Origin of the sequence: Amycolatopsis sp. NPDC051716 (assembly GCF_040681595.1) — a bacterium.
Classification (GTDB): domain Bacteria; phylum Actinomycetota; class Actinomycetes; order Mycobacteriales; family Pseudonocardiaceae; genus Amycolatopsis.
Genome location: NZ_JBFAZA010000001.1, coordinates 222,507 through 439,658, shown reverse-complemented (window position 1 = coordinate 439,658; position 217,152 = coordinate 222,507). Strand labels below are relative to the sequence as shown.

At 70.5% G+C, this 217,152-nt stretch carries 198 protein-coding genes and 3 tRNA genes (1 of these 201 cut by a window edge); 114 read left to right on the top strand and 87 right to left on the bottom strand.

From position 1 onward, the window contains the following. Positions 1-109: 109 nt before the first annotated feature. Both AB0M30_RS02105 and AB0M30_RS02100 read left to right on the top strand, forming a co-directional pair. Positions 110-1,267 (top strand): sensor histidine kinase, encoded by a 1,158-nt coding sequence (locus AB0M30_RS02105; RefSeq protein WP_103340357.1) that lies wholly within the window; start codon positions 110-112, stop codon positions 1,265-1,267. Further along, complete coding sequence (locus AB0M30_RS02100; protein ID WP_103340356.1) at positions 1,264-1,920, top strand: response regulator transcription factor; 657 nt, start codon at positions 1,264-1,266, stop codon at positions 1,918-1,920. The genes AB0M30_RS02105 and AB0M30_RS02100 overlap by 4 nt, the downstream gene beginning before the upstream one ends. Positions 1,921-1,922: 2 nt before the next feature. Here the strand turns inward: AB0M30_RS02100 and AB0M30_RS02095 are convergent, their stop codons facing one another. Both AB0M30_RS02095 and AB0M30_RS02090 read right to left on the bottom strand, forming a co-directional pair. Then, positions 1,923-2,867 (bottom strand): SDR family NAD(P)-dependent oxidoreductase, encoded by a 945-nt coding sequence (locus AB0M30_RS02095; protein WP_364578715.1) that lies wholly within the window; start codon positions 2,865-2,867, stop codon positions 1,923-1,925. Next, positions 2,864-3,451 carry a TetR/AcrR family transcriptional regulator gene (locus AB0M30_RS02090; protein WP_364578713.1) on the bottom strand — a complete coding sequence of 196 codons (588 nt, stop codon included), beginning with the start codon at positions 3,449-3,451 and terminating at the stop codon, positions 2,864-2,866. The genes AB0M30_RS02095 and AB0M30_RS02090 overlap by 4 nt, the downstream gene beginning before the upstream one ends. A gap of 197 nt (positions 3,452-3,648) precedes the next feature. Between AB0M30_RS02090 and AB0M30_RS02085 the strand changes: the two genes are divergently transcribed. The 6 genes from AB0M30_RS02085 to trmB all read left to right on the top strand — a co-directional run bounded on the left by AB0M30_RS02085 (position 3,649) and on the right by trmB (position 8,575). Then, the gene (locus AB0M30_RS02085) at positions 3,649-4,587 is read left to right on the top strand and encodes an ABC transporter ATP-binding protein (protein WP_364578711.1); all 939 of its coding nucleotides are present in this window, start codon (positions 3,649-3,651) and stop codon (positions 4,585-4,587) included. Between the two features lie 17 nt (positions 4,588-4,604). Beyond that, positions 4,605-5,354, top strand: coding sequence for an ABC transporter permease (locus AB0M30_RS02080; RefSeq protein WP_364578708.1), 750 nt, complete (start codon positions 4,605-4,607; stop codon positions 5,352-5,354). Between the two features lie 108 nt (positions 5,355-5,462). Beyond that, entirely contained in the window at positions 5,463-6,377 is a 915-nt protein-coding gene (locus AB0M30_RS02075) for an ATP-binding cassette domain-containing protein (RefSeq protein ID WP_364578705.1), read from the top strand. Next, complete coding sequence (locus AB0M30_RS02070) at positions 6,374-7,129, top strand: hypothetical protein (RefSeq protein ID WP_364578702.1); 756 nt, start codon at positions 6,374-6,376, stop codon at positions 7,127-7,129. Before AB0M30_RS02075 ends, AB0M30_RS02070 begins: the two co-directional genes overlap by 4 nt. A 159-nt stretch (positions 7,130-7,288) precedes the next feature. Continuing rightward, on the top strand, positions 7,289-7,858 hold the full coding sequence (locus AB0M30_RS02065) for a hypothetical protein (RefSeq protein ID WP_364578699.1): 570 nt from the start codon (positions 7,289-7,291) through the stop codon (positions 7,856-7,858). Between the two features lie 9 nt (positions 7,859-7,867). After that, positions 7,868-8,575 carry a tRNA (guanosine(46)-N7)-methyltransferase TrmB gene (gene trmB / locus AB0M30_RS02060; protein ID WP_364578697.1) on the top strand — a complete coding sequence of 236 codons (708 nt, stop codon included), beginning with the start codon at positions 7,868-7,870 and terminating at the stop codon, positions 8,573-8,575. A 106-nt stretch (positions 8,576-8,681) separates the two neighbouring features. Here trmB and AB0M30_RS02055 read toward each other — a convergent pair whose 3' ends face one another. Together AB0M30_RS02055 and AB0M30_RS02050 are read right to left on the bottom strand one after the other, a co-directional pair. Continuing rightward, a complete protein-coding gene (locus AB0M30_RS02055; RefSeq protein ID WP_364578695.1) occupies positions 8,682-10,925 on the bottom strand; it encodes an ABC transporter permease in 2,244 nt (747 codons plus the stop codon). After that, positions 10,922-11,623, bottom strand: a complete 702-nt coding sequence (locus AB0M30_RS02050) for an ABC transporter ATP-binding protein (RefSeq protein ID WP_364578693.1) — start codon at positions 11,621-11,623, stop codon at positions 10,922-10,924. The genes AB0M30_RS02055 and AB0M30_RS02050 overlap by 4 nt, the downstream gene beginning before the upstream one ends. Positions 11,624-11,795: 172 nt before the next feature. Between AB0M30_RS02050 and AB0M30_RS02045 the strand changes: the two genes are divergently transcribed. The 3 genes from AB0M30_RS02045 to AB0M30_RS02035 are packed head-to-tail and all read left to right on the top strand — an operon-like array spanning position 11,796 to position 15,576. After that, positions 11,796-13,595 carry a histidine kinase gene (locus AB0M30_RS02045; protein WP_364578690.1) on the top strand — a complete coding sequence of 600 codons (1,800 nt, stop codon included), beginning with the start codon at positions 11,796-11,798 and terminating at the stop codon, positions 13,593-13,595. Then, entirely contained in the window at positions 13,592-14,245 is a 654-nt protein-coding gene (locus AB0M30_RS02040; RefSeq protein WP_364578687.1) for a response regulator transcription factor, read from the top strand. The genes AB0M30_RS02045 and AB0M30_RS02040 overlap by 4 nt, the downstream gene beginning before the upstream one ends. A 23-nt stretch (positions 14,246-14,268) precedes the next feature. Beyond that, on the top strand, positions 14,269-15,576 hold the full coding sequence (locus AB0M30_RS02035; protein WP_364578684.1) for an amidohydrolase: 1,308 nt from the start codon (positions 14,269-14,271) through the stop codon (positions 15,574-15,576). Here AB0M30_RS02035 and AB0M30_RS02030 read toward each other — a convergent pair. From AB0M30_RS02030 to AB0M30_RS02010, 5 genes are all read right to left on the bottom strand, one after another. After that, a complete protein-coding gene (locus AB0M30_RS02030) occupies positions 15,573-16,250 on the bottom strand; it encodes an SDR family oxidoreductase (protein ID WP_364578681.1) in 678 nt (225 codons plus the stop codon). The genes AB0M30_RS02035 and AB0M30_RS02030 overlap by 4 nt on opposite strands. A gap of 13 nt (positions 16,251-16,263) precedes the next feature. Continuing rightward, on the bottom strand, positions 16,264-17,886 hold the full coding sequence (locus AB0M30_RS02025; RefSeq protein WP_364578678.1) for an SdrD B-like domain-containing protein: 1,623 nt from the start codon (positions 17,884-17,886) through the stop codon (positions 16,264-16,266). A gap of 86 nt (positions 17,887-17,972) precedes the next feature. Then, positions 17,973-20,024, bottom strand: coding sequence for a PhoX family phosphatase (locus AB0M30_RS02020; protein WP_364578675.1), 2,052 nt, complete (start codon positions 20,022-20,024; stop codon positions 17,973-17,975). Between the two features lie 109 nt (positions 20,025-20,133). Then, positions 20,134-21,351 (bottom strand): MFS transporter, encoded by a 1,218-nt coding sequence (locus AB0M30_RS02015; protein ID WP_364578672.1) that lies wholly within the window; start codon positions 21,349-21,351, stop codon positions 20,134-20,136. Then, positions 21,341-21,799 (bottom strand): MarR family transcriptional regulator, encoded by a 459-nt coding sequence (locus AB0M30_RS02010; RefSeq protein ID WP_364578669.1) that lies wholly within the window; start codon positions 21,797-21,799, stop codon positions 21,341-21,343. Before AB0M30_RS02010 ends, AB0M30_RS02015 begins: the two co-directional genes overlap by 11 nt. 66 nt (positions 21,800-21,865) lie before the next feature. Between AB0M30_RS02010 and AB0M30_RS02005 the strand changes: the two genes are divergently transcribed. After that, entirely contained in the window at positions 21,866-22,504 is a 639-nt protein-coding gene (locus AB0M30_RS02005) for an HAD family phosphatase (protein WP_364578667.1), read from the top strand. Here the strand turns inward: AB0M30_RS02005 and AB0M30_RS02000 are convergent. The 4 genes from AB0M30_RS02000 to AB0M30_RS01985 all read right to left on the bottom strand — a co-directional run bounded on the left by AB0M30_RS02000 (position 22,497) and on the right by AB0M30_RS01985 (position 25,519). Next, the gene (locus AB0M30_RS02000) at positions 22,497-23,192 is read right to left on the bottom strand and encodes a hypothetical protein (RefSeq protein ID WP_364578664.1); all 696 of its coding nucleotides are present in this window, start codon (positions 23,190-23,192) and stop codon (positions 22,497-22,499) included. The genes AB0M30_RS02005 and AB0M30_RS02000 overlap by 8 nt on opposite strands. Further along, positions 23,189-23,719 carry a SigE family RNA polymerase sigma factor gene (locus AB0M30_RS01995; RefSeq protein WP_364578662.1) on the bottom strand — a complete coding sequence of 177 codons (531 nt, stop codon included), beginning with the start codon at positions 23,717-23,719 and terminating at the stop codon, positions 23,189-23,191. The genes AB0M30_RS02000 and AB0M30_RS01995 overlap by 4 nt, the downstream gene beginning before the upstream one ends. A 92-nt stretch (positions 23,720-23,811) precedes the next feature. Continuing rightward, the gene (locus AB0M30_RS01990) at positions 23,812-24,900 is read right to left on the bottom strand and encodes an inositol-3-phosphate synthase (protein ID WP_364578659.1); all 1,089 of its coding nucleotides are present in this window, start codon (positions 24,898-24,900) and stop codon (positions 23,812-23,814) included. 73 nt (positions 24,901-24,973) lie between these two features. Continuing rightward, positions 24,974-25,519 (bottom strand): PadR family transcriptional regulator, encoded by a 546-nt coding sequence (locus AB0M30_RS01985; protein ID WP_103340316.1) that lies wholly within the window; start codon positions 25,517-25,519, stop codon positions 24,974-24,976. Positions 25,520-25,763: 244 nt separating this feature from the next. On the opposite strand from AB0M30_RS01985, the gene AB0M30_RS01980 reads away from it, so the two are divergent. From AB0M30_RS01980 to AB0M30_RS01970, 3 genes are all read left to right on the top strand, one after another. Then, the gene (locus AB0M30_RS01980) at positions 25,764-26,159 is read left to right on the top strand and encodes a DUF5318 domain-containing protein (RefSeq protein ID WP_103340315.1); all 396 of its coding nucleotides are present in this window, start codon (positions 25,764-25,766) and stop codon (positions 26,157-26,159) included. Positions 26,160-26,226: 67 nt separating this feature from the next. After that, on the top strand, positions 26,227-28,914 hold the full coding sequence (locus tag AB0M30_RS01975) for a transglycosylase domain-containing protein (protein WP_364578656.1): 2,688 nt from the start codon (positions 26,227-26,229) through the stop codon (positions 28,912-28,914). Positions 28,915-29,038: 124 nt separating this feature from the next. Continuing rightward, positions 29,039-31,363, top strand: a complete 2,325-nt coding sequence (locus AB0M30_RS01970; protein ID WP_364578653.1) for a transglycosylase domain-containing protein — start codon at positions 29,039-29,041, stop codon at positions 31,361-31,363. 75 nt (positions 31,364-31,438) lie between these two features. On the opposite strand, the gene AB0M30_RS01965 is transcribed toward AB0M30_RS01970, so the two are convergent. Beyond that, complete coding sequence (locus AB0M30_RS01965) at positions 31,439-32,485, bottom strand: Gfo/Idh/MocA family oxidoreductase (RefSeq protein WP_364578651.1); 1,047 nt, start codon at positions 32,483-32,485, stop codon at positions 31,439-31,441. A gap of 56 nt (positions 32,486-32,541) precedes the next feature. On the opposite strand from AB0M30_RS01965, the gene AB0M30_RS01960 reads away from it, so the two are divergent. Both AB0M30_RS01960 and AB0M30_RS01955 read left to right on the top strand, forming a co-directional pair. After that, a complete protein-coding gene (locus AB0M30_RS01960) occupies positions 32,542-33,600 on the top strand; it encodes an ROK family transcriptional regulator (RefSeq protein ID WP_364578761.1) in 1,059 nt (352 codons plus the stop codon). 48 nt (positions 33,601-33,648) lie between these two features. Beyond that, positions 33,649-35,199: a glycosyltransferase 87 family protein gene (locus AB0M30_RS01955; RefSeq protein ID WP_364578648.1), complete on the top strand. Its 1,551-nt coding sequence runs from the start codon at positions 33,649-33,651 to the stop codon at positions 35,197-35,199. On the opposite strand, the gene AB0M30_RS01950 is transcribed toward AB0M30_RS01955, so the two are convergent. Then, positions 35,196-35,969 (bottom strand): deoxyribonuclease IV, encoded by a 774-nt coding sequence (locus tag AB0M30_RS01950; RefSeq protein WP_364578646.1) that lies wholly within the window; start codon positions 35,967-35,969, stop codon positions 35,196-35,198. The genes AB0M30_RS01955 and AB0M30_RS01950 overlap by 4 nt on opposite strands. Positions 35,970-36,083: 114 nt before the next feature. Here AB0M30_RS01950 and AB0M30_RS01945 point away from each other — a divergent pair, with 114 nt between their 5' ends. The 12 genes from AB0M30_RS01945 (at position 36,084) to dnaB (ending at position 45,900) form a co-directional block, all read left to right on the top strand. Beyond that, a complete protein-coding gene (locus AB0M30_RS01945) occupies positions 36,084-36,896 on the top strand; it encodes a hypothetical protein (protein WP_364578644.1) in 813 nt (270 codons plus the stop codon). Between the two features lie 117 nt (positions 36,897-37,013). Continuing rightward, positions 37,014-37,925: a hypothetical protein gene (locus tag AB0M30_RS01940; protein WP_364578642.1), complete on the top strand. Its 912-nt coding sequence runs from the start codon at positions 37,014-37,016 to the stop codon at positions 37,923-37,925. Between the two features lie 118 nt (positions 37,926-38,043). Further along, positions 38,044-38,889 carry a hypothetical protein gene (locus AB0M30_RS01935; RefSeq protein WP_364578759.1) on the top strand — a complete coding sequence of 282 codons (846 nt, stop codon included), beginning with the start codon at positions 38,044-38,046 and terminating at the stop codon, positions 38,887-38,889. Positions 38,890-39,004: 115 nt separating this feature from the next. Beyond that, positions 39,005-39,331 (top strand): 30S ribosomal protein S6, encoded by a 327-nt coding sequence (gene rpsF, locus AB0M30_RS01930; RefSeq protein ID WP_176742059.1) that lies wholly within the window; start codon positions 39,005-39,007, stop codon positions 39,329-39,331. Positions 39,332-39,348: 17 nt separating this feature from the next. Continuing rightward, a complete protein-coding gene (locus AB0M30_RS01925) occupies positions 39,349-39,867 on the top strand; it encodes a single-stranded DNA-binding protein (RefSeq protein ID WP_103340301.1) in 519 nt (172 codons plus the stop codon). Between the two features lie 43 nt (positions 39,868-39,910). Continuing rightward, positions 39,911-40,159 (top strand): 30S ribosomal protein S18, encoded by a 249-nt coding sequence (rpsR, locus tag AB0M30_RS01920; protein ID WP_003098744.1) that lies wholly within the window; start codon positions 39,911-39,913, stop codon positions 40,157-40,159. Positions 40,160-40,173: 14 nt separating this feature from the next. Beyond that, entirely contained in the window at positions 40,174-40,635 is a 462-nt protein-coding gene (gene rplI / locus AB0M30_RS01915) for a 50S ribosomal protein L9 (RefSeq protein WP_103340299.1), read from the top strand. A 130-nt stretch (positions 40,636-40,765) separates the two neighbouring features. Continuing rightward, a complete protein-coding gene (locus tag AB0M30_RS01910) occupies positions 40,766-41,119 on the top strand; it encodes a hypothetical protein (RefSeq protein ID WP_103340298.1) in 354 nt (117 codons plus the stop codon). Further along, positions 41,116-41,715, top strand: coding sequence for a DUF3558 domain-containing protein (locus AB0M30_RS01905; protein WP_364578637.1), 600 nt, complete (start codon positions 41,116-41,118; stop codon positions 41,713-41,715). Before AB0M30_RS01910 ends, AB0M30_RS01905 begins: the two co-directional genes overlap by 4 nt. A gap of 1 nt (position 41,716) precedes the next feature. Next, complete coding sequence (locus AB0M30_RS01900; protein WP_364578634.1) at positions 41,717-43,093, top strand: hypothetical protein; 1,377 nt, start codon at positions 41,717-41,719, stop codon at positions 43,091-43,093. A 98-nt stretch (positions 43,094-43,191) separates the two neighbouring features. After that, entirely contained in the window at positions 43,192-43,980 is a 789-nt protein-coding gene (locus tag AB0M30_RS01895; RefSeq protein WP_364578632.1) for an ESX secretion-associated protein EspG, read from the top strand. A gap of 507 nt (positions 43,981-44,487) precedes the next feature. Then, positions 44,488-45,900, top strand: a complete 1,413-nt coding sequence (gene dnaB, locus AB0M30_RS01890; RefSeq protein ID WP_364578757.1) for a replicative DNA helicase — start codon at positions 44,488-44,490, stop codon at positions 45,898-45,900. Here the strand turns inward: dnaB and AB0M30_RS01885 are convergent. Further along, entirely contained in the window at positions 45,897-46,349 is a 453-nt protein-coding gene (locus AB0M30_RS01885; protein ID WP_364578629.1) for a MarR family winged helix-turn-helix transcriptional regulator, read from the bottom strand. The two genes, dnaB and AB0M30_RS01885, sit on opposite strands and share 4 nt — an antisense overlap. A 66-nt stretch (positions 46,350-46,415) precedes the next feature. On the opposite strand from AB0M30_RS01885, the gene AB0M30_RS01880 reads away from it, so the two are divergent. Both AB0M30_RS01880 and AB0M30_RS01875 read left to right on the top strand, forming a co-directional pair. Next, positions 46,416-46,808 carry a MarR family winged helix-turn-helix transcriptional regulator gene (locus AB0M30_RS01880; RefSeq protein WP_364578626.1) on the top strand — a complete coding sequence of 131 codons (393 nt, stop codon included), beginning with the start codon at positions 46,416-46,418 and terminating at the stop codon, positions 46,806-46,808. 67 nt (positions 46,809-46,875) lie between these two features. Continuing rightward, positions 46,876-47,646 (top strand): class III extradiol ring-cleavage dioxygenase, encoded by a 771-nt coding sequence (locus AB0M30_RS01875; protein ID WP_364578624.1) that lies wholly within the window; start codon positions 46,876-46,878, stop codon positions 47,644-47,646. Positions 47,647-47,879: 233 nt separating this feature from the next. On the opposite strand, the gene AB0M30_RS01870 is transcribed toward AB0M30_RS01875, so the two are convergent. After that, positions 47,880-51,473: a PE-PGRS family protein gene (locus tag AB0M30_RS01870; protein ID WP_364578621.1), complete on the bottom strand. Its 3,594-nt coding sequence runs from the start codon at positions 51,471-51,473 to the stop codon at positions 47,880-47,882. A gap of 206 nt (positions 51,474-51,679) precedes the next feature. After that, the gene (locus tag AB0M30_RS01865; protein ID WP_364578618.1) at positions 51,680-52,678 is read right to left on the bottom strand and encodes a hypothetical protein; all 999 of its coding nucleotides are present in this window, start codon (positions 52,676-52,678) and stop codon (positions 51,680-51,682) included. 225 nt (positions 52,679-52,903) lie between these two features. Here AB0M30_RS01865 and AB0M30_RS01860 point away from each other — a divergent pair, with 225 nt between their 5' ends. Genes AB0M30_RS01860 through AB0M30_RS01850 form a run of 3 tightly spaced genes read left to right on the top strand, consistent with a single transcriptional unit; the run spans position 52,904 to position 55,943 of the window. After that, on the top strand, positions 52,904-54,145 hold the full coding sequence (locus AB0M30_RS01860) for an AI-2E family transporter (RefSeq protein ID WP_364578615.1): 1,242 nt from the start codon (positions 52,904-52,906) through the stop codon (positions 54,143-54,145). 11 nt (positions 54,146-54,156) lie between these two features. Continuing rightward, a complete protein-coding gene (locus tag AB0M30_RS01855) occupies positions 54,157-55,278 on the top strand; it encodes a DUF5931 domain-containing protein (protein ID WP_364578613.1) in 1,122 nt (373 codons plus the stop codon). After that, the gene (locus tag AB0M30_RS01850; RefSeq protein ID WP_364578610.1) at positions 55,275-55,943 is read left to right on the top strand and encodes a response regulator transcription factor; all 669 of its coding nucleotides are present in this window, start codon (positions 55,275-55,277) and stop codon (positions 55,941-55,943) included. Before AB0M30_RS01855 ends, AB0M30_RS01850 begins: the two co-directional genes overlap by 4 nt. Here the strand turns inward: AB0M30_RS01850 and AB0M30_RS01845 are convergent, their stop codons facing one another. Next, positions 55,944-56,981 carry a hypothetical protein gene (locus tag AB0M30_RS01845; RefSeq protein WP_364578607.1) on the bottom strand — a complete coding sequence of 346 codons (1,038 nt, stop codon included), beginning with the start codon at positions 56,979-56,981 and terminating at the stop codon, positions 55,944-55,946. A gap of 87 nt (positions 56,982-57,068) precedes the next feature. On the opposite strand from AB0M30_RS01845, the gene AB0M30_RS01840 reads away from it, so the two are divergent. Continuing rightward, on the top strand, positions 57,069-57,731 hold the full coding sequence (locus AB0M30_RS01840; protein ID WP_364578606.1) for a DUF1707 domain-containing protein: 663 nt from the start codon (positions 57,069-57,071) through the stop codon (positions 57,729-57,731). A 71-nt stretch (positions 57,732-57,802) separates the two neighbouring features. Here AB0M30_RS01840 and AB0M30_RS01835 read toward each other — a convergent pair whose 3' ends face one another. The 8 genes from AB0M30_RS01835 to AB0M30_RS01800 all read right to left on the bottom strand — a co-directional run bounded on the left by AB0M30_RS01835 (position 57,803) and on the right by AB0M30_RS01800 (position 66,620). After that, positions 57,803-59,269, bottom strand: coding sequence for an MFS transporter (locus tag AB0M30_RS01835; protein ID WP_364578603.1), 1,467 nt, complete (start codon positions 59,267-59,269; stop codon positions 57,803-57,805). A 613-nt stretch (positions 59,270-59,882) separates the two neighbouring features. Next, positions 59,883-61,571 (bottom strand): phosphoenolpyruvate--protein phosphotransferase, encoded by a 1,689-nt coding sequence (gene ptsP / locus AB0M30_RS01830; RefSeq protein WP_364578601.1) that lies wholly within the window; start codon positions 61,569-61,571, stop codon positions 59,883-59,885. After that, complete coding sequence (locus AB0M30_RS01825) at positions 61,564-62,301, bottom strand: hypothetical protein (protein WP_360165463.1); 738 nt, start codon at positions 62,299-62,301, stop codon at positions 61,564-61,566. Before AB0M30_RS01825 ends, ptsP begins: the two co-directional genes overlap by 8 nt. 28 nt (positions 62,302-62,329) lie before the next feature. Next, positions 62,330-63,199 (bottom strand): ribokinase, encoded by an 870-nt coding sequence (locus tag AB0M30_RS01820; RefSeq protein WP_364578598.1) that lies wholly within the window; start codon positions 63,197-63,199, stop codon positions 62,330-62,332. 300 nt (positions 63,200-63,499) lie between these two features. Next, entirely contained in the window at positions 63,500-64,591 is a 1,092-nt protein-coding gene (locus tag AB0M30_RS01815) for a hypothetical protein (protein ID WP_364578595.1), read from the bottom strand. Then, positions 64,588-65,754 (bottom strand): hypothetical protein, encoded by a 1,167-nt coding sequence (locus AB0M30_RS01810; RefSeq protein WP_364578593.1) that lies wholly within the window; start codon positions 65,752-65,754, stop codon positions 64,588-64,590. Before AB0M30_RS01810 ends, AB0M30_RS01815 begins: the two co-directional genes overlap by 4 nt. A 3-nt stretch (positions 65,755-65,757) precedes the next feature. Beyond that, entirely contained in the window at positions 65,758-66,072 is a 315-nt protein-coding gene (locus AB0M30_RS01805) for a hypothetical protein (RefSeq protein ID WP_103340271.1), read from the bottom strand. A 23-nt stretch (positions 66,073-66,095) separates the two neighbouring features. After that, positions 66,096-66,620 carry a YbaB/EbfC family nucleoid-associated protein gene (locus AB0M30_RS01800; protein ID WP_364578591.1) on the bottom strand — a complete coding sequence of 175 codons (525 nt, stop codon included), beginning with the start codon at positions 66,618-66,620 and terminating at the stop codon, positions 66,096-66,098. Between the two features lie 150 nt (positions 66,621-66,770). On the opposite strand from AB0M30_RS01800, the gene AB0M30_RS01795 reads away from it, so the two are divergent. The 6 genes from AB0M30_RS01795 to AB0M30_RS01770 all read left to right on the top strand — a co-directional run bounded on the left by AB0M30_RS01795 (position 66,771) and on the right by AB0M30_RS01770 (position 71,189). Continuing rightward, a complete protein-coding gene (locus AB0M30_RS01795; protein ID WP_364578589.1) occupies positions 66,771-67,151 on the top strand; it encodes a hypothetical protein in 381 nt (126 codons plus the stop codon). Positions 67,152-67,211: 60 nt separating this feature from the next. Next, positions 67,212-68,621 (top strand): hypothetical protein, encoded by a 1,410-nt coding sequence (locus AB0M30_RS01790; RefSeq protein ID WP_364578587.1) that lies wholly within the window; start codon positions 67,212-67,214, stop codon positions 68,619-68,621. Next, positions 68,618-69,361, top strand: coding sequence for an ESX secretion-associated protein EspG (locus AB0M30_RS01785; protein ID WP_364578584.1), 744 nt, complete (start codon positions 68,618-68,620; stop codon positions 69,359-69,361). The genes AB0M30_RS01790 and AB0M30_RS01785 overlap by 4 nt, the downstream gene beginning before the upstream one ends. After that, a complete protein-coding gene (locus tag AB0M30_RS01780; RefSeq protein ID WP_364578582.1) occupies positions 69,358-69,759 on the top strand; it encodes a hypothetical protein in 402 nt (133 codons plus the stop codon). Before AB0M30_RS01785 ends, AB0M30_RS01780 begins: the two co-directional genes overlap by 4 nt. Beyond that, positions 69,756-70,379 (top strand): DUF3558 domain-containing protein, encoded by a 624-nt coding sequence (locus AB0M30_RS01775; RefSeq protein ID WP_364578579.1) that lies wholly within the window; start codon positions 69,756-69,758, stop codon positions 70,377-70,379. Before AB0M30_RS01780 ends, AB0M30_RS01775 begins: the two co-directional genes overlap by 4 nt. 72 nt (positions 70,380-70,451) lie before the next feature. After that, positions 70,452-71,189, top strand: a complete 738-nt coding sequence (locus AB0M30_RS01770) for a TetR/AcrR family transcriptional regulator (RefSeq protein ID WP_103340261.1) — start codon at positions 70,452-70,454, stop codon at positions 71,187-71,189. Here AB0M30_RS01770 and AB0M30_RS01765 read toward each other — a convergent pair. From AB0M30_RS01765 to AB0M30_RS01755, 3 genes are all read right to left on the bottom strand, one after another. Continuing rightward, on the bottom strand, positions 71,186-71,923 hold the full coding sequence (locus AB0M30_RS01765; protein WP_364578577.1) for an SDR family oxidoreductase: 738 nt from the start codon (positions 71,921-71,923) through the stop codon (positions 71,186-71,188). The two genes, AB0M30_RS01770 and AB0M30_RS01765, sit on opposite strands and share 4 nt — an antisense overlap. Positions 71,924-72,013: 90 nt before the next feature. Beyond that, positions 72,014-74,854, bottom strand: a complete 2,841-nt coding sequence (gene leuS / locus AB0M30_RS01760) for a leucine--tRNA ligase (RefSeq protein ID WP_364578576.1) — start codon at positions 74,852-74,854, stop codon at positions 72,014-72,016. A gap of 156 nt (positions 74,855-75,010) precedes the next feature. Next, on the bottom strand, positions 75,011-76,171 hold the full coding sequence (locus AB0M30_RS01755) for an esterase-like activity of phytase family protein (RefSeq protein WP_364578573.1): 1,161 nt from the start codon (positions 76,169-76,171) through the stop codon (positions 75,011-75,013). A 66-nt stretch (positions 76,172-76,237) separates the two neighbouring features. On the opposite strand from AB0M30_RS01755, the gene AB0M30_RS01750 reads away from it, so the two are divergent. Beyond that, on the top strand, positions 76,238-76,657 hold the full coding sequence (locus AB0M30_RS01750) for an SdpI family protein (protein WP_364578571.1): 420 nt from the start codon (positions 76,238-76,240) through the stop codon (positions 76,655-76,657). Here the strand turns inward: AB0M30_RS01750 and AB0M30_RS01745 are convergent. Further along, complete coding sequence (locus AB0M30_RS01745; RefSeq protein ID WP_255410568.1) at positions 76,654-77,304, bottom strand: YqgE/AlgH family protein; 651 nt, start codon at positions 77,302-77,304, stop codon at positions 76,654-76,656. The two genes, AB0M30_RS01750 and AB0M30_RS01745, sit on opposite strands and share 4 nt — an antisense overlap. A 133-nt stretch (positions 77,305-77,437) precedes the next feature. On the opposite strand from AB0M30_RS01745, the gene AB0M30_RS01740 reads away from it, so the two are divergent. From AB0M30_RS01740 to AB0M30_RS01700, 9 genes are all read left to right on the top strand, one after another. Further along, positions 77,438-78,730 (top strand): MFS transporter, encoded by a 1,293-nt coding sequence (locus AB0M30_RS01740; RefSeq protein WP_364578569.1) that lies wholly within the window; start codon positions 77,438-77,440, stop codon positions 78,728-78,730. Between the two features lie 142 nt (positions 78,731-78,872). Next, complete coding sequence (locus AB0M30_RS01735) at positions 78,873-79,406, top strand: YbaB/EbfC family nucleoid-associated protein (RefSeq protein ID WP_360165511.1); 534 nt, start codon at positions 78,873-78,875, stop codon at positions 79,404-79,406. Then, on the top strand, positions 79,406-79,729 hold the full coding sequence (locus AB0M30_RS01730) for a WXG100 family type VII secretion target (RefSeq protein ID WP_364578566.1): 324 nt from the start codon (positions 79,406-79,408) through the stop codon (positions 79,727-79,729). Before AB0M30_RS01735 ends, AB0M30_RS01730 begins: the two co-directional genes overlap by 1 nt. Positions 79,730-79,744: 15 nt before the next feature. Further along, positions 79,745-86,935 (top strand): toxin glutamine deamidase domain-containing protein, encoded by a 7,191-nt coding sequence (locus AB0M30_RS01725; protein ID WP_364578563.1) that lies wholly within the window; start codon positions 79,745-79,747, stop codon positions 86,933-86,935. Then, positions 86,935-87,384, top strand: a complete 450-nt coding sequence (locus AB0M30_RS01720; RefSeq protein ID WP_364578560.1) for a hypothetical protein — start codon at positions 86,935-86,937, stop codon at positions 87,382-87,384. Before AB0M30_RS01725 ends, AB0M30_RS01720 begins: the two co-directional genes overlap by 1 nt. Further along, positions 87,381-88,796 carry a TNT domain-containing protein gene (locus AB0M30_RS01715; protein ID WP_364578559.1) on the top strand — a complete coding sequence of 472 codons (1,416 nt, stop codon included), beginning with the start codon at positions 87,381-87,383 and terminating at the stop codon, positions 88,794-88,796. The genes AB0M30_RS01720 and AB0M30_RS01715 overlap by 4 nt, the downstream gene beginning before the upstream one ends. Further along, positions 88,797-91,040: an ADP-ribosylglycohydrolase family protein gene (locus AB0M30_RS01710; RefSeq protein ID WP_364578556.1), complete on the top strand. Its 2,244-nt coding sequence runs from the start codon at positions 88,797-88,799 to the stop codon at positions 91,038-91,040. A 16-nt stretch (positions 91,041-91,056) separates the two neighbouring features. Further along, on the top strand, positions 91,057-94,119 hold the full coding sequence (locus AB0M30_RS01705) for an ADP-ribosylglycohydrolase family protein (protein WP_364578554.1): 3,063 nt from the start codon (positions 91,057-91,059) through the stop codon (positions 94,117-94,119). A gap of 34 nt (positions 94,120-94,153) precedes the next feature. Next, positions 94,154-96,061 carry a TNT domain-containing protein gene (locus AB0M30_RS01700; protein ID WP_364578551.1) on the top strand — a complete coding sequence of 636 codons (1,908 nt, stop codon included), beginning with the start codon at positions 94,154-94,156 and terminating at the stop codon, positions 96,059-96,061. Here the strand turns inward: AB0M30_RS01700 and AB0M30_RS01695 are convergent. Genes AB0M30_RS01695 through AB0M30_RS01685 form a run of 3 tightly spaced genes read right to left on the bottom strand, consistent with a single transcriptional unit; the run spans position 96,048 to position 99,659 of the window. Further along, positions 96,048-96,899, bottom strand: a complete 852-nt coding sequence (locus AB0M30_RS01695) for a class I SAM-dependent methyltransferase (protein WP_364578548.1) — start codon at positions 96,897-96,899, stop codon at positions 96,048-96,050. The two genes, AB0M30_RS01700 and AB0M30_RS01695, sit on opposite strands and share 14 nt — an antisense overlap. A gap of 12 nt (positions 96,900-96,911) precedes the next feature. Next, on the bottom strand, positions 96,912-98,219 hold the full coding sequence (locus tag AB0M30_RS01690) for an ATP-binding protein (protein WP_364578546.1): 1,308 nt from the start codon (positions 98,217-98,219) through the stop codon (positions 96,912-96,914). A gap of 3 nt (positions 98,220-98,222) precedes the next feature. Then, positions 98,223-99,659, bottom strand: a complete 1,437-nt coding sequence (locus AB0M30_RS01685) for a CCA tRNA nucleotidyltransferase (RefSeq protein WP_364578543.1) — start codon at positions 99,657-99,659, stop codon at positions 98,223-98,225. A 101-nt stretch (positions 99,660-99,760) separates the two neighbouring features. Between AB0M30_RS01685 and AB0M30_RS01680 the strand changes: the two genes are divergently transcribed. The 9 genes from AB0M30_RS01680 (at position 99,761) to AB0M30_RS01640 (ending at position 111,248) form a co-directional block, all read left to right on the top strand. Continuing rightward, complete coding sequence (locus AB0M30_RS01680; protein ID WP_364578540.1) at positions 99,761-100,303, top strand: NUDIX hydrolase; 543 nt, start codon at positions 99,761-99,763, stop codon at positions 100,301-100,303. After that, the gene (locus tag AB0M30_RS01675; protein WP_364578537.1) at positions 100,300-102,453 is read left to right on the top strand and encodes a DUF6049 family protein; all 2,154 of its coding nucleotides are present in this window, start codon (positions 100,300-100,302) and stop codon (positions 102,451-102,453) included. The genes AB0M30_RS01680 and AB0M30_RS01675 overlap by 4 nt, the downstream gene beginning before the upstream one ends. A 1,090-nt stretch (positions 102,454-103,543) precedes the next feature. Further along, positions 103,544-105,268, top strand: a complete 1,725-nt coding sequence (murJ, locus tag AB0M30_RS01670) for a murein biosynthesis integral membrane protein MurJ (RefSeq protein ID WP_364578754.1) — start codon at positions 103,544-103,546, stop codon at positions 105,266-105,268. A 79-nt stretch (positions 105,269-105,347) separates the two neighbouring features. Continuing rightward, positions 105,348-106,940, top strand: a complete 1,593-nt coding sequence (locus AB0M30_RS01665; RefSeq protein WP_364578534.1) for a protein kinase family protein — start codon at positions 105,348-105,350, stop codon at positions 106,938-106,940. A 31-nt stretch (positions 106,941-106,971) separates the two neighbouring features. Beyond that, the gene (gene sigM, locus AB0M30_RS01660) at positions 106,972-107,595 is read left to right on the top strand and encodes an RNA polymerase sigma factor SigM (RefSeq protein WP_034284380.1); all 624 of its coding nucleotides are present in this window, start codon (positions 106,972-106,974) and stop codon (positions 107,593-107,595) included. After that, positions 107,592-108,389: a hypothetical protein gene (locus AB0M30_RS01655; protein WP_364578532.1), complete on the top strand. Its 798-nt coding sequence runs from the start codon at positions 107,592-107,594 to the stop codon at positions 108,387-108,389. The genes sigM and AB0M30_RS01655 overlap by 4 nt, the downstream gene beginning before the upstream one ends. Before the next feature lie 76 nt (positions 108,390-108,465). Beyond that, complete coding sequence (trxB, locus tag AB0M30_RS01650) at positions 108,466-109,458, top strand: thioredoxin-disulfide reductase (protein ID WP_364578530.1); 993 nt, start codon at positions 108,466-108,468, stop codon at positions 109,456-109,458. A gap of 35 nt (positions 109,459-109,493) precedes the next feature. Next, positions 109,494-109,817 (top strand): thioredoxin, encoded by a 324-nt coding sequence (trxA, locus tag AB0M30_RS01645; protein ID WP_003082899.1) that lies wholly within the window; start codon positions 109,494-109,496, stop codon positions 109,815-109,817. A 282-nt stretch (positions 109,818-110,099) separates the two neighbouring features. Further along, positions 110,100-111,248, top strand: a complete 1,149-nt coding sequence (locus tag AB0M30_RS01640; protein ID WP_364578528.1) for an N-acetylmuramoyl-L-alanine amidase — start codon at positions 110,100-110,102, stop codon at positions 111,246-111,248. A 210-nt stretch (positions 111,249-111,458) separates the two neighbouring features. On the opposite strand, the gene AB0M30_RS01635 is transcribed toward AB0M30_RS01640, so the two are convergent. Further along, positions 111,459-112,103: a GNAT family N-acetyltransferase gene (locus tag AB0M30_RS01635; protein ID WP_364578525.1), complete on the bottom strand. Its 645-nt coding sequence runs from the start codon at positions 112,101-112,103 to the stop codon at positions 111,459-111,461. Between the two features lie 213 nt (positions 112,104-112,316). On the opposite strand from AB0M30_RS01635, the gene AB0M30_RS01630 reads away from it, so the two are divergent. Both AB0M30_RS01630 and AB0M30_RS01625 read left to right on the top strand, forming a co-directional pair. Continuing rightward, positions 112,317-113,654, top strand: coding sequence for a PLP-dependent aminotransferase family protein (locus AB0M30_RS01630; protein ID WP_364578522.1), 1,338 nt, complete (start codon positions 112,317-112,319; stop codon positions 113,652-113,654). A 27-nt stretch (positions 113,655-113,681) separates the two neighbouring features. Then, positions 113,682-114,626, top strand: a complete 945-nt coding sequence (locus AB0M30_RS01625) for a D-alanine--D-alanine ligase (RefSeq protein WP_364578519.1) — start codon at positions 113,682-113,684, stop codon at positions 114,624-114,626. 133 nt (positions 114,627-114,759) lie between these two features. Here AB0M30_RS01625 and AB0M30_RS01620 read toward each other — a convergent pair whose 3' ends face one another. The 9 genes from AB0M30_RS01620 to rpmH all read right to left on the bottom strand — a co-directional run bounded on the left by AB0M30_RS01620 (position 114,760) and on the right by rpmH (position 120,906). Next, the gene (locus AB0M30_RS01620) at positions 114,760-115,758 is read right to left on the bottom strand and encodes a ParB/RepB/Spo0J family partition protein (protein WP_364578516.1); all 999 of its coding nucleotides are present in this window, start codon (positions 115,756-115,758) and stop codon (positions 114,760-114,762) included. Further along, complete coding sequence (locus tag AB0M30_RS01615) at positions 115,755-116,702, bottom strand: ParA family protein (RefSeq protein WP_233225932.1); 948 nt, start codon at positions 116,700-116,702, stop codon at positions 115,755-115,757. The genes AB0M30_RS01620 and AB0M30_RS01615 overlap by 4 nt, the downstream gene beginning before the upstream one ends. 56 nt (positions 116,703-116,758) lie before the next feature. Next, positions 116,759-117,442 (bottom strand): 16S rRNA (guanine(527)-N(7))-methyltransferase RsmG, encoded by a 684-nt coding sequence (rsmG, locus tag AB0M30_RS01610; RefSeq protein WP_103340217.1) that lies wholly within the window; start codon positions 117,440-117,442, stop codon positions 116,759-116,761. A gap of 145 nt (positions 117,443-117,587) precedes the next feature. Beyond that, positions 117,588-118,133, bottom strand: coding sequence for a DUF6886 family protein (locus tag AB0M30_RS01605; RefSeq protein ID WP_364578512.1), 546 nt, complete (start codon positions 118,131-118,133; stop codon positions 117,588-117,590). Positions 118,134-118,207: 74 nt separating this feature from the next. Continuing rightward, positions 118,208-118,762 (bottom strand): R3H domain-containing nucleic acid-binding protein, encoded by a 555-nt coding sequence (locus AB0M30_RS01600; protein WP_014467902.1) that lies wholly within the window; start codon positions 118,760-118,762, stop codon positions 118,208-118,210. 30 nt (positions 118,763-118,792) lie between these two features. Next, positions 118,793-119,941 carry a membrane protein insertase YidC gene (yidC, locus tag AB0M30_RS01595; RefSeq protein WP_364578509.1) on the bottom strand — a complete coding sequence of 383 codons (1,149 nt, stop codon included), beginning with the start codon at positions 119,939-119,941 and terminating at the stop codon, positions 118,793-118,795. A 5-nt stretch (positions 119,942-119,946) separates the two neighbouring features. Further along, a complete protein-coding gene (yidD, locus tag AB0M30_RS01590) occupies positions 119,947-120,282 on the bottom strand; it encodes a membrane protein insertion efficiency factor YidD (RefSeq protein ID WP_103340380.1) in 336 nt (111 codons plus the stop codon). Between the two features lie 5 nt (positions 120,283-120,287). After that, positions 120,288-120,743, bottom strand: coding sequence for a ribonuclease P protein component (gene rnpA / locus AB0M30_RS01585; RefSeq protein WP_364578506.1), 456 nt, complete (start codon positions 120,741-120,743; stop codon positions 120,288-120,290). Positions 120,744-120,762: 19 nt separating this feature from the next. Beyond that, positions 120,763-120,906 (bottom strand): 50S ribosomal protein L34, encoded by a 144-nt coding sequence (gene rpmH / locus AB0M30_RS01580; RefSeq protein ID WP_103340210.1) that lies wholly within the window; start codon positions 120,904-120,906, stop codon positions 120,763-120,765. 603 nt (positions 120,907-121,509) lie between these two features. On the opposite strand from rpmH, the gene dnaA reads away from it, so the two are divergent. The 10 genes from dnaA (at position 121,510) to AB0M30_RS01530 (ending at position 136,458) form a co-directional block, all read left to right on the top strand. Continuing rightward, positions 121,510-123,138, top strand: a complete 1,629-nt coding sequence (dnaA, locus tag AB0M30_RS01575; RefSeq protein ID WP_364578503.1) for a chromosomal replication initiator protein DnaA — start codon at positions 121,510-121,512, stop codon at positions 123,136-123,138. An 877-nt stretch (positions 123,139-124,015) separates the two neighbouring features. Next, a complete protein-coding gene (dnaN, locus tag AB0M30_RS01570; RefSeq protein ID WP_103340207.1) occupies positions 124,016-125,149 on the top strand; it encodes a DNA polymerase III subunit beta in 1,134 nt (377 codons plus the stop codon). 31 nt (positions 125,150-125,180) lie between these two features. Further along, entirely contained in the window at positions 125,181-126,071 is an 891-nt protein-coding gene (gnd, locus tag AB0M30_RS01565) for a phosphogluconate dehydrogenase (NAD(+)-dependent, decarboxylating) (RefSeq protein WP_103340205.1), read from the top strand. 10 nt (positions 126,072-126,081) lie between these two features. Next, positions 126,082-127,236, top strand: a complete 1,155-nt coding sequence (gene recF, locus AB0M30_RS01560; protein ID WP_364578499.1) for a DNA replication/repair protein RecF — start codon at positions 126,082-126,084, stop codon at positions 127,234-127,236. 220 nt (positions 127,237-127,456) lie between these two features. Next, a complete protein-coding gene (locus AB0M30_RS01555) occupies positions 127,457-127,960 on the top strand; it encodes a DciA family protein (RefSeq protein ID WP_103340202.1) in 504 nt (167 codons plus the stop codon). Between the two features lie 197 nt (positions 127,961-128,157). Next, positions 128,158-130,125: a DNA topoisomerase (ATP-hydrolyzing) subunit B gene (gyrB, locus tag AB0M30_RS01550; protein WP_364578496.1), complete on the top strand. Its 1,968-nt coding sequence runs from the start codon at positions 128,158-128,160 to the stop codon at positions 130,123-130,125. A 53-nt stretch (positions 130,126-130,178) separates the two neighbouring features. Continuing rightward, entirely contained in the window at positions 130,179-132,716 is a 2,538-nt protein-coding gene (gene gyrA / locus AB0M30_RS01545) for a DNA gyrase subunit A (RefSeq protein ID WP_364578494.1), read from the top strand. Between the two features lie 50 nt (positions 132,717-132,766). Next, positions 132,767-133,429 carry a DUF3566 domain-containing protein gene (locus AB0M30_RS01540; protein WP_364578491.1) on the top strand — a complete coding sequence of 221 codons (663 nt, stop codon included), beginning with the start codon at positions 132,767-132,769 and terminating at the stop codon, positions 133,427-133,429. Positions 133,430-133,478: 49 nt separating this feature from the next. After that, a tRNA-Ile gene (locus AB0M30_RS01535) sits at positions 133,479-133,552 on the top strand. A gap of 119 nt (positions 133,553-133,671) precedes the next feature. Further along, positions 133,672-136,458 carry a TIGR02391 family protein gene (locus AB0M30_RS01530; RefSeq protein ID WP_364578488.1) on the top strand — a complete coding sequence of 929 codons (2,787 nt, stop codon included), beginning with the start codon at positions 133,672-133,674 and terminating at the stop codon, positions 136,456-136,458. A 52-nt stretch (positions 136,459-136,510) separates the two neighbouring features. Here AB0M30_RS01530 and AB0M30_RS01525 read toward each other — a convergent pair whose 3' ends face one another. The 7 genes from AB0M30_RS01525 to AB0M30_RS01495 all read right to left on the bottom strand — a co-directional run bounded on the left by AB0M30_RS01525 (position 136,511) and on the right by AB0M30_RS01495 (position 143,680). Beyond that, positions 136,511-137,665: a site-specific integrase gene (locus tag AB0M30_RS01525; protein ID WP_364578485.1), complete on the bottom strand. Its 1,155-nt coding sequence runs from the start codon at positions 137,663-137,665 to the stop codon at positions 136,511-136,513. Continuing rightward, positions 137,649-137,879 carry a helix-turn-helix domain-containing protein gene (locus AB0M30_RS01520; protein ID WP_364578483.1) on the bottom strand — a complete coding sequence of 77 codons (231 nt, stop codon included), beginning with the start codon at positions 137,877-137,879 and terminating at the stop codon, positions 137,649-137,651. Before AB0M30_RS01520 ends, AB0M30_RS01525 begins: the two co-directional genes overlap by 17 nt. Further along, positions 137,876-139,435, bottom strand: coding sequence for a DUF3631 domain-containing protein (locus AB0M30_RS01515; protein WP_364578481.1), 1,560 nt, complete (start codon positions 139,433-139,435; stop codon positions 137,876-137,878). The genes AB0M30_RS01520 and AB0M30_RS01515 overlap by 4 nt, the downstream gene beginning before the upstream one ends. Beyond that, positions 139,435-139,965, bottom strand: coding sequence for a hypothetical protein (locus tag AB0M30_RS01510; RefSeq protein WP_364578479.1), 531 nt, complete (start codon positions 139,963-139,965; stop codon positions 139,435-139,437). The genes AB0M30_RS01515 and AB0M30_RS01510 overlap by 1 nt, the downstream gene beginning before the upstream one ends. 451 nt (positions 139,966-140,416) lie before the next feature. After that, complete coding sequence (locus tag AB0M30_RS01505) at positions 140,417-142,588, bottom strand: cell division protein FtsK (protein ID WP_364578476.1); 2,172 nt, start codon at positions 142,586-142,588, stop codon at positions 140,417-140,419. Beyond that, positions 142,588-143,244: an ABC transporter permease gene (locus tag AB0M30_RS01500; RefSeq protein WP_364578474.1), complete on the bottom strand. Its 657-nt coding sequence runs from the start codon at positions 143,242-143,244 to the stop codon at positions 142,588-142,590. Before AB0M30_RS01500 ends, AB0M30_RS01505 begins: the two co-directional genes overlap by 1 nt. A gap of 211 nt (positions 143,245-143,455) precedes the next feature. Beyond that, positions 143,456-143,680, bottom strand: coding sequence for a hypothetical protein (locus tag AB0M30_RS01495; protein ID WP_364578472.1), 225 nt, complete (start codon positions 143,678-143,680; stop codon positions 143,456-143,458). A 152-nt stretch (positions 143,681-143,832) separates the two neighbouring features. On the opposite strand from AB0M30_RS01495, the gene AB0M30_RS01490 reads away from it, so the two are divergent. Then, positions 143,833-144,177: a winged helix-turn-helix domain-containing protein gene (locus tag AB0M30_RS01490; protein WP_364578469.1), complete on the top strand. Its 345-nt coding sequence runs from the start codon at positions 143,833-143,835 to the stop codon at positions 144,175-144,177. On the opposite strand, the gene AB0M30_RS01485 is transcribed toward AB0M30_RS01490, so the two are convergent. Next, positions 144,174-144,374 carry a hypothetical protein gene (locus AB0M30_RS01485; RefSeq protein WP_364578467.1) on the bottom strand — a complete coding sequence of 67 codons (201 nt, stop codon included), beginning with the start codon at positions 144,372-144,374 and terminating at the stop codon, positions 144,174-144,176. The genes AB0M30_RS01490 and AB0M30_RS01485 overlap by 4 nt on opposite strands. Before the next feature lie 186 nt (positions 144,375-144,560). Between AB0M30_RS01485 and AB0M30_RS01480 the strand changes: the two genes are divergently transcribed. Next, entirely contained in the window at positions 144,561-145,976 is a 1,416-nt protein-coding gene (locus tag AB0M30_RS01480) for a hypothetical protein (RefSeq protein ID WP_364578464.1), read from the top strand. Here the strand turns inward: AB0M30_RS01480 and AB0M30_RS01475 are convergent. From AB0M30_RS01475 to AB0M30_RS01455, 5 genes are all read right to left on the bottom strand, one after another. Then, entirely contained in the window at positions 145,935-146,831 is an 897-nt protein-coding gene (locus tag AB0M30_RS01475; RefSeq protein WP_364578461.1) for an aminoglycoside phosphotransferase family protein, read from the bottom strand. The two genes, AB0M30_RS01480 and AB0M30_RS01475, sit on opposite strands and share 42 nt — an antisense overlap. Positions 146,832-146,958: 127 nt before the next feature. Next, positions 146,959-147,753, bottom strand: coding sequence for a Scr1 family TA system antitoxin-like transcriptional regulator (locus AB0M30_RS01470; RefSeq protein WP_364578458.1), 795 nt, complete (start codon positions 147,751-147,753; stop codon positions 146,959-146,961). Next, positions 147,750-148,016 carry a hypothetical protein gene (locus tag AB0M30_RS01465; RefSeq protein WP_364578456.1) on the bottom strand — a complete coding sequence of 89 codons (267 nt, stop codon included), beginning with the start codon at positions 148,014-148,016 and terminating at the stop codon, positions 147,750-147,752. Before AB0M30_RS01465 ends, AB0M30_RS01470 begins: the two co-directional genes overlap by 4 nt. Continuing rightward, positions 148,003-148,299 carry a hypothetical protein gene (locus AB0M30_RS01460; RefSeq protein WP_364578453.1) on the bottom strand — a complete coding sequence of 99 codons (297 nt, stop codon included), beginning with the start codon at positions 148,297-148,299 and terminating at the stop codon, positions 148,003-148,005. Before AB0M30_RS01460 ends, AB0M30_RS01465 begins: the two co-directional genes overlap by 14 nt. After that, positions 148,296-148,493, bottom strand: coding sequence for a hypothetical protein (locus AB0M30_RS01455; RefSeq protein WP_364578450.1), 198 nt, complete (start codon positions 148,491-148,493; stop codon positions 148,296-148,298). Before AB0M30_RS01455 ends, AB0M30_RS01460 begins: the two co-directional genes overlap by 4 nt. A 308-nt stretch (positions 148,494-148,801) precedes the next feature. Between AB0M30_RS01455 and AB0M30_RS01450 the strand changes: the two genes are divergently transcribed. After that, a complete protein-coding gene (locus AB0M30_RS01450) occupies positions 148,802-149,953 on the top strand; it encodes a helix-turn-helix transcriptional regulator (RefSeq protein ID WP_364578448.1) in 1,152 nt (383 codons plus the stop codon). A gap of 729 nt (positions 149,954-150,682) precedes the next feature. On the opposite strand, the gene AB0M30_RS01445 is transcribed toward AB0M30_RS01450, so the two are convergent. Together AB0M30_RS01445 and AB0M30_RS01440 are read right to left on the bottom strand one after the other, a co-directional pair. Continuing rightward, a complete protein-coding gene (locus tag AB0M30_RS01445; RefSeq protein ID WP_364578445.1) occupies positions 150,683-152,593 on the bottom strand; it encodes a hypothetical protein in 1,911 nt (636 codons plus the stop codon). Between the two features lie 57 nt (positions 152,594-152,650). Beyond that, a complete protein-coding gene (locus tag AB0M30_RS01440) occupies positions 152,651-154,132 on the bottom strand; it encodes a hypothetical protein (protein WP_364578443.1) in 1,482 nt (493 codons plus the stop codon). A 516-nt stretch (positions 154,133-154,648) separates the two neighbouring features. Here AB0M30_RS01440 and AB0M30_RS01435 point away from each other — a divergent pair. Then, positions 154,649-155,158 carry a hypothetical protein gene (locus AB0M30_RS01435; protein WP_364578440.1) on the top strand — a complete coding sequence of 170 codons (510 nt, stop codon included), beginning with the start codon at positions 154,649-154,651 and terminating at the stop codon, positions 155,156-155,158. A gap of 15 nt (positions 155,159-155,173) precedes the next feature. Here AB0M30_RS01435 and AB0M30_RS01430 read toward each other — a convergent pair whose 3' ends face one another. Next, positions 155,174-156,343 carry an oxygenase MpaB family protein gene (locus tag AB0M30_RS01430; protein WP_364578437.1) on the bottom strand — a complete coding sequence of 390 codons (1,170 nt, stop codon included), beginning with the start codon at positions 156,341-156,343 and terminating at the stop codon, positions 155,174-155,176. Positions 156,344-156,762: 419 nt separating this feature from the next. Here AB0M30_RS01430 and AB0M30_RS01425 point away from each other — a divergent pair, with 419 nt between their 5' ends. Next, on the top strand, positions 156,763-156,930 hold the full coding sequence (locus AB0M30_RS01425; protein ID WP_003100602.1) for a DLW-39 family protein: 168 nt from the start codon (positions 156,763-156,765) through the stop codon (positions 156,928-156,930). 34 nt (positions 156,931-156,964) lie between these two features. After that, a tRNA-Ala gene (locus tag AB0M30_RS01420) sits at positions 156,965-157,037 on the top strand. A gap of 63 nt (positions 157,038-157,100) precedes the next feature. Here the strand turns inward: AB0M30_RS01420 and AB0M30_RS01415 are convergent. After that, on the bottom strand, positions 157,101-157,508 hold the full coding sequence (locus AB0M30_RS01415) for a hypothetical protein (RefSeq protein ID WP_364578434.1): 408 nt from the start codon (positions 157,506-157,508) through the stop codon (positions 157,101-157,103). A gap of 105 nt (positions 157,509-157,613) precedes the next feature. Between AB0M30_RS01415 and AB0M30_RS01410 the strand changes: the two genes are divergently transcribed. Both AB0M30_RS01410 and AB0M30_RS01405 read left to right on the top strand, forming a co-directional pair. Continuing rightward, positions 157,614-158,549, top strand: coding sequence for an ATP-binding cassette domain-containing protein (locus AB0M30_RS01410; protein ID WP_364578431.1), 936 nt, complete (start codon positions 157,614-157,616; stop codon positions 158,547-158,549). Beyond that, positions 158,546-159,289 (top strand): ABC transporter permease, encoded by a 744-nt coding sequence (locus AB0M30_RS01405; RefSeq protein WP_103338182.1) that lies wholly within the window; start codon positions 158,546-158,548, stop codon positions 159,287-159,289. Before AB0M30_RS01410 ends, AB0M30_RS01405 begins: the two co-directional genes overlap by 4 nt. Here AB0M30_RS01405 and AB0M30_RS01400 read toward each other — a convergent pair. Then, positions 159,273-162,386: a BTAD domain-containing putative transcriptional regulator gene (locus tag AB0M30_RS01400; protein ID WP_364578427.1), complete on the bottom strand. Its 3,114-nt coding sequence runs from the start codon at positions 162,384-162,386 to the stop codon at positions 159,273-159,275. The two genes, AB0M30_RS01405 and AB0M30_RS01400, sit on opposite strands and share 17 nt — an antisense overlap. 99 nt (positions 162,387-162,485) lie before the next feature. Here AB0M30_RS01400 and AB0M30_RS01395 point away from each other — a divergent pair, with 99 nt between their 5' ends. Beyond that, a complete protein-coding gene (locus AB0M30_RS01395; RefSeq protein ID WP_364578425.1) occupies positions 162,486-163,706 on the top strand; it encodes a cytochrome P450 in 1,221 nt (406 codons plus the stop codon). Here AB0M30_RS01395 and AB0M30_RS01390 read toward each other — a convergent pair. The 3 genes from AB0M30_RS01390 to AB0M30_RS01380 are packed head-to-tail and all read right to left on the bottom strand — an operon-like array spanning position 163,684 to position 166,428. Further along, positions 163,684-165,081 carry an alpha/beta fold hydrolase gene (locus tag AB0M30_RS01390; RefSeq protein WP_364578423.1) on the bottom strand — a complete coding sequence of 466 codons (1,398 nt, stop codon included), beginning with the start codon at positions 165,079-165,081 and terminating at the stop codon, positions 163,684-163,686. The two genes, AB0M30_RS01395 and AB0M30_RS01390, sit on opposite strands and share 23 nt — an antisense overlap. 56 nt (positions 165,082-165,137) lie before the next feature. After that, on the bottom strand, positions 165,138-165,776 hold the full coding sequence (locus AB0M30_RS01385; protein ID WP_364578420.1) for a pyridoxal 5'-phosphate synthase: 639 nt from the start codon (positions 165,774-165,776) through the stop codon (positions 165,138-165,140). 1 nt (position 165,777) lies between these two features. Beyond that, a complete protein-coding gene (locus tag AB0M30_RS01380) occupies positions 165,778-166,428 on the bottom strand; it encodes a hypothetical protein (protein WP_364578417.1) in 651 nt (216 codons plus the stop codon). An 82-nt stretch (positions 166,429-166,510) separates the two neighbouring features. Here AB0M30_RS01380 and AB0M30_RS01375 point away from each other — a divergent pair, with 82 nt between their 5' ends. Beyond that, entirely contained in the window at positions 166,511-167,041 is a 531-nt protein-coding gene (locus tag AB0M30_RS01375; protein WP_364578414.1) for a DUF2020 domain-containing protein, read from the top strand. A gap of 146 nt (positions 167,042-167,187) precedes the next feature. Continuing rightward, positions 167,188-167,640 (top strand): hypothetical protein, encoded by a 453-nt coding sequence (locus AB0M30_RS01370; protein WP_103338176.1) that lies wholly within the window; start codon positions 167,188-167,190, stop codon positions 167,638-167,640. Positions 167,641-167,709: 69 nt separating this feature from the next. Here the strand turns inward: AB0M30_RS01370 and AB0M30_RS01365 are convergent, their stop codons facing one another. Then, positions 167,710-168,246, bottom strand: coding sequence for a hypothetical protein (locus AB0M30_RS01365; protein ID WP_364578411.1), 537 nt, complete (start codon positions 168,244-168,246; stop codon positions 167,710-167,712). 89 nt (positions 168,247-168,335) lie between these two features. Between AB0M30_RS01365 and AB0M30_RS01360 the strand changes: the two genes are divergently transcribed. Both AB0M30_RS01360 and AB0M30_RS01355 read left to right on the top strand, forming a co-directional pair. Further along, complete coding sequence (locus tag AB0M30_RS01360; RefSeq protein ID WP_199191279.1) at positions 168,336-168,860, top strand: peptidylprolyl isomerase; 525 nt, start codon at positions 168,336-168,338, stop codon at positions 168,858-168,860. Between the two features lie 31 nt (positions 168,861-168,891). After that, positions 168,892-169,851 (top strand): rhomboid family intramembrane serine protease, encoded by a 960-nt coding sequence (locus tag AB0M30_RS01355; protein ID WP_364578408.1) that lies wholly within the window; start codon positions 168,892-168,894, stop codon positions 169,849-169,851. Here AB0M30_RS01355 and AB0M30_RS01350 read toward each other — a convergent pair. Both AB0M30_RS01350 and crgA read right to left on the bottom strand, forming a co-directional pair. Continuing rightward, on the bottom strand, positions 169,848-170,261 hold the full coding sequence (locus AB0M30_RS01350; protein ID WP_364578406.1) for a PH domain-containing protein: 414 nt from the start codon (positions 170,259-170,261) through the stop codon (positions 169,848-169,850). The two genes, AB0M30_RS01355 and AB0M30_RS01350, sit on opposite strands and share 4 nt — an antisense overlap. Positions 170,262-170,331: 70 nt before the next feature. Beyond that, positions 170,332-170,598, bottom strand: coding sequence for a cell division protein CrgA (gene crgA, locus AB0M30_RS01345; RefSeq protein WP_043787021.1), 267 nt, complete (start codon positions 170,596-170,598; stop codon positions 170,332-170,334). Between the two features lie 240 nt (positions 170,599-170,838). Here crgA and AB0M30_RS01340 point away from each other — a divergent pair, with 240 nt between their 5' ends. Genes AB0M30_RS01340 through AB0M30_RS01325 form a run of 4 tightly spaced genes read left to right on the top strand, consistent with a single transcriptional unit; the run spans position 170,839 to position 172,896 of the window. Next, a complete protein-coding gene (locus AB0M30_RS01340) occupies positions 170,839-171,897 on the top strand; it encodes a class E sortase (RefSeq protein WP_364578751.1) in 1,059 nt (352 codons plus the stop codon). Further along, on the top strand, positions 171,897-172,052 hold the full coding sequence (locus AB0M30_RS01335) for a hypothetical protein (RefSeq protein ID WP_003079060.1): 156 nt from the start codon (positions 171,897-171,899) through the stop codon (positions 172,050-172,052). The genes AB0M30_RS01340 and AB0M30_RS01335 overlap by 1 nt, the downstream gene beginning before the upstream one ends. 53 nt (positions 172,053-172,105) lie before the next feature. Next, complete coding sequence (locus AB0M30_RS01330; protein ID WP_364578403.1) at positions 172,106-172,600, top strand: protein phosphatase; 495 nt, start codon at positions 172,106-172,108, stop codon at positions 172,598-172,600. Then, entirely contained in the window at positions 172,597-172,896 is a 300-nt protein-coding gene (locus tag AB0M30_RS01325) for a hypothetical protein (protein WP_364578400.1), read from the top strand. The genes AB0M30_RS01330 and AB0M30_RS01325 overlap by 4 nt, the downstream gene beginning before the upstream one ends. On the opposite strand, the gene AB0M30_RS01320 is transcribed toward AB0M30_RS01325, so the two are convergent. The 3 genes from AB0M30_RS01320 to AB0M30_RS01310 all read right to left on the bottom strand — a co-directional run bounded on the left by AB0M30_RS01320 (position 172,865) and on the right by AB0M30_RS01310 (position 174,802). Further along, positions 172,865-173,257: an SCO5389 family protein gene (locus AB0M30_RS01320; protein ID WP_364578397.1), complete on the bottom strand. Its 393-nt coding sequence runs from the start codon at positions 173,255-173,257 to the stop codon at positions 172,865-172,867. The genes AB0M30_RS01325 and AB0M30_RS01320 overlap by 32 nt on opposite strands. A gap of 100 nt (positions 173,258-173,357) precedes the next feature. Continuing rightward, positions 173,358-174,092, bottom strand: coding sequence for an ABC transporter permease (locus tag AB0M30_RS01315; protein WP_364578395.1), 735 nt, complete (start codon positions 174,090-174,092; stop codon positions 173,358-173,360). Continuing rightward, entirely contained in the window at positions 174,089-174,802 is a 714-nt protein-coding gene (locus AB0M30_RS01310; protein WP_364578393.1) for an ABC transporter ATP-binding protein, read from the bottom strand. Before AB0M30_RS01310 ends, AB0M30_RS01315 begins: the two co-directional genes overlap by 4 nt. 170 nt (positions 174,803-174,972) lie before the next feature. Here AB0M30_RS01310 and AB0M30_RS01305 point away from each other — a divergent pair, with 170 nt between their 5' ends. Both AB0M30_RS01305 and AB0M30_RS01300 read left to right on the top strand, forming a co-directional pair. Continuing rightward, the gene (locus tag AB0M30_RS01305) at positions 174,973-176,796 is read left to right on the top strand and encodes a histidine kinase (protein WP_364578390.1); all 1,824 of its coding nucleotides are present in this window, start codon (positions 174,973-174,975) and stop codon (positions 176,794-176,796) included. Next, positions 176,736-177,395, top strand: a complete 660-nt coding sequence (locus AB0M30_RS01300) for a response regulator transcription factor (RefSeq protein ID WP_364578387.1) — start codon at positions 176,736-176,738, stop codon at positions 177,393-177,395. The genes AB0M30_RS01305 and AB0M30_RS01300 overlap by 61 nt, the downstream gene beginning before the upstream one ends. A 12-nt stretch (positions 177,396-177,407) precedes the next feature. Here the strand turns inward: AB0M30_RS01300 and AB0M30_RS01295 are convergent, their stop codons facing one another. Beyond that, positions 177,408-178,727, bottom strand: coding sequence for an FAD-dependent oxidoreductase (locus AB0M30_RS01295; protein ID WP_364578749.1), 1,320 nt, complete (start codon positions 178,725-178,727; stop codon positions 177,408-177,410). Between the two features lie 112 nt (positions 178,728-178,839). On the opposite strand from AB0M30_RS01295, the gene AB0M30_RS01290 reads away from it, so the two are divergent. The 4 genes from AB0M30_RS01290 to AB0M30_RS01275 all read left to right on the top strand — a co-directional run bounded on the left by AB0M30_RS01290 (position 178,840) and on the right by AB0M30_RS01275 (position 181,319). Then, the gene (locus AB0M30_RS01290) at positions 178,840-179,484 is read left to right on the top strand and encodes an aminodeoxychorismate/anthranilate synthase component II (protein WP_364578384.1); all 645 of its coding nucleotides are present in this window, start codon (positions 178,840-178,842) and stop codon (positions 179,482-179,484) included. Next, positions 179,481-180,272: an ABC transporter ATP-binding protein gene (locus tag AB0M30_RS01285; RefSeq protein ID WP_364578382.1), complete on the top strand. Its 792-nt coding sequence runs from the start codon at positions 179,481-179,483 to the stop codon at positions 180,270-180,272. Before AB0M30_RS01290 ends, AB0M30_RS01285 begins: the two co-directional genes overlap by 4 nt. Then, positions 180,260-180,901: a hypothetical protein gene (locus AB0M30_RS01280; protein ID WP_364578379.1), complete on the top strand. Its 642-nt coding sequence runs from the start codon at positions 180,260-180,262 to the stop codon at positions 180,899-180,901. The genes AB0M30_RS01285 and AB0M30_RS01280 overlap by 13 nt, the downstream gene beginning before the upstream one ends. A 100-nt stretch (positions 180,902-181,001) precedes the next feature. Then, positions 181,002-181,319 (top strand): hypothetical protein, encoded by a 318-nt coding sequence (locus AB0M30_RS01275; RefSeq protein WP_103338162.1) that lies wholly within the window; start codon positions 181,002-181,004, stop codon positions 181,317-181,319. A gap of 60 nt (positions 181,320-181,379) precedes the next feature. Here AB0M30_RS01275 and pknB read toward each other — a convergent pair whose 3' ends face one another. From pknB to AB0M30_RS01240, 7 genes are all read right to left on the bottom strand, one after another. After that, positions 181,380-183,356, bottom strand: a complete 1,977-nt coding sequence (gene pknB, locus AB0M30_RS01270; RefSeq protein ID WP_364578376.1) for a Stk1 family PASTA domain-containing Ser/Thr kinase — start codon at positions 183,354-183,356, stop codon at positions 181,380-181,382. After that, positions 183,353-184,699, bottom strand: coding sequence for a serine/threonine-protein kinase (locus AB0M30_RS01265; RefSeq protein ID WP_364578374.1), 1,347 nt, complete (start codon positions 184,697-184,699; stop codon positions 183,353-183,355). Before AB0M30_RS01265 ends, pknB begins: the two co-directional genes overlap by 4 nt. Before the next feature lie 3 nt (positions 184,700-184,702). Further along, complete coding sequence (locus AB0M30_RS01260) at positions 184,703-186,172, bottom strand: penicillin-binding protein 2 (RefSeq protein WP_364578372.1); 1,470 nt, start codon at positions 186,170-186,172, stop codon at positions 184,703-184,705. Next, positions 186,169-187,656, bottom strand: a complete 1,488-nt coding sequence (locus AB0M30_RS01255; RefSeq protein ID WP_103338158.1) for an FtsW/RodA/SpoVE family cell cycle protein — start codon at positions 187,654-187,656, stop codon at positions 186,169-186,171. Before AB0M30_RS01255 ends, AB0M30_RS01260 begins: the two co-directional genes overlap by 4 nt. Continuing rightward, positions 187,656-189,053, bottom strand: coding sequence for a PP2C family serine/threonine-protein phosphatase (locus tag AB0M30_RS01250; protein ID WP_364578368.1), 1,398 nt, complete (start codon positions 189,051-189,053; stop codon positions 187,656-187,658). The genes AB0M30_RS01255 and AB0M30_RS01250 overlap by 1 nt, the downstream gene beginning before the upstream one ends. Further along, the gene (locus AB0M30_RS01245) at positions 189,050-189,511 is read right to left on the bottom strand and encodes an FHA domain-containing protein (RefSeq protein WP_003079002.1); all 462 of its coding nucleotides are present in this window, start codon (positions 189,509-189,511) and stop codon (positions 189,050-189,052) included. Before AB0M30_RS01245 ends, AB0M30_RS01250 begins: the two co-directional genes overlap by 4 nt. Positions 189,512-189,611: 100 nt before the next feature. Continuing rightward, positions 189,612-190,850: a DUF3662 and FHA domain-containing protein gene (locus AB0M30_RS01240; protein ID WP_364578365.1), complete on the bottom strand. Its 1,239-nt coding sequence runs from the start codon at positions 190,848-190,850 to the stop codon at positions 189,612-189,614. Between the two features lie 130 nt (positions 190,851-190,980). Between AB0M30_RS01240 and AB0M30_RS01235 the strand changes: the two genes are divergently transcribed. Further along, positions 190,981-191,063: transfer RNA gene (locus AB0M30_RS01235), tRNA-Leu, on the top strand. 95 nt (positions 191,064-191,158) lie between these two features. Here AB0M30_RS01235 and AB0M30_RS01230 read toward each other — a convergent pair. The 3 genes from AB0M30_RS01230 to AB0M30_RS01220 all read right to left on the bottom strand — a co-directional run bounded on the left by AB0M30_RS01230 (position 191,159) and on the right by AB0M30_RS01220 (position 193,284). Then, positions 191,159-191,890, bottom strand: a complete 732-nt coding sequence (locus AB0M30_RS01230) for a trypsin-like serine protease (protein WP_364578362.1) — start codon at positions 191,888-191,890, stop codon at positions 191,159-191,161. A gap of 115 nt (positions 191,891-192,005) precedes the next feature. After that, positions 192,006-192,758, bottom strand: coding sequence for a trypsin-like serine protease (locus AB0M30_RS01225; protein ID WP_364578360.1), 753 nt, complete (start codon positions 192,756-192,758; stop codon positions 192,006-192,008). A 151-nt stretch (positions 192,759-192,909) separates the two neighbouring features. Beyond that, complete coding sequence (locus AB0M30_RS01220) at positions 192,910-193,284, bottom strand: FKBP-type peptidyl-prolyl cis-trans isomerase (protein WP_364578357.1); 375 nt, start codon at positions 193,282-193,284, stop codon at positions 192,910-192,912. A 141-nt stretch (positions 193,285-193,425) separates the two neighbouring features. Here AB0M30_RS01220 and AB0M30_RS01215 point away from each other — a divergent pair, with 141 nt between their 5' ends. The 4 genes from AB0M30_RS01215 (at position 193,426) to AB0M30_RS01200 (ending at position 199,201) form a co-directional block, all read left to right on the top strand. Continuing rightward, positions 193,426-196,644 carry a penicillin acylase family protein gene (locus AB0M30_RS01215; protein ID WP_364578354.1) on the top strand — a complete coding sequence of 1,073 codons (3,219 nt, stop codon included), beginning with the start codon at positions 193,426-193,428 and terminating at the stop codon, positions 196,642-196,644. A 61-nt stretch (positions 196,645-196,705) separates the two neighbouring features. Further along, on the top strand, positions 196,706-197,746 hold the full coding sequence (locus AB0M30_RS01210) for a PLP-dependent transferase (protein ID WP_364578351.1): 1,041 nt from the start codon (positions 196,706-196,708) through the stop codon (positions 197,744-197,746). Positions 197,747-197,807: 61 nt separating this feature from the next. Then, complete coding sequence (locus tag AB0M30_RS01205) at positions 197,808-198,620, top strand: hypothetical protein (protein ID WP_364578348.1); 813 nt, start codon at positions 197,808-197,810, stop codon at positions 198,618-198,620. Continuing rightward, positions 198,617-199,201 (top strand): class F sortase, encoded by a 585-nt coding sequence (locus AB0M30_RS01200; protein WP_364578346.1) that lies wholly within the window; start codon positions 198,617-198,619, stop codon positions 199,199-199,201. Before AB0M30_RS01205 ends, AB0M30_RS01200 begins: the two co-directional genes overlap by 4 nt. On the opposite strand, the gene AB0M30_RS01195 is transcribed toward AB0M30_RS01200, so the two are convergent. Further along, positions 199,187-200,227: a patatin-like phospholipase family protein gene (locus AB0M30_RS01195; protein ID WP_364578344.1), complete on the bottom strand. Its 1,041-nt coding sequence runs from the start codon at positions 200,225-200,227 to the stop codon at positions 199,187-199,189. The genes AB0M30_RS01200 and AB0M30_RS01195 overlap by 15 nt on opposite strands. Before the next feature lie 10 nt (positions 200,228-200,237). Further along, positions 200,238-200,984 (bottom strand): FadR/GntR family transcriptional regulator, encoded by a 747-nt coding sequence (locus AB0M30_RS01190; protein WP_103338147.1) that lies wholly within the window; start codon positions 200,982-200,984, stop codon positions 200,238-200,240. 66 nt (positions 200,985-201,050) lie between these two features. Here AB0M30_RS01190 and AB0M30_RS01185 point away from each other — a divergent pair, with 66 nt between their 5' ends. The 10 genes from AB0M30_RS01185 (at position 201,051) to AB0M30_RS01140 (ending at position 210,789) form a co-directional block, all read left to right on the top strand. Further along, on the top strand, positions 201,051-202,541 hold the full coding sequence (locus AB0M30_RS01185) for an ABC transporter substrate-binding protein (protein ID WP_364578341.1): 1,491 nt from the start codon (positions 201,051-201,053) through the stop codon (positions 202,539-202,541). Beyond that, positions 202,538-203,482: an ABC transporter permease gene (locus AB0M30_RS01180; protein ID WP_364578340.1), complete on the top strand. Its 945-nt coding sequence runs from the start codon at positions 202,538-202,540 to the stop codon at positions 203,480-203,482. Before AB0M30_RS01185 ends, AB0M30_RS01180 begins: the two co-directional genes overlap by 4 nt. Further along, positions 203,482-204,291 (top strand): ABC transporter permease, encoded by an 810-nt coding sequence (locus AB0M30_RS01175; RefSeq protein ID WP_364578338.1) that lies wholly within the window; start codon positions 203,482-203,484, stop codon positions 204,289-204,291. Before AB0M30_RS01180 ends, AB0M30_RS01175 begins: the two co-directional genes overlap by 1 nt. Continuing rightward, positions 204,288-205,019: an ABC transporter ATP-binding protein gene (locus AB0M30_RS01170; protein WP_364578335.1), complete on the top strand. Its 732-nt coding sequence runs from the start codon at positions 204,288-204,290 to the stop codon at positions 205,017-205,019. The genes AB0M30_RS01175 and AB0M30_RS01170 overlap by 4 nt, the downstream gene beginning before the upstream one ends. Further along, positions 205,016-205,789 (top strand): ABC transporter ATP-binding protein, encoded by a 774-nt coding sequence (locus tag AB0M30_RS01165; RefSeq protein WP_364578334.1) that lies wholly within the window; start codon positions 205,016-205,018, stop codon positions 205,787-205,789. The genes AB0M30_RS01170 and AB0M30_RS01165 overlap by 4 nt, the downstream gene beginning before the upstream one ends. Next, entirely contained in the window at positions 205,782-207,194 is a 1,413-nt protein-coding gene (locus tag AB0M30_RS01160) for an aldehyde dehydrogenase family protein (protein ID WP_364578331.1), read from the top strand. The genes AB0M30_RS01165 and AB0M30_RS01160 overlap by 8 nt, the downstream gene beginning before the upstream one ends. After that, positions 207,191-207,946, top strand: a complete 756-nt coding sequence (locus AB0M30_RS01155) for an SDR family oxidoreductase (protein ID WP_364578329.1) — start codon at positions 207,191-207,193, stop codon at positions 207,944-207,946. The genes AB0M30_RS01160 and AB0M30_RS01155 overlap by 4 nt, the downstream gene beginning before the upstream one ends. A 9-nt stretch (positions 207,947-207,955) precedes the next feature. After that, complete coding sequence (locus AB0M30_RS01150) at positions 207,956-209,341, top strand: amidase (protein WP_364578327.1); 1,386 nt, start codon at positions 207,956-207,958, stop codon at positions 209,339-209,341. 79 nt (positions 209,342-209,420) lie between these two features. Next, a complete protein-coding gene (locus AB0M30_RS01145; protein ID WP_364578324.1) occupies positions 209,421-209,942 on the top strand; it encodes an RNA polymerase sigma factor in 522 nt (173 codons plus the stop codon). After that, positions 209,935-210,789, top strand: coding sequence for a CU044_5270 family protein (locus AB0M30_RS01140; protein ID WP_364578321.1), 855 nt, complete (start codon positions 209,935-209,937; stop codon positions 210,787-210,789). The genes AB0M30_RS01145 and AB0M30_RS01140 overlap by 8 nt, the downstream gene beginning before the upstream one ends. A 40-nt stretch (positions 210,790-210,829) precedes the next feature. On the opposite strand, the gene AB0M30_RS01135 is transcribed toward AB0M30_RS01140, so the two are convergent. Both AB0M30_RS01135 and AB0M30_RS01130 read right to left on the bottom strand, forming a co-directional pair. Then, positions 210,830-211,693 carry a CoA ester lyase gene (locus AB0M30_RS01135; protein WP_364578319.1) on the bottom strand — a complete coding sequence of 288 codons (864 nt, stop codon included), beginning with the start codon at positions 211,691-211,693 and terminating at the stop codon, positions 210,830-210,832. Then, positions 211,690-212,760 (bottom strand): CoA ester lyase, encoded by a 1,071-nt coding sequence (locus AB0M30_RS01130; RefSeq protein WP_364578316.1) that lies wholly within the window; start codon positions 212,758-212,760, stop codon positions 211,690-211,692. The genes AB0M30_RS01135 and AB0M30_RS01130 overlap by 4 nt, the downstream gene beginning before the upstream one ends. A gap of 422 nt (positions 212,761-213,182) precedes the next feature. Here AB0M30_RS01130 and AB0M30_RS01125 point away from each other — a divergent pair, with 422 nt between their 5' ends. Genes AB0M30_RS01125 through AB0M30_RS01115 form a run of 3 tightly spaced genes read left to right on the top strand, consistent with a single transcriptional unit; the run spans position 213,183 to position 215,466 of the window. Continuing rightward, positions 213,183-213,836: a hypothetical protein gene (locus AB0M30_RS01125; protein ID WP_360165759.1), complete on the top strand. Its 654-nt coding sequence runs from the start codon at positions 213,183-213,185 to the stop codon at positions 213,834-213,836. Between the two features lie 32 nt (positions 213,837-213,868). Then, positions 213,869-214,519, top strand: coding sequence for an SDR family oxidoreductase (locus tag AB0M30_RS01120; RefSeq protein ID WP_364578314.1), 651 nt, complete (start codon positions 213,869-213,871; stop codon positions 214,517-214,519). After that, the gene (locus AB0M30_RS01115; RefSeq protein WP_364578312.1) at positions 214,516-215,466 is read left to right on the top strand and encodes a ribose-phosphate pyrophosphokinase; all 951 of its coding nucleotides are present in this window, start codon (positions 214,516-214,518) and stop codon (positions 215,464-215,466) included. The genes AB0M30_RS01120 and AB0M30_RS01115 overlap by 4 nt, the downstream gene beginning before the upstream one ends. A gap of 121 nt (positions 215,467-215,587) precedes the next feature. On the opposite strand, the gene AB0M30_RS01110 is transcribed toward AB0M30_RS01115, so the two are convergent. Continuing rightward, complete coding sequence (locus AB0M30_RS01110; protein WP_364578309.1) at positions 215,588-216,772, bottom strand: amino acid deaminase/aldolase; 1,185 nt, start codon at positions 216,770-216,772, stop codon at positions 215,588-215,590. 86 nt (positions 216,773-216,858) lie between these two features. Between AB0M30_RS01110 and AB0M30_RS01105 the strand changes: the two genes are divergently transcribed. After that, positions 216,859-217,152 carry the start of a D-arabinono-1,4-lactone oxidase gene (locus AB0M30_RS01105; RefSeq protein WP_364578308.1) on the top strand. 1,005 nt of this gene lie beyond the right edge of the window, so the window shows 294 of its 1,299 coding nt (coding positions 1-294); it begins with the start codon at positions 216,859-216,861; its stop codon lies beyond the right edge, outside the window.

Below are 217,152 nucleotides of genomic sequence, written 5' to 3'. Positions count from 1 at the left end.
CATCCCCAGGTCGCACCGAAGGTGCTACCGGCGACCGACGCGCGAACTCCGCCGGGCGACCTAGTGTTGTGTGGTGCGACGGCTGAGCCTCTGGATGCGTGCCCACCCCATGGCGGGTGACACCGTGTTCGCCGTCCTGCTCGGCCTCTTCGACCTGCTGCTGTTCACCGCGGACGGCCTGGACGAGCTCGGGGGGCTGCCGCCCTGGTACGTCGCCGTGCCGGTCGACATCGCGATGGTGCTGCCGCTGGTGTTCCGGCGGAAGTCGCCGCTGTGGTCGGCCTACGTCGTGCTGGTGCTCAGCGTCGTGCACGCGACGCTGGCGCTCGGCATCGCCAGCGTCGCCGGGCTGGCGTTGAGCATCTACTCGGTCGTCGTCTACGCGGGGCGGCGGCAGGGGCTGATCTTCGTCGGCGCGGTCGTGGCCGCGTCGGCGCTGCAACTGGCGCTGGAGCAGACGGACGAGCTCGGCATCTCCGTGCTACTCCTGGCGTTCGGGATCGCCCTGTGCTGGACCCTCGGCGAGTTCGTCGGGGCCCGGCGCGCCTACGACGTGGAAGTGGAGGCCCGGTTGCACCTGCTCGAGACCGAACGGGACCAGGCCGCCCGGATCGCGGTGGCCGAGGAGCGCGGGCGGATCGCGCGCGAGCTGCACGACGTCGTCGCGCACGCGGTGAGCGTCATGGTCGTGCAGGCCGACGGCGCTTCGTACGCGATCCAGAGCAACCCCGAGCTCGCGCAACGGGCCCTGCAAACGATTTCCGAGACCGGCCGAGGCGCCCTCGGCGAACTGCGGCGCCTGCTGGACGTGCTCCGCAGCGACGACGCGGACGGCGAGCCCCGGGTCCCGCAGCCGGACGCGCACGCCCTCGCCGAGCTGGCCGACCGGATGCGCGCCGCCGGGGTGCCGGTGGACCTGGAGCTCGGCGAGCTCGGCGACCTGCCGGCCGGCGTCTCGCTGGGCGTCTACCGGATCGTGCAGGAATCGCTGACCAACACGCTCAAGCACGCCGGGCGCGGCGCGACCGCCGCGGTGCGCGTCCAGCGGACCGGCGACCTGGTGGAGGTGCTGGTGTCCGACGACGGCGCCGGCCGCGTCCCGCAGCTGGTCCCGGCCGGGCGGCGCGACCCCCGGCTGCCGGGCGGCAACGGCTTGATCGGCATGCGCGAACGCGCGCACGTGTACGGCGGGACATTGGACGTGGGCCCGGCTCCGGGCGGAGGGTGGCAGGTCCGCGCGGCCCTGCCGGTTAGGTTGGACAAGTGATCCGGGTGGTGGTCGTCGACGACCAGGAACTGATGCGCGTCGGGTTCCGCATGGTGCTGGGGGCGCAGGCCGACATCGACGTCGTCGGTGAGGCCGGCGACGGCGCGCAGGCCATCAAGATGGCCGAAGAACTGCGTCCCGACGTCGTGCTGATGGACGTGCGGATGCCGGTGCTGGACGGCGTCGAGGCCACCAAGCGCATCGTCGCCGACGGCACCGCGCGCGTGCTGGTGATGACGACGTTCGACCTCGACGAGTACGTCTACGCGGCGCTGCAGGGCGGGGCGAGCGGGTTCCTGCTCAAGGACACCCAGCCCGACCACCTGGTGTCGGCGCTGCGCGCGGTCGCTTCGGGTGACGCGGTGGTGTCGCCGTCGGTGACCCGCCGCCTCCTGGACCGCTTCGTCGGCACCGGCGGCTCCCCGATGCGGGACACCGCCGAGCTGGACGTGCTCACCGACCGCGAACGCGAGGTGCTCGTGCTGATCGCCAAGGGCATGTCGAACCTGGAGATCGCCGACGCGCTGTTCCTGTCCGAGGCCACGGTGAAGACGCACGTCGGGCGGATCCTGGCGAAGCTGGAGCTGCGAGATCGGGTGCAGGCCGTGGTGCTGGCCTACGAAACCGGTCTCGCCCGCCCCGGCATCGCCTGAAATCAGCGGAAGCCGTCCGGCGGGGTGGTCGCCGGGTCCTTGCCCGCGTCGCGGACCTCGGTGATCCAGCGGCCGAAGTCCGGACGGTCGCCGTCGACGTCGGTGTAGCCGTACTCCTTCATCAGCGTCCAGGACGCCAGCGTCCGCCCGGCGAACCGGGCGACCTGCGGGTCCTGCGCCAAGGCCGCGACGCCGCGGGCCAGCAGGTACGGCGTCTCGGAGATCTTGAAGTCGACCGGGGCGAGCTTGCCCACCGCGTCGCGCCAGTTTTCCTCGGTGACCTCGAAGTGGTCGAGCATCGACTCCGAGCGCAGGAACCCCGGGGTGACGGCGAGACCGACGCAGTCGTTCTTCTTCAGCTCGACACCCAGCGCCCGGCCGAGCGCGCGGATGCCGCACTTGGCCAGGTAGTAGGGGAGGCCCGCGCCGACGTAGTCGTCGTTGTCGCCGTCGGTCACCTCCAGCACGAGCCCGCGACGGGCGACCACCAGCGGCAGCAGCTTGTGCAGCGCGATGAGGTGCGTGTCGAGTGCGTTGTGGGTGAGGGTGAGCGCGTCTTCCAGCGGCGTCTCCCAGAACGGCGCGTCGAAGTGGAAGTACATGTCGCCGCCCCAGACGTCGTCGACCAGGATGTCGATTCCGTCCACTTCGGACTCGATGCGCGCCCGAAGTGCGTCCACATCGGACACGGAGGTGAAGTCGCAGCGGACCACGACGGCCTTGCCGCCGGCCGCCTCGACCAGTTCGCCCGTCTCTTCGATCGTCTCCGGGCGCTTCATCGGCGACACCGTTTCGCGCGTCGTACGGCCGGTGACGTACACCGTCGCGCCCGCGCGGCCCAGCTCCACCGCGATCGCCCGCCCGCAGCCCCGGGTCGCCCCGGTCACGACCGCGACCTTGCCCGCCAAACTCAGTGCTGATCCTGATTCGTTCGCAAGCTCACTCATGTCTTCTCCCGTCCCCGCCACGCGGTCAGCACCGCATCGACGTCCTCCGCCAGCCGGTCGGCCAGCCGCCCGTGCGGCCGGATCGACCAGTCGATCGACACCCCGTTGATCACGCCGAGCACCGCCCGCGCCGCCCGCGGCACGGCCGGGGCGTGCGGCAGAGAACCCGCCGCGGCACGCACGAGCCGCCGCAGTTCGTCCTCGACCGCCGTGAAGTGCTCGCCCAGCAGCGACCGCAGCACCGGATCGCCGATGTCCACGCCGAGCTGGCCCAGGTGGTTCGCCGCCTCTTCGGCGTCACCGAGCACCGCGTAGACCGACACCGCCGCGGCGCGCAGGCCGTCGACCGGGTCGTCCGCCCGCTCGGCGCACGCCCGCATGTGCTCGACCGCCCGTCGCGTGGCCCGCCGGCTCATCGCCTGCAGCAGGCCGCTCTTGGAACCGAACCGCTGCGCGACCGTGCCGACCGAGACACCCGCTTCCGCGGCGACCTGCGCGAGCGTGAAACCGGGGCCACAGCGGCCGATCACGGTCTCCGCCGCGCCCAGGAGCCGCTCGTCGGTGATGCTCCTCGGCCGGGCCACGGCATTATTGAACCACAGTTCATTAATGCCGTCGAATCAGGGTCGACTCAGGGTCATCACGGATCGCGCATCGGCCGAAGAGCCAGCAAGGTACTACTCAGGTAGGGGGACCGGTTCGGCCTACAGGGTGACGCGCGAACCATCCCCGACCCGCGACGATGAACGCGTCGTAAGCGAGGGGCGGAAGAGGAGCAGTCATGATCGAGGCAACCGGCCTCACCAAGCGGTACGGAAAGACACTGGCGGTGAACAACCTGTCGTTCTCCGTGGCCGCGGGACAGGTCACCGGCTTCCTCGGTCCGAACGGGGCGGGCAAGTCCACCACCATGCGGATGATCCTGGGCCTGGACAACCCGACGGGCGGCCAGGTCACCATCGGGGGCAAGAAGTACCACGACCTCAAGGAGCCGCTGCGCACCGTCGGCGCGCTGCTCGACGCGAAGTGGGTGCACCCGAACCGTTCGGCGCGCGCCCACCTGCTGTGGATGGCGAAGTCCAACCGCATCCCGGCCACCCGCGTCGACGAGGTGCTCGACACGGTCGGGCTGACCAGCGTCGCGAGCAAGCGCGCGGGCGGGTTCTCGCTCGGCATGTCCCAGCGGCTCGGCATCGCGGCCGCCCTGCTCGGCGACCCCGAGGTGCTGCTCTTCGACGAGCCGGTGAACGGCCTCGACCCCGAGGGCATCCTCTGGATCCGGAAGTTCATGCACCGGCTGGCCGAGGACGGCCGCACGGTGTTCGTGTCCAGCCACCTGCTTTCGGAGATGGCGCTGACCGCGAGCAACCTCGTCGTGATCGGCCGCGGGCAGCTGATTTCGCAGTCGACCACCGAGGAATTCGTCTCCCGCGCCGCGGAAAACACCGTCAAGGTGCGCTCGCCGCAGCTGGCCGAGCTGCGCGAGGTCCTGCAGCGGGCGAGCGCCGGCGTCGCCGACGAGGCGAACGCGCTCGTGGTGTCCGGGATGGACAGCGACAAGATCGGCGAGATCGCCGCCGCCAACCGGATCGTGCTGCACGAGCTGAGCCCGCAGACCGGCTCGCTCGAGCAGGCCTTCATGCAGATCACCGGCGACTCCGTCGAGTACCACACCGGCCTCGACGCCGAGGCGCAGCACGTGCTCGAGTCCGCCAAGTAACCGGGGAAACCAAGATCATGAACCTGCTCGCGGTAGAACGCATCAAGCTGTTCTCGACCCGCTCGCCGTGGTGGTGCGCGCTCATCACCCTGACCCTGGCCATCGGCTTCGCCGCCATCATGGCCGGCGCGACTGAGGCCGACTCGCCGATCACAATGTCCGCCACCCTGTTCGGCGGTACCCAGTTCGGCATCGCCGTCGTCATGGTGCTCGCCGCCCTCGCGGTGACCACCGAATACCGCTTCAACACCATCCGCACGACCTTCCAGGCCGTGCCGCACCGCTCGCCGGCGCTGGTCGCCAAGGCGATCGTCCTCGCCCTGGTGGCGCTGGTCCTCGGCGAGCTCGCCGCGTTCGGTGCCCTCGGCCTCGGCATGCTGATGCGGCCGAACGACGGCCTCGGCCTGCACACTTCGCAGGACTGGATGAACGTCGCCGGGCTCGGCCCGGTGTTCGCGATCAGCGCCGTGCTCGCGGTCGCGCTGGGCATCCTCATCCGGCACAGCGCCGGCGCCATCGCGCTGCTGCTCATCTACTACTTGGCCGTCGAAGAGCTGGTGCAGCTGATCCCGAAGGTCGGGCACCACATCCACGAATGGCTGCCGTTCAACGTGGCGAACAAGTTCCTGCGCGGCTCCGCCGTCGTCGACGGCCCGGCGCCGTCGGACTCGCCGCTGAGCCCCGGCTGGGCGCTGGCGTACTTCGCCGGCATCGCGCTCGTGTTCCTGCTCATTGCGCTCGGGGTCGCGAAGAAGCGGGACGCATAAGGGGGAAAAGGGGAAACAGGGGAAAACACCGGATCCGGGCCGCACTGTCGGGGGGCGACCCGGATCCGGTGTTTCGCAGTAGGCTCGCCTGGACGGACGGGGGAGCCCATGATCGAGGCGACAGCACTGACCAAGCGGTACGGCGCCACGACCGCGGTCAACGAATTGACGTTCACCGCGCGCTCCGGGCGCGTCACCGGCTTCCTCGGCCCGAACGGCGCCGGCAAGTCCACGACGATGCGGCTGGTCCTCGGCCTCGACCGGCCCGACGCGGGCCGGGTGCTCATCGACGGCGTCCCGTACCCGCAGCTGAAAGATCCACTGAGGACGGTCGGCGCGATGCTGGACGCCACCTGGCGCCACCCCGGCCGCAGCGGGCGCGACCACCTGCGCTGGCTGGCCGCGACCAACGGCATCCCGGACAAGCGCGTCGAAGAGGTGCTGGCGCTGGTCGGGCTGACGAGCGTCGGCTCGATGCGCGTCCTGCAGTACTCGCTCGGCATGCAGCAGCGGCTCGGGATCGCCGCCGCCCTGCTCGGCGACCCGCGCGTGCTGCTGTTCGACGAGCCGGTGAACGGCCTCGACCCCGAGGGCATGGCGTGGATCCGGCAGCTGCTGCACTCGCTGGCCGCCGACGGCCGGACCGTGTTCGTGTCCAGCCACCTGCTGCCCGAGATGGCGCAGACCGCGCAGGACCTGGTGGTGATCGGCCGCGGCCGGCTGATCTACCAGGGCACCATGGACGAGTTCATCGCACAGACGAGTGAACACGGCGTGCGCGTGCGCACCCCGCACGCCGACCGGCTGCGGACGGCGCTGACCGGGCAGGCCGAGTTCACCGAAGCCGACGGCGCCTTCGTGGTGTCCGGGGTGGACAGTGACCGGATCGGGCAGCTCGCCTTCGACGCCGGCGCGACGCTGCACGAGCTGAGCCCGATCACCGGCTCGCTCGAGCAGGCCTATCTCGACCTCACCCGCGACGCCGTCGAATTCGCGGTGCCGTCCCCGGAGGCCTCCCGATGATCGCCAACCTGCTCCGCGCCGAGCGCATCAAGCTCTTCAGCACCCGCGCGCCGTGGTGGTGCCTGGCCATCGCGATCATCGCGCCGCTGGCCCTCACCATGGTGATCTTCGCGCTGGCCGGGCCGGAGATCCCGGCGACCGTCGGCAACACCCAGCTGGTGAGCGGCAACGGCCGGACCGTGCTGCTCGTCCTCGCGGTGTTCGCGACCGCGTCGGAGTTCAACTGGGGCACCATGCGGCTGACGTTCCAGGCGGTGCCGAGCCGGGTGCCCGCGCTGCTGGCCAAGGTCGTGGTCGTCGGCGCACTGGGCACGGTGCTCGGGCTGGTCATCAGCTTCGGTTCCTGGGGGCTGGCGTCGCTGGTGCGGCCGGACGCGGACCTCGCGCTGCACACGGGCGCCGACTGGCGCTCGGTCCTCGGCCAGAGCCTGGTCTTCCTGTTCACCGCGGTGGCCGGGGTCGGCGTGGCGCTCCTGCTGCGCAGCGTGGCTTTCGCGCTGACGGTGGTCATCGTGTGGACCCAGGTGCTCGAAGGCCTGTTCGTGTTCATCCCGGGCTTCGGCAAGTACGTCTACCAGTGGATGCCGTTCCACGCCGCCGACGAGTTCGTCGGCGCGAGCGGGCTCACCACGGGGCCGCTGGGGTTGCCGTCCGCGCCGCTCGGCCCGTGGGGCCATCTCGGTTACTTCGCGGCGGTCACCGTTGCCCTGTACGTGGCCGGCGTACTCGTGACGGCACGGCGCGACGCCTGAGCGTGACCGCGGTCTCAATAGCGCACGAAACCTTGTTAACAAAAGGTGAAACAACTGTGGCTTCTCTCACAGCCACCGGACATACTGCTATGACCAGGCAAGATTCATAAGTGAACGCACCGGACCCGTCTGAACTCCCCCTGGAGGTGAATCTTGACGGTGGACACCGGGCAAGAATTGGGCGGCACGATTCCCCGAGCCCGCGTCGAAGGCGACGCTCCCCGGCTCGAACCCATGCTCGACCTCGAATGGTCGCGGGCGATCGAACTCCCGCAGGCCGCGATGACGGCGGCGTCACCGTCCGAACTCCGCCGCGCGTGGGTGCACCGCGCACCCCAGGACAGTGTCCTGGCCCTGTTCCGCGCTTCGGCCGGGATGGCGGGCCAGATCCCCGCGCCGTGGTGGCTGCGCGCGATGGCGGACGGCAAGCTCGATTCCCGGGAACAGGGTTTCCGCGTCGAAGACCGGATCGCGCAACTGCTCGGCCCGCGTCCGGGGTGGGAATTCGTCCCGTGGGCCGCGGACGGTGAATCCGGCTACTGGGAGTTCATGCCGTCCGAACGCGGGAAATCGGGGCACGCGATTCCCACCACGGTGATGAACACCGACCGGCACCCGGGCTGGATCGACGTCCTGCCCGCGCACACCGGGCGCACGCCGGACCCGATACCGGTGGCCGGGCTGGCGGGCCTGCGATCTCGTCTCGGGGTGTTCGAAGCCGTTCGTTAACCTCCACGAGTGGAGAACGAGCACCAACCCCGGCTGCGCAGCGTGGTCAGTTACGTCAAGCGCGGCGGCCGGATGACCGTCGGGCAGCAACGCGCTTGGGACGAACTGTGGCCTGAGCTGGGCCGCACGGTGAGCGAGCTGCCCGCCGGACCGCTGGACTTCACCGCGTGGTTCGGCCGCGAGGCGCCGGTGATGCTGGAGATCGGCTCCGGCATGGGCGAGACGACGTCGCAGCTGGCCGCCGCGGCGCCGGAGCTCAACTACGTCGCGGCCGAGGTCTACGACCCGGGCCTCGGCCAGCTGATGCTGCGCGCCGAAAAGCTCGGCGTCGAAAACCTGCGGCTGCTGCACGGCGACGCCGTCGTGCTGCTGACCGAGCACGTCGAGCCGGAGACACTGCATGGTGTGCGGCTGTTCTTCCCCGACCCGTGGCCGAAGAAGAAGCACCACAAGCGGCGGATCGTGCAGCCGTCGTTCGCCGCGCTCGTCGCGTCGCGGCTCGCGCCCGGCGGCACCTTCCACCTGGCGACCGACTGGGAGAACTACGCCGAGCAGATGCTCGAGGTCTGCTCCGCCGAGCCCGCGCTGCGCAACCGGTACGCCGACGAGCCGGGCGGCTGGGCGCCGCGGCCGGAGTGGCGGCCGGTGACGAAGTTCGAGCAGCGCGCGGACGTCGAAGGCCGCGTCTCGCACGACCTGATCTTCGAAAAGCGCTGAGCCAAGAAAGGCTGAAGGGGACTCTCCCCGGATCCCCTGCGGAGAAAGTCCCCTTCAGCTCACTACCCCCGGTATCCGCCCCGGCCCCGACTCCGGGAGCGGACGCCTATTCCTCGGCCAGCGGCTCGGCCTGGACCCGCTTGAGCGCGGGCGTGCAGACCGAAGCGCCGAGCAGGGCCACCCCGACCCCGAGCACGACCGGCGCGAGCAGCCACGGGCTGAGCACGATGCCGCGCTCGTCGACCATGCTGTAGAGCCCAACACCGACCAGTACCCCGACGATTCCCGCGCCGATGGTGGCGACCAGCGCCGGCAGCGCGGCTTCCATCCGCAACGCCCTCGCCAGCACCCGCACCGGCGTGCCCGCGGCCATCAGCGCACCGAACGTGCGGCGGCGGTCCATCACCGAACCCGCGGTCGCGACCGCGGCACTGCAGCCGGCCAGGATCCCCGCCGCGATCAGCCCGATCACGGTGACCCGGCGCAGGTCGCCGAGTTCGGTCTGCTGGTTGAACAGGTACTGGTCGCGGCTGCCGATTTCTTCGCCCGCGGCCGGCGCGGCCAGTGCCGTCCGGACGATCTCGCGGTTCGCGTCGGTGGTCGGCGCGACCACGGTGACGTACTTCGGCGTGAAGCCGTCCGGCAGGGCGGCCGGGTCGATGATCGACGTGCTCGACAGGTCCGGGTCGGGAACGTGGACGGCTTCCGCCCGGGTCCCCGATTTCACGGCCGAGGCCGGCCCTTCCCAGTTGTCGGCGATCTTGTACTGGGCCAGGTCGAGCGCCGAGTCGCCGAAGACGGCCGGGCCGCCCGTGCAGTTCTCCGGCTTGAGGCCGAAGCGGGTCAGCTTGACGGCGTCGGCGCAGGTCATCACCAGGGCGCGGTGGCCGTACCGGTTGGGTGCCTGCCCCTTCACCAGGTAGACCTCGCCGACCGCGACCGCCTTCTCCGGCTGGCCGTACTTCTGCAAGGACGCGTTGGCCTGGTCGACGATGGTGCGCGCGTGCCGGCCGTCGGTGTCGACGTAGAGCACGGAGTCGGCGAACGACCGCCCGCCGCCGGCCATCGATTCGAACGTCGGCAGCAGCGTCAGCGCCATCGACCCGGCGAACACCGCCAGCACGATCCCGGCGGACGCGCGATAGGCGCCCTTCGGGTCGTCACGCAGGCGACGGCCGGCGAGCAGCGCGGACGGGCGCCGCCAGATCCGGACGAACGTGCCGCCGACCGCCGACGTCACCCACGGCCCGACGATCGCGGCCGAGCCGACCAGGAAGAACAGGCCCGCCATCACCATCCCGATGCCGCCGTACTCCTTCGCCGTCGTCACCGCGACCAGGAAGAACACCCCGGCCGCGGGCAGCGCCAGCAGCCGCCACCAGTGCAGCGGCTTCTTCGAGTGGCCGCCGGTGGCGAACAGCGGGTTCTTGAGGACCCGGCGCAGGCCGAGGATACCGGCCAGCACCACGAGCACCGGGATGGCCAGGGCGATGAACACCGTCAGCCCGACCGGCAGCGCGAAGTCGGAGGCCAGCCAGGTGCCGCCGGCCCACGGGACGAACGACGCGAGGCCGTGCAGCGCCGGGCTGATCAGCAGCCCGAGCAGCGCACCGATGCCCGCGGACAACGTCGTCTCGGCGGCCACCATGTTCGTGACCTGTCCCGGAGTCGCCCCGGCCAGCCGGATCGCGGCGAGCCGCCGTTCCCGCCGGGCCGCGGTCAGCCGCGCCGACGACGCGACCAGCACCAGGCTCGGCACCAGCAGCACGATGATCCCGACCCAGGACAGCAGCATGAGCAGCGGGTCCGGGCTCGCCTTGCCGCTGGGGAAATCCGCCAGCGGGTAGGCGTTCTCCGGCATCGCGTCCGGCGTGTGCCCGACCAGCGCGACGAGCTGTTCCGGGAAGCGGAGGGCGCCCTCGCCGAGGGCACCGACGGGCTTGCCGAACCGGTCCCCGAGCTGCGCGGCCGGGTTGGCCTGCAGGAGCCGGCCGAGCGCGGGGGACACGACGGTCTCGCCCGGCCCCGGCAGCTGCGGCACGCCCGGCGGCAGGGCGATCGGCCCCGCACCGGCGACCGGCGCGATGTCGACGCGGACGATCTGCTGCCCGTCGAAATAGTCCGAGGCGGAGTTGAACAGCAACTTCTGCGGGCCGTCGAGCTGGAAGCCGACGTGGTGTTCGCCCTGCCAGAGGGCGCGCTGCTCGCGGTTCTGGGTGGCGAACGGCAGCGTCGCCAGCAGCAGCACCAGCCCGGTCGCGACGGCCACCCCGATCGCGGTGAGGATCGCCGACGTCCGGGTCCGCCGGTCCACCTTCAGCACCCGCAGGGCGATCTGGAGGGAGTTCACGCCGCCAGCCTCGTCGCGATCAGGCCGTCGCGGATGGCGACGGTCTTCGGCATCGACTCGGCCAGCTCGCGGTCGTGCGTCACCACGAGCACCGCGGCGCCGGTCTCGTGGGCGGCGCCGAGGAGGGCGTCCATCGTCTCGCGGCCGGTGCGCGTGTCGAGTGCGCCGGTCGGCTCGTCGGCGAAGATCACCTTCGGCCGGTGGGTCAGCGCCCGCGCGATCGCGACGCGCTGGGCCTCGCCGCCGGAGAGCTCGCCGGGACGGCGGCGCTCCTTGCCGACCAGGCCGAGGCGCGAAAGCCAGAGGCGGCCGGCGTCGATGGCCTCCTTGCGCCCGAGCCCCGCCAGCAGCGACGGCAGGGCGACGTTCTCTTCGGCCGACAGCTCGGCGACCAGCATCCCCGACTGGAAGACGAACCCGAACTCGGTGCGCCGCAGCTCGCTGCGCTTCTTCTCGCCGAGGTGGTCGATCCGCTGCCCGCCCAGGAAGATCTGCCCGTCGTCGGCCCGGAGGATGCCGGCCAGGACGTGCAGCAGCGACGTCTTGCCCGAGCCGGACGGCCCGACGATGGCGACGGCGTCCCGCGGCTGGATGTCGATGTCGATGCCGGCCAGGGCGTGCTGAGTGCCGTAGCGCTTCACCAGCCCGCGGCCGGACAGCACCGGGCCGCTCGTCGCGTGTGGAGTGTTCGGGTCCACGAGGTTCTCCCTGCCGTTTCGGATCTTGACGCCGATGAGCTTCGCCGAGATCGGGGGCGCCCACTTCGGGCAGACGGCCAGTCACGCCCCGGCCCGCCTCGGCCGATCGGCCGAGGGAGTGCGGGCCACTCGGCCAAGGTGCGTGCGCCGGGGCATCACGTAACGTCACATCGTGCCCGCCGCGCCCCTGCCGAAAACGCTCTCCACCCGCGCCACCGCCCTGGTGCGGCGGATCGGCGTGCCCTCGGCCGTCCTGCTCGCCGCGCTGCTGTTCGACGTCATCTTCACGACGCAGGCGGCGCTCGACGAGCACGGCCCGCACTTCGTCGACTTCGGCCTGCTGCCCGGCATCTTCGCGATGGTCGCGTGCGGGCTCTGGGCCCAGAAGCGGGCCGCCGTCGCCGGGGTGGCCGGCGGCGGGGTGCTGATCTTTTCCACCCTCTTCATCCACGCGTTCCACATCCCGCCGTACTCCAGCGTGCTGCCGAAGGTGACCATCACCGAGGTCGTGGCCGGGGTGCTGATGGTCTACTACGTGGCCCGCCGGGCGCGGGCGGGCGTGGCGTTCTGCGTGGTCGGCTTCCTGGTCGTCGCGGGTCTCGTGGCCGTCTTCGGCCGGTACGCGGGCGTCGGTGAAATCGACGGTGGCACCGGCACCCAGGCGCTGCTGTTCGGCCTGCTGCTGCTCGTCGGCCCGCTGGTGCCCGCCGTCGCGGCCCGCGACCGCGGCCCGCGCGCCGATCCGCGGACGCGGCGGCTGCGCCGGGTGAACGAGCTGGCGATGGGGCAGTGGCCGCTGATGGGGCTGCTCGCCTTCGCCCTGCTCTTCGAGTTCGGCTACACGTACTCGAACACCGCCCGCGGCTTCCCGATCCTGTTCTGCTCGATCCTCGCGGCCGTGATCGCGGTGCTGTCCCCGCGGCGGCCCGCGGACGCGGTCCTCGGCCTCGCCGGGATCATGCTGCTGTCGGCGGTCATCACGCCGTTCCTGCAGCTGCACTCCTACGACTACCCGGTTCCGGGCGGTGTGCCGGCCACGCAGGTCATCGCGGGCATGGGCGTGGTGGTGAACCTGACCCGGGCCCGCGGGCTGGGCCAGTCCTGGGCCCGGGTCGCCGTGCTGTCGAGCGTCGTCGCGCTCGCGGCGATCCTCAACTCCGACGCGCGACGGGGCCTGCAGACCGATCCGCAGACCCTGTCGGTGCTGGCCTTCGCCGCGACGCTGATGCTGGGCATCTCGATCGCCGTCGGCCTGATGCTGCGGTCGCGGGACTCCGAGCGCACCCAGATCGTGCAGGCCGCGGTGAGCGACGCGCAGACGGCCGAGCGGATGGCGCTGGCCCGTGAGCTGCACGACGTCGTCGCCCACCACGTCACCGGGATCGTCGTGCAGGCGCAGGCCGCGCGGATGATGGCCGCGCAGAAGCCCGAGGTCGCGGTCGAGGCGATGGCCCGGATCGAGAACGCCGGCGTCGAAGCGCTCGCGGCGATGCGGCGGCTGGTCCGCTCGATGCGGGGCGACGCGCCGGCCGGGTCGAGCGAGTTCAGCGAGCAGGCCACCACCGACCTCGGCGCCGACCTGCGGAAACTGGTCGAAACCGCCAACCACGGCGTGCCGACGTCGATGCACCTGGACCTGCCGCCGGATCTGCCGCACGAGGTCGGCCGCTCGGCGCTGCGGCTGGTCCAGGAGTCGCTGACGAACGTCGGCAAGCACGCCTCGGGCGCGACCGAGGCGCTCGTCGTCGCCGAGGTGGTGGGCGCCCAGCTGCACCTGCGGGTGACGGACGACGGGCGCGCGACGGCACACCGACCGGCCGGCGGGTCGGGCGGCTACGGTCTGGTCGGCATGCGCGAACGCGTCGCGCTGCTCAAGGGCCGGTTGTCGGCCGGGCGGGGCCCGGACGGCGGCTGGCGCGTCGAAGCTTGGCTGCCGCTGGCGGCCGGAGAAGACACGGAAGGGGACGAGTGATCCGGGTACTGATCGCCGACGACCAGGAGATGGTGCGGATGGGCTTCCGCATGATCCTGGACGCGCAGGACGACATCGAGGTCGTCGCCGACGTCGCGGACGGCGTCTCGGCGGTCTCGAAGGCCCGCGAACTGCGCCCCGACGTCTGCCTGCTCGACATCCGCATGCCGGGCCTCGACGGCCTGGAGGTGGCCCGGCAGCTGGCCGGGCCGGACGTGACCGACCCGCTGAAGGTGGTCGTCGTCACGACGTTCGACCTCGACGAGTACGTGCACACGGCGCTGCGCAACGGCGCGCACGGCTTCCTCCTGAAGGATGCGGGCCCGGCGCTGCTGATCGAAGCGGTCCGGGCGGCCGACCGCGGCGACGCGCTGGTCTCGCCGCAGATCACCGTGCGGCTGCTGAAGCACTTCAACGGATCCAGCTCGGCGAAGCGGCAGGTCGCGCCCCCGTCCGAGCCGCTGACCGCCCGGGAACTGGACGTCGTCAAGGCGGCCGCGCGCGGGTTGACGAACACCGAAATCGGCGCGGAGCTGTTCATGTCGCTGTCGACGGTGAAGACGCACCTGGCGTCGGTGCAGAGCAAGATCGGCGCGCGGAACCGGGTGGAGACCGCGGCCTGGGCGTGGCGGAGCGGAGTCGTCTCGTAATTCCCGGTGCGTAGTATCCAGAGATGCAACGCCGTTTCCACGCCCCTGTCGTTCTCCCGGCCGACCCGTCCTGTTCGCTTCTCCGTGACGCGGTCGTCGATGTCGACGCCGATGGGCGCATTTCCTACTGCGGACCGGCGGCCACCGCCCCCGAATCCGCCGCACCGGTCACCACCCTGACCGGCATCCTGCTGCCCGGCTTGGTCAACACGCACGCACACAGCCCGATGACGCTGCTGCGCGGCATGGGCGGCGACCTGCCGCTGCTGCCCTGGCTGAACGAGATCATCTGGCCGGCCGAGGCGAAGCTGCGCCCCGAGGACGTCCGCACCGGCATGCTGCTCGGCTCGGTCGAGATGCTCCGCCACGGCGTCACGACCAGTGCCGAGATGTACTTCGAAGGCGAGCAGCTGGTCGACGCGGTCCTCACGACGGGCGGCCGCGTGCTGGTCGCGCCGCCGGTGATGGAGCTGCCCGGGCTCGACTGGCGCGCCCAGCTGGCCGGCATCGAGCGCTGGATCGACACGGACGGCCTCCGCTTCGGCCACGGCGACCGCATCGAGCTGGGCTACGGCCCGCACTCGGCGTACATGCTGTCCGCGGAAGGCCTGCGGGCGACCGCGGAGTCCGCTGCTTCGCGCGGTGCGCTGGTGCAGATCCACGTCGCCGAGGCGGCGGCGGAGGACACCGCGGTGCGTGCTTCGCACGGTTCGGTGCCGGCGCTGCTGCGCGAGCTGGGCATGCTGGACGGCCGGGTGCTGGCGGCGCACTCGATCCACCTCTCGGACGAGGACATCGCGTTGTTCGCCGCGCACGGGGTCGGCATGGCGCACTGCCCGGGCTCGAACGCGAAGCTGGCTTCGGGCATCGCGCGGATCGCGGACCTGCGCGCGGCGGGGGTCGCGGTCGGCCTGGGCACCGACGGCCCGGCCTCCAACGACGACCTCGACCTGTGGGAAGAACTGCAGCTCGCGGCCATGTTCGCCCGGCTGGCCACGGGCGACTCGACGGTGCTGACGGCGGCGGACGTCTTCCTGCTGGCCACCCGCGGCGGGGCGGCGGCGCTGGGCCGGCCCGACATCGGGGCGCTCGAGGAGGGCCGGTGGGCCGACCTGGTGCACATCGACCTGGACGACCCGGCGTTCGCGTGCGGCCTGGAGGTCCCGGACGCGCAGCTGCTGTCGAACCTCGTCTGGGCGGCCGGTTCGCGGCGGGTCCGGGACGTCTGGGTCGCGGGTGAGCAGGTCGTGGCCGAGGGCGAGCCGGTGCAGGTGGACCGGGCGAAGGTGCAGGCCGGCGTGGCCGAGACGGCGGCCCGGCTGCGGGCTTAACGCGGGCGGAGGATCACTTCCGTCGGGTGGGCGTCCGGGGTGGCCGACACCGCGGTCACCACCGCAGTCGCCACCGAGTCCGCCTTCAGCAGGTGCGAAGTGTCGTACTCGCGGCCTTCACCCGCGAAGATCGCCTGCTGCATCTCCGTGTCCGTGCGGCCCGGGTAGACCGACGTCACGCGGATTTCGCGTTCCTCCTCGCGGAGGGCGTCGGCGAAGGCGCGGACCGCGAACTTGCTCGCCGCGTACGGGGACCAGCCCGGGCGGGCGTTCAGGCCCGCGCCCGAGTTGATCACCACCACGTGGCCGCGGGCCGCGCGCAGGGCGGGGAGCAGCAGGCGGGTCAGCTCGACCACCGCCAAGGTGTTGATCTCGAAGTTGTCGCGCCACGCGTCGGCCGAAGCCTCCTCGATGCGGCCGAGCCGGGCGACCCCCGCCGAGTGGACCAGGACGTCGAGGGACGAGATGTCCGCGACCGCCGAAGCGAGCGAAGCGGGATCCGTCAGCTCCACCGGCCACGGCGTCGCGCCCGGGAGCTCCTTCGCCAGGGCGGCCAGCGCGCCGGCGTCGCGGCCGCCGAGGAGCAGGCGGTGCGTCGGGGCCAGCTGGTGGGCGACCGCCGCACCGATTCCGCGGGAAGCGCCGGTCACCAGGGCGAGGGGAAGATCCGTCATGCCTCCACCGTAGCTACGCGAAGCCCACGTCCACCGTGCGGTCTTCGCGCTTGCCGGGGCCGAGGGGGTGCGGGTCCGCGCAGCCGGACGCCGGGTCCGCGTCGGAGTCACGGGCGTCGTCACCGGTGTCCTTGACCGTCGGGTGGTGGCCGTCGGCGGTGAAGCACAGCTGGTACGTGCCGTCCTCCAGGCCGTCGAAGCCGTACGCCCCGTCGGGACCGGTGACCACGCTCGCCACTTCCTTGCCGCTCGCGTCCTTCAGCACCACCTTGACCCCGGCGAGGCCCGGTTCGCCGGCGTCCTGCAGGCCGTTGCCGTCCGAGTCGGCCCAGGTGAAGTCGCCGATCCGGTTCACCGGGGAGAGCAGTCCGAGGTCGGCCGCGAAGTCTTCGTGGGACGGCCCACCCACGGTGCGCGGCGCGGTGCAGCCGTCCGGGCCGGCGTCCGAATCGCGATCGTCGCTGCCGGCATCGCGGCGGGTCACGGTGAAGTCCGCGGGGACGGCGAAGCAGACCTGGTACGTGCCGTCCTTCAGCTTCTCGAAGCCGTACTTGCCCTTGTCGTCGGTCGTCGCGGTGCCGACCGTGCCGCCGGCGCCGTCCTTCAGCGTCACCTTGACGCCCGCGACGCCGGGCTCGGCCGGGTCCTGCAGGCCGTCGCGGTTGCGGTCCGCCCAGACGAAGTCGCCGATCTTCGCGATGGCCGGCGGCGGCAGCACCGTGATCGTCGCCGACGCCGTCTTGTCGCCGAGCGTGCCGCCCGGGTGGTGCACGCCGGTCACCTTGGCCGTGTTCACGTGCCCGCTGTCGGCCACCGTGAGGTCCGGGTGGTCGCAGGTCAGCTGCCGGTTCGCGCCCGCGGCCAGCGCGAACGGCTCGAACGTCCCGGGGCACCACGGGTCCTGCACCGTGATCCCGGTGAGGTCCTCGGTGCCGTCGTTGGTCACGGTGATGCGGTAGTGCGCGGTTTCGCCCGCGGTGACCGTCGCGAAGGAGGCCCACGCGCCGGTCGCCGGGTTCTGCACTTCCTTCTTCACCGAGTACGCCGCGAGCCGGAGGTCGACGCAGTCCCAGTGCAGCCGGTCGAGGGTGGTCGTGGCGAAGAACTTCACCGCGGCCGCTTTCGCCGGCGCCGTCGCCGCCGGGAAGTCCTGCCGGTCGAGGGCGCCGTCGCCGGCGAAGTGGTCGGCGACGAGCTTGGTCTCCTGGATCTGCGTGCCGGTGGCGTCGTAGAACCGCAGGCCGGTGGCCGGTTCGTACCTCGGCGCGCGCGAAGCGGTCCAGACGCTGAGGGTGTAGACGCCGCCGGGGACGAACCGCTCGGTCTGGTAGGCGGTGCTGGTCTTGCCGTCGGGCGTCTGGACGACCGCCGCCCGCTGGCCGTCGACGGCGTACTCCCGCTCGGTCAGCAGCTTCGGCACCTTCGCGGCCGGTGTGCCGGGCGGGACCGGGGCGGCCGGGGCGAACACGTACCCGTCCGGGGCGCCGTTGCGGGCCGCGAGCTCGACGCTCGGGTTCGCCGCGAGCCCGCCGCAGACCGGCGGCGCGTCCGCGGCGGTGGACGTGGACGCGGGCACGACCGCCGCCGCCGCGATCGCCACCACCGCCACCGCCACCGTGCGCCGCGAGAAGATCACCTCTCGACTATGGCGCGCGGGACGGGCCCGCACCGGCCGAGAAACGTCCACTTAAGAGTGAACCTCGGCCGGCGCGGGCCGGTGCGTCAGCGCTCGCCGATGCGGCCGGGCAGCCCGAAGCGGCCCTTCTTCCACACCGAGACGATGGCCGGCCGCGGCTGCGCGGTGCCGCCGTCCGGCCAGTGCGACGTCGGGTTCGCCGAGCTCGCCGCGTTCTCGCCCGGGTGCTGGACCGCGACGAGCACCAGGTTGTCGGTCACGACCGGGCCGCACGTCTCGGCGCCGACCGGCACCGAGAGGAACTGCTTGACGTGCCCGCGCTCCGGACCGGCGACCGGCACCGAGAACAGGCCGTCGTTCGCGCCGAGGGCGTTGCCGTCGGTGGCGATCCACAGGTTTCCGTGCCGGTCGAAGGCCACGTTGTCCGGGCAGGAGATCGGGCTGACCTGGTCCTTGGGGAAGCCGCCGAAGTAGGTGTCCGCCGCCTTCGGGTCGCCGCAGACGAGCAGCAGCCGCCAGGAGAACCGGGTCGACGCCGCGTCGCCGCGGTCCTCCTCCCACTCCAGGACGTGGCCGTTCTTGTTGCCCACCCGTGGGTTCGGCTCGTCGGCGCCGGCCTTGCCCGTCGCGCCGCGGTCGCTGTTGTTGGTCAGCGCCGCGTAGATCCGGCCGTTGACCGGGTTCGGCTCGATGTCCTCCGGCCGGTCCATCTTCGTGGCGGCCACCTTGTCCGCGGCCTGGCGCGTGAAGACGTAGACCTCTTCGGCGGTGAAGCCGTCCACAAAGGACCTGTCGCCGCTCGCCAGCGGGATCCACTCGCCGGTGCCGTCGAACTCGCCGTCGGCGGGCAGGGTGCCCTTGCCGTCGATCTCCGCGGCCGGGCTGTCGCCGGTGAAGCGGCCGACGTAGAGCGTGCCCTCGTCGAGCAACGCCGAGTTGTGCCGCCGCGCGTGCGCGCTGTTGCCCGGCTTGTACTTGCCCTTCGAGACGAACTTGTAGATGTACTCGAACCGGCTGTCGTCCCCGGAGTAGACGGCGACCCGGCCGTCGGCGGTGATCTTGATGTTCGCGGCTTCGTGCTTGAACCGGCCGAGCGCGGTGTGCTTGACCGGCGTCGAGTTCGGGTCGTTGGGGTCGATCTCGACGACCCAGCCGAACCGGTTCGGCTCATTGGGTTCCTGGGAGACGTCCCAGCGCTTGTCGAACCGCTCCCACTTGCGGGTGCTCGTGCCGGCGCCGACGGAGTAGCGCTTGAGCCGCGCCGCCGCGACCGGGTCGGTGACCTGGTCGGAGTTGGCGAAGTACTGGTCGAAGTTCTCCTCGCCGGAGAGCACCGTGCCCCACGGCGTCACACCGCCGGAGCAGTTGTTCTGCGTGCCGCGGACCCGGCGCCCGCTCGGGTCGGCCGAGGTCTTGAGGAACTTCGAGCCGGCGGCCGGGCCGCGGACCTCGAAGATCGTGTCGAGGGTGATCCGGCGGCCGTACCGGCTCGGGACGACCTCGAGCCCGCCGTGGATCGGGTCGCGGCGGGCCTGCAGCACCGAAAGGCCGTGCGCGGCCCAGGCGATCTTCGCCTGCTCCTCGGTCGGGTTGGCCGGGTCGTACTGGCCGGCCGGGAACATGTGGACCTCGGTCGTGTACTCGTGGTTGACCACGAGCAGGTTCGACAGGCCCAGCGGGTCCTGCGGGATCAAGCCGACGAAGTCGTTGTTGTAGCCGAACTGCTTGGCCTGCGCGGCCGCGGTCTGCCGGGTGAAGTCGAACTTCGGCGCGCCCGCGACCACCGGGTCGCCCCAGCGGACGACGACGCGCTGCGCGTAGCCGTCGGGGATGGTGACGGCGTCGAGCTTGTTCGGCGGGACCGGGTCGAAGTCGGTGCCGGGCACCGGACGCGGCTTGGCGAGCGGTGCGGCGGCCGCGGTCCCCGACAGCGCCGCGAACCCGCTCGCCGCGGCGGCCATCACGGCCCCCGCTTTGAAGGCCCCGCGGCGCGAGATGTCCTTCACGACGTCGCCGAAGTACTCGTTCCCGGACTCGTTCGGCTCGGGGTGGGCGCAGGCGTTGCCACAGCGGTATTCGCAGGTGATCGGGGAGCGGCCGCCGGGGTGGGCGGAGAACAGCGGGAGCAGGTCGGGCACGAGGCCTCCATGGTGGGAGTTCGGGAACGAACCGACCGTAAGCCTCCCAAACCAGCCATTCCCGACATACAGGTGAACGGCGGGTGTACTGCTGGCCCGAACGGTCCCGTCAGAACTCTTCGCCGACGAGCGCGGCCTCTTTCGGGACCGTGTGCGGGTCGGTCGTGCGCTCCCGCAGCGAGAGCAGGCCACCGGCGATCACACACAGCACGGCCGAGGCGACGAACGGCGCCTGCGGCGAGCCGAACCACTCGGCGACGTGCCCGACGAGCGTCGCGGCGACCGCGCCACCCAGCCAGCGGCAGAAGTTGTAGCCCGCGCTGGCGACCGGGCGCGGCGCGTCGCTGATCGCCATCGCGGTGCCGGTGAACAGCGTGTTCAGCAGGCCGGACACCAGCCCGGAGACGATGATCCCGGCGACCAGCACCGGCTTGCTCGGCACGGCGAGGACCAGCATCAGCACGGCGTACCCGAAGACGGCGGCCGCGGCGGCGTGCCGCTCGCCGAGCCGGGCGGCCAGCCGCGGCGCGAGGGCGACCCCGGCGACGGCGACGCACAGGCCCCAGCCGCAGAACACCAGGCCGACGGCGATCGCGCTCCAGCCGAGGACGAACGGCGACCAGGCGAGCACCGCGAAGAACGCGGCGGTGTACAGCGCCGAGGCGACGGAGGTGCGCAGCAGGCCGGGGTGCTTCAGCGCGCGCAGCGGGTCGAGCAGCTTGATCGGCGCGCGCTTTTCGTGCTTGTCGCTGTTGAGGAACACCGCGCACAGCACGAGCGCGCCGGCCATCAGGATCGCGGTGCCGAGGAACGGGCCGCGCCAGGAAATCGAGCCGAGCAGCGCGCCCAGCAGCGGGCCGACCGACAGGCCGACGCCGAGAGCGGCCTCGTAGAGCAGGATCGCGCCGGACTGGCCGCCGGTCGCGGCGCCGACGATCACCGAAAGCGCGGTCGCGATGAAGAACGCGTTGCCGAGCCCCCAGACCGCGCGCAGCCCGACGAGCTGCTCGATCGACCCGGCGGCCGCGCAGAGGGCGGTGGCGGCGACGATCAGCGTCAGCCCGGCGAGCACCGTGCGCTTCGCGCCGAAGCGGGCGCTCGCCGCCCCGGTGACCAGCATCGCGACGACCTGGACGCCGAGGTAGGACGAGAAGAGCAGGGTGACCTGCGACGGCGTCGCGTCCAGGCCCTTGGCGATGGACAGCAGGATCGGGTCGACCAGGCCGATCCCCATGAAGGCGATGACCGCGGCGAACGCGGTGATCCACACCTGCTTGGGCTGGTCCTTGACGGCGTCCAGCAGGCTCGAGTGGTGTTCAGCGCTCATCGCTGATCAGTTCCTCCTTCTTCGTGTCGACAAGTAGCTTGGCGAGAGCGGGCAGGGCGGCTTCGATCGCGGCGCGGTCGGATTCGTCCATGGCGATCAGCCGCTCGCGGAGGAACTCCTCGCGAGCCGTCACCAGTTCGGCGTAAAAACGCAGGCCCTCGTCGGTGACTTCGACCAGCACCGCGCGGCCGTCGGCGGGGTCCGGGCGGCGGGTGGCCAGCCCGAGCCGTTCGAGCCGGCCGACGACGTCGGTCATCGACGGCAGCTTGACCCGTTCGTACTCGGCCAGCGCGCTCATCCGGCGCGGACCGCCGTTGACCAGCTCACTCAGCACCGAGCCCTGGGTGAGGGTCAGCGTCAGCTGCGGGGTCTGGCGGCGCACCTGGTGGTAGAGCCGGAAGACCAGCGGCCGCAGCCGGTGGGCGAGATCGGTGATCGCGGAAGTCACTTAGCCAGGCTAACAAAATTTAGTAAGGGTAGCTAAGTAAGTCGGCTCACAGGCTAGGCTCGGACCATGGACGCGGTGATCTTCGACCTCGACGGCGTACTGGTGGACTCCGAGCGGATCTGGGACGAAGTGCGGCGCGCGGTCGTCGCCGAGCACGGCGGCACCTGGCGCGAGGAGGCGACCCGCGCGCAGCAGGGGATGAGCACCCCGGAGTGGGCCCGCTACCTGGTGGAGGAGCTGGGCGCGCAGCTCACGCCGCCGGAGATCGCGACGGTCGTGGTCAAGCGGATGGCCGCCCGGTACGCGGCGGAGCCACCGTTGATCCCGGGTGCGGTGGACGTCGTGCGGCAGGTGTCGGCGCGGTGGCCGGTGGCGATCGCGAGCTCGTCGCCGGTGCTCCTGATCAAGGGGTTCCTCGACGTGACGGGCCTGCCGGTGGGGGCGGCGGTGTCGTCCGAGCAGGTCGGGGCCGGAAAACCGGCGCCGGACGTCTACCTGCGGGCGGCCGAGCTGCTGGGTGTCGCGCCGGCGGACTGCGCGGCCGTGGAGGACACCACGAACGGGCTGCGGTCCGCGCTGGCGGCGAAGATGGCGGTGTACGCGGTGCCCAATCCGCACTTTCCGCCCGACCCCGAGGTGCTGAAGCAGGCCACGGCGGTGGTGGAGAAGATCACCGACCTGCCCGGAGCACTCGGCCTCAGCTGACCTCGAAGCGCACCGGCGGCGAGTCCGGGTTGACGTCGGCGAGGAACACCTGGCCCGAGTCCATCGAGGTGATCAGCTTGCCTTGGCTCAGGTCACCCGCGGCGTCGTAGAGGCGCAGCACGTGCACCGCCCGGTCGACGAGGAAGACCGCCTTGCCCGCGGGCAGCGGCCCCCCGTTCTTGCCGATGTACCCGGCGTTCACGGGAGATCCCGACACGGGAACGCACGACGGCGACTCGACGCCGAAGTACGATTCCGGCCCGCCGTGCGTCGCGCCCTTGGGCAGCGCCTCGATGCAGAACACGGGCCGGCCCGTGTCGTCGAGGGCCTGGGAGGCGTACGAAGTCCAGGTGTTCGTCTGCCCCACGAAGTCGGTGAGCGCCTTCAGCTCACCCGCGGAGTTCAAGCGCAGCGAGAGCAGGGGCCGCGCGAGCACCAGCTCCTGCCCCTGGCGGGCCGCCGGCTCCGGTCCCGGGCTCTGCGCGGTGTTCAGGTTCGTGGCCAGCACCACGCTCGTCAGCACCGCCAGCACCGCGGCCAGCGGCGCACCCCACACCGCCGCCCGGCGGCGGCGCGACGGCCGCCGCTGCCGGCGCTGCTGCTCGGCCCAGGCCGCGTCGAGGTTGGGCGCGACCTCCCCGGCCTGTCCGCGCAGTGCTTCGGCCAGCTTGCGTTCGAGGTCGGTCATCGCTCACCTCCCAGGTCGTCCCCCAGGTGCTTGCGCAGATTCTCCATCGCGTGGTGCGTCGTCGCCTTGACCGTGCCCTGGGAGATGCCCAGGGTCTCCGCGATCGCCGCCGTGCTGAGGTCCAGCCAATAGCGGAGCACCAGCACCTCGCGCTGTCGCCGGGACAACCGCACCAGCACCGCGCGCAGCCGCTGGTGCTCCCAGTTCGCCACCGCCCTGACCTCGGCCGACAGCTCGTCCGGCGGCCGATCCTGCGGGGTCCGCCGGACGACGCGCAGGTGCCGGGTCCGCGAGCGCGACATGTTCACCACGATCGTGCGGAGGTAGCCGGCCACCCGGGAGTGGTCGGTCAGGGAGTCCCAGCGCTGGTGGAGCTTGACGAAAGCCTCCTGCGCCACGTTCTCCGCGTCGTCCGCGCCGAGCAGGTGGGCCAGCCGGGTCATCTGGCCGAAGTACTCGCGGAAGAGGTCGTGAAAGGTCGGCGCGCCCAGGTCCCCCGGCGCGCTTTCGCCCACACTCGCACTCACACCCCGCCAACGCCCACCCGGCCCCACCGGTTTAGTGCACCACGCGAAGAAGGCCGCCACCAGCGGTGACGGCCTTCTGCGGGTACCGAGGGTTACCGCTCCACCTCGCCGCGGATGAACTTCTCCACGGCGTCGCGGGCGGTCGAGTCGTCGTACTGCTCCGGCGGCGACTTCATGAAGTAGGAGGACGCCGACAGGATCGGGCCGCCGATGCCGCGGTCGAGCGCGATCTTCGCGGCGCGGACGGCGTCGATGATGATGCCCGCCGAGTTCGGCGAGTCCCACACCTCGAGCTTGTACTCCAGGTTCAGCGGCACGTCGCCGAACGCGCGGCCCTCGAGCCGGACGTAGGCCCACTTGCGGTCGTCGAGCCACTGCACGTAGTCCGACGGCCCGATGTGGACGTTGCCCTTGCCGAGGTCGCGGTCGACCTGCGACGTGACGGACTGGGTCTTCGAGATCTTCTTCGACTCGAGCCGCTCGAGCTCCTTCATGTTCAGGAAGTCCATGTTCCCGCCCACGTTGAGCTGCATCGTCCGGTCGAGCTGGACGCCGCGGTCCTCGAACAGCTTCGCCAGCACGCGGTGCGTGATGGTGGCGCCGACCTGGGACTTGATGTCGTCACCGACGATCGGGACACCGGCGTCTTCGAACTTCTTGGCCCACTCCGGGTCGGAGGCGATGAACACCGGCAGCGCGTTGACGAACGCCACCCCGGCGTCGATCGCGGCCTGGGCGTAGAACTTGTCCGCCACCTCGGAGCCCACCGGCAGGTACGACACGAGCACGTCGGCCTGCGCCTCGCGCAGCGCGGCGACGATGTCGACCGGGGTCTCGTCGGACTCCTCGATCGTCTCGCGGTAGAAGCGGCCGAGGCCGTCGTGGGTGTGGCCGCGCTGGACGGTGACGCCGAGCGGCGGCACGTCGGCGATCTTGATGGTGTTGTTCTCGGAGGCGAAGATCGCCTCGGACAGGTCGCGGCTGACCTTCTTGGCGTCCACGTCGAACGCGGCGACGAACTCGATGTCGCGGACGTGGTAGCCGCCGAAGTCGACGTGCATCAGACCGGGGACGCGGGTGGCCGGGTCCGCGTCGCGGTAGTACTGGACACCCTGGACCAGCGACGCCGCACAGTTGCCGACGCCCACGATGGCCACCCGTACGCGGCGGTTCTCGCCCATGGGGGTTTCTCCTTCAATCCGTAATCGTTTCAGTAGGTCTGGTGCCGCCACGCTGCGGCCCGGGCCGGGCGGCTCAGGTATCCGGACCCTGCCGTTCGGCTTGTTCGTGCGCGATCAGCTCGTTGAGCCAGCGCACCTCCCGCTCGCTGGTCTCCAGCCCCAGCCGGTGCAGCTCGCGGGTGTAGCGATCGATCTTCTCCTCGGCCCTGGCCAGCGCCGCCCGCATGCCCTCACGGCGTTCTTCGACGCGGCGGCGGCGGCCCTCGAGGATCCGCATCCGCACGTCGGCCGGGGTCCGCGAGAAGAAGGCCAGGTGGACGCCGAAACCTTCGTCGTCCCAGGTCTGCGGCCCGGCGTCGCCGAGCAGCTCACCGAAGCGCTCCTTGCCCTCCGCGGTGAGCTTGTAGACGCGCCGTCCGCGCCGCGACCACGCCCGGTCGTCGGCCTCGTCCAGCTCTTCGACCAGGTACCCGGCCCGCAGCAGCTTCCGCAGGGTCGGGTACAGCGAGCCGTACGAGAACGTCCGGAACGTGCCGAGCGTCTCGTTCAGCCGCTTGCGCAGCACGTACCCGTGCATGGGCGCTTCGTGCAGAAGACCGAGGATCGCGAACTCCAGCACACCGCACCCCCTTCCGGGAACAAACCGAGACCACCCGCGTTGCTCCGAACGAGCGCCTCGATCCAACCTACTCAGCCACTATATCGCGCCGATACATCGAAGTGGCGAAGCTAACCTCCCCCACCACCCATCGGGGACGAAATTCACCGGAGAGTTATCGAACGTCCGGCGTGTCCGGGCCGGTCCCGGGCTTGGCGCCGCTAGGGGGCGTGGACGCCACAGGAAGAGCCCGTACTCTGTTCTCGTGATTAACCAGCGGCAGGTCGTGGACTACGCGCTGCAGCGCCGTGCGCTGCTGGCCGAAGTCCGCTCCGGGCGCGTCGGCAGCCATGAAGCCTGCGACGCGAGCCCGTACCTGCTGCGGGCGGCGAAGTTCCACGGCCGGGACGGTGATCTCCCCTGCCCGATCTGCCGCCAGGAGCCGCTGACCCTGGTGTCCTGGGTCTACGGCGACGAACTCAAGCACGTCGCGGGCTCGGCCCGGAACCCCGAAGAGCTGGCCAGGATGGCGGGCTCGTTCGCCGAGTTCACCGTGTACGACGTCGAAGTGTGCCGGGCGTGCCACTGGAACCACTTGGTCCGGTCATACGTCCTGGGCACAGGGGAACCGGCGGATCCACGAAGGACCGCACGCCGGTGAGCCACCGTACGACCATCGCAACACGCAGGTCAGTGCCCCTGCGGGTACTGATCCGGGAGGCCCATCCGTGACCGACGACAACCGCTCCTGGCCGAACCAGGAGCCAGACGCACCCCGCCGCGGCCAGTGGCCGGGTGAAGATGCGGGACCGGCGTGGCCCGGTGAGTCCCCCCGGCGCGCCAACCCGCCACGCGGTGGCGCCGGGCAGGGCGGTCCGGCCTGGCCCGCCGGCGACGAAGGTGGCCGGCAGTGGCCCGGTGAGCAGCCACGACGCCCGCAGGCGCCCGGCGGCCAGAGCGGTGCGGCCGGCAGCCGGCGCCAGCCGCCCCCGTCCGGTGGTCGCCGTCCCGGTCAGCCGCCCGGCTCGCCGCCGCAGGGCTTCCGGCAGCCCCCGCCCGGCGGCCGTCGTCCGGAGCCGGAACCCGAGCGTGAGCCGGATCTCATCACCCACCACGCGCACAACGGGACCGAAGACGGCTACGAGCCGTACGACGACGACCGGTTCGACGAGTTCGCCGACGACGTCGAGCCCCAGCAGGAGCTCGACGAGAAGGGCCGCAAGGTCCTCACGCCGGCACAGCGGAAGAAGCGCCGCTGGAAGATCATCCGGCGGGTCGCCTACGCCTGCGTCGGCGTCTTCTTCGTCGTTCCCGCGATCGCGTTCGTGATCACCTACTTCATGGTCGACGTGCCGACGGCGGAGAGCGTCGCGGCCCTGCAGAGCCAGCCGATCACCTACTACTACGCCGACGGCAAGACGGTGATGGGCAAGGAAGTGCCCAAGAGCGGCAACCGCCAGCTGCTCAAGCCGGGCGAGATCCCCGACGTCGTCAAGCACGCCGTGTACTCGGCCGAGGACGCGACGTTCGAGACCAACTCCGGCTTCGACGTCACCGGCATCCTCCGCGCGGTGTTCAAGCAGGCCACCGGCGGGCAGGGCGGTGGGTCGACCATCTCCCAGCAGTACATCAAGAAGGCCACCGAGAACGACGCCCCGACGCTGACCCGCAAGTGGACCGAGCTGGCCAAGTCGTTCAAGATGAACAACCAGCAGTCCAAAGAAGAGATCATCACCGGGTACCTGAACATCGTCTACTTCGGCCGCGGGGCGAGCGGCATCGAGGCCGCCGCGAAGGCCTACTTCAACAAGGACGCCAAGGACCTCAGCGCTTCGGAAGCCGCGCTGCTGGCCGGTCTGATCCAGGGACCGAGCAAATCGGAGAACCAGGACTACGCCCAGGGCCGGTGGAAGTACGTGATGGACCAGATGGTGGCCAACAAGTGGCTGCGCGCGGACGAACGCACGGCGGCGCAGTTCCCGACGCCGATCCCGAAGAACTCCAACAAGGAGGAGAATTCGGGCAAGATGACCTACCAGCTCCAGCAGCGGATCAAGGAAGAGCTGGGCGCGAAGGGCTACGACGAGACCAAGCTGTTCGCCACCGGCGCCAAGATCTACACCACGATCGACCCGGCGGCGCAGGACGCGGCGGACCAGGCCGTCCAGCAGGGCATGAAGGGCCAGACGGACGAGAAGCTGCTCGCCGCGCTCGTGGCCGTGGACCCGAAGACCGGCGGGATCCTCGCCTACAACTACGGCCCGGAAACCGTGAAGGACAAGGACGGGCAGGACGCGATCGGGCAGGACCGGGCGAACCAGGCCCGCAACCCGGGCTCGTCGATGAAGCCGTTCGACCTGACCGGGTTCCTCAAGATGGGCGGCGGCCTCGGCGACATCTTCGACGGCTCGGACAACCGCAAGTTCCCCGGGGTCGCCAAGCCGGTCCGCAACGCGGGCGAGAACGAAAGCTGCGGTACGCAGTGCACGGTCGCGAAGGCGATGGAGATTTCGGCGAACACCGTGTTCTACGACATGGTGTTCAACAAGGTGAAACCGAAGGGGGTCGTGACGGCGGCGAAGCAGGCCGGTGTCCGGACGACCGACGAAGGTGGCACCGCCACGCTGTTCGACGGAGACAACAACATCTCGCTCGGCGGTGGTAGGACCCAGGTGGCCCCCCGGGACATGGCTTCGGCGTACGCGTCGTTCGCCAGCGGCGGCGTCTACCACGAGCAGCACTTCGTCTCGAAGCTGACGAACGCCCAGGACGAGGTGGAGTTCGACGAGAACAACATCAAGTCCAACCCGGCGTTCGACAACGACGCGGCGAAGAGCCAGCAGATCGCCGGCAACGTCACCGAAGCGCTGAAGCCGGTCATCGGGCATTCGAGCCTGAAGTGCCCGCCCGGCCACGAGTGCGCCGGCAAGACCGGTACGCAGCAGTACTCGCCCAAGGAGGGTGACCCCGCCTCGTACAACAACCTCAACGCCCAGACCTGGATGGTGGGCTACACCCCGTCGGTGTCCGCGGCGGTGTGGGTCGGCGGCGACGGCAACCAGCCGCTGCACGACTCGAAGAACAAGCCGATCTTCGGTTCCACGATCGCCGGTCCGACCTGGCAGAACTTCCTGAACCTCTACCTCAAGGGCAAGCCGGCGGAGAAGTTCGACAAGGTCGAGCCGCTGGGCAAGGACGTCAACGAGGTGACCACGACGCCGCCGAAGCCCTCGGACACGCCGACACCGCAGGAGACCCCGAGCACGACGTCGTCCCAGCCGCCCCCGGAGACGCCCACCGAAACCGAAACCTCGACTTCCCGGACGAGGACGTCCCGGCCGGGCCCGGGCGGGACCACCCCGTCGCTGCCCGGCGGCGGTGACGGGCTCGGCAGACCACCGGGTTCGGACGGATGACCCCGAAGGCCTCGCACTGTTTCAGTGCGGGGCCTTCGTTTTGGTGAACCACCGCCGTCCGTGGTCCGTGTGGAGTGTCGAGGGGCCTGCGCCCGCAGCCCACCGGCGTACCGGAGGACGGCCCGTGTACACCGACCGAAATCGCTCGAGGTCCGGCCGGAGGCCGGTTCCGCGTGGTCGCTACCAGCCACGCCGGCCGCTCCCGCGGCCGGCCGAACCGGACGCACCGGACGATCTCGCCGCCGACGTCACCCCGAACCCCCCACCGGACCGGCGCAACCGCCGCTGGAAGACGGTGCGCCGGGTGCTGTACGTCTTGTCCGGCCTGTTCTTCTTCGTGCCCGCGGTCGCCTTCGTGATCACGTACTTCGCCGTCGACGTGCCTTCACCGGACAAGGTCGCGCAGTCGCAGGGCCAGGCGGTCACGTACCTCTACGCCGACGGCACCGAGATGGGCAAGGACGTGCCCGCCGGCGGGAACCGGCAGATCCTCGAGCCGGCCCAGATCCCGGACGTCGTCAAGAAGGCCGTGATCGCCACCGAGGACGCGTCCTTCGAGACCAACTCCGGCTTCGACCTCTCGGGTATCGCGCGGGCCGCCTACAACCAGGCCACCGGCGGGTCCGGCGGTGGCTCGACGATTTCGCAGCAGTACATCAAGAAAGCCACCGGCGACGACTCGCCGACGTTGACCCGCAAATGGGTCGAGCTCGCGAAGTCGTTCAAGATGAACCAGACGTACCAGAAGGCGGACATCATCACCGCCTACCTCAACACCATCTACTTCGGCCGCGGCGCGTACGGCATCCAGGCGGCGGCGCAGGCGTACTTCGGCAAGGACGCCGCCCAGCTGGACTACTCCGAGGCCGCGTTGCTCGCCGGGCTGATCCAGCAGCCGGGACGTTCGGAGAACGCGACGGTCGCCCGCGACCGGTGGGGCACCGCCCTGGACCGCATGCAGCGCAACGGGTACCTCACCGCCGCCGACCGGAAGGCCGCCAAGTTCCCGACACCCGTGCCGCTCGTCGAATCACGGCCGGGGACCAAGCTCAACCCGTTCGTCAAGAAGCAGGTCAAGGCCGAGCTGGCCGCGGCGGGGATCCCGGAGGAGAAGTACTACGCGGGCGGGTTCCAGGTGTTCACGACGATCGACGCGAAGGCGCAGGAAGCCGCCGAAAAGGCCGTGGCCGAGGGCATGGCCGGGCAGACCGACGACCGCATCCTCGACGCGCTGGTCGCCGTCGACCCGAAGTCCGGCGGCGTGCTCGCCTACTACGGCGGGGCGCCGATCGTGAAGGGCCCGAACGGCGAGGACCAGGCCGGCCGCGACTGGGCGGACGAAGCGCACAACCCCGGGTCGTCGATGAAGCCGTTCGACCTCACGGCGTTCCTCAAGGGCGGCCGCGGGCTGAACGCGGTCTTCGACGGCCGCTCGCCGCGGACGTTCCCCGACGTGCCGCTGCCGGTGCGCAACGCCGGCACCAGCAGCAGCTGCTCCGAGCAGTGCACGGTGGCCGAGGCGATGCAGAGGTCCACCAACACCGTCTTCTACGACATGGTGCTCAACGTGACCAAGCCGGGCGGGGTGGCCGAAGCCGCGCAGGAGGCGGGCATCCGCACGAAGGACACCGGCGGCCGCAGCGTGCTGTTCACCGGCGACAACAACATCTCCATCGGCGGCGGCCAGACCGCGGTCACGCCGGCGGACATGGCCGCGGGGTACGCGACCTTCGCCGCCGGCGGCGTCCAGCACGGCCGCCACTTCGTGCAGAAGGTGACGAACTCCCAGGGCGAAACCGCCTACGAGGCCGACGCGCGCGCGACGGACGCGTTCGCGGACAACGACCGCGGCAAGAGCCGGCAGATCGCCGGGAACGTGACCGCCGCGCTGGCGCCGGTGATCCCGTTCTCGCGGCTGACCTGCCCGCCCGGCCACGAGTGCGCGGGCAAGACCGGCACCCAGCAGCACACGCCCGGCGACAACGAACCCGCGTCCGCGGCGAACACGAACTCGCAGACGTGGATGGTGGGTTACACGCCCTCGGTCTCCGCCGCGGTGTGGGTGGGCAGCGACGGCGACAAGGCGCTGCGCGGGCCGACCGGCCAGCCGCTGACCCCGTCCGTCGTGGCCGGCCCCGTGTGGCAGCGGTTCATGCAGCTCTACCTGACCGGGAAACCGGCCGAGCGCTTCGACCGGGTCCAGGCGATCACCGCACCGCAGGACGACCAGCTGCAGTTCCAGCTCCAGCAGCAACAACAGCAGCAGCAGTTTCAGCAACAGCAGCAGCAGAACCAGGACCAGCAGGAGCAGCGCCTCAGCATCGGCCGCGGTGGCAACCAGGACCAGCAGCAACAACAGCAACAGCAACAGAACCGCGTGCGGCGCGACGGCCGGGGGCCCGGCCGCGGCAACGGGAACGACACCGGCCAGGCAAACTTCGGCCCGTGAGCACGCCGGGCGGCCCGGGAAAGGTGGCCGTGACCTCGGAGCTGGGGGTCACCGAGGTCACGGCCGGTCAGGGGGTCAGAGCTCGACCACGGTGCCTTCGACGCCGGCGCGGTGGGCCGCCTCGATCACGCGCAGGGCCTCGACCGACGACGCCGGGTCGACCGGGAACTCGCCTTCGCCGCGCAGGGCGTCGCGCACCTGGGCGTAGAACTGCTCGTAGCGGCCGGTCTCGGTCGGCACGGTCTCGACGTCCGGGCCGACGCCGAGCTTCCCGGCGTCCGCCGCGGGCTCGGTGCCCCAGCCGGCGTCGCCGGGGCGCAGGCCCGCCTTGATCTGCGGTTCCTGCACGTCGAGGCCGTACTTGGTGAAGGTCGCGCGGTCGCCGAGCACCCGGAACCGCGGGTTCTGCGTGCCCGCCAGCGCGGTCGCCCACAGGTGCGAGCGGACGCCGTTCGCGTGGTGCAGCGCGACGAAGACGTCGTCGTCGACCTGGACGCCGGCCCGGCGGCGGTCGACCTCCGCGTAGACGCGGGTGACCGGGCCGAACAGCTGCAGCGCCTGGTCGACGATGTGCGCGCCGAGGTCGTAGAGCAGGCCGCCGGCCTCGGCCGGGTCGCCGAATTCGCGCCAGTTGTCCTTGGGCTTCGGCACCCAGCGGTCGTAGCGGGACTCGAAGCGGAACACCTCGCCGAGCCGTCCCGAATCGAGGACCTTCCGCACGGTGAGGAAGTCGGAGTCGAGCCGCCGGTTCTGGAAGACCGTCAGGCCGACACCCGCCGCCTTCGCCGCATCGACGACCCGCTGGGCGTCGGCCGCGGTCGGCGCGAACGGCTTGTCGACCACCACCGGCAGGCCGGCTTCGATCGCGCGCAGGGCGAGCGGAACGTGCGTGCGGTTCGGCGTGCTGACCACGACGAGGTCGAGATCGCCGGCCCGCTCGAACAACGCGTCGGCGTCCGGCACGATCTCCGCGCCCGGGTGGTCGATGCGGGCTTGCGCGGCGTTGCCCGACGTCGTGATCACCGCCGGGGTGAGCCCGGGCGTGGCCGCCACCAGGGGTGCGTGGAAAACGCGGCCCCCGATGCCGTACCCGAGGATGCCCACGCGCAAGTCGTCCGCCATGCCCGCCATTAAACAACAGCGTTGCCTAATTGGCCAGACGTGCGAAGATCCTCTCCATGGCGGACACCGGGGTGAACCTGCGCGACGTGCGCGAGCACAACCGTGTGCTGCTGCTCACGCACATCCTGCGCGCCGGTGGCCTCAGCCGGGTGGAACTCGCCGAACGCACCGGGCTCACCCAGCAGGCCGTCTCCAAGATCGTCCCCGAACTGCTCGACACCGGCCTGCTGGACGAGGAGCGGCAGCCGTCCGCCGGCGTGGGCAAACCCCGCACGGCGCTGCGCATCCGGGCGGGCGCCAGGCACGCTCTCGGCGCGCGCCTCGACCGCGACGAGTACCGCGTGCTGCGCGCCAACCTCGTCGGCGAGGTGGAGGAAACGGCGGGCGGCCCGCTGCCACGCGGCTTCACGCCCGCGCAGGCCGTCGACGCCATCGGCACCACCGCCCTCGAACTCGCCGACGGCTTCGACGTGCTCGGCCTCGGCCTCGGCGCGGTCGGCCCGCTGGACCACCGCGCCGGCCTGGTCCGCGACGCGACGAACATGCCCGGCTGGCACGACGTGCCGCTGCGCGAGCTGCTGGAGCAGCGCACCGGGCTGCCGGTGACGCTCGACAAGAACACCAACGCCGCCGCGTTCGCCCGGCTCTGGCCGCACGGCGAGCCGACGGCGACCGCGGTGGTGCTCGTCGGCACCGGCATCGGCGTCGGCCTGCTGATCGACGGGCGGCTCTACCGCGGCCCGCGGACCAACGCGGGTGAGTTCGGGCACACCACGATCGCCTACGACGGGCCGCGCTGCGCCTGCGGGCGGCGCGGCTGCGTCGAGATCATGGCCAAGCGGGCGCCGGACACCCGGACCGCCGCCGGCTTCCTCGGCATCGGCCTGGCCGACCTGGTGCAGGTGCTCGACCTCGAGCGGATCGTGCTGGCCGGGCGGGCGGTCCGGGACGAGCCGGACGTCCACCGGGAAGCCGTCTCGGCCCGGCTCGAGGAACTGCTGCCGCTGCCGCACTGGCAGCGGATCGAGGTCGTCGAAGACACCTCCGGCGAGGAGATCGTCACCCGCGGCGCGGCCGCGGAAGTGCTGGCCTCGTTCTACGCGAATCCGGCATGATCACCGGCTTCACCACCGCGCACGCCGATCACCGATACGATCCGCCTCGTGCCAGAGGAGACCACGCGGGAGCCGGAACCCGGCCCCGTGACGCTGACCCGGGCGGAACGGATCGTCCCGAGCTGGAACGAGCCGCTCGCGGCGGCGGTCACCAGACCCCTCGGCGGCCCGCTCGGTGAGCACGCGGCGGTCGGCAGGCACTGGTTCTGGTCGCCCCAGCGCGTCGGGCTGCTGCTGGCCACCCTGGCGCTGATGCTGTGCTGGTTCGGCAAGGGCTCCTGCATCCAGCAATACCAGGACTCGAGCGGCGCCACCCAGCTCGACTGGCGCGCGGGCCGCCCGTTCGTGGCCATGTGCTACTCCGACATCGTGCCGCTCTACGGCTCCGAGCGGCTCGACCGGCCGGGCACCTTCCCGTACTACACGTCGTGGCAGGAAAGCTCGCAGACCGCCGAGAACAACACCCGGTACATGGAGTACCCGGTGCTCACCGGCCTGTTCCAGTGGGCGAACGCGAAGCTCGCGGCGGGCTGGCTGAACGTCGCCGAGTCCGGCTGGCTGCCCGGCGCGCTGCCGGTGGCGGTCTACTTCGACATCACCGCGTTCTTCCTGGCGCTCGCGTGGCTGGTCACCGTGTGGGCGACCGGCCGCACGGTGAGACGCCGCCCGTGGGACATGGTCCTGGTGGCGATCTCGCCGCTGGTGCTGGTGCACGCGTTCACGAACTTCGACGCGCTCGCGACCGCGTTCACCGCGACCGGCCTGCTCGCCTGGGCGCGGAAACGCCCGCTGCTCGCCGGCGTCCTGCTCGGGCTGGGCGCGACGGCGAAGCTCTACCCGCTCTTCCTGCTGGGCGTGCTGTTCGCGCTGTGCCTGCGCGCGGGCAAGCTGACGCCGTTCTGGAAGACCGCGGGCGCCGCCGTCGTGACGTGGCTGGCGGTGAACGCGCCGTTCATCCTCACCGCGACCCGCGGCTGGTGGGAGTTCTTCCGGATGAGCGCCCTGCGGCCGATGGACCCGGACTCCCTGTACAACGTCTTCTCGTACACCAGCGGCTGGGCCGGGTTCGACGGCGTGCTGCAGAAGAACCAGACGCCGACGTACCTGAACGTCACGGTGGCCGTGCTGTTCCTGACCTGCTGCGCCGGGATCGCCTACCTCGCGCTGGCCGCGCCCCGCCGGCCGCGCGTCGGCCAGCTCGCGTTCCTCGTGGTGGCCGCGTTCCTGCTGACGAACAAGGTGTGGAGCCCGCAGTACTCGCTGTGGCTGGTCCCGCTGGCGGTGCTGGCGATCCCGCGCTGGCGGCTGCTGCTCGGCTGGATGCTGATCGACGCCGTCGTCTGGGTGCCGCGGATGTTCTACTACCTCGGCGTCGACCACAAGGGCCTGCCCGAGGGCTGGTTCCTCGGCACGGTCGTGGTCCGCGACCTCGCCGTCATCGGGCTCTGCGTGCTGGTCGTCCGGGAGATCTACCGCCCGGCCACCGACCTGGTGCGGATGGACGGCGACGACGACCCGGCCGGCGGCTTCCTCGACGGCGCCCGTGACGTGATCATCCCGAACGCCACCCGGCGCCGCCGGAAGGCCGTCACCGTCTAACCGAGCTGTTCCCGCAGGTAGGCGATGTCGGTGGCCTGCCCGTCGGCCGGCGTCTCGACGACGACCGGGGCGCCCGCCTCGCGGGCGACGGCGACCAGCGCCTCGGGGTCGATCGTCCCGTCGCCCTGCACGATGCTGGCGTGCCGGTCGCGCGTCGAGCCGAACTCGTCGCGGGAGTTGTTGAGGTGCACCAGGTCGATCCGGCCGGTGATGGCCTTGACTCGTCCGACGGCGGTCGCGAGGTCCCAGCCCGCGGCGTACGCGTGGCAGGTGTCCAGGCAGAACCCGGCGCCGAACTCGCCGACCTTGTCCCACAGCCGGGCGATGACGTCGAGGTCGCGGGTCATCGCGTTCTCGCCGCCGGCGGTGTTCTCGATCAGGATCGGGACCTTGAAGCCGCCCTTCTCCTGTTCGCGCTCGAACAGCTTGCGCCAGTTGTCCAGGCCGGCCTCGGCGTCGTCGTTCGCGCCGACGTGCCCGCCGTGCACGATCAGGCCCTTCGCGCCGATCGCGGCCGCACCGTCCGCGTGCTGCGTGACGTTCTTCCGGGACGGGATCCGGATCCGGTTGTTCAGCGAAGCCACGTTGATGAGGTACGGCGCGTGGATGAACACCTCGACCGGGTCGGCCGCGATGGCCTCGCCGTGCGGGTGCGGCTTCGGGGCCTTCCAGCCCTGCGGGTCCGAGAGGAAGAATTGGACGACTTCGGCTTTGCGCTCGACGACCGCGGGCAACGGGTCGTCGTCACGGACATGGGCGCCAATCAGCATGCCGAGCACGCTACTCCCGGGCCCGTTTCCGGCCGGTGGGCCCGGTTGGTGACGCTCGTGGAGTACCGTGAGCGCGTTCCGTGATCCAGATCGGTCCGACTGCCGGAGGGCATGATGGGGAAGCGCGTCACCCGGATCACCGCACTGGGTTTCACGATCGCCGCTTCGGCCGCGCTGGCCGCGCCGGGTGTGGCGAGCGCCGATCCCAGCCCCACCTTGGGCGGCGACTGCCAGGCCACGCTGCAGCAGGGGAGTGCGAACGGCCTGGTGCTCGACGCCGGCGCCCCGCTGAACGCCCCGAACCAGCTCACCATCGGCCTCGACTCGAGTTCGCGGAACACGAACGGCTCGGCCCCCCTGCTCACGCTGCCGCTCGGCGACACGGTGAAGGCGCTCGGCATCGGCCGGGTGCCGCTGGTCGGCGACGCCGCCGCGAAGGGCGTCTGCCCGGTCGCGCAGGGCACGGTCAACGCGGTCGGCAACCTGACGCAGGGCGTGGCCGCCGGTCTGCCGCCGCTGCCCCTGCCGCCGGCGCCCGGCCCGAACCCGCCCCAGCCTGCTCCGCCCGCGCCGCCCGCGCCTCCGGGTCCGACCCCGCCGAGCCCGGGGCCGAACCTGCCCGGCTCGAGCACCGGCCCGGTGGTCACCGGGCCGGGCAACGCCGGCCTGGCGGGCGACGCGATCTCGGGCATCTTCACCAACGCCGCACTGCTGCCGGGCACCCTGGTGCAGGCGCCGGTGATCGCGCAGATCATCCCCGGTCAGCAGGTCCCGCCGCCGACCGTCGACGCCGAGCGGTCCGGCACGGCGGAGGCCCTCCCGGCGGTCACCCCGCCGGCGAAGCTGCCGATGCTGCTCGCGGTGCTGGCGCTGGCGATCGTCGCGGCCGCGCTCGTCCGGGCCTGGATCCGCCGCAGCCCCGCCTGACGCACGGTGACCTCGGCTTCCACCCGAATGCCGGACATTTTTGAACGAGCGGGCGTCACCCGGCTGCCTTAACGTCGTTGTACTGGTAAGTAGGCGACGAGACCAGGGGCGGCGAGCATGCGGGATCGGACACGGAGGGCAACGGCGGTCGGTGCGGCGGCGGTCGCCCTCGCGGGTTCGGCCGTGCTCGGCATGCCCGGCACCGCCTCGGCGGACACGCTCACGGCCAAGTGCGGTGACACGATCAGCGCCAAGCCCGGGGACACCGTCAAGGCCACGACGCCGCTGCTCGGCCTCCCGCTCAACCTGGGCGTCGTCACCGAGGGCACGAAGGTGCTGACCGGGACGATCAACGCCATCCTCGGCACGCTCTGCCAGGTCACCGTGAACGTGGTGAACACCGTCGTCTCGCCGGTGCCGGTGGTCGGCGCGCCCGCGGCGAGCGCCATCAACCAGGGCGTCCAGGGCGTGACCGGCGGCACCCAGCAGGGCCTCCGCTCGCTCACCGGCGGCGGTCAGCCCGCGCCGCAGCAACCCGGCGGCACGGGCGGGAACCCGCAGCAGCAGCCACCGGCCCAGGGCGGGTCCGGGGGCGCGCCGCAGCAGGGCGGGACCCCGGCGGGCACCACGCCGATCCCGGACGCGAACAGCCCGCTCCTGCCCGGCTTCGCGAGCACCCCGCTGTTCGGCGGCTTCCCGTTCACCTTCGGCACGGGCTACGCCCCGATGCGCGACTACAGCGGCATCCCGTTCGCGACGGCCGGGTTGTTCACCCCCTCCCCGGCGATCCGGTACGGCAGCCAGATCCCCGGTTACGCCCCGCAGTACGGCCTCACCGGTCCGGCCGGCACGCCGGACGCCGGCTCCGGCGTGCAGACCGCGGGCCAGGCGGAAGCGCTACCCTCGGCGTCGGACGGCTTCACCAACGGGTCGAACCTGCCGCTGCTGATCGCGGTCCTGGCGCTTTCCGGAGCCAGTGCGGGCCTCGTCCGCACCTGGGTGCTCCGCCGGATGGCCGCTGCGAATTGATCCAACTGCCGAGTATCTTTCACGTATCTCGGTCGTTCATTCTGGTGTTGCCCGGAACGACGCCCCCGTAATTCCCTGGAGGACAGTGCTCGTGCGGAAGACCCTGACCGTCACCGCCATGGTCGCTTTCTTGGCCGGCGGCGCATTCCTCTCCACGGGCACGGCCTCCGCCGCCACGACCCTCGTCAGCAACAGCTGCACGGGCTCGGTCAGCGGGCAGGTGGGCGACCAGGTGGCGATCGACGGGGCTTCGGTCAAGACCCTGGTCACCAACGGCGCGAACAACGCCGGGACCCTCGCCGTCGGCAGCTGGGCGGGCGATTCGATCGCCAAGAACCACTCGATCCCGGTCGGCCAGGTGCCGAACGCCGCGGGCGGGGAGGCGAACGGGGCCGCGATCGGCAAGGCGGTGCGCACCGCGCTGGCCGCGTCCGGCACGTGGGGCCTCGGGCTCGACTGGAACAAGACGCTGAACAGCGTGGAGAGCACGGTCGCCGCGGGCTGCGGCCTCACGGTGCTCGCGAGCAACTACGTGGCTCCCAGCACCCCGGCCCAGCAGGGCGGCGGCACCGGCGCCCAGCAGGGCAGCGGTACCGGCACCACCCCGGGTGGCGCGTCGGGCAACCTCTCGAACCTCAACCCGGGCACCGCCGGCGGCACGGGCGGCAGCGCCCCGATGCGCGACTACGGCGGCATCCCGACGGCGACCGCCGGCACGGCCGTCGCCCCGGGCGTGCGCTACCCGGCGAACGGCACCCTTCCCGGCGACGCGGCCGCCCCGCAGGCGGGCGCGGGCGACCAGAGCGGCCAGGGCGTGGACATCCGCGACGCCGGCAACGCGCAGTCGGTGGCCTCGAGCAGCGCGCCGAACGACGTGCAGCTGCCCATGCTGATCGCGGTGATCGTGCTCGCCGGCGTGACCGCCGGGCTCGTCCGCACCTGGGTGCTCCGCCGGGCCGCCTGACCCCCGGAGAAGACCCCGCTGTCCGGTCTCCTCGAGGCCCCCAGGTAGCCTTACCTGGACAAACCCTCCTGTCACGGACAGTCCGTGACCGCGAGCCCATAGGAGGTGAGTGGTTGTGTCACGCCATTACGAGGTAATGGTCATCCTGGACCCCACGCTCGACGAGCGCACTGTCGCTCCGACGCTGGACACCTTCCTCAACGTGATCCGCACTTCGGGCGGAAGCGTCGAGAAGGTCGACGTCTGGGGCCGTCGTCGCCTCTCGTACGAGATCAAGAAGCACGCCGAGGGCATCTACGCCCTGCTCGACCTGAACTCGTCCTCGGACGCGGTGAAGGAGCTGGACCGCCAGCTGTCGCTGCAGGAGACCGTGCTCCGCACCAAGGTCATGCGTCGCGAGGTCAAGCGCGCCGCGGCCAAGCCCGCCGCCGCCAAGGCCTGAGCCGAAGGGGAATCCCGATGGCTGGAGACACCGTCATCACGGTGATCGGCAACCTGACGTCCGACCCGGAACTGCGCTTCACCCCCTCCGGTGCGGCGGTCGCGAACTTCACCGTCGCGTCCACCCCGCGCACGCTCGACAAGCAGTCGGGCGAGTGGAAGGACGGCGAGGCGCTGTTCCTGCGCTGCAACATCTGGCGCCAGGCGGCGGAGAACGTCGCCGAGTCCCTGACCCGCGGCGCCCGCGTCGTCGTGCAGGGCCGCCTGAAGCAGCGGTCCTTCGAGACGAAGGAAGGCGAGAAGCGGACCGTCGTCGAGCTCGAGGTCGACGAGATCGGCCCCTCGCTGCGCTACGCCACGGCCAAGGTCAACAAGGTCAGCCGCGGTGGCGGCGGTGACTTCGGCGGCGGTGGCGGCGGTGGGAACCGCGGCGGCGGCGGTGGCGGCGGAATGCCGGCCGACGACCCGTGGGGTTCCGCGCCGGCCGCGAGCAGCAGCGGCGGTGGCGGCGGCTTCTCCGACGAGCCTCCGTTCTGATCTCGTACACATCCACAAAGATTTGAATTACCAGGAGTAGACAGTGGCCAAGCCACCCATCCGCAAGCCCAAGAAGAAGGTCTGCGTGTTCTGCAAGGCCGAGAAGAAGGGCCGCCCGGAACTGATCGACTACAAGGACACCAACCTGCTGCGGAAGTACATCTCCGACCGCGGCAAGATCCGTGCCCGTCGCGTCACCGGCAACTGCAGCCAGCACCAGCGTGACATCGCCATCGCGGTCAAGAACTCCCGCGAGATGGCGCTGCTGCCCTACACCTCGACCGCGCGCTAAGGGAGGGCACAGACATGGCGAAGATCATCCTCACCACGGACGTGGCCAACCTGGGCGGCCCCGGCGACATCGTCGAGGTCAAGGACGGTTACGCGCGCAACTACCTGCTCCCGCGGGGCTACGCGATCCCGGCCTCCAAGGGCGCGGAGAAGAACGTGCGCACCATCCAGCGCGCGCAGGAGAGCCGTCGCATCCGCGACCTCGACCACGCCAAGGAGATCAAGGCGACGCTGGAGGGCCTCGGCGCCATCCAGCTCACCGGCAAGGCGGCCGAGGGCTCGAAGAAGCTCTTCGGCTCGATCACCTCGGCCGAGATCGTCGACGCGATCAAGGCGGCCGGTGGCCCGCTGCTCGACAAGCGCGTCATCGAGCTGCGCGACCACATCAAGACCGTGGGCAAGCACTCGGTCGGCGCCCGGCTGCACCCGGACGTCAAGGTCGAGGTGCGGCTCGAGGTCAAGGCCGTCGCGCAGTAGCAAGGCAGTTACGTCGTGAAAAGGCGGGTCGCCCCTGGTGGGCGGCCCGCCTTCACGCTTTTCGGGGAACCTCGGACACCTCGGCGGCGTCGGAGGAGAATGGGCGCCGGATGCGAAGGGGTGGATCGGGATGGGTAACGAGGTCAACATGTCCGCGCCGGCCGGTGGCGGCGGCTTCACGTTCGACGCCGACAAGATCGACGGCGTCATCAAGAAGTGGCAGGACCTGCAGGCCGACCTGAAGCGCGACTACGACGACGCCAACCTGATGGCGAACGTGAAGGCGCCCGGCAAGGAGTTCGCGAGCGGCGACTGGGAGAAGCTCGCGAACCCGTCCGGCAAGGCGTTCCTCGAGCAGAACCAGAAGATGCAGGACTACGTCAAGAACTACATCGAAGCGCTCACCGCCGCGAAGCAGAAGATCACCACCAAGGAGTCGGACGCGTCCGCCGACCTTTCGAAGACGGGGAATCAGCCCACGTGAACCGACGACTCATCGCCGTCCCGGCGCTGGCCTTCGCCGTGCTCGCGCTCGCCGGCTGCGCCGGCAAGACCCGGGGCACCGCCAACCCGGCGCCGTCCACCGCCGAATCGAGCAGCGACGCCACCCGGTCCACCGCCGACACCGCGCCGAGGGTGCCGAGGCCGCTGGACACCGCGTCGATCACCTCGGACGCCTGCGCCACGATCGACGCCTCCGGGCGCTCCACGCTGGCCCTCGGCGAGGGCGCTCCGCGCACCACGGGCAACGGCCCGAGCTGCACGTTCCAGGAAGCCGCCGACCCGGGCAACCAGATCGACGTCACGACGGTGACGGCGAACAAGAACGGCCTGCAGGACGTCTACGACACCAAGGCCAACGACGCCTACTTCGGCGAGTCCCAGGCCTACGGGTACCCGTCGGTCTACGCGGCGGCGGTGGACGGGCGCAAGAGCGGCAAGTGCGGCCTGTTCGTCGGGGTGACCGACCAGCTGGCGGTCAACATCCTGGTGCAGTACGACCACGGCGCCGGGGCGTCGGACCCGTGCTCGGTGGCGCAGAAGTTCGGCGAAGCGATGATCCACGCCTTGGGAGGCTGAGATGCTGGAACTGGTGCTCCTCGGTGGCTTCGCCGCGTACAACATGGCCACCACGCATTCGGACGACCACACGTCGGTGCAGGGCGACCGCAAGATCGACTGCTACGACATCTGGGAGAAGATCACCACCGGTCCGGGCGCCGGTTCGATCGAGAACGGGCAGTCGGCGGCGAGCCGGCTGAAGGGCGCCTACTCCGAACGCCTCGGCACGATCGACGCGCTGGCCAGGGAGATGGACGCGGCCTGGACGGGCGGCGGCGCCGAAGCGGCGCAGAACGCCGGCGCGCACCCGCTGCGGGTGTGGATGCAGGACTCCGGCACCAAGCTCACCGACTCCGACAAGTACCTCGGGGAACAGCACAACGCCTTCACCACGGTGCACGCGCAGGTGCAGCCGGTGCCGAAGGACCCGCCGAAGAACAACCTGCTCAACGCGGTGACGCCGTGGACGACCGACACCGACCGGGCGATCCGCGACTACAACGCCAAGGGCCAGGCCAACGTCGACGCCTTCAACACCTACTACAAGGCGAGCAACGACAACGGCCAGAAGATGCCGACGTACTCGGCGCTCCAGGGCCAGCAGGAGAACGTCAACGTCGACGGCGGCAAGGACGGCAAGAAGAAGCCGGGCGGCAAGGACGGCAACGGCACGGGGGACGGCAACGGCAACGGGACCGGGACCGGCAATGGAACCGGAACCGGGACCGGCTCGGTGCCCGGCGTGAACATGCCCGGGCCGGGCGGTGTCCCGTCCTTCCCCGGCCAGCCGAACACCCCGGGTGGCAGCTTCGACCCGGGCAAGGTGCCGGGCTTCGACCCCGCGAAGCCGCCGAACTTCGACCCGTCGCAGATCCCGGGCGGGAACTACGACCCGTCGAAGATCCCCGGCGTCGGCACCTACACGCCGCCGAACTTCAGCGACGGCACCCACTCGTCGGGGTTCACGCCGCCGAAGATCCCCGGAGCCGGCGGCTTCGGCCCCGGCGGCTCGGGCGGCGGCGGCGCGGGCGACTTCTCCATCCCCGGCGGTGGCTTCGGGCCCGGCGGCTCGGGCGGCATCGGCGACCCGGCGGCGGGCTTCGGGCCGGGCGGCGGCGGCTTCGGCCCCGGCGGCGCGACCGGTGCCATGCCCGGTGGCGCGGACGCGGCCGGCACCGGCCGGGGCGGCGCGGGTGCCGGCGGCGCGATGGGCGGCGCGGCGGCGGGACGCGGCGCCGCCTCCGGGATGGGTGGCATGGGCGGCATGCACCCCGGCGGAGCCAAGGGCCAGGGCGGCGGCGACGAGGAACGCACGTCGAAGTACCTGCTCGGCGACGACCCGAACGACATCTTCGGGAGCGACGAGCTGACGGCGCCGCCGGTCATCGGCGAGTAGCGCACGCGGGGCCACCGGGCGCGTGCCAAGATGGGCGCGCCCGGCGTTTCCCGTGATCACCGGGTTCATCGAGGTCGAGCATTAATGGGGGAAGAGCGGTGCTGGACAGGCAGGTCACCATCACGACCGGCGCCCTGATCACCTTGATCCGGCGCCGGGGCGGCGAGCCGCACACGGTGCTGTCCGAGACGCCGACCTGGTACAGCGACGAAGCCCAGCGCGCCGAGGACGAGCGGGCCAACGCCGAACTCGCCAAGGCCGGGCTGTTCGGCCCGCGCGGCATGCACCCGGGGTTCGTCGCGACGATCGAGGCGATCGCCCGGCCGCAGCTGGAGTACTACGGCTGGGTCGACGGCGGGTTCCAGGGCAAGCCGGTGAGCTACCGGCTGCTGGCCGGCAGCGCCGGGGGCGAGGCGTTCGTGCTGGCCAAGCACGAGGAGCTGGACGTCGTCGTGCTGGAGTCCTCGCGGCCGGGTGAGCTGCTCGACGACTTCCTCGGCCAGATCCCGAAGCTGGCCCCGGGCCGCGGCACACCGATCGCCGTGCCGAAGAGCCAGCTCGAGGGGACCGCCCGCAGGGACGACGGCGGGTTCGCCGTGCTCCGCAGCGACCGCCCGGCCGACGGTTCGCAAGAGGTCGAGGAGCTCCGCCGGATCCTCGCGTTGCGCCGGATGGGGAGTGGCAGCCTCTACGTCGCGGCCCGCAGCCGCACCGGCGCGCGGCACCGGATCGAACGCCCGGTGAACTACATCGATACGTCGGAAGGCCGGTGGCTGACCGAGGAGATTCCGGGACGCGGCGAGAACCGGATCGCCTTCACCCCGGCCGACCAGCGCGTTCTCGCCGACCGGTTACGCAGCGCACAGGGCCGGCTCACCGCGGCCTGACCGAACGTGCGTTCAGGCCACCGGGTGACGCGTCTACCCTCCGTGATATTCATCCACAGGCCGTGTGGGTCAATGGGCTCGAACTGGTCCACGACACGCCGAACGACGGACTTCGCGCGACACGCCGGACGAGTTTTTCGCAAGTTCTCCACACCTTGTTCACAGCCTTTGACCTGCGGATTTCGCAAAGCCGATCACGCTTGTCCCCAACTTGTCCACAGCTCTGGCGGCACCTGTGATTGGTTACCCCCATTCATCCCCAGGTTGTCCACAGAAGGGTCCCCACCCTGAATTGCCATCGGCCGTCCGGGGGATCTAGCGTGCCCGCTCGGGCCTGTACTCACGGTGGCGCTCCGCGTGTCTGCGGCAGCCGGCCGGCGTTGTCGCCGATCATCGGGGGACGAGGTCCGGGGTGGCCGGACGCACGAGCGCCGGCCACGTGCTTCGAGAGCGAAGATCCGGCATACTCGAACGAGTGTTCGACACGATGAGGAGGTGTCCGGGGCGGTGGCGCTGACCGACGACCGCAGTCCGATGTACGCGGAGTCCGACCCGGGCCCGAGCGATCCCGGCGGCCCCGGCGGTGGCGCGTTCGACCGCCAGCCGCCGCAGGACATCGCGGCCGAGCAGTCCGTGCTCGGCGGCATGCTGCTGTCCAAGGACGCGGTCGCCGACGTCATCGAGGCGCTCGGCCCCGACGACTTCTACAAGCCCGCGCACCAGGCGATCTACGACTGCATCCTCGACCTCTACGGCCGTGGCGAGCCCGCCGACCCGATCACCATCTCGGCGGAGCTGGAGCGGCGCGGGGAGCTGGGCCGCGTCGGCGGCGCGCCCTACCTGCACACGCTGATCGCGACGGTGCCGACGGCGGCGAACGCCGGCTACTACGCGGAGATCGTCTCGGAGAAGGCGGTGCTGCGCCGCCTGGTCGAGGCGGGCACCCGGATCGTGCAGTACGGCTACGGCGCGGCCGCCGCCGACGGCGCGAACATCGACGAGGTGGTCGACCGCGCGCAGGCCGCGATCTACGACGTCACCGAGCGGCGGACCAGCGAGGACTACGTCGCGCTCGAAGAGCTGCTGCAGCCGACGATGGACGAGATCGACGCGATCGCCTCGCGCGGTGGCCAGTCGCAGGGCATCCCGACCGGCTTCACCGACTTCGACGAGCTGACCAACGGGCTGCACCCGGGTCAGATGATCATCGTCGCCGCCCGGCCCGGTGTCGGCAAGTCGACACTGGGCCTGGACTTCGCGCGCTCGGCGTCGATCCGCCACGGCCTGACCAGCGTCATCTTCTCGCTGGAAATGAGCCGCACCGAGATCGTCATGCGCATGCTTTCGGCCGAGGCCAAAATCCGCCTCGCGGACATGCGCGGCGGCAAGATGTCCGACGACGACTGGACGCGGCTGGCCCGCCGGATGAGCGAGGTGTCCGAGGCGCCGCTGTTCGTCGACGACTCGCCGAACATGACGATGATGGAGATCCGCGCGAAGGCGCGCCGGTTGAAGCAGCGCAACGACCTCAAGCTCGTCGTCCTCGACTACCTCCAGCTGATGACGTCCGGCAAGCGCGTCGAGTCGCGGCAGCAGGAAGTCTCGGAGTTCTCCCGGCAGATGAAGCTGCTGGCCAAGGAGATCGAGGTCCCGGTGATCGCGATCAGCCAGCTGAACCGTGGTCCGGAACAGCGCACGGACAAGCGCCCGATGCTGTCCGACCTGCGTGAGTCCGGCTCCCTGGAGCAGGACGCCGACCTCGTCATCCTGGTCAACCGCCCGGACGCCTGGGAGCGGGACGACCCGCGCGCGGGCGAGGCGGACCTGATCATCGCGAAGCACCGCGCCGGCCCGACGGCGACGATCACCGTCGCGCACCAGCTGCACTACAGCCGCTTCGTGGACCTCTCGCACGACTAGCCGAGGGCGCCGTACCCGCGGACGAAGGCCGTGAGGAGCCGGCCGAACGTCTCGCGGTCCTCCTCCGGCCAGTCCGCCATGACCTCCGCGAACACCCCGCGGCGGAAGGCGTGCAGCTCGTCGAGGTGCGCCTGGCCGGCTTCGGTCGGTACGAGCACCGCACGCCGCCCGTCGCGCTGATCGGCTTCGCGGCGAAGCAGCCCTTGCTCGACAGCGCGCGCCACGAGCCTGCTGGCACGCGGCTGGTCGACGCCCATCGCCGCGCTCAAGGCCGTCACCGTACTGGGCTCGCCGCGTTCGGCGAGCTCTTCGACGACGTCGAGCAGCTCGAACACCGGGTCGTGCGCGCCGCGGCCCCTCGCCTTGCCGATCCGGCTGAGGGCTCGCCGCTGCTGGCTGCGGCGGATCGCGATCATGGCGCGCTCGACGTCGGCCACGGCGTCCGGCATGGTTGCTCCCTCTTCAAACTACATGTACTTTTACATGCAGTTGTTCACCGACATCTCGGAGTCCTCATGAAACCCCTCGGCTGGTGGCTTCGCCACCTCCACGAGCTTCTCGAATCCTCCATGGCCCGGACCCTCGACGCGGAGTCACTGACTCGCCGGCACTGGCAGGTACTCAACACGATCGCTCTCGGCGCGCGCACGCCGGAGCAGGTCGACACGGCGATGGCGCCGTTCGTCACCGGCGAGGGCCCGATGGCCCCGAAGGTGGCCGACCTGCGGGCCCGCGGCTGGGTCGGCGAAGACGGCACCTTGACCGCCGACGGCCGCGAAGCCCATGCCCGCGTCGAAGAGCGCATCAAGGAGTTCCGCACGAAAGCCGTCGAGGGCATCAGCGACGACGACTACCGCACCACGCTGCGCACACTGGAACGGTGCGCCGCGAACCTCGGCGCCGACTGAGGAATATCCCGGGCCGCGGCAGCGTCGGATACTCTAGTAGTTGAACTTTCAAGCACTGGAGCGCCCGATGACCCGCACCCCGGTTCTCTACCTCAGCCACGGCGCCCCGCCGCTCGCCGACGACACGACGTGGACCCGCCAGCTCGCCGGCTGGTCCGCCGACCTCCCGAAGCCCCGCGCGATCCTGGTCGTGTCGGCGCACTGGGAGGAAGCGCCGCTGACCATCGGGGCGACGACGACCGTGCCGCTCGTGTACGACTTCTGGGGCTTCCCCGAGCGCTACTACCAGGTGGAGTACGCGGCTCCCGGCGCGCCGGAGCTGGCCGCGAAGGTCCGGAAGCTGCTTCGCTCGACTGAGACGCCGGTGCACGACGCCCCGGAGCGCGGCCTCGACCACGGCGCCTACGTGCCGCTGGTGGAGATGTACCCGGACGCCGACATCCCGGTGCTGCAGGTCTCGATGCCTTCGCTCGACCCACGGGAGCTGTTCGACGTCGGCCGCAAGCTCGCGCCGCTGCGCGACGAAGGCGTGTTGATCATCGGCAGCGGCTTCTTCACCCACAACCTGAGCGGCATGGCCCGCGCCACCGATGGGACGCCGCCGGCGTGGTCGGCCGAATTCGACCACTGGGGTGCCGAGGTCCTGCGCAGCGGCGACGTCGACACGCTGCTGGACTTCCGCCACAAGGCGCCGGCGGCGACGCTCGCGCACCCGCGGATCGAGCACTTCGCGCCGCTGTTCGTCTCCCTCGGCGCCACTTCGGACGAGGGTTCGGGCCGCACGGTGATCGACGGCTTCTGGCACGGCCTGGCGAAGCGTTCCCTCGAGTTCTCCTGACCGGCCCGCGAACGCGAACGAGCCCCAGGAGCCGTGTCGGCTCCTGGGGCTCGTCGTCTCCAGGGAAGGAGTGCTATCCGGTGTTCGCGGGTGGTCCCGCAGCCGCGGTCACGTCGCCGGAGCGCTCCGTGCGAGGTCGCCCTCGCGGCGCGGTGGAGCGCCTGCCGCCGTGACAGCGGGGTTCGTGGGCCGGCGGGTTCCCCGGTTCCGGAGAACCCGCCGGCGTCACCGCACTACTTGCGCTTCACCAGACCCAGCAGCTTCGCGAGGAAGCCGGTCGAGTCCAGACCCGACATCGCCGGCACCTGCGGGGTGCTGTCCAGCACCGGCAGCTTCGCGTTCACCGGCAGGGCCGGGACGGCCGGCAGCGCGGTCGGCAGAGCCGTCGGCAGGGCCGTCGGCAGCGCGGTGGGCAGCGCCGTCGGCAGGGCGACGGGCAGGGCCGGGGCCGCGACGGGCAGGGCCGGGGCCGCGACGGGCAGGCCGGTGGCCGGCACGTCCGCACGCTGGGTGCCGTGGCCCCCGAGGGTGCCCAGCGACGCCAGGCCGTTCACCGGCAGCGCCGGGACCGAGGGCAGCGCCGGCAGGGCCGGCTTCGGCAGCGCCGAGGCGGAGGGCAGGGCCGGCTTCGGCAGCGCCGGAACGCCACCCAGGGCCGGCAGCGCGACGGGCAGGCCGGCAGCCGGCACGTCCGCACGCTCGGTGCCGTGGCCCCCGAGGGAACCCAGCGACGCCAGGCCGTTCACCGGCAGCGCCGGGGCCGAGGGCAGCGCCGGAGCCGGCAGGTGCGCCAGACCCGAGGCACCCGACAGCGGGCTGGTCACCGGCGGCACGTCGGCGCGCTTGGTGGCCAGCGGAGCCGCGACCGGCAGCGCGGGCAGGCCCTGGGTGGGCAGCCCGGCGGTCGGCAGGTTGCTCGCGAGCCCGGCCACCGCGGGCAGGCCCTGGGTGGGCAGCTTGGCGGCCGGCAGGTTGCCGACGAGCCCGGCCACCGCGGGCAGGCTCTGGGTGGGCAGCTCGGCGGTCCGCAGATTGCCGACGAGCCCGGCCACCGCGGGCAGCGCCCGCATGGGCAGGCCCTGGGTGGGCAGCCCCTGGGTGGACACGTTGTTGGTCTGCACCGCGCTGGTCAGCCCGTTCAGCGACGGAAGCCCGCCGACCAGACCGGCGACCGGCAGCTTGCCCGACAGCCCGTCCAGCGACGGCAGTCCGCCCTGGGTGGGCAGACCGCCCTGGGTGGGCAGGCCACTGCGGAGCGCGGCCAGCGACGGCAGCTCGTCGGCCGCCAGCTCCGAGCCCTCGTGCGGGAACGCGATGGGGTCCGCGGTCTCGTCGTCGATGCTCGTCGCGTCCGTCGCGTAGGCGGTGGCGACGCCGAGCAGCTCGAGGGGCACGCCGAAGATCTGCACCGGGAGCGCGAACGCGTGGTACAGGTTGACGCCCGACAGGCTGGACTGGTCGCCCGTGGTGACGGCCTTGCCGCCGTTCTCCGTGGTCAGCGTGTTCTCGCCGACGGCGTGCGCGACGCCGCCCACGGTCGCCGCGTCGCCGAACAGCTGCGCGATCGCGGTCACCGGCAGGTCGAGGATGTTGCCGGAGATCGCGCCTTCGACACCGGAGGTGGTGTCGTCGCCCGAGTTCTCCACCTCGGTCATGTTGATGCCGGCGCCCTTGGCGACACCCGCCACGCTGGCGGCGTCACCGAAGACCTGCGCCACCGCCAGCGGGTCGGCGCCGATGATGTTGCCGGCCACGCTGCCGCGGTCGCCGTTGGTGGTGGAGTTGCCGCCCGCCTGCGACTCGACGTCGTTGGTGCCCGCGCCGGTGCCCAGCGCGGCCGCCGCGATCCCGTCGCTGAAGACCGTGCCGGCGCCCGCGATCGGGGCCTTCACGATGTTGCCGGTCAGCGCACCGTCGCGGCCGTCGGTCAGGGCGTTGCCGCCCGCCGTCGCGTCGGTGATGTTGTCGTTCTCACCGGTGCCGATGCCGCCGAGGGCGCCACCGACGCCCATCGCCTGCACGGGCAGCGCGACCGGGGCCTCGATGATGTTGCCCGCGCCGGCGCCCGCCGGGCCGGTGGCCTTGACGTCGCCGCCCGCGTTGGACGTCGTGTCGGTCGAGCCCTTGCCGTGGCCCTGGCCGATGAAGGCGCCACCGATGTTGGCGACCTGCACCGGCAGCGACGCCGGCACCGTGCCCAGGTTGGAGCTCAGGAAGCCGTTGTCATCGTGGGTGTTGCCACCGCCGCCGCCGGAGACGACCTTGGTCTCGTCGGCCGCGCCGGAGCCCTGGCCGATGAACGAGCCGCCGATGCCGAAGACCTCGGCGGGGAGGCCGACCGGCACCTGGACGATGTTGCCCGAGCCGGACGAGTTGTTGCCCAGCGTGCCGTCGTACCCGCCGGCGATGACCTTCTTGTCCTCGGTCGCCGCGCCGGTCGCGTTGCCGATGTGGCTGCCGCCGACACCGAAGACCTCGGGCGCGCCCGCGGCCTGGGAGTTGACGATGTTGCCGCCGAGGAAGGCGCCGTTGCCGCGGGTGTAGCTGCCGTTGCCGGCGGTGGCGTCGGTGGTGTTGTCGTGCGCGGCGTTCGCCTGGCCGATGTAGGTGCCACCGATGCCGAAGGCCTCGACCGGCAGCGCGATCGCCGGGTTCAGGACGTTGCCCGACCCGCTCGAGTTGTCACCGGCGGTCGTGACCAGGCCACCCGAGTCGGCAGTGCTGGAGGAGCTGCCGGCTTCGGGGAGACCCGCCGAGGCGTTGCCGATCCACGAGCCCGCGACACCCGCGACGTTCGCGATCGGGGACAGCGCGGCCGATCCGGCGTTGCCGGACAGGAACGAGTCGTTGCCGCTGGTCGTGAGGTAGGCCGGGCTGCCGCCGCGGAACAGGCGGTTGGCGCCGGCCGTGGCGTCGTCGGAGGTGTTGCAGCCGTCCGAGTTCGACAGCGAGCCCCACACCGCACCGGAGTTGCAGTTGAACTTGACCGGCAGGGCGATCGGCGCGCCGACCACGTTGCCCGACCCGGAGGCCCGGTCGCCGGAGCTCAGCAGCGAGCCACCGGAGGCGGCGACGGTGTCGGCGGAGTAGCCGTGGCTCTGCCCGTTGCCGAGCAGGTAGGACGCGGCGTTGCCGGTCACCTGCACCGGAGTGGCGAACTGGCCCGCCACCACGTTGCCGGAGAGCGAAGAGCCGTCGCCGTCGGTGTCGACGTCACCGGTCTCGGTGGTGCTCTGGCTGGCCGACCCACCGATCACGCGGCCGGTGCCGCCGGCGACGCCGCCGCCGTTCCCGGCGATCTGGACGGGGAGCGCCCAGTCGAGGACGACGGCGTTGCCCGCGAGGCTGGAGTCCTGGCCCGTCGTCTTGACGTCCTGGTCGTGCGACCAGGTCTGCGAGTGGTCGGTGCCCGCGACGTTCGCGTCGCCGATCACGCCGATCGCGTTGTCGACGATCTGGATCGGGACGACGAGGTCGCCGGTGACCTTGTTGCCCTTGAGGTTCCGGTGGCTCGGGGTGAACTTGCCGACCAGCGTGCTGTCGCTGATCGGGCTGGCCTGGTCGAACTGCTTCGCGGCCTCGTTCGCGGCCTTGGTGGCCGGCTTGGTGCTCAGCTCCGTCTGCCCGGCGGGCAGGTCCAGCTGGCCGAACGGGACGCCGACCGCGTTGTTGGCTTCCTGGATCGGAACCGTGACGTTCAGGTCGAGCGGGGAGGCAGGGGTGTCAGGGTTGACGTTCTCGTCAGCCGAGGCGATGCCGGTGCCCAGCATCAGCAACCCACCCGTGACAAATGCGGTCTGGAGTCCGCGCTTTGCCCACGTCTGCATGGGGTTTTTCTCCTTTATTTCGGGTTCCCTTGCGGGTTCATGGGTGTGCGCTCGTCGAAAAGGGGAATGGCGTCCGAGCGCACCGAGGGGATGGCACTTGGTGCGGGCGCGAGAAAGCGCACCGCCGTGTCACGGGGATGGAGCGGACGCGAAGCCGTCAGCGAAGGACGGACGTGGACGCGTCAGCGGCCCGTGAAGGGAGGTGTTCAGTCAGGAGTGACGCCGGGCTGTTCGCCCGGGGTGCGCAGCGAGTGGCGCAGGCCGGCGCGGCTCATCGCCGCGACGGCGGTGTCGACGGCATCGGTCGTCCAGAAGGGGACGCCGAAGTTGAAGCCGTCGAGGTGTCCACCGGGGGCCGTGGTGCCACCCGGGGCGGTGGGGACGGCCGGCGCGATCGGAAGCTGCGCCGGAGTCAGCGGCGACGGCAGGTCACGGTGCCCGTTGCGGGCGTGGCCCGCGGCATCGGTGCTGTCGTCGTACTGCCAGCCCGCCGGCATCGCGAGCGCGGCTCGCTGCGCGGCGGGAAGTTCGACGGCCGGGCCGGCGGGGGTGCCCGCCGCCTGGCCGGCGCCGGAGGTCACCGGCTCCTGCTCGACCGGGACGAGGCCCGGGAGGACGGGAAGCGGGACCAGGCCGCCGTGCTGGGCCGGGTCGAGCAGCTGCCACACGTGGCGGCCGAAGTCGGTGGCCGGCTCGGGGGCGATGGTCTGCTCGATGACCTGGCGGGTGTCTTCCGGCTTGCGCGCGATGTGCTCGAACGCGCCGAGGGTGCGCTGGGCCGGGCTCAGCACCGCGTCGTCGGCGAGGTCCGTGACGGAGTTGCCGACGTGCTCGGAGACCTCGTGCTGCAGGGTGGCGGCGTCGGTGCGGCCGCACGGGCGCGGGGCCTGCGGCTCGCTCCAGGTCGTCGCGTCCTGGTGGCAGACCGCGTCGGCGACCTCGCCGGCGACGTCCCCCGCGAAGTGCCCGGCACCGCGGTTCGCGTCGCCGAGCCCGGCCGCCGTGGCGTCGGTGACCGGCGTGACGGAGGCGGTGCCGACCTCGACGGTCGGGCCGGCCGCGGTGTCCGCGGAAGCGGTGGCGCCGGAGACGAGCCACGCGGCGGCGGTGCCCGCCACCGCGCCGCCGAGCACGAGCAGCGCACGCGACACGAGACGGCCGGCGCGCTTGGCGCCCTGCCCCTCGTTCGTCGCGGTGTTCGCCACTCGTCGTCTCCTCGTACTTCGTTCGTGATCAGGTCGTTGCGAAAGCGACCTAATCAAATCGGCACCGCGCCGCGCACCCTCGACGCGACTTGATGCCCCCATCGTGTGAAAGACACACGGTGTAGCCCGGTTTGACGGTCGGTGATCGTGCCTGGCCGGCTGGTGTGTCGGACGCGGCCGTCGGAAAGCGGCCGAATCGGACGGTGCAGCCGCTACGGTGAGCCGGTGACCCACGCGCGACGCGAAGACCCGTTCCTGCCGGAGCACGAGGACGTCACCGGCCTGGTCCCCCGGGGCCTACGCATAAGTGCCGCACTCGCGTGGCGGTTGATCGTAGTGGCCGCGGCCCTGTACGCCGTGGTCTGGCTGATCGGTTACCTCTCGGTGGTCGTCATCCCGCTGTCCATCGCCCTGCTGGTGTCCGCGCTGCTCGCGCCGGCGGTGCAGAAGCTGGTGGCGGTGAAGTTCCCGCGGGGGCTGGCGACGGCCATCGTGCTGATCGCCGGTCTGGCCGTGCTGGGCGGGCTGCTGACGTTCGTCGTCACGCAGTTCTCCTCCGGCCTGCCGCAGCTGCAGCAGCAGGTGAACGCGAGCCTCGACCAGATCAAGAACTGGCTGCTCAACGGGCCGCCGCACCTGCGCCAGGAGCAGATCCAGGACTTCATCAACCAGGCGATCGGGTTCATCCAGAACAACCAGGCGTCGATCACGACGACCGCGCTGACCACGGCGAGCACCGTCGGCGAGATCCTCACCGGCTTCCTGCTGACGCTGTTCATCACGATCTTCTTCCTCAGCGGCGGGGACGGCATCTGGTCGTTCCTGGTCCGCGCCGTGCCGCAGCGGGTCCGCAACCGAGTCGACGTCGCCGGGCGCCGCGGCTTCGCGTCGCTGGTCAGCTATGTGCGGGCGACGGCCGCGGTCGCCGTGGTCGACGCCGTCGGCATCGGGGTCGGCCTGTGGATCATGCGCGTCCCGCTGGTGATCCCGCTGGCGACGCTGGTGTTCATCGGCGCGTTCATCCCCATCATCGGCGCGGTCATCACCGGCGGCGTCGCCGTGCTGATCGCGCTGGTGACCAACGGGTTCATCGGCGCGGTGATCGTGCTGGCCATCGTGATCGGCGTGATGCAGCTGGAAAGCCACATCCTGCAGCCGCTGCTGCTCGGGCGGGCGGTGAAGCTGCACCCGCTCGCCGTCGTCCTGGCCATCACCGCCGGCCTGGTCGCCGGCGGGATCGCCGGCGCGCTGCTGGCCGTGCCGCTGCTGGCCGTGCTGAACGCCGGGGTGCGCTCGCTGCTGCACGAGACCAACCCGGACCCGGCCGAGGTGAACGTCCTCAAGGACCAGGCCGCGCAGCCGAACGACGCCGAGCCCGGGTCTTCTAAGGCCGAAATCGCGACGGTCGGCGAAGCCGAAGCCGGCTCCTCCACGGCGGAGCCGCCGACGCGCAGCAAAAAGCCGTGACCGTCCGGCGGATGCCCGACCCGGTCACGCCCATGTGGCGGGGCGTGCTCGCCTTCCGCTTCCTCACCTGGGCGTTCGCCTGCGGCACGGTGATCGTCCAAAGCGGTCAGTACCAGCGCGAGTGGCTGGCGTGGACGATCCTCGGCGTGATGGCCGTGTGGTCGGTCGTCAGCAGTTTCTTCTACCTGCGCGAGCGGACGCGGCCGCCGGCGCTGGTGGTCTTCGACCTCGTGCTGTCCACCGGGTTGCTGCTGACCTCGCCGTGGGTGCTGAGCGACGCGCAGTTCGCGCTGAACGTCCCGCTCATCACCACGGTCTGGGCGGCCGTGCCGCCGGTCGCCGCGGGCGCGCGGTTCGGCGCGGCCGGCGGGGTGCTCGCCGGGCTGGTCGTCGGCGTGGCGACCGGGCTGGCGCGGGAGAAGTTCGACCTCGACGTCGCCCGCGACGGCGTCCTGCTCGCCGCCGCCGGCCTGCTCGTCGGCATGGCCTCGACGATGGCCCGCCGGTCGGCGGCGCGGCTGGAGCAGGCGCTGCGGAAGGAAGCGGCGACGGCCGAGCGGGAGCGGCTGGCCCGGTCGATCCACGACAGCGTGCTGCAGGTGCTCGCGCGGGTCCGCAAGCGCGGCAACGAGGTCGGCGGTGAAGCGGCGGAGCTGGCCCGGCTGGCCGGCGAGCAGGAGATCGCCCTGCGGTCGCTGGTGACCACCGAGCCGGCGGCGCCGAACGACAGCGGTCAGCTGAGCCTGCGTGCCGCGTTGCAGGTGCTCGCGACACCGTCGGTGCAGGTTTCGGCCCCGGCGGACGACGTCGAGCTGCCGGCGCACGTCACCGGCGAACTGCTCGCCGTGACCCGCGAAGCGCTGGCGAACGTCGAGAAGCACGCGGGCCCGGACGCGCACGCGTGGGTGCTGCTGGAGGACCTCGGCGACGAGGTCGTGGTGAGCATCCGCGACGACGGACCGGGCATACCGGACGGCGTTCTCGAGCAAGCCGCCGCGGAAGGGCACCTCGGCGTGGTGGAATCCATCCGGGGGCGGGTCCGCGACCTCGGCGGGAGCGCGACCCTCGACACCGGGCCCGGCCGGGGCACGGAGTGGGAGGTCAGGGTGCCGAGCACGAGGGGTGCGAGATGAGCGACGAACCGCGGATTTCGGTGATGGTGGTCGACGACCACCCGATCTGGCGGGACGGGGTGGCCCGCGACCTGACCGAGCACGGCTTCGACGTGCGGGCGACCGCGCCGGACGCCGAGGCGGCGCTGCGGATCGCCCGGACCGTGCAGCCGGACGTCGTCCTCATGGACTTGAACTTGGGCAGCACTTCGGGCGTGGACGCGACACGCGAGATCACCGCGGCGCTGCCGTCGACGAAGGTGTTGGTGCTGTCGGCGAGCGGCGAGCACAAGGACGTCCTGGAGGCGGTGAAGGCCGGCGCGTCCGGCTACCTGGTCAAGTCGGCGTCGGCGGTGGAGCTGGTCGACGCCGTCCACCGCACCGCCGCCGGCGACCCGGTGTTCACCGCGGGCCTGGCCGGCCTGGTGCTCGGCGAGTACCGGCGGATGGCCGACGCGTCGATCGCGGACGCCGCGGGTGCCGAGCCACCCCGGCTGACCGAGCGCGAAACCGACGTCCTGCGCCTGGTCGCCAAGGGGCTGACCGCGCGGCAGATCGCCGAACGGCTCGTGCTGTCGCACCGCACGGTGGAGAACCACGTGCAGTCGACGCTGCGGAAGCTGCAGCTGCACAACCGCGTCGAGCTGGCCCGGTACGCGATCGAGCACGGCCTCGACGAGGAGTAGCTACGGCAAAACGGCGAAGCCGGACCAGGTGCTCGTCGGCAGCGCGGCCTTGCCGAGGCGCCACCGGGGCTCGCCCGGGTGCCAGGCGGCGAGGACGCCGTCGGCCAGCACGAGGTCGCCGGCGTCGGACCAGCCGAACCCGCCGCCGCGCTTGAGGTGCTCGGTGATGAACGGCATGGCCGCGACGTGCTCCCAGTTCGGCGTGTCCGGGTGCAGCAGCCAGAGGTCGCGGGTCTGCGTGCTGGTGCTGCGGTAGGCGGGGTCGGCGAAGTCGACGGCCCAGACGCCGCCGTCCCGGGACGGGACGACGGTGGGCGTCCGCGCGATCACCGGCCGGCTGAGCTGCTGGTGGCGGTTGTTCCGCAGGTCGACGAGGGTGAGCTCGGTCAGGCCGTCGAGGAGCATCCAATCGCCCGCGACGCCGAGGATGCGCGGCGCCTGCTGGACCGTGCGGCCGGTGTCGGGGTCGATCAGGGCGTCCGTCGAGGAGGTGTTGCCGGAGTCGATGGTGATCAGCAGGCCGTGCGGCGTCCCGGCGCGGACCTCGGTGCGGCAGCTGGCGGGCTGGCCTGGGCCGAGCTCGCCGCCGGAGAGCGAGACGCGCTGCAGCCGGCACGCGTCGGGCGCGTCCGGCCGGATGACCCACACGCTCTCGCCGTCGACGGCGGGCGCCACCGACCAGGCGTGGCCGAGCGAGCGCGGCGGACTCGCGGGGCCGGTGTAGACGAAGGCCTCGAGCGGGTCGGTCGTGCCGGCCGGGTAAGCGATCAGGACAGCGGACTTCCCGACCCGCAGGACGCTCATCCCGACGTCGCCCCCGGGATAGCCCGGCGGGGTGGCGACGGATCCGCGGTCGGCGTCGAACAGGGTCGGGCCGGTGGTGGGGAGCAGAGCGGTGATGCCGATACCGCCGGTCGCCGGCCCGCCGACGAGCCCCTCGGGCAGGGTCGGCGGAGCGGTCGGCGTCGTGCTCGTGGCCGGCGGGGGTGGCGGTGCCGGTCCATCGGCGGTGCACCCGGACAGCAGGATCAGCGCCACGCCGAGCGCGGCGGCCGCGCGGACTACGGGTCCGTTCAGGGTTTTCCCCCGATCTCCCTGGAGAAATCCGGTTCTACCATCGTGGACATGGGTGAGGAAGAGACCACGACGGCGGAACCGGTGACCGAGACCAAGCCGTTGAGCGAGCGCGATCTCCGGGTGTCCGACGACGAGCGCGAGCACGTCGTCGGCGTGCTGCAGAAGGCGATCGGCCGCGGCATGCTCGACCTCGACGAGTTCACCGAGCGCACCGACCGCGCGCTGGCGTCGAGGACGCGCGGCGAGCTGAACGCCGTGCTGGCCGACCTGGCCGGCCTCTACCACCCGGCAGCGGCCCTCACCGCCGCGCCGTCGTACGCGCCTCCGGTGGGCTACGGCGGCTACTCGACCGGACAGCGCTTCGAGCTGAACGCGAAGTATTCGTCGCTGCACCGCGGCGGGCCTTGGGTGGTGCCGTCCGAGCTGGTCGTGCGCAACAAGTACGGCTCGACGAAGCTCGACTTCACCGAGGCCCAGGTGCAGTCGCCGGTGGTGCACATCGAGCTGGACGCCAAGTGGGGCTCGGTCGAGATCATCATCCCGGAGCACGCGGCGGTGGACTTGAACGCGATCAGCGACGTCAAGTTCGGCGCGATGGAGGACAAGACGCGCAGCAACGGCCGGATGGGCAACCCCCGGTACGTGCTGAGCGGCCGCGTGCACGGCGGATCGCTGGTCATCCGGCACCCGCGGCGCGGCCTCTTCGGCTAGCCGGGGCCCCTCTGCCCCCGGCGTCAAGAAGGCCTCCCCACCCAGGCATCGGGTGGGGAGGCCTTCGCTCGTCAGGCGGCCAGCGGCCGGATCGACCGCAGGTGCCGGGCGACGAACCAGACCAGCACGGCGAAGGCGACGGCGGCCAGCCCGGCGGCGACGTGCAGCCCGGCGGGGAGGCCGTAGGAGCGGGCGACGGCGTTGCCCAGCGTGCCGACGGTGGCGAGGCCGAAGGAGTAGCCGAACTCGTTGACGGTCTGGGCCAGCGAAGCGGCGGCGCCCGCCTTCCGCACCGGAACCGAGCCGACGACGAGATCGGTGCCCAGCGCGACCATCGGCCCGACACCCAGCGACGTCACGGCGAACCCGAGGGCCGGCCACACCGGTCCGGCCGCGGGCTCGACGAGGGCGAGGATCGCCATGCCGGCCGCGGCGAGCGCAACGCCGCCGGCGATCAGCGCACCGGGCCGCACCCGGCGGGCGAGCACGGGAGCGGCGAGGAAGCTGACGGTCGAGCCGGCCATCCCGGGCAGCAGCCCCAGCGCGGCCCCGACCGGAGACAGGTGCTGCGCCAGCTGGAAGAACTGTGCGACGAACAGCATGGTGGTGCCGCCGAGCATGCTGAACAGCAGCATCCCGCCGAGGGTGGTGCGGAACGCCTTCGCGGCGAACAGGCCGAAGTCGATGAGCGGGTCGGCGAGGGCGCGCTGCCGCTTCACGAAGACGAACCCGATGACCAGGCCGGCACCGAGCGCGAGCACGGCGGTGAGGTGGACACCATCGCGCGCGAGTTCCTTGACGCCGTAGACGACGGGCAGGATCGCGGCGAGGGAGAGCGCGACGCTCGGCAGATCGAGGCGGCCGGCGGTCTCGTCCCGGTACTCCGGCAGCAGCTTCGGGCCGATGACGAGCAGGAGGACCATGGCGGGGACACCGAGCAGGAACACCGAGCCCCACCAGAAGTGTTCGAGCATGAAGCCGCCGACCATCGGCCCGACGATCGCGCCGACGGTGAAGCAGCCGGCCCAGATCCCGATGGCTTCGGCCCGCTGCCGCGGGTTTTCGAACATGGTGCCGATGAGCGAGAGGGTCGAGGGACCGAGCGTGGCCCCGGCGATCCCGAGCGCCGCCCGAGCGGCGATGAGCATCCCGGCACTGGTGGAGAAGGCGGCGAGAACGGAGGCACCCCCGAAGGCGGCGGCCCCGATGAGCAGCAGCCTCCGGCGGCCGATCCGATCGCCGAGGGTCCCCATGGTGACCATGAACCCGGCGACCATGAAGCCGTAGGTGTCCATGATCCAGAGCTGTGCGGTGCCATCGGCGTGCAGGCTGACGGCGAGTTTCGGCAGGGCGAGCACAAGGACGAAGACGTCGAGCGAGACGAGCAGGGTGGGCAGCGCCAGCACGGCCAGCCCAACCCACTCCCGACGCCCAGCCCGGACGGCTCGCGCCGAGTCGCCGGCGACCGCCGGCCCGGTTTCGGCCGGGGCGGCTTCGGCCGGTGCGGCTTCGGCCGGGCCGGAGATGGTGGCGGTCATGGTGAGGTCCTCTCGACTCGGGTGCTTCGCTTCTCACCCCTGCGTCGAGCGGCCACGGGCGGGATCGACAACGGCCCGGAATCTTTTCGGATCGAACGCACCGAAGGCCGTCCCGGAGATCGCGGGACGGCCTTCGTGAAAGTCGAGGCGGGTTGTCCACACCCCTCGATAATTGTGGACAACCACGCTGCTCCAGGTTCGCACAGGTCGGCACTGTCGGTGATGACCGATAGACTGAAAGTGGGGGGCGCCCCCGCGGCGGAGGCATGATTCGCGCTGGAGCGAAACGACCGAGCCGGGTGTGATGACAAGCCCGCCCGAGTTCGGGGGTCGGGCGAGTCGGCTCCGGTCGGGGAACGGCTCGGGCCCGGCACGCCAGGCCTTGGCGAGCCGGGGCTGGGCTCGCCACGGGGATCGGGCCATGGCGAACAGAGCCGCCGGGCAAGCAGACCTGAACCCCGCCGGGCCGAGTCGCAGCGAGCCCGGCCCAGGGCGAGCCCGGCCAAAGGAGCAGCCCCGAGCAAGCCGCAGCGATCCGAGCCGGCCCTGTCGAACCAATCAGCGCCGGCCGAGGCGAGCCAAGGCCCGAACCCAGGCCATCAGTCGTAGTTCCTCAGGGGCGCGCCGCCGCTCGGGCTGATGTCGGGTCCGATGTGGCCAGGGTTGCTTCCGCCAGGGCTTCGCACTCCGCGAGGGTCGTCGCCGCCAGGCTGGCTCCCACCGCGCGGACTGCCGGGGCGTTCATCGACAGGCTGGTCAGGCCCAAGCCCGCCAGGACCAGGGCGAGTCGCGGGTCGGCCGCCGCTTCGCCGCAGACGCCGGCCGGTTTGCCCGTGGCCTTGGCCGCGTCGCCGATCAGCTTCAGCAGGCGCAAGAGGGCCGGCTGCCACGGGTCGTTGAGCTTGGCCACCGCGCCCAGCTGGCGGTCCGCCGCGAACGTGTACTGGGCCAGGTCGTTCGTGCCCACCGAGACGAAGTCGACCGCCTCCAGGATCTCGCGGGCGCTCAGTGCCGCCGCCGGGATCTCGATCATCACGCCCGCCCGGTCGATGCCCGCGGCCCTTACCCGTGATGCGAACCAGGCCGCTTCCTCGACCGTGGCCACCATCGGCGCCATCACCGAGACCTCGGCGCCGGAATCCTCGGCCGCGCCCGCGATGGCCTCGAGCTGGCGGTCCAGTACCTCGGGACGGTCGAACGCCACGCGCAGGCCGCGGACGCCGAGCGCCGGGTTCGGCTCGGCTTCCGGGGACAGGAACGCCAGGGGCTTGTCGGCGCCCGCGTCGAGGGTCCGCACGATCACCGGCTTGCCGCGGAAGGGCGAAAGCACCGCCGTGTACGCCGCGCGCTGATCGGCGACCGAGGGCTCGTCCGAGGCGTCCAGGTAGCAGAACTCCGTGCGGAACAGGCCGACCCCTTCGGCACCCGCGTCGGCCGCGGCCTGGGCGTCGGCCGGGGAGCCGACGTTGCCGTAGACCTTTACGCGGTGACCGTCGGCGGTGGCGCCCGTGCCGTTCCACTCGGCGAGCTGGGCCACCGTTGCCGCGACGACCGGGGCCGACGAGTCGGCGACCTCGACCGTGCCCGTGTCGCCGTCGACCGCAAGCGCTTGCGCGTCCAGTGCGAGCAGCCCGCGCACCGCGACCACGGCCGGGATGCCCAGCGCCCGGGCGAGGATCGCGGTGTGACTGGTGGGGCCGCCCTCTTCGGTGACCAGGGCGAGCACCTTCGCCGGGTCGAGGCCGGCGGTGTCGGCCGGTGCGAGGTCGCGGGCGACCAAGACACTCGGCGACGCCAGCTCGGGCACCCCCGGCGGCGCGATGCCGAGCAGCTCGGCGATCAGCCGGTCGCGCACGTCGCGCACGTCCCGGACGCGCTCCGCCATGTACCCGCCGGCCGCGGCCAGCGCTTCGGCGAAGCCTTCGGCGGCCTGGTAGACGGCGCGCGCGGCGGGCAGGCCCTGCGTCTTGACCAGCGTTTCGGCCTGGGCCGTGAGCGCCGGGTCGGCCGCCATCGCCGCGGTGGTGATGAGGATCGTCGCGGCCTCGCCGGTGGCGGTCTCGGCCTGTTTCTCCAGCCGGCCGGCGACGGTCGCGGCCGCGGGCGCGATCCGGGCGGCCTCGGCGGCCGGGTCGGCCGGGACGGGGGTCGCGGCGGGCTCGCCGAGCGGCTCCGCGACGCGGACGACGGGACCACTCGCGCGGCCGGGGCTGACGGCGACCCCGCTCAGGGACCCCTCCGACGCACTCCTCCCCGCGGAGGCGGCATCGGACTCAGCGGAGGCGGCATCAAACTCAGGCATGGTCTAGACCATAACTCAGGTACGCCTGGATATCTCGTGGTGGCGGGCACAAACCGCGGTGCCGTACCTGGTCGAGCACCGGCCGGACCTCCTCGCGCCACCAGGAGTCGGCCAATTCGTCGCGGCTGTGGACGGGCCGTCCGGCCAGCATACGGCGGAAACCCCAGGCCTCGGCCGAGTCGGCGAGCCGGAACCAGTCGGCCGGGTCGTCGAGCCACAGCCCGAGGCGGACGTCGTCCGGCAGCGGCACGCGCTCGAGGAACATGCGCTCGGCGGTCTTCGACGGCAGGTCGGCGAGCGTCAGGCAGCGCAGCGCGCACGCGACCGTGCTGATCCAGCGGACCCGCGCGCGGATGGTCCGGACGCCGCGCGCCCGGGCGATGCCGACGCGGTGGTGGCCGTCCTCGACGAAGAACATGTCGGAAAGCCGCACGAGCCGCACCGGCGGCAGGTCCGCCGACGTCCGCGTCAGGTGCTCCCAGCGGTCGCGCAGCGCGCGGTTGCGGGGGCGGAACTCGCGGTCGAAGTCGCCGGCGCGGGCGACCGTGCCGACGACCCCCTCCAGCGGTACGTCGTAGACGCCTTCGTCGAGCTCGGTCTGCTTGCCGAGCGCCTTGAGGGTTTCGTCGAGCGGCATGATCGCGAGCCGGTCGGGACGGCGTGCGTCCGCGATCGCCCGCAGCTGAGCGGCGTAGCCGCGCCACCAGGCCGAGTCGAATGAGTCGCCCATGTGACCTGCAACACGACGACGCGGGTGATCATTCCCCCAGGTCGGCGGCGGTGGGGTAGGAGGGCTGCGCGCCGTGCCGCGTCACGCTGAACGCCGCGACGCGCACGGCTCGCTTCGCCGCGGCGACCAGGTCGGCACCGTCGGCGAGCGACGCGGCGAGCGCACCGGCGAAGGCGTCCCCGGCTCCCGTGGTGTCCACGGCCTCGACCTCCGGCGACTCCACCCGGCTCACCGACCCGGCTTCGACGACGACCGCACCGGCCGCGCCGAGCGTGACGACGGCCGCCCGCGGCCCGAGGTCGAGCAGCTTCCGGAAGTCCGCGCCGGGTCCGGCGAGCCAAGCGGCCTCGTGCTCGTTGACCAGCAGAACGTCGAGCCTGGCCAGGGTCTCCGGGGAGAGCTTTGCCGCCGGTGACAGGTTCAGCAGTACCCGCACCCCCTTTTCGGCGGCCCGCGCGACGGCGTGCTCGACGGCCGGCAGCGGCACCTCCAGCGAGAGGACCACGACCTCCACCCCGTCGAAGACGGCGTCGACGTCGGCGGGCTCCAGGCTGGAGTTGGCGCCGGGGGAGACGAGGATCGAGTTCTCGCCGTCCGGGGTGACGGTGATGTAGGCGATGCCGGTCGGCCGGTCGCTGGTGCGCACTAGCCCCGTGTCGACGCCGGCGGCGCGGAGCGAATCGAGCAGCAGCCTGCCGTAGGGATCGTCGCCGACGGCGCCGAGCAGCGCGACGTCCGCGCCGAGCCGGCCCGCCGCGACCGCCGTGTTGGCGCCCTTTCCACCCGGCGAGAGCACGGTGTCGCCGCCCAGCACCGTCTCCCCACCGCCCGGCCGCCGATCCACCGCGACGACGAGGTCGGCATTGGCGGATCCCACAACGAGGACGTCGGAGTTCATACCCGCACTGTGCCAGAAACCGGCCCGGACCAGGTCAGCACCGGCAAGCAAGGAGAAAGTGAAGGTTTTTGTAACTTATCCGGGGCTGAGTGCGACAATCATGCGAGCAGCGGAAGGCCGTCACTCGATCGGGGGATGTCCGTCCCCCGGCCGTCACTTGGTGGCTCCGGTCCCGCTCTCCTGGTGCGTCATCGCGGAGACGTGATGACGTTGCCCCAACCGGCGCGAGCCGGGCAGGGCATCGGGTCGCCGGCGCCGATCACGTAGCCCCCCGAGTGATCGGCGTCGGCGGCGCCCCCGTCACCCCTGGCCGAGCGCCAGAGGCACGCCCGCCGGCAAGACGCCGCGGATGTGCGTTTCGAATTGCTTGACCGCCGTCGCGCTCAAGGTGCGTGGCAGCCGGTACCAGCCGTCGCCCAGCCGCAGGGACTCGAGGTCCGGACGGTCGAGCGGGAAGTCGACGGCGGCGGGCCGGAACTCGAGGAGCCCGGACGGCAGCCTCAGCTCCGCGATCTCCGCCCACGAGATCGTGAACTTCCGGTAGTACGTCGTCCACCGGAGGCCGGCGGCCGAAAGCTCCAGCAGGACCCGCGACTTCCGGGAACGGCTCTGTTGTTCGAGGACCGCCCACCAGGACACGCCGGCGAAGACGGCGATGAACACGACGAGGCACGCGGTGCGGATCCCGTTCCGCGGGCCGAACTCGATCACCGCGCCGAGCCCCACCTCGATCATGAGGGCGAAGAACCGCACCCAGCGGAGCAGCACCCGGTTCCAGCCGTTGACGTGGATCGTGACGGAACCGGACGGCTCGACCGGCGGCGGCACCCACTCCGGCGCCGCAGCCGGGACCGGTGGTGGTGGTGGGGCGGGAACCTGCACGTCGGCGACCTGTTCGGCCGTGACGGCGACGTGCTTCGCCAGTTGCTCCCGCACGCGCGGGACTTCTGTTTCGTACAGCTCCAGCCCGGCCACCAGGAAGCCGTCACCGATGCGGACGAGGCTCCGGCTGCGGCTTTCGAAGCGGTCGTCGGCGGGGCGGAGCACGACCTGGTGACGGGCGGCCTTCTGCTTGCCCTTGACGACCGAAACCGCCCGGAGCTCGTCCCACCGCAACGCCCACGCGACTCCGCCGATCACCCGTGAAATCCCGGCGGGCTCGATGATGAGCTCGTTCCGGACCGGCTTCATGAGCGAGCGCACGACCAGGTTCAGCCCCAGCAGCCCGATGAGCCCCCCGAAGACCCACCCCATCACCCGAGGACTCTGCTGCGTCGAGGCCAACGCCATCCAGAAGAATCCGCCGGCCACACACAGGAACAAGCCGGCCTGGACCCAGTGCGGCCCGTCGGTCCGCGAAACGACGAAACGATCGCCCTGCGGCCCGGTCACTCGATCGACCCCGAAATCCGCTGGGTGCCCGGCTGTTCGAAGACCGGCGGCCGGTCGGTGGTCTCTTTCTCTGAGGCCTCGTCGTCCCCGCCCACCCAGTCGTCGAACCCTTCGGCCTTCTTCTTCCGGGACTCCTTGCGCCATTCCTTCTTGGCGTCTTCCCAGGTCTCCTTGCCGAAGTTCTCCCCGAACTTCTCCCCGAACTTCTCGCCGAACTCCTTCCGGACGTCGCCGCGGAACTCCTTACCGGCGTTCTCGAGGTTCTCGCCGAGCGTCTTGTCCGACGAGACGACGTCCTTCCACTTTTGCCGTTCAGGGCGTTCGTCGCGAACCTTCTCGAGGAACGTCCGGGTGTCGCGCGGTTCGTTCTTGATCAGGCCGCCGACCTTCTTCAGCGGGCCGGGCAGGTTCTCCGCGCCGCGTTTCAGGGCGCCCTTGACCCGCCGGAAGATGTCACCGATGCGGTGGAACAGCTCCTGCGCCTTTTTGAAGGCCTTCAGCAGCTTCTTGATCCACTCCATGCACTTGCTGCCGGTCTCGACCGCTTCCGCGGTGCCCTCGGTGGCCATGCCCACCGGAAGGGCCGGACCCAGGTACCGGCAGGCGATGCTGATGAGCTTGCCGACGCAGTCGGAGATCAGGTCACGCACGATCGAGCGCACCACGGCCAAGATGGTTTTGCAGATGTCGACCAGCTTGGAGATCGCGTCGGCCCCGGCCGCCACCCCCGCGTACGTCGCCGCACGATCTTCGGCGAAGGCGCGGTAAGCGTCCGCCGAGGCGCCTTCCCAGGCGGCGCTGTCCTTCTTGACAGTGTCCTGGAGGTCCGTGCTGATCTTCTCCAGTTCCTTACCGACGTTCTCCCAGGTCCCGACCATGTTCTCCAGGGCTGTCTGGTCGCCGGTGAGCCAGTCGAGCGGCTCGCGCAGCCACGGGAAGAACTCCATGGCCCAGCCGACGGCGGCCGAAGCGAGGGTTCCGATGGGATCCGCGACGAGTTCCGCGAGGCCGCCGGCGCCGAACGCCGCGTTCATCAGGCCTTCGGTCCAGTTGCCGTCGGCGACGGCGGCCCCCGCGTCCAGGAAGTCCTGGACGATTCCGGCACCTTCCCAGACCTTGCGGTCGTCTGCCGCGTCCGTCTTGATCAACGGGTTTTCGGCCACCGCTCAGTCCTCCACCTTGAACAGGTCCTTGAACTCCGTCTCATCGGCTTCCTTCAGCTGCTGCCACAGCTGGATGCGGGTCGAATGGTCGTAGGACGACGTCGATGCCGATTCGATCGCGATCTCCGCCGCTTGCTGGGCAAGAGCGCAGATCGCCGCGAGCGGGATGCCGAGCAGACCGAACGCTTCGGGGTGCTCGGTCGCGCGGGCGGCTTCCTTGCACTTGTCGATCCGGTCGGTGATCGCCTCGATGTGGTCGCGGTGTTCCCGCAGCTCTTGCGGGTCGACCGCGAAGCCCGGGCCGCCTGGTCCGGCCATGGTTCCCCTCCCTCGCCCGCGCTTCAGCGCAGGTAGTCGCCGTCGCTGAAGTAGTCGTCGTCGCGGCCGTCTTCGGACGGCGGGCGCGGCGCGCGCGGCGGTTCCGGCGGTTTCGGTGCCGCGGGCGGCGGCCGCTCCTCTTCCGGCACGAACCGGTCACCCTCGCCGCGCGGCGCAGCCGGCGGCGGCGCGAACCCGTCCGGTTCGGGCGCCGGGAACGCCCGCTCGAGCCGGCTGACCAGCTGGTTCATCACTTCGGGCCCGACCGGATCGGTGACCCCGGCCCGCATCGCCCCGGCGAGCTTGCTCTGGGCGGACTTGACGGTGCGGAGGATCTCCTCGGCGAGGTCCGGTTTGTCCCGCACGCTCAGGCCGATCTCCAGGCCGACGAGGTTGCCGGCGTGGTCGACCTTCACCCCGATCTGGCCGTCTTTGCTGCGCTCGGAAACCGAGACCGCTTCGATCTCGCCGACCATCCGATCGGCTTTCCGCTGCGACTCCGCCATCCGGGCTTCGAAGCCCGCGATCAGCTGCTCAGGATTCGACACGCGAACCTCCCCTGTTCACGTCAGTAACCGTACGGCGACCGAGTGTGGCACACCGCCCCGACAGTTTCGGGGGAGTTCCGGTTTTCCCCACCTCGACCGGGTGGCAATCCCGGTGTTCGTGGTGGTCAACGGCTCGTAGCGTGGACCGCTATGAGCGTCTCCGACTGGAAACGGACGATCTATGCCGCCCTCGTGCTGCCCGCCTACCTGGCCGGCCCGAAGACCCGGGAACGCCTGGCGCGGCGGTGGCTGGACGCCGAACCGAAGAAGGGCGGCTTCCTCGCCGCTCTCGCGGCTTTCCCGATTGCCTTGCTGATCTGGTACCTCGTCGGCCGGATCACGACCTTCGGGTTCTTCTGGACCGAAGAAGGCGCGGCCGGGTCGTGGGGCGGGCCGTCGCTGATCGGGGCGTGGACCGTGCACTTCTTCGGCGCGCTCGGCATGGTCGTCCTCTGCATGTGGCTGCTGCGGCCGCTGACGCGGTGGCAGGTGCAAACGCCTGACCTGGCCGATTCGCCGCACAGCCGGTAACCGGTGGGGTATTGTCCGTGACGCAAGAGGGGAGATCGAACGCGAGGGGAGCGCTGTTCGGTGGGGTTGTTCGGCGACATGCTCGACGCTGCCCAGCACGTCGGGTCCGAGATCGCGCACGCCGTCCAGTCGGGCGGTGAGCGGCTCGGCAACGTCTTGACCGGCGCGGGCGTCGGCCTGCTCGCGGGCGGGCTGCCCGGCGCGGTCGCCGGAGCCTACGTCGGCTCGCAGACCGGCACCGGGGCGGCGAACCCGCAGGCTTCCGGGCTGTCACCCGGTCAGCTGGTCCAGGCCGTGCAGAACGGTCCCGGCACCCAGTCGCTGCAGGACGTGCACCAGGCCGGCGTCGACCAGTCGGCCTACCAGCGCCGGCTCGAGCAGGACACGCGCGAACTGACCGCCGGCCTCGAATCCGCGTGGACCGGCGGCGCGTCGGACGCGGCCCGCGAGCGGCTCCAGCCGCTGACGGCGTCGGCCACCTCGGCATCCACCACCCTGGATCGCAACTCGACGCTGGCCCAGGCGCAGATCGAGCAGTTCCACCAGCTGAAGAACACGCTGCACCCGGACGTCACCGACCAGCCGCCGACGCGCAGCGCCTGGGACGTCGCGACGCCGTGGGACACCGACACCGAAGACAAGATCAACCGGTACAACCAGAAGGCCCAGGAGAACGTCGAGCGGTACAACGCGTATTCGCAGCAGTCCAGCTCGAACACCGCGGCCCGCACGATCGACTACGGCCAGCTCGGCGCGTACGACGGCGGCGATTTCAAGGTGCAGGACCCGAAGAAGCCGGTCGAGCCGCCACCGCGCAAGCACACCCGGACCGGTGGCGACGACGACCGGTCGATCGGGACCCAGGTGCAGCCGCCGCCGGCCGTCCACCCGCCGGTCGTCCAGCCACCGCCACCGCCGGGGCACGTCACGCCGCCAGGGCAGGTCACGCCGCCCGGGCACATCACGCCGCCGCCGGGCTCACACACGACCGGCGTCGACGACAGCGTTCGCGCGCAGAGTTACGTGCCGCCCTCGACGCAGTACCCGCCGGGCTACCAGCCGCCAGGAACCGGATTCGGCCCCGGATCGGGTCCCGGAGGTGGCTTCGGGCCCAGTTTCGGGCCGGGCTTCGGCCCTGGTAGCGGTGGTTTCGGGCCGGGCTCGTCGTCCGGCGCGGGCAGCGGCAGCGGCGCAGGCAGCGGCCCTGGATCGGGTGCGCGCGGCCCGGGATCGGCGACCGGAGCCGGCGTCCCCGGCGAAGGACGTCCCGGCGCGGCCGGCGGGATCCGCGGCGGCGCGGCGGGCAAGCCGGGCTCGCCCGGGATGGGCGGCATGGGCCAGGGCGCGAAGGGCGGCAAGGGCGAGGAGGACACGGAGCACCAGCGCGCGTCGTACCTGGTGGAGGCGGATCCGGAGAGCGTCTTCGGTGGCTCCGACGAGCGGACGGTGCCCCCGGTGATCGGGCTGTGATCTTCCTGCCCAAGGCCGCTCTGCTCACCGCGTGGGAGTGGGAGCGGCACGGCACACCGCCCGCGGTCCTGGGCGCCGACAACCTCTGGCTCGGCGAGGAGACTCGCAAGCGGCTCGACGAGCAGGTCCTCGACGTCCTGGCGTCGCTCCGGCTCGCCGCGGGCGGCACGTTGACGCGCGAATTCCGCGACGTCCTGCGCGTCCTGGCGAAGGGCGCCCGCCAGTTCACGGCGTGGCTAGGCGACATCGAAGCGGACGAGTCGGGCGCGGTGCTCGTTTCCGCCGACGGCCCGGATGCGCTCCGACTCATCCGGAAGGACGACACGGTCCGGATCGACGCCGTGGAACCGTCGCGGCTCGCGGAGTCGCTGGTGGACGTGCTGCCGCCGGTGCCGCCCGCCCGGATTTCGGCCGTGTCGATTCCGGAGGCGCGGTTCTCGGGCCGGGCGGTCGAGGATTCGTACGACCTCGACGACCCGACTGTCGACCGCGGCCGGGACCCGCTGCCGTGGGCGCGGCGGCTGATGGCGGCGCAGCGGACGGGGCTGCACCAGTGCTACGCCGTGAACCGTGGGATGCGCAGCGCGCCGATCACCGCGGTGGACGTGGCCGGGGCCGGGCGGGTGCTGACGTACGTGTACCCGGGGCGCGAGCGGATGGTCAGCTTCCAGCCGGGGACCCGGGGTGCGCTGACCGATGTCCTGTACGCGACCCTGAACGGGTTAGGGGGAGGACGATGACGGGTTCGATGTTCAGCGGGATCGGCTTCTGGGCGACGGACATGCCGAGCGGTGGATCTCAGCCCGCCGGTGGGCAGGGCTTCGCGATGAGCTCCGACGAGATGCGGGCGATGCTCAAGAAGGCCAAGACCCAACGTGAAGTACTCGCCGAGCAGTTGCGAAAGGCGCGGTACTTGATGCAGGCGAGACCGCCGGCAGAAGAGCCGGTCAGCCAAGCGGCGGTGAACGGACCGAACGGGATCAACGAGGCGGGCGCGTACTACGAAGGCCACCTGCAGTACCAGTTCAACTACCTCACGGAGTTGATCCAGAAGCTGCAGCAGGCACTAGGCATCACCCAAGCCGTGGATCAGCAAGCAGCAGACTCGACCAAGACGATCAAGGGGTCGCTCGAATGAGGCGTCACGTTCTCCTGGCCGCCACCGCAGTCACTTTGGGAACCGCGTTGCTGGCGTCGTGCACCGGCAAGACCCCGACGAACGGCACGGCCGGCCCCGCGACGACCAGCAGCAGCGCGGAACTGCCGAACAGCGGGGCACCGAAGGTGGGCAACCCGCTGCCGGCGGCCGCGCTGGCAGGCAGCCCCTGCGACTCCGCCCTGACGGCCGACCAACTCACGGGGTACCTCGGGCAACCGACCGCCCCGAAGACGAGCGACACCGAGCTCGGCCCCACGTGCGACTGGGCCAGCGCCTCGGGAACGGCGGCCGGCATCCTGGTCGGGTACGACACCAAGTCCGGGCAAGGACTGAGCCTCGCCTACAAGAACGTGAAGCCGAAGGCCAAGCGGTGGGTGGACGACCTGCAGCCGGTCCAGGGATATCCAGCAGTGGGTTACGTGGACGCCGGAACGACGGACAACCGTGCCTGCGTGATCGTCGTCGGTGTCGCCGACGACCTCGCGTACTCCGTCTCGCTGAGCATCGGTGACTCGGCGGTCCAGGCCGGCAAGGACGCCTGCCAGCTCGGGCGCGGGGTCGCCGACACGGTGCTGACCAACCTCAAGGCGCGGGCCTGAGCTGCACCTTTTCGTTACGGCAGACCTCGCGTTAATGCAAAATCTGTCGTACCAACCACCTAGACTGTTCGGATGAGCCACCCCACCCGGAGGGGTCGCGCGCGTGCGGCTACCGAACAGGACATCCGGCGGACCGCCCGGAAACTGCTCGTCGAGCAGGGGCCGGAGGCGGTCACCCTGCGTGCCATCGCGCGGGAGCTGGGCATCACCGCGCCCGCGCTCTACCGGTACTACGAGTCCCGGGACGACCTCGTCGAGAACCTGCGGCTGGACGTCTGCGCCGACCTGGCCGACGACCTCGCCGAGGAGATCGCCGAGCTGCCCGACGACGGGATGCTGCAGCTGTTCGCCATCTGCAAGGGCTTCCGGCGGTGGGCGCTCACCCACACGAAGGAATTCACGCTGGTCTTCGCGTCGCCGACCGGTGGTGTCGGGTCGACGTCGGGGAGTGCGCTGAGCCGGGTCGACGAGCCGTTCGGGCGGATCTTCCTCGCCGCCGCCGGGCGGGTGCTCGCCCGGCACGACATCGTCTTGCCGTCGGCCAGCGGTGTGCCCGACGAGCTGCGGGACGACCTGAAGACGTTCCAGGAGTCGCTGGTCACCGTGCTCGTCGAGTCCGAGCAGGGCGTGCCGGTGGAGAAGATCGACCTCGGCGTGACGTACCTGATGATCCAGTTCTGGGCCCGGCTCTACGGGCACGTCACGCTCGAGGTCTTCGGCAACTACCCGATCCCGATGTCCAAACCGGACGTCCTGTTCGAGGCGATGCTCGCCGATCTCGCCCGGGAGATCGGGCTCTACTCCGGTTAGGCCGCGTGGCCGCCGTCCACGGACAGCACCGCCGCTGTCACGTACTCGGCGCCGGGTGAAGCGAGGTAAGCGACCGCCGCGGCCACCTCGGACGGCCTTCCGTAGCGGTCGAACGCCGTAAGAGCGCGCTGGTCCGCCGCGTACGGGCCGTCGGCCGGGTTCATGTCCGTGTCCGTCGGGCCCGGGTGGACCAGGTTCACCGTGATGCCGCGCGGGCCCAGCTCGCGCGCCAAAGCCTTGGTCAGGCCGACCATCGCCGCCTTGCTGGTCGCGTAGAGCGCCATGCCCGGGCCGGGCACGCGATCGGTGACGCAGCTGCCGATCGTGATCACGCGGCCGCCGTCGGCCAGGACACCGGCCGCGGCCTGGGTCGCCGCGAACACGCCGCGGACGTTCACCGCCAGGACGCGGTCGACGTCCTCGAGCGCGGTCTCGGTGAACGCGCCCACGAATCCGACACCCGCGTTGTTCACCAGCACGTCCAGCCGGCCGAACTCCGCGACGGTCGCCGAAACCGCCGCCGACACCGCGGCCGCGTCGGCCGAATCCGCCTGGATCGCCAGGGCGCGGCGGCCGAGACCCTTGATCTGCTCGACCACCTCGGCCGCCCGCGCGGCGTTGTTCACATACGTCAGCGCGACGTCCGCGCCGTCCTCGGCGAGCCGCAGTGCGGTGGCCGCGCCGATGCCTCGGCTGCCGCCCGTCACCAGTGCCACCTTGCCGTCGAGGGTCATCCCCGGTTCTCCTTCGATCGAGCCGTTTTCGTTGACAGCTCAATCAAATCGGGGATGACCGCCGACTACCGGCGTCTTTCCGCCCTCGCGTTAGAGGACGATGTTGACCAGCCGGCCGGGCACCACGATCACCTTGCGCGGCGAGCCGTCGCCGACCATCGCCGCGACCTTCTCGTCCGCCAGCGCCGCGGCCTGGACCTCGTCCGAGGACGCGGAAGCCGGGACCGTGACCCGGGAGCGGACCTTGCCGTTGACCTGGATCGGGTATTCGACCGAGTCCTCGACCAGGTACTTCTCGTCCACCACCGGGAACGGGCCCTGCACCAGCGAGTCCACGTGCCCCAGCCGGCGCCACAGCTCCTCGGCCAGGTGCGGGGCCAGTGGCGCCAGCATCAGCACCAGCGGCTCGGCCAGCTCACGCGGCGTCGACGCGGCCCCGCCGTACACCTTGGTGACGTGGTTGTTCAGCTCGATCAGCTTCGCGCCGGCCGTGTTGAACCGCATCTCCGCGTAGTCCTCGCGGACGCCCGCGATGGTCTTGTGCAGCACCTTGCGGTCCGCCTCCGAAGCGTCCTCAGTGGACACTCGCAGCTCGCCGGTCGTCTCGTCGACGACCAGGCGCCACAGCCGCTGCAGGAACCGGTGCGCGCCGACGACGTCCTTAGTCGCCCAGGGGCGCGACATGGCCAGCGGACCCATCGCCATCTCGTAGAACCGGAACGTGTCGGCGCCGTAGTTCTCGGCCATCTCGTCCGGCGTGACGACGTTCTTCAGGCTCTTGCCCATCTTGCCGTACTCCTGGGTGACCTCTTCGTCGTTGAAGAAGTACTTCCCGTCGCGCTCCTCGACCTGCTCGGCCGGGACGTAGACGCCACGCTCGTCCGTGTACGCGTACGCCTCGATGTAGCCCTGGTTGAACAGCTTCCGGTACGGCTCCTTGGACGTCACGTGCCCCAGGTCGAACAGCACCTTGTGCCAGAACCGCGAGTACAGCAGGTGCAGCACCGCGTGCTCGACGCCGCCGACGTACAGGTCCACGCCGCCGGTGTCGTCCGCGCCGTACTCGCCCGGGCGCGGACCCATCCAGTACTGCTCGTTTTCCGGCGCGCAGAACGTCTCCGAGTTCGTCGGGTCGACGTAACGCAGCTGGTACCAGCACGAACCCGCCCAGTTCGGCATCGTGTTGATGTCGCGGCGGTAGGTCTTCGGGCCGTCGCCCAGGTCCAGCTCGACCTCGACCCAGTCGGTCGCGCGGGCCAGCGGCGACGACGGCATCGAGTCGCGGTCCTCGGGGTCGAACGTCACCGGCGAGTAGTCGGCGACCTCGGGCAGCTCGATCGGCAGCATCGACTCCGGAACGGCGTGGACTTCGCCGTCCTCGTCGTAGACCACCGGGAACGGCTCGCCCCAGTAGCGCTGGCGCGAGAACAGCCAGTCGCGCAGCTTGTACTGGACGGTCCCGGTGCCGGCGCCCTTTTCGGCCAGCCAGTCGATGATCGTCTTCTTGGCCTCGGCGACGTCCATGCCGTCCAGGAAGCTCGAGTTGATCGCCGGGCCGTCACCCGTGTACGCCTTGCCGTCGAACCCTTCGGACGGCTGCACGGTCCGGATGATCTCCAGGCCGAACTTCTCGGCGAACTCCCAGTCGCGGACGTCCTGGCCGGGGACGGCCATGATCGCGCCGGTGCCGTAGCCCATCAGCACGTAGTCGGCGACGAAGATCGGGATCTGCTTGTCGTTGACCGGGTTCGTCGCGTACGCGCCGGTGAAGACGCCGGTCTTCTCCTTGTTCTCCTGCCGGTCCAGCTCGGACTTCCGCGACGCGGCGACGCGGTACTCCTTGATCGCCTCGGCGGGCGTCGCGGCGCCACCGGTCCAGCGCTCGTCGACGCCCTCGGGCCAAGCGGCCGTCGTCAGCTTGTCGACCAGCGGGTGCTCCGGCGCCAGCACCACGTAGGTGGCGCCGAACAGGGTGTCCGGCCGGGTCGTGAAGACCTCGATGCCATCGTCACCGGAGGTGCACGTGACGCGGGCGCCGTGCGAGCGGCCGATCCAGTTCCGCTGCATGGACTTGACCTTCTCCGGCCAGTCCAGCAGGTCCAGGTCGTCGACCAGGCGATCGGCGTAGGCGGTGATCCGCATCATCCACTGCCGCAGGTTGCGGCGGAAGACGGGGAAGTTGCCGCGCTCACTGCGGCCGTCGGCGGTGACCTCTTCGTTCGACAGCACCGTGCCCAGGCCCGGGCACCAGTTGACCGGCGCTTCGGAGATATACACCAGCCGGTGGTCGTCGATGATCTTCTTGCGCTCCAGCGCGCTCAGCGACGTCCAGTCGCCGCCACCGGGCACCGGGCGCGAGCCGTCGGCGAACGCGGCCTCCAGCTCGGCGATCGGCCGCGCCTTGCCCGCCTCGGTGTCGTACCAGCTGTTGAAGATCTGCAGGAAGATCCACTGCGTCCAGCGGTAGTACTCGGGGTCGATCGTGGAGATGCGCCGGCGTTCGTCGTGGCCCAGGCCCAGGCGCCGGATCTGGCGCAGGTAGGTCCGGATGTTCTCTTCGGTCGTCTTGCGCGGGTGCTGCCCGGTCTGGACCGCGTACTGCTCGGCCGGCAGGCCGAACGCGTCGAAGCCCATCGTGTGCAGCACGTTGCGCCCGATCATCCGGTGGTACCGGGCGAAGACGTCGGTGCTGATGAAGCCCAGCGGGTGCCCGACGTGCAGGCCGGAGCCCGACGGGTACGGGAACATGTCCTGGACGAACAGCTTGTCGCTGGGCACCGGCTGCCCCTCGACGGCGAGCGGCCCGACGGGGTTGGGCGCGTGGAAGGTGCCCTGGTCGGCCCAGTGGTCCTGCCACCGCTGCTCGATCTGCCCGGCCAGCGCGGCCGTGTAGCGGTGCGCGGGGACGTCGGTCCCTGTCGCCTCAGTCATCGCCGTCATCCTTTGGTTTCGAGCCGCTCCAGAAACAACTCGACCCCTCAGCCACCAGGGCATGAGGGGTCGCCGCGCCGGCCAGGCCGGGCCTGGTCAGCGCGGCAGGCTAAGGAGCCGCCGAGCCGTGTTCATGTGCACATCGTAACTTGCTGGTCAAAGCCGTTCGGAGGGGACCGCCAGTGCGGCGAACTGGGTGACCTGGGTCGAGGAGAAGTTGTTGTCGCTGACGATGATCAAGCTCCGCTCGCCGTTCGGCAGCTTCGGGCCCCAGGTCATGCCCTCCAGGTTGTCTACTGTGGACAAGCCGAGGTCGGCCGCGTCGAAGAGGAACCGCTTCTTCACCGGCTTGACGTGCTTCGCGTCGCTCAGGGACTGGACATTCAGGACGTTCGTCGCGCCCTTCGTGTCGATCTCGTAGACGCGGACCTTGTTGCCGACGCCGGTGACGAACGAGCGTTCCATCATCAGGAACTTCGTCGGGTCGGCCTGGTCGACGGCCAGCATCGAGGACACGCCCGTGGTGGCGAACGCGCCATCGGGCACCGGTGACGCGAAAATCGGCTCCTGCGGGTAGGCGTACTGCGCGAAGACCGGCCCGAACCGGGACTGCAGGGTGATCCGCGACAGCGCGCCGGCGGTCGTCGTCGGCATCGGGCCGTCCTGCAGCAGCGGGCCTTCGACCTCGCTGGCCAGCAGCGAGCCGAACCCGGCGAAGGTGAAGCCTTCGAGGGCCAGGTTCTGGCGCGGGCCCGCCGTCGGCGTCATCTTCTCGTTCGCGGGAATCGGCAGGTCGCGGACGTATTTCCCGTCGCGGCGCGCCTCGCGGACCGACGGGTCGATCAGCGTCGTCGCCGTCCGCTCGCCCTCCTGCGACCAGTAGTAGTCACCGGTCCACGGGTCGACGCGCAGCTCCTCGGGGTCGATCGTCTGCTCGTTCTGCGGCTTCGACGGGTCGTTCTGGGTGAGCGGCGGGTACGGCGTGCCGTCCGGGCGCAGCAGCGGCTTCGTGCCGGTGAAGGTGACGTCGCCGACGCCGTGGGCGGTGACCGGGAACGTCGCCGTGTAGAACCGGGCCGGGTTGATCGCCGAGCGGTCGTCGCAGATCAGCGCGTAGCCGCCGGTCCGGGGGTCGTAGTCGATGCTGGACAGGCCGCCGACCGTCGTGCCCTGGAACGGCAGGGCGTTCGGGACGATCTTCTCGCCGAGCAGCCGGATCGGCCGTTGGTGACTCTCGGTCGCCTCGGCCGGCGCAGCGGCGAGGATTCCCCCGATCAGGGCGGCGGTCAGGACGGTGGGCAGTACACGCGGTGACATGGCCTGTAGCACAGTCGATCAGGGTATCCGGCAGGTTGCCGGGACGTCACGCTTATCCTTGACTTCGTGTTCGCTATCGCGCTGGTTCCGGTCGTGCTGGGTCTGCTCGTCGGTTTTGGTGGGTTCCTCGGGTTTCGCGAGCGCTTGACGCGCGAGGGGGGCACCGGGGTGCGCACGGAAGCGGCGTTGCGCAGCGAAGAAGCTTTCAAGCTGGCCAACCGCGTCGCGGGCCTGCCGACCATGGCCGGGGGCGCGATCGCCGTGCTCACCGGGCTGGCCGGCCTGGCCATGCCGACGACCGGGGGTCTCATCTCGGCCGCGCTCGCGGGCGTGCTCGCGATGCTGGTGCTGGTCATGGGCGGTGGCGTGCTCGGCAACCGGGCCGCGCTGACCGTGCCCGCCCCGGCTCCGGCGGCGCCCGCCGGCTGCAGCGGCTGCGCGTGCGGTGCCGGCGGCTGCGGCGTCTTCAAGAAGGAAGAGGCCTAATTCCGCTGGAGGTCACCCGGGTGGGTGGCCAGTAGCGCCAGCGGGATGCCCTGGCGGCGCAGGACCTGGCTCCACAGGTCGCCGTCCGGCGAGGCCAGGATGTCGCTCGGCAGCGCGGGCACGATGACCCAGTCTTCGCGCTCGATCTCGCCGGCCAGCTGCCCGGAGTCCCAGCCCGCGTACCCGGCGAAGACGCGCACACCGCGGACCTTCGGCACCAGCGCCTCGGGATCGGTGTCCAGGTCGACCAGCGCGACCGGCCCGCGGACCGCGATCACCCCCGGCACGCTCGCCGCCGTCTCGCCGGTGCGCAGCGCGGCCAGGCACAACGCGGTCTTCTTCTCGACCGGGCCGCCGACGAACACCGCCTGCGGCTCGGCGACGTGCCCACCCCAGTTGGGCAGCACGTCGTGCACCGCGACGTCACTCGGCCGGTTCAGGACCACGCCGAGCGTGCCCTCTTCGCGATGATCGATGACGAACACCACGGTCCGGCGGAAGTTGGGGTCGACCATCGTGGGGGCGGCGACCAGGAGCGTTCCCGGTTCAACCTCGGCGTCCGCTGGCACAGACCCATGATCCCACCCTTGGCCGGGCGAATGACTTCGGCTCGGGAACAATCGCCCCAACAGCCTCGTTTGAAACATGTGGCCGGCGCACTCCGTGTCCCCCGGGCTCACTGAAGAACCGCCTTTGTGGAATACCGTCCGGCTGGAGCCACACTGCGCATAGCCGCCGAGAGGCGACCTCAGTGCGTCGGCCACCCTCTACTCTGGCGTCGTGACGATCAGCGCTCGAACGGCAACACCGCGAAGAGGGCCGCGAGAGCTGCTCAAAGATCCCGACTTCCGACGCTTGCTGTTCACCCGCTTCGCCGCCAGCTGGGGCGATGGCGTCTTCCGCGCGGGTCTTGCCGGAGCCGTCCTGTTCAACCCGGAGCGCGCCGCCGACCCGCTGGCCATCGCGGGTGGGTTCGCCGCACTGCTGCTGCCGTACTCCGTCGTCGGACCGTTCGCCGGCGCACTGCTGGACCGCTGGGACCGCCGTCGCGTCCTGATTTTCGCGAACCTCCTGCGCGGCTTGGCGATCGTCTGCGCTTCCGCCGCCGTCGGGTTCGGTTTCGGCGGAGTCGGCCTGTTTTCGCTGGCCCTGGCCGCGGAAGGGATCTCCCGCTTCATCGGCTCCGGGCTCTCGGCGTCGCTGCCACACGTCGTCGAGGAGGAGAGCGTCGTGACGGCGAACGCCTTCGCCACGACGCTCGGCTCGGTGGTCGCCGTGATCGGTGGTGGCTGCGCGATCGGCTTGCGGGCGCTGTTCGGCAGCAACGACATCGGGTCGGCCGAAACGACCGTCTTCGCCGTCCTCGGCACCTTGGTCTCGGCGTTCATCGCCCGTGGCTTCGCCAAGGGCGTGCTCGGGCCGACAGTGGTGGACGAGCCGCCGAACCCGGTGCTCGCCGTCGCGCGGGGGCTGGCCGACGGTGCCCGGCACGCGTGGCGCGCGCCCAGTGTCACCGCCGGGTTCATCGCGCTGTTCGCGCACCGGGCGTCGTTCGGGGTGTCGCTGCTGGTCACCGTGCTGCTGATGCGCAACTACTTCACCGACCACGGCGTCTTCCGCGCCGGCCTGCCCGGGCTGGGCCAGATCGCCGGGCTCGCCGGGGCCGGCCTGCTGGTCGCCGGCCTGCTGACCGCGCGGCTGATCCGCCGGTTCGGCCGGCTGCGCGCCGTGCTCGGATCGCTGTTGTTCGCCGCGATCGCGCAGTCCGCGCTGGGGCTGCCGATGCTGCTGCCGCTGGCGCTGCTCGCGTCGTTCGTCATCAGCGGGGCCGGGCAGGTGCTCAAGCTCTGCGTCGATTCGTCGATCCAGCTCGACGTCGCCGACGAAGCCCGCGGCCGGGTGTTCGCGCTGTACGACACGCTGTTCAACATCACCCAGGTGGCGGCGGTTTCGCTGGCCGCGCTGGTGGTGCCGGACGACGGCCGTTCGCCGGGCCTGCTCATCGCCGCGACGGTCTGCTACCTCGTCGGCGGAGCGGGATACGTGCTCGCCCGGCGGCGTGCGATTCGCTGACGCAAACACCCGAACCGGTCACGATGACTGCTCCATTGGCATTAGGGTGACGGGCAGTCATTAGTAGGTTCGAGGGACACCGGGGGCACCTGTGACCACCGCGGGCGACGACCGTGCACGGCTCGAAGCACGGAATGCCGCGATGAAGGACCAGATGGACACCCTCCTGGAGAACTTCGAGCGGCAGACCGCGCAGCTGCGCGACGCCCAGGCCGCGGCCGCCGAAACCACCGCCCAGGTCAGTTCCCCCGACGGGCTGGTCCGCGCCACCATCGACGCCGGCGGCAGTCTCGCGAAACTCGAATTCGCCCCGAACACCTTCGAGCGCACGACGCCCGCGCAGCTCGCGAACACCGTCCAGTCGCTGGTGCGCCAGGGATCGATGCAGGTCAAACAGAAGATCGCGGACCTGATGGCGCCGATCACCGAGGGCCTGCCCGACCTCGCCGACCTGGTCGAGGGCGCGCCGTCGCTGGCCGGGCTGGTGCCGCCGATCCCGGAGTTCGTCGCGGAAGAAGCGCCGGCACCGCGACCGGAGTCGTTCGAGGACGGCGGGTCGATTCTTCGCAACGAGCAGCCGCCGGTCCCCGCACCGAAGCCGGCCCCCAAGCGCGTCCGCCCGCCGCGTGACGAGGACGAAGAGCCACCGTCGTCCTGGATGACGAGGGGCGACTGATGCCGGATGGGGGTTCCGGGTTCACCGCGGAGCCGGACGCGGTCCTGCGCGCGTCGAACGGCCTGGTGACGGCGGCCGACACGCTCGACAACGTGGCGAAGGCACTGCAGTCCGCCCTCGCGGCGCAGGGTGAGTGCTGGGGCGGCGACGACTCCGGCAAGGAGTTCGCCAAGGACTACGTGCCGGGCGCGCAGGGCGCCGTCGAAGGCTTCACCAACCTCGTGCAGGGGTTGCGGGGGATGCAGCAGAACGTCGCCAAGTCGATGAAGGCCCTTTCGGGCGCCGACGAAGACGTGACGTCCCAGCTCGGCAAGGGGCAATGACGCGTGGGGATGGAAATGCCCGACGCGGTCAAGTGGCTGCTGCCGATCGTCGTCGGGGAGAGCTGGCCCGAGGGCGACGAGACCAAGCTGCGCGCCCTGCGCGACGCGTGGCACACGGCGTCTTCGGCGATCGGCCCGGTGTCGGAGACGGGCGGCCAAGCGGCGTCCGGCATCCGCGACAACTGGACGGGTGACGGCGCCGACGCGTTCGCGGAGCAGTGGAAGAAGTTCGTCGAGGGCGACGAGGCGTACTTCAGGCAACTGGCCGACGCGGCGAAGGCCCTCGGGGATTCGTGCGACCAGACGGCGCTGGACGTCGAGTACACGAAGTACATGATCATCATCTCGCTGATCGTCCTGGCCGCCCAGATCGCGGCGATGATCGCGGCGGCGGCGGTGACGTTCGGCGGCTCGACGGCGGGCATCGCGCCGGCCCAGATCGCCACCCGGATGACCGTGCAGATGCTGTTCCGGCAGCTGCTGTTCCGGCAGCTGCTCGAGAAGCTGGCGCAGCAGGGGTTCAAGCAGGTCGCGAAGGAGCTGCTGGAGAAGCTGCTCAAGCAGGGCCTCAAGAAGATCGGCATGGAGGTCCTCAAGAACGAGGCGATCAACCTCGGCATGGACGCCGGCATCCAGGGCCTGCAGATGGCGAAGGGCGACCGCAAGGACTGGGACTGGTCGAAGACCTCGGACGCGGCGATCTCGGGCGCGGTGGGCGGAGTCGTGGGAGCGGCTTCGGGGTCTATCGGGCGTGGAGCGACCGAGGGGCTTTCGCACAGCGCGGGTGGGCAGATCGCGGACGCGGCCATGCGGGCGGGGGCGCGGGGCGCGGTCGAGGGAGTGGCCCAGACGGTCGGCCAGGCGGCGGTGACCGGGGATCTGGGGTCGTTGACGCCGGAGCAGCTGCTGATGGGGGCTTCGAGCGGGGCCGTGGGGGGTGCGGTCGGGGGCGCGAAGGAGCAGCTGCACTCGGTCCACGAGGCGAACATTCCGCGGGCCGACTCGGACGGTTCCTCTGGTTCCTCTGGTTCCTCTGGTGCCTCCGGTTCCTCGGGTGACTCCTCTGGGGAGTCGGGGCGGGGGACGGCGGAGTCGAGTTCGGCTTCGGAACCGGAGTCCCGGGGTGGGTCGTCTTCTGAGCCTGAGTCGCGGGGTGAGTCCTCCTCGGAGTCCCGCAGTGAGTCTTCTGAGCCGGAGTCGCGCGGGGAGTCCGAGTCGCGGGGCGAATCTTCGTCGGAGCCCGAGTCCCGCCGTGAGGCCGCTTCGGAGCCGGAGTCGCGCCGTGAGGCCTCCTCCGAGCCGGAGTCGCGAGCGGAGGAACCGCGTCGGGAGGCGGCCTCGGCACCTGAGTCACGAGGCGAGGCGGCCTCGGAGCCCGAGACACGCGGCGAGCAACCACGCCACGAAGCCGCCTCCGCGCCGGAATCGCGAGGCGAAGAACCGCGTCGCGAGGCGCCCGCGGCGGAAGCGCGGACGGCATCCGAGCCGGACGTCCGGCGAGAGTCCGAACCGCAGCAGCGTGCGGAAAGCGGTCCGCAGCCGGTTTCCGAGCACCGCGCACCCGAGGTGCCTCGGCCAAGCGCCGACCATGTCCAGCAGCCGACGGGTGGCACCTCCTCGCAGGGCGGCTATGGCATGGCCCCGCCACCGCCGGGTTTCGCCCCGGAACCGGGACGTCAGAGCGGCGGCGGCCGGCCCCAGGACAACGTCGGAGCGGCCGGATTCGCGGGCGGGCCGAGCCAGCCGTTCGCGGCGGAGGGCGGGACGGCACCGTTCCAGAACGGACCATCGCCGCAGCAGGCGCCACCGCCGGGTGGATTCACGCCGCCGCCACCGCCACCGGGCGGCCTGCCGAACGCCGGCGGTCCGGGACACGCGGGTAGCCCGGGTCCCCGCCCGGGCGGTCAGCCGACGCCGCAGGTCGGGGGCGACCAGCCGCGACGGATGCCGCCGCAGGATCCTCGCCGGATGCTGCAGGGCGGTCAGCCGCCGATGCCGCAAAGCGGGTTTCGGCCGGGAGGCCAGCGTCCGCACGGCGCGCAGCCTGGTGGGCAGCCGCTCCATGGGGGGCAGCCGCCGCACGGAGGACAACCGGGTGCCCAGGCGCTGCACGGCGGGCAGGCGACTCAACCTGGTAGCCAGCCGCCGCACGGAGTGCGGCCGGGCGGACAGTCCCCGTCGGCTCCCTTCAGTCAGCAGCCGCTGCATGGCGCGCCATCGGGCGGCCAGCCGACGCACAGCGGGCAGGCGGCTCAACCGCACGGCGCTTGGCCGGGCGGCCAAGCGCCGCACAACGAACAGCCCATCCAATCCGGCGGCCAACCACCGCACCGGGCGCAGCCAGCGCAACCGGGCGGCCAACCACCCCACAACGGACAATCCACCCAACCCGGCGGCCAACCACCCCACAACGGACAGCCCACCCAACCCGGCGGCCAGCCGCCGTACCGGGGGCAACCGCTTCAGGGTGGTGGGCAGTCGCCGGTTGGGGGGCAGGGGGTTCCGCCCGGGGCGATGCCGCCGCACGGTTCGCAGCCGGGGGTGCGGCCGCCTCAGGGTGGGGTTCCGCCGGTCGGGGCGCATGGGCAGCCGTCGCAGGGTGGGGTTGCTCCGCAGGATCCGCGGCGGATGCCGCCGCATTCGGGGGTTCCGCCGCAGGGTGGGCAGCGGCCGCCGATGGGTGGGGGACAGCGTCCCGCCGGATATCCGAACCAGCCGCGGGGTCCGCAGGGTCCCGGTGGACGGCCGCCGATGCCGCCTCCGCCGGGTGGACGGCCGCCCGTGCCGCCGCACGATCCTCGGCTGGGGGCGCCGCGGCCGGCCGGGCCGCCGCAGGTTCCGCCGCCGCGGTTCGGGCCGCCGCAGGAGCAGTTGCCGCCGCGGGGACCGTTCGAGCCGCCGCGGCCGGTGGACCGTGCGCTGGAACAGCCGCGGACGCAGCGACCGTTCGAGCAGCCGGCACAGGACCGTCCGATCCCGGCGGCCGAGCAGTCGCCAGTGCGCGAAAAGCCGGTTGAGCAGCCGGGGGCCGAGCGACCGGCGGAACAAGGCGCACCTGGCAACGAGCGAACGCCCGCCGACGAACGCCCGGTGGACGAAAACACGCCCACGGCCGAACACACGCCGACCCAAGAGCGACCCACTGAAGGAACGCCCGGCGCCGAGCACCCGACGGAGCAAAACCCCTCGGCCGAGGCACCCGCCGATTCACCGCGCGAACACGACTACGGGCAGCCCGGCCACGACGAGCCTTACCTCACCGATCCTCGCTTCCACACCGATGACCCCGCCGGGATCAGGCGGATCGAGGACACCTTCATGGACTCCGGGCACCACAGCCCGGTCGACGGCGAATGGCGGCACGAACAGGTCCGGCGCGAGGCGCTCGCCAAGCGCGACGAGTGGCACCCCGGCATGTCCGACGGCGGCGCGGTCGCTGTGCACGCTTACACCCGGTACGAGATGGTCGGGCCGCTCAACCACGCCCTTCGGATGGGTGGCCCCGAGCTGCACCATCTCGCTCCGCAGGCCGCGGCGCTCGTCTCCGGGCTGAACGAACTGCCGCCCCACGAGGGCGTTGTTTCGCGACGGGTCGACTTCAAGGGTGATCTTTCGCGGCTGCAAGCCTTCCTCGCGCGGTTCCACGACGGTGCGCACATCACCGAACCGTCGTTCCTGAGCTCGTCCAAGATCGACGCCCAGCACCCGCGGAGCAAGTTCCCCGGTGAAGTCGAGATGCGGATCCAGTCCAAGACCGGGCGGGACGTCGATGGTCTGGCCAGCATCCCGGACGAGCGCGAAGTCCTCTTCAAGGCCGGGACGCAGTTCAAGATCACCGGCATCGAGGAAGGCCCCGGGCACCCCAACGCCGACCCGCGCCGGCCCGGCGAGCCGCACTACGTCGTGCACGCCGAAGAAATCGCTCCCGGGGAGCCGGGGCACCTCGGTGAGGGCGAGGCCCGCGACGCCATCGAGCAACGCCGGGCCGAAGAACGCGCCGACGAAGCGCGCCGCCAGCGTGAATCCGACGAAGAGCTCGAGCAGTTCTACGCCGAGCACCCCGAATACAAGCCGAGCGGTGACCTGGCCGGCAAGCTCAACGCCTTCGACCCGCCGGGCGCCGAGCCGCTGCCCGAACGGCGGCCACCGGCCACCGGGGAGCCGGACGGGGGCTGGTCGCGGCTCGCCGCGCCGCTCGCTCCCGGTGGGCCGCCCGTGCTGCACGCCGGGTCCGTCGAGACGCCGCAGCAGCACGCGCGGCTCGTGCGCGACGCCGTTCCCGAGCTCGGCGGGGTCAACACCCGCAACCACTACCGCCCGGACGGCCTCGAAACCGGGTACCGGACCAACGCCGCCGAGTCGATGGTCGCCTTCGAGCGGCGGATGAACGGCGAGGACGTCGTCGCCGGACCGGCGCGGCAGCAGAGCGTCAGCGAACAGCTCGGCGGGTCGTGGAGCAGCCGGGACAGCTTCGACGGCGTCGCCCGTGAGCTCGGCGAACGTCCGGTCGGCGCCCGGAGTGCCGTCGCCTTCGAGACGCCCGGCGGGGAGTCGCGGCTGGTGGCCGCCGTGCACACCGAGCACGGGGTCGTGTTCGCCGATCCCGTCAGCGGACGGCTCGCCGAACTGCCGCACGATGCCACCGGGATCCACTCGATGCCGCTCGGCGGCGGGGACGCGCCGCCGCACCACGTCGTCGAGACCGAAACGATCAACGACCGGCTCAACCCGGCCCCCGAACGCCTCCCGCACGACGAGGGCTACCTCTTCGACGGCGAGCACCGCGGCACCCCGGCCGACCACGAGAGCATCCGCCGCGCGGTCGGCGACGAGGACATCTACCAGCAGATCCACGACCGCGCGCTCGCCCGCCGGGACGCCGCCGGGCTGCCGGTCACCGACGAGGGCGCCGTCGCGCTGCACGGCTACACCCGGGGCGAGTACGCCTACGACGTCAACGAGGCCCTGCGCCGCGGCCCCGGTCATCCCGGGTTCGACCTCGCGCAGCAGAACACCCGCGCGATCGTGGACGGCCTCAACCAGGTCGCGCGCGAGTCCGGCGAGACCATCCGCGCCTACGACGTCGGCGGGGACCCGCGGCTGGCCGAGCTGGTCGCCGGGCCGTACGAGCCGGGCTCGGTGGTCGTCGAGCCCGCGTTCTCCAGCGCGTCGATCAAGACCGGCGAGTTCTCGACGTCGAAGTTCGGCGACGACGTCGAGCTGCACGTCCGGTCGGACAACCTGCGCGACATCTCGAAGCTCGCCGAGAACCCGGGTGAGCGCGAATCGCTGTCGCCGCCCGGCACCCAGCTGCTGGTGCACGAGAAGCGGCTGGAGATCTCGCCCGAGGGCCGCCGCAAGTGGGTCGTCGTGGCCGAGGAGATCGGGCCCGGCCAACCGCGCTACCTCGAGCCCGAAGCCGCGCAGCGGAAGATGGCCGAGCGCCGGGCCGAGAACGAGCACAACGCGGCCGAGTTCGAACGGCGCAAGCAGGCCGCGATCATGGAACGGCTCGGCGGCCTCGGCGAGCCGGAGCACGTCACCCCGCACCAGCCGTCGGTCCACGACCTGCCCGAGGCTCCGGCGGAAGCACCGCCGGCCCCGGTTTCGGTGCACGACTACTCGCGGCTGGCGCGGGCGACGAACCCGCCCGCCGAACCCGCCATCCACGCCGGCGGGACGACGCCGTCCGAGCGCGCGGCCTACGTCCAGGACCGGCACCCGCACCTGCGCGAGGTCAACCCGGGCTTCCGCGAGCGGGGCACCTTCGAAAACGGGTACGTGACGAACTGCACGCGCGGGCCCGAGGCGTACCTGGACCGGCTGCGCGGCGGCGACATGACGGCCGAGCCGATCCTGCCGCACGAGATGGGCAGCCGCGGCACGCTCGAACACCTCGAGGGCCGCTTCGGCGAGACGTTCTCCGCACGCGGCAGCTACGACGACGTCATCCGCGAGATGCGTGGCACGCCGGTCGACCACCACGCCGTGGTCGCGGTGAAGTACGAAGGCCCGAACGGGGTCGAGTACGGGCACGTGGCGATGGTCGTCCACACCCGCGAGGGCGTCGCGTTCATCGACCCGCAGTCCGGCGACCTCATGCACCTGCCGCAGCCGCCGAAGAGCATCAAGCTGATGCACGTCGGCACGCCGGACGAGGTGCACGTCGGCACCGAGCACGGCACCGGGGAGCACGGCGGGTACGGAACAGCGGCACCGCACGACGCCTTCCTGGCCCGCGACGACGTCGCCGCGGCGCTCGACGGGCACGCGGACGCCGACTACATCCGCGCTCACCTGGTAGAACACCCCGGCCTGGTGCGGGTGCTGTCCGACCCCGCCAACGACTACCTGACGCGCTCGCTGCTGGACAACCCGAAGACGCTGGCCAGCCTGCTCAAGCACCCCGAGGCGATCCCGATCCTCGAGGACGCCGTCCACGAGGTGAACGAGCGTGGGTACAGCGTGATCGACGACGTGGAGCACCAGGGGGTCGCGCCGTTCGACCCGACGCCGGAGCAGGCGGAGATCTCCGGCGGCGTAGCGGCGATCGTCGACGGGACCGAGGGCGCCCTGCGGCTGCACGCGAGTTTCGACCTGAGCCAGGTCGGTGACCCGGAGTACTGCCGGCAATGGGTGGCGGAAGAGCGCGAACGCTGGCCCGAGACCCAGGGCACGCTGAACCGCATCACCGAGCGGATCGCCGGCGAGACCGACGGCCACCCGGGATTCCGGCCGGAGCCCAAGGACGACGTCCGGGCGCTGGCGAAGATCGCGAAGTACGGCTGGGACGGTTCGCGGCTGACCGACCTGGTCGGCGCGAAGATCCAGTTCGAGCGGGTCGCGGACATGTACCGGGCGCTCGACGCGGTGCGTGGCGATCCCGAACTCACGATCGTCAAGTTCTCGGATCGGCTCGCCGAACCCCAGGACAGCGGGTACCGGGATCTGCAGCTCAACGTCCGGCTGCCGAACGGGCACGTCGCCGAACTGCGGCTGCACCTGACGCACATCGACGACGTCGCGTCCTACGAGCACGCGCTTTACGAGGTACGCCGGGACTTCGAGACCTTCAGCAAGAAGGAAGGCCGTGAGGGCTTCCTTTCCCCGGAGGAGGCCGCTCTCGACGCGGCGTTGACCGAGCAGGTCCGAGGCCGGTTCGAGGAAGCGTTCCGGCGGGGACTGACAGCCGAGGAGAGCAGCTGATGGCCGTTCGGACACCCAGGTTCTACAAGTACTACGCCCAGACCTACCGGATCGACTCGGCGCCGAACGGTGGTTTGGCGGGCACGCTCCTCGACTTGACGACCGGGTTCTTCGTGCCGGACAGCAGCCACATCCGCGAGGTCATGCGAGCCACCACCGACTCGAACATCGACGGTCCGTTCGGCGAAGAGAAGTTCGTCCAGGAGACCGAGTTCGAGCGAAGCCACTACCTGACCGGCGACGGCCCGATCTTCGCGCTCTACGACACCATCAAGGGCATCGACGACGTCGTGCGGCGGGAAGAACGCCGCCGGACACCGCAAGAGGTTGCGCTGATCCAAGCCCTCCGCAAGCGCACCTTCAAGATGTGGGAAGACGAGGCCGCCCGCCGAGCCGCCGGGGAGCCACCGTCGTTCACGGTGACCAGCCGCTTCAACGCGGGGCGATGATTCACGTGGAACATCGACTTTCACCCGACGAGCAGCGCACCCTCCTGGTGCGCCTGGGAAAGCTCGTGCGCGAGCACCGCGTCAACGCCGGCGTGCCCGCCGTCGCCGACTTCCGGCAGGTCGGGAAGCACACCGAGACCGCGGGCCACAACACGGCGATGCCGGACGAGCTGGCCGACCTCTTCACCGAGCTGCGGGCCGGCATGTACACCGAAGGCCGCGGCACCTGGCTGCAAGCGCGGTTCGCGCTGAACTCCGACGGCAGCTTCGACTTCGACTTCGCGCTCGACGACGATCCGGTGTGGACCGACCCACCCGAGCCGGCCGCCTGGCCGGAGGAGCTCGCCGCGTTCCCGCGGGCCGACGAGCACATCCCGGACTGGTGGCGGCTGCGCGCGCAGCTGCCGCTGGGCGTGGTGTTCCGGCACGCCGACGCCGGCGGCCCGGACGTCGAGCGGCCACCGCTGACCGACACCGAGGTGCCGCTCGTGCTGCAGTACCTCGAGCGGGAAGCCGTCGTGCACGAAGACGGCGACGAGCGCTTCCACACCGACGGCACGTGGATCTGGTCCGAAGCGGTCCCGCTCCTGCTCGCGAAGCACGGCGTGCCGCCGGAGCCGGACCTGGTCGCGCACATCCGGCGGCACCACTTCCAGCCGCCGTACGTCGAGCCGCTGGTCCGGCGGACCGCCGAGGCGGACCTGCTGGGCAAGCCGCGGCCGAAGCCGGGCCGCGCCGACGTTAAGAAGACCGCCGGGGACGTCCTCGCCGAGCTGGAGACCACGCCGGACCCGCAGCTCGGTGACGAGGAGCTGCTGACCGTGCTGGTGCAGCGGCTCGGCGAGCACGGGGTGTGGCCCGAGGCGTACCGGGTCGGCGAGCGCGCGGACGGCGCCTGGTGCCTCAACTACACCGCCGACGGCTGGGAAGTCGCTGCTCACGCCGGCGGGAAACCTCGCGCGCCGAAGTACTTCGCCCGGCTCGAGGACGCCGCGCAGCAGTTGCTGGGCGCGTTGCTGCTGCACCCCGCGCGGATGACCGCCGGGCACGAAACCCCGCTGGAGACCGCGAAAGAGCTCGACGACTGGCCGGTGCACCCGGCGCCGGGTGAGCCTCCCCTCACCCTGCTCCGCAACAAGCGCATCACCAGGCTGGTGGCGGGTACGGTCGTCCTGCGCTTCGGCGAGGAACCCGGCAATCTCGTTCACCACGGCGAGGTACGGTTCGCCACGACGTCGCTGCCGCTCGAACGGGAGCGGCTGCGGCGGAGCTACCGGCTGAGACGCCCGCTGCACGTGATCACCGGCATCACGGTTCCGTGGGCGAACCTGCCGGGTGGCGCGGTGGCCTTCGTGCTGCCGAAGACGATCGCCGAGCACGAGTCCGACGGAAGCCTGGAGAGGATCGAGTAGGTGGAAGCGGCGGAAGCGATTGCCAAGGTCGGCCAGTGGCTGCGCGCGGTGCACGGTCCGGACGTCTCCGGCCCCGCCGGGCTCCGGGTGGACACCGAGAAGGTGCTGCGCATCCCCGAGGGCTGGTCGGTGCCCTACAACACCATCGCGTTCCTCGACGAGGGCCGGCCGGAGAAGGAGATCTTCCCGCCGCCGTCGGTCGTCGTCCGCGAGCCGGACGGCGAACTGCGCCAGGCGCACCCGCACCCCGGCGGGTTGTCGGTGCCGGTGGCGTTCCCCGGCCAGGAGAACTGGCGCGAGGTCGTCGACCCCGAGTACGTCAAGGCCGGGCTCGGCGAGCTGGGCGTGCCGCTGCAGGCCGTCGCGGGCTGGGTGAAGGTCGACGCCGAGGGCAACCAGACCGGCGAAGAGCGCGAAAACCCCGAGTACAAGGCCGGGCCGATCCGCCGCGGCTACCCGAAACCGGACAACACCCTGGAGACGCTGCTGTCGTTCGGCAGCGTCGGCTGGCTGACCCGGGAGCTACTGCTCATCGGGCTGATCCGGTGCGAGGTGTTCGTCCCCCTCGATCTGGAGACCGGCAAGACCGACCGGTTCTACTTCGCCGAGGAGCGCAACGAGCTCAAGGTGTTCAGCTCGACCCGGCACCTGCCCTCGCGCGAGCACGGCTGGTGGAAGGTCGACGTCGCGACGCTGGCCGAGTTCGAGCACCCGCCGAACCTGGTGATCAACGGCGGCCCGACGACCATCGAGGACGTCTCCAGCGGCGAGCTCGCGGAGATCGTCAAGCGGTTCCCGCGCCACGAACCCCGCATCGACGTGCACGGCCGTTGCCCGGAGGCGGAGGAGGACCTGATCCGGGTCGCCACCGAGACCGCGGCCCGGATGGGCCTGCCGGATCCGGTGAAGCCGCCGCTCCTGGCGGCCGAGAAGGCCCGGCGGCGCGGCTTCGAGCTGACGGCCGAGGAGTGCGCGAAGACCGTGCTCGGCGAGTCCTGGCTGAAGCGGCTGAACATGCCGGAGCCGCCGCGCAGCAAGCCCAACGACCTGCGCGCGAACGGCCTGGCCCCGGCGTACGACAACGCCGGCCGCGCGGTGCCGCGCCTCGACACGTTCGGCAAGTACTTCGAGCGGGACCTCGACGGCTTCCGCTACGGCTGGCAGCGCGTCACGGGCGCGTACGTCGGCTTCGCGCTCGGCGAGGCCCTCGGCGCGGCCGTCGACCGGATGATGCTGCACGACATCCACGCGAAGTTCGGCATCGAAGGCGTCACCGACCTGATCCCGGCGTTCGACCAGCCCGGCCGGATCGGCTCGCTGACCCAGCGGCTGCTCTTCTACACCGAGGCCGTCATCCGCAGCCCGCACCGCGAACAACCGGAATCCCGCGAGGCCGAGGCGCTGTTCCCCGACGTCGTCCGCGGGGCGCTGCAGCGCTGGCTGCGGACCCAGGGCGCGCCGATGGACGCCCTGGACGGCTGGCTCGTGCAGGTCCCGGACCTGCACGCCCGGCGGGACATCGACGACGCCGAGCTCAACGCCTACCACCAGCTCGCGACCGGGGCCGCCGGCGCGGTGCCGATGACCGGCCCGGCCGCGCTGATCTCCGCCCTGCCCGCCGCGCTGACCATGGCCGGGCCCGGTAGCGGGTTCAGCGGCGGGGCGCGGCAAGCGGTGCGCGAACTGGCCGGCGTCACCCACCCCGACGAGTCCGACCTGGCCGCCGCGACCTACCTGACCTGGCTGTTCGAGCACGCGCTGACCAAGGACGCGTTCAGCTTCCCGATCTGGAACACCAGCCGCGAGGTGCTCAACCCGGACAACCAGTTCCAGCAGGGCCCGGAGTGGACGGCGATCCAGGACATGGTCGCCGAGTCGGTGCCGTTCTTCGGCGAGCACGGGCTGCCCGACCTGCGGATACCCGAGCTGATCGGCGACGGGAAGACGACGCTGTCGGTGCTCGGACGCGCCTTCGCCGCGTTGTCGGGCTTCGAGAACTACCCGGAGCAGGCGCTGCTTCGCGCCATCAACCACTCCGGCCGCAGCGCGCTCACCGGGGCGATCGCCGGTGCCCTGCTCGGAGCGCGCACCGGCATCCCCGGGCTGCCGCAGAAGTGGGTCGACCAGCTGGAACTGCGGTACCTGGTCGAGAACATCGCTTCGGACGCCTACTGGCACTTCGACCGGCACTCGGCGCTGAGCGCGCTCGGCGACGCCTGGATCGAGCGGTACCCGCGGCATTAGCGCGAGGATGGGGAGAATGGACGAAGAGGAAGCCGCCGCTCGCGCGCGGGAGTGGCTGCGCACGCGGCCCGGCGGCGACCAGCTGCGGATCCGGCCGGAGCTCACCGTGCGCCGTCCGGACGGCTGGAGCTTCACGGTCAACGCGGCCGCCTACCTGGACGGCACCGACATCGGCGCGGGCCTGTTCCCCGGCCCGGTGGTGCGCGTGCCGGACGACGGCGGCGAGATCGGGTTCGACCAGCCGGCGATGGCGAGCACGCCCGCCGAGGCCGGGTGGCGGCCGGACGTCGACCCCGAGTTCGACGAGAAGGCGTTCCCCGAGCTGGACCTCCCGCTGCGGGCCGTTCGCGGCTGGACCCGGGCGGACGGCGAGCACCGGGTCAACGAGCAGTACACCCCCGGCCCGGTCTGGCGCGGGTTCCCGGTACCGACGACCGACGCCGAAAAGCTGCTGAACTACCTGGCCGCGAGCTGGATCAGCCGCGCCGAGTTCGCCCTCGCCCTGCTGGACTGCGAAGTACTGGTGCCCTTGCTCGACACCGGTGAGCCGCTGCTGCGGCCGGTCCCCGGTACGGGCGGGCGCGAAGTCATCGCCTACAGCTCGTCGGCGAAGGTGCCCGGCCGGTACCCGCACCGGTGGCGGGTCTCGGTCCGGGAGCTGCCGCCGTCGGCGGGGCTGACGCTCGACCCCGGCACCGACCTGGTCCGCAGCCTGACCGCCGCCGAACTGGCCGCGGCCCGCGGTGCCGCGACCGCACCCCGGCCCCCGGTCGAAGAGCCCGCGCCGGAAGCCGGGCCGGAGGTCGCCGCGGCACTGCCCGAGCTGGTCGCGGAGTTCGGCGTCGAACCGCCCGACCTGCTGGAACGGCACCTGCGGTACGCCCTGGACCACGCCCGCGACCAGCACTTCGAGCTGACCTCCACCGAGTGCGTCCGGTACCTGCGCGGGTTCGCCTGGCAATACCGCAACGGCGTCCGCCGCCGGGCCGGCCAGGAGCCGGAACGGCCCGCCGACCTGCGCGCGAACGGCCTGATCGCGTACCTGGGCGAAGACGCGCGCCCACGGCCGGTGCCGTGGACGTTCGGCAAGTTCTCCGCCTTGGGGACGCCGGCCGACCGCTTCGCGTGGCACCGGATCGTCGGTGCGTACGTCGGCTTCGCGATCGGTGACGCCCTCGGCGGCGGCGCGGACCCGGCGAGCCCCCTGCCGCTGGGCGGCCTGACGCGGCACCTGCTGTTCCACACCGACATCGTGCTGCGGAGCCTGCCGCCGGTGCCGACCGGCGATGTCCCGGCGACCCTGCCCGAACCGGACCCGGTCGGCTGGCTCGCCGTCGCCACCCGGCACGCCGGCCCGGCGCCCGCCGAGTTCTCCGCGCTCCTGGCCACGGCGCTGGCCGCGACCCCGGCCGGCGCGGTCGCCGTCGCGGACGTCGACGGCGAGCGGTACGCGAAGGACGTCGCCCGCGAGCTGACCGGCAGCGCGGCCGGTGCCGAGGTCACCGAGGGCGTCGAGCTGCTGATTTCGCTGTTCCAGGCGCTGCTGACGCGGGAGACGTTCGCGTTGCCGGTGCACGTCCGCCTGCACGAGATCGGCGGCGACCTGGCGGCTTCGACGCTGGCGCTGCGCGCGGACCGCGACGCCGACGACGTCACGCAGCTGGAGTCCATCGGCGACGGCCGGAGCGTCCGATCGGTGCTCGGCCGCGCGCTGTTCGCCGCGGCCAAGCGCGGCTACGACCCGGAAGCCGCGATCAGGCTCGCCGCGCGGTCCGGGCCGGTGGCGGGCGCGATCGCGGGCGCGCTGGTCGGCGCCCGGGTCGGGGTGCCCGGCCTGCCCTGGGCCGCCGAGCTGCCCGACCTCGGCCTGCTCGACGACGTCGCGAGCGACGTCTTCCGGTACTTCAACCGCAACGGCCTCCGGGCGGAGACCGCGGAACACGCCCGCTGGGAGCGCCGGTACCCGAGCGGCCGGTTCACCCCGGAACCGAAGGGACCGAACTTGCGATCGCGACTGCGGGGCAGCCTGCTGGCCGGGGCGATCGGGGACGCGCTGGGCGCGAAGACCGAGTTCGACTCGATCGACCGGATCCGCGAGATCGCCGGGCCGGCCGGCATCACCGACTTCATCCCCGCGTACGGCGGCGTCGGCCGGATCACCGACGACACCCAGATGACGCTCTTCACGCTCGAAGCGCTGATCAGGGCCCACGCTCAGGAGCGCCGGACCGGGTCCGCGGACGTCGTCCATTCGCTGCAGATGGCCTACCAGCGCTGGCTGCACACCCAGGGCGTCCCGTGGGACCGGGCGCGCGGGCCGCAGTCTGCGGCCGAGGCGGCCGACGGTTGGCTGGTCACCCACCAGGAGTTGTTCAGCCGGCGCGCACCGGGCCTGACCTGCTTCGGCGAGCTCGAGGCGTACGGCCGCTCGGGTGTCCGGGGCACCATCGACCGGCCGGTGAACAACTCGAAGGGCTGCGGCGGCGTGATGCGCGCGGCGCCGATCGCGCTGTGGTCGGACGACCTCGCCGAGGTGTTCCGGCTCGGGGCCGAGAGCGCGGCGCTGACCCACGGTCACCCGAGCGGGTATTTGTCGTCGGGGTGCTTCGCGGTGATCGTGCACGAGCTGCTGCACGGAAAGCCGCTGCTCGCCGCGGTCGCGACCGCGCGGGCGGAGCTGGTGAAGCATCCGGCGCACGAAGAGCAGAGCGCGGCGCTCGACGCGGCGTTGGCGCTGGCGGAGCAGGGGCCGCCGACGCCGGAGAAGCTGGAGTCGCTGGGGCAGGGCAACGTCGGCGAGACGGCGTTGTCGATGTCGGTGTACGTCGCGCTGGCCACCACGGACGCCGGCTCGGCGTTGCTCGCGTCGGTCAACCACGGCGGCGACAGCGACTCGACCGGTTCCGTCTGCGGCAACCTCGTCGGCGCGATGTACGGCGAGGAAGCACTGCGGCAAAGCTGGCTGGACCAGCTGGAACTCCGCGAAGTCATCGTCGAGCTCGCGGACGACGCGCTGACCGAATTCGGCCCGGGTGCGCCGGGCGACGACCGGTGGTTCGCTCGGTACCCGGTCGACTAGGTTCTTGGGGCTACTGGGGACGGGGAGGACAAACGTGCGTAACCGGGTTGAAGTGGCCGAACGCCCGGACGGCCTGTATGCGACGTGGGGCGAGGGGACTTTCCGCGCGCAGCGATCGACCACGGACGGCACGGTGCTGCTGGCCGTGCTGCCGGAGGAGGAGCCGCCGGAGGGCTTCGACAAGGAGGTCGACGGGCGTCCGGCGCGGGTGGTGCCGGCGAGCGAGGTGCCGTCGACGTTCACGCTGCGGACCTTCGCCGAGTACGACGGCGAGGTCTTCGAGGTCGCGCCGGGCGACCGGCCGGAGCTGACCCTGCGCTGGGTCCGCGACGACGCCGCCCGCGCGGCGCAGCTGGGCCTGACCGACTTCTCGGTCACCGTGCCGGCCAAGCAGGTCACGGCGCTGTGGCAGACGCGGCTGGACTTCTCCGAGACGCCGGAGGCGCGACCGCAGCCGGGCAGCGGCGACCAGAACGCGCTGCTGCGCGCCATCGGCCGGACGCTGCTGCACACCGTGCCCGGTGGCTGGGCGCGGGTCGGCGCGCAGTTCCGGCAGGTCGGGGACTACGCCGAGATCGAGGTCCGCGCGGTCGGCGACGAGGACGGCCCGGTGTCGGTGTCGCTGCCCGCCGCGCCCAAGCTCGGCGGGCTCTTCGCACGGCTGCGGGCGGCGATGTTCCAAGCCGAAGCCGGGACGTGGTTCCAGGGCACGTTCACCCTCGACGACCAGTCGCAGTTCGACTTCGACTTCGACGCCGACCGCGAGCCGGACTGGCGGGTGCCGCCCAACGACGGCGGCCGCCCGTCGACCGCCGCCTACGAGCTGGAGCTGGCCACCTTCCCGCGGACGCCGAAGCACCTGCCGGCGTGGCTGACGGCGAAGGCGGGCTTGCCCTTGGACGTCGTGTTCCGGCACGCGCGGGTCGCCGACTCCCACGTCGAGGGCGAGCGCCCGGTGGTCACCCGGCCGCCGGTGCCGCCGGACCAGGTCCGCGGCCTGCTGGACTACCTGTTCCGGGCGCCGGTGGCGCTGCACCGGCCCGCGCCGCTGCCGGACATCTTCGGCGCACCGGGGGCCAAGCCGGACGTGCCGAACGCGTTCCACACCGACGGCACCTGGATCTGGCCCGCCGCCGTGCCGCACTACCTGCGCAAGTACGGGGTGCCGCCCGAGCCGGAGCTGGTCGAGCACGCCCGGGCGGCGGGCTTCCGGCCGCCGTTCGTCCGGGAGCTCGTCCGCGCGACGGCCGAGGCGGAGGTCCTGGGCCAGCCGCGGCCGCCGCAGACGGCGGCGGATCTGCCGGACGAACGCGCGCTCGCCCGGGTCGCCCGCGGTGAGCCGGTCCGGAACCTGCGCGGCGCGGAGACCCTGGAGCTGCTCCAGCAGCGGCTCGCCGAGCACGGCGTGCCGGCGGCGGCCTACCGGATCGGCGCCGGCGAGATACCGGCCGATGGTGTCTGGACGCTGCGCCGGGCCGAGAACGGCTGGGAGGTTTCGCGGCCGCCGTCCGACGAGCCGGTGGCGTTCGGCTCGCTCGGCGACGCGGCCCGGTTCCTGCTGGGCGTGCTGCTGATGCTGCCGCCGAGGCCGGCGGAGGAGTCCGACCAGCCGGCCGACTGGCCGATCCTGCCGATGCGCGGCGAACCGCCGTTGAACTTCTACCGGGGCAAGCGCCTGATCACGCTTCCGCCAGGCACCACGGTCGTCCGGTTCGGCAACGAGACCGGCAACCTGGTGCACGCCGACGGCGCGCGGTTCGTCGAGACGGCGCTGGCGTTCGAGCGCGAACGCGAGAAGCGGCTCTACCGGGTGCAGCGCGCGATCCGCGTGCTGACCGGCGTGGCGGCGCCGTGGGGCGGGATGCCGGGTGGCGCGGTCGCCCACCTGCTGCCCCGGCCGCTCGCCCAGCACGTCGAGACGGGCTCGCTCAGCAGGCAGTGATCAGGACGGCGGGCGACCACCAGTAGTCGGCGAGCGGGGTGACGTCGACGTCGGTGAAGCCCGCCGTCGTCAGCTGCTCGGCCCAGACCGGAGCCGGGTGCTCCCAGTTCGTCCGCTGCTGCCCGGAGACGATCCCGAGCAGCACCGGCAGCAGGAAGCCCTGGGCAACGAGCGTGGCGTCTTCGCCGTACTCGGCCACTCCGCGTTCGTAGCGCTCGACGAGCGACCGGAGGTGCTCCGGCGAACCTTCCTCGAACTCCGGGACGTCGAACTCGGCCAGCACCAGCGTCCCGGTGCGCGGCTGCAGCGCCCGCAGCACCTCCGCGCGCTGCTCCGGCTCGATGGACTGCAGGGCGAACGTCGACTGGACGAAGTCCCAGCCGAGGTCGTCGCGGGCCAGGAAGTCCTGCGCGGTCGACTGCCAGCACTGGGCCGACGGCACCCGCTCGTGGACGCCTTCGAGCAGCGCGGCCGACGGTTCGACCAGGTCGATCCGCGGCGGGAGGTGCGACGCCTGCTCCAGCGCGGGCACCACGGCGAGGCCGTCACCGCAGCCGAGGTCGAGCAGCGACTCCGGCTTCCCGGCGTCGTACCGGATGGCCAGCTCGGTGCTCAGCGCCCGGTACAGCGCGACGTTGCCGCCGCCGCGGATGAACGCAGTGAACGCGCTCGGCTGGTCGTACACCGGGGCCGAGCCGTCGCCGGCCAGGTACGTCCGCAGTTCGTCCGCCAGCGTGGAGCCGGCGCGCCCGGCCTGGGCGGCGAGTTCGGCGGCCTGGTCGCGGTCACCGGACCGGTAGGCGGCGAGGGCGTCGGCCAGCAGCTCGATCGAGGTCATGGTCAGGGGATATCAGAACGGGACCCACAACGTCACCCGCGTGCCACCCCCGGCGAGTCCCGACTCGACCAGCGACGTCCCGCCGACCTCCGCCAGCCGGGCGGTGATCGACTCGCTGATGCCGAACCCGGCCGGGTGATCGGCCGCGCTGAAGCCGCTCCCGTGGTCGCGGGTGATCACCGCGATCCCGCCGTCCCGCTCCTCGACGCGGACCACGACCCGGTCGGTGCCGGAGTGCTTCATCGTGTTCCGCATCGCCTCGCGGACGGCGTCGCGGATGGCGATCTGCCGGACCTCCGACAGCGTGTCGTCGTCGAGCTCGGCCACGACGAGCTGGGCGCGCAGGCCGTCGCGGGCCATCTCGGCGGCGAGCGCGGCGAGCTTCTCGCCCAGCGGCCGGGCGCCGGCCTCGGCCCGTTCGGACGCCGCCGACTCGATCGTGTGCCGGATCTCCATCGCCTGCGCCCGGGCCAGCCGCTGGATCTCCACCAGCCGGTCCTCGTCGTCGCCGGGGCCGGCCAGCGCCATCGCTTCCAGCGTCTGCAGCACCGTGTCGTGCAGCATCCGGTGCTGCTGGGCGCGCTCGGCGAGCCGCCCGTTGCGGGTGCCGTAGGCCAGCGCCAGCCGCGTGCCGAGGCCGGTCAGCACCAGTGCGGCGGTGGCCAGGAAGAGCTCCGCGAGCAGGACGGAGTACGTCGAGAAGGCGGCCCCGGCCCGGAAGCCACCGGTGTTCAGCCAGTTCGCCAGCATCCGCAGCGGAAAGCTGACCAGCCCGAACACCACCCCGCTCGGGAGGCCCAGCGCGAGCGTCAGCAGCCCGACCTCGCCGTAGAGGTGGATGCTGGTGACCGCGAGCGCGTCGAAGTACGCCGGTGTGGGCACGGTCAGCGCAATGACCAGCGGCGAAAGCACCGTGAAGGCCAGGTCGACGGCCAGGAGCTTCCCGGCGTTCCGGCCGCGGAACGGCGCCGAGCGGAACATCCAGCGCAGGCCGATGAGGTTCAGCGCCACCGACAGGAGCGTGAACACCCCGACCGGCAGCAGCCCGGTCGTGCCGTGCTGGAGGACGTAGACGCCGAACTGGCCGGGCACCGCGAGCAGCCGGTACGCCAGCGGGATGAGCACGACGTACCGGGTCGCGCGCAGCAGCAGGCCGTCGCGCTCGGTGGGGTCGATCGGGCCCGACATCCGGGAGATGCGCCGCAGCGCGTGCATCGGGGCCGGATCGGCGATCTCGTCGGGCAGCTCACTCGTGGCGGTGGCGATCGCGGGGGCACCGCGCCTCAGCAGCGCCACCAGGAAGCTGCCCCCGCCCGCCACGGCTCACGCGTTCCCGACGCCGTTTTCCGCGGCCCACTTCTTCAGCTCGGCGACCGCCTCGTCGTGGTCCAGCGGCCCGCGGTCCAGGCGCAGCTCCTTGAGGAACTTCCACGCCTTCCCGACGTCCGGCCCCGGCTGGAGGCCGAGCAGCGCCATGATCTGCTCGCCGTTGAGGTCCGGCCGCACGCGGTCGAGGTCCTCCTTGGCCTTGAGCGCGGCGATCCGGGCCTCGAGGTCGTCGTAGGTCGCCTGCAGCGCGGCCGCCTTGCGGCGGTTGCGCGTGGTGCAGTCGGCGCGGACGAGCTTGTGCAGCCGGGTCAGCAGGGGCCCGGCGTCGGTGACGTACCGGCGGACCGCCGAGTCCGTCCACTCACCCTTGCCGTAGCCGTGGAACCGCAGGTGGAGGAACACGAGCTGGGAGACGTCATCGACGATCTCCTTGGAGAACTTCAGCGCCCGCAAACGTTTGCGAGCCATCCGCGCGCCGACCACCTCGTGGTGGTGGAAGCTGACGCCGCCGCCCTCCTGGAACTCCCGGGTCGCCGGCTTGCCGACGTCGTGCAGCAGCGCCGCCAGCCGCAGGATCAGATCGGGTTCCGACGTCGGCTCGTGCGAGGTCTCCAGGTCGATCGCCTGGGCGAGCACGGTCAGCGAGTGCTGGTAGACGTCCTTGTGCTGGTGGTGCTCGTCGATCGCCAGCCGCATGCCGGACACCTCGGGCACCACCCGGTCGGCCAGCCCGGTCTCGACCAGCAGCTCCAGCCCCGGGCGCGGATCGGCCGCCAGCAGCAGCTTCGACAGCTCGGCCTGCACCCGCTCGGCGGTGATCCGGTCGATCTCCTCGGCCATCGACGTCATCGCGTCGACCACCCGCGGCGCCGCGGTGAAGTTCAGCTGCGCGGCGAAGCGGGCCGCGCGCAGCATCCGCAGCGGGTCGTCGGCGAACGACTCCTGCGGCGTCGCCGGGGTGTCCAGGACCCGCTCCCGCAGGGCGCTCAGCCCGTCGTGCGGGTCGATGAACGTCTTGGACGCCAGCTCCACGGCCATCGCGTTGACCGTGAAGTCGCGGCGCAGCAGGTCGCCCTCGATGCTGTCGCCGAAGGTGACCTCGGGGTTGCGGCCGACGCGGTCGTAGCTGTCGGCGCGGAACGTGGTGATCTCGAGCTGCATGCCCTTCTTCGTCACGCCGACCGTGCCGAAGGCGATCCCGACGTCCCAGACCGCGTCACCCCAGCCGCTGACGATCTTCAGCACCCGGTCGGGCCGCGCGTCCGTGGTGAAATCGAGGTCGCCGGAGCGGCGGCCGAGCAGCGCGTCTCGCACGCTGCCGCCCACGAGGTACAGGCGGTGCCCCGCCTTGGCGAACCGTTCCGCCAGCTCCTCGGCCAGCGGGGAGACCTGCATCAGCTCCGCCACCTGCTTGTCGACCACGTCGTTCACGAAAATCCCACTACGTTCCAGGTGCGATTGCTCCAGGCACCGCCGGACACGGACACGGAGAGCCAGCCTACCGGGGCAACCGTTTGCTCTAGCATCGCAGCATGTCTGGATCAGCCGGCCGCCCCGGCGCCTCGAAGCCGCGCAGGCGGCGCAGGCGGCAGCGCGGCAGGCGCCTGACCACGGTCGACGAGACGTCGGCCGGTGGCCTCGTGGTGGACGCGGCGCGCGAACAGGCGGTGCTGATCGGCCGGCTCGACCGGCACGGCAGACTGCTGTGGTCGCTGCCCAAGGGCCACATCGAGGACGGTGAGACGGTGGAACAGACGGCCGTGCGCGAGGTGAAGGAGGAAACCGGCATCTCCGCGCGCGTCACACGGCCACTGGGCACCATCGACTACTGGTTCGTGGCCGAGAAGCGGCGCATCCACAAGACCGTGCACCACTTCCTGCTCGAAGCGCTCGGCGGTGAGCTTTCCGACGAAGACGTCGAGGTCACCGAGGTGGCCTGGGTCCCGCTGGCCGAGCTGGAGACCAAACTCGCCTACTCCGACGAGCGCAAGCTCGTCCGGAAGGCCAAGGAACTTTTCGCGCGCCCGGACGTCCTCGGACGAGACGAGCACGCCCCTGAGGGAGCCCCCGAGTGAAGCGGTTCGCCGCAGCCTTCCTGTCCGTCCTCTTCCTGGCCGTCCCCGCCTTCGCCGGCGCGACGGTGGCCCAGGCGCAGGAGGGCGCGCGCCTGCGCGTCGACCTGGCCGGGCTCAGCCCGCGGGTGATCACGAGCTCGACGACGACGCTGACCGTCACCGGCACGGTGACCAACACCGGCGATCGCCGCGTCACCAAGCCGCAGGTGCGGCTGCAGGTGGGGGACCGGGCGACGACCGAACGCGGGGTCGGCGACGTGCTGTCCGGCGCGGTCGTCAGGGACAACCCGCTGACCGACTTCACGTCGGTCGCCGACGTGCTGGAGCCGGGGCAGAGCGCGCCGCTGACCATCACCGTGCCCCTGACCGGGCCGCGGGCGAACCGGTTCTCCCCCCCCGGCGTCTACCCGCTGCTGGTCAACGTCAACGGCACCCCCGAGTTCGGCGGGCCCGCGCGGCTCGGCGCGGTCAGCATGCTGATGCCGGTGCTGGCCGGGCCGGGCAAGACGGGCGGGCGGACCGGTGCGGCGCCGAGCATGACCCTGCTCTGGCCCCTGACCGGCAACGTCCCGCACGTCTACGCGGCGCCGTACGGCAGCCCGGTGGTGCTGGCCGACGACCGGCTGGCCGCCGAGATCAGCGGGGACGGCCGGCTGAACGCGCTGGTCACGTCGGCGTCGTCGGCCGTGCGGACCAACGTCAACCTCGCGAAGTCGATGTGCTTCGCGCTCGACCCGGACCTGCTCGCCACCGTCGACGCGATGACCCGCGGCTACCTCGTCCACACCGACGCCGGCAACGTCGACGGCAAGGGCGCCGAGGCGGCGAAGACGTGGCTGTCCGAGCTCCGCACCCTGGTCGGCGGCCACTGCGTGGTGGCGCTGCCGTTCGCCGACGCCGACCTCGACGCGCTCACCCGGATCCGGCCCGGCGACACGAGCCTGGTCGCCCGGGCGGCGAACGGCGCCGCGACCATCCAGGAGCTGACCGACGTCCCCCCGCAGACCGGCGTGCTCTGGCCGGACGGCACACCCGGCGCGTCGGTGCTCACCGCGCTCACCGAGGCCGGCGTGCGGACCCTGCTCACCGACGTGGGCAAGCTCGCGCCCGCCGCGGCCGGCGGCGGCGTCACGGTGCAGGGCAGCACCGTCCGCGTGCAGCCGACCGACTCGCTGATCACCGCCGCGATGACGGGTGTCCCGACCGTGCCCGGTTCGGTCACCGTCCCCGCCACGACCGAGCGGGCGGTCGCCGGCCAGAACGGCCTCGGCGCCCTCGCCTTCCGCGCCGGGCTGGGCCTGGCCGCGGGGCAGCAGCGGCCGGACCACCTGCTGGTCGCGCCGCCGCGGCGCTGGGACGCCGCGGCCGAGGAGTTCACCACCTACCTGCAGCAGGTCGGGGAATTCCTGAACGCCGGCCTGGTCACCGCGACCCCGCTGCCGACGTTGCTCGCCGCCGTCCCGGCGACCTCCGGCTCGGTCGGCGACGGCGGCCCGGTCCCGGCCACGGGCGTCGACCCCGACGTCGTCTCGACGCTGGCCGGGCTCGACGTCAAGGCCACCGGGCTGGCGTCCGCGATGCAGCTCGACCCGACCAAACGGGTGAAGCCAGACGACGTCGTCGAGCCGATCCGGCTGGCCGAGCTGCGCGGCGCCTCCACGGCGTGGCGGGGCCTGCCGGCGGACGCCGCGACCACGAACGCCCAGGCCGACCTGACGGCGATCAGCGGGCGGGTGACCGTCTCGCAGCCGAAGCAGACCATCGCGCTGGCGTCCGGCAACTCGCCGCTGCCGGTATACGTCAGCAACGACCTGCCGGTCGGGATCAACGCCCGGTTCGCCCTCGACAACAACACCGGCCTGCGCCCGGGGGACGCCCAGGACCGGTTCTTCCCGGCCAGCGGCGGCAAGAACTACTTCCTCCCGGTGGAGGCGCTGCGGGCCGGCCGGTTCAGCGTCGATGTGTCGTTGCGCACGCCCACCGGTACCCCGCTCGGGTCATCCGCGCGGTTCGAACTGACGTCCACCGAATACGGCGCGATCACCATCATCGCGACCGTCGCCGCAGGTGTGGCCCTGCTTCTGCTCGCTTCCCGGCGGATCTACCGGCGGGTGAAGGACGCCCGCGCGGGCCGCGACGTCGTGGCCTGATCGCTCGGCCTTCGAGTGTTCCGGGCGGTTCGCGATTACCCTTGGTCCGCACGTGCGCGGCACCGGGCCGCGGCACCGGAGTAGAGCACCGAGGATTGGGCACGCGTTGGAGAGAGAGCCGGGCTTACCACCCGAGCGTGCGGGTCGTCCTCGGCGCGAAGGCCCCCCGCCCCCGCAACGGGGTGACGGGCCACCGAAGGCAGCACAGCCGTCGCAGCCGGTCCGCCGCCAGCAGCAGCCGCCGCCTCCGCCCCCGGAGCGCGGCCGCCGCCAGCCGCCCCGCAACGGTCACCCGCGCAAGATGCCGGCTCCCGACGACGCGACGGTCCGCGACCAGCGCCCGGTCCGCGACGACGTCCCGCCCCGCCGCCCGGCCCGCGACCAGCGGCGCGGGCGCGAAGACGCCCCGCCCCGTGGCCAGCGGCCGGCCCGCGACGACGCCCCGCCCCGCCCCGCGCGCGACGACGGCTGGCCCGCCCACGACGAGGCTCCGGTCCGGGACCGCCCGGCGGGCGAGGGGCCGCCCCGAGACGGCCGCCCCCCGCGCGACGGCCGCCCGGCGGGCGAAGACGCCCCTCCCCGAGACGGCCGTCCGGTACGCGAGCAGCGTCCGGTAGGCGACGACGGCCCCGGCCGGGACGGGCGCCCAGCCCGGCGCGTCCCGCCGCCGCAGGGCCCGCCTCAGCCGCCGCGTGGCGGCCCGCCCCCGCGCGGCGCGGGTCCGGCGCCCACCCGCGTCCAGCCGGTGCCCCCGATGCCCCCGATGCCGCCGGTGCCGCCGCCGAAGCTGCCGAACCCGGCGGGGCCACCCGGGCCGCCGCCGCAGCAGAACGCGTCGCTGCAGGGGCGGCTGCCGCAGCCGTCCGGACCGCCGCTGCCGCCGCCCTCGACCCCGCCGCCCTCGACCCCGCCGCCGGGCAATCCGGTGCCGAGCCCCGGCACCCCGCCGCCGGGCACGCCCGTCCCGCCCCGCGGCCGCGGCTCCCGGCGTCCGGCGCCCGTCCGGCCGTGGCAGGAGGAGGCACAGCAGGCCCCGCGCCCACCCGACCCGGAGGCGACGCGGTTCATCCCGCGCACCGCCGGCGTCCCGATGAACTCGCGCTGGCCGGTCGCCGACCCCGACGTCATGCGGCCGTACGACGCGCTGGCCACCCAGGTCATGCCGGCGCTCAAGGGGCCGCTGGTCAAGCCCCGCCCGGACGGAGAAGCGCCGGAGGCCCCGGCCAAGGCGCCGTCGCTGGCGAAGGCGTCGGGCCGGATGGCCATCGCCTCGCTGATCAGCCGGATCACCGGCTTCCTGTGGAAGCTGCTGCTGGTCGGCGCGATCGGCCAGGGCATCGCGAACGACTCGTTCAACGTCGCCAACACGATGCCGAACATCATCTTCGAGCTGCTGATGGGTGGCGTGCTCGCCAGCGTCGTCGTACCGCTGCTGGTGCGGTCGCAGGACGACCCCGACGGCGGCACGGCCTACACCCAGCGCCTGATCACGGTGGCGTTCTCGCTGCTGCTGGTCGGCACGGTGGTGGCGGTGATCGCGGCACCGGCGTTCACGAGTCTCTATGTCGACTCGTCCGGCGCGGCGAGCGCGGACCTCACCACCGCGTTCGCCTACCTGCTGCTGCCGGAGATCTTCTTCTACGGCGTGTTCGCGCTGCTCTCGGCCGTGCTCAACGCCAAGCAGATCTTCGGGCCGACGGCGTGGGCGCCGGTGGTCAACAACCTGGTCGTCATCTTCACGATCCTGGTCGTCTGGATCATGCCGGGCGACATCGACACCGGCCACGTCTCGATCACCGACCCCAAGGTGCTGACGCTGGGCATCGGCGTCACCGGCGGCATCGTCGCCCAGGCGGTGCTGCTGGTGCCGCCGCTGCTGCGGTCCGGCTTCCGGTTCAAGTGGCGCTGGGGCATCGACAAGCAGATGAAGGAGTTCGGCGGCCTCGCGCTGTGGATCCTCGGCTACGTCGCGGTGAGCCAGATCGGCTACACGATCAACACGCGCGTGCTGACCAGCGGTTCGCCCGGTGGGGTGACGGCCTACAGCAACGCGTGGCTGCTCTTCCAGCTGCCGTACGGCGTCATCGGCGTCTCCCTGCTGACGGCGATCATGCCGCGGATGAGCCGCGCGGCCGCCGACGGCGACCACAAGAAGCTGATCGGCGACCTGTCCTACGCGTCCCGGATCTCCACGGTGATGCTCGTGCCGATCTCCGCGGTGATGACCGTGGTCGGCGGCTCGATCGGCATCGCGCTGTTCACCTTCGGCAAGGGCACGCTCGACACGGCCGAGCGGCTCGGCGACGCGCTGGCGATCTCGGCGTTCGCCCTGCTGCCGTACGCGCTGGTGATGCTGCAGATGCGCGTGTTCTACGCGATGAAGGACGCCCGCACGCCGACGCTGATCATGATCGTGATGACGCTGGTCAAGGTGCCGCTGCTGTACCTGTGCCCGGTGCTGCTGGCGCCGGACAACGTCGTGCTCGGCGTGATGATGGTCAACGCGCTGACGTTCGTGGTCGGCGCGATCCTCGGCCAGGTTTGGCTGTGGGTGACGCTGGGCAACTTGCGCAGCAAGCGGGTGATCGGCGTGATTCTGTTCACGGTCGTGGCGAGCGTCCTCGGGGTGGCCGCGGCGTGGGTCGCCGGCAAGCTCGTGCCGGACTTCTTCGGGCCGCGGCTGGGCGCCTGGGCAAAGCTGCTGCTGCAGAGCGTGGTCGGCATCGTCGTCTCGTTCGGCGTGCTCATGGCCCTCAAGGTGGAGGAGCTCCAGCCGGCCACTTCGAGGTTCACCCGGTTGATCAAGCGCCGGTAACGATTGCGGTACGGAAGGCGACGACTCCCGCGTCGTATTCTGGGTAACCTTGGAGCGGGGAGCTAACGGGAGAGTGCGGGTGGACACGAGGCGGAGCGAACAGGCGGGGGGTGCGAACCACGTGGGCAAGGCCCAGGTCGGATCGCTGGCCCCCGGGCGCGTGGTCGGCGACGGCCGCTACCGCCTCCTCGCGCAGTTCGGCGTGGACGAGCGGGGTGACGCGCACCTTTGGCGTGCCCGGGACGGGCAGCTGAAGCGGGACGTCGCGCTGACCCTGCTGGTCGGCGACCCGGCGGATCCCGAAGCCGCCCGGCTGGCCCGGCGGACGCTGGAGCGCGCGACGCACGCTTCGAAGTTCGGCCACGGCGGTGTCGCCCGCGTGCTGGACGTGCTCGCCCTCGGCAGCGGCATCACCTCGAGCGAAGGCCTGCTCGGGGTCGTGGTCGCGGAGTGGACCAAGGGCAGCGACCTGGTCGACCTCGTCGCGCAGCGGCCGGTGGCGCCGGCCGCGGCCGCGCGGATGGTGCAGGCGCTGGCCGAAGCCGTCGAGCAGGCGCACCAGAACGGCCTCGTCCTCGGCCTCGACCACCCCCAGCGCCTGCGGCTGACGCCGAGCGGCGCGCTCAAGCTCGCGTTCCCCGGCCCGTTGCCGGAGGCGACGCTGCGCGACGATGTCAAGGCGCTCGGCGCGGTCCTGTACCTGCTGCTGACCGGCCGCTGGGCGCTGCCCGGCGGCCCGCCCGCGATCCCGGCGGCCCCGATGACGCCGCAGAACCGGATCGTCCCGCCGCGCCAGCTGGTGCCGACGGTGCCGGCCGATCTGTCGTCGCTGGCCGTCCGCACGATCGAGGACGGCGGCAACGGCGGCATCCGCACCAGCGCGGCCATCCTGCGCGTCCTCGACCAGGTGGCCGAGGAAGAGGAGCGCACCCAGCTGATCAAGGCCGTCGGCGGGGACGCCGCCGAGCCGGACGGCACGATCTGGACGACGAAGAAGCCGGTCAAGGACGTCGCCCGGCGGCGCAAGCTCGCCCTCGGCGTCACGGTCCTGGTGGTCGCGACCGTCATCATCCTCGCCTGGGGCGGCCTGATGCTGATCAACGTCTTCCAGGGCGATTCGAAGGCGAGCGGGCCGTCGATCAACGTCGCCGCGCCGCCGGCCTCGAGCCAGCAGAACGGGCCGCAGCCCGCGCCCTCGTCGGCCCCGGCCCCGCCGCCTTCGCCGTCCGTGGGCGCCGCGGTGCCCCCGCAGTCGGTGGCCGTCTACAACCCCGAGGGCAAGGGCGACAACACCGGCCGGGCGAAGTTCGCGACCGACGGCAAGCCCGAGACGGTGTGGCGGACCGAGAAGTACCGGCAGCAGTTCCCCACCATCAAGCCGGGTGTCGGGCTGCTCGTCGCGTTCGAAAACCCGATCAACCTCAGCCAGGTGAAGGTCATCGGGGGCACCCCGGGCACCAAGGTCGAGATCCGGTCGGCGACCGGGAAGAACCCCGACCTGGCCGACACGAAGGTGGTCGGCAACGGCGACCTGAAGGACGGCGATACGACGATCCCGCTGGCCCAGCCGACGCAGGGCGAGTACTTCGTCGTCTGGATCACCCAGCTGGGCGACGCGGACGGGCAGTTCATGACCGAAATAGGCGACCTGTCCTTCCTGCCTGCGGGGTGACGCACCCGACAGGGTCAGTAGGCTCTCGCGGGTGACAGCTGCAGCTCCCACGGATGCGGATCTGATAGCGGCTCACGCCGCGGGGGACCCTCATGCGTTCAGCGAACTCGTCCAGCGACATCGCGACCGCATGTGGGCGGTCGCGCTGCGCACGGTCCGCGACCCGGAAGAGGCCGCCGACGCGTTGCAGGACGCCTTCATCTCGGCGTTCCGCGCGGCCGGGAACTTCCGGGCGGAGTCGCAGGTCACGACGTGGCTGCACCGGATCGTGGTCAACGCCTGCCTCGACCGGATCCGCCGCCGCCAGGCGCGCCCGACCGTGCCGCTCCCGGAGACCGGCTTCAACGAGCCCGCCACGCCCCGCGACTCGATGGCCGAGCGGGAGACCAGCCTGCTCGTGCGCGAGGCGCTCGACCAGCTGCCCGAAGACCAGCGTGCCCCGATCGTGCTGGTCGACGTCGAGGGATACTCCGTCGCCGAGACGGCCAAGATGCTCGGCATCGCCGAGGGCACGGTGAAGAGCCGGTGCGCACGGGGCCGCGGGAAACTCGCGAAGGTTCTCGGGCACCTGCGGAACCCCGATGCGATTGCGAACGTCCCAACTCACGAAAGCAAACGGGCCGGGCGTCAGCCGGGTAGCGGGGAGGGACGATGACGGACGAAAGCCGGGGGATCGGGGGGACCATCGGTCCGCCCTGGTCTGTCGACGTGCTCGCCGACCTCCACGCCGGTGTCCTGGACGACACGCGCGCGGCGGAGCTCTGGCCGCTGGTCAACGCCGATCCCGAAGCCCGGGCGATCCTGGACGCCCTCGACGCCACCCAGGCCGACCTCGCGTCCCTGGCGGACGCGCCGGCCCCGCGGATGCCCGCGGAGTTCGCCGCCCGGCTGGACGCGGCGCTCGCCGCCGAAGCAGCGGCCGCCTTTCCCGGCCAGGCCGGTCCCCGGAGCGCCACGCAGGCACCGCGGCAGGCCGGGCCCGGGGACGCCCCGGTACTGGACCTCGCGGCGGCCCGGCGCCGCCGGAACAAGCGGCTCGGCTGGGCCGCCGGCGTCCTGACGGCGGCCGCGGCGGCGGTCGTCGCCGTGACCGTCGCGATCCCGGACACCGCGCAGCAGCCGGGCACCCCGAACGTGGCGGCCCCGGCGGGCCCCTCGGTCGGCAACGACGGCGCCGGCGCGCAGGCCCTGGTCGGCAAGGCGATCGGCGTCCGCGACTTCGGCCCGCTGCAGAACGAGGACCGCCTCGACGCCTGCATCGCGGCCGCCGGGCTGGACCCGAAGGTGCGCCCGGAGGGCATCCGCCCGGTGAACGTGGGCGGCAAGGCCGGGGTCATGATCATCCTGACCACCGGCAAGCTGGCCCAGTTCCGCCTGGTGGCCTTCGGCGCCGACTGCGGGCCGGGAAATCCGGCCGTGTTGTTCGACAAGGTCGTCGGGGAGAAGTAGCGGCTGTCACGGCTGGGAACATGGCCACCTACGATCGTGTTGAGCCTGGTACAGGTCACTACGAGCGGAGGTCACGGTGGCTGCCGAGGAAATCAGGAACCTGATCGTTGTCGGGTCGGGTCCTGCCGGATACACCGCTGCCGTCTACGCGGCGCGGGCCCAGCTGGAACCGCTGGTGTTCGAGGGCACGCAGTTCGGCGGCGCGCTGATGACGACGACCGAGGTCGAGAACTTCCCCGGGTTCCGCGACGGCATCATGGGTCCGGACCTGATGGAGGAGATGCGCAAGCAGGCCGAGCGCTTCGGCGCCGAGCTGCGCGCGGAGGACGTCGAGTCGCTGGAGCTGACCGGGGACGTCAAGTACGTCGTCGCGAACGGCAAGCGCTACGCCGCCCGCGCGGTCATCCTCGCCATGGGTGCCGCGGCGCGGTACCTGAACGTCCCGGGCGAGCAGGAACTGCTCGGCCGCGGTGTGTCGGCCTGTGCGACCTGTGACGGCTTCTTCTTCCGCGACCACGACATCGTGGTCGCCGGCGGTGGCGACTCGGCGATGGAGGAGGCGACCTTCCTGACGAAGTTCGCCAAGTCCGTCACCGTCGTCCACCGGCGTGACGAGTTCCGCGCCTCCAAGATCATGCTCGAGCGCGCCCGCGCGAACGAGAAGATCAAGTGGAAGCTGAACTCGCAGATCACCGGGGTGCTCGGTGACGGCAAGGTCGAAGGCCTGCAGCTGAAGGACACCAAGGACGGCTCCGAGTCGACGCTGGACGTGTCGGGCTTCTTCGTCGCGATCGGGCACGACCCCCGCAGCCAGCTGGTGAAGGGGCAGGTCGACGTGGACGAGGACGGCTACGTCGTCACCCAGGGCCGGACGTCGTACACGAACCTCGACGGTGTGTTCGCGGCCGGCGACCTGGTCGACCGCACCTACCGGCAGGCGATCACCGCCGCGGGTTCCGGGTGCACCGCCGCGATCGACGCGGAACGATGGCTCGCGGAGCACGGCGAATCGGACGCGCACGAGGCGCCCGAGCTCGTCGGCGGCGGGTACGGCGCGGGCACCAACTGACTTTCCGGCGTTCAACCACCCCTGAAGGAGAAACCATGGCCAACACCGTCAAGGTGACCGACGCGACGTTCGTCGACGAGGTCCTGACCAGCGAGAAGCCGGTCCTCGTCGACTTCTGGGCCACCTGGTGCGGACCGTGCAAGATGGTCGCCCCGGTGCTCGAGGAGATCGCGGCCGAGAACGGCGAGAAGCTGACCATCGCCAAGATCGACATCGACGAGAACCCGAACACGCCGCGTGACTACCAGGTGATGTCGATCCCGACGCTCATCCTGTTCCAGGGCGGCAAGCCGGTGAAGCAGATCGTGGGCGCGAAGCCGAAGGCCGCGCTGCTGTCGGACCTCGCCGACGTCCTCTGAACCGAACCAGCCCGGCGAACCCGGGGCCTGCGGGAACCCTCCTGCGGGCCCCGGGTTCGTTCGTCATTCGGGCTAATCTCAACGATGTTGCTTAATTGAGCGTGACAGCGGCCAGCGTGGGTACTCCACGAACGGGTTCTTGACGCACCTACCGGGCCTACGCTGTCACCCAGAGTTGGCAAGGCACAATAGAGGACCTGGGCTCGTCCCAGCGAAGGTTTTCCGAAATCCTGCCACGCACCGAGCCCCCGAATCCGGTGCCTGAGGAAGAGCGAGGAGTGCATGCGGGTACTCCGCCGCGGTGACGCCGGTCCGGACGTCGCCGAGATCAGGTCCATCCTGGCCGGGATGGACCTGCTCCCGCCGGTCACCGGTACCGACGACTACGACACGTTCGACGTCGCCGTGGAGCACGCCGTTCGTGCCTTCCAGCAGCGTCGTGGACTGATGACCGACGGCATCGTGGGTCCGGCTACGTTCCAGGCGCTCAAGGGCGCCAGCTACCACCTGGGCAGCCGCCCGCTGTCGTACATGATCGCCTCGCCCGTCCACGGCGACGACGTCTTCACCCTGCAGGAGCGGCTCACCGAGCTCGGCTTCGACTCCGGCCGCCCCGACGGCTACTTCGGCCCCCAGACCGAGCGCGCGCTCAAGACGTTCCAGCGCGACATGCGCCTGACGCCGGACGGCATGTGCGGTCCGGCGACCATCCGCGAGCTGCACCGCCTGTCCTCGCCGCGGGCCCGGGGCGGGCGCCCCGTGTTCCTGCGCGAGCAGGAGCAGGTGCGCCAGGCCGGGCCGCGGCTGCGCGGCAAGCGCATCGTGATCGACCCGGGCCACGGCGGCGACGACCTCGGCGTGGTCGCCGGCGGCCTGCGCGAGGCCGACATCGCGTGGGACCTCGCCCGCCGGCTCGAAGGCCGGATGAAGGCCGCCGGCATGGAGGCGCTGATCTCCCGCGGCCCGAACCAGAGCCCCACCGAGCTGGAGCGCGCCAAGTTCGCCAACGACGCGGGCGCCGACCTGTTCCTCTCGCTGCACAGCGACAAGAACGCCTCGCCGCGCGCGCAGGGCGTCGCGAGCTTCCACTTCGGCAACGGCAACGGCACGACGTCCACGGTGGGCGAGCTGCTGGCCGGCTTCATCCAGCGCGAGGTCGCGGCCCGCACGGGCCTGCAGGACAACCGCACGCACTACAAGTCGTGGGACATCTTCACCCGCACCCGCTGCCCGGCGGTCCGGATCGAAATCGGCTACCTGACGAACCCGGACGACGCCCGCAAGCTCGGCGACCCGGCGTTCCGCGACATCGTCGCGGAGGGCATCCTGATCGCCGTCAAGCGCCTGTACCTGCTCGGCGAAGGCGACCAGCCGACGGGCACGTTCACGTTCGCCGACGTCCTGGCACACGAGCTCGCGAAGGCCGAGTAGGGCCGACCACAACCCCTAGCGGCTCTCCTTCACCTGCCCCACCACCCCTGGGGACGCCACGCGCGCGTCCCCAGGTTTCGGGGTAGTTCTCCACAGGTTTTCCACCGCTCCTATCAGCGCTCTGTGGATAACTCGGCACTTCTTCCACAGTTGTGCACACCGGCGTTACGGCACGCCGAAGCGCAGGCGCAAACGTTTGCGGATGAGCGATCAGGCGCGGCCGAGGCTCGGCTCGGCGGTGGTGATGGTCACCTGGCCGAGCAGCCGCTCCAGGGCCGCCTCGACGTCTTCCTTCCAGGTGATCGCCGAACGCAGCTCGAGGCGCAGGCGGGGCCACTTCTGGTGCGGGCGGACCGTCTTGAAGCCCACGCTCTGCAGGAAGGCTGCCGGCAGCACACAGCTGTGGCCGCCGTCCGGGTCGGCTTCGTCGGGACGAGCGTCACCGAACGCCTCGATGGCGCGGACGCCGCGCTTGGTCAGGTCCTTGGCGACCGACTGGACGAGCATCCGGCCGAGGCCACCGCCGCGGAACTCCGGGAGCACCTGGAAGGCGGTCAGCAGGACGGCGTCGGCACTAGGCGGCGAGGTCGGGAAGGCCAGCGCGCGCGGGACGGCGTTCGGCGGGGCGTACAGCACGAACCCGACCGGCAGCGTGTCGCTGTAGACGATGCGGCCGCAGGAACCCCACTCGAGCAGCACGCTCGAGACCCAGGCTTCCTTCTCGACCTCGGTCGCGCCGAACTCCTCGGCCTGGTGCTTGAGGTGGGGGGCGAGCTCCCAGTACACGCACCGGCGACAGCTCTTCGGCAGGTGCTCCAGGTTGTCCAGTGTGACGCCCACGACGCGACGCGACACTCGCGACCTCCCTGACCTGCGCTCCCGACCGGCTGCCCCGCTCGTCAAGCCGCGCGAGATCCGCGGCACGAACACGAGAGCCATGGTCGAGGATAGGCCGATGTGACGAGCACCGAAAGGCCAGGGGGTCCTGATGGGTGCCCGGTTACACTCGATGGGATCTACCAGCTCCCGCGGGAGTGACCGTGTCCGCCTAGCCCCGGGTGAACGTCGATGACCGAGAACCGCCCCAGCAAGCCGCACAGTGGCCGACAAAACCCCAGCGGCCGCCAGAACCTTGACCCGCACCTCGAGCGGTACGCCGCCCGCACCGCGGGGATGACCGCCTCCGAGATCCGGGCGCTGTTCGCGGTGGCCAGCCGGCCCGAGGTGGTTTCGCTGGCCGGCGGCATGCCGAACCTGGCGGCCCTCCCGCTCGACACGCTGTCGGCGCAGGTGGCCGAGATCATCGCCGAAGACGGCCTGGTGGCGCTCCAGTACGGCTCGGCGCACGGCATCCCGGCGTTGCGCGAGCAGATCTGCGAGATCATGGCCCTGGAGGGCATCAAGGCGCACCCGGACGACGTCGTGGTGACCGTCGGCTCGCAGATGGGCCTGGACATGGTCACGCGGCTGTTCTGCGACCCGGGTGACGTCGTGATCGCCGAGGGCCCCTCGTACGTCGGCGCGCTGGGCTCGTTCGCCGCGTACCAGGCGCAGGTCGTGCACGTCGAGATGGACGCCAACGGCTTGGTGCCCGAGCTGCTGCGCGAGGCGCTCGACCGGACGGAGAAGGCCGGCCGCCGGGTCAAGTTCCTCTACACGATCCCGAACTTCCACAACCCCGCCGGCGTCACGCTGGCCGTCGAGCGCCGCGCGGAGATCCTGGAGATCTGCCGCACGCACGGCGTCCTGGTCGTCGAAGACAACCCGTACGGGTTGCTCGGCTTCGACGGGCAGACGTACCCGGCGCTGCGGTCGACGGATCCCGACAACGTCGTGTACCTCGGCTCGTTCTCGAAGACGTTCGCCTCCGGCCTGCGCGTCGGCTGGGTGCTCGCGCCGCACGCCGTGCGCGAGAAGCTCGTGCTCGCCGCGGAGTCGGCGACGCTGTGCCCGCCGACGTTCAACCAGATGATCGTCTCGCGCTACCTGGCCACGCACGACTGGAAGGGCCAGATCAAGAAGTTCCGCGAGAACTACCGCGACCGGCGTGACGCGATCCTCTCCGCGCTCGACCAGTACCTGCCCCCGGGCTGCTCGTGGACCAAGCCGGACGGGGGCTTCTACGTCTGGGTGACGGTGCCGGAAGGCGTCGACACGAAGGCGATGCTGCCGCGGGCGGTGACCGCCCGGGTGGCGTACGCGTCCGGAACCGGCTTCTACGCCGACGGGTTCGGCAGCCGCCAGATGCGGCTGTCCTACTGCTACCCGACGCCGGAGCGCATCCGGGAGGGCGTGCGGCGGCTGGCCGCGGTGCTCGAGTCCGAAATGGACCTCGCCCGCACCTTCGGTAACGTGAGCGCGCGCCAGATCCAGGGACCGCAGAACCCGTCCCCGGACACGGTCTAAATCTTCTTCTTCTAAGGAGTTCCTACGGTGGTCGACCGTACCGTTGCCGTGCTCGCCGGCGGGCTTTCGCACGAACGCGACGTCTCGCTGAGGTCCGGGCGCCGGCTCTCCGCGGCGCTCAAGTCCGAGGGCCTCGGCATCGAGGAGTGGGACACCGACGCCGGCCTGCTGGAGCGCCTGCGCACCCAGCGGCCGGACGCGGTCGTCGTCGCCCTGCACGGCGGCGAGGGCGAGAACGGCTCGGTGCAGACGGTCCTGGAGATGCTGGACGTGCCGTTCGTCGGCACCGGCTCCCAGGGCTGCCGCCGCGCGTGGGACAAGCCGACCGCGAAGGCGCTCATCGAGAACGCCGGGTTCACCACGCCGGGCTGGGTGGTTCTGCCGCACAGCACGTTCCGCGAGCTCGGCGCCCAGGCGGTGCTCGACGCGATGGTGGAGACGCTCGGCCTGCCACTGATCCTCAAGCCCGACCAGGGCGGCTCGGCGCTCGGCACGCAGGTGGTGCGCGAAGCGGCGGAACTGCCGGCGGCGATGGTCGGCTGCTTCGCCTACGGGGACACCGTGCTCGCCGAGCGGTTCGTGGACGGCGTCGAGGTGGCCGTGACGGTCATCGAGGGCGAGGACGGGCCCGAGGCCCTCCCCGCGGTCGAGATCGTCCCGGAGAGCGGCGTGTACGACTACACGGCCCGCTACACCGCCGGCCTGACCGACTTCTTCACCCCGGCCCGGCTCGACGACGCCGCGGCCAAGGCGGCGGCCGAACTCGCCGTCGCGGCGCACCGCGTCCTCGGGCTCCGCGACATCTCGCGGACCGACGCGATCGTCGCGGCGGACGGCACGGTGCACTTCCTGGAAGTGAACCCGTCGCCGGGTCTCACCGAGACGTCGACGGTACCGATGGCGATCGAGGCGGCGGGCAAGTCGCTCGGCACGGTGTTCGGCGAACTTATCGGGCGCGCGATTTCTCGCTGACCCTTCGCACACGAAAGGCCACTGCGGAACCTCCGCGGTGGCCTTTTTCGCGTTCGGGGCGATGATCACTTGCCGTGTCCGCCACGGCTGCGATGAGCAATCATCACCGTGACGAAACACCCTGGGGTGATCCCTAGTCGGTTTTCGGTGTCTGATTCGCCCCATTCGCGTCGATGATCGCGACGATGCGCTCGAGGTCGTCGACCGACCCGAACTCGAGCGTGATCCGGCCCTTGCGGCGGCCGAGGTCGACCTTCACGCGGGTGTCGAAGCGATCCGAGAGCCGGTTCGCGAGCTCCTGCAACCCCGGCGCCTGGATCGGCTTGCGCGGAGCGGGCTTCGGCTTGGCCGGCTTCTCGCTTTTCTTGAGCGTGACGGCTTCCTCGGTCGCCCGCACCGACATGCCCTCCGCGACGATGCGCGCGGCGAGCTCCTCCTGGCTTTCGGCGTCCTCCAGCGACAGCAGCGCCCGCGCGTGCCCCGCGGACAGGACGCCCGCGGCCACCCGGCGCTGCACCGGCAGGGGGAGCTTGAGGAGCCGGATCGTGTTGGTGATGACCGGCCGGCTGCGGCCGATCCGGCTCGCCAGTTCCTCGTGGGTGACCGCGAACTCGTCGAGCAGCTGCTGGTATGCGGCCGCCTCTTCGAGCGGGTTCAGCTGGACGCGGTGGATGTTCTCCAGCAGCGCGTCGCGCAGCATCGACTCGTCGGCGGTCTGCCGGACGATCGCCGGGATCGCCTCGAGCTCGGCCTGCTGCGAGGCGCGCAGCCGCCGCTCGCCCATGACGAGCTCGTACTCGTCGTTCCCCAGTTCGCGGACGACGATGGGCTGCATGAGCCCGAACGCGCGGATCGAGTGCTCGAGTTCGGCGAGCGCCTCTTCGTCGAAGACCTGGCGCGGCTGCTTCGGGTTCGGCTTGATCGAGCTGACGGGGATCTCGCGGTAGACCGCGCCGGCGACCTCACCGGCATGCTGCTGCGCTTGACCGTTCGCCGCGAACCAGCCCTTTTCCTCGGCCGCCTTCTTGTCCGCCGCCGTGTCGCCGGGTGCGGGCAGGGGACCACCACCGGTGGGTCCGGTCGGGATCAGGGCGGCGAGGCCGCGCCCCAGCCCTCCTCGACGCTCGGTCATGTCGAACTACCTTTCTCCATCTGCGCGCCGCGCTCGGCGATCTCCTTGGCCGCGTCGACGTAGCTCATCGCCCCGCGCGAACCGGGGTCGTAGGCGAGCACGGTCTGGCCGTACCCGGGTGCCTCGGACACCTTCACGCTGCGGGGGATGACGGTCTTCAGCACGGTGTCGCCGAAGTGGTTCCGCACCTCGTTCGTCACCTGGTCGGCCAGCTTGGTCCGGCCGTCGTACATGGTGAGGAGGATCGTCGAGACGCGGAGCTCGCGGTTGAGGTGCTGCTGCACGAGCTCGATGTTGCTCAGCAGCTGCCCGAGCCCTTCGAGCGCGTAGTACTCGCACTGGATCGGGATGAGCACCTCCTGCGCGGCGACCATCGCGTTGACCGTCAGCAGACCCAGCGACGGCGGGCAGTCGATGAGGACGTAGTCGACGCCGATCTCGTCGAGGATCTCCGAGGAGATGGCCTCCTTGAGCCGGGACTCGCGGGACGCCATCGAGACGAGCTCGATCTCGGCGCCGGCGAGGTCGATCGTCGCCGGGACGCAGAAGAGGTTGGGGGACTGCTCGGTCGGCTGGGCCGCTTCCGCGAGCGTCACCTCGCCGATGAGCACCTCGTAGATGGAGGGCGTCCCGGAGCGATGGTCGACGTCGAGCGCGGTGCTCGCGTTGCCCTGCGGGTCGAGGTCGACCACGAGCGTCTTGAGCCCGTGGACCGCGAGCGCGGCGGCGAGGTTGACCGTGCTGGTGGTCTTGCCCACGCCGCCCTTCTGGTTGGCCACCGTCATCACCCGGCGGCGACCGGGCCGGGGGAGCGACCCCTCCTTGGGGTGCAGCAGACGGGCGGCGCGGGCGGCTTCTTCGGCGATCGGCGTCCAGCCCACGTCGTGGCTGGTCTCCGTGGAGTCGGACGGCGGGGGATTCACCGGTCTCGACACCTCCTCCATCTAGACGTCTGGTCGGTGGTCGAGTCGCTTCGTTTCACGTGGAACATCGCGACCCGTTAACGCTTCCTGCTCCGCGCCTTCGGCTTGCTTGCTGTCGGCAGACGACGGATCTTCACGACCGTGCTGGGAACCTCGAGGACCGCCGCACCGCACTCGACGATGAGTGGATCGGCACCGCCGGCCTTGCGGATGGCGGCACCGTCCCGCTCGATCTCGTCCGCCGCACTGGCGCCCTTGAGGGCAACCAGGAAGCCATCGGGACGGACCAGCGGCAGGCACCAGTCCGCGAGACGAGCGAGCGGGGCGACCGCGCGAGCGGTGACGATGTCGGCGCCACCGAGCTGCTCACGCACAGGCGGCTCCTCCGCGCGTCCACGAACGATGGTGATCGGGAGTTCCAGCTTCTCGGCCACCTCGGCCAGCCAGTCCACCCGGCGGGCCATCGGTTCGAGCAAGACGATATCGAGGTCCGGTCGCGCGATTGCCAGCGGTACACCCGGAAGCCCCGCTCCCGACCCGACGTCGACGACGCGAGCGCCCGGCGGCATCTGCTCGCCGATCACCGCCGAGTTGAGCACGTGCCGCTCCCACAGCCGTTCGACTTCCCGCGGACCGATCAGCCCGCGCTCGACCCCATGCCGCTCCAGGAGTTCGACGTACCCGGCCGCTTGGTCGACGCGTTCACCGAACACTCGTCCCGCCGCGGCCCGCACGGTCTCCGCGGCCTCCTCCAAGCTCACTCCGCCTACTCCTCGTCCGCCGGTTTCACGTGAAACCGCGCTCGTTCGATTGTCCCCGATGAACCGGAGAAAACGAGCCGACAGTCCGCAGATGTGGACAACTCCACTCAGCCGGCCGCCGCCGCGGATCGTTCCACGTGAAACATCACGCGTGTAATTCGCTCGGACGAGGCGCCGCGTTGGCCAGCCGGATGCCACTGAACCCCAGCGAGCTCGAAGCGACCACGTCCACGAACAGCCACAGGCTGGGGAGCACCCACAGGTGGATCCCCGCCGACGCGTGGAGCGCGAACAGATCGCCGACCGGCTCCGGCGGGCCGAGCGGCTCCACCGGCGTCACCGCCACCATCGCGTGGGCGTGCTCACCGAACGGCCGGAACGCCGAAGCCGCGAAGCGGTACGCGAACAACCGGACCGTCCGCATCGCCTCGAGCCATCCGTACTCGATCGCGTGGACGCGGGAGCCGCCACCCGGACCGAGGAGCGCGCGATCCCGCTCCGCCGTCTCCGGCACCACCCAAGCCATCGCGCGCGGGCACTGCCGAGGGAACCAGTAGTCCGGCGCCCGCGCCGCGTCGACCGCCCAGACGTACGCCTCCGGCTGACGGGCCGTCGCGGCGACGTGCGGGGCGAAGCGGGTGATCGTCGGGTCCTCCGAGAAGTGCAGGACCTCTCCGGCTGCGGGGCGCATGGGCCACACCTAGCACACAAGAAAGCGGCCCCACCCGAACCAGTCGGATGGGGCCGCTCCAGAACAAGCGGGTCTCAGGACTCCGGGAAGATCACCACGCGGCGCTTCGGGTCCTCGCCCTCGCTCTCGCTCGTGACGCCCGAGACGGTCGCCACCGCGTCGTGGACCACCTTGCGCTCGAACGGGCTCATCGGCTGGAGCCGCACCCGCTCGCCGCTCTTCAGCACCGACTCCGCCGTCGAGCGGCCGAGCTCGCGCAGCTCCTCGCGGCGGTCCGCGCGCCAGCCCGCGATGTCCAGCATCAGCCGGCTGCGGGAGCCCGTCTCCTGCTGGACCGCCAGGCGGGTCAGCTCCTGCAGCGCCTCGAGCACCGTGCCCCGCGGGCCGACGAGCTTCTCGAGGTCCTCGCCGCCGTCGATGCTCACGATCGCGCGGCCGGCCTCCACGTCGAGGTCGATGTCACCGTCGTAGTCGAGCAGGTCCAGCAGGCGCTCGAGGTAGTCGCCGGCGATGTCACCCTCCTGAACGAGGATGTCGTCGCCACCTCCAGCCTTCTGCTCGCCCGCTTCTCCGTCGGCCGGGGTCACGTCGTCCTGATCGGCGTCGATCGTGTCGATCGTCTCCGACATCATTCGTCTCCTCTCCGAACCGGTCGCGCCTCAGCGGCGCTTCCGGCCCGACTTCCTGGTCGAGTCTTTGAGAAGGCCCGGCACGCCGGTGCCGTTGTCCTTCGAGCCGTTCTGGCCATTTGCGTCGGCGGGCGCCGGGTCCGCCACGGTCGCGCTGTCCGCCTTGGCAGCAGCAGCGGCGGCGGCCGCCTCCGCCGGCGTGGTCTGCGCGAAGCCGTGGGCCGAGCCCGCCTTCGTCACCTTCTTGGCCGAGCCGGTCTGGGCGGTCTGGTTCTTCTTCTGCTGGACCGGCTTCTGACCGACCTTCGGCGCGGTGGGCTTCTGGCCCGGCTTCGGGCCGAGCGTCGCGCGCTTCTCCGCGGCCTCCGCCTTGCGGGCCGCCTCTTCCTTGTCGATCTTCGTGTAGACGAGGCGCTGCTGCATCAGGGTCCAGCCGTTGTTCGCCAGCCAGTAGAAGAGGAGGCCGAGCGGGAACAGGGCACCGAAGACGAGGACACCGAGCGGGAAGATGTACATCGTCAGCTTGTTCATGATGGCGGTCTGCGGGGTGGCCGACGCGGCGTTCTGCCGGGCCACCGAGTGCCGCGCGGTGAGGTGCGTGGCGATCGACGCGACGATCATCAGCGGCAGCGCGACCGGGAGCACGCTCCAGTGGAAGCCGACGTTCGTGGCACCGCCGCTGACGACCCCGACACCGTTGTAGACCGCTTCACCGAGGTTGACGCCGAACAGCTTCGCGTTGACGTAGGACTCGACGTCGTGCTGGCTGAAGAAGTAGTTCTCGGTCTTCGGGCCGCCACCGGGCGGCGGCATCGTGAACGCGCGCAGGACGTGGTTCAGGCCGATGAACACCGGAATCTGGAGAAGCATCGGCAGGCAGCTGCCCAGCGGGTTGACGCCGTGCTCCTTCTGGAGCTTCTGCATCTCCGCGGCCTGGCGCTGCCGGTCGCTCGCGTACTTCTTCTGGATCTTCTTCATCTCCGGCGCGAAGTCCTGCATCTTCTTCATCGACCGGACCTGGTTCACGAACGGCTTGAACATGATGCCGCGGACCGTGAACGTCAGGAAGATGATGCCGAGGATCCAGGCGACCGCGGTCGATTCCCCGAAGACGAACCCGAAGACCTTGTGCCAACACCAGAGGATGAAGGACACGGGGTAGTAGATGAAATCGAGCACTGCTGCTACTCCTCGATCGGTGTTTCAGGTCTGCGGTGTCGCCACGAGAACGTCTCGGGCACGGGGTCACGGCCGGGTGGCGTCCACGGGCCGCAGCGCAGCAGCCGGCGCAACGCGAGGTAGGAGCCACGTCCGGCACCGTGCCGGGTGAGGGCTTCGACTGCGTACGCGCTGCAGCTCGGGTAGAACCGGCAAGCCGGCGGGAGGAAAGGCGAAATCGCCTTGCGGTAGAGCTTGATGGGAAGCAGCAGGACCCAGGCGACCGGGCCGGGCCGCGGCGGCTCGGCGACGTCGTCATCGAGGTGGTCGTGCGCTGGGTCGTGCTCGGGGGTGGCTCGCATGCCGGTCACACCGCTGATCCGTGGTCGGGGGTCGCGTCCGCGGGACGCGTCGGGCGGGGGACATCCCCGGCCGGACGGCGCGACGACAGTAGCCCCAGCCGACGCAACGCGGCGTCGAGATCGGATCCGAGCTCGGCGCTGGAAGCGGTCGACGACGGCGGCAATGCCCGTACGACCAACGCGGTACCGGCGGGCAGTGTTCCGAGCCTGGCCGAAACGAGATGACGCAACCGGCGGCTGACGCGGTGGCGGACCACCGAGTTGCCGACGGCCTTGCTCACCACAAAACCCGCCCTGGCCGCCGGCTGCACAGTGTCATCGGACTGCACAGCGTCGGCGGCCCCGGACGGGTCCGTGGTCAGCGCGTGGACGACGAGGCGGCGCCTGCCTGCCCGGGACCCGCGACGGAGAACCACGCGGAAGTCCTCACTCCGCCGCAAGCGTGCGGCAGCCGGCAGCACGGCGCGCCTCGGCCGGCGATCAGGCGGACAGCGCGCCGCGGCCCTTGCGACGGCGGGCCGCCAGGATGGCCCGGCCGGCGCGGGTCCGCATGCGCAGGCGGAACCCGTGGACCTTCGCGCGGCGGCGGTTGTTCGGCTGGAAGGTGCGCTTACCCTTGCTCACTGCTTCTCCTGTGTCTCGCGTTGTCCGTGTTCCCGCTCGCCGGAAGCAGAATTACTTCTTCCACCTGGCGTGTCGTGCGGGCGCACGGCAGTCTCTGGTGTCTCCTACCAACGTGTGGCCTCGTCACGACGAGCGACGACAACGTGGGCACGCGAAACGCACCCGTCGCATACGGGAGACCTTACGAGGGTACGCACCCCCGTCGGGCGGCCGGTAAGCACCCCCTCGGCCACGGTACGCGACCGGCCGGCACACCCGCGGAGTTCGACGCCGTGACACCGAATGGCAACGGGCCGTGCACCGTGAAATGCTGGCCGCCCAGGATGCCTTGTGGCCACGAGCGGGGCTTGTTAGCGTGCCTCTCTCGGGTCACCGGTCGAGGTGCACGAGTATCCGGGTGGTGGAGTGCCCACCGGCGTACGACGAGCCCGCAGGTGGTAGCGCCGCGGGTCGCCGTACATTAGTGCACAGCTGTGGACAACTATGTGGATATTCGCTGTGCCGGTGCGCGGACAGGTCTCCTGTGATCGCCGGGTGGAGTGACCGGGGAGTGCCGGGGCCGGTTCGGCCGTCCACGCCGACGAGGGGAGGGGAGCCAGACAGGTGTCGGATCACCAGCACAATCTGGGTGTCATCTGGGAACAGGTGGTACGCGAACTGTCCGACGGGACCCTGTCCCCCCAGCAGCGCGCCTGGATGCGCGTGACCCGTCCGATCGGCCTGCTCGACGGCACGGCGCTCCTGGCGGCGCCCAGCGACTTCGCGAAGGAAGCGATCGAACGCGGGCTGCGCGGCGCGATCACCGACGCACTCTCCCGGCGGCTCGGCCGCGCCATCTCGCTCGCGGTGAAGGTCGACAGCGCCGAGGCCGTCGCTCCGGCGCCCGCGCCCCACTACGCGCCGTCACCCGGCCGAGTGGAAAACGGCGCGAGTCCCGAACCGGCCCCGCCGATGCCGGCCAACGGCGCGCCGATGATGCCGCCGCCACGGCCCGCCGAACCCCCGCAGCCGAGGCCGCCGATGCCGATGCCGGCGCACCAGGCCGGCGCGCCGAAACCGGACGACGGCGACGACACCGACGAAGAAGTCGACGAAGAGGGCGAAGCGCTCGCCGCGGTCCACGAGATCTGGCCGACGTTCTCCGGCCAGCCGATCGCCGGCCAGCCGTACACCGCGCCGGCGCAGCCGCAGACGTCGAAGACGAAGCTGAACGAGAAGTACACCTTCGACACGTTCGTCATCGGCGCGTCCAACCGCTTCGCGCACGCGGCCGCGGTCGCCGTCGCCGAAGCGCCCGCCCGCGCGTACAACCCGCTTTTCATCTGGGGCGAGTCCGGGCTCGGCAAGACGCACCTGCTGCACGCGGTCGGCCACTACGCGCAACGGCTCTTCCCCGGCATGCGCGTCCGGTACGTCTCGACCGAAGAGTTCACCAACGACTTCATCAACTCGCTGCGCGACGACCGCAAGGTCGCCTTCCAGCGGCGCTACCGCGACATCGACATCCTGCTCGTCGACGACATCCAGTTCCTGGAAGGCAAAGAAGGTACGCAGGAAGAGTTCTTCCACACCTTCAACACCCTCCACAACGCGAACAAGCAGATCGTCGTCAGCTCCGACCGCCCGCCCAAGCGCCTCGAGACGCTGGAGGACCGGCTGCGGACGCGGTTCGAGTGGGGCCTCATCACCGACATCCAGCCGCCCGAGCTCGAGACGCGCATCGCGATCCTCCGCAAGAAGGCGGCGCAGGACAGGCTGGCGGTGCCCGGCGACGTCCTGGAGTTCATCGCCTCGCGCGTCGAGGCGAACATCCGGGAGCTCGAAGGCGCGCTGATCCGGGTCACGGCGTTCGCGTCGCTGAACCAGCAGCCGGTGGACGCCGCGCTGGCGGAGATCGTGCTGCGGGACCTGATCCCCGACTCCCACGCCCCGGAGATCACCGCGCCCACCATCATGGGCGTCATCTCCGAGTTCTTCGACGTGACGCTGGACGACCTGTGCGGCCCCGGCAAGACGAAGGCGCTCGCCACGTCCCGCCAAATCGCGATGTACCTCTGCCGCGAGCTGACCGACATGTCGCTGCCGAAGATCGGGCAGACGTTCGGCGGCCGCGACCACACGACGGTCATGCACGCGGACAAGAAGATCCGCAAGGAGATGGCCGAGCGCCGGCGGATCTACGACCAGGTGCAGGAGCTGACCTCGCGCATCAAGCAGCGCGCCCGCCAGTAGCACATCCCTTATCTCCCAACGACTTCGGGGCGTCCACTCACTGTGGACGCCCCTTTTGTCGTCAGTGGACACCGCCGTCGGTGGACACAGTCGCCTTTGGAGTGTCCGAAGCACGCGTACGCCCGCGAAGCAGCGAAGGCGTGTACGCGTGCTTCGCCAAAGTCGCGAAAATTGTTTGTACACAAGGGGTTTTCCCCACCGTGTGGGCGGATTGCCCACAGTGCCAACGGATCTCCCACCAGCGAAGACACGAATTCCCTCCACATCCCGCCCACAGGCGATCCACAGCGCATCCACACCCTTGTCCACGCTGATTCCACAGGTTGCCCACATGATGTGCACAGGAGGAGCCGATCACTCGGAAGAGGGGTTCGGACCCCGTCCGGTACCCCCAGACCCTGGGTACAAATCGCCCCACACCTGGGGACAACTGTGGGGACAACCGGGCCCGATTGTGGACGGATCGGCCGTCGCCCGAAACCATCCACGGACGGCCCGATCTACCCACAGGTCTGCCACCACGGTTCTCCACACGCCCGCGAGCGGTCCGACCTGCGCAAACGAGCTCAATCCACACAATCCACAACGCCTATTACTGCTACTGCCCTTAGATCTTCTAAGAGAGAGAACAAAACAAAAACAGGCGAAGACCGAAGCTGGGGACAGCCGCGAGATCGAGTCGTCATGTCGACAAAGTCAAGGGGAGGCCGAGGTGACGGCGGCGCCCGCGACGGCCTAACGTGGATGCCTGCACCTGGTCCGTGCTCCGGCCGCTCGAGCGGAGGGCGGACCGGCCGGAGGGGCAGCCGGTCACTGCCCCGCTGAACGAGGCCTGGCCCGAGCCCGCACGGGGCTCGATCGTCGAAAGGATGCGCGCATGAAGATCCGCGTCGAGCGTGACGGGCTCGCCGACGCCGTCGCGTGGGTGGCCAGAAGCCTCCCCTCCCGGCCTCCGGTGCCGGTGCTGGGCGGTGTCCTCCTCGACGCCGGTTCGGACGGCGAAACCGACGCGCTGACGGTCTCGGGCTTCGACTACGAGGTCTCCGCCACGGTCGGGGTCCCCGCGACGATCGCCGACGGCGGCCGCCTGCTCGTGTCCGGGCGCCTCCTGGCCGACATCACCAAAGCGCTGCCCGCGCAGCCGGTCGAGATCTCCGTCGACGGCTCGCGCGCCACCATCACGTGCGGCACCGCGCGGTTCTCCCTGCCGACCATGCCGGTCGAGGACTACCCGCAGCTGCCGTCGCAGCCCGCCTTCGCGGGCGAGCTCGCCGGCGACGCGTTCGGCCAGGCCGTCACCCAGGTCGTCGTCGCCGCGGGCAAGGACGACACGCTGCCGATGCTCACCGGCATGCGGCTCGAGATCTCCGGCAGCTCGCTGACGCTGGTCGCGACCGACCGGTTCCGGCTCGCCATGCGCGAGTTCACTTGGCAGCCCGCCGAGGGCCTGGCCGACGCCGCGGTGCTCGTCCCGGCGCGCACCCTCGCCGAGGCGGCCAAGACGCTCGGCGCCAGCGGTGCCACGATCCGCCTCGCCCTCGCCAGCGGCGAAGGCCTGCTCGGCCTGTCCGGTTCCGGGCGCTACACGACGACCCGCCTGCTCGACGCGGAATTCCCGCCGTACCGCCAGCTGCTGCCCGCGTCGCACACGTCGCGCGCGGTGATCGACGTGTCGGCTCTCACGGAGAGCATCAAGCGCGTTTCGCTGGTGGCCGAGCGGGGGACTCAGGTACGACTGGAATTCGGGGACAACACGCTGCGGTTGTCCGCGGGCGGCGACGACGAGGGCAGCGCCGAGGAAGAACTCCAGGTCGACTACGAAGGTGAGCCGGTGACGATCGCGTTCAACCCGGGTTACCTCGTCGACGGCCTGGGCGCGCTGCACAGCGACCGGGCGGAGCTGACGTTCACCACGCCGAACCGGCCCGCGCTCATCAAGCCCGCCGATGCCGAGGGCAACGTCGTCCCCGGCTACCTGTACCTCCTCATGCCGGTCCGTCTCCCGGGCTGACCGCATTTTCTCGAGCACGTAAGGGGATCTCATGGTTCAGCTCGGTCTGATCGGCCTGGGCAAGATGGGCTTCAACATGCGTGAGCGGCTGCGCGCGGCCGGTCACGAGGTGGTCGGCTACGACCGCAACCCGGACGTCACCGACACGACGTCGCTCGAGGACCTGGTGTCCAAACTGGACGCCCCGCGGATCGTCTGGATCATGGTCCCGGCCGGCGACCCGACTCGCCAGACCGTCACCGAGCTGAGCAACCTGCTCGCCGAGGGCGACATGGTGATCGACGGCGGCAACTCGAAGTACACCGACGACAAGCTGAACGCCGATCTGCTGGCGGCGAAGAACATCGGCTACGTCGACTGCGGTGTCTCCGGTGGCGTGTGGGGCAAGGACAACGGCTACGGCCTGATGGTCGGCGGCACCGCGGCCGACGTCGAGAAGGCCATGCCGATCTTCGACGCACTGCGCCCGGAAGGCCCGCGCGAGGAAGGCTTCTCGCACGCCGGCGACGTCGGCGCGGGCCATTACGCGAAGATGATCCACAACGGCATCGAGTACGGCATGATGCAGGCCTTCGCGGAAGGCTTCGAGCTGCTCGAGGCCGCGAAGGTCGTCAAGGACGTGCCCGCCGTGATCAAGGGCTGGCAGCGCGGCACGGTCGTCCGGTCCTGGCTGCTCGACCTGCTCGTGCGCGCGCTCGACGAGGACCCGGAGCTGGACGACCTCGAGGGCTACGTCGAGGACTCGGGCGAAGGCCGCTGGACGCTGGAAGAGGCGATCAACAACGCGGTGCCGGCGCCGGTCATCTCGGCCGCGCTGTTCGCGCGGTTCGCTTCGCGGCAGGAGCACTCGGCCGCGATGCGCGCGGTCGCCGCGCTGCGCAACCAGTTCGGTGGGCACGCCGTGAAGAAGGTCGGCGGGTAAGGAGCCCCTGGTGTATCTGCGGCACCTGCAGGTCACCGACTTCCGCTCCTGGCCGCAGGCCGATCTCGCGCTCGAACCGGGGCCGACCGTGCTGGTCGGCCAGAACGGTCGCGGCAAGACCAACCTGCTGGAAGCGATCGGGTACGTCGCGACGCTGGGCTCGCACCGCGTCGCGACGGACGCACCGCTGATCCGGCACGGCTGCGAGCGCGCGCTGGTGCGGGTCGCGGTGGTCAACGACGATCGCGAGCTGACCGTCGAGCTCGAGATCACCGCCGGCCGGGCGAACCGCGCGCGGGTCAACCGCGGCGCGGTCGGCCGTCCGCGTGACGTGCTCGGGATCCTGCGCACGGTGCTGTTCTCCCCGGAGGACCTCGCGCTCGTGCGGGGCGACCCGGGTGAGCGGCGCCGGTTCCTCGACGAGCTCTTGGTGCTGCGCGCGCCGCGGTACGCCGGCGTCCGGGCGGACTACGAGAAGGTGCTGAAGCAGCGGAACGCCCTGCTCAAGACGGCCGGGAAACGACGTACGGGCCGCGAAGACCCGTACGCGCTGTCGACGCTCGAGGTCTGGGACGACCACCTGGCGGTGGCGGGCGCGGAGCTGCTCGCCGCGCGCCTGAACCTCGTCGCCGACCTCGCGCCGCACGCGGCTTCGGCGTACATGGGGGTCGCGCCCGACTCGCGGCCGGCGAAAATCGCCTACCGGTCGTCGCTGGGTGCCACGATGCCGGAAACGTACGGCGTACCGGATGGCGAACGGGCGCAACCCGAGGTCCTGAAGGACGTCTTACTCAAGGCGTTGGGCGAAGCCCGCAAAGCGGAGCTCGAGCGCGGGATCAGCCTGGTCGGCCCGCACCGGGACGAGCTGGAGCTGATCCTGGGCGAGGCACCCGCGAAGGGCTACGCGAGCCACGGCGAGTCGTGGTCGTTCGCGCTGGCGCTGCGGCTCGGCAGCTACGAGCTGCTGCGCGCGGAGGCGGGCGAGCCGGTGCTGCTGCTCGACGACGTGTTCGCCGAGCTGGACCGCAAGCGCCGCGCCCGGCTGGCCGAGGTGGCCGCGAGCGCCGAACAGGTGCTGGTGACCGCCGCGGTCGACGAAGACGTGCCCGGGGAGCTGGCCGGCACCCGGTTCGTGGTGGCGGATGGTGAGATCACGCGTGGCTGAGCACGGCGATCGAGCACCCCGTGTGACGGGCGGCACAAAGCGCACCCGATCTGGGGACAAACCTGTGGACAGTGTGGATAACACGGTGAATGAGTTATCGCCCCGCGTGACCATGCGGCCAGATGGGTGGCGCAAAACCCCTGGCGACGGCCCTCCGTCGAACGCCAAGCCCGCTTCGGGCACGGAGCGTGATGCCGCCGCTGGGCCGAACGAGCCGCCCATGACGGGCCGCGATCTCGCGCACGCCGCGCTGGAGGCCGCGAAGGCCAAAGCCAAGGAGCGCGGTACCTCGCCCGGCCGGCGCCGCCCCGCCACCGGCGGTGGGCAGAGCCCCCGGCGTCGCCGCTGGTCGGGGCCTGGTGCGGACGCGCGTGACCCGCAACCGCTCGGCCGGCTCGTCTCCCGGCTGATGAGCGACCGCGGCTGGAACGAGAGCGTCACCAGCGCCCGCGTCTTCGCGCAGTGGGCGCGGCTGGTCGGCGAAGACGTCGCCGAGCACGCGCAGCCGGTCGCCCTGAAGGACGGCGAACTCACCGTCCGCGCCAGCTCGACGGCGTGGGCCACCCAGCTGCGGTTGCTGCAGGGAAAGCTGCTGCACAAGATCGCGGCGGGGGTCGGCAACGGCGTCGTCAAGCGGATGCGGATCCAGGGCCCGACCGCCCCGAGCTGGCGGAAAGGGCCCCGGCACGTGCCGGGGCGCGGCCCTCGTGACACGTACGGCTGACCCAGGTTGCGCGATGCTCGGTTGAATGCCCCGAGAACGCATCCAGACCTCCCGAGATACGTCAAGACTCGGCTCGAACCGATTTCGTTCGTCTGTGACGCGTTCAGGGGTGTCCTTGCCGCATGCCAGCGGACGCGGCCAAGTACACTGGAGGAGAGCGAGCGTCCGCTCGGGCGAGACGAGGAGATACAACGCCGGTGACCGAGAACAAGCACGAGTACAACGCGTCGTCGATCACGGTGCTCGAAGGCCTCGAAGCGGTCCGCAAGCGCCCCGGCATGTACATCGGTTCCACTGGTGAACGCGGGCTGCACCACCTCGTCCAGGAGGTCGTCGACAACTCCGTCGACGAGGCGATGGCCGGCCACGCCACCAAGGTCGAGGTTACCCTCCTCGCCGACGGCGGGGTGCGCGTCGTCGACGACGGCCGCGGCATCCCGGTCGACATGCACCCCAAGGAGCAGAAGCCGACCCTCGAGGTCGTGCTCACCGTGCTGCACGCGGGCGGCAAGTTCGACAGCGACTCCTACGCGGTGTCCGGCGGCCTGCACGGCGTCGGCGTTTCCGTGGTGAACGCGCTGTCGAAGAAGCTGCTCGCCGAGGTCAAGTACGGCGGCCGCAGCTGGCGCCAGGAGTACACCGACCAGATCCCCGGCGAGCTGGAAGACCTGGGCCCGGCGTCCGAGACCGGCACCACGATCACCTTCTGGGCCGACGGCGACATCTTCGAGACCACGACGTACAACTTCGAGACCATCTCGCGCCGGCTCCAGGAGATGGCGTTCCTCAACAAGGGGCTGACGCTGTCCCTGCGCGACGAGCGCGTCGCCGACGAGGACACCGAAGCCGACGCCGAGGGCAAGGTCGCGCGGGTCAAGGAAAAGACCTACTGCTACCCGGGTGGGCTCGAGGACTTCGTCAAGCACATCAACGGCAGCAAGGACCCGATCCACTCCAGCGTGATCTCCTTCGAAGCGAAGGGCACCGGCCTCGAGGTCGAGGTCGCGATGCAGTGGAACAACGGCTTCACGCCGTCGGTCTACACGTTCGCCAACACGATCAACACCCACGAGGGCGGCACCCACGAAGAGGGCTTCCGCGCCGCGCTGACCCGCGTCGTCAACACCTACGCGCGCGACAAGAAGCTGCTCAAGGAGAAGGACACCAACCTGACCGGTGACGACGTGCGCGAGGGCCTCGCCGCGATCGTCTCGATCAAGCTGTCCGAGCCGCAGTTCGAGGGCCAGACCAAGACCAAGCTGGGCAACAGCGAGGCCAAGACGTTCGTGCAGCAGACGTCGAACGAGTGGCTGGCGGACTGGTTCGAGCGCAACCCCACCGAGGCGAAGACGATCATCAACAAGTCGATCTCCTCGGCGCAGGCCCGGATGGCCGCGCGCAAGGCGCGGGACCTGGTCCGCCGCAAGGGCGCGCTCGACATCGGCGGCCTGCCCGGCAAGCTGAAGGACTGCCGCTCCACCAAGCCGGAGGAGTGCGAGCTCTACATCGTCGAGGGTGACTCGGCCGGCGGCTCGGCCAAGGAGGGCCGGGACTCGATGTACCAGGCGATCCTGCCGATCCGCGGCAAGATCATCAACGTCGAAAAGGCCCGCATCGACCGCGTCCTCAAGAACACCGAGGTCCAGTCGCTGATCACCGCGCTCGGCACCGGCATCCACGACGAGTTCGACCTCACGAAGCTGCGCTACCACAAGATCGTGCTGATGGCCGACGCCGACGTCGACGGCCAGCACATCACCACGCTGCTGCTCACCCTGCTGTTCCGGTTCATGACGCCGCTGATCGAACACGGCCACGTCTTCCTGTCGCGGCCGCCGCTGTACAAGATCAAGTGGCCGCGGGCCGAGCCGGAGTACGCGTACTCCGACCGCGAGCGCGACGCCGTCATCCAGGCGGGCGTCGAGGCCGGCAAGCGGCTCCCGAAGGACGACGCGATCCAGCGCTACAAGGGCCTCGGCGAGATGAACGCCGAAGAGCTGTGGGAGACCACGATGGACCCGGCCAACCGGCTGCTGGGCCAGGTCACCCTCGACGACGCCGCCCAGGCCGACGAGCTGTTCTCGGTCCTGATGGGCGAGGACGTCGAAGCCCGCCGCTCGTTCATCACGCGCAACGCCAAGGACGTGCGCTTCTTGGACGTGTAGGCGTCTTCCTCGTTCTTCGCCCCCGCTAGGCCCCCGCACCCGAGAAGGACCTCATGACGGAAACTCTGCCGCCGGCTCCGGACCACGACCGGATCGAACCGGTCGACATCCAGCAGGAGATGCAGCGCTCCTACATCGACTACGCGATGAGCGTCATCGTGTCGCGCGCGCTGCCGGACGTCCGGGACGGGCTCAAGCCGGTGCACCGGCGGGTCCTGTACTCGATGTTCGACTCCGGCTTCCGGCCGGACCGCGGGTACAACAAGTGCTCGCGCGTCGTCGGCGACGTCATGGGCAACTACCACCCGCACGGTGACTCGGCGATCTACGACGCGCTGGTGCGGCTCGCCCAGCCATGGTCGATGCGCTACCCGCTGATCGACGGCCAGGGCAACTTCGGCTCGCCGGGCAACGACCCCGCGGCCGCCATGCGGTACACCGAGTCCCGGCTCGCGCCGCTGGCCATGCAGATGCTGGCCGACATCGAAGAAGACACCGTCGACTTCTCCGACAACTACGACGGCCGGACGCAGGAGCCCGACGTCCTGCCGTCGCGGTTCCCGAACCTGCTGGTCAACGGCGGTTCCGGGATCGCGGTCGGGATGGCGACGAACATCCCGCCGCACAACCTGCGCGAGGTCTCCGAGGGCGTCGTCTGGGCGCTGGAGAACCCGGAAGCGACCGACGACGAGCTGCTCGCCGCGCTGCTGGTCCGGATCAAGGGCCCGGACTTCCCGACCAAGGCGATGATCCTCGGCACCTCCGGCATCGAGGACGCCTACCGCACCGGCCGCGGCTCGGTCCGGATGCGCGCGGTCGTCGAGGTCGAGGAGGACGCGAAGGGCCGCACGATCCTGGTCGTGTCCGAGCTGCCCTACCAGGTCAACCCGGACAACCTGGTCGAGAACATCGCGAACCTGGTCCGCGACGGCAAGCTCACCGGCATCTCCGACATCGCCGACGAGTCCAACAGCCGCTCCGGCATGCGGATCGTCGTCACGATCAAGCGGGACGCGGTCGCGAAGGTGGTGCTGAACAACCTCTACAAGCACACCCAGCTGCAGCAGAACTTCGGCGTCAACATGCTGGCCCTGGTCGACGGCGTGCCGCGCACGCTGCGGCTCGACCAGATCATCCGGCACTACGTGAAGCACCAGGTCGAGGTCATCGTCCGGCGGACCAGGTTCCGCCTGAAGAAGGCCGAGGAGCGGGCCCACATCCTGCGTGGGTACGTCAAGGCGCTCGACGCGCTCGACGAGGTCATCGCGCTGATCCGGCGGTCGCCGTCCGCGGACGAGGCCCGGCCGGCCCTCATGGAGCTGCTGGACGTCGACGAGATCCAGGCCACCGCGATCCTCGACATGCAGCTGCGGCGCCTCGCCGCCCTGGAGCGGCAGCGGATCATCGACCAGCTGGCCGAGATCGAGCTGGAGATCGCCGACCTCAAGGACATCCTCGACAAGCCCGAGCGCCAGCGCGCGATCATCCGCGACGAGCTGATGGCGATCGTCGACAAGTACGGCGACGACCGGCGCACGAAGATCATCGGCTTCAGCGGCGAAGTCACCGACGAGGAACTCATCGCGGTCGAGGACGTCGTCGTCACCATCACCCGCACGGGGTACGCCAAGCGGACGAAAACGGATCTGTACCGCTCGCAGAAGCGCGGCGGCAAGGGCGTGCAGGGCGCGACGCTGAAGCAGGACGACATCGTCCAGCACTTCTTCGTCTGCTCGACGCACGACTGGATCCTGTTCTTCACGAACAAGGGCCGCGTCTACCGGACCAAGACGTACGACCTGCCCGAGGCCAACCGCAACGCGCGCGGCCAGCACGTGGCGAACCTGATGGCGTTCCAGCCGGACGAGCAGATCGCCCAGGTCATCCAGATCAAGAACTACGAGGTCGCGCCGTACCTGGTGCTCGCCACCAAGCGCGGCCTGGTCAAGAAGACCAAGCTCACCGACTTCGACTCCAACCGCTCCGGCGGCCTCATCGCCATCAACCTGCGCGAAGGCGACGAGCTGGTCGGCGCGGTGCTCGCGGCGGCCGAGGACGACCTGCTCCTGGTGTCGGCCGAGGGCCAGTCCATCCGCTTCCACGCGACGGACGAGGCGCTGCGGCCGATGGGCCGCCCGACGTCCGGCGTGATGGGCATGCGGTTCAACGACGGTGACGAGCTGCTCGGCGTCAGCGTGGTCAAGGAGGGCAAGTTCCTCCTGGTCGCCACCGACGGCGGGTACTCCAAGCGCACGCCGATCGAGGACTACCCGGTCCAGGGCCGCGGCGGCAAGGGCGTGCTCACCATTCAGCACGACCGCAAACGTGGCAGGCTGGTGGGTGCGCTCATCGTCGACGCCGAGGACGAGCTGTACGCGATCACCTCGAGCGGCGGCGTGATCCGCACACCGGCGGGCGATGTCCGCAAGGCAGGGCGGCAGACGAAGGGGGTCCGGCTGATGAATCTCGGCGAAGGAACCACTCTTCTCGCGGTCGCACGCAACGCGGACGAGCCCTCGGACGTCGCCAATGGTGAAGCTCCCGAAGCGCCCGAAGCGGGTGACGAGACGACGGCGCCGTCGGAGCAGTAAGTTCACAACTACGGACAGCGCCCCACGGCACGGGTAAGGACTGACTCTTCGTGACACCGACCGAGAATCCCGAGGCAGCGGGTTCGAACGGAACGCCGGCCAGCCCACCTTGGCAGCGGGTCGACAAGGAAGGCGACGCCGAAGCGACGGTCAAGCTGGCCACGGACGAGGCACCGCCCCCGGCCGCGGCACCGCAGCCCGTCACCCCCGAACGTCCGGTGGTGACGGGCAGCGCAGCCCCCCGCCTCTTCGGCGGCTCAGGCGACACCCCACCCTCCGGCAGCGAGGTTCCCCCGGCATCGACCCAGCGAGCCCGTCCGAGCGCGCTGCGTCGCCCGGGCCGCGGCCCGCGCCGGGCATCACTGCAGGTGAAGCGGTTCGACCCGTGGTCGGTGCTGAAGCTGTCCCTGGTCCTGGGCGTAGCGATGTTCTTCGTCTGGCTGGTGGCGGTCGGAGTGCTGTACACGGTCCTCGACGGCATGGGCGTCTGGGACAAGCTGAACGGCACATACTCGTCCCTGGTCGGCGGCGAGGGCGCCAACGCGTCGGCCGAACCCCTGATCAGCGCCGGCCGCGTGTTCGGCATCGCGGCCATCCTGGGCGCGATCAACATCGTCCTGGTCTCGGCCTTGGCAACGGTGAGCGCGTTCATCTACAACGTCTCGGCAGACCTCGCGGGCGGCCTCGAGGTAACCCTGTCCGAACGGGAGTGACCCGGTTGCAGGGCCCCCTCGGGGGTCCTGTAAAGTTCTCCTCGTTCGAGGGCCTATAGCTCAGGCGGTTAGAGCGCTTCGCTGATAACGAAGAGGTCCCAGGTTCAAGTCCTGGTAGGCCCACACAAGTCAGGGGCGGTTTCCCGATCAAGGGAAACCGCCCCTGAGTGTCTAACTGAGTGACTGTCGTGCCGGGCTGGCGTAGGCGTCCCGCGACTCGACATGATGCGCAGGAGGTCGGCGTGACTCAAATCACTCCGGTGAGCGCCGCAGACCAGCGCCTGCTCCAGCTCGTTTACGACCTCATGAATCAGCGCGGTGCGTGGCCGACCTTCACTGCGGTGGATCTGCGGGCTGACCGCATGCTGAACATTGAAGATGCTCAAGCCGCACTCCTGGCGCTTCCGCGCGTATACATCTCCAGGCCATGGCATGCTTCGGGATTCTCGGACAGTGACGAAGTCCGTCTGACCCTGCGGGGCGTGATGGTGTGCGCCGGCGGCCGAGACGATCTGGACCTCCTAGCTCGGTTTGTGGCATGGGTTGTGAGGGTTGAGCGTGAAGTGCCAGAAGTCGACGAAAATGCTCTCATCGTGAGAAGTGCCGACTTCGTGCTGGAGCTTGGGCTGAGCATCGGGGACGCAAGCGCCGACCACGACGGCGAGCCCCACGACGCCACTGAGAACGATGTAGAGCCGGAGGAACCTAGACCCGGTTCAAATCAATCGCCGGAGGTGGAAACCGCACGAGCAAGGCTATCGCGCCTCCGTGTCTTGGTTGATCTTCTTCCTCACTTCTGGTCTGGCGTCCACTGGCAGCCAAACGAGCCCTGGCTCTGGGACCTGACGATCGATCGCCGGCGCGTACGTCCTTACAGGCATGTGGAGGGGCCGGACGTGCTCCTGGAGCACTACGAGTCAGCTGAACGAGACCGTAGGTCTGCTCAGGGGTCGATAAATAGTTTCTCAGAGGCTATCTCGATTCTTCACGAACTGTCAGAAGACGTTGGGCCTACCGCCCGCGAGGCGGAAGCCGTCGTCTCGGGTCGCAGCGGCGAAGACCTCGATATTCTTCTGCCTATCTTGCGAGCGGAAATCGCCGAGGTCAGCGCGGAGTTGGTGCGTGCGAACCGGTTCGACGACGCGATCTTTGCGGCGTTTCGCCGTGTCGAGCATGAGGTTCAACAGCGAATTAAAAATCCGTCAATCGGCAATGACTTGATCAAGCTGGCGTTCCGGGAGGCTGCGAACTCAATTCGAGTTACTGAGCGTGAAGCTGATAGAGACCGTCTCGTCGAGTTGTTCGGTGGTGCGATCGGGTTGTTCAAAGGCGATCGATCGCACAAGGATCGCCCCCTTCTGCCATGCAGGTCGCGTTACGAATGTCTGCGGCTACTCGCCCATGCTAGTACTCTTTTAGATTTGTTGGACCGCGATATCGACCGAGCGCCCGTTGTTCGTGGTCACGAGCACCGCCAGGGTGGCTCTCTGACCCTTTGGGTCGATCGAGCTACATCACAAGTAGAGGCATGGCTGGACGAGACAATTCGGCTGGGTAAAATTAGCTATCGACCGGGATCTCTCGTGGTAGATGTAGACCGGGTGCCACCTGGAGAGCATCGAATTCACCTTGTCGATGGCCACCGACAGGGTGCAGCCCACACCGTCTGGTTTGTCAGTGAACCTAACCTTGAGTCATGGTATCGAGTTATCGAGATTAATATTCCCTTGTTCGGTGACTCGGATGGACGTGAGCCACTAGATGCGACGGGTGTACGGCTGCTCTGCTTAGAAGCTGGTGCAGAAACTGAGCGCATTATGCCCACCGAGGAAGCGTACGCCGTCGGTCACTACGTTAGTTGGCAGGCTTCGACCACAAAGGCACTTAACGCAGTATGGGTCCGCGACCGAGAAAGTTCCTCGCTGCGTAAACTTTGGGATGGAGCAATGCTGTTCGAAGGACAGCCTGTTGCCCCGGCTCATCCCGCCCGCCTTATGCATATCAGTCTTGAACCTAGCTACCTGCGTCTCCGGCGTGGTGCGAAGGCGCCCCTTCGGGTGTTGAAGCACCTCACTGATGGCGTTGCGACATGGACTGAGGCGTTGGATGACCCGCAAGTAGAGGCAGAAGACGAGAAGATCGTCTACTTCAGAGGTGGCGCGGTCATCGCGAAAGCGCCCGGCAACACTAGGTTGCGCTGCCTTTTGGATGGATGCTCAGCGGAAGCTGCAGTCGAGGTCGCTTCCCATCCGCGCGGAACGCGGACCGAACTTCTAACCGGTCTACCTCCTGTCGCCGGGATTGCTTGGACCGCTGACGGCTTAGTTGTAAGCACTCGCAGTACGGAACTGTGGCGGGTAGAGAAGAACGGAGTGTATCGACTGGTGGCGGCGACGCCACGGATGCACACCGTCATGCTCGGGACGGACAAGCTCGCTGCGAACTCCGCCGGTGATATTGCAGTAGTTCTTCCGGGCTTAGAAGGTGTGCTCGTTCTTCATCGCAGTACCGACTATGCTACCAGTCAGATTGTGGCTGCGGAGTGGGCCGGAACGCTGATGGCGCTCGCCTGGGACGAGGGTGACTTAATCGTTGGTACTCACCTTGGGTTTATTTACCGCGTTGGAATAAATGGTCCGACGACTAAGATTGCCGAGATTGACGGTACTCTTAAGGCCATTACGCGCTCCAGTGATGGCCTTCTGGTTTTATGCTCCCCTGCGATAAATTCCGCCTTGATGTTTAACTTCGACTCGCTATGGCATATCGATCGCGATAATAATACTGGTGGCAATATTCTAAGTGACAGGACTCTTAGTGGGCTTGCTGGGATGATCTGCGTCCGAGAGGATGTTTATCTCAGTGACTTCCATGGCGGCCGTGTCATACGCCTGCCGCGAGATGGTCTTGTGGATCCGACCACGGTTGTCGAGGGGCTGAGAAATCCTTCGCAGCTGACACTTGGCGACGATGGAACTCTTTACATCGCAGACTTCTCGGGCGGAGCAGTTCATCAGATACTGCCGTAACACGCCGGCCCAGCCCTCGGCTGGACCGGCGTGACCCAAGTTCCTCCATGGATCAGGTACGGGAAAAGATCGCGTCCATCGCTTCGGCGCCGTGCTGAACTATCGGGCGGAGCTGATGCCTGTAGACCCGCTCCGTTACCGACGTGCCGTTATGGCCAACGAGACGCGAGATCTTTTCGATTTCCATCCCACTGTCGGATAGGAGCGAAACGAAGCTGTGTCGCAGTTCACGGGGCGTCCAGTCCTCCGGATCGAGACCGGTCCTGCGCAACACTCGGCGGAACGCCCGCCGAACATTGGCCGCATCCAGCTCACCACCGACTGCCGACGAGAACACCAGGTCGTTGTCGATCCACCGAACACCTGCGAGCTTCCGGGCGAAGGCCTGCTTTCGCTGGTGAGCGTGCAGAGCGTCGACGCAGCGTTGAGGCAGGGCTAATGAGCGGCGTGACTTCGGCGTCTTGGTGTCGCCGTCCACCCGGACCGAGCGCCACACCATCATGTGCGGAGGTATGGGTGGATTGGCCGCCGGCTGACCGACCAAGTCGACGTGCGACCAGGTGAGTGCCCGCATTTCCTCCGTCCGTGCGCCGGTCAGCAGCGACACCACGATGTACGCCCGCATCGAGGTGAACTCCGCAGCCGTTAGGAGGGCCTCGGCCTGGTCGAAGGTCAGGGACTTCGACGGCCTCCCGGCTCGTCCTTCTGGAATGTCACACAAGAGGACTACATTGCGCCGAACCTTGTCCCGCTTCTGCGCCCGCTCGACGGACCGGCGAAGGATCGAGTGCAGGTCTCGAAGGGTGCGCGTCGACAGCGTCTTCGCCTTCGTGGCGAGCCACCTATCTACGTCGTCAGCTGTCAGTTCTCGCAGCTTTCGAGCACCCAGACTTGCGATGACGTGCTTGTTCGCGAGGATCGTTAGCTTTTCGACGGTCGCTTGTCCTCGCCTCGGCAGGCCGTAGGTTAGGAAGTCACGCACGGCGTGCGCCACTGTGTACAGCTGGTCTTCCGAGGGCAACCCGTCGTCGAGGTCGCGGACGAGAGCCTTCAGTTTTTGTTGCGCTTCGGTCTTCGTCCTGCCGCTGGCCTTCCGCGTGATGCGCTTCCCGGCCGGGGTGTACCCGGTCGTGATGGTGGCGATCCAGCGCTGTCGCGCATCGTCCCAGTGAAGGCCGCCGTCTCCGCGACTACGCCGACTCGCCATAGCTGACCCCCGCTTCCTTCATGAGCAACTCGATGTACTGCTGGATGGCGACCGCCGGCACGAACCGGGCGCGTCCCTGCTTGACCGAGTGCAGGCGCCCCGAGCGGAGCTGCTCGTAGATGACCGAGCGGCTCATCGAGAGCAGGCGCATCGCTTCGGTGATCCGGTAGAGGTGCCGTTCGGGCACGGCGACCGGCATGGGTACGGCGTTCATCGATCCCCCTCGGTGTCGTGGTCCGGCTTCGCGGGCGCGACGTCCGCGACCTCCGCGACCGGGCTGCTCAGCACGGGTGCGAGTGGCCGTTGGATGCCGCGACCGTCCGCGACCCCGGTTGCGGAGGTCGCGGCCGAGCTGGGCGGCAGTGCGACCCCGGATGTGGCGTCGACCTGCGAGGTCGCGTTGGTCGCGGAGGTCGCCCCCGTTTCGAGCGGTGGGAGGTAGCGGCTCCAGGCGTCGGCAAGTCCGCCGTCGCCGTCGATGCGGTAGCCCTTCAGCGTCTTGCCGCTGACCTTGAGGTCCTTGGGTCGGACCAGGTACCGGTCGAGTTCCTTCGCGAGGCGGCGGCTGTCGAGCGGCTTGCCCTGGACGTCGGTCCACGGGCCGTCCTCGACGGCGTGCAGCTCCCGGATCAGCTCGGCCGTCACCATGCGGTCGGTGTTCTGCGCGGCGAAGATCTGTCGGACGTCGGCCAGCAGCCGCACACCGATCGATGCCGGTTGCGCGGTCGCTTCGAGCACGAAGTGACGGCATGCCCGGCGCGCGGTCTCCGGCCAGTGGCCGCCGGCCGCGTCCGCGATCGCCAGCAGCGGCCGCCAGATCTCGGCCGCTCGGTCGCGGACGCCGGCCGGGCGTTCTGGCCGGGCGCGGCTCACTTCGTCGCCGACGCGACCGACCCACTCCGCGAGCTCGGCGCGGACTGGTGCCGACTCGCGTTCGACGTCCTCTTCGATGAATTCCTCGACGACTTCGTCGAACCGGCGTTTGCGCATGTGGACGGTGATCGCGCGGGTGGTGATGGTGTCGGGCATCCCGCCAGCGATCCCGGCAAGGGCGACCGGCGCGTAGACCGGGAACCGGGTGACGTTCATGCTTTTGGCGTCGCCGACGCACCGCGTCACGGTCGCTGACCGCTTGTACCCCGCGTTGAGCAGCGCCCGGAGGTCTTCGTTGTTCCCTCCAGTCTTCGGGTTGAACACTGCGTCGATCTCGTCGAACAGCAGCGTCATCGGCCCGTCGGCGAGCATGCGGAAGATCGCGGCCGGGGTGATGCTGATCGTCATCTCCGGCTTGGCGACGAGGTACTGGGCGACCTCCAGCACGCGCGTCTTGCCGCTCCCCGGCTCCGCCGAGTCGAGGATCAACCTCGGCGTGACGTACAGACGCTCGGCGACGTGGGTGTGGGCATACCAGAGCGCCAGCGCCGGCGCGGCGTGCTCGTTCGCGAAGGCCGAGAAGCGCGACACGAACGTCACGACCGAGTCGAGAACCTCGTGACCCGGCTTCGCGAAGGCGCCGGCCGGGGCCGGGCCGAGCCACGTGAGCGGGTTGACCGGCGCGGCGTCCGGGAGCGAGTCGCTCGGCTGGGCGCCGCCGTCCTCTGTCGGCTTGGCCGCGATGTGGCGGCCGCGCCAGACGCGCTGGCAGTTCTCCGAGCAGAAGTCGCCGGACGGGGAGTCACCGCGCGGCCGCCCGCACTGCTGGCAGTTGGCTGCCGGCTCGTCGGAGATTACGAAGTCGATCACGGACAAGGTGTCGTCTACTTCGGACATCAGGCAGCTACCTCCAAGCGGGCCGTCGGTTCGTCGTCGCCTCCGGCTTCGCGGTAGCGCCGCCAGAGGTCGTCGAGGCGTTCCGTGTCGTCGAGCTGGTTGCGGAGGATGTCCGTTGGCGAGTCGTCTTCGATGGCCTGCACCAGGCGGGCCGCGTGCTCTCGGACGGCGCGCCGGTACGCGCCCTTGAGCACGACGGCCTTGAGCCAGGCGCCGTAGTACGGCGGCGGCAGGATCGGGCCGTCCGCGTACGTCTCGACGATCCAGAGGCCGAGGCTGTGCAGGCGGTGCGCGCCGCCGGACCGCGGTTCGGTCGTCGTCCGCTCGCGGGCGTGATCCAGCACGGCCATTGGGGTCGGTGCATGGCCCGCGCCGGTCAGCTCGATGACCAACTGGAGAACGTGAGCGGCGATCGGTGAGCCGAGGTCGCCGGCGCGCATGCCGGCCAGCAGCCGACGAGCTGCGGTCAGCCGGACCTGCATCACGCAGCCCAGGAACTGACGCTCGGGGTCGAGCAGTGTGGTCTTCATGGGTGTGGCCTTTCGGTTGAGCTGTGAGTCAGCGGTTGTCGTCGCGGCGGTCGCGGTCGCGGAGATCGCGGTACGACCGGCGGACTTGGTGGCAGGCGTTGTAGGCGCGGCGGCCGGCGCGGAGCGTCCGACCGGTCCCGCTGCATCGGCGGCAGAGCCGGATCGCGCGGAGCAGCGGCGAGCGGAAGGCTCCGAAGCCACGGCAGGAACGGCACGGCTTGTACGGGTAGACCGCGCACGACCATGAGTAACCAAGAGTGACGATCGTGAGGAGGATGAGGATCAAGGCGGTTGGGTGGCTGAGGGGGTTCAACGGAGCCTCCGGGGCTATTTTTGGCCGCATTCGACCCGCGCCTCTAGGTGCTAGGGCGCTGATCAGCGATGTTGTGACGGTCTAGGGAGGGCTCTAGGTCTAGAGGGGACAGGCTCTAGACCTAGAGCCCTGCGGGAGCTAGCCGCTCTTGCGACTTCGCTCACGCTCGGTTAGCGCATCGGCGATCCATTCGCGCTTGACGCCCATCCGGTTGGCGCCTTTGCCGGTGTCGACGTCGTTGCCCCACACCTGCTTCGTGGCGATCCCGAGCGGCTTCAGCGCGGTCGAGAGCTGAGTTGCCTTCGCCGCGCCGGTCGGCAGTTCGGCCCACGGGCCGTAGACCGCCGGACGCAACTCGGCGAGCCGATCGACGATGCGTTCCGACCACGCCTTCTCGGCGTCCCCGATCGCGGCCAGGACGTCGGCGAGCAAGGTGCTCGTGCCCTCGTCCTCGTCGGGCGTGAGGTCGATGCCAGCGGCGTAGCCGGTCAGCCGTCCGGCCGTCAGACGCGCCGTCCGAGCGCGAGCCGCAATCTTCTCGGCGTCCGGGCCGTCGATGTACACACCGCGAGTGATGCGCGGCTCGTCGCCTTCGCCGGCCAGGTAGCCGATGCCCTTGTCCCGAAAGGACAGCGTGGTTGCACGGATGCCGTTCCGGTACGACGAGGTGCCGAGAACCATGTCGTTCGCCTGCTGGCCCGTGACCTTGAGGCAGAACCGCATCACCGCGTTGTCGCTGATCGCGGTCGGGATGCTCTTCGCGTCCGGTCGCTGCGTCGCCAGCATGATCACGATTCCCAGGGCCGGGCCGCGCTTCACGAGGTCGGTGCAGATCTCCTCGATCTCCGCGCCGTAGTCCGAGTGCTCGAACCACTTCTGGCACTCGTCGACGCCGATCACGATCGGGTGCAGGCCGAGGGACTTCTTGTCGGCCAGCTCTGGCGTGACCTTGTTCTCCGGGCACAGGTCCTTCGGCAGCTCCCGGATCACCTTCGCGCGTCGTCGCAGCTCGCCGGCGAGCGTCCGCAGGTCGGCGACGGCGTACGCGAGGTCGTCTGGCTCGTCGCCGGCGCGGTACCGGTGCGACACCGGAGCCAGCGGCGAGAGGTCTCCAGTCCCCTTGAGATCGAACGAGTGCAACTCGGCCCGCGGGTCCAATGCGGCGATCAGCAGCAGCTCTCGCAGCGTGAACGTCTTGCCCATCCGCGGGATCGCGCCGATGACCATCGAGATGAACATCAGGGTGACGTCCACCCACCGGCCGCGCTGGTCGGTGCCGAAAGGCTGAGGCTTGAACAGGTCCACCGTGCCGAGCTTCCGCAGCGGCCAGGTCGCCTGACGCGACTTGGACAGGTCCTGATCACCAACCCACAGGACCATCCGCCCCGGGTGCACCTCCGCGTTGCCCTCCGGCCAGACGCAACCGAGAGGACGACCGAGGCCGGACGCGAGCTTCGCGCGCCGCTCGACCACCTCGGAAACCGTGACACCCGGCGGAAGGTCGACGTCGGCGCGCCATCCGGGGCCGTCTCGGGTGATCGGCGCCGTGAACCCGATCGCGTTCGGGTTCTTGGAGAGGGCCTGGTTGATGCCCGCGATGCCGAGAACCGACAGCGCCTGGACGACGTTGTCGCTCGTCAGCTTCTGCACCTGCGTCGACAGCACCGCGCGAGACGGAACGACCGGGTTGTCCCGTGTGGAGCCGAGCTTTCCCAGCAGGGCCAGGGCAGTTGCACCGCAGGCCCAGATCACCCACTCGGGCAGGACGTTCGGCAGCGTCAATACCAAGACCAGGCCCACCGTCGACACAAGACCGAGCTGAATCAGCCGGAGCACGACCCGCCGGTCACGCTGTTGCGACAGCTTCAGGTACAGATCGGCCTTGTCGGCAGTCGCCGTTTCCGATCGGGCCGGCCGCCCCTCGGCGTCGGTCACGTATCGGCCGGTTGCTGCCAGTAGGAGGAGAAGGCCGCGAGGAGAGCGCACCGCGAGGCGGAGAGCGTAGAGCGGCGATCGGGCAGCGTGGTAGCCGGCTTTGTGCGCGTAGTGCTTCCCCACCCACTTCGCGGCGTCCTTCGCGTCGGCCGTGGACTTGAGGTAGCCGGGGATGATCGCCTGGCGGTTCTGCGAGCGGAGGCGGTCCAGCCACGACGAGCCGTCCGAGACCGCGCGGTCGACCGGAACGGCCGGCGACTGCTCCGCGGCCTCGTCGCCGAGGTCGGCGTCGATCACGAACGGGTCGGCTTCGGGGGTGGTCGTGCTCGGGAACGCGATCACGCGGCCGCCGTGCGGCTCATTGGTTGTGCTCATCAGTCGTTCACCTCCTGGTCGGTGGTGTCACGCACGAGGTGCGCAAGGGCAGCGCCGCAGCCGAGGACGACCACCGGCAGGCAGGCGACGAGCGTGGTCACCGGCCAGGGAGCGCGTTCGACGTTCGCGGCGGACATCAGGTGATAGGCGACCTGGCCGACCATGCCGAGGACGAGCGAGCCCAGGGCGGACCACTTCGCGAAGGTCCGGACTCGGTGGGTCCGGGTCGCGGGGGACAGCCAGACCCGCAGGGCGAAAGCCGCGTAGGTCTCAACACCGATCGGGAGCGTGATTGCCGAGTTGATGGTCAGGTGGTCCCAGATGCCGGGGAGGAGTTGGATCGGGCCGAACCCGGTCAGCCTTCCGAGGCCGACCCACCCGCTCCAGACGGCAACGAACGCGGGGAGCGCGAGGAGCAGCACCGGCCAAAGCTTGATCGCTCGTCCCGGCGTCCCCGGGTCTGCGACATCTGTGACCTGTGCATTTCCATCGTCGTCGGCCGTCTCCGCCGGTGCCTCCGGAACCGGAATCCGCTCATCGCTCGCGGCCGGTTCGGTCACGGCGTGCAGCTTCCGCACGGGCTCGGTCTTGGTGTCGTCGTTCAGTGCCGCGAGGATCGCGCTCGCCTTCGGTGCGCCCACCTTGAACTCGGTCATGATCCGGTTCCGGGACGGAACCTCGCCCAGGTCCGCCGTGAACTCGCGAACTCGGGGCAGTAGGTCGGCGACCGAAGTCGGGTATGCGCTTCGGGTGTTCGTGGGCGTGTTGAGCCCTACCATGAGATTTCTCCTGACTGGCTTGGAAGTGGTTGGGAGCCCGGTCCGGCGGGTGGTTCTTGGCGGTTCCGTGCGCCGGGCCGGGGCGAAATCAAGCGGCCGCGTCGGGCCGCGCTCGCAGGGCGGAGCTGACCGTCTGGCGGCTGTTGCGTCGGATGTGCCGGTGCGTGGCGACGCGATCGACGATCGTCGCGGGCCGAGGGCTCTCCGCGTTCTGCTCCGTCGCCATCACGAAGTACTCGGCGATCATCGCGTCGACGTCCTGCTCGGTCAGGCCGTCCGGCGCGTAGCTGGGCAAAGGGATGAGGTCGTCCATGGGGATGTGCTCCAACGATTCGTAGGTCTCCTGTTCAGGAGCGGCCGGTCTCGACCGGAACCCAAAGTAAGTCCTGTCTATTAACTCTGTCAACTGACTGATGAGAACTGACTTAGCTAAGTCACCTGACATATGCTGGTGAGATGGCATCTATGGACCCGGACGATCCGCGTGCACCGTTCTTGCAGGTAGCCGCCGGCCTTCGGGCCGCGATCACGTCGGGGGAGTACGGACCCGGCTCCCAGCTGCCCACCTACCAGGAACTCGCCGACTCATGGGGAGTCGCCGTGAACACGGCCAAGAGCGCGGTTGCCCAGCTCCGGGAGGAGGGGTTGGTGGTGATCCGGCACGGCAAGGGCTCGTTCGTGCGTACCCAGCCGGCCGAAGGTGACTCAGCGGCTCGTCCCGAGGCCTCGGGGGATGAGCGGGTCTGGCAGGCCATCGCCGAGATCCGGAAGCGGCTCGGCGACATCGAACGGAAGCTCGGTGAGAGCTAGCCGAACAGCGCGCGGAGGAACGTCACCACGCCGTCGATCACCGCGCCGACACCGTGGGCGGCTCCGCTGGCCCACCCCGCCGAGTCGGCCGGGTACTTCACGATCAGCACGATGATCGCGAGCGCCACCACCAGGCCGACCGCCTTGCCGAGCAGGCCGCCGCCGCTCTTCATCATCGGGAAGTTGTTCTTCGCCATCTCTGTTTCCTCCTGTTCTGCGACTGGCCTTTAGTGGCCGGTCCGGCCCGGTGTTTCGAGCCGGCGTTGTCGCTGATGAACTCAGGAAACCGCGGAGGGGCGGGGGTGCAGCAGTGTGCACGCGGGGGTGCGTTTTTGCACGTGGGGGGTGCACGGGGGGTGCTTTAATGACCTTCGGAGGTATCGGTGGTCGACACGGGGAAGCAGCCGAACGCACTTCTAGCTGCGGTTATGCGACAGGCGGGGGCCACGAACAAGGGCTTCGCCCGCCGTGTGCGCGAACGCAGCCAGAAAGACGGCGGCGAGCTAGTCAGCGCGGACCACGTGTCGGTCAAGCGCTGGCTTGACGGCACGAAGCCGCACCCGCGCACCTGCCAGCTGATCGCCGCTGTCCTCGGCGAGTTGCTCGGCCGGCCCGTCAGCCTGGAGGAGATCGGCTTCGCTGGCGCCGGCGAGACCACGTCGGACGACGTCGGCCTGGAGTACCCCGAGGAGATCGCACACAGCCTGGTCGCGCTGGGCGCGATCACCGAACTTGAGCTGCGGACGCCGAAGCGGGTCGGTCCATTAGCCGTCGTGCCGGAGGCCTGGAGCGGCCTGGTCATCAGGTGGCTGACCGACCCCGATAACGAAGGATCGCGGCCGCCGTCCGAGCCGCGCTCGATCACCGTCGTGGACGTCGAGGCGGTTCGCGAGGCAACCGCGATGTTCAGCAGCTTCGACTACAAGTACGGCGGTGGCCGGCCGAAGTCGCTCGTCGCATCGTTCCTCGACCAGGAGATCTTGCCGAACATCGGCCACGTCTCCCCGCAAGACCCGGTCGGGCGGGAGTACTTCCGGGAGGTCGCTGCTCTGACTCGGCTCGCCGGTTGGACGGCGTATGACACGGGCGCGCACGGGCTCGCGCAGCGGTACCTGACGCAGGCGTTCCGCTTGGCGAAGGCGGCCGGCGACAAGCCGCTGTGCGGCCGAATCCTCGCGGGCATGTCGCACCAGGCGAACTTCCTCGGACACTTCCAGCGGGCCGTCGATCTCGCACGCGCGGCGTACAAGGGGGCCAACGGCTACGCGACGCCGACGACGATGGCGCTCTTCCACGCTATGGAAGCGAGGGCGCTCGCGTCGCTCGGCCGGCAGGAGGACGTCACAGCCGCCTTGCTCACCGCTGAGCGGTGGCACTGCCAGGGAATCCGAGAGAACGACCCCGATTGGATTCACTACTTCGACGAAGCCGAGCTACACGCCGAGTTCGCGCACTGCTTCCGCGACATCGGGAACGCCGAGTTGGCGAACCACCACGCGGCCGCGTCCATCGCGGCCTCGGAGTCGACCTACGTCCGGAGCCTCTCGTTCTGCCGGACCGTGCTGGCCACGTCGCATCTGCAAGGTGGGAACCTCGAAGAGGCGTTGGACGTGGCCAGGTCCGTCGTCGAGACGGCGGCGAAGCTGAAGTCGTTCCGGGTGATCTCGTATCTCGACGACTTCCGCGGACGGTTGGGCGGGCATGCCGGCGACCCGTTGGTGAAGGAGTTCCTCGACTTCGCCAACATCCACCTATCGTCAGAAAGCCTTCCAGTGTCGGGGCGCCTGGTCGTCGCGTAGGTCGCTGATCCGCTTCTCGACCTCGGCTTTGACCTCGGTGGACTCGTCGACGGTCTGCGAGAGCCACATGGTCATGTTCAGTTCTCGTGTTGCCCTGAGCACGGGGAAGCCCGGCCAGTCGATCGGATCGAATCCGTAGGCCGCCGTGTACGAGTCGTACTCGGCTTCGGAAGCCCAGCCGAACGCCTGGTGGCGGACGGAGAGCACGGCCGCGTCCCACTCGCGCGGCCCGAAGGCGAAGTCCTCGAAGTCGATCAGGTTCAGCGTTCCGTCGGGGGAGCGCATGACGTTCCCGGGGTGCGCGTCGCCGTGGACGGGGCCGGCGGGCAGCGGGAACTCAAGGTCTTGGAACTTCTCGGAGAGTTCCTCGTATCGGTCGCGCAGGAAGTCGAGGTCCGCTTCGGGCAGCTTGCCCTTCAGGGCTTGAAGTCGCGGCTCGACCTTCGGCATCGGGGAGAAGGCCGGCAGACGGAAGTCCGTCGGTTGGGGGAGCGCGTGCAGATCGTGCAGCAACTTCCCGAACTCGGCCGGAGTGATGGGTGTGTCGTCCTCTTCCAGGCAATTCCAGAACGTGACGGGTAGCCCGTCCTCGACGAACGGCTGTTCGTTGCCATCGAGCACCGTCGCGGCGGGGAACCGGTGCTCCGCAAGCCACCCGGCGACGAGCACTTCCTTCGTGGCGGCCGGAATGGAACGGCCGACGCGGACCACGGCGGAGCCGTCGGCCAGGCGGTAGATGGCGTTCTCCCCGAACCGGACTCGCGTTGCGTCGGTCGCGTCCAGCCCGGCGAAGGCGCACGCTGCCTCGAAGACAGCTTGTGTCCGCTCCGTCGTGAAAGCCTTCGTCGATGTCATCAGACTCCTCTATCGGGGTGCCTCGGCCAGGCTAGAGCTTCGGCAGGAACGTGTGCTCGGCGAATCGGGGCGTGAAGCCCAGCCGGCGCGCCGCCTGGAGGGAGGTCAGGACGCGCCGACCGGGGTCTTAGGGCCACGCGTTCTCTGTGGCGTGGCGTTGGAGTGCTCGGGCGGCCTTCTCGTAGGTCGTCAAGGCGGCTTGGTGGGTGGAGTACACGGCGCCGTGGTGGTGGCGCACTGCGACGGCGAGGGCGCCGGTTCGGCGTTCGTAGAGGGTGAACGGTTCGACCAGGCCGGGCGGGCAGCCGGCGGTGGGGACGAGGCGCACGGTGATCCGAGGGCTTCTCGTCCAGGTGCGCAGCTGGTCGAACTGGTCGCGGAGAACATCGGCGGTGCAGGCGTCGGGGCGTGTGGCGACCTCGCCGATCAGGAAGGTGTGTAGCGGGCCCGGCTGGTTGGATAGGGCGAGCTGACGTGCGGTGCGGAGAAGGCAACCTGCGTCGGCGGCCTCGGGGGCGAGCAAGCCGGTCTCGCGTAACGCGCGGGCGTACTCGGCGGTCTGCAGCGTCTCGGGGACGAGTGTTGGCGACCATTCGGTCACGCGGGTGGATCGCTGTTCGAAGGCGCTGCGCAGGTAGTTCTCGGCACGTCCGGTGCGGTCGATCAAGTCGCGGTCGTGGGAACGGCGGGCCAGGTCGATGAGGTGTTCGCGCACGTCTTGCGGTGCTCGCAGGACACCGAGGATGTGCGCCACGATCGTGTCTTGTGGCGCGCGTTGGCCGAGTTCGAAGCTCGACAGCACAGCGTGGTGCAGGTCGACCATGCGAGCGAGTCGGCGTAGGCCGATGCCGCGCTCGTTGCGGGCTTCGCGCAGGCCGCCTGCCAGGGCGATGACGGCTGGTCGGAGGGCAGCTTCGGTCACGGTTCGGACCGCTCCGTTCGGTCGTGGGTCTCTGGGTTGAGTGCGTTGAGCAGCGCAAATGGATCGAGTTCGGTGCCGTCGAGTTCGCCAGCGCGGCAGATGAGGGCTACGCCGATGTGGACGAGTTGGCGGCCGAGGGTGCGCAGGCCGGCGGCGTAGGCTGCGTCGTCCGGCTGGAGGGTCAGTAGCTCGACCGTCACGCTTCCGATCTTGGAATTGACCTTCGAGAGGGCGGCGAGCAATTCGCGATCACGAGCGTGCACGCGGCACCCCGATTCGCCGGTGCTCGTTCTGGCTCGCGCAGACCGGGCACACCCGGCCGGGCCGCGGGATGACCCGGCGGTGGCTGATGCTGGGCCGGTCGTGTTCCAGTGGGAAGCGGACGTCGGTTAGGCACCAGGGCAGCAGCATGAACAGCCGCGGGTTGGCTATCTCCGAGTGCAGGTACAGGTGAGCCCACCCGTCGCCCCCGGTGAACTCATGCCACTCCCAGAAGTCTCGGCGCGAGTCGGCGTCGGTCATCGGCCCGTCGTCCAACGCGGTCATCGAAGCCCCCGCTTGACGTCGAATGCCCGGACCGCGGCGGCGGCCTGTTCCCAGTCGGCGTCGGTCATGTCCGCGTGCTTCTGCGGATGCTGGTAGGTGTCGAGATCGATCTCGTTGAGCCGCTGACCACCAGAGTTGAACAGCGAGGCACCGCACCAGAACGTCGGCCGGTCGTCAAAACGCTCGGCGATCATGGCGCCTTGCACCCCCGAGCTGTGCGAGCCTCGCGCAGAGAGACGGTCAAGGCCTCACCCAGCTGGTTCCGAAGCTGCGCGGCCGACTCGGCGCTGAACAGGATCGGCTCGCCTGCGGGCGTCGAGCTGGTCAGCGCGATCCGGCCGTCTTCCCGTACCTCGACCTCGGCGTGTGCCGGACCCCCGAGCTGGTCGACCCCCTCGGTGCTTTGTCGCGTACGTCGTCGATCACGCATAGTTAGTGACCGTACAAAGTCGCAGGTCACAAACGTTTCCTACGAGGAAACCCAAGTCTGTACCCTGACGGCATGGACTCGATCGGCATCACGATCCGCCGGCTTCGCCGTTGGCGCGGCCTGTCCCTCGAACAGCTCGCCGGGTTGTCCGGCCTGTCCAAGGGCTACCTGTCCAAGATCGAGAACGAGCGCACAGCGATCGACAAGCGCTCAACCCTGGTCGCGATCGCCGGCGCGCTCCGCGTCAGCCTCTCCGACATCACCGGCGACGGGCTGGAGATCCGCGACCCGCAGGCCGACTCCGCCATCCCCGCCATCCGCGACGCCCTGCTGAGCACCGACCTCGACGGCACCGAGCCGCCGATCGGCGACCTCGCACAGCTGCTGTCCGAAACGCAGCTCGTCGCAGCCCTGCGGCAGGCGAACCAGGACGCCGAGGTCGGCGCCCGGCTCCCCGAACTGCTGTTGGCCCTGCACACCCACGTCGACAAGCCGGACGCGCTCCGCTCGCTCGTCACCGCCACCCACACCACGGCCCTGCTCACGAAGGGGCTCGGAGCGTTCGAGCTGGCCTGGATCGCCGCCGACCGTGGCCACGAGGCAGCGCAGCGGCTCGGCGAACCCGGCTGGATCGCCCTCGCCGAGTTCGCACGCACGCAGGCCCTGTCCGGTCTCGGCGCGCACAAGCGGGCATCCAAGCTCGCCGAACGGGCGTTGGACTACGTCCCGGCCGACGCCTACGACGTCCGCGGCGCGCTCACCCTCACCACCGGATACACCGAGTCGGTCCTGGGCGGCGACGCGACCGCGGCACTCGACGAGGCCGCCGGCCTGGCCGAGCACGTCGAGTACGGCAACCGGAACTTCCTGCTGTTCAGCCCGGCTAACGTGGTGCTCTGGCGCATCTCATCGGCCCTCGAACGTGGCGACCATGCCGAGGCCGCGCGGCTGGCAGCGACCGTTGATCCGGCCGAGTTGACTATCGACTCGCGCCGCACCACGTTCCTGATCGAACATGCCCGTGCGCTTTACGGCATCCGCCGGCCCGATGAGGAGGTGTTGGCGCTGCTCGTCCAGGCCGAGAAGCTGGGACACATCCGGACTCGGACGAATCCGTTCGTCCGGGAGATCATCTCCACGATGCTTGCCCGCGCTCGGCGAGAAGGTGTGGCTCGCGAAATCCGCGGCATGGCCGACCGGATGGGTCTGATTAAGACCGCTTAGCGCCGCTGAGGCCGTCTACGTCGCAGGCTTCGGAGCCTCAACTCGCAAGGGGCGGTCGCCGAAGGGTGGTGGCGGCGAGCACGCGCGCTTCCTCGAACTCGCCGGGGGCGGCGCTCGTAGATCACGTCATGTCGGGCAGGGACGTGCCAGCGGACGACGGCGTTGGGCTGGTCAGCGACGACGTAGGCGGTGGCGTTCGTCAGGCCGGGGGCGTCCATCTGCGTGCCTCAGCGCCGGTGCTGGGCAGACACTTCCCCTGTCTGCCCAGCGTGCGACTGAATGTAGAGCACGTGTTCGATGGCGGCAATCATGTGCGCAGCGGAGGTGCCGACAGGTGGGCGGCGGCCGATCGTCTAGTGATGCGGCGTGCCGAGGCGCTGCTGCGCCGACGCGTGCGTGTTTCGGGCGCCGTGTACACGCACATAGGCCGCATCAGGAGACCAGCCTGACCTAGCGTGGGCCTCATGATTGAAACCATGAAGCTGCTCGGTCCTTTCCTTAGTTCGACCGCTACCGTCATCCTTTTCCTCTGGGGTGACAGGATGCTGGTCAGATTGAAGAGAGGGCGGAAGGCTAGGCAGCGCCGCAGGCACCCCCTCGTGGTGCTTGCGCCGATCGACACCATCCGGCTCCCTCGTCAGGGCGAGATACGACGTTGGCAGTGACTGAGGCACGCGCCTCGAGAGCCTGTCTTGGTCAAACGACGCCCTGCCGCAACGGTAGCTCAAGCTAGGCGGTCGGCCATCCGTCTGTCGCGATGCGAGCACGCCAGTAGCTCGCGGCATCTTGGCCGCCCCGCATGGCGATGAATTCTTCCGTTCTGGTCGCCAAAGTTGCAGCAGGCGCCGTGCCTTCGACGTAGGACTCAAGCCCCAGTGAGAGGGCGCCGCCGCTCTGGAAGTCGGCGTACTCGCGCACGGACTGCACCACCGTGAAGCTGGCCGGGTTGCCGTGGACCAACGCGTTGCGGACGCGGTGACGGCGTGCTTCCAGCACCTTGCTCTCGGTTGTGTACTCCTCGATGAGGGTGCTGTAGATGGCGTGATCACTGACGCTCGCGAACATTCGCGTGATCCAGGCACGCTCGTGCTCCAAGCGGCATAGCGAGATGAAGTCGCCGGCTCGATCCGCGAGGAACAGGATCCACGGCTGCTTCGGATTACTCGAATACCATTCCGCGGTTAGCTCGTTGAGTAGCTCGTCGCGTCGACCGCCACCGAGCAGGCACATCTGTGCCGCACGCTCAAGGTCTGTAAACCACCGGGCGTGCGGCCAGCGCTCCCGTAGCAGGTTGAAGAGATCCTTCGGCTCCATCGCCGCGTGCGCCGCGACTTGCTGTACGACGCGGTCGGCGAGCGGTATCACGCTGCTGATGTCAGCTTCAGATGGCCTGCGCAACGCCATGTCACGGCTGAACGGGTGATCGGCAGTTGTCTGTACCTCAATGGCCGCAGCTAGGAATCGGGGGAGTTCCTCGCGGGCAAGTGCGTCTGCAATCCGTGGCCCATGCTTCTTGATCGCCTCGGCGGTGATATGTGCTCCGTAGTGGTCGTCGTGAAAGCCGGTCTCGCGCCTGGTGACTCCGACACCAAAGGAGCGGGGCTTCCCCGAGCGAATGAGGCCGTGCTGAGTAAGGTGTGGACGGACCCCGCCCGCGTTGTGGATCGCGACGTTCAGGATCGTGTTCACGATGTCGACGGCGCGCGCAACTGCACCGGCAGCCGTTGTGTCACCGAGGTCGACGCGCACCAGGAAGTCGACATCAGATACCTGATCCACCAGCTTTGCGACCTTGAACACGCCGCCGTGTTGGACGAGCTCCCGGAGCTCTGCCTTGTGCTCGAAGTCCTGCCCACCTGGCTCCGTGTTTGGTACTGCCCAGTGCGCATTGATGAACGACACGCGCCCTGCGGAGAGGCGGAGATCGACCCGGCCCTGGTATCCGAGCCAGACGACGATCGGCTCGACCTCGGCGGGTGTCCCTACGAAGGTGCGGGCGTTTGCAAGCCGATCTGCGAGCGGTGTGTCCTTCGTACCGACGGGAATTTCCTCAGGGTCTCGACCGTATGCAACGATCGAGACTAGATCGCGGAGCGTCTGCTCTGCGCTGAGGCCTCGCCGCCGCAACTGGTCGAACAGCAGTTCCGCGATCGGGCGGTACTCACGTCGGGCAAGGGTTCGATCTTGGGCCGTCGCGACCAGGTCGTCCCAGCTCGCGCGTACGGCTTGGTCCGAGTCGAGAGCCTTTAACAGGTTGCGGGCGGTCGAGAGCGCTTTCGTCCAGACGGCGTCGACACGAGTTCCAGGTGGCTGGCTGAGGACCGCCGAAGAGCTACCAGTGAGGTCCGCAAAGGCCGTCTCGAAGGCGACGAGCGGTCCAGCGATATACGTACCAAGCGATGAACTGACTGCACCCACCGACTCAGCGAGATCCTGTTGGAGCGAGGCTCGGTTGGCTTTATTCTTCCAGGCGTCGACGCCGCTGGCGAGTTCGACCCACTCAGCGATCTCCGCGACGATGACTGTGAGGGGCAGGACGGTGCTGGCGCCGTTGTGCCGATCGAGCGACGATACCAAAGACTTCAGCCAGTCAGGATCGTCCTCTGACCAGTGGTCGCTGACATTGTAGTCAATCATCATGGACGGTCAGTTCCCCTCGTAGTGGCGAGACGGATTCGCACCTTTGCTACCCGGTGATCAGGTGGGTTTGCGGACGAGGCCGGTGTAGGCGGCGATGGCGAGGGTGGCCAGGCCCCAGAGGAGGGCTTGGAGTGCCCAGAGGGTGGCGGTGAAGGTTTGGCCCCAGCCGGTGGTGGTGTCGAGGTCGCAGTGGGTGCGGATGCCAGTGGTGCCGAGTGGGAGTCCGCGGTCGATGCCGAGGCCGACGAGTTCGACGGGTGAGCAGGGTGTGCCGGGGTCGGCGGGTTTGGCGGGGGCGGGTGGCACGCGTTCCGCGGCGTGGTGGCCGGGGTGGGTGGTGACGTGTCCGGCGAGCAGGCTGAGTGTGGCGGCGAGGGTGAGGATGACGGCGAGGGCGGTGACGAGGCGGTGGGCTCGGTAGCCGTAGCGGCCGAGCCGGCCCCAGAGCGCATGTCGGCTGCGGGCGAGCTGGTTGCCCAGCGCATGAGGGGTGCGGCGGCGAAGTTCGTCTTGCTGGGTGATCAGCACTTCACGGGCGTTGTTGTCGTGGCCGGCGGCGCGCTCGGTCGCGGCGAGTTGCTGGAAGGGTTGGGGCCAGTAGGCGGGAGTGTGGTGGACCAGCAGGTGCAGCCATTGCCGCCACGAGATCTCCCCCAGCATGGGGTAGGTCAAGCCCTGGGCTGTGATAGTGCGGTCGCTGTTAGGGCAGCCACGGCGGTTCATCCCCTGCCGACCGGCCGAACACACCACCGCCAAAGGAAAGACGAGCACCTCAGTGATCTGCGCTTCTTGCAGTGCCAGGAGAGGGCCTGAACTGTCGTCCAGCCTGGACACCTGCAGCACAGCTTGGCCGCCGATCTGGGCACCGGCCAGCCGGATCGCGCCGAGTTCTCCGGTGCCGGTAATGGTGGCGTTGCGCATGAGCAGGTGGCTCTCGGTGCGGAGGCCGTCGGCGAGCAGTGCGGGGCCGGTGGTGTTGGTGATGGTGACTTGATCAAGTTCGAGTTGGCCGCCGATCCGGGCACCGGCCAGCCGGATCGCGCCGAGTTCTCCGGTGCCGGTAATGGTGGCGTCGTGCATGAGCAGGTCGCTGTCGGTGCGGAGGCCGTCGGCGGCCAATGCGGTGCCGGTGGTGTTGGTGATGGTGATGCGAATAAGTTCGAGTTGGCCGCCGATCCGGGCGTTGAGCAGCCGGATTGGGCCGAATTCACCGGTGCCGGTGATGATGACGTCCGGCAGCGCACACTGGTTCAAGTCCAGACCGGTGCCGGCGATGATGCGATCGAGGTCGAGCTCTCCGACGACTCGCACACCCACTATTCGAATCCCGCGGGGATCGAGGTGACCGTGCAGGCCGCGAAGCAGTTCGCGGAGCAGATCGGCTCGTATCCGCAGGTCAGGGTCGTCGGTGACCGCCAGCTCGTCAACCGTCATCGTGATGGCGGGTTTGAAGATCTCTCCGCAGCGCGCAGAGTTGATCACTTGATGTTCGAGCTCGGTCAGGTTGGTCAGCGTGAGTGAGGGCTGCGTCTCGTCCACACCACCACAGTAGATAACACGCTACGGAATGTGACATCTGATGGACCACCTCATCGCTGGCGCTTGCCCTTCGTGAGCATGCCTTGCTGCTCCGTGCCGGAGCTGTGCAGACACTTCCTGCCTGCACGTAGCCGAGATTGCCGCAGACGGGCGACAAAGTGGGCGACAATCGCGGAGGCCGTCGACGGTCATCGGTGGACGTCCACGGACACTGAAACGCGAGGTCACTGGGCGTCTGTCATGATCGAGAAGTTGTGATCTTGCCCTGATAACGAAGAGGTCCCAGGTTCAAGTCCTGGTAGGCCCACGCAACTCAAGCCCGGTTCGCTTCGCGGACCGGGCTTTTGCATGACCTGACTGACTTGTGGCGCCGGGCGAGCCGCCATGCTGTTCGCATGAGCAAATAGCTCCGTGTCGTTTCGGCAGGTTCGGGCTTAGCTTCGAGCAACGGCCAACGAACTGACCATCCCGCTCCTGCCCTGTCCTTCCATCGACGAGATCGCGTCGTTCTACGAGATGCTCGGCTTCGAGATCACCTATCGGCAGACGCGGCCGAACCCGCACGTCGCGGTGCGGCGGGAAGACATCAATCTGCACTTCTTCGGGATGGACGGCTACGACCCGGCGCAGTCGTACAGCACCTGCCTGGTCATCGTGGCGGACACCAACGAGTTGTACGAGGCCTTCGCGGCTGGGATGCGGTCCGTGCACGGAAAACGGCTCATCGCCGGCATTCCGCGCATGACCCGGCCGCGGCTGCGCAACGACCGGTACACCGGGTTCACCGTCGTCGATCCGGGCGGCAACTGGATCCGGATCCACCAGGCCACCACGGAACCCGAGGCGCAGACCAAGCTCGCCAAAGCCTTGGAGAACGCCGCGAGGCAGGCGGATGCGCGCGGCGACGAACGCCAGGGGCTGAAGATCCTGGAAGGCGCGTTGAAGCGGGCGACCGGCGACGAACCGGAGTTTCAGGCGGTGCAGGAGTACCGCGACGAGCTCATTGCGCGGATCAACGGGGTCTGAGCCGCCTCCAGCTTTCTATCCGCCGTTCCGAGGAGGTGTCACCGGGCAAACGCCGGCCGCCAGCCACTTCTCCCGTAGGTCCGAGGGAATGGTCAAGGCGGTCGGCTGCCCGTTGGTCAGCGTGCGCACGCTTCCGCCCAAGAGGAGGCTGCCGGCCTTGTCGAGCACTGTCGTGGCCACCCGGCTGCGGTCTTCCGAGCGCTCGAGCAGCCGCATCACGCGGGCGCCGGCGCCTACCGTGCGGACCCACGCGCGCGAGTGCGGTACCTCGAGCCAGTCGGCGACCTGCGGGGTGACGACCTGGCGGACCATCGCCGCGACCACGCCGTCGAACGCTTTGCCGGGCACCAAGTTCTCGTAGAGGCGCAGCAGGTTGCGGGTGAGCTCGATTCCTTCGGCCGACGGGCCGTAACTCGCCTCGACGAGCCGTGCGTTCAGTGCCTCAGCCTCGGCGAGGGTCTCGGGCATGGCGTCGGCCGGGATGCCGAGGAGGGCGCCGGTCACCCGCCACACGTAGTAGTAGTCCTCGGCTTCGCGGTCGGTGACGGAGATGCCGATCCGGCGCATTCCGTCGATGACCTGCACGGAAAAGATGAGCAATGCGCCCAGCATGTCCTGCTGGCACAACGGCACGCCGTCCGCCTCGATGTCCCATTCGCCGGATCGGGTGATGAAATGACGGACGGCGGCGTGGATCAACCGGGTCTTCTGGATCGTCGGCACGAAACTGCCGCCGGAGCCGAACGGGTTGTGGCCCATCAGGTGCAGCACGAACTGCGACGTCTCCGACAGGCGGCGATGGGGCTGGTTGAGCCGGTGCGTGAGCGACAGCACGCGCGATGGCCGTGGCTGGGCGTAGCAGTTGACCATCGCGCCGAACGACAGCACCGACGCGACGTGCACCCCGTCGTCCACGAAGAACTCGTACGCGGCCGCGATCCGGTCGAGATCGGCCCACTCCGGCGGGGCGTCCGTGGCCACGAGATACCGGCGCACCGGCTCGGGGAGGTCCTCGGGCACCGGCTGGTCGTTGTCCCGGAACCGGGCCAGCACCTCGTTGACCGCGCCGGTCGTACCGCCGGCCACCAAGTCGGCGATCACCGCGTCGGCCAGCGGATCACCTTGGTACTTCAGCGCTTCGACGGCGGTCAGTGCGGTCGCCTTCGTGTTCTGCGTTTCTGGCACGCACCCAGCCTCAGCCGGGTCTCGAGCCCGGCGCTAGCGCTGTTCGGGCACGGTAGTGCCTCTACGGACTGATCCATTCGATCACCGAGTGTGACCGCGAGATACAGGTCAGCCCTGCCGGGAAGAGAAGTCCGGCAGGGCTGAGCGGTCACGGTCGATGTGCCGCACGGTCGCCTCTCGGCGAGTGGCTCATCGCGGCTCCAGCCTGACGGAACTCCGCGAAGGCGATGGGGTGAGGCCCGGGGGACACGGTGGGCACACCGACCACTCTGTACAACCAGACGCCCCCGGTAGGTATTTCCGGCACGTGTGACGTGCGTTACCAGTGGTTCCACGTGGAACCAAGAGGGCCCGTCACCCGCGCGCAGCTGTGCAGTAACATCGCGGAGTAAGGGAAGCAAGCTGAGAAGGGGGCTTCGGTGAAGAAGCTGCTGGCACTCGCCGTCATCGCGGGCGGCGTCCTGTTCGTCGTCAAGCGCAACAAGGCGGCCAAGGCCGAGGCCGACCTCTGGCGTGAGGCGACCGCGCCGGTCCCCTCCACCAACGGCACCACTCCGGCCAAGCCGGCGGGCGCTTCCCACAACTGATCTTCACCCCGCGGGCGGCGCGCCGCCCGCGTCCGGGGCTGTAGCTCAATTGGTAGAGCACCGCCTTTGCAAGGCGGGGGTCAGGGGTTCGATTCCCCTCAGCTCCACACTCGAAGACCACACAAGCCCAGGTCGGGCCGGTTCCGCCGACCTGGGCTTTGTCGTACCAGTCAGCGGACGCCGGTCCGGGCGAGCCAGGCCACCCAGACGTGGAGGGCCGCGGACACCAGCGCCAGCAGCGCGATCCGATAGGCGCCGATCCCGCCGGTCAGGTTGTAAGCGACCACGGACGCCAAGGGAACCAACATCGCGGCCAGGACGATCGGCCGCTTCGGCCGCAGCCGCGTCATGCTCAGGGCGAGCAGCGTAACCAAGAGCGTCCCGGCGACGGTCGCCAGAAAAATCTCTGCGCCCCGGATCAGCTGGCCGAGCGAGCAGAACGGGTTGCCGGTGGCGCACACATACGTGCCGGCCATCGCGGTCCAGAAGACGCCGGTACCGGCGCCGGTGACCGCGCCGATCACCGCCGCCGCGACCAGCGTGCGCGGGTCCGCCCGCGGCGGGGTCGATGCCACCATCGGTCCTCCTGGACGCTGTCGAAGGAAGCGCCTCGACGGACTTTAGAGCTACCGGGTCAGGTTCGTGTCAGGTCGGTGTCAGGCCGGCCTTCGACAGTGGCTCTCATGACAGACCTGGCGATCACGGCCTCCGGACTGCGGAAGGCCTACCAAGACAAAACCGTCCTCGACGGCGTGGACCTCGAAGTCGAGGCCGGAACGATTTTCTCCCTGCTCGGCCCGAACGGGGCCGGCAAGACCACGGCCGTCAACGTCCTCACCATCCAGACGAAAGCCGACGGTGGCACGGTTCGCGTCGCCGGGCACGACGTGGCCACCGAGGCCAAGGCCGTGCGGGCGGCGATCGGTGTCACCGGGCAGTTCGCCGCCGTCGATGAACTGCTCACCGGGCAGGAAAACCTGCAGCTGATGGTCGACCTGAACCGGCGTGGCGGGGGCAAGAAAACCGTCGCCGAGCTGCTGGAGCGCTTCGACCTCACCGAGGCGGCGCGCAAGCCCGCGTCGACCTACTCCGGGGGGATGCGCCGGAAGCTCGACCTCGCCATGACGCTCGTCGGCCGGCCACGGATCATCTTCCTCGACGAGCCGACGACCGGCCTCGACCCGCGCAGCCGCCGGACCATGTGGGCCATCATCCGCGACCTCGTCGCCGACGGGGTGACTGTCTTCCTCACCACCCAGTACCTCGAAGAGGCCGATCAGCTCGCCGACCGCATCGCCGTGCTCGACCAGGGCCGGCTGGTCGCCCAGGGCACGGCCGACGAACTCAAGCGCCGAGTTCCCGGCACCCACGTCCGGCTCCGGTTCACCACCGCCGGCGAGCTCGACGCGGCCGCGCGCATCCTCACCGACGCCAGCCGGGACGACGAGGCCATGGCCCTGCGCGTGCCCAGCGACGGCGGCACGAAATCGCTCCGGTCCCTTTTGGACAGACTCGACGAATACGCGCTCAGCGCCGAAGAGCTCTCCGTCCACACCCCCGATCTCGACGACGTCTTCCTCGCCCTGACGGGCCACGCCACGGAGGTTCCCGCGAAATGAAGTCCCACTCGATGGTGATGCTGCGCCGCAACTTCAAGCACATCGCCCGGAATCCGATGTCGATCTTCAACGCGATCGTGATGCCGGTCGTGATCATGCTGATGTTCGTCTACATGTTCGGGGACGCCTTCAACGTCGGCGTGAACTACGTCGACTACGCGACGCCGGGACTGATGCTGCTGGCCGTCTGCTACGGGCTGGGAGCCACCGCGATCGCCGTCAACTCCGACATGACCAAGGGCATCATCAACCGGTTCAAGGTCATGGACGTCTCCCGCGGCGCGGTGCTGACCGGGCACGTCGTCGCCAGTGTGCTGACCAACCTGGTCGCCATCGCGGCCCTCCTGGGCGTGGCCTTCCTGCTCGGGTTCGAGCCGGCGGCGGGGTTCCTCGACTGGCTCGGCGCGGCCGGTGTCGTCGTGCTGCTCGGGTTCGCGACCGGCTGGCTCACGATCGCGCTGGGCCTGGCGGCGAAGACCCCGGAAACGGCCGGCCTGGCTTCGGTGCCGCTGATCATGCTCCCGTTCTTCAGCAGCGCGATCGTGCCGGCGGACAAGATGGGCCCCGGCCTCAAGCAGTTCGCCGAGTACCAGCCGTTCACGCCGATCATCGAAACCCTGCGCGGGCTGCTCAACGGCACACCGGCCACCGGCACGCTGATCGCCGCCCTCGCGTGGTGCGCCGGGATCGCCGTCGTCGGCTACCTGTGGGCGTCCGCCACCTTCAAGAAGCGAGCGTGACCTTGGCCAGCTCCGGCCAGCTCGCTCCCGACCCCGCCCGCGTCGCCTCGGTGAACCCCACGTCACCGAGGCGACGCCGGGCGGCTTCCCCGATCCGGGCCACGTCCGGGTGCGACCGGTCCGGCAGGCCCCGGACGCCCGCGCTCGCCCCGAGCAGCCGCGCGGCCTGCTCGTCCTGTCCGGTGCGCAGCGCGAGGTCCGCGAGGCCGACGAGGACCTGCGAGATCGTCAGCGGGTGGCCCGTCTCGGTGGCCGCGTCGAACGCCGCCGCGCGGTGGGCCCGGGCCTCGCCGAGGTCCTCGGTGAGGTACCCGAGCAGGTCCTGGATCACGGCCTGGACGTTCGCGCGCTGGACGTCGTCGCCCATCATCGACGTCGCGACGTCGAGCTGGCGATGCGCCTGGGCGGTGTCGCCGCTCCAGCGGGCGAGTTCCGCCTTGGCCAGCGCCAGCTCGGCCAGCGCGTTCGGCCAGGCCACGCGCTCCGCGGCCCGCTGGGCCCCGGCCAAGGCGGCCGCGCTCGCCTGCTCGTCGTCCAGCAGCCAGTACAGCTGGGCCTGCCGCGCCCGCATCCGGACGACGTCCTCGATGGCGCCGACCTCGGTCACGACGTCGACGGCCTGCTCGTAGTACTGGCACGCTTCGGCGAACTCGCCGCGCACGGCGATGCGGTCCGCCAGCTCGGTCAGGGCGAACGACGTGCCCCACCGCTCGCCGAGCGCGCGGAACTCCGCGACGGCTGTCTCGAGGAGTGCGTCCGCGGCCTGGTCGCCGTGACCGAACTGGATGCGCATCTTGCCCAGCTGCAACCGGGCCACCGCACGCACCCACGGGTCCTCGTCGGCGAGCAGCGGTTCGAACGCCGACAGCGCCGCGTCCGGCCCGTGCAGCAGGCGCTCCAGGGAGCCGGCGAAGCGCAACGCCAGCCGCGGGTTTTCGACGCCGAGGCTGATCTCGTACGCCTTGCGGATCCACTCCTCCGCGCGGTACTCGTCACTCTGCTGCCCGGCCGTCACGAACTGGACGACGAACGTGTACACCACGCCGCGGATCTCGTCCGGCACCTCACCGGGCACGGCCGTGGCCGCCATGACCAGCTCGTTGCCCTCCGCCCGGTGCCCGGCGAGCCACCAGTACCAGCCGGCGGTCGCCGCGAGCCGCATCGCCTCCGCCGCTTCGCCCGCCGCGATCGCCCCGCGCATCGCGGCGGTGAGGTTGTCGTGCTCCGCCTCGAGCGTGGCGAGCCACGTCAGCTGCTCGGCGCGCCGCAGGTGCGGCTCCGCCGTCTCGGCGAGTTCGGTGAAGTACGCGAGGTGGGCGCGCCGGGCGACGTCCGCCTCGCCCGCCTCCGCGAGCCGCTGCTGGGCGTATTCCTTGATGGTGCCGAGCATGCGGTAGCGCGGTGCCTCGTCGCCCACGACGACGACCAGCGACTTGTCGGTCAACGAGGTCAGCAGGTCGAGCACCTCGGTCGAGTCGTCGCCGCACACCCGCTCGGCCGCTTCCAGGCTCGCCCCGCCGGAGAACACCGACAGCCGGCGCAGCACGAGGCGTTCGGCGTCGGAGAGCAGTTCCCAGCTCCAGTCGATCACCGCGCGCAGCGTGCGGTGCCGCGGGAGTGCGGTCCGGCTGCCGCCGGTCAGCAGGCGGAACCGGTCGTCGAGCCGGTGGGCGAGCTGGTCGAGCGACATCGTGCGCAGGCGCGCCGCGGCGAGCTCGATGGCCAGCGGCATCCCGTCCAGCGCGCGGCAGACGCGCGCCAGGGTGCGGAGGTCCACCGCGAGGTCCTTGCGCACCGCGCCGGCCCGGTCCCGCAGCAGCCGGACGGCCGGGGCGGCCTCGATTTCGGCCGGATCCGCGTTCTCCGCGGGCAGGGCCAGGGGCGCGACCTGCCACAGCGCTTCACCGGTGATGCCGAGCGGCTCCCGGCTCGTCGCGAGGATCCGCAGCCGGCGGCACTCGCCGAGCACCCGGTGCGCGAAGGCCGCCGCGGACTCGATGACGTGTTCGCAGTTGTCCAGGACCAGCAGCATCGAACGTTCCCGCAGGGCGGCGATGACCCGGTCCGTCGGCTCGGCGTCCGGTGCCTCGCCGACGAGCGAGTCCCGCAGCTTGAGCGCGCCGAGCGTCGCCTGGGCCACGTCGTCGCCGGCGCCGATCCCGGCCAGCTCGACCAGCCACGCGCCGTCCGGCAGGTCGCCGAGCAGCGTGCGCGCGGTTTCCGTGGCCTGCCTGGTCTTCCCCGAACCGCCCGGCCCGATCAGCGTGGTGAGCCGGTGTTCGGTGACGAGTTCGCGGACCGCGGTGACGTCGGCGTCCTTGCCGACGTAGCTGGTCAGCTCGGCCCGCAGGTTGGTCTTCCGGCTCTCTTCCCGCCGGCCCAGCTCGCCGCGCAGCAGCGCGACGTGCACTTCGGACAGCTCCGGCGACGGGTCGACGCCGAGGGAGTCGGCCAGGGTTTCCCGCGTGCGCTCGTACACGAGCAGCGCTTCGGTGTCGCGGCCGGTCGCGACGAGCGCGCGCATCAACGCGGCGACGAGCCGTTCCCGCATCGGGTGCGCGGCGACCAGGTCGGTCAGCTCGGTGACCAGCTCCGCGCCGTGGCCGAGCCGGGCCTCCGCGTCGAACCGGTCCTCCAAGGCGGCCAGGCGCAGCCCTTCGAGCCGGGTGACCGCGGCCGCGAACGCCGCGCTTTCCGGCAGTTCGACGTCCTGCATGGCCGGACCGCGCCAGAGGGCGAGTGCCTCGCGCAGCCGGCGCGGATCGTCTTCCTGGCGTGCCTGGCCGACGAGGTGTTCGAAGCGCACGGCGTCGACGTCCTCGGGTGCCACCACCAGCCGGTAGCCGGTCGGCCGGCCGTCGACCGACCCTTCGGGCAGGGCCTTGCGCAGCCGGGAAACCAGGCGCTGCAGGGCATTCGGCGCTTCGGCGGGCGGGTGCTCACCCCAGATCCAGTCGACGAGCGTCCCCTTCGGGACCACTTGGCCCGGCTCGAGCGCGAGCGCGACCAGCAGCCCGCGCAGCCGGGCGCCGGGCACGTCGGCGAGCACGCCGTCGGCCGTGCGCACTTCGAAGGGCCCCAGGATCCCGATCTGCACGCGGCCGATCTTGCCACGGGCGGTGGTGTCCGAGGCGTGTCAGGCCCGTGTCAGCCCGCTCGGCGATCGTCGTCGGCACCCACCACGAAAGGAACGCCGATGAGCCAGACGGCCGACGTCCCGCACGGACTCCCCATGGACCGCGACGCGGGACCCTTCGACCCGCCGAGCGCGCTCACCCGGCTCCGCGACGCCCGCCCGGTCAGCCCGCTGGTGTTCCCCGACGGCCACGAGGGCTGGCTCGTCAGCGGCTACGAAGAGGTCCGGCAGATGATGGCCGACACGCGGTTCAGCTCCCGGCTGGACCTCGACGTCATCCACGTGCCGTACGAGACGGGGATGCCCGCCGCCACCGAGCCGTCCCCGCCGATGCCGGGCATGTTCGTCGCCATGGACCCGCCGGACCACAGCCGGCTGCGCCGGAAGCTCACCGGCGCCTTCACCGTCAAGCGGATGAAGCAGCTGGAGGAGCACATCGGCGACGTCGTCGAGCGGCAGCTGGACCACCTGGCCCGGCTGGCCCCGCCGGTCGACCTGGTCAAGGAGTTCGCGCTCCCGGTGCCCTCGCTGGTGATCTGCGAGCTGCTCGGCGTGCCCTACGCGGATCGGGACACCTTCCAGGCGAACTCGGCCCAGTTCATGCTCCGGGAGCAGACGCTCGAGGAGAAGATGGGCGCGTACGTCGCGCTGAACACGTACCTGTCCGAACTGGTCACGAGCAAGCGCGCCGAACCCGGCGAGGACATCCTGTCCGACCTGGCCCGCCACGACGACCTCACCATCGAAGAGCTGACCGGCGCGGCGTTCCTGCTGCTGCTCGCGGGCCACGAGACGACGGCCAACATGCTGTCACTGGGCACGTTCGCGCTGCTGCGGCACCCCGAGCAGTGCGCCGAACTGCGCGCCGACGCGGAACTGCTGCCCGGCGCGGTGGAAGAACTGCTGCGCTACCTGTCCGTGGCCGACATCTTCTTCCGCTACGCCACGGAGGACCTCGAGCTCGGCGGCGAAACCATCACCAAGGGCTCGACGGTCGTCGTCTCGCTGCTGGCGGCCAACCACGACCCCCGGCGCTTCGAAAACCCGGACACGCTCGACATCCACCGCAACGCCCGCGGCCTCCTGTCCTTCGGCCACGGCGTCCACCAGTGCCTCGGCCAGCAACTGGCCCGCATCGAGATGCGCGCCGGCTTCGAAGGCCTGCTGCGCCGCTTCCCGGCCCTGGCGCTGGCCGTCCCGGCCGAGGAGGTGAAGCTGCGCACGGACATGAACATCTACGGCGTCCACGAGCTGCCGGTCACGTGGACCGCAGGAAGCTGAGCACCGCGTCCCGCCCCGCGTGGCCGCGCTCGCGGTTCTGGATCGAATGCGACTCGCCCGGCACGATCACCAACTGCCCGTGCGGGGCGCGGGCCGCTTCCTCGCGCGCCCACTCCAGCGGCGTCGACAGGTCCCGGTCGCCGTTGAGCAACAGCACCGGGACGTCCGGCAGCCGCGAAGACGGGTTCGACGCCGGGCGTTCCGCCGGCCAGGGGAGGCAGCTCTGGATGAACCCCTGCTGCGTCGCCACGCCGGTCGTGTACGGCCAGGTCGCCGACTCCGGGAGCGTGCGCGCGGCCAGCGACAGCAGCGGACGGCGGAGCGCGAGCGGGGTCGCCGCGGTGCCCCACGGGAAACGTCCGTCCGCGCACAGCGTCGCCGCGTGGAGGCCGGCGCTGAACGCCGCCGGGTCGTCGCCGCCGGACTTGTAGGCCTCCAGCAGACCGTCGAGGCGAGCGGGGGCGCCGCCGCGGGCTTCGTGAAGGGCGCCGATGATGTCGCCCGCCGCCGGAGCGCGGTACGTCGGGTCGGCGAACTCGTACGACACCACCGTGTCGAAGATCCGCACGCCGTCCGCCGTGCCGCGGTGGCGGACCACCCACGCCAAGTCCTCGGCCGGGTCGAAACCGCAGGCCGGAGCCACCGCGCACGCCGCGCGCAGCACGCGCGCCTCCGCCGTCAGCCCGGTCAGGTACAGCGAAGCCGACGCCGTCGTGTGGTGCGGCAGCACCGAATCGAGGATCACCTTGCTGACGTGCTCCGGGTGCGCGATCGCGTACCGGGCCGCCGTGAAGGAGCCGTACGAGACGCCGTCGACGACCAGCTTCGGCACGCCCAGTGCCTGCCGGAGCTGGTCGAAGTCCGCCACGCTCTGGTCGGTCGAATACAGCGGTGCCGTGTCGCCGAGGATGCGCGCGCACTCCCGCACCGCGCCGGCCGACGGGGTCGCGATGTCCGAACTGCCCATCTCCGCCTGCAGACCGGGACACCGCAACGCCCCCGACGGCCCGGTACCGCGCTGGTCGAGCATGACGATCCGGTAGTCCTGCGCGACTTCGGGCAGCCGCAGCTTGGCGATCCGCGTGATGGTGCCGACGCCGCCCTGCCCGGGGCCGCCGGTGAGGAACAGCAGGACGCCCTTGGGCGCGTTCGCGTTGTCCGCGGTCGCCACCGGCAGGGCGAGCGTGCCCGCCACGCGGCCGGTGTGGTCGAGCGGGACGGTCAGGGTCGAGCACGTGAAGCCCGGCTGCCCGGGACACGGGTGCGGATCCGCCAGCGCCGGTCGTCCCCCGGGACGCGCGTCGGCCACGGCCACCCCGCCGAGTGCGGTGGTCAGCGCCAGGACCAGCCCGGCGGTCAGCATCTTCGAGCGCATGGGGTGCATCATGCGCACACCGGCGCGGAACCCGCATACCCCCGAAAGGGCGGCCGTCACGGCCAGAGGCGCTCGCGGACCCAGCCGTCGCCGGACTTCCGGTACCGCAGCCGCACGTGCCGCCGGTCGTGACTGGCCTGCCAGAACTCGACTTCGTCCGGGTCGACGAGGTACCGCGTCCAGGTTTCCGGGGCCACGTCCGGGTTCTCCCCGACCCAGCGCTCCGCTTCCGCGGCCGCCGCCTCGAGGTCCGCCGGGTCGTGCAGCACCTGGGACTGGTGCCCGATGAACGCCTCGACGCGGGACGCCGGCGGCCGGGCGAGGAAGTCCGCCGCCGACACCTCGAGGGCGGCGGGGGAGACCGGGCCGCGCACCCGGACCTGCCGGCCACGGCCGGGCCAGAAGAACGTCAACGCGGCGCGCGGGTCCTTGTGCAGCTGCCGGCCCTTGGGGCTTTCCGCGCTGGTCGCGACCGCCCAGCCACCCGGGCCGACGTCCTTGAGGATGACCACGCGCGCGTCGGGCGCGCCGTCGGCATCCACTGTGGACAACGTGACGGCGTGCGGCGCCAGCACGTGCTCGCCGGCTTCGGTGAGCCACTCGAGGAACAACGCTTGCGGGTCCGCGGGTGCCGTTTCCGGCGTGAACACGGGGAGTTCCCCGGGAAACGACGGCCAGCCGCGCAACTGCATCATGTCAGTAACCGTACGGACCCTGCTGGGGTGCGTGCCCCGGCGGTGGGTAGACCGGCGGCTGCGGACCGGCCGGGCCGGCGTACGGCGGCAACGGCACCTGCGGCGCCGGCGCGGGCATCGGGTGCTGCGGTTGCCGCTGCGCCTGCTGCCACTGGACCTGCTGGTAGACCTCGGCGGGCTGCGGGAAGCAGTACGTCAGCTTGGCGTTGACCGAACCCTGCATCGCCGCGCCCCAGAGCTTGCCGCCGACGAACGCGTACAGCTGCCCGGCGGAGAGGTCCACCGCGACCATCCGCGTTTCGCCGCCGAACTGGTTGCCCGACTTCGCCGACGCGGCCTGCGCGGCGTCCGGGTACACGCGGCCGCCGACGAGCCCGGCGATCACGACCGACCCCGCCGTCCAGCCCATGGTGCCGGTCAGGTTCGCGCGGGCGTGCTGCGTCGCGCGGCCGGTGAAGTCGTACAGCGCCGCGGCGCTGACCTCCGGGACGGCGGCGGCGATCACGCAGTAGTTCATCGTCGTGAGCAGCACCTGCTCGGTGAACAGCCCGACGACGGCCGTGGCGGGCCCGATCTGCACGGAGTTCAGCCGGCCACCGGCCCGCTGGATGCGGTCGGCCATCGCGCCGAGGTACTGCTCGGGGGTGAGCACGCGGACATCGTCGCACGCCCGGTGGTCAAGGCGATGTCAGCCAGCGGTTTTCACACATGCTTCGTGGTTGACTGTCCGCGCTATGCGACGACTCGTACTTCTCGCGCCCGCCGTGGCCCTGCTGGCCGGCTGCAGCGCCACCATCGTGACCGGCACCGCGACGCCCAGCCCGCCCTCGGCGTCCACCGCGGCGGGCACCGGCAGCCTGCCCCCGGACCCCCAGCCGGGCGCGACGGAGGACTGCCCGTACCTCGGCAGCGAAGTCGTGGCCGAGGCGAACGGCCAGCACGTGTCGAAGGTGCGCGTGTCCGCCGACCAGCCGCACCCGGCGTGCTTCTTCTATCGCCCGGACGGGAAGATCCAGCTCACCGTCCGGGTGTACGTCGGGGACGCGAAGACGGCGACGGCGCTGGTCAACAAGGCGGCGCCGGTCGACTCGTCCAACCCGGCGAGCGACCCTTCCGGCTGGAAGGGGGGCTATTTGTCGACCGACGACGGCGCCGTCTACGCGGTGGCGAAGGGGCCGGCGGCGGTCATCGCGTCGACGAACCAGAAGCAGAGCGTCAAGGCACGCACAGTGGTCAAGAAGGCTATCGCTGCCCTGAAGCTCTAGGTAGCGACCTCCACACGGGTGAGTGATGTTGATCTTGTATTACCCTGTGCGTCACGCGCAGGCTTCGTGGACTCGCGCACCGCAGCCACCGGGGATCCCCACCCCGGGGCGGGGCACCAACTCTGCAACGACAAAGGACAAGATTCGTGGCTGACACCCTCAAGGAAATCCTGCTCGACTCCGGCCGTCGCCCGGCTGTCGTCTCCGACTTCGAGACCCTCGTCGACGCCGAGGTCTCCGACAAGGGCGGCGTCTCGGGTGCCGTCGTGAAGACCGGCTTCGCCGCGGTCAAGAAGATCAAGCCCGGCATCATCCCCTCGGCCGTCGACACGCTGCTGCCGGACTTCGCCTCCGCGCTCGAGCCGTTCTACGGCGACTACCGCGCCAAGGGCGGCAACGACTTCGGCGCCTACCTGTCCAGCCGCTCGGACGAGGCTTCCGACGCGCTGCTGAGCGTCACCGACTCCCGCGCGGAGAAGAGCAGCCGCGACAGCATCAAGAAGGTCTACGGCAAGCTGCGCCCGAACGGCAAGAAGAACGTCGAAGAGGCGCTGCCGCGTCTCGGCCAGCTGATCGACAAGCACGCCGCTGCCGTCTGATCAGCCTGAACCACCGCAAGACTGAAGAGGCCCCCGGCTGCACCCCCCGGGGGCCTCTTCGCGTCTTGTTCAGTTCTTCTTTTCGGCGGGCGCCGCGGACGGCGCCTTGCCGTTCGCCTGCGCGGTCGGCTTCGCCGGTTCGGCGGGCTTCGGCGCGGGCGGGGTGGCCTTCGGCGGCGCCGGGGCGACCGGCGGCTCCTGCTTCGACCGCAGTGCGTAGGCGGCGCCCGCGCCGACCACGACCAGGCCCAGCAGCCACGGCCACTTGCGCCGGCTGCGGGTGCCCTTGGCGGCCGACTTGGCCTCGGACAGAGCGGCGTAGAAGTCCTTCTTCGCCGCCTTGAAGTCCTTCTTGCCGCGGCGCTTCGACTCGCCGGCCGCCTTCGCGGCCTTGATGGCGGCCCTCTTCGCCTTGCGACCCGGCTTGCGCAGCTCGGACAGGCGCGCGAGCGCCTCCTGGCGAGCGGCCTTCGAGCTCTTCTTGAGCTCCTTGCGGGTCAGTTCCGTCTTCTTCGCGAGCTTCTTCTGCGCGCGCCGCCCCTGCTTGACACCCTCGGTGACGAGTTTGTCGGCGGTCTCGACGGCCTGGGCTGTCGCCCGGGACATGGGCTTCACCTCATCATTCGTTTTGACACTGCACTGTTACCCGTAACCTATCGTGCCCCTTTTCTGCGCCGCCCGCCGCAGATGGCACGATGAGGTACGTGAAAGCTACGCTGCACACCAACCAAGGTGACATCCACCTGAACCTGCTCCCGGACCACGCGCCGAAGACGGTCGCGAACTTCGTCGGGCTCGCGGAGGGCACCAAGGAGTACACCCAGCCCAACGCGGCGGGGACGAACTCCGGCCCGTTCTACGACGGTTCGATCTTCCACCGGGTCATCGACGGCTTCATGCTGCAGGGCGGCGACCCGACCGGCACCGGCCGCGGCGGCCCCGGCTACAAGTTCGGCGACGAATTCCACCCGGAGCTGCAGTTCAGCAAGCCGTACCTGCTGGCGATGGCCAACGCCGGGCCCGGCACGAACGGGTCGCAGTTCTTCATCACCGTCGCGCCGACCACGCACCTGAACTTCCGGCACACGATCTTCGGCGAGGTGGCCGACCAGGAGTCGCGCAACGTCGTCGACGCGATCGCGCGGACGTCGACCGGCCCGGCGGACCGCCCGCTGACCGACATCGTCATCGAGAAGGTCACGATCGACCACGAAGGCTGAGCGGACCGGGTTTCGGTAGGTTGGTTGCATCGTGAACCAACCGCCGAACCCCGCCGCCGAACAAGCCGCGCTCCCCGGGTGCTGGTGGCACCCGAACCGCCCGACCGGACTGAGCTGTTCCCGGTGCGGGCGTCCGGCGTGCCCGGACTGCCTCCGCGAAGCCCCCGTCGGCTTCCAGTGCACCGACTGCGTGCACGCCGGCGGCCAGGAGCAGCGCCGTCAGCACCGCGGCTACCAGGAATCCGGCTTCGGCCAGCGCACCGTCTTCGGCGCGCGGCTGTCCCAGTCGGTGCTCGTCACCCAGGTCATCCTCGCGGTGAACGTCCTGGTCTTCCTGCTCACGGTCGTCCAGGCGGGCAGCCTGACTGACAACGAACTGGCGCCGGCCTTCCAGTACGGCGCCCTCTACGGCGATGCGACCCTCGGCCACGGCGAGTGGTGGCGCATCCTGACCAACGGATTCCTGCACTACGGACCCATCCACATCGCGGTCAACATGTTCTCGCTGTGGATGATGGGCCGGTCGCTGGAGCAGGTCACCGGCCGCGGCCGCTACCTGGCGCTCTACTTCGTCTCCATGCTCGGCGCCTCGGCGTCGGTGCTGCTGTTCGGCGACCCCGCCGGGTACCCCGGCACGGCGGGCGCCTCCGGTGCGCTGTTCGGCCTCATGGGCGCCTACGCGGTCACCGTGGTCAAGCTGCGGCTCAACCCCACCGGCCTGATCATCACGCTCGCGCTGAACGCCTTCATCACCTTCGGCATCCCGGGCATTTCGATCTTCGGGCACATCGGCGGCCTGGTGACCGGGGCGCTGGTCACCGTCGCGCTGCTCTACGCCCCGGAAATCGGCCAGGTGCGCTGGCAGGCGATCGGCATCGCGATCGTCACCGTCGCGATCATCGGCCTGATCGTCTACCGGGCCTCGCAGTTCCCGCCGGAGACCTGCCAGTTCGTGCAGTTCCCGTTCGGCCGGTACTACGTCTGCGCTTAGCTCCGCAGCGTGCTGAGGACGTCCAGGACGTCCCGGGGATCCTCGCCGAGGTCGAGCCACCCGAAGACGTACAGCTCGTCTTCGTGCTCGATCTCGAGCGTGACGCCGTCGCGGCCCATCCGGCGGGTGGTGCGCAGCCGGGTGCGCGTCTGCGCCCACGGCAGCCGGTGCGTGCCGCCCAGCGTCCGGGCCACCAGGCCCTCGGTGTCGGCGGCCAGCCGGGGCCGGACGATCGTGGCGTGGGCGGCGAACGCGCCGGTGGCGACGGCCGCGAGGGCGAACAGCACCAGGCCGCCGCGGTCGCCGGTCAGCGCGTCGGTGACCACGCCGGCCAGCAGCAACGCGGTGACCGCCCAAGCCGATACCACAACGGCCTGACGAGGCGCCCAGGAGGTGGGGTAGTTATCCACAGGGGTTATCCACACTGGGGATGAGTCACACCACTGTAATTCGACGTCAAGCCGCTGATCGGAGTAATAATCAGCGCCAGCGCATCGTCATCAGGAGACCCGCGATCATCAGCGCGAACCCGCCGGCGAAGTTCCAGTTGCCGAGGTCGGCCATCCAGGAGATCTTGTCCCCGGCGATGTAGTTGACCAGCAGCCACACCAGGCCGAGCAGCATCAGCCCGAACATGGGGATCTTCCAGGCCAGGCCGGTCGGGCCGGCGGCCCGCACCTTCACCGGCGTGCGCCGGTCGGCAGGCGGGGTGTATGCGGTCTTCTTGCGGACCTTGGACTTGGGCATCGTGTGTTCCTCGCGGTGCTCTTCGGGCTCGTCTGGTGGCGATGTCCCGCTGAGGGTGCGCAACCGGCGCCACGTGCACACGTTAACGTAAACGACCGCAGGAAAGCAGCGGCCAGGAGTGGTCGGATTTCCCGGACCGTGACAAGGGCGTCACCCAGGGTTCGACGCGGGTTGAGAGGAGCTTGCGTGGCTACGCGCGAAGGACCGGACGACGACCGGCGCAGATACCCCGGACAGCCCATGCCCCCGCGCGAGCCCGTGCCGCCGCGCCAGCCACCGTCACCGGGGCGTCCCGCCACGCCCCCGCGTGGCCAGGTGCCACCCCGGCCGCCCCAGCGCGGCGCTCAGGGCCGGCCGCCCCGGCCTCCGCAAGGGCAGCCGCCCCGCCGCTACACCGGCCCGACCCCGCCGCCCGGCGCGAACGAGGAGACGGTCATCTTCGCCCCGGTCGGGAAGGGCGGCACCGCGACCGAGGAGAAGCCCGCCCCGGCCGAGCTCGGCAAGGGCGGTGTCGCGATCCGGACGGCCGGCGAGATCCTCATCACGCTGGGCCTGGTCGTGCTGCTGTTCATGGTCTACGAGCTGTACGTGACCGACCTGTTCTCGGCGGGCAAGCAGTCCGAGGCGAGTGACCAGCTCGACGGCGAGTGGGCGCACGACCGCACGCTGCACCCCGAGCTGGTCGACGGCAAGGCGTTCGCCCGCATCCACATCCCCAGCTTCGGCGTCGACTACAACTTCACCATCCAGGAGGGCACGGACGACGCGGCCCTCGAAGTCGGCCCTGGCCACTACAAGGGCACGTCGCTGCCCGGCGAGCCCGGCAACTTCGCGGTGGCCGGCCACCGCGTCGGCAAGGGTGCCCCGTTCAACGACCTGGACAACCTCTCCTCTTGTGACCAGATCGTGATCGAAACCTCCAGCGACTTCTACATCTACAAGGTCCTGCCCTACGACGACGAGATGAAGGACTGGGCCGGCGGCAAGGGCGCCGATCCGAAGTGCAAGGGCGTTTCCACCCTGCGTGACCAGAACGCCGAGGACGGCGGCGCCTACAGCGAGACCTTCGGCCGCAAGGTCGTGCTGCCCAGCCAGGGCACCGCGGTGAACCCGGTCCCGTACAAGGGCGCCGAGGTGCTGCCGAAGGCCCAGCAGGCCGCGCTGCTCACGCTCACCACCTGCCACCCGCAGTTCTCCGCCAAGGAGCGGCTCATCATCACCTCGGTGCTGACCCAGCAGGTGCCGAAGAACCAGGTCAAGGACTACGGCGACCTGCTCTCGAAGATCGGGGAGGCCTGATGTACGCCTGGATCTGGCGGAAGCTCCCCGGTCCGTTCGCGGCGAAGCTGACGATCGCGGTCGTGCTGGCGCTCGGCGTGGTCGCGCTGCTGATGTTCGTGGTGTTCCCGTGGCTGGAGCCGCGGCTGTGGTTCAACGAGGTCGCCGTCAACTGAGCCGGAACCCGCCGGGCGGGCGGTCCGTTGCCCTTCCGGGAGAGGGGGCGGGAGTGAAAACACGTCAGAAGGACCGGTCCAACCGGCCGCCGGAGGACCCGTGGAACGAGGTCGGGCCGTGGCTGTGGATGGGCGGGCATTTCCGCGCGGGTGCGGAGCCGGTCGTCGTGCGGCGCGAGTTCGAGCTCGTGCTGAGCCTCTACGAGCTTGAAGGCCACGGACCGCCGCCGGGCATCGAACACCACTTCGCCGAGATGCCGGACGGGCCGCTGACCGAGGCCCAGCTCGCCGACGTCGAGCGGTTCGCCGGGCTGGCGGCCGAGGCGGTCCGCGCGGGCCGGCGGACGCTGGTGCGCTGCCACGCCGGGCTCAACCGGTCCGGCCTGGTCGTCGCGCAGACGCTCGTCGAACTCGGGCTGGGCGTCCCGGCCGCGATCGAGCGGGTCCGGCAGCGGCGCTCGCCGTGGGCGTTGCACAACCAGCTCTTCGTCCAGTACCTCGAGGCCGGGCTGCCGACCGCGCGCCTGCTCGCCGGACTGGACGCTTGAGGTTCGGCGTCTTCCTGCGGGCCACGACCAGCCGGGTACGCGCTCAGGGGCGGCACTTCGCCTTCCGGGAGGTGCCCGGCCCCGAACGGCTCTGCGCCATCCACCCGGTCAGCGGCGCGGCCCACTGCGTCCGGACGCTGGAAACGAGCCTCCGGCGCACCGGCGTCACCCACGTGCTGATGCTCGTGGAAGCGTCGGGTACGCCGGAGGGCACGTACGCGAACATCGCGCGGATCGGCACCGAGGTGCTGCCCACGCTGCGGGCTAGCAGTCCCGCAGTTCCGGGCTCTGGTTGAGCAGCTGGCCGCGCGGCGAGACGAACGCGCGGTAGCGGTCACCGTCCACTTCGGACTGCTTGAAGACCGCGACCCGGTGGCAGTTCTGGAAGGCCAGCTTGACGCCGAAGTGCCGTTCGAGGCCGCCGCGGATCGCGTCGGAGGCCAATGCCCGCAGCAGCTGCCCGCGGGCAGCCTCGCTCGGCGGTGGCGTCTCGTTGTCGGCGAAGCCGTCGGCCGCGCCCTCGGCGTCGGCGATGACGCCGGTGATGACCTCCCACGCGTACGGCAGGGAATCCTTGACGCAGGTGACGAACTCGGCGTCGCTGACCTCCCCGCGCTCGGCCTTCTCCAGCAACGCGGGTGACACGTCCAGGGACATCGAACCTCCAGTTTGAGCAGGGCCACCCTCTTGGCTACCGGCCGGGTGGCCCGGCCACAAGAGAAAACGATGATCATCACCACTTTGGCGGAAGGCCCGGTCATTCCCAGCGGAAGAGCTTCGCCGCCAACGCCGTTCCCAGCACCGCGAAGGCGGCGAGCGCGGCCAGCTGCAGCGGCTGGACGCCGGTCCCGACCCACGCGTCCTGCAGCGGCTGCGAGCCCGGCGGCACGTAGTCGCCGATCCGGCGCAGGACCTCCGGGAGCAGCGGCCGCGGCAGGTAGACGCCACCGAAGAACATGATCGGGACGAACGTGATCATCGCGAGGCCGCCGGCACTCTTGGCCGTGCCGGCGATCGACGCCGTGATCAGGCCCAGCGAGAACGTCGAGACCACGCCGAGCAGCAGCGTCGCCGCGAACAGCAACGGGTGCTTCGGCAGCGGGACGTCGTAGACGGCGTTGGCCAGGCCGAGCACGAGCGCGATGCCGGCCAGCGCGACCACCACGTGGATCACCAGCTGGGCCACCAGCAGGTTCGCCGGGTGCACCGGGGTCGTGGCCAGCCGCCGCAGCACGCCCTGTTCGCGGTAGGTGGCGACGGCGGCCGGGATCGACTGCAGCGCCAGCATCGCGAGGCTGACGACGATCAGCGACGGCACCCAGGCGTCGATGAACCGGTACCCGCCGGCCGCCGCGCTGGGCTCGCTCATCCCCGGGATCGCGCCGATCGCGAGCAGCAGGACCGACGGCAGCAGGACGCCGGCGATCGGCATGAACGGCGACCGGAGGAAGATCTTCGTTTCGGTGGCGGTGATCTTGGTGAAGGTGCTCATCGGGCGCTCCTGGTCAGCGAGACGAACGCGTCGTCCAAAGTGGAGGCTCCGGCCGCGGCGCGGAGCTCGGTCGGGGTGCCGGTGGCGACCACGCGTCCGGCGTCGAAGATCGCGACGCGGTCGCAGAGCCGTTCGGCCTCGTCCATGAAGTGGGTGACCAGCAGGACGGTCACGCCGGTGGCGCGGACGCCTTCGACGAGCTCCCACGTTTCGCGGCGGGCGTGCGGGTCGAGCCCGGTGGTCAGCTCGTCGAGGATGGCCAGCTCCGGCCGGCCCACCAGGGCCAGCGCGATCGACACGCGTTGTTTCTGGCCGCCGGACAGCTTTCCGAAGTAGCTGCGGGCGTGGTCGCGCAGGCCGAGCTGGTCGAGCAGGACGTCGACGTCGGCGGGGTCCGGGTAGAAGGCCGCGAACAGCTCGAGGGCTTCGCGCACCCGCAGCTTCGCGGGCAGCTGGCTCTCCTGCAGCTGGACGCCGACGCGGCGGGTCAGCTCGGGGTGGTCGGCCGCCGGGTCCAGGCCGAGGACGGAGATCATACCGCCGTCGGCCCGGCGCAGGCCTTGGAGGCATTCGACGGTGGTGGTCTTCCCGGCACCGTTCGTGCCGAGGATGCCGAAGATTTCGCCGCGCTCGACGGTGAACGAAACGCCGTCGACCGCGACCCGGGTGCCGTAGCGCTTGCGGAGGTCGGTGACTTCGATGAGTGGCATGGCTCCGAACCTACGAACCGGCGGCCGCGTCCGTAATGACGTTGAAACCCCAGCTCAGGTAGCGTTTTGCTGAAGCGGGGGTGGGGCTGGGCCCACCCCGTTCGTGGGGCTTGGGGCAGTGCGCGGTCCGGCGCCGGTCGGCGAGGATCCCGGGGGAAAGGAGGTGCCGGATGCCGTACTTGCGTGCCGTCGGCCGGGCGTTCGCGCTGGCGGCGTTCGCGTTGCTCAGCTGGCTCGACGTGCTCCTCGAGCTGATCACGTTCGCGCTGCTCTGCGGCGGGCTGGTCTTCTTCTTCGGTCCCACGCTCGAATGGGCTCGCGGCCGATCGGCAGTGGCGCGGACCCTGGCTGCCCGCTGGTGCGGCGTCGAGGTCGAAACGCCGTACCACCCCGAGCCGCCGGAGCCGGTGCGCGAGCGCGACGGCTGGTACCGCGACGGCAACCAGCTCTACAAGCGGGCGTTCTGGATCAGCTGGCAGCACCGGCTCACCTGGGCGATGGAAGACCCGGCGACGGGCCGGGAATTCCAGTGGCAGCTGGTGAACCCGCTGGTCACGTTGCTGCTGCCGGTGGCCGTCCTGGTGGGCGGGCCGCGGGTGCTGCGCGGCTACGGCCGGTGGACGCGCCGGCTGCTCGGGCCCCGCCCACCCGCCGAGCCCGCCCGCAAGAACTGGCTGCACCGGCACCTCGAATCGCTGGGCCACCAGTTCGGCATCCTCGCGCTGTCCCTGGTGCAGCTGATCTTTTCGGTGCCCCAGCTGGGTATCCTCGTCTGCGCGATGCCGCTGGCGGCGCCGGTCGTGCTGTGGTGTCGCTCGATCACCGACACGCTGCGCCGCGAGGTGGAGAACTGGACCGGGGTGCGGATCCCGCGGCCGTACCTGCCGCCGCCCGCCTTGCCGGTCCCTCGCCCCGACGGGCTCTACCAGGTCGGCAGGCAGCTGTACGAGGAGCCGTTCTGGCCGGTGCAGCACGCCCGCAGGCGGTGGATCCTGCGCGATCAGGCCACCTGGCGTGACATGGCCGGCAGTGCTCTGACCTGCCTTGTTTCACTCGTGTGCACGGTGCCGGCGCTCGTGTTGTTCGGCTGGGCCATGACCGGCCTCTCGGTGCTCTGGCTGTGGCGGCCGTTCGTGTCCGCACCGGCCGAGTGGTACCCGCTGCCCGCGGTGACGACGCACCTCGGCGCACTCGCGGAGACACCGGTGCTCCTGCTGGCGTTGGTCATCGCCGTGGCGCCGGCACCGTGGCTCGCCCGGCGGCAGGCGCGGTTCGCGCGGTTGTGGTTCGGGCCGACCGAGTCGTCCCGGCTCGCCCAGCGGGTCGAACGGCTGAAGCAGACCCGCTCCGACGTCACGGTCACGCAGGCCGCCGAGCTGCGGCGGATCGAGCGCGACCTGCACGACGGCATCCAGTCGCGGCTGGTCGCGATGGGCATGAAGCTCGGCGCGGTCGAGGCGCTGGTGGACACCGATCCGGCGGCCGCGAAACGGCTCGCGGCCGAGCTGCGCGCGGCGTCGTCGGAGGCGCTCACCGAGCTGCGGGTGCTGATCCGCGGCATCCACCCGCCGGTGCTGTCCGAACGCGGGCTGCTGGACGCGGTGCGCGCGCTGGCCATGGACAGCCCGCTGAAGTCCGAGGTCACGGGCTCGCTGCCGGGGCGCGTCGAGGAGCCGGTCGAGGCGTGCGTGTACTTCGCGGTGTCGGAACTGCTGGGCAACGCGGCGAAGCACGGCGCGAAACGGGTGGCGATCGAGGTGGAGTTCGCCGACGGTCTCCTGACGGTGGTCGTGACCGACGAGGGGCCGGGCGGGGCGAATCCGGCCCGGGGTTCGGGACTGCGGGGAATCGAGCGCCGGCTGGGCGCCTTCGACGGTAGGTTGACGCTGACCAGCCCGATCGGCGGCCCGACGAAGGCGACCCTGGAGATCCCGTGTCAGCTCGACCTCGAACCCTCGTCGCCGAGGACCAGTACCTCCTCCGAGACGGCCTGACACACCTGCTGACCGCGCACGGCTTCGACGTCGTCGCGGCGGTCGGGAGCGGCCCGGAACTCGTGGCGGCCCTGCGCGCCGAACGCCCCGATGTGTCCATTGTGGACGTCAGAATGCCGCCGACGAACACCGACGAGGGCCTGCAGGCCGCGCTGGCCGCTCGCCGGGAGGTCCCCGGGCTGCCGATCCTCGTGCTCTCGCAGCACGTCGAGCAGTTGTACGCGCGCGAGCTGCTGGCCGACGGCACCGGCGCGATCGGTTACCTGCTGAAGGACCGGGTCTTCAACGCCGAGCAGTTCATCGACGCGGTCCGCCGGGTCGCCGCCGGTGGCACGGTGATGGACCCCGAGGTGATCGCGAAACTGGTGGCGGGCAACGCCTCCGACCCGCTGGCCGCCCTGACGCAGCGGGAGCGCGAGGTCCTTTCGCTGATGGCGGAAGGCTGTTCCAACGCCGCGATCGCCGCGAAGCTGCACTTCAGCGAGGGTGCGGTCGGCAAGCACACCGCGAACATCTTCGCCAAGCTCGACATCACGGCGTCGGACGACACCAACCGCCGCGTGATGGCGGTCCTCGCCTACCTCGGCGCGGGAACCTAGCCGTTCAGCAGCTCAGCCGCGCGAGACCCGCGTCATCTCCTCGCGCTCGACCACCTTGATCCGCTCCCGGCCCGCCGCCGAGCCCAGCGACTTCTCGTGCGCGTCCAGGCGGCCCCAGCCGTCCCAGTTGGTGAACGGGATTCCGCGTGCTTCGAGGAAGTCGAGGATCGCGTCGGGGGACGTGAACCTCGGTGCCGCCAGCGTGTCCGCGTCCGCCAGGAGGCTCGCGATCGTCTCCGCCGCGTCGCCCTTCGTGTGGCCGATCAGGCCGATCGGGCCGCGCTTGATCCAGCCCGTGACGTACACGCCCGGCAGCTGGTTCTCGTCCAGGTCCAGCACCCGGCCGGCCTGGTTGGGCACCACGCCCGCGACGTGGTCGAACGGGAGCTCCGGCAGGTGCGACGACAGGTAGCCGACCGCGCGGTACACCGCCTGGACGTCCCAGTCGTGGAATTCGCCGGTGCCGCGGACGTTTCCGTCGCCGGTCAGTTCGGTCCGCTCGGTGCGCAGGCCGGTGACGCGGCCGTCCTCGCCGACGATTTCGGCCGGTGAGTGGAAGAAGTGCAGGTGCAGCCGCCGCGGCCGGGTGCCCGGCTCGCGGATCGCCCACTCCTGCAGCGTCTTCACGACCATGTCGATCTGCTTCGACGCCCGCAGCGCGGCGATGCTGCCGTCGTCGAACTCGATGTCCTCGGGGTACACGATGACCTCGACGTTCGGCGAGTGGTCCAGCTCCCGCAGCTCCAGCGGCGTGAACTTCGCCTGCGCCGGGCCGCGGCGGCCGAACACGTGCACGTCCGTCACCGGGCTGGCCTTGAGCCCCTGGTAGACGTTGTCCGGGATGTCGGTGGTCAGCAGTTCGTCGGCCGTCTTCGCCAGCACCCGCGCCACGTCCAGGGCGACGTTCCCGACGCCGAGGACGGCGACCGAGGAAGCGGTCAGCGGCCAGGTGCGCGGGACGTCCGGGTGGCCGTCGTACCAGGAGACGAAGTCGGCGGCGCCGTAGCTGCCGTCCAGGTCGATGCCCGGGATGTCCAGCGCGCGGTCGGTGGACGCGCCGGTGGAGAAGATCACCGCGTCGTAGAACTCGCGCAGCTCGTCGAGCTTGATGTCGGTGCCGTAGTCGATGTTGCCCAGCAGCCGGACGTTCGGCTTCGAGAGCACCTTCTCCAGCGCCGTCACGATGCCCTTGATGCGCGGGTGATCGGGTGCGACGCCGTACCGGATCAGCCCGAAGGGCGCGGGCATCCGCTCGAACAGGTCGATCGAGACGTCGGCGTCGGACTTGTCCAGGATGTCGGCGGCGTAGATCCCGGCGGGACCGGCACCCACCACGGCTACACGAAGAGATCGGCTCACTCGCTCCACGGTAAGTTAGGATCACCTAACCTAAAATGTGATTTGGCGTACGGTCCACCAGGTGGGAGCCGGTAAGCTCGGCGCCATGCGCGTTCTCGTCGTCGACAACTACGACAGCTTCGTCTACAACCTGGTCCAGTACCTGGCCCAGCTCGGCGCCGACTGCACGGTCTGGCGCAACGACGTCGTGGACCTCGACCGCGTGCCCGAGTTCGACGCCGTGCTCGTCTCGCCGGGCCCCGGCACCCCCGAACGCGCTGGTCAGAGCATGGACGTCATCCGCAAGTGCGCCGAGACGCGCACCCCGATGCTCGGCGTCTGCCTCGGTCACCAGGCGCTCGGCGTGGTCTACGGCGCGACCGTCGACCGCGCGCCCGAGCTGCTCCACGGCAAGACGAGCCGGGTGCGGCACACCGGCGAAGGCATCCTCAAGGACCTGCCCGAGGAATTCACGGCCACCCGGTACCACTCCCTGACTGTGGTGCCGGACACGATTCCGGACGCCGTCTTCGAGATCACCGGGCGCACCGAGTCCGGCATCGTGATGGGCATGCGCCACCGCGAGCTGCCCCTCGAAGGTGTCCAGTTCCACCCCGAGTCCGTGCTCACCGAGGGCGGCCACCGGATGCTCGCGAACTGGCTGGCCGCCGCGGGGCACCCCGTCGAGCCGGCCCGGGTGAACGAGCTCGAGCGGGCGACCAAGGCGCTCCAGAAGGCCGCTGTTGCGTGATCCGGCTCGAGGGGGTCGGCAAGCGGTACGGGCGCGGTGACTTCGTCCTGCGCGACGTCGACCTGACCGTCGAGCCCGGGCGTGTCGTCGGCATCCTCGGCAGCAACGGCTCCGGGAAGTCGACGCTGCTGCGGATCATGGCCGGCGTCTCGCACGCGACCACCGGGTCGCTCACCGGCACCCCGCGGATCGGCTACCTGCCGGACCGCTTCCCGGCCGGCCAGCGCATGGGCGCCCGCGCCTACCTGCGGCACATGGCGCGCATCCACGGGCTCGCCGACCTCTCGGTGATCGACCCGCTGCTCGAACGGCTCGCCCTCGTCGGCGGCCCGGCGGCGCCGCTGCGCACCCTGTCCAAGGGCAACGCGCAGAAAGTCGGGCTCGCGCAGGCCGTGATGGTCCGGCCCGACCTGCTGATCCTCGACGAGCCGTGGTCCGGGCTGGACGTCGGGACGCACGCCATCCTCGGCGAGCTCGTCGCCGAGACGCGGGCGCGGGGCGCGAGCGTCGTGTTCACCGACCACCGGCCGCAGGTGGTGCACGACCACGCCGACGTCGTCCACCTCATGGATTCCGGAAGGCTCACGGCGGAAAGCGCGGAGCCGACCACGCGGATCGTCCTGCGCGGCGACGGCACCGGCTGGGCGGACGAACCCGGCGTGCGGCACGCCGTTACCGAAGGCCCGCACGTGGTGTTGACGGTCGAAGTGGCCCGCGTCGACGCGGTGCTGCTGCGGGCGCTCGAAGACGGCTGGTCGGTGCGGGAGGTGGCACCGTGCTCGCCCTGACGCGGTACTACCTGGCCCTGCTCGGCCATTCGCAGCGGTACCTGCCGGCGTTGCTGGCCTACCTCGCGCTGTGCGTGATCCTCTACGCCGACCCGCATTCGCCGCCGCTGCCCCTGTTCGGCGTCAGCGCCGGCGGGTTGCTGGTCGTCTCGTGCTGGCTGACGATCGCGCTGCTCGACATCGAAGATCCGGTGCAGCGCCTGGTGACCCTGAGCCACGCGCGCCGGTGGCGCCGGATGATCACCGGCGCGATCCTCACCGTGCTGGCCTGTTCGCTGGTCCTCACCGCGATCACCGAAGTGTGGTCGGCGCTCAAGTCGTTCAAGGTCCAGCCGTCCGCGCTCGGCATCGGATTGCTCGCCCACCTCGCGTGCGCGGTGCTGGGTATCGCGATCGCGCTCCCGTGCTCGCGCCTGCTGGTCCACCGCATCGGCTGGACGGTGCTCGCCGCGGTGATCACGCTCGTCGTCGTCCTGCTGGCGAAGATCCCCCTGGTCCACCCGCTCCTGCACGCCCTGACCGACGACGAGCCGGTCGCCGGTCCGCTGGTCCTGGCGCTGGTGACGGCGGCGGCGATGCTGGCCGTCAGTTACTTCGCCGTTTCGGCGCTCGTGAGCCGCCGGTCCTGACGGCAAATTGCAGAATTCGATTTCCTTCCCGGGCTTCCAGTGGGACCGCGCGGCCGACTAAGGTTCGTGGCCTCTCCGGTTCTGGGCGAAGGGAGATCGGGTGACGGCTGGGATCGTCGCGATCACCGTGCCAAACTCCGGCGGCGAGCTTCCGGAACTCGCCGACTGGCTGCGCGGCGAAGACGAACTCCGCGGCCGCGTCCAGGTTTTCGACGCCGTCGTGGTCGGCGTTTCGAGCACCTCCGCCGACGTCTTCTGCCGCTCTCTCTTCGCGTGGCTGGGGCGGTTCCGGGAAACCCGCGTCTCGCTGAAGGTCAAACGCTCGGGCGCGGCCGAGGAACTCGAGCTCGATTTCGGTGCCGCGAGCGACGCCGCTCAGGTTCTCGGTGCCGTGCAAGGGTTCCTCGACCAGTCCTGACCCTCCTGACCGACGGAAAAGGCCCGCACGGCGAACCGTGCGGGCCTTTCTCGTTGCTCGCTAGTTGGAGGTTTTCGTCGGGGTGGGGAAGGTGATGGACGGGAACCCGTTGCCTTCCGACACGTTGATCGTGACGTTCTGATCGCGGTTGATCATCGTGCCGGCGGACGGGTTCTGACCCGTGATCGTGCCCTCGGGCGCATTGCTGTTCTTGTCGGACTTCTGGTTGAACTTGCCGGTCCAGCCCATGCTCGACAGCTTGTCCCCCGCCTGGTCGACAGTCATCCCGGCCAGGGTCGGCATCTGGATCTGGCTCGAGCTGTCCGGACCGGTCGACACGGTCAGCACGATCTGGCTGCCCACCGCGAGCTGCCCACCGTTCGGGTTCTGGGTGATGACCGTGTCCTTCGGCACCGTTTCCGAGGCCTGGTCGACCCGCCTCGTCGTGAAGCCCTGGCTCTCCAGCGACGACTTGGCCTTCGAGTACGCCTGGTTGGTGAAGTCGGTGACCGTCTTGAGCTGCTTCGACTTGCCGATCGTGATCTTCACGCTGGAGCCCTGGTCGACCGCGGTACCGGCGACCGGGTTCTGCGTCTGCACCAGACCGGCCTGGTTCGGGTCGCTTACGTCGGTCTCCTGGACGTTCGTGTCGAGGATCAGCTTCGCGTCGGCGAGTGCCTGCTCGGCCTGGTCACGCGACTTGCCCTTGAGGTCGGGGACGTTCGACTTGCCCGGCGCGACGCCGACGTACAGCGTGATCGTCGTGTTGGGCGCGACCGAAACCCCCACCGCCGGATCGACCTTGACCACCCGGTTGACGTCGTCCTGGGTGCACGACGGGCTGCCGTCGGTCGGCTGCACCCCGCAGGTCACCTGCTTCTGGTCGACCTTGCCGTTGAACCCGTTGCTGCTCAGCATCTCCCGCGCCTGCGGGACGGTCTGGTGCACCACGTTGGGGATCGCCACGGTGCTCGCGTCGTTGCTCTTGAACGCGTTCGACAGCCACATGATCAGCAGCACCGCGCCCAGCACGAACACCGCGGCCACCGCGGCCAGGATCGCGCGACGCCGTCGCTTGGCCTTCGGGTCCTCGTCGTCCGGCTCGCTGTACTCGTCGTAGCGCTGCGGCTGCCGCCGGTCGGCGTTCATCACCTGCGTGCGCTCGTCTTCGGACATCACCATCGGCGCCACCGGGCGCTGGCCCGAGAGCGTGCGCACCAGGTCCGAGCGCATCTCCGCCGCCGACTGGTAGCGGTTCGCCGGGCCCTTGGCCAGCGCCTTCAGCACGACGGCGTCCAGCTCCGGCGCCACCGCCGGGTTCACCGCCGACGGCGCGCTGGGGTCTTCCCGGACGTGCTGGTAGGCGACCGCGACCGGGGAGTCCCCGGTGAACGGCGGCTCGCCGGTGATCAGCTCGTACAGCACGCACCCGGCGGCGTAGACGTCGGAGCGTGCGTCGACGGACTCGCCGCGGGCCTGCTCCGGCGAAAGGTACTGCGCCGTGCCGATCACCGCGGCCGTCTGGGTCATGGCGGACTGGCCGTCGTGCATCGCGCGTGCGATGCCGAAGTCCATCACCTTGACCGCGCCGTTCTTCGTGATCATCACGTTGGCCGGCTTGACGTCGCGGTGCACGATGCCGTGGCGGTGCGAGAAGTCCAGTGCCGCGCAGACGTCGGCCATGACCTCCATCGCCCGCTTCTGCGACATCGGGCCTTCGGTCTTGACGATGTCGCGCAGCGTCCGGCCTTCGACGTACTCCATGACGATGTACGGCAGCGGCCCGAACTCGGCGTTCGCCTCACCGGTGTCGTAGACCGCGACGATCGCCGGGTGGTTCAGCGCGGCGGCGTTCTGCGCTTCACGGCGGAAGCGTTCCAGGAACTGCGGGTCCCTGGCGAGGTCGGCACGGAGGATCTTGATCGCGACTTCCCGGCCGAGACGCACGTCGTGGCCGTGGTGGACCTCGGACATGCCTCCGTAGCCGAGCGTTTCGCCCAGCTCGTACCGGTTGGAGAGCAGTCTGGGTGTGCTCATCTCTGGATGCCGTTCCATTCCGTCCAAGGTGTGGTCATGATGCCTTGCCGGCCATCGTCGGTCGTCGTGCCGGGACTGTCCGCCGGGTAGCCGCTCGAGGACTGCTCCGCGGGCACCTGTCTGCCCGGGACCACCTGGCTCTGCGGCTGGCCGTTCTGCGGCGGCGAGCCGTTGCCGCCGCCCAGCATCTTCGCCACCAGCACGATGCCCGCGACCAGGACAACGAGCAGGATCGCCGCGAGAAGCGCCCACCAGCCCCACTGCGTCTTCCGCCGGGGGGCCGGCAGCATGACCTGCCGCGGGGCCGGCCGGGACGGCGGGCCGATGGCGATCATCGGGTTCATCGCGGGTGACGGCGGGCCACCCGGCATCTGCTGCTGCGGCGGAAGCTGCTGCGGGGGGATCGGCACCGGCATCGACGGCGGTGGCGGCATCTGCTGCGGTGGCGGTTGCTGGGGCTGCTGCCCGGTCGCGTACGTGGCGTTCACCAGTCCGGACGGCGTGGGCAGCGGCAGCCCGGCGCGGACCGCGGAGACAGCGGCCGCGAACTCGCCGCCGTCGTTGTAACGCTGCCGCGGATCCTTGATCAGGGTCGCCTCGATCACCGCGCGCGCCGCGGGCGGCACGTCCGGTGGCAGCGGCGGCGGGATGTCGCGGATGTGCATCATCGCGACCGTCACGGCGTTCTCGGACAGGAACGGCCGGTGCCCGGCGAGGCATTCGTAGCCGCACACCGCCAGCGAGTAGACGTCGGACGCCGGCTCGGCCGGTTGCCCGAGCGCCTGCTCCGGGGCGATGTAGTGCGCGGTGCCCATGACCATGCCGGACCGCGTGACCGGGGCCGCGTCGGCCGCCTTCGCCACGCCGAAGTCGGTGATCTTCACCTGCCCGGCCGACGTCACCAGGATGTTGCCCGGCTTGACGTCGCGGTGGACCAGGCCGTGGGAGTGCGCGGCCTGCAGCGCGTTGCCCGCCTGCTCGAGCATGTCGAGCGTGAACTCCGCCGACAGCCGCCCGTGCTTGGCCAGCAGCCCGGCCAGCGGGTCACCGTCGACGAGCTCCATCACCAGGTAGGCGATCGGCAGGTCGCCGTCGAAGATGGTCTCGCCGTAGTCGTGCACCGCGGCGATGCCGGGGTGGTTCAGGGACGCCGTCATCCGCGCTTCGGTGCGGAAGCGGTGGAGGAACTCGGCGTCGCCGGAGAGTTCGGCCTTGAGGATCTTGACGGCCACGGTCCGGTCGAGCCGGGTGTCGCTGGCCTGCCAGACCTCGCCCATCCCGCCGACGGCGATCCGGCTCGTCAGCTTGTAGCGGTCGGCCAGCAGCTGACCGGAGGACAGCATGCGCTATCCACCCCCGAGCTTCGCGTTGATCGCCGCACGGCCGATTTCCGCCGCGACCGTGCCGCCGGTGGCCGCGAGGCCGCGGTTGCCGCCGTCCTCGACGATCACGGCGACCGCGATCTGCGGGTTGTCGGCCGGGGCGAAGGCGGTGTACCAGGCGTGTGGGGCGGTGTTCTTGGAGTCCGTGCCGTGTTCGGCGGTGCCGGTCTTCGACGCGATCTTGACGTCCGCGCGCTTCCCGCCGCCCTTGGTGAAGCCCTCGGAAGCGATCATCATGTCCTTGAGGATCGCGGCGTTCGACGATGACAGCGCCGCGGTGCCGGTGAGCTCGGTGGGACTGTAGTCCTCGATCGTCGACAGGTCGGGAGCCAGCACCGACTGCACCAGCTGCGGCTTCATCGCCATCCCGCCGTTGGCCACGGTGGCCGCGAGAAGGCAGTCCTGCAGCGGGGTCAGCCGGACGTCGCGCTGGCCGATCCCGCTCTGGTAGAGCGCGCCCTGCGAGTCGAGCGGGCCGACCGTCGACGGGGCGACCTTCATCGGCACGGTCAGGTCGGTCTGCCCGATGCCGAAGTTCGCCGCCGTCTTCTTCATCTTGTCCGGGCCGAGCTGGCCGGCGAACTCCGCGAACGGCACGTTGCAGGAGTGCGCGAGCGCGTCCTTGAACGTGTTGCCCGGGCAGGTTTCGCCGCCGTAGTTCTCCAGCGTGGTGTTCGTGCCGGGGAGCTTGGTGTTCGGCTCCTGGCTGACCGTGGTGTCCGGGCCCTTGCCGTCTTCGAGCACGGCCGCCGCGGTGACGAGCTTCATCGTCGAACCCGGCGGGTAGGTCTCGGAGATCGCCCGGTTCAGCATGGGCTTCTTCGGGTCCTTGTTGTTCGCGTTCCAGGCGTCGGACTGCGCCTTCGACGTGTGCGAAGCGAGCTGGTTCGGGTCGTACGACGGCGTCGAGACCATCGCCAGGATCCGCCCGGTGCTCGGCTCCATCGCGACGACGGCGCCGGTGTAGTTCTTCTGCGACATCAGGTCGTACGCGGCCTTCTGCACGGCCGGGTCGATGGTCAGCCGGACGTTGCCGCCGCTCGGGTCGCGACCGGTGACCATGTCCGACAGCCGCCGCACGAACAGCCGCGGGTCGGAGCCGTTGAGGACGTCGTCCTCGGCGCGCTCCAGGCCGCCGGCGCCGTAGTTGATCGAGTAGTAGCCGGTGACCGGCGCGTACATCGGGCCGTCGGCGTAGGTCCGCTTGTACTTGTACTTGTCGTTCGACGGGTCGATGCCGGCCAGCACCTCGCCGTTGGCCTGCGACACGATCTTGCCGCGCTGGCGGGCGAACTCGTCGTAGAGCACCCGGGCGTTGCGCGAGTCGGTGCGGTAGTCGTCGGCCTTCACCACCTGGATGTACGTGGCGTTGGCCAGCAGCAGCACGACCATGACGAGCATCGCCATGCCGACCTTGCGGAGCGGGGTGTTCACGCCTGCGCACCCCCGTCCGCCGGCGGGCGCTGCACGAGCACGGTGTGCGCTTCCGCGATCGGGGCCTGCGGCTGCTGCTGCGGCTTCGGGCGCGAGGCCGGCTTGCGGGCCGCGTCGGAGATGCGGAGCAGCAGCGCGACCAGGATGTAGTTCGCGAGCAGCGACGAACCACCCTTGGACAGGAACGGGGCGGTGATACCGGTCTCCGGGATGAGTTTCGTGACTCCGCCGACGACGACGAAGATCTGCATGACCATGGTGAACGCGAGCCCGCCGCCGAGCAGCTTGCCGAACGTGTCGCGCACGGCGAGCGCGCTTCGCATGCCGCGCATGGCGACCATCAAGTACAGCATCAGCACCGCGGCCAGCCCGATGAAGCCGAGCTCCTCGCCGATCGACGCGGTGATGAAGTCGGTGTTGGCCTCGGGCACCATGTCCGGCCGCCCGGCGCCGAGCCCGGTGCCGCCGACGCCGCCGGTGCCGAGCCCGAACAGGCCCTGCGCGAGCTGGTAACCGCCGCCGGCCTGGTCGTAGGTGGCCAGCGGGTCCAGCCAGTTCGCCACGCGCTGCTGGACGTGCGTGAAGAGGTTGTACGCGATCACGCAGCCGACGGCGAAGAAGCTGAGGCCCAGGACGACCCAGATGGCCCGCTCGGTCGCGACGTACAGCATCACCAGGATGACGCTGAAGAACAGCAGCGACGTGCCGAGGTCCTTTTCGAACACCAGGACGCCGATGCAGACGAACGCGGCGATCAGGATCGGGCCGAGGTCGCGGGCGCGTGGCAGCTCGACGCCGACGAGCTTCTTGCCCGCCACCATGAACAGGTCCCGCTTCGACACCAGGAACGAGGCGAAGAAGATCATCAGCAGGATCTTGGCGAACTCGCCCGGCTGGATCGAGAAGAACGGCAGCTTCAGCCACACCTTGGCGCCGTTGACCTCGGACAGGCTCGACGGCAGCAGCGCGGGCAGCGCCAGCGCGACGATGCCGATCAGGCCCGCGGTGTAGCCGTAGCGGGTCAGCGTGCGGTGGTCGTTCACCACGATCAGCACCACGACGAAGAACACCAGCGAGATCACCGTGAACAGCACCTGCGCGGTGACGGCCGGCGTGTAGTCCTTGCCCTGCTGCGTGGCGCGTTCGGCCAGGGCCAGGTCGATCCGGTGGATCATCACCAGCCCGATGCCGTTCAGCAGCGCGACGCAGGGGAGCAGCACGGGATCGGCGTACGGCGCCCACTTGCGGACGGCCAGGTGCGCGCCGGTCAGCACGCCCAGGTAGGCCAGGCCGAGCCAGATGATCGACGTGGTGAGTTCCTGCTCCTGGTTCGCTTCCACCAGGACGAGCGCGACGGTGACGATGAACGTCGCGAACCCCAGCAGCACCAGCTCGGTGTTGCGGCGGGTCGGGACCTCGCGCGGCGGGTTCGTCTGGAACTGCGCGGCGAGGGGTTCGGCGGCGCGCGCGGCGGGCTGGCTCATCAGTTACCGCCTCCCGTCGTCGGTGCCGTCGAACTCGGCGTCGAGCAGTCCCTCCCCGCTGGCTGGTTCGCCGACGACGGAGCAGTAGAGCCGGCCGGAGCCGACGGAGTCGTCGTCGGCGTGACCGAAGGGGTTGGCGTCGTGGGCGGCTGGCCGCCCGCCGGCGCGCAGTTGTTCAGGCGCTTGCGCAGCTGCAGGAAGTCGTCGATGTACTTCCGCGCTTCGTCGAGGTTGTCTTTCTTGACGCCGTTCTGCACCGCCAGCCGCGCGTCTTCCTGGAGCTGGGTGACGCGCAGCTTGTCCGTGCACACCTGGCTCGGCGGGCAGGACCCTTGCTCGTAGGCGTGCAGGTCGATGCCGAGAATGCTGCCGGGGACGCCGCGGTAGATCACGACCTCCCCGTCCGCTCCCTCGCCGACATAGTACTGACTCAGCACGAAGTAGCGGGTGGCGATGGCGGCCGCGGCGAGGACCACGAGGACCACGAGGGCTCCGGCCAGCCAGCGGAACCGCTTCCGGCGCTTGGCCTTCGGGTCCTCCTGGGGCTGCGGCAGGTCCGGGCGCTGCTGCGGCGGCGGCTGGGTCAGCGCCCTGGCCCGGGCTGCGGGCGAGTCGCCCTGGTGCAGCTCGTCGCTGCCGTCCCCGGCGGCGCCGCCCACGATGGGCGCGTCCTCGCCGAAGTCGACGTCGACGACGTCGGCGATGATCACCGTGACGTTGTCGGTGCCGCCGCCCTTGAGCGCCAGCTCGATCATCCGGTCCGCGCACTGCTGCGGGTCCGGGATCTGCACGGCCTCGGCCAGCGTCTCGTCGCTGACCATGCCGGACAGGCCGTCCGAGCAGATCAGGTACCGGTCGCCGGAGCGGGCTTCGCGCACGGTCAGGCTCGGCTCGACCTCGTGGCCGGTGAGCGCCTTGAGCAGCAGTGACCGCTGCGGGTGCACCGCCGCCTCTTCGGGCGTGATCCGGCCCTGTTCCAGAAGTTCGTTGACGAAGCTGTCGTCCCGCGTGATCTGCGCGAACTGACCGCCGCGCAGGAGGTAGGCGCGCGAGTCGCCGACGTGGACCAGCCCCAGCCGGGTGCCGGCGAACAGGACGGCGGTGAGCGTGGTGCCCATGCCGTCGAGGTCGGGGTCCTGCGAGACGAGCTCGGCGATCGCGGCGTTGCCGTTCGCCACCGCTTCGCGCAGCTGGGCGAGCAGGTCGTCACGGGGTTCGTCGTCGTCGAGGGGGGCGAGGGAGGCGATGACGACCTTGCTGGCGACTTCACCCGCCGCGTGCCCACCCATGCCGTCGGCGAGCGCGAGCAGGCGAGGGCCGGCGTACACGGAGTCCTGGTTGCTCGAACGCACCAGGCCCCGGTCGCTGCGGGCTGCGTAGCGGAGGACGAGAGTCATGGGCGAAGCTCGATCACCGTCTTGCCGATCCGGATGGGGACTCCGAGCGGGACCCGGAGGGGTGCAGTGACCTTAGCCCGGTCGAGATACGTCCCGTTCGTCGAGCCCAGATCTTCCACGTACCAGTCCTCACCGCGCTGGGCGATCCGCGCGTGCCGGGTCGACGCGTAGTCGTCGTCGAGCACCAACGTGGAGTCGTCGGCCCGGCCGATCAGGATCGGCCGGCCGTCCAGCGCGATGCGCGTCCCCGCCAGTGCGCCGTGGGTGACCAGCAGCTGCTGCGGGGACTTGCTGTTGCGCGGCTTCTTCTCCTTCTTGCGCCCGAAGGTCGGGACCTGGACGCGCATGCCCGATGCCGCGTAGAGGTCCGACCGGACGACTCTGAGCGCGGCGAACACGAAGAGCCAGAGCAGCACGAGGAAGCCCACCCTGGTGAGTTGTACGACCAGCTCTGGCACTTGGTGTGTCCGCTCCCGACTCGTCCGTGCAGCCGCGACGCGGGTACGCCGCGGTCCCCCCGCACGTCAATTCTGCGGGAACAGTATTCCGGGTCCTGAGTCAGCCCTGTGTACGGAACACGAGGGACGAATGACCCACCCGGATGACGTCGCCGTCGGCGAGCTGCCAGGTCTGGACCGGGGTGCCGTTCACGGTCGTGCCGTTGGTCGAGCCGATGTCGGCGAGCGTCGCGCTCTGGCCGTCCCAGGTGATCTCCAGGTGACGGCGTGAGACCCCGGTGTCCGGCAGGCGGAAGTCCGCGTCCTGGCCCCGGCCCACGACGTTCCCGCCCTGCTTCAGCGAGTACGTGCGGTTCGAGCCGTCGTCCAGCTGCAGGCTCGCCGCGAGCTGACGACCCGGCGCGGGCTGGCCGTAGCCGCCCTGCTGCTGGGCGTACGGGTCCGCGGCCGGCTGGCCGTACGCCTGCTGCTGGCCGTACTGGTCGTACCCGCCCTGCGGCTGCTGCTGGCCGTACTGGTCGTAGCCACCCTGCTGCTGGTAGCCGCCCTGGTCGTACCCGCCGCCCTGGGGCTGGCCGTAGCCCTGGTCGTAGCCGCCGGCCGGTGGCTGCTGGTAGCCGCCCTGGTCGTAGCCACCACCCTGGGGCTGGGCGTAGCCCTGCTCGTAGCCGGCCTGGGGCTGCTGGCCGTACTGGTCGTAGCCACCGCCCTGCTGCGGCTGACCGTACTGGTCGTAGCCACCGCCTTGGGGCTGCTGGCCGCCGTACTGGTCGTATCCACCCTGCTGGCCGTAACCCTGGTCGTACCCGGGCTGCTGGCCACCCTGCTGTCCGTAGCCGTACTGGCCCTGCTGGCCGTACGGGTCACCCTGGTCGTATTGGCCGTAGCCGGGGGGCTGGCTCATTGCTGGGTCTCCTGCGTTGCTGGGTCGTGCCGACCGCGGTGAACCGGCGCCTGAGGGGCGGGCGTCGGGATCGACGGACGAACGGGTCTTGAACTGTCCAGTATGCAGCGCCTCGTTGCGCTCGAGTGATACGACGACGTCACCATAGGTGTCCAGGCCTTCGGCGGCGAGGTGTTCCGCCACCGCCTTGGCCAGCACCTGGGTGACGCGTTGCTCGTCACCGGCCATGCGCTCGTGGTCAGCCGCCCCCAGGGACACGATGTAGTGATTGGGGGCGAGCTGCCGACCGCCTGCCAGCTCACGAACGTTCTCCTCACTCTCCCGCTCCAGGGCGATCGCCACTTCCTGCGTGACGACGTTGCCACCGAACATGCGCGCGAAAGTGTTCCCCACCAGGTTCTCGAGTCGCCTGTCGAATCGTTCGGCGCGGCCCACCGGGGAAAACCTCCTCACACGTGTGCTTCCGCATCGATCCTATCCGGGTGAGCGAGCCTCGACACGGCCCCCGGTGAAACCCGTTCAAAGCACCTGCTAGTCTTCTCCTCGCTGCTTGAGAGACGCACTCGGGCGAGTGGCGGAATGGCAGACGCGCACGGTTCAGGTCCGTGTGTCCGAAAGGACGTGAGGGTTCAACTCCCTCCTCGCCCACTTCGAAAAGGGCCCCGGCTGGTTGCCGGGGCCCTTTTTCATGCCTTGGACCAGGTCGTGGGGTATGTCACGAGTCCTGTTCGCCCTGGGCGAAGTTACGCCGTGTGGGTGGCGATCCAGTCCGCTATGACGTCCGCCCGGCTCGTGGTCTCGATGCCCGCGTGGGGACAATCCGGGCCCGTTGCCTCCAAAGAGACCAGCTCGTTGCCCGAAAAATAGGGCGCTCCGGAGTCGTACGTGCAGGCGCTCGTGGTGATCTCCGGGGCCGCGCCGCGGACGCCCAGCGTCGCCGGATCCACCTTCGCCACCGCCACCGTGCCCTGCTGGAGGCGGGTGGCCGGCTTGGGGTCCGAGTTCGTCAGGCTGCCCCAGCCCGCCAGGGTCAGCTGCTGGCCGACCTTCGGGGCCGCGCGGCTCACCGTCAGCGGCGGCACGGAGGTCACCGGGGAATCGAGGCGGATCAGGGCGACGTCGTTCTCCTTGGCCTGGAGGACCTCGGTCGCCCGGCGGGCGATGCCCGATTCCGTGGCTTCGTCGGTCAGGCCCAGCGTCACCGTCGTCGGGTACGGCGTCTTGCCCGAGACGCGGTCGCGGTGGGCGTCGTGGAAGCAGTGGCCGGTCGTCAGGACCCACCCGGGCGCGATGAGCGCGCCCGTGCAGTAGCTGCTGTACGTCGAGCCGTCCGGGCGGGGGATCTTCGTCATCGCGAGCTTCGCGACGAACCCGTACTGCCCCGGCGGGACGTCGGAACCGTGGGCGACGGCCCAGGCGGCGGGAGCGGTGGAGACGGTCAAAACGGCAGCGGCGAGCAGGGCGCGCAGGCGCATTCTTCCCCTTCGTCGAATCGGTGGTCGGTATTCGACGTTAGGGCCGCCGCCGCGGGCGGGGAATTCCCTGGCCGGGCGTCACCCGGTGGACCATCGGGTGACGCCCGGCGCCGGGTCAGCCGGTGTGCGCGGCGATCCAGTCCGCGATGACGTCCACCCGGGACGTGGTCTCGAGCTGGTTGTGCGGGCAGTCCGGCCCGCTCGACTCGACCGACACCAGCTGCCCGCCGGAGCCGCCCGCGACGAAGTACGGCGCGCCCGAGTCGTACACGCAGGCGCTCGTCGTCGACGTCGGGGCGACATCCCGGACGCCGAGCGTCGCGGTGGCGACCTGGCCGACTTGCACCGTGCCCTGCTGCAGTTTCGTCGAGGGGGCCGGGTTGACCGAGGTGAGGCTGCCCCAGCCGGCGAGGGTCAGCAGCTGGCCGGCCGACGGCGTGACCCGGTTGACCGTCAGCGGTGTGATGCCGGTTACGTCCGCGTCGAGGGTGGCGATCGCGATGTCGTTGGCGCTCGCCTGGTAGACGGTGACGACGTTGCGCGTCACCCCGGGCGTGTTCTGGTCGACCGTGCCGAGCAGCACGGACGTCGGGTACGGCACCGGCCCGGAGACGCGGTTGCGGTTGGCGTCGTGGAAGCAGTGACCTGCGGTGATGATCCACTGCGCGGCGATCAGCGCGCCGGAGCACGCGCTGTTGTACTTCGTGCCGTTGGGCTTCGGGATGTCCGTCATGGTGAGTTTCGCGGCGAAGCCGAACTGGCCCGCCGGAACGTCGGCGCCGTTGGCCACGGCCGAAGCCGGTGGCGCGGTGGCGAGCCCGGCGGCCAACGTCAAAAGGGCAGCGGAAAGCACAGCGCGAACGCGCATCGGTGGATCCCCCTTGTCGCGCACCGGCGGTGGCTGCCGGTGATCACTTCCGAGCGTAGCGACGGCTCGAGGGCCCGAAAGGCGCTGCTTGGAGCAAAAACCGGCCCCGGCGCGACCGCGCCGGGGCCGGTTTGCCGGAAATGTGCGGAAGTCAGTTCACGCCGACGAGGTCGACGACGAAGATGAGGGTCTCGCCGGGCTTGATCACGCCGCCCGCGCCGCGGTCGCCGTAGCCCAGGTGCGGCGGGATCACGAGCTTGCGGCGGCCGCCGATCTTCATCCCCGCGACACCCTGGTCCCAGCCGGAGATGACCTGGCCGGCACCGAGGCCGAAGCGCAGCGGCTCGCCGCGGTTCCAGGACGCGTCGAACTCTTCGCCGGTCGAGTGGGCGACACCGACGTAGTGCACGGTGACGGACTTGCCCGTCGTGGCCTCCGCGCCGTCACCGACGGTGAGGTCGGTGATCTCGAGGTCGGCCGGCGGGGGTCCGTCCGGGGGGTCGATGAGGGGCTTTTCCAAGGTCATAGGGCTCACCGTACCGACGCCCCGGACGCTGCGCCGATCGGACTACGCCCAAGGAGGGGAAAAACGCGAAAAGTCTTCACACTTAGCCTACTGCTGGGTAGCGTGCGCTTCGTCACTTTTCTGGACTGAGGGGAGCCCGGCATGCGACGTCGCATCCGCGCCCTGACCGTAACGGCACTGGGGGCCCTCGTGGCCGGATTGACCCAGGTCGCCGTCACCGCGCCGGCCGCGCAAGCGGCCGTGTCGCCCGACGACTACTGCGGGGGGCAGTGCAGCGACATCCTGCCGCCCGGCGAACAGGGCAGCGCCACCCTCGCGGAAATCCTGGCGCACAAGCTGCTCGGCACCCGCCCGGCGCACTCCGCCGACCAGCTCGGGAAGTACGCCTCGCTGGCCGGCGGCTACAAGACGCTGACCACCAGCGCGATCAACCAGTACTTCAACGACTCCTCGTTCGGCGTCCCGGCCGACCAGGTGGCGAGCACGATGAAGCCGCGGGCGGACGTCACGATCGTGCGGGACAAGGCGCTCGGCGTCCCGCACATCACCGGGACCACCCGCGCCGGCACCGAGTTCGGCGCCGGGTACGCGGCCGGGCAGGACCGGCTGTGGCTGATGGACGTGCTGCGGCACGCCGCCCGCGGCCAGGTCACCTCGTTCGCCGGTGGCGCCGAAGCCAACCGCGAGCTCGAGCAGCAGTTCTTCGCGAACGCGCCGTACACCGAAGCCGAGCTGCAGGCGCAGATCGACCACACGGCCGCCAGCGGCCCGCGCGGTGCGCAGGGCCTCGCCGACGCGCAGGCCTACGTGGACGGCATCAACAAGTACATCAGCGACTCCTACAACGGCCGGTACTTCCCCGGCGAGTACGTGCTGACCGGGCACGTCGACTCGATCACCAACGCCGGGTCGATCGACCCGTTCAAGCTGACCGACCTGGTCGCGCTCGCCTCGCTGATCGGCGCCGAGTTCGGCGCCGGCGGCGGCGGCGAGGTCCAGAACGCCATCGCGAAGCTCGCGATGCAGGAGAAGTACGGCGTCGTGCAGGGCGAGAAGGTGTGGCAGAGCCTCCGCGCGGAGGACGACCCCGAGGCGGTCAAGACGCTGCACGACGGGCAGACCTTCCCGTACGGCAAGACGCCGGCCAACGCGGCCGGCCGTGCCCTGCCGGACAAGAACTCGGTGACCCCGCAGCCGCTGGTGTTCGACAAGACCGGCTCGGCGTCCACCGCGACGCCGTCCACCGTGGACGTCGCCGCGCCCGCCGAGCTGGAGCCCGCCCGCGGGATGTTCGAGAACGGCGTGCTGCCGGCGAACATGCTGAGCGAAAAGCACGGCATGTCCAACGCGCTGCTCGTTTCCGGTGCGAAGACCGCCAGCGGCCACCCCGTCGCGGTGTTCGGCCCGCAGACCGGGTACTTCGCCCCGCAGCTGCTGCTGCTGCAGGAGCTGCAGGGCCCGGGCATCAGCTCGCGCGGCGCGGCCTTCGCCGGGCTGAGCCTGTACACGCTCCTCGGCCGCGGCCAGGACTACTCGTGGAGCGCGACGACGTCGGCGCAGGACATCGTCGACACCTACGCGCTGCAGCTGTGCGACCCGAGTGGCAACGCGCCGACGAAGGACTCGAACTACTACACCTACCAGGGCAAGTGCGTCCCGATGGACACCGTGGAGGTCAAGAACACCTGGAAGCCGACCCTGGCCGACGGCACCGCGGCGGGTTCGTACACGTTGCGCAGCTACCGGACCAAGTACGGGCCGGTGCAGAGCCGGGCGACGGTCGGCGGCAAGCCGGTGGCGTACGCGGCGCTGCGGTCGTCCTACTTCCACGAAGTCGATTCGCTCATCGGCTTCCAGGAGCTGAACGACCCGACCTTCGTCAAGTCCGCGGCGGACTTCCAGCGGGCCGCGCAGGACATCAACTTCACGTTCAACTGGTTCTACGCCGATTCCAAGGACATCGCCTACTTCAACTCCGGGGCCAACCCGGCACGGCAGTCCGATGTGGACCCGAACATGCCGGTCTGGGGCGACCAGGGCCACGACTGGGTGGGCTGGAACCCGGCGGGCAACGTCGCGAACTACACGCCGGCGTCGCAGCACCCGCAGTCGATCAACCAGGACTACTACGTCAGCTGGAACAACGCCCAGGCCAACGGCTACGCGGCGGCCGGCGCGGACAAGTCGGCCGTGCACCGCGTCGACCTGCTCGACTCCCGGGTGAAGAAGCTCATCACCAGCGGCACCAAGGTCACCCGGGTCAACCTGACCCAGGCGATGTCGGAGGCCGCGCTGGCCGACCTGCGTGCCGAGCGCGTGCTGCCGCTGCTGCTGCAGGTGCTCGACAAGACACCGGCCACCGGGGCGGCGGCGGACGCCGAGGCGAAGCTCAAGACGTGGCTCTCCCACGGCCAGCTGCGCACGGAGACCTCGCCGGGCAGCAAGGCGTACGCGGACGCCGACGCGATCCGCATCTTCGACGCCTGGTGGCCGCTGCTGGTCCAGGCCGAGTTCAAGCCGGGCATGGGTGACGACGCCTACAACGCGATGACGAGCGTGCTCGGCATCAACGAAAGCCCGTCCGGCTGGCAGAACGGCAACGGCCAGCACACCGGACAGCCCCACAAGGGCTCGTCGTTCCAGTTCGGCTGGTGGGGTTACGTCAGCAAGGACATCCGCCAGCTGCTCGGCCAGCCGGTGGCGGGCCCGCTCGCCCAGACGTTCTGCGGCGGCGGCGACGTCACCGCGTGCCGCCAGGCGCTCGTCGACTCGCTGACCACGGCCGCCGGCCAGGCCGCGAACACCGTCTACCCCGGTGACGCGAACTGCTCGGCCGGTGACCAGTGGTGTGCCGACACGATCATCCAGAACCCGCTCGGCGGCATCACGCAGGACAAGATCAGCTGGCAGAACCGCCCGACGTTCCAGCAGGTCGTCGAGTACGCCGCGCACCGCGGGGACAACGTCGCGAACCTCGCGGCGACGAAGACGGTCAGCGCCACCAGCGCCGAGAGCGGCTTCTACAACTCGCCGGCGTCCAACGCGATCGACGGGAACGCCTCGACCCGCTGGGCCAGCGACTGGAGCGACGACCAGGCGATCACCGTCGACCTCGGTTCGGTCCAGCAGGTCTCGCGGGTGATGCTCAACTGGGAGTCCGCCTACGGCAAGGGCTACAAGATCCAGCTCTCGCCGGACGCGGTCGCCTGGACGGACGCGGCCGTGGTGACCGACGGCGACGGCGGGCAGGACAACATCGCGTTCGCCGCGACCCCGGCCCGGTTCGTCAAGCTGCAGGGCGTCCAGCGCGGCACCAAGTACGGCTACTCGCTGTACGAGTTCGAGGTGTACGCGCACTGAGGGACCAGGCCGGGGCACTCGCGGACGCGTGGGTGCCCCGGCCTCCCCTTATCGTGGGCGGATGGACGACTGGACGCCCCGCACCAAGGCCATCGCCGCCGGCCGGCCGCACGGTCCCGGTGAGCCGCTGAACACCCCGCTCGTCGCCACCAGCACCTACCAGGCCGGTGGCGATTTCGTGTACGCGCGCGGTGACGGGACGCCGACCTGGCACGCGCTCGAGGAAGCCGTCGGCGCGCTGGAAGGCGGCGAGGCGACGGCGTTCGCGTCCGGGGTCGCCACCCTGTCCGCGGTGCTGGACCTGCTGCCGGTCGGGTCGCGGGTCGCCGTTCCGACGTTCAGCTACGCCGTCACGCGCGGGGTGCTGGCCCACGCGCAGAAGCTCGGCAAGCTCGCCGTCACCGAGCTGGAGCCGACGGACACCGAGGCCTGGGTCGCCGAGGCCGCGACGGCCGACCTGGTCTGGCTGGAGTCGCCGACCAACCCGACCCTCGACTTGATGGCCATCCAGCCGATCGCGGCGGCCGCGCGCGGCCGGGTCGTCGTCGACAACACCTTCGCGACGCCGTTGCAGCAGCGGCCGCTCGAGCTGGGCGCGGACGTCGTCGTGCACAGCGCCACCAAGCTCATCGGCGGGCACAGCGACCTGCTGCTGGGCATCACCGTGGCCAAGGACCCGGAAGTCGCGGCCGAGCTGCGGGGCGCGCGGACGCGGGTCGGGTCGACGCCGGGCGCCCTCGAAGCCTGGCTCGCCCTCCGGGGGCTGCGGACCATGCCCGTCCGGCTCGCGGAGCAGTCTCGCACCGCCGCGCTGCTGGCGGAGCGGCTCGCCGGGCACCCCGCGGTGCGGCGGGTGCGCTACCCGGGCTTCGGGATGATGGTCTCCTTCGACCTGGCCGACGCCGAGGCGGCGGACCGGTTCTGCGCGTCGGTCCGGCTGATCCGGTCGGCGACGAGCCTCGGCGGCGTCGAGAGCCTGGTCGAGCGGCGGGCGTGGCTGGAGGGCGAGGAGCGCGTCCCGGCCGGGCTGATCCGGTTCAGCGTCGGCTTGGAGGACCCGGAGGACCTGTGGGACGACCTGGCGTTCGCCCTCCCGGAGTAACGCGGACGGGTGAACAGCCGATAGTCGCGACGTCGTAGGTCATCCGGCGTTGGGAGTCACCGTGGGTAGAACGTTGAGCCGGGTCGCGGGGATCGTGTCCGCCGGTGCGCTGATCACCTTCGCCGCCGCGCCCGCCGCGCTGGCACAGGACGAGACCAGCACGTCGCCCACGGAAACCACCCCGTCCACTTCGGAAACCTCGACCTCGACCTCGAGCAGCCCGGCGAGCACCACGGCTCCTTCGTCCACTTCGGTCACCTCGACGACGAAGCCGTCGCCGAGCACGAACGGTGACGTCAAGACCACCGAAAAGCGGATCGCGCCCAAGGTCGAGGCCGAAGCGGACAAGCCCGTCCAGGAAGCGCCCAAGGCCGACTACCAGGACAACACCGGGCACGGCTTCGTCGGCGTCGGCGGTGAGGGCGTCCTGGTCATCGTCTGCGCGGCCGGCCAGCCGGGCGAAGTCGCGACCCAGTACCTGAGCGTCACCAGCGGCCCGGACCAGGACGAGGCCAACGGCCTCTGGAACTACTCCGTCCGGGTGGTGGACGCCCCGGCCGGCACCACCAGCGCGAAGTTCAGCTGGACCTGCGGCGGTGTCGAAGGCAACGGCACGGCCGACTTCGAGCAGGAGCTGCAGCCGCCGACCTCGACCGTGACGGCCACGAGCACCACGACGAGCACCAGCACGAGCGCGCCCTCGTCCAGTGCCCCGGCGTCGAGCACCGCGCCGCTCACCACCGCGCCGATCACGACGTCGCCGATGACCACCGCGACCAGCACCACTCCTGCCGGCAACGCCGCTCCGAAGGCCCAGGTCAAGGTCGCGCCCAAGGGCGGGGTCGAGACGGGCTTCGGCGGCACGGCCTGGTGACGGCCCGCCGGGCGGGCGCGGCGCTCGCCCTGGTGCTGGCCCTGGCCGGGTGCGGCACCGCCGAGCCGCCGAAGGCCGCGGCGCCCGCTCCCGTGCCCGCGTCGATCCCGGTGACCGTGCCGTTCAAGGGGCTCCGGCCGACGTCGGTGAAGATCCCGAAGATCGGCGCGGAGTCCAGCCTGCTGGCCGTCGCCGTGAAGCCCGACGGTTCGATCTCCGTCCCGTCGGTGCGCACGCCGATGCAGGCGGCCTGGTACAAGCTTTCGCCGGTGCCGGGCGACGTCGGCCCGGCGATCGTGCTCGGCCACGTCGACGGCGACAAGAAGCCGGGCATCTTCTTCAAGCTCAAGGACCTCGCCCCCGGCGACGAGGTCGACATCGACCGCAGCGACGGCCGGAAGCTGAAGTTCGTCGTCGACCGCGTCACCCAGGTCCCGAAGGACACGTTCCCCCGCGACGCCGTCTACGGCAACAGCGCCAAACCCGAGCTGCGGCTGATCACGTGCGGTGGCGTGTTCGACCACGCCGAGCACAGCTACAAGGACAACATCGTCGTCTACGCGAACCTAGCCGACGCCTGAGGCCGGGTACGGGAACTCCGGCTTGAGCCCGGTTCCGGGGCAGACCCAGCGCCGCATGCCCGCGTCGCAGACCGCGTAACCCCAGTTGATCAGCTGGTCCTGCGTCGTCTCGGACATCCTGGTCAGCCGGGTCTTCGTCTCGGCGAGTTCCCGGGTCTGCGCGATCGGGGCCGGCAGGGCGTCCGGCAGCTCGAAGTGTTCGATGTCGCTGTAGGTCGCCCAGTACGTACCGGCGTACGTTTTGTCCTCATAGGACTTGAGCAGCGAGCCGGTGCGCAGTTCGCGGACCTGGTTGTCCATCACGGTCAGCACGCGCAGCAGCTGCATCGGCCAGTTGTGCCTCGGCCGGTCTTCGTGCTTCATCTTCTTGCCCGCGTCGCTGACCAGGACGGTCGCCCGCTGGTTCTCGATCGGGTCGAGGCCGAGGTTGTCGTACACGCCGGCGTCGCTGAGCACGATCTTGCGGCCGGGCCGGTGCGGATCGGGGATCACCACCGGCGAAAGCATCGGCGGGAACGCCGACGACGCCGCGACCGCGGTGGCCAGCGGGATCTGCCCGTGCGGGCCCGGCTGCCGGAAGAACCACCACAGCGAGCCGTCCTGCAGGCTGGTCGCGGTGAACACGAAGTGCGGCCCGGCCGGGTCGAGGTCCGCCAGGCAGCAGTCGCCGAAGAGGTGCTTCGCGTAGCGGCGCGCGAGTTCCTCGCCGGCACTGCGCCACGGCATCACCATCGCCTTCAGCGTGACCGGGACGTCGAGGTTCGTGCGGGCCAGCTTCCGGATCGGCTGCACGACCTCCTTGCCGAAGTTCTCCGCCACGCCGTCCGCGCCGAACCACAGCTTGCTCCACGCGTGCGCCAGCACGCCCGCCGCGATCGAACCGCCGGAGACGCTGGAGACGGTGGTCAGCTTCGGCAGCCAGCCGAGCTCGTTGAGCCGCCACAGCGCACCGGCGTGGAAGAGCATTGCGCGGTAGCCGCCGCCCGAGAGCGCGAGGCCGACGCCGTCCCGTTTCGCCGAATCCACGCGGCCGAGTTTAGGGCCGCAGCAACGGCGTGAGCAGCGGCCGTTGCCCGGCCGGGACGTATTCGGCGTAGTTGTCGTACAACGCCTGTTTGGCCAGGTGCGCCGCGCCGGCGCCGTCGGCCGCGCGGATCGCGTCGAGCACCTCGGCGTGGTGGGCGAGCCAGGTGCGCATCAGCGACGTCCGGTTGCTGGCGTGCTCGAGCTTGTCCTCGATCAGTTCCAGCACGACCCCGCGCACGACTTCCTCGCTGACCACCAGCAACGGATTGCGGGAGATGCGCGCGATCACCTCGTGGAAGGCGACGTCGGCGCGGCTGAACTCGGCGTAGCCGCGTGAAACGCCTTCGCGCATCGACTCCAGGGCCGCGTCGAGGCCGGTCAGGTCCTCTTCGGTGCGGAGCCCGGCCGCGAGCAGGTGCGCCGAGCCGTCGAGGATCATCCGGAACTGCAGCAGTTCGGCGAGCCCGACGTGGTCGGCGCGCGCGAGCCGGTGCATCGAGCGGTGCAGCGCGGCGGGCGAGGCGGCCAGCACCTCCGGGCCGCGCGGGTCCCCGGGCCGCGAGCGGATCATCTCGGCCGCCTGCAGCACGCGCAGGGCTTCGCGGATCGTCGAGCGGCCGACGCCGAACTGCGTCATCAGCTCCCGCTCGCTCGGCAGGCGTTCCCCCGGCTTGAGCGTGCCGCTGACCACGGCCTGCTCGATCTGCTCGACGACCCGCTCGTACGCGCGGACCGGAGCCACCGGTTCGAACCGCATCCCTTGACCTCGCCGTCCGCTCGGTGCAGGCTACTGGTCAGACCAGTGTACTTACCTGGAGGCCGAATGAAAGCCCGACTTCACGTGCTGGCAGCGGCGCTGCTGCTCGTGGTGTCCGGGTGCTCGGCCGGCTCGTCGGCCAGTGTTTCCGCTGGCCCGGACACGCTTTCCGTCGGCTTCACGGCGGAGCCCGCGAACTTCGACTTCACCCGCACCGACGGCGCCGCCATCCCGCAGGCGCTGCTCTACAACGTCTACGAAGGCCTGGTGAAGCTCGACGCGCAGGGCAAGGTCGTGCCCCTGCTCGCGAAGTCGTGGACGATCAGCCCGGACCGGAAGACCTACGACTTCCAGCTGCAGCCGGGCGTCAAGTTCAGCAACGGCGCCCCCTTCACCGCCGAGGACGTCAAGTTCTCGCTCCTGCGGGTGAAGACCGACTGGACGATCTCGATCAAGGCGAACATGGACGTCGTCGACCACGTCGACGTCGTGGCGCCGGACCACGCGCGGGTCGTGCTCTCGAAGCCGTCCAACGGCTGGCTGTTCAGCCTCACCAGCCGGCTCGGCGCGATGTTCAGCCCCACCGGCGTCGCCGACCTGGCGACCAAGCCGGTGGGCACCGGGCCGTACGTCGTGGCGGCGCGCAAGCGCGGCGACTCCGTGGTGCTGAAGGCGAATCCCGCGTACTGGGGCCGGAAACCGGCGTACGGCACGGTCGTCCTCAAGTACATCAAGGACCCGACCGCGCTGAACAACACCCTGTTCAGCAACGGCATCGACGTCATCGCCGCGATCACCGCGCCCGAATCGATCCCGCAGTTCCAGGCCGACGACCGGTTCCAGGTCGTCCAAGGCACCACGAACTCCGAGGTCACGCTGGCCATGAACAACGCGCGGCCGCCGTTGAACGACGTCCGCGTGCGCCAGGCCCTGACCTACGCGATCGACCGGAAGGCGCTGCTCGACACGGCGTGGGCGGGTCGCGGCACGTTGATCGGCAGCATGGTCCCGCCGACCGACCCCTGGTACGAGGACCTGGCGAACGTCCACCCGTTCGATCCCGCGCGGGCCCAGGCGCTGCTCTCCGAAGCCGGCGCGGCGAACCTGAACCTGCGGCTGCGGATCCCGAACCTGCCGTACGCGGTGTCGGCCGCGCAGGTCGTCCAGTCGCAGCTCGCCGACGTCGGCGTGCGGGCCACCATCGAGCCGCTCGACTTCCCGGCGGTGTGGCTCAAGCAGGTGTTCACCGACCACGACTACGACCTGTCGATCATCCAGCACGTCGAGGCCCGCGACATCACGACGTTCGGGAAGCCGAAGTACTACTGGGGTTACGACAGCAAGCGCGTCCAGCAGCTGCTCGCCGACGCCGACAGCGGGACGCCGGAGCAGCAGGTCGCGGACATGAAGCAGGTGGCGCGGCAGCTGAACACCGACGCGGCCGCGGACTGGCTGTTCCTGTTCCCCAACGTGATCGTGGCGAAGGCCAAGGTCGGGGGGTTCGTTCAGAACCAGGTGAGCGAGTCGTTCGACCTCACCGGATTGGCCCCGCGATGACCGCCAAGGTGCTGCGCCGGGTGGCGATCTTCGTGGTCAGCTTGCTGGTCGCGTCCATCGTGGTGTTCTTGTTCATGGCCGTGCTGCCGGGCGATCCGGCGCAGGTCTCGTTGGGCGTCAACGCGACGCCGGAGCTGCTGGCCAAGACGCGCGCGGAGTTCGGCATCGACCGCCCGCTGGTCACGCAGTACTTCGACTGGATCGGCGGCGTGCTGCACGGCGACTTCGGCCGGTCGTACGTGACCCGGGAGGCGATCGGCCCGCAGCTGCTCGACCGCCTCGGCGTCACGCTGTGGCTGGTCGGCGCCGGGATTCTGGTGGCGTTGGTGATCGCCGTGCCGGCCGGGACGTTCGCCGCGGTGAAGCACCGGAAGGCGTCCGGCGCCGGCGTTTCCGGTCTGTCGCAGATCGGTGTCGCGATCCCCGCGTTCCTCGCCGGGATCATCCTCGTGCAGATCTTCGCCGTGCAGCTGCGCTGGCTGCCGTCGGGCGGGTGGACGCCGCCGGACCAGGACGCGGGCGAGTTCGTCCGCGGGCTGATCCTCCCGGCGTTGTCGCTCGGCCTGGTGCAGGGCGCGGTGCTGACGCGCTACGTCCGGTCGGCCGTGCTCGACACGCTCGGCCAGGACTACCTGCGCACCGCGCGCTCGAAGGGGCTGCGGCCGGGGCAGGCGCTGGTCCGCCACGGGCTGCGCAATGCGTCGGTGCCCGTTGTCACCGTGCTCGGCCTGCAGCTGGCGACCTTGCTGATCGGCGCGGTCGTCGTCGAGCGCGTGTTCGTGCTGCCGGGACTCGGCTCGATGCTGCTGGACGCCGTCTCCGCGCGTGACCTGCTGACCGTGCAGGGAATCGTGCTTGTCCTGGTCGCCGGCGTGCTGCTGGTCAACTTCGTCGTCGACCTCCTCTACACCGTGCTCGACCCGAGATTGCGGGGTTCGTGATGCGCAATCTCCTCATCGGCGGGATCCTCGTCGGCCTGGTGGTGCTGGCCGCGCTGCTGTCGTTCGCGTGGACGCCGTTCGACCCGGTGAAGGTCGACGCGACCCACCGGCTGCTCGGCTTCACCGGCTCGCACTGGTTCGGCACCGACAAGTTCGGCCGCGACCTGCTGAGCCAGCTCATGGTCGGCGCGCGGACCACGTTGTACGTCGGGGTCGTCGCCGTCGGCATCGCCGCGGTGATCGGCACGCCCCTGGGGGTCCTGGCCGGGATGTCTGAGACGACGCAGCTCGGCGAGTTCGTCATGCGGGTCAACGACCTCGTGCTCGCGTTTCCCGCGCTGCTGCTGGCCATCATGTTCGGCGCGGTGTTCGGGGCGGACACGCTGACCGCGATGGTCGCCATCGGCATCGCCACCATCCCGTCGTTCGCGCGGATCGCCCGCTCCGGGACGCTGCAGGTGATGAGCACCGAGTTCGTGCTCGCGGCCCGGGCCGGCGGGCGGTCGCGGCTGAACATCGCGCTGCGGCACGTGCTGCCGAACATCTCCGGCCTGCTGATCGTGCAGGCGTCGGTGTCGTTCGCGATCGCCGTGCTCGCCGAAGCGGCGTTGTCGTTCCTCGGGTTCGGCACGCGGCCGCCGACGCCGTCGTGGGGCCGGATGCTGCAGGAATCGCAGGAACTGCTGACCGTGCAGCCGCGGCTGGCGCTGGTGCCGGGCATCGCGATCGCCGTCGCCGTCCTCGGCTTCAACCTCCTCGGCGACGGCCTCCGCGACCGCCTCGATCCCCGATTGGCGGCCCGCGTATGACCCTATCGGTGCATGGCCTCAGCGTCTCGGCGCTGGTTCGTGACGTCTCCTTCGAGATCGGCGCCGGCGAGCGCGTCGGCCTGATCGGCGAGTCCGGGTCCGGGAAGTCGCTGACGGCGCTGGCGATCATGGGCCTGCTGCCCGAGGAACTGCCCGCGTCCGGATCGGTCCGCCTGCACGACCGTGAGCTGCTGGGAATGTCCGAAAAGGACTTGTCGCGGCTGCGCGGCGACGAGCTGGCCATGGTGTTCCAGGAGCCGATGACGGCGCTGAACCCGGCCATGCGCGTCGGCCGCCAGGTCACCGAGCCCGGGCGCCTGCGCGGACGCCGTCATCGCGCCGAAGACCTGCTGTCCGCGGTGGGCCTCCCGGGCACCGCCCGCGCGTACCCGCACCAGCTGTCGGGCGGGCAGCGGCAGCGGGTCGTGCTCGCGATGGCGCTGGCGAACGAGCCGTCGCTGCTGATCTGCGACGAGCCGACCACCGCCCTCGACGTCACCGTGCAGGCCCAGATCCTGTCGCTGATCAAGACGTCGCTGCCCGCCGAAAGCGCGTTGCTGTTCATCACGCACGACCTCGCCGTCGTGGCTTCGGTGTGCGAGCGCGTCCTCGTGATGCTGGACGGCGAGATCGTCGAAGCGGGCTCGACGCGCGAAGTGCTGACGCAGCCAAAGCACGAGTACACGCGGAAGCTCCTGGACGCCTCGGATCTGGAGGCCCGGCGATGACCGTCATCGAAGTCCGTGACCTCGAACGCCGCTACGCCCGGCGGGACGTCCACGCGCTGCGCGGTGTCAGCTTCGACGTCGAGGCGGGGCAGCGGTTCGGCATCGTGGGGGAGTCCGGTTCGGGCAAGTCGACGCTGGTCCGGCTGCTGGCGGCGCTCGACAAGCCGACCGCGGGCACGGTCTCGTTCCAGGGCAAGCGCATCGACAACCTGCCCGAACGCCGCCTCGGCTTCCTGCGGTCGGAACTGCAGATCGTGTTCCAGGACCCGATGGGCTCGCTCGACCCGCGGATGCGCGTGCGCGACATCGTTTCCGAGCCGATGGGCCGCCGGGAACCCGACCGCGTGGCCGAACTGCTCGCCGCCGTCGGCCTGCCCGCCGACGCCGCCCAGCGCTATCCGCACCAGTTCTCCGGCGGCCAGCGGCAGCGGATCTCGATCGCCCGCGCGCTGGCGCCGAACCCGAGCGTGCTCATCGCCGACGAGCCGGTCAGCGCCCTCGACGTCTCCGTGCGCGGCCAGATCCTGGACCTGCTCGGCTCGCTGGTGGAGCAGTTCGCGCTGACGCTGATCTTCGTGTCCCACGACCTCGGCGTCGTCCGGCACGTCTGCGACCGCGTCGCGGTGATGCGCCGCGGCGAGATCGTCGAACTCGGCGACGTGGCGCAGGTCTACGACGCACCCCGGCACGAATACACGCGGGAACTTCTCGAAGCCGCGCCGAACCTGCGCGCGGAACTGGCCCGGCTGCGCGGAGGTGACGATGCCTGAGTACCCGGACGGCCTGCCGATCGGCGGCGGCTGGGTGTCCACTGTGGATTCCGAAGAAATCGTTTTCCCTTACGACGGGAGTGTCGTCGGCCTGGCGCCCGTCGGTACGCCTGAGCTGGCGACTCGCGCGGTGGACGAAGCTGTCGCCGTCGCGCGCGAAGTGGCTTCGCTGCCTTCGCGAGTTCGACGTTCACTGCTCAACGACGTCGCCGCGGCGATCCGGGCTCATCGAGAGGAGTTCGAGAACCGCCTCGTCCTCGAGACCGGGAAGCCCCTGGTCGACTGCCGCGTCGAGGTCGCGCGCACGATCGTCACCTGGGAAGCCGCCGCCGAAGAGGTGTCACGGCTGCACGGCGAGACCGTCCCGCTGGACCTCCTGCCCTCGGGCGACGGGCTGGTCGGGTTCTGGAAGCGCAAGCCGATCGGCGTCGTCGTCGGCATCGCGGGCTTCAACTACCCGTTGCTGCTGGCGTCGCACAAGATCGCGCCCGCGATCGCCGCCGGCTGCCCGGTGATCGTCAAGCCCGCGCCCCAGACGCCGATGGCCACGCTGTGGCTGGTGCACCTGGTCCGGTCGGTCGCGCCGGTCGCCGCGATGGTGCAGCTGGTCACCGGTGACGCGGCCGTGGGCGCGGCGCTGACCACCGACCGTCGCATCGGGGCGGTCTCCTTCACCGGCTCGGCCGCGGTCGGCCACCGCATCGCCCGCGACGCGGCCCCGACGAAGACGTTGCTGGAACTGGGGTCGAACGCGGCGCTCGTGGTGGCCGAAGACGCGGATCTGGAAGCCGCCGCGGACGCCGTGCTGCGCGGCGGGTTCTACGCGTCCGGCCAGGCGTGCATCTCGGTCCAGCGGGTGCTGGTCGTCGCTTCGGTTGCCGAAGAGTTCACCGACCGCCTGCTGGCCCGGCTCGACGAGGTCGTCATCGGCGATCCGCGGGATGAGAAGACGCGGGTGTCGGCGCTGATCGACCCCGCTTCCACCGACCGGGTCGCCGCGTGGATCGAGAAGTCCGGCGCACGCCAGGTGGGCGGCGGGGTGGACGGCACGGTGCTGCGCCCGACCGTCCTCCTCGACGTCCCGGACGGCGTCGAAGCCTGGGACGAAGAGATCTTCGGCCCGGTCGTCTGCGTGCGCACGGTGTCCGATGTGGACGAGGCCTTCGCCGCGGTGAACGCCTCCCGCTACGGCCTCCACGCCAGCGTCTACAGCAAGTCCCTGAAAACGGCGTTTCGCGCACTGGACGAGCTGGAGGTCGGCGGGGTCGTGGTCAACGAGGTGCCCGGCTTCCGCTCGGACACCATGCCCTACGGCGGGGTGAAGGACTCCGGCATCGGCCGTGAGGGACCGAGGTTCGCCGTCGAGGAACTGACCGTGACGAGGATGGCGGTGCTGCGCCCGTGAACTATTCGACGTTGTTCCGGCTGGACGGGCGGCGGGCCGTCGTGCTCGGCGCGGGCGGCATCGGCCGCGAAGCCGCGCGGGCGCTGGCCGCGCACGGCGCCGACGTCGTGTGCGCCGATCGCGACCTCGAAGCCGCGCGCGAGGCGGGCGTGGGGGAGCCGTACGAGCTCGACATGCTCGAACCGGGTGCTCTGGACAAGGCCGCGGCCGACCTCGGCCCCCAGGACATCGTCGTGCTGACCGCCGCGACGAACGTCCGCAAACGCTTGCTCGACTACACGCGCCAGGAGTTCGACCGCGTCATCGCGTTGAACCTCGGCGTGACGTTCGAGGTCGTCCGCGTCTTCGGCGCCGACATGGTCGCGCGCGGGCGCGGCAGCATCATCGGCTTCTCGTCGATCCGCGGCACGACCGTCGAGCCGGGCCAGGGCCCGTACGCGGCGACGAAAGCGGGCCTGGTCCAGCTGTTCCGCACCGCCGCCGCGGAGTTCGGCCCGGCCGGTGTCCGGGTGAACGCGATCGCGCCCGGCGTCGTCGAGACCCCGCTGACCGCGCAGATCAAGGCGAACCCCGAGTGGTACGCCGCGTACGCGGCGAAGGGCGCGCTGGGCCGCTGGGCGCGTCCGGACGAGCTCGCCGGCGCCGTCGTGTACCTCGCTTCGGATGCTTCGTCGTTCGTGACGGGCTCCGTGCTGGCCGTGGACGGTGGCTGGACCGCCGTCGACGGCCGCTTCGACCCGCCTGCCTCGTGAGGAGCGCCCATGACCGAGCTGCCTGACCTGACCGCCGTCGAGCTCGTCGCGCAGTACCGCGCGAAGACGCTCTCGCCGGTCGAGGTGACCGAAGCCGTTCTCGCGCGCATCGAAGCGCGAGAGCCTGAGCTCCACGCGTTGTACGCCTACGACCCTTCAGGCGCTCGCGACGAAGCGAAGGCGTCCGAAGCACGCTGGGCGTCCGGTGAACCGCTGGGCCCGATCGACGGCGTCCCGCTGACGCTCAAGGAGAACATCGCGACCCGTGGCACGCCGGTGCCGCTGGGCACGGCGGCGACCGCGTTGGTCCCGGCCGCCGAGGACGCCCCGGCGGCCGCGCGGGTCCGGGAATCCGGTGGCGTCCTGCTGGCCAAGACGACCATGCCGGACTACGGGATGCTGACGTCCGGCTTGTCGAGTTTCCACACCACGGCCCGCAACCCGTGGCAGCTCTCGGCCACCCCCGGCGGGTCCAGCGCGGGTGCCGGGGCCGCGGCCGCCGCGGGGTACGGCCCGCTGCACGTCGGGACCGACATCGGCGGCTCGATCCGGCTGCCCGCGGGCTGGTGCGGCCTGACCGGGCTGAAGCCGAGCTTCGGCCGGGTGCCGGTCGACCCGCCGTTCCTCGGCCGCGTCGCCGGCCCGATGACCCGCACGGTCGCCGACACGGCGTTGCTGATGAGCGTGCTGTCGCGCCCGGACCCGCGTGACCACCTGTGCCTGCCACCGTCGGAGCTCGACTGGTCCGCGCCGGCTCGCCCGGTCGGCGGCCTGCGCGTCGGCCTGCAGCTCGAGTCCGGCCCCGGACTCCCGGTGGACCCGGCGATCCGCGACGCCGTCACCGCGGCGGCCCGGGCCTTCGAAGCCGCGGGCGCCGTCGTCGAGCCGGTCGAGCCGTTCCTCACCCGCGAAATGCTCGACGGCCTCGACGTCTTCTGGCGCACGCGGGCCTGGTCGGACCTGGCGGCCCTGCCGCCGGACCGCCGCGCGAAGGTCCTGCCGTACATCGCCGAGTGGGCGGCGGGCGGTGCGGAGGTGTCCGGAGTGGACGTCTACCGCGGCTTCGCCCAGATCGACGTCATGAGCGTGGCGGCCCTGCGGGCGACCTCGGAGTTCGACGTCGTGCTGTCTCCGGTCTGCCCGGTCGCGGCGCCGCCGGCCGAGTGGGCGTCGCCGACGAACGACCCGGCCCGGCCGTTCGAGCACATCGCGTTCACCTTGCCGTACAACATGTCCGGCCAGCCCGCGGTCTCGCTGAACTGCGGTTACACCGACGACGGCCGGCCGATCGGACTCCAGCTCGCCGGCCGCCGCTTCGACGACCTCGGCGTCCTCCGCGCCGCGGCGGCGTACGAAGGGCTCCGGCCGCCGCAGCGGCCCTGGCCGGTGGGGTAGGGAAGAAGTTCCGGACCTTCGGCGAAGTGGGGGTGAAGCTGTCGCCGACGGGAAGGAACCCCATGACAGAGGCAGCCCCATGACGGCGGCCCCGGTGCTGGACAGCGAGCACTTCACGGAAGTGCACGACCGCTATTTCGCGGACATCCACCGGTACGTCGCCGGGCGCCTCGGTGCCCAGGTCGCGGAAGACGTCGCCGCCGAGACGTTCCTCGTCGCCTTCGACCGGCGGAAGACGTTCGACGCCGCCCGAGGCGACCTGCGGGCCTGGCTGTTCGGCATCGCGACGAACCTGGTTTCGCGGCACCGCCGCAAGGAGGCCCGCCACTACCGCGCGCTCTCGCGGCTCGACCCGCGCGAGACCGCCGAAGGGCACGAAAGCCGCGTTGTCGCTTCGGTGACGGTGGCGCGGCTGGGAACGGCGTTGGCCCGGCTCTCCGCCGGGGAACGCGATGTCCTGCTGCTCGTCGCGCTCGGCGACCTCGGCTACGCCGAAGTGGCCGAAGCGCTCGGCATCTCCCCGGGCACGGTCGGCTCCCGGCTGACGCGCGCCCGCAAGAAACTCGCCCCCGCTCTCGCCCAGGAGGCTTTCGATGAATGACCTGCAGACCCTGCGAGCCGCGCTGGCGCCCCGCGAAGTTCCCCAGGACGTCGTGGACCGGAGCCGGCACCGGCTGCAGAACCGGATGCTCACCGGCCGCCGCCGCCGGGTGCGTCCACTGGCGCTCGGCGCCGGTCTCGTGGTGGTGACCCTGCCCGGCGCCCCGGCGCCCACTCCGGTGCCCGCTCCGCGGCCCCAGGCCGTGGCCCCGGTCGTCACCGGCACGCAGGTCCTGCTGGCGGCGGCCACGGTGGCCGAGCACGCCTCGGCGGACAGCGGCAAGTACTGGCACGTCAAGACCGCCTCGGAAAAGCAGGCCTACGAGAACTGGTACTCCGCCGACGGCCACATGTGGTTCCGCGGCGCGAAGTCCAGTGGCCGGCTCCTGGCACTGGGGTCGTCCCCGTTGCGGCTGGCCGGCACCACCGTGACCTTCGAGCAGCTCCGGACCCTGCCCACCGACCCGGCGGCGCTGCGGGACTGGCTCGTGAACGCGATCGCGCACAGCGGCGCCCGGACGAGTGCGGGCCCGCTGACCGCGGAGGACCGGGAGCGGGAGCTGCTGCTGTCCATGGTTTCGCTGGTGTCGACGCTGCCGGCCCCACCGGCCGTGCGCGCGGCGGCCTTCCGCGCGATCGCGGCGTACCCCGGCGTCCAGGACCTCGGCGCCGTCCCGGGTGGCCGCGGCTTCATGCTGCCCGGCAACTACCGCCTGGTCGTCGACCCGGCCACCGGCCGCGTCAACCGCACGTCGATGTACGTGACCGCGGACGGCGCCATCTACGTGGTCGCCAGCCCGCAGGGCGCGGAGGTCAGTGCCGAGTGGACGGACTCGCTGCCGAAGTGAACCGCACCGGTGGCCGGGCTAGCGGCCCGGCCACCGGGGTTCAGTTCTTGACGGCCTCGGCCAGTGCCAGCACCCGCCGCGCGTTGTCGACGTGCAGGTTCTCGATCATCCGGCCGTCCACGGTCACGACCCCGCGGCCTTCCTTCTGCGCTTCCTCGAAGGCTTCGATGATCCGCCGCGACTTGTCGACCTCCGCTTCGGACGGTGCGAAGATCCGGTTGCACGGCTCCACCTGGGCCGGGTGGATCAGCGTCTTGCCGTCGAAGCCGTACTGACGGCCCTGCTCGCACTCGGCCTCGAAGCCCTCGAGGTCCTTCACGTCGTTGTAGACGCCGTCGAGGATCACCTTGCCGGTCGCCCGCGCGGCCAGCAGGCACAGCGAGAGCCCGCCGAGCAGCGGGCCGCGGCCGGGGACGAACTCGGCGTGCAGTTCCTTGGCCAGGTCGTTCGTGCCCATCACCAGCACGGTCAGCCGCTCCGACGCCGCCGCGATCTCCTCCGCGTGCAGCATCGCGACCGGTGTCTCGACCATCGCCCAGATCTTCGTGTGGGCCGGCGCCCCGCCCAGCTCCAGCGCGCGCTCGATGTTGTGCACCTCGGCGGCGGAGTTCACCTTCGGCACGACCACCGCGGCCGGCCCGGCCGAGGCCGCCGCGCGCAGGTCGGCGTCGTGCCACTCGGTGTCGAGGCCGTTGACCCGGATGGTCACTTCGCGCTCGCCGTAGTCGCCCGAAGAAGCCGCCGCGCAGACGCGTTCCCGCGCGGCTTCCTTGGCGTCCGGCGCGACGGCGTCCTCGAGGTCGAGGATCAGCGCGTCCGCCGGGATCGTCTTGGCCTTCTCCAGCGCGCGTTCGTTCGCGCCGGGCATGTAGAGAACAGAGCGTCTCGGCTTCAGCTCGGTCATCCGAGGGCCTCCTTGGTGGCGGCGTCGTAGGCGGCCGCGAGTTCGGGGTCGTCCGCCGCGAGGGCGTCGGCCAGTTCGGCGACCACGCGGCACTGCTTCACCGACGCGTCGTCCTGCATCTTCCCGTCGATCATCACCGCGCCCGTGCCGTCACCCATCTCGGCGATCACCCGGCGCGCCCAGGCCACATCGGACGGCGACGGCGAGAACACCTTCTTCGCGATGTCGATCTGCACCGGGTGCAGGCTCCACGCGCCGACGCAGCCGAGCAGGAACGCGTTGCGGAACTGGTCCTCGCACGCGACGACGTCGCGGATGTCCCCGAACGGCCCGTAGTACGGCAGGATCCCGTGCATCGCGCACGCGTCGACCATCCGCGCCACCGTGTAGTGCCACAGGTCCTGCTGGTAGGTCGTCCGGCCTTCGGTCAAGTCCTCGCCGGTCGGGTCGGTGCGCACCAGGTAGCCGGGGTGCCCGCCGCCCACCCGGGTCGTCTTCATGCGACGACTCGCGGCCAGGTCGGCCGGGCCGAGCGAGATGCCCTGCATGCGCGGGCTCGCCCCGGCGATCTCCTCGACGTTGGCCACGCCGCTCGCCGTCTCGAGGATGGCGTGCACCAGCAGCGGCTTCGTCAGCCCGGCGCGCGCCTCGAGCTGGGCCAGCAGCCGGTCGACGTAGTGGATGTCCTGCGCGCCCTCGACCTTCGGCACCATGATGACGTCGAGCTTGTCGCCGATCTCGGTGACCAGCGTGACCAGGTCGTCGAGCACCCACGGCGAGTCCAGGCTGTTGACCCGCGTCCACAGCTGCGTCTTCCCGAAGTCGTTCGCCTTGGCGATCGCGACCAGGCCGGCGCGCGCGGCCTCCTTGCGGTCGGCGCGGACGGCGTCCTCGAGGTTCCCGAGCAGGACGTCGACCTTCTTCGCGATGTCCGGCACCTTCGCCGCCATCTTCTCGTTGCCCGGGTCGAAGAAGTGGATCATCCGGGACGGCGTCACCGGGATCTCCCGCACGGGCGCGGGCGCGCCCAGGGCGAGCGGGGCGAAGAAGTCCTTCGGGGAGCGCATCGGTCCTCCACGGCGGGGGCTAAGTGACTGGTGGGTAACTTTAGTCCCGCGCGCCCGGAACCGCTGCGGTCCAAGTCACCGCCATGTGGGTGACGGCGGACATCCGCAGCTCAGGGACCCGCGTCCACTGTGGATTTGCCGGGGTTGCGCCGAACGGCCCAGCCTGGCCGGGTTTGGCCGATCCTGCCCCGGGTAATCGCCCGTAGCCGGACCGTAATGCCACTCACCCCCGCGATCACTCGGTTGGCCGCACCGTTCGACCGAAGTCCGATGACCGCCTACCGACCGGTCATCGACCGCTGGGCGCCGCCGATCGCAGCCACTCGCACTACCCGGCGACGCCGCGCCGCCGCGCTGTTAGACAAGTGAGGTGCCGGTTTCCCCCGGTCACGAAGCGGTGCAGGTTAGAAGGAGGCGGACTCGTGGCGGCTACACCTCAGAACACCGAGCGCTCGACGGTCGCCGGTGGCGCGAAGCGCAGCCGGTCGATGCCGAGCCGCGTGGTGCCGCCGATCGAGCTCCCCGCGAGCGTCGACGAGCTCGCCCGCGCCGCCGCCGCCCAGCTGGGCTGGAACGGCGTCGTCCTCCCCGAGACCACGATCCTCGGCCGCAAGGTCTGCGTGGTCGCCAAGCTCCGCACCGACGTGCACGCCGAACGCATCGCGATGGGTGCCGGCCCGGTGGCCGACCGTGCCACCGTCGACACCTGGACCTGGCCGGAGCTGGCCGGAACCGCCCCCGCCCCGGCCGCCGAGATCGTCGGCGTCCTGGCCGTCGCGCGCCACTGGCGCACCGCGATGGCCTCCGCGGTTCCGTTCGCCCGCTACGGCGAGGCCGCGATGGTCCTCCCGTCCCCGGTCGTGCTGACCGAGGACTACGTCGGCAACTGCCTGCCGCGCGCCCGCGCGTACGGCCTCGCCGTCGTGACCGCCGACCCGAACGCGGTCGTCGACCTCGACCTCGAGGGCCGCACCGAGCGCGTCGTGCTGGCCGAGGACCCGGTCTCCCGCCTGGTCAACGAGCTGGTTTACGACCACCTGCTCCGCACCGCCGAAGTCCCCGCTTCCCTCGACTGACGGGCCCGCTCAAACGCCTATAGGGTCGGCTCATGCGAGTCGTCATTGCAGGTGGACACGGTCAGATCGCGCTGCGGCTCGAGCGGCTGCTCGCCGCGCGCGGTGACGAAGCGATCGGCATCATCCGGAATCCGGCCCACGCGGCGGACCTCGAGGCCGTCGGCGCCCAGGGCGTCGTCCTGGACCTCGAGAACTCCGATGTGGACGCCGTCGCCGAGGCCCTGAAGGGTGCCGACGCCGCGGTGTTTTCGGCCGGCGCCGGGCCGGGCAGCGGCACCGCCCGCAAGGACACTGTGGACCGTGGCGCCGCGGCGCTGTTCGCCGAAGCGGCCGAGCGGGCTGGCGTCCGCCGGCACATCCAGGTGGGCTCGATCGGAGCCGACAACCCGGATAACCCCGACGTCAGCGAGGAATTCCGGCACTACCTGCGTGCCAAGCGCGCGGCGGAAGACGACCTCAAGGCCCGTGACCTCGACTGGACGATCCTCCGGCCGGGGCAGCTGACCAACGACCCGGGCACCGGCCTGGTCCTGCTGGCCGAGAACACCGGACGCGGCCCGATCCCGCGCGACGACGTCGCCGCGGTGCTCGCCGGCCTGCTCGGGGCGCCCGCTTCGGTGCACCGCACCCTGACGCTGATCTCGGGCGAGACTCCCATCGACGAGGCGATCTCGGCGCTGTGATCACCCAGGCATCGAGAGAAATCGCCGTCTTCAGCGGCAGCGCGCACCCCGAGCTGGCCGAAGAGATCTGCAGCAACCTCGGCGTGCCGCTGCGGCCGGTCGAGATCCAGCGGTTCGCCAACGACTGCCTCGAGGTGCAGCTGCAGGCGAACTGCCGCGAGCGGGACGTCTTCATCATCCAGCCGCTGGTGAAGCCGGTGCAGGAGCACCTCGTCGAGCTGCTGCTGATGCTCGACGCGGCCCGCGGCGCCTCGGCGTCCCGCATCACCGCCGTGATGCCGCACTACTCGTACGCGCGCTCGGACAAGAAGGACGCGCCCCGCATCTCCATCGGCGGCCGGCTGGTCGCCGACCTGCTGGTGACCGCGGGAGCGAGCCGCGTGCTCGCGATGACCCTGCACTCACCGCAGGTCCACGGCTTCTTCAGCGTCCCGGTGGATCACCTGCACGCGCTGCAGGAGCTGGCCAAGCACTTCCGTCAGTACGACCTTTCACGCGCCACCGTCGTCTCGCCCGACCTGGGCAACGCGAAGGAGGCGTCGCACTTCGCGCGGCTCCTCGGCGTCCAGGTCGCGGCCGGGGCGAAGGAACGCTTCCCCGACGACCGCGTCCAGATCACTTCGGTGATCGGCGAGGTCACCGGCCGGGACGTGATCGTGCTCGACGACGAGATCGCCAAGGGCAGCACGGTGCTCGAACTCCTGGACAAGCTGGCCGAGCTGGAGCCCCGCTCGATCCGCGTCGCCTGCACGCACGGGCTGTTCGCGGCAAAGGCCATCGAGCGCATCGGCAGCCGGCCGGAGGTGCTGGAGATCGTCTGCACGAACACGGTCCCGGTACCGGAGGAGGAACGCACCGAGAAGCTGAAGATCCTCTCGATCGCCCCGGCGATGGCCGAGGCGATCCGCCGGATCCACAACGGCGAATCGGTGTCGGCGCTCTTCTAGCGAACCGGATCACTGCTCCGGCTCGAGCCGGCCTCGACAGCGGCTTGGCCTTGGCATGCCATCTTGCGCGCCTGCGGGGTTGGACTGCGGGGGCTTCAGCTGCCCATCCGATAGGTCGCCGTCAGCCGAAGTTCTGGTGCTCTCCCCGGTACGTCGGGACCGTTCGTTCCACCCGGTCGCCGAGCACCAGGTGGTAGTGGGTGAACCGCTCGGCCAGCTCGCCCGCCTTGGCGTGGCGCAGCCACACCCGGTCACCGAGCTTCAACGTTCGGGCGGCTCGGCCCGTCACCGGTGTCTGGACCTCGCCCGCTCCCTCGAAGCCGAGGAACTTCAAGCCCCTCGGCAAGTACGGCTTCGGCTGGCGGGAAGGGCCTGTCGGGCCCGAAGCGATGTAGCCGCCCGAGAAGAGCGTCGCGATGTTGCGGGTGGGGCGGCGGACCACCGGCAGGGCGAACAGCGCCGCCGGGCGGGGCTTGAAGCGGGAGTAACCGTCGAAGAGCGTGGGGCCGATCAAGCCCGAGCCCGCCGCTATTTCCGTGACCACCGCGTCGGCGCCCGTCGACTCGAGGCTGCCCGTTCCGCCTCCGTTGACGAACTCCAGGGGCGTCACCGCCTGGACCGCCCGGACCGCTTCGCCGCGGCGGCGGGCCAGCTCGGCCGCCGACCGGCGTTGCATCCAGCCCACGACCGCCCGGTTCAGGCGGTGGCCGGCCGCGTCGCCGAGACCGGCGATCTGGCCTTCGTACGCCATCACCCCCACCAGGCGGAAGCCCGGGCGGGCGGCGATCTGGCGGGCGAACGTCGAGGCCTGCTTCGGGGTGAACACCGGCGAACGCCGCGTGCCGACGTGGATGCCCGGGAACGGGCGCCAGGACGCGTCCAGTTCCAGGCACACGCGGATCTCCGGGTGGCCGTGGCCGAGGGCCGCGTCCACCAGATCCAGGTGGTCGGGGGAATCCACCATGATCGCGATCGCCGCGCGGGCGCCCTCGGACGCGGCCAGGCGGCGAAGGGCTTCGTGGTCCGCCGTCGGGTACGCGACGACGATGTCATCGGTCGTGCCCTGCTCGATGTGCCAGACCGCTTCCGCCAGCGAGTAGCACATCAGGCCCTCGAAGCCCGGCATCGTCAGCGCCCGCTCCAGCAGTGCGCGGCAGCGGACCGACTTGCTGACGACGCGGATCGGCTTGCCGGCCGCGCGGCGGCGGAGGTCGGCCGCGTTCGCGTCGAACGCCGCCAAGTCGACCACGGCCAAGGGCGGATCGAGGTCCTTGGTCGCCAAGTCGTACACCGTCGCACTGGTCACGAGGTCTAAAGTACGACAACAAGCCTTGAAACGCGAATACTATTCACTTACTGTTTCGGGCACTCCTGGATGAAGGGTGCACGCGCATGACCCGGTGGACCAACTGGGCGGGCACGGTTTCCGCCTCGCCGCAACACGTTCACCAGCCGCGCGACACGGCGGAGATCGCGGCGACGGTCGCGAGCATCGCCGCGGCCGGCCGCACCGTGCGCCCCTGGGGCAGCGGGCACTCCTTCACCGCCATCGCCGCCGCCGACTCCGACGCGCTCGACCTGCGCCACTGGACCGGCATCGACCGGGTGGACCTGGCGACGGGGCACGTCACCGTCCGCTCCGGCACCACGCTCCGAGAGCTCAACGCCGCCCTCGACACGCTCGGG

Bases quoted from the DNA above. Each gene is read 5' to 3' on its own strand.
- AB0M30_RS01385 (WP_364578420.1), bottom strand. From the start codon at position 165,776: ATGATGCAGTTGCGCGGCTGGCCGTCGTTTCCCGGGGAACTCCCCGTG.
- AB0M30_RS01225 (WP_364578360.1), bottom strand. From the start codon at position 192,758: ATGCGCGTTCGCGCTGTGCTTTCCGCTGCCCTTTTGACGTTGGCCGCC.
- AB0M30_RS02070 (WP_364578702.1), top strand. From the start codon at position 6,374: ATGATCGCCAACCTGCTCCGCGCCGAGCGCATCAAGCTCTTCAGCACC.
- AB0M30_RS01900 (WP_364578634.1), top strand. From the start codon at position 41,717: ATGCTGGAACTGGTGCTCCTCGGTGGCTTCGCCGCGTACAACATGGCC.
- AB0M30_RS02085 (WP_364578711.1), top strand. From the start codon at position 3,649: ATGATCGAGGCAACCGGCCTCACCAAGCGGTACGGAAAGACACTGGCG.
- AB0M30_RS01525 (WP_364578485.1), bottom strand. From the start codon at position 137,665: ATGGCGAGTCGGCGTAGTCGCGGAGACGGCGGCCTTCACTGGGACGAT.
- rplI (WP_103340299.1), top strand. From the start codon at position 40,174: ATGGCGAAGATCATCCTCACCACGGACGTGGCCAACCTGGGCGGCCCC.
- AB0M30_RS02015 (WP_364578672.1), bottom strand. From the start codon at position 21,351: ATGAGCGCTGAACACCACTCGAGCCTGCTGGACGCCGTCAAGGACCAG.
- AB0M30_RS01475 (WP_364578461.1), bottom strand. From the start codon at position 146,831: ATGACATCGACGAAGGCTTTCACGACGGAGCGGACACAAGCTGTCTTC.
- AB0M30_RS01495 (WP_364578472.1), bottom strand. From the start codon at position 143,680: ATGGACGACCTCATCCCTTTGCCCAGCTACGCGCCGGACGGCCTGACC.
- AB0M30_RS01875 (WP_364578624.1), top strand. From the start codon at position 46,876: ATGACCCGCACCCCGGTTCTCTACCTCAGCCACGGCGCCCCGCCGCTC.
- AB0M30_RS01715 (WP_364578559.1), top strand. From the start codon at position 87,381: ATGATTCACGTGGAACATCGACTTTCACCCGACGAGCAGCGCACCCTC.
- AB0M30_RS01130 (WP_364578316.1), bottom strand. From the start codon at position 212,760: ATGCGCTCCCCGAAGGACTTCTTCGCCCCGCTCGCCCTGGGCGCGCCC.
- AB0M30_RS01745 (WP_255410568.1), bottom strand. From the start codon at position 77,304: ATGTTTCAAACGAGGCTGTTGGGGCGATTGTTCCCGAGCCGAAGTCAT.
- leuS (WP_364578576.1), bottom strand. From the start codon at position 74,854: ATGACTGAGGCGACAGGGACCGACGTCCCCGCGCACCGCTACACGGCC.
- AB0M30_RS01335 (WP_003079060.1), top strand. From the start codon at position 171,897: ATGTACGCCTGGATCTGGCGGAAGCTCCCCGGTCCGTTCGCGGCGAAG.
- AB0M30_RS01725 (WP_364578563.1), top strand. From the start codon at position 79,745: ATGCCCGACGCGGTCAAGTGGCTGCTGCCGATCGTCGTCGGGGAGAGC.
- AB0M30_RS01925 (WP_103340301.1), top strand. From the start codon at position 39,349: ATGGCTGGAGACACCGTCATCACGGTGATCGGCAACCTGACGTCCGAC.
- AB0M30_RS01500 (WP_364578474.1), bottom strand. From the start codon at position 143,244: ATGACCGAGTTCAAGGTGGGCGCACCGAAGGCGAGCGCGATCCTCGCG.
- AB0M30_RS01850 (WP_364578610.1), top strand. From the start codon at position 55,275: ATGAGCGACGAACCGCGGATTTCGGTGATGGTGGTCGACGACCACCCG.
- AB0M30_RS01405 (WP_103338182.1), top strand. From the start codon at position 158,546: ATGAAGTCCCACTCGATGGTGATGCTGCGCCGCAACTTCAAGCACATC.
- AB0M30_RS01615 (WP_233225932.1), bottom strand. From the start codon at position 116,702: ATGGAGGAGGTGTCGAGACCGGTGAATCCCCCGCCGTCCGACTCCACG.
- AB0M30_RS01160 (WP_364578331.1), top strand. From the start codon at position 205,782: ATGCCTGAGTACCCGGACGGCCTGCCGATCGGCGGCGGCTGGGTGTCC.
- yidD (WP_103340380.1), bottom strand. From the start codon at position 120,282: ATGCGAGCCACCCCCGAGCACGACCCAGCGCACGACCACCTCGATGAC.
- AB0M30_RS01365 (WP_364578411.1), bottom strand. From the start codon at position 168,246: ATGTCCCGGGCGACAGCCCAGGCCGTCGAGACCGCCGACAAACTCGTC.
- AB0M30_RS01320 (WP_364578397.1), bottom strand. From the start codon at position 173,257: ATGTCCCTGGACGTGTCACCCGCGTTGCTGGAGAAGGCCGAGCGCGGG.
- AB0M30_RS01870 (WP_364578621.1), bottom strand. From the start codon at position 51,473: ATGCAGACGTGGGCAAAGCGCGGACTCCAGACCGCATTTGTCACGGGT.
- AB0M30_RS01265 (WP_364578374.1), bottom strand. From the start codon at position 184,699: ATGCTGTCCTCCGGTCAGCTGCTGGCCGACCGCTACAAGCTGACGAGC.
- AB0M30_RS01910 (WP_103340298.1), top strand. From the start codon at position 40,766: ATGGGTAACGAGGTCAACATGTCCGCGCCGGCCGGTGGCGGCGGCTTC.
- AB0M30_RS01180 (WP_364578340.1), top strand. From the start codon at position 202,538: ATGACCGCCAAGGTGCTGCGCCGGGTGGCGATCTTCGTGGTCAGCTTG.
- AB0M30_RS01695 (WP_364578548.1), bottom strand. From the start codon at position 96,899: ATGACCTCGATCGAGCTGCTGGCCGACGCCCTCGCCGCCTACCGGTCC.
- AB0M30_RS01825 (WP_360165463.1), bottom strand. From the start codon at position 62,301: ATGGGCGACTCATTCGACTCGGCCTGGTGGCGCGGCTACGCCGCTCAG.
- AB0M30_RS01310 (WP_364578393.1), bottom strand. From the start codon at position 174,802: ATGCCACTCATCGAAGTCACCGACCTCCGCAAGCGCTACGGCACCCGG.
- AB0M30_RS01950 (WP_364578646.1), bottom strand. From the start codon at position 35,969: ATGCTGATTGGCGCCCATGTCCGTGACGACGACCCGTTGCCCGCGGTC.
- AB0M30_RS01145 (WP_364578324.1), top strand. From the start codon at position 209,421: ATGACGGCGGCCCCGGTGCTGGACAGCGAGCACTTCACGGAAGTGCAC.
- AB0M30_RS01170 (WP_364578335.1), top strand. From the start codon at position 204,288: ATGACCCTATCGGTGCATGGCCTCAGCGTCTCGGCGCTGGTTCGTGAC.
- AB0M30_RS01605 (WP_364578512.1), bottom strand. From the start codon at position 118,133: ATGCGCCCCGCAGCCGGAGAGGTCCTGCACTTCTCGGAGGACCCGACG.
- AB0M30_RS01305 (WP_364578390.1), top strand. From the start codon at position 174,973: ATGCCGTACTTGCGTGCCGTCGGCCGGGCGTTCGCGCTGGCGGCGTTC.
- AB0M30_RS02075 (WP_364578705.1), top strand. From the start codon at position 5,463: ATGATCGAGGCGACAGCACTGACCAAGCGGTACGGCGCCACGACCGCG.
- dnaN (WP_103340207.1), top strand. From the start codon at position 124,016: ATGAAGATCCGCGTCGAGCGTGACGGGCTCGCCGACGCCGTCGCGTGG.
- AB0M30_RS01555 (WP_103340202.1), top strand. From the start codon at position 127,457: ATGACGGGCCGCGATCTCGCGCACGCCGCGCTGGAGGCCGCGAAGGCC.
- AB0M30_RS02095 (WP_364578715.1), bottom strand. From the start codon at position 2,867: ATGAGTGAGCTTGCGAACGAATCAGGATCAGCACTGAGTTTGGCGGGC.
- AB0M30_RS01455 (WP_364578450.1), bottom strand. From the start codon at position 148,493: ATGATCGCCGAGCGTTTTGACGACCGGCCGACGTTCTGGTGCGGTGCC.
- AB0M30_RS01215 (WP_364578354.1), top strand. From the start codon at position 193,426: ATGCGACGTCGCATCCGCGCCCTGACCGTAACGGCACTGGGGGCCCTC.
- AB0M30_RS01940 (WP_364578642.1), top strand. From the start codon at position 37,014: ATGCGGGATCGGACACGGAGGGCAACGGCGGTCGGTGCGGCGGCGGTC.
- AB0M30_RS01705 (WP_364578554.1), top strand. From the start codon at position 91,057: ATGGACGAAGAGGAAGCCGCCGCTCGCGCGCGGGAGTGGCTGCGCACG.
- AB0M30_RS01450 (WP_364578448.1), top strand. From the start codon at position 148,802: ATGGACTCGATCGGCATCACGATCCGCCGGCTTCGCCGTTGGCGCGGC.
- AB0M30_RS01120 (WP_364578314.1), top strand. From the start codon at position 213,869: ATGCGAGTCGTCATTGCAGGTGGACACGGTCAGATCGCGCTGCGGCTC.
- AB0M30_RS01140 (WP_364578321.1), top strand. From the start codon at position 209,935: ATGAATGACCTGCAGACCCTGCGAGCCGCGCTGGCGCCCCGCGAAGTT.
- AB0M30_RS01250 (WP_364578368.1), bottom strand. From the start codon at position 189,053: ATGACTCTCGTCCTCCGCTACGCAGCCCGCAGCGACCGGGGCCTGGTG.
- AB0M30_RS01885 (WP_364578629.1), bottom strand. From the start codon at position 46,349: ATGCCGGACGCCGTGGCCGACGTCGAGCGCGCCATGATCGCGATCCGC.
- AB0M30_RS01220 (WP_364578357.1), bottom strand. From the start codon at position 193,284: ATGACCTTGGAAAAGCCCCTCATCGACCCCCCGGACGGACCCCCGCCG.
- pknB (WP_364578376.1), bottom strand. From the start codon at position 183,356: ATGAGCACACCCAGACTGCTCTCCAACCGGTACGAGCTGGGCGAAACG.
- ptsP (WP_364578601.1), bottom strand. From the start codon at position 61,571: ATGCCTGAGTTTGATGCCGCCTCCGCTGAGTCCGATGCCGCCTCCGCG.
- AB0M30_RS01485 (WP_364578467.1), bottom strand. From the start codon at position 144,374: ATGGCGAAGAACAACTTCCCGATGATGAAGAGCGGCGGCGGCCTGCTC.
- AB0M30_RS01510 (WP_364578479.1), bottom strand. From the start codon at position 139,965: ATGAAGACCACACTGCTCGACCCCGAGCGTCAGTTCCTGGGCTGCGTG.
- AB0M30_RS01230 (WP_364578362.1), bottom strand. From the start codon at position 191,890: ATGCGCCTGCGCGCCCTGCTCGCCGCTGCCGTTTTGACCGTCTCCACC.
- AB0M30_RS01835 (WP_364578603.1), bottom strand. From the start codon at position 59,269: ATGACCGCCACCATCTCCGGCCCGGCCGAAGCCGCACCGGCCGAAGCC.
- AB0M30_RS01315 (WP_364578395.1), bottom strand. From the start codon at position 174,092: ATGAGCACCTTCACCAAGATCACCGCCACCGAAACGAAGATCTTCCTC.
- AB0M30_RS01395 (WP_364578425.1), top strand. From the start codon at position 162,486: ATGAGCCAGACGGCCGACGTCCCGCACGGACTCCCCATGGACCGCGAC.
- AB0M30_RS01735 (WP_360165511.1), top strand. From the start codon at position 78,873: ATGAAGGACCAGATGGACACCCTCCTGGAGAACTTCGAGCGGCAGACC.
- AB0M30_RS01795 (WP_364578589.1), top strand. From the start codon at position 66,771: ATGAGCGTCTCCGACTGGAAACGGACGATCTATGCCGCCCTCGTGCTG.
- AB0M30_RS01460 (WP_364578453.1), bottom strand. From the start codon at position 148,299: ATGACCGCGTTGGACGACGGGCCGATGACCGACGCCGACTCGCGCCGA.
- trxA (WP_003082899.1), top strand. From the start codon at position 109,494: ATGGCCAACACCGTCAAGGTGACCGACGCGACGTTCGTCGACGAGGTC.
- AB0M30_RS01340 (WP_364578751.1), top strand. From the start codon at position 170,839: ATGCCCCCGCGCGAGCCCGTGCCGCCGCGCCAGCCACCGTCACCGGGG.
- AB0M30_RS01630 (WP_364578522.1), top strand. From the start codon at position 112,317: ATGACCGAGAACCGCCCCAGCAAGCCGCACAGTGGCCGACAAAACCCC.
- AB0M30_RS01775 (WP_364578579.1), top strand. From the start codon at position 69,756: ATGAGGCGTCACGTTCTCCTGGCCGCCACCGCAGTCACTTTGGGAACC.
- AB0M30_RS01290 (WP_364578384.1), top strand. From the start codon at position 178,840: ATGCGCGTTCTCGTCGTCGACAACTACGACAGCTTCGTCTACAACCTG.
- AB0M30_RS01375 (WP_364578414.1), top strand. From the start codon at position 166,511: ATGCGACGACTCGTACTTCTCGCGCCCGCCGTGGCCCTGCTGGCCGGC.
- AB0M30_RS01190 (WP_103338147.1), bottom strand. From the start codon at position 200,984: ATGCGGTTCGAACCGGTGGCTCCGGTCCGCGCGTACGAGCGGGTCGTC.
- AB0M30_RS01185 (WP_364578341.1), top strand. From the start codon at position 201,051: ATGAAAGCCCGACTTCACGTGCTGGCAGCGGCGCTGCTGCTCGTGGTG.
- AB0M30_RS01165 (WP_364578334.1), top strand. From the start codon at position 205,016: ATGACCGTCATCGAAGTCCGTGACCTCGAACGCCGCTACGCCCGGCGG.
- gnd (WP_103340205.1), top strand. From the start codon at position 125,181: ATGGTTCAGCTCGGTCTGATCGGCCTGGGCAAGATGGGCTTCAACATG.
- AB0M30_RS01390 (WP_364578423.1), bottom strand. From the start codon at position 165,081: ATGCGCTCGAAGATGCTGACCGCCGGGCTGGTCCTGGCGCTGACCACC.
- AB0M30_RS01490 (WP_364578469.1), top strand. From the start codon at position 143,833: ATGGACCCGGACGATCCGCGTGCACCGTTCTTGCAGGTAGCCGCCGGC.
- gyrA (WP_364578494.1), top strand. From the start codon at position 130,179: ATGACGGAAACTCTGCCGCCGGCTCCGGACCACGACCGGATCGAACCG.
- AB0M30_RS01150 (WP_364578327.1), top strand. From the start codon at position 207,956: ATGACCGAGCTGCCTGACCTGACCGCCGTCGAGCTCGTCGCGCAGTAC.
- AB0M30_RS02080 (WP_364578708.1), top strand. From the start codon at position 4,605: ATGAACCTGCTCGCGGTAGAACGCATCAAGCTGTTCTCGACCCGCTCG.
- AB0M30_RS01360 (WP_199191279.1), top strand. From the start codon at position 168,336: ATGAGGTACGTGAAAGCTACGCTGCACACCAACCAAGGTGACATCCAC.
- AB0M30_RS01410 (WP_364578431.1), top strand. From the start codon at position 157,614: ATGACAGACCTGGCGATCACGGCCTCCGGACTGCGGAAGGCCTACCAA.
- AB0M30_RS01935 (WP_364578759.1), top strand. From the start codon at position 38,044: ATGGTCGCTTTCTTGGCCGGCGGCGCATTCCTCTCCACGGGCACGGCC.
- AB0M30_RS01765 (WP_364578577.1), bottom strand. From the start codon at position 71,923: ATGACCCTCGACGGCAAGGTGGCACTGGTGACGGGCGGCAGCCGAGGC.
- AB0M30_RS01945 (WP_364578644.1), top strand. From the start codon at position 36,084: ATGGGGAAGCGCGTCACCCGGATCACCGCACTGGGTTTCACGATCGCC.
- AB0M30_RS01770 (WP_103340261.1), top strand. From the start codon at position 70,452: ATGAGCCACCCCACCCGGAGGGGTCGCGCGCGTGCGGCTACCGAACAG.
- AB0M30_RS01780 (WP_364578582.1), top strand. From the start codon at position 69,358: ATGACGGGTTCGATGTTCAGCGGGATCGGCTTCTGGGCGACGGACATG.
- AB0M30_RS01680 (WP_364578540.1), top strand. From the start codon at position 99,761: ATGTCTGGATCAGCCGGCCGCCCCGGCGCCTCGAAGCCGCGCAGGCGG.
- AB0M30_RS01620 (WP_364578516.1), bottom strand. From the start codon at position 115,758: ATGACCGAGCGTCGAGGAGGGCTGGGGCGCGGCCTCGCCGCCCTGATC.
- AB0M30_RS01445 (WP_364578445.1), bottom strand. From the start codon at position 152,593: ATGATGATTGACTACAATGTCAGCGACCACTGGTCAGAGGACGATCCT.
- AB0M30_RS01960 (WP_364578761.1), top strand. From the start codon at position 32,542: ATGGCGGACACCGGGGTGAACCTGCGCGACGTGCGCGAGCACAACCGT.
- crgA (WP_043787021.1), bottom strand. From the start codon at position 170,598: ATGCCCAAGTCCAAGGTCCGCAAGAAGACCGCATACACCCCGCCTGCC.
- AB0M30_RS02035 (WP_364578684.1), top strand. From the start codon at position 14,269: ATGCAACGCCGTTTCCACGCCCCTGTCGTTCTCCCGGCCGACCCGTCC.
- AB0M30_RS01655 (WP_364578532.1), top strand. From the start codon at position 107,592: ATGACGGACGAAAGCCGGGGGATCGGGGGGACCATCGGTCCGCCCTGG.
- AB0M30_RS01175 (WP_364578338.1), top strand. From the start codon at position 203,482: ATGCGCAATCTCCTCATCGGCGGGATCCTCGTCGGCCTGGTGGTGCTG.
- murJ (WP_364578754.1), top strand. From the start codon at position 103,544: ATGAACTCGCGCTGGCCGGTCGCCGACCCCGACGTCATGCGGCCGTAC.
- AB0M30_RS01135 (WP_364578319.1), bottom strand. From the start codon at position 211,693: ATGACCGAGCTGAAGCCGAGACGCTCTGTTCTCTACATGCCCGGCGCG.
- AB0M30_RS01755 (WP_364578573.1), bottom strand. From the start codon at position 76,171: ATGTCACCGCGTGTACTGCCCACCGTCCTGACCGCCGCCCTGATCGGG.
- AB0M30_RS01210 (WP_364578351.1), top strand. From the start codon at position 196,706: ATGGACGACTGGACGCCCCGCACCAAGGCCATCGCCGCCGGCCGGCCG.
- AB0M30_RS02105 (WP_103340357.1), top strand. From the start codon at position 110: ATGGCGGGTGACACCGTGTTCGCCGTCCTGCTCGGCCTCTTCGACCTG.
- AB0M30_RS01515 (WP_364578481.1), bottom strand. From the start codon at position 139,435: ATGTCCGAAGTAGACGACACCTTGTCCGTGATCGACTTCGTAATCTCC.
- AB0M30_RS02000 (WP_364578664.1), bottom strand. From the start codon at position 23,192: ATGACCGACCTCGAACGCAAGCTGGCCGAAGCACTGCGCGGACAGGCC.
- AB0M30_RS01805 (WP_103340271.1), bottom strand. From the start codon at position 66,072: ATGGCCGGACCAGGCGGCCCGGGCTTCGCGGTCGACCCGCAAGAGCTG.
- AB0M30_RS01840 (WP_364578606.1), top strand. From the start codon at position 57,069: ATGGGTGAGGAAGAGACCACGACGGCGGAACCGGTGACCGAGACCAAG.
- AB0M30_RS01640 (WP_364578528.1), top strand. From the start codon at position 110,100: ATGCGGGTACTCCGCCGCGGTGACGCCGGTCCGGACGTCGCCGAGATC.
- AB0M30_RS01720 (WP_364578560.1), top strand. From the start codon at position 86,935: ATGGCCGTTCGGACACCCAGGTTCTACAAGTACTACGCCCAGACCTAC.
- AB0M30_RS01820 (WP_364578598.1), bottom strand. From the start codon at position 63,199: ATGAACTCCGACGTCCTCGTTGTGGGATCCGCCAATGCCGACCTCGTC.
- AB0M30_RS01520 (WP_364578483.1), bottom strand. From the start codon at position 137,879: ATGAACGCCGTACCCATGCCGGTCGCCGTGCCCGAACGGCACCTCTAC.
- AB0M30_RS01990 (WP_364578659.1), bottom strand. From the start codon at position 24,900: ATGGGCGAGAACCGCCGCGTACGGGTGGCCATCGTGGGCGTCGGCAAC.
- AB0M30_RS01415 (WP_364578434.1), bottom strand. From the start codon at position 157,508: ATGGTGGCATCGACCCCGCCGCGGGCGGACCCGCGCACGCTGGTCGCG.
- AB0M30_RS01435 (WP_364578440.1), top strand. From the start codon at position 154,649: ATGCTCGGCTTCGAGATCACCTATCGGCAGACGCGGCCGAACCCGCAC.
- AB0M30_RS01880 (WP_364578626.1), top strand. From the start codon at position 46,416: ATGAAACCCCTCGGCTGGTGGCTTCGCCACCTCCACGAGCTTCTCGAA.
- AB0M30_RS01965 (WP_364578651.1), bottom strand. From the start codon at position 32,485: ATGGCGGACGACTTGCGCGTGGGCATCCTCGGGTACGGCATCGGGGGC.
- AB0M30_RS01855 (WP_364578613.1), top strand. From the start codon at position 54,157: ATGCCCGACCCGGTCACGCCCATGTGGCGGGGCGTGCTCGCCTTCCGC.
- AB0M30_RS01255 (WP_103338158.1), bottom strand. From the start codon at position 187,656: ATGAGCCAGCCCGCCGCGCGCGCCGCCGAACCCCTCGCCGCGCAGTTC.
- AB0M30_RS01600 (WP_014467902.1), bottom strand. From the start codon at position 118,762: ATGTCGGAGACGATCGACACGATCGACGCCGATCAGGACGACGTGACC.
- AB0M30_RS01730 (WP_364578566.1), top strand. From the start codon at position 79,406: ATGCCGGATGGGGGTTCCGGGTTCACCGCGGAGCCGGACGCGGTCCTG.
- AB0M30_RS02030 (WP_364578681.1), bottom strand. From the start codon at position 16,250: ATGACGGATCTTCCCCTCGCCCTGGTGACCGGCGCTTCCCGCGGAATC.
- AB0M30_RS02005 (WP_364578667.1), top strand. From the start codon at position 21,866: ATGGACGCGGTGATCTTCGACCTCGACGGCGTACTGGTGGACTCCGAG.
- AB0M30_RS01505 (WP_364578476.1), bottom strand. From the start codon at position 142,588: ATGAGCACAACCAATGAGCCGCACGGCGGCCGCGTGATCGCGTTCCCG.